Genomic DNA, 219680 nt, shown 5'->3' on the forward strand with positions numbered 1-219680 from the left:
CCGGGCGCGCGCTATCACGCGGTCGGCGAGGAAGGCGTCGAAGTGCGCGCGATCGCCGAGGCGCTTGGCCGGGGCCTCAACCTGCCGGTCGTCTCGATCGCGCCGGAACAGGCGGCGGAGCATTTCGGCTGGATGGCAATGTTCGCCCCCATGGACCTGCCTGCCTCCAGCGCGCTGACCCAGGCACGGCTCGGCTGGCACCCGACCGGCCCGACGCTGATCGCCGATCTGGATGCGATGCGGTACTGAGGGGCATAGCACCGTTCGAGGTTGGCGGAAGCCTCCCCGACTTCGTCATCCACGGGCGAAGCAGGAGCGAAGCTCCGTCGCGGAGACCCGAGGATCCATGCCGTGACGTTGAACGAATGTGCAGCGGAGCAGAATTCTGCACCGTGGTGACACGTTGGAGTCCCGGCATGGATCCTCGGGTCTGCGCCGCGTCGCTTCGCTCCTTGCTCCGCCCGTGGATGACGACACGATGGGGGTTGGACGGAAAACCGGTTCCACCTTTTCAGGATCAGCCGGGGCTGACGGCATAGCGCAGATGGATCACCCCATGCGCCAGCGTTTCGCAAGATGTCAGCGACAGCTGCATCTTGCCGGCGAGGCCGCTTTCGCCGAACTCGACAAAGCCCTGGTTTGCCGCCCGCGCATCGAGCGCGGGGGCGATGAGAAGGCTGAGCTCATCGACAAGCCCGGCCGCGAAGAAGGAGCCGTTGATGCCGGCGCCGCCTTCGAGCAGCAGCCGGCGGATGCCGAGTTCGCGCCCGAGCACATCGAGCATTGCGGCGAGATCGAGCTCGGCCGTTTCCGACACGATGTAGGACACGCCGTCGCCGGTAAGTTCCGCCAGATGGCTGTCGGAGACGCCGTGCCCGAGCAGCACCACGACATGGTCGCCGCCGACATCCGGCTCGGCGAAGTGCAGTTTGCCGGAGGCATCGAGTGCAACCGCATAGGGTCCCGCATTGCGTTGCGCGAAATGATGCGGCCGCTCGACCTTGCCGGCATGTGCCGGCGGGTGCGCGCCGGCCTTGCTCATCTCGGCCATGGTGACGCGGCCGACGATCCAGGCGTCGCCTTCGAGGTCGCCGTGGATCTGTTCATAGAGGCCTGACCACTCGGCCCGGGTCCCGTCCGGGCTGACGGTGTAGCGGCTGGGGTGAAGGCCGCCATCGAGCGAGGCGAGCATGTGGCAGATGATGTGCGGCTTCATGCGGGTTCTCCAACTGGTGTCCAAACAAAAAGCCCGCCACCTCCTGGGCAACGGGCTTCCCGCGAAGCGCGATAGTGTCTGGCTACCACCATCAATTGGTGCGGCGAGGCACCCTGTCAACCGGCCACGGGCCGTGTGACGGCGGCCAAAGGAATCGCAATCAATCGATCTGCGGCGGCGGTGAGAGTGGTATCGGCTCGGCGGCGAGCGCACCAAGTTTACCGCGCCTGACTATCCGCGGCGGCTCATAAGTCTTTTTCATGCTGGGAATCCCCGTTGGCCCTCAAACCGCGCTAAACTGCCGGGCCGATGGCGATTGTCAACCCGCCTGACAGAAGTTACCCGGTTGGTTAGCCTCTGTTGCCCAAACGCAATAGTGCGGTATCCCGGAGCACCGCCAGCCATGCATTGTCATGGCGGATTGCGCTCTGGCCGATGTGTTCCAGATGATGCAAGGTCGGCCCGCGCTTGCCCGCCGGGAATCCAAAAATCCGACAATTCCGATAATTCGTCGTCCGGCACTGTTATATCGATGTTGCACAAATGGTTGACCCTGGGTTAGCATCCCTTTGCTGATGCCGATGGGAGGCAGTTTTTTGCAACGGCGATCAGCTGGAGCGGCATGCGCCATCGGGCGCAAGGAGGATGCTCCAACACTTTGAACCGACGCATGATCCCTTCCTGAAACCGTCCCGGTTTCCGGGGCCGTGCGTTCTTGTGGAGGAGGATCAACCATGAACAGACGTGAATTCCTGATGACGTCCGTGGCCGCGGGCGCGATGGTGCTGGCCGCACGTTCGGCGTTCGCCGAGGACAAGCTCACCATACTGGGCTCGGTGCCCAATCTCGGCTTTCCGTTCTTCGTGCACATGTTGAACGAGATCAAGGCGGAAGCGCAGGCGCAGGGCGTCAACCTGACCGAGAGCGACGGCCAGAACTCGGCCACCAAGCAGACCGCCGACATCGAGGCGGCCCTGGTGCAGAAGGTCAACGCCATCGTGATTTCGCCGCTCGACGTCAACGCGCTGGCGCCGGCCATCGAGGAAGCGGTCAAGGCCGGCGTTCCCGTGGTGACGATCGACCGTCGCGTCGACGGTGTCCAGGGCATACTGGCCCATGTCGGCGCCGACAATGTGAAGGGCGGCGAGGCGGAAGCGCAGGCGGTCGTGGCTGCGTTCCCAAATGGCGCCAAGCTGTTCCACCTGCAGGGCCAGCCGGGTGCCGGTCCGGCCATCGACCGCAACAAGGGCGTCCACAATGTGCTCGATCCCCTGAAGGACAAGTACCAGATCATCTTCGAGCAGACCGCCAACTTCGCCCGCGCCGAGGCGCTGTCGGTGACGGAAGCCGGCCTTGCCGCCAACGGCAAGCCGGACGCCATCATTTGCGCCAATGACGACATGGCGCTCGGCGCGCTCGAGGCGTGCGCGGCGCGCAACTTCACCGACGTCAAGATCTACGGCTTCGACGCGCTGCCGGAAGCGCTGGTCGCGGTCCGCGACGGCAAGCTCGCCGGCACGGTCGAACAGTTCCCCGGCCAGCAGTCGCGCACCGCCGTGCAGATCGCGGTTGCCTACGCCAAGAACAAGACCGAGCCGAAGGAGAAGCTGGTGCTGCTGACGCCGATCGTCATCGGCAAGGACAATCTCGACAAGGCCGAGAGGCTGAACGAGACGAAGTAAGGCCGATTGGCAAGGTTGGCGGGACAGCGCCCCCCTCTGTCCTGCTGGACATCTCCCCCACTTGGGGGGAGATCGGCAACTTATTCGACCGCGCCTTTCTTGCGACGTTTGAGATTGGCGAAAGCCGGCGTGACATCCAATCTCCCCCCTCGTGGGGGAGATGTCCGGCAGGACAGAGGGGGGCGCTGTCCCGCTGCCTGCTGTAATCCGGGAGCAACCCTTGCCAGCTGATGCCGCACCTGTCCTGCTTGCCGTCGAAGCGGTCACCAAGCATTTCGCCGGTGTCACCGCGCTCAGCGACGTCTCCCTCGATGTTCGCCCCGGCGAAATCCTCGGCCTGCTCGGCGAAAACGGTGCCGGCAAATCGACGCTGCTGAAAATCCTGTCCGGCGTCATGCCGCCTTCCAGCGGCCGCATCACTTTCGATGGCGTCGACTACGCGCCATCCAGCCCGCAGGATGCCAAGCGGCTCGGCATCGTCACCATCTACCAGGAGCTCAGCCTGATCCCGACGCTGACGGTGGCGGAGAACATTTTCATCGGCCGTGCGCCGGTCGGGCCGTTCGGGCTGGTGAGCTGGCGCAAGATGGAGGATGACTCTCGCGCGATCATCGCCCGCGTCGGGCTCTCCATCGATCCGATGACGCCGGTCTCGGCGCTGTCGGTGGCCGAACAGCAGCTGGTCGAGATTGCCCGCGCGCTGTCGCTGAAAAGCCGGCTGATCATCATGGACGAGCCGACCTCGGCGCTGACCGAGACCGAGGTGCAGCGGCTTTTGTCGATCATGGACCGGCTGCGCCAGGACAAGGTCGCCATCATGTTCGTCACCCACCGGCTGGAGGAGGCGTCCGCCATCTGCGACCGCATGACGGTGCTGCGCGACGGCCGGCTGGCCGGGCATCTCGACCGCGACCAGGGGCGACCGATCCAGTTGCCGCGCATCATCGAGAAGATGGTCGGCCGCGCGGCTTCCGAACTTTACGCGCGACCCGCGCAGCGCGCGGTGGCCGGCGATGTCGTGTTGTCGGTGCGCGGCCTGCGCACCGTGCGCGACCCGGAGGCGCCGCATGCCATCGTGCTCGACGGCGTCGACATCGACCTCAAGGCGGGCGAGATCCTCGGCGTCGCCGGGCTTGTCGGTTCCGGCCGCACGGAGCTGGCGCGCGCCATCTTCGGGGCCGACCGCATCGCGGCGGGCACGATCACGCTTGAGGGCAAATCCATCGCACCGGCCTCGCCGGCCGACGCCATTGCGCTCGGCATCGGCCTGGTGCCGGAGGACCGCAAGCACCAGGCGATCTTTGCAGCCCTCGGCATTTTGCCGAATTTCTCCGTCGCTTCGCTTGGCACATTCAGCAACGGTTTCGGCTTCATGGCCGAGCGGCGCGAGCGCGATGCGCTTTCGGGTTTCAGGAAAATGCTGTCGATCCGCATGGCCTCCGCCGAGCAGGCGATCGAAGGCCTGTCGGGCGGCAACCAGCAGAAGGTGATCCTGGCGCGCTGGCTGGCACGCGATCCCAAAGTGCTGATCGTCGATGAGCCGACGCGCGGCGTCGATGTCGGCGCCAAGGCGGAGGTGCACCAGATCCTGGTGCAATTGGCGGCGCGCGGCATCGCGGTGATGATGATCTCGTCCGAACTGCCCGAGGTTCTGGCGGTGTCGGACCGCATCGTCACCATGCGGCGGGGGCGCATCACCGGCGAAATGCCTGGCGTCGAGGCAAACGAGGAAAAACTGATGGAACTGATGGCGCTCGACAGCCAAGATGCGCTGAGCCAGGACGCGCAGGAACAGCCAGCGGAGGGGCAGTCACGATGAGCATCGCCGAAGAGCAGAGCCAGCGCGGCGGCGCGACGATCGCGCGGCTGTTGATGAGTTTCGGGCCGCTGCTGTTCCTGGCGGCGCTGGTTATCGTGTTCACCGTGCTGAAGCCGAGCTTCATCGATCCGATCAATCTGTTCAACATCACGCGCCAGATCTCGATCACCGGGCTGATCGCGCTCGGCATGACCTTCGTCATCCTCACCGCCGGCATCGACCTGTCGGTCGGCTCGCTGCTGGCCTTTTGCGGCATGGTGGCCGCCGTCGTCGCCAAGGGCGGGGCGGCCAACACGCTGTCGCTGTCGACATCAGGCACGCAGGGCTATGGCTGGTTCGCCGCGCTGCTCGCCGCCGTCATCGTCGGTGCCGCCGCCGGCGGCGTGCAGGGGCTTGCCATCACCCGGCTGAAAGTACCGCCTTTCGTCGTCACGCTGGGCGGGCTGACGGTGTTTCGCGGGCTGACGCTGACCATCTCCAATGGCGGCCCGATCTCCGGCTTCGACGCCTCGATGCGCTGGTTCGGTACGGGCCTGATCGGGCCGGTGCCGGTGCCGGCGATCATCTTCGCCATCGCCGCCATCCTGTGCCACATCGTGCTGCGCTACACACGCTATGGCCGCGCCGTCTATGCCGTTGGCGGCAATGCGGAGGCGGCACGCCTGTCCGGCCTGCGCGTCGACCGCATCCTGGTCTCGGTCTATGTCATCGTCGGCTTCTTCGCCGGCCTTGCCGCCTTCGTGCTGTCGGCCAGGCTGAACTCTTCCGAAGCGGTGGCAGGCATCGGCTATGAGCTGACGGTCATCTCCGCCGTCGTCATCGGCGGCACCTCGCTGTTCGGCGGCATCGGCTCGGTGGGCGGCACAGTGGTGGGCGCGGCGTTGATCGGCGTGCTGCAGAACGGGCTGCAGTTCAATAACGTCTCGTCCTACACGCAAAGCATCGTGATCGGGCTCATCCTGATCCTGGCGGTGGCGTTCGACAGGTGGCTGAAATCGAGGGTGAGAAGGTAGGGGCGAGAGGTCAGCGCGAGGCGCCCCCCTCTGTCCTGCCGGACATCTCCCCCACAAGGGGGGAGATCGGATGCCATGACGGCCTTCGCCAATTTTCAGCGCTGAAGAAAAAGCGATGCCGACGAAACTGCCAATCTCCCCCCTTGTGGGGGAGATGTCCGGCAGGACAGAGGGGGGCGCCTCGCACCAGCCGAAATCCATTTCACCCCGGCAGCTTCTCCTCGATGATCCGCGCCGACCCCGGGACCAGCTGCCCGGCGTGATCAAAGCGCAACACCACCACCCAGTTGAAGACATCGCCGGGCCATTTGCCGTTCGGCAGCAGCGCCTTGGGGTCGGCGCCGAAGGCCTTGATGAGTTTTCCCAGCTCGCCGTGATGCCAGGCGATCAGGATCGACTTGCCGTGGGTTTCGGTGGCGAGCGCCGCGACGAGGGCTTTGACGTCCTTGTCGGCAAAGCGCTGGTCGATGGGCAGTTTCAAGGCTTCGGAGAGCGGCGTCAGCGTCAGCCGTTCGCGCGCACTGTTTTTGGAATCGGTACTGGCCACCAGCATATTGGGCCGGAACGGCGTGCCGTCGAGCATGAAGGGCTGGAAATAGGCGACATAGGCCTGCGCGCGGGCTTCGCCTTCGGGCGACAGGCCGGTGCCGCCGTCGGGCTTTTCGCCATGGCGCACGATCAGCACGGTGGCGTCGGCAAGCCCTGATGTGCTGTCGCCGCCGGCATGGGCGGATAGGGCAAGCGCCAGCATCCACAGGGCGGCGAGAACAGTGCGAGTCATGGCGGGTCCCTCGGGCGCATTTCGAGGCACCAATCAGCGCAGCAATCCGACGGAATCAGGGCCGGGGCGGTGCCAAGCCAGCCGGGTGGTCAAGACGCCTGGGCTCAAGCCGCTTCGAGCGCCCACAGGCGGTGGCCGTAGCGGCGGAAGAAGCGCGCCAGGAGGCGCTGCTGCCTGGCCCTGGCGAGGTCGGGCAGGCGCCGCTCCTGGCGCCAGCGCGGCATGGCGCGCCAGAAGGCGATGAAGCGGGTGGTGTCCTCGATGGCCTCGTCGGCCGACAGCGCCGGGCCGATCGCGGCCAGGAACAGCAGCTCGGACTGTTTCAGCGCGTCAATGAGGGCCTTGCGCCGAAAATGGTCCTGGCGAGCCTGCGCGATGCCGCTGCGGCGGATCGCCTCGAAGGCTTCGAGCAAAGCAGGGCTGTCGCCGGTGTAACCGCAGGCGCGGGCGAAATCGGCGGCATCCATCGTTGCTCCCGGGTCTGTGCGGCAGGCGACTCACATTTATCTGGATATATAAGCATAACTCAAAAAACTATAGAAGAGAAACTTTTGGCCAAGTGTGAAAACTGCGACTCGACTCCGGGCTCAAAAGGCAGGAATATACGAACAAATCAGGAACAAATGGGGTGGAGAGGCAATGGCATTGCCGGGCAGGAAACCAGTTATCGCGCATGTCGTCTCGATATCGGTCGAGTGCGCCGATTGCGGCCGCAACAGGTGGTGGAAACCCGATGAACTCCGGCGCTTCGGGGTGACGGGCAGCACGCCGCTGGCGGAGCTTTCGGGACGCATCGTCTGCTCGGCCTGCCGCGCCGACGGGCTGCCGGGCACGGCGGTGTCGATCCAGGCCGCGTTCATCGACGAGCGCCAGCGGGTGCGCAGCGAAGCGCAGATGCTGAGCGAGCGCGAGGTGCTGGTGGAGGCGAGGCGGGCTTGAGGGCGGGGCGCAGGCGCTGGTTCTTCCTTCTCCCGCAAGGGGAGAAGGAAAAACCGCCCAGCCCCTAATAGCCCAGCAATTCCTTCAGCGGGATAACCCGCCAGACATGCTTGATCGCGTAGCGGTTGAAGGTGATTGTCTTGGGCGGATTGTACTGCTCGACCACCAGCTCGCCCGCCGTGCGTTTGACCAGCTTCTTGATGAAGGCCTTGCCGTTGCGCTCGTTTTCTTCCGGAAACGTCTCGATCACCACATGGTCGCCGGGCACGGCGTCGCGGCCGCCGCAGTAGATGAGGTCGCCGGGCTCGTAGCGCGGCACCATGGAATCGGAGAGCACATGCAGCGCGAAGACCTTCGGCAGGTGGCGCACGCCCGGCGGGCGCTGCACGTAGCCGGCAGGCTCGCCGTTGAAGGTGAAGTCGCCGTCATCACCGCCAACAGCGGCGCCCAGCACCTCGATATCCATTGATCCGGCGGGCATCGGGCCGGCATCGGTGACGATCTCGGCGTCGGCCACCGGGCCGGCATCGTCGAGGAAGACGACATGCCCCTGGCCCAGCGCCACCGGGTCGACGCGGAGGAAAGCGGCGGTCTTCAACAGGTTCTCGGTCTTGGGCAGGTTGCGCCCGGTTTCCCAATTGCCGACGGCGGCGACATCGGTGTCGTTGTGCTCGGCTATGTGGCGCATGACCAGGCCGCGCTGCTTGCGTGCCTGGCGTATCGCCGCCCCGACCTTGATCGACAGTTCCGTTTTTGCCATGGCGCCCATGTGAGCGATGAAAGCGGCTCTCGTCTATGAAAGAATGACTTGCATCTATTTTTGAGTTATGCTTATATCTGGCCATGCAAAACCTGTCCAGCTTTCATGGCGCGGTAGCGCCGGCCTCCCGCGAGGCGCATCCGGCGACCGAAGTCGCCAGCCATTCCCTTCCGTCCCGGCCGTCCTCCTCCCCGGCCGGGGCGAAGCCCGAGCGCTTTGATGCCTCGGGTCCGGCCCGCCCGTCACCGGCGGCCGGAACGGCCGGAGCCGCCGCTCCCCTCGGCTCCGGCCCCCCATTCGACCGGCACGCCGCCGGTCCCTATGCGCGCTCCTGCATCCACACGCAGGACGGCACCGTCATCCTGTTCGAGCCGATGACGGGCAGGGCGGTTTCCGCCCCCGACAGAAAGACAGCGGAGGCGCGGCTGACGCGCCTGAGCGCCGGGCACTCGATCCGCTCCGGCTGATTGCGGCCCGCAGGCCGGCTTCCGAACCGAACACCCCTGACAGTGGCCCGAACCGGGCCTGAACCCTGACGCCTGGCCGACGGCGCACTCCCGAGTGCTGCCGAAGGCGGAGCCCTGGATGGAGCCTGGACATGGCAAGCTACCGCGACGCCGAATTGCAAGAGATCGCCCGCTGGCTGAAGGATGGGCTTTCGGCCTCGCGGATCGCGACGGCGTTCAGCGCGCTGCGCGGCAGTCCGGTCTCGCGCAACGCCATCATCGGCATCGTGCACCGCAACGCCATGCTGGGCGCGATCGGCTTTGCCAATGGCCGGTCGCCGGGTGCCGAACGGGCAATGCGCAAGCCGGTGATTGCAAAGCCGGCGAAGGGCAAGGCCGATGGCAAGGCGGCCGCCGGGGGAAGGGCGTACGCCGCCAAGGCCGCCGTCGCGCGCAAGAACAAGGTCCGGGCGAGGCACGAATCGTCGCCGGCCTGGCTGCCGCCGCGCTTGTTCGTGCGCGAGGTGGGCGTGCTGATCGCCGATGGCGAAGCTTACCGTTTCAAGGTGCCTGCGCCCCAGCGCGGACCCGTCGGCCGCCAGCCGCATGGGGTGGCGATGCGCTTCATCGACTGCCTGTTTTCCCGCTGCCGGGCGCCGCTCGACCTGACATTGGAGGAGGATCCGCAAAACGATGCGCCGGGCGGACGGCCGGGCGCCGAGATGCTGTGCTGCGGCATGCGCACGAAGGCATTGAAGAGCTATTGCAGCTACCACCAGGCCCGATTTCAGCGCCGGGTCTGCACGTGAGCCTATTTCGGCATCTGGCGCCCCTGTTTGGGCATGCGGCTCTGCACCGTGCGTGCCTCCAGCCTCATGGCCGGGCCGCTGTCGGCAACCAGAATGCCGGTGACGCGGGCGAAGCCGGTGAACACTTTTATCGCGTCGGATTCGGATATCTGCGCCGCGATCGCGGCGCTGCAGGCGTTGAGCGCGCTGCGGTAGACATGGCCGCGCCGCTCGATTGGCCAGCGCTGCAGGAAATCGGCGGCGTCGCTGACGCTGTCGATCTCCTCGACATGTCCGTCCATCGACACTTTAAGCGGCACTCCGGTTTTCATCGTACCCACGGCATTCACCTTCGCTCTGGGCGCGGCTTTCAAGCCTGCGCTTATAAACGCGCGAGACCGTCAGGCGGTTGCATCGCCTTCGTGCCTGCTTCAGGGGTTGGCGGCGGCGTCGAGCCAGTCATGCGCTCGGCTTCGCGGCTTGACCACCAATATGCCTTGTTGCCCGGCGGCGCCGGTGAAGGCTTCGAAGGCGGTGCGCGGGCAGCAATTGCCCTCGATCGCCTGCCTGACCAGCCGCGCGGCGTCGAGAAAGGCGGGTGCTGTCTTGTCTGGCCACTGGTGCTGCAACGCCGTTTCGGCTTCGGCCACCGACCCCACCAGCATGGTCTTGTTGTCGCAAAAGCGCAGCGTAACCGGTATGAAAGCTGTCATCGGCAAACCTCCCCTTGGCGTGGACGCGTCATAACGTGCGGGCCGGCGGCTGGTTCCATCAGCATGCGTGCAGATATGGGGCCGGCATGAGCGAGCGGCCCTTCATGCAGCTCTATGTCTCCGATTTCGTCGGCGACACGCTGCAGCTCTCCACCGAGCAGATCGGCGCCTACATGCTCATCCTGATGGCGATGTGGAACGCCGGCGGCCGGCTGCCCGACGACGACGCCAAGCTCGCGCGCGTGGCGCGCCTGTCGCTCAGGAGATGGCGTGCCATCAGCCTCGATCTGCTGACCTTCTTCGAGCGCGAGGCGGGCGAGATCGGCCACAAGAGGCTGACGAAGGAACTGCACAAGGCACTGGTGAAAAGCGAGGCGAGGGCCGCCGCCGGCGCACGCGGCGGGGCCGCTACCGCCTTGAAAACAAAGGCGCATGCGGGACCAAATGCCGGCGCGTTGCCGCGGCATTCTCCAGACTCCAGAAACCAGAATGAAAAAGCTTCCGCTTTTTCCCCTGAAAATGCGGAAGCTTTTTCGGCTCGTGGAGAACAGGACGCGGCGGTGTTCTCACGGGAGAAGGCGGAGCCTTTATCCCGCGCGGGCAAGACAGCTCCCGTTTTCCCGGGGAAGAAACCAGGCTGGCACCGACCGAAAACCCACACCGACGCCGCCAACGCCATCATCGAGGAGATCCGCAGCCATGACCGCAGCCGAACTGCAGCAGGCGACGAAGGCGCTGGCCGCGATGTTCTCATGCTTCCCGCAATCCGCCCTGACTGACGTCGAGATGCAGATGCGCGGCTATCTCGGCGCGGTGCGCGACGCCGAGCTTGCCGATCTGCAGGCCGCCATCCAGCGCTTCGTGCGCGGCGAGGTGAGGAGCGGCAACGCCCAGTTCTGCCCGTCGAGCGCCCAGCTCTGCATCGAAGTGCGGGAGCGGCGGGTGATGCGCGAGCTGATGGCGAGAAGGGGAGCGCAAGTGCCGGCGAAGCGGGTGACGGGATGATCAGCCAGGTTTGCGGGACAGCGCCCCCCTCTGCCCTGCCGGGCATCTCCCCCACTAGGGGGGAGATCGGCAGCGTCGCCCGCGGCGCTCTCCTTGCAACGCTGGCGATTGGCGAAGGCCGCGACACATCTGATCTCCCCCCTAGTGGGGGAGATGGCCGGCAGGCCAGAGGGGGGCGCTGTCCCGCCAACCTCTCCAACCAAAAACGCCACACCCCAACCCCAAGGAGCCACCCATGCCCAAAAAAGCCAAAGCCGCCAAACCGCAGGCCCCCAAACTGCCCAAGGGCGAGGCCGAGCAGGTGCGCATCCGCCGCGAGATCGGCCATGATTTCGCGCTGAGCGACGACGCCTTCGGCCGCAAGCGGCTCGCGGCCGGCACGGCTGAAGCACGGCGCGTCTACGAGGTGTCGAATGACGGTCACACCTCGACCGGCGGCATCGTGCGGGTCCGCACGGTCGATCCGCTCATCGGCATCACCTCGCTGTCGCGCCAGCAGCGCGAGGCCGGCCAGCGCTACCGCGAGGATTTCCAGTGCAGCCAGCAGGCCGGTGTGAAACCGATGCGCTGGAGCGAACGCGTCGACGGCGGCCGCAAGGGCGGCGGGATCGCCGACAGCGTGCTCGACGCCGGCCGTGCGCATGCCGCCGCCACCCGCGCGCTCGGCCACTGGGAGGTGGCCGTCGTGGTGCAAAAAGTCTGCTGCGCGGGGGAGTCGGTGAAAGGCGTGGCGGAGCAGACCGGCGAGGGCCGCGACGTGGTGACGAAGCTGCTGAAGGTCGGGCTCGACCTGCTGGCGGTGCATTACGGGATGATGATGGAGCGGCGCGCGGGCTGAGAGAGCCGCGCGACAATCCGGCCGGCGATGCCGGCCGGATCCGCTTCACCAGGATCAGGTCATCCGCAGACGCGGATTTCCTCGACTATCCGGTGGTGGTGGCGCCAATGGCTGACCAGTTCGAGGTGGCAGCGGTGGTGCCGGTGGAAATAACGCGGCCTGTACCTGTAGCCGTCGTCATAAGGGTCGTAGGGGCCATAGACATATCGGCCGCCATAGTCCCCATCGTAATAGTCATTGCCGTAATCGTTGCCGTAATAATTGTCGTAGCCGCCGATGCCGATAAAGACGTGGCTGCGGGCCTCGGCGGGGGCGATCATCGCCGCGGCCGACGCAATGGCGATAAGCGAGGCAAACAGGAGCTTCTTCATGGCTACCTCCTTTTCAAGGCTTATCTAATATAACCCGCCAGGCGCGACCTCGTTCCATGGGTTCGCAAGGCGACCCATGCGGGCGCCGGGGCGCGAGACGCCCGGCTTCACTTCACCGAGGCGGCCGCGTCCTCGATGACAGCGGTGACTTCCGACGGATGCGATATCGGGAGCAAGTGGCCGCCGTGGATCTCGACGACCTTGGCACCCGAGCGTTTGGACATCCGCCGCTGCAGCTCCGGCGCAATGGTGCGGTCTTCCGTGGCAATGGCTGCCCAGCTTGGCGTATTGTGCCATGCCGCTGCTTCGGCCTTGTAGCCGAAAATCGCCGTGTTCGCGGGCGTCTGGAACATGGCGGTATAGCGCGCCTCGGCCTCGGGCAGGCCGTTCGCCACATCGGCGATCCAGGCGTCGGGCTTGACAAGGTAGAAGCCGTCCTTGAACACGGTAAGCGCGTCCGCCGGCAGCTTGCCGGGGATGGAGGCGTTGAGGAAGCCCAGGCTTTCGCCGATCTCGGGCTGGAACGCAGCCACGTAGACGAGGGCACGCACCTGCGGCTCGGTGCCGGCCTGGCTGATCACCATGCCGCCATAGGAGTGACCGACCAGCACGACGGGACCATCCTGCGCGTCGACCGCGCGGCGGGTGGCGGCGATATCGTCCTGAATGGAGGTCATCGGCAGCTGCACCACGGTGACACGGTACTTGTCGGCTGTCAGGCGGTCGTAGACGCCGCGCCAGGCGCCGCCATCCATGTTCATTCCGTGCACGAGCACGATATTGCCGGCTTTCGCCGCGGCGGGCGCGGGCAGCGCCGCGGCGGCGGCGACAATCGTGAGCGAGGCGAGAAGGGTGCTGATCCTGTCCATTTTGGAGCTCCGGTTGGTTGGAGCCAGAGACCTAAGGCGAATTGCATTTCGCCATTAGAGTGATTTATATGAATGGGTCTATCACACTGGCTGATAAATGGATCGTCGCGATATTGCCGACCTGCTCGTGTTCCAGGCCATTGTGGAGGCGGGCAGCTTCACACGGGCCGCTTCCGTCATGGGGCGTGCGCAGTCCGGCCTGAGCCAGACCATCAGTGCATTGGAGGCGCGGCTCGGCGTGCCGCTGCTGGCGCGATCCACCCGCAGCGTGCGGCCAACCGAGGCGGGCCGCCGCCTGCTCGATCGGATCTCGCCTTCGCTGCGCCAGATCGAAAGCGGCCTGCTGGAGTTGCAGGACAGCCGCGACCAGCCGTCCGGCACGTTGCGGCTGACCGTGATGGAATATCCGGCGCGCGCCATTCTGGTGCCGGCGCTGAGTGAATTCCTGGCCAGCCATCCGGGGGTTCGGGTCGACATCCACGTCAGCGATCGGTTCGTCGATATCGTCCAGGGAGGGTTCGATGCCGGCATACGCTTCGGAGCGCATCTGGAGAAGGACATGGTGGCTGTTCCGGTGGGGCCGGATGTCAGCGCGGCCATTGTCGCGGCGCCGGCGTACTACCTCAGGAGAGGCCGGCCCGTCCGGCTCGAGGATCTTGCGGCGCATGACTGCATCAACTTTCGCACGGCAAGCCATGGCGACGTCTACCGCTGGATGTTCAGGGACGGCGCGCGCACGGTCGACGTGCCGGTCGAGGGCGCCGTCATCGTCAATGATGCGCCCGTGATGATCGAAGCCGCCTTGGCTGGCCTGGGGCTGGCCTACATCTTCGAGCCGCACGTTGCCGGGCATCTCGCCTCAGGACGTTTGGAAACGTGTCTGGAAACGTTCTGCCCCGTCTGGTCGGGCTACCATCTCTACTATCCGAGCAGGCACCAGAAATCGGCCGCGCTTGCGGCCCTCGTCGAGCATTTGCGCTACAGGCGGCATGCGTAGGGTGCGCCGAGACCGGTGACGTGGGGGCCGCGTTGCCAGGGCGCCAGCTTCAACCCGCAGCCCAATTCACTGGTCTATGCTGCCACCAACGCGGCGGTGGATTCGATCACGCCGGGACAAGGCGCTGGTGGCGGTCACCCCGCTCGGCCGCTTCGGCCAGCCGGAAGATATCGCCAAGGTGGCGGTGTTCCTGGCGTCCGACGAGGCGGCGTGGGTGAGCGGAGAGCGGATCACGGCGTCTGGCGGATGGTGGTAGAGGTGTGTCTCTCCTTTCTCCCACAGGTGAGAAAAGGAAGCTAAGCTCCCCTAAAACAGCGCCTTCTCCAGCGGTCCCTCCAGCGTCTCCGCAAACGCTGTCGCCAGATGGTGCCTGTCCCGAAACGCCAGTTTGCCGCCGATGAAGACGTGGCATTCGGTCGGGCCGCAGAAGCGGTCGGTAAGGTCGACATAGAGCGTGTCGGGCACGCTTTTCACCACGGCGCGCTCTTGCGCCGCGGTGCCGTCATTGGCGGCCTGCGCCCTCGGCGTGTCGCAGCGCGAGGGGGCCTCGCGCCACCACAGCGCGCGGGCCACGCAGGAATCGGCGAAGCTGTCGCCGATCGGCGTGTCGCGGATGACCGCGGTTTCGACGCCGGCCTGGCTGAAGGCCTGCAAGGTGGAGCGCAGGCCGGCCTGCCAGCGCGCGGTTTCTTGCTTGCGGCCGGCGGCGGTCATGTCGCGCGTCAGATTGCCGATCGAGAATTCCGAGATCACCACCAGGCGCGGCTTGCGGCGGATGATTTCCGCTATCGCCTGTTCGCGCCAGGCGTCGCATTCGGTGTAGTCGCGCTTCAGCACCGTGTTGAAGGTCGAGAGCCGCGAGGCGCGGCACGAGGATTTGAGATAGGTGACCACCTTGGTGTCGTTGCGGCTCGCCGCTTCGACCAGCGGCGTCGACCAGTGGTCGGCGTGCGAGTCGCCGAACAGCACGATGGTGTGGGCGGCGTCGGCCGGCCCGAACGTGCAGGGTTTGGGCTTCACCGTGTGGAAGTCCAGCAGGCAGTTCTTGTCGGCGGCGCGCGCGATGGAGGGCTGTTCGGCGGCCTCTTCGATGCCGCGCTGGGCCGGGTCGATGTTGCGCGTGGCCAGGTGCGCGTTGGCATAGGCGACGGCCACACCCACGCCGGTGAGCGCCAGGGCGGGGGCGAGCGCCCGAGCGCCGGCCATCAGCCCGCCACCAAGGCGCGCCGGGTTCTCGATCAGGTGGTAGGTCAGGAATGCCAGCACCAGCGCCAGCGCGGCGCAACCGAGGCGCTGGAAGACGGTGAGGTCCGGCACCAGCATGCCGGCATAGACGATGACAGGCCAATGCCAGAGATAGAGCGAATAGGAGAGGGTGCCGATCCATTGCAGGGGCGGCAGCGAAAGCATGGAAGCGGGCGCAAGAACCTGCCAGCCGGTCGGGCTGGCTGCCGCCGCCTCGCGTTCTTCGCCCGCGCCACTCAGCAGCACCAGCACCGTGCCTGCAACCGGGAGAACCGCGTACCAGCCGGGGAAGGGCAGGTCTTCGCTCAAGGTGAGATAGGCCGCCGCGATCAGCGCCAGGCCGATCCATCCCTGCGCCGCGCGCAGCCACGGCCGGCGCTGCCACAAGGCCGCCGGCGCCAGTGTCGCCAGGCCGCCGGCGGCGAACTCCCAGGCGCGCAGCGGCGAGAAGTAGAAGGCCCAGGCCGGCGAGAGGCTGGTGAGCCACAGGCAGGCGGCGAAGGAGGCGAGGCCGGCGACGCCGATCACCACCACCGCCATGCGCTTGCCCCGGTGCAGCCAGGCGGCGAAGAGCAGCAGCGCCGGCCAGACGAGATAGAACTGCTCCTCCACCGACAGCGACCAGAAATGGATGAAGGGATTGCCCAGGGCATCGGCGGCGAAATAGTCGAACGACCAGCGCAGCAGCCACAAATTGATGGTGTAGGCCGAGGCGTACATGGCGCCGTGCGAATAGAGCGCCTGCTCCTGCGGCGAGAGGATGAAATAGCCCGCGCCAAGCGTCGCCAGGATGACGAACAGGGCCGCCGGCAGAAGCCGCCGGGCGCGCCGGGCATAAAAGCGCCAGAGGTCGAGCCGGCCGGTCCTGGTGATCTCGCCCATCAGATGCGTGGTGATCAGCCAGCCGGAAATGACGAAGAAGATGTCGACGCCGGCAAAGCCGCCGGGCAGGCCAGAGAGGCCGAAATGATAGGCAACGACGCCGCCGACCGCCAGCGCGCGCAACCCCTGTATGTCCGACCGGAACGATGCCGCCACGAGGCCTCCTTCGTGCCCCCAAGCCCAACAACCCTGCCCAAGCCCAATGCTCGCCAATCGCGGCCGGACAGGCCGCTATCGCAATGCAGCAAGTTTTTCGCAGTGCAACATGGCCAGAACAAGGAGACGGGCGCAGAGACTCAAGGCGTGCGACGGCCGCACGGTCGGCGATCCCGGAACAGTGTCTGGCCATTGCTTGGGAAGGCAGGGTTTCCACAGCGACCTGCGCGAGGCGAAATCCCGGGCATTGGGGCATTCCATGAAGAAGACGTACGAACGACCGGTCCTCGTGAAACGCGAGAAGCTGGCCAGCATCGTTGCGATCGTGGGGTCGGGTCCGTTCTGAACGGGCGCGGCCGGGCATTCCAGCCGGTATGCATTCCAGATGCACCGTGGTGACAATGCAACAGGGCGGCGTTTCCGGTCGCGGCAGTCGGGCTGACATGCTGGTCGGTGCTTGACGCGATGCGGCGGCGATGCGATGTCGGCCCGTCACTTGGGCAAGGGGATATCATGAAGAAGACCTACGAAAAGCCGGTGCTCGTGAAGCGCGAGCAACTTTCCCGCGTCACCGCGATGGCCGTGCCATCGGGAAAGCCCGTCTAAGCCGGCTGGCCCTGCCGATCGCAGGCGGGCGGCGAGGCGGACCGTTGTCGGGCACCTCGACTATTCGGCATGCCGCCATCACAAAACAGCCCCGCGAACGGGGCTGTTTTTCTATGGAGGGCAGGCGCTATCAGCTGCCGCCGTTCAATTTCACGCTGCTGCAGAATTCCGGATGGGAATTGGCGGGAGTGGCGTTCTTGGCCTCGTCCGCACAAGCCGTCTTCATCGACGCCTGGTCGTCCGGCGTCAGCGCCTTCCAGGCTTTGACGAAATCGTCATTGCCGCGCAGCGTCTTCATGCTGGAATCCGTGTAGAAAGGCTGCATCTTCGCCGGGTCGTCGAGAGCTGACGTACCGCTGCCGCCGCCCGCGAGGGCAGAGCCGGCGGCCATTGAAAGCGCCATGGCGCCAAGACAGATCATCTTGATATTCATGATAGGATCCTTCCCTGTTGCTTTGTGACCGTCGAAGCAACGATCAAGGTCATAACGGAAGAATTCGGGTAAAAGTTCCGGTTTCCGACGTGAAACGCGCTTGATTTTCCAAAAATATATCCAAAAAATCTTGAAACTTTTCTGGTAATTCTGCCGTATGCCCGCGCAAAAACTCTCTTTTTTGCATGGCGACCGCGCGTTGATCCCGCTGCCGACGCGAAACGCGGACGGCGCTGGAGGACCGGACGCAGCATCCGGCCAATTTCAGAATTTCCCGGCCCCGTTATTGTTCCGTACCGGCCGAAAAAGGCCCCACCGGCAGGGCCGGCGGGGCATTGATCGGAGGTCTGCGATCGCCCGGGGAGGCGATCCCTGGAGCAACGAGAAACGGCTTGCGAAAAGTTTCACGATCTGGGCGTGGCTGTTGCCGCGGGTGGCCGGCATCAGCGGGCTCGCAACCCTCTCCTGAGGCCGGCCTGTCGCGCGGCGCCGCGCTGCGATATTCTTTGGCGATGAAACTCGGCCAGAGCATAGGGTTCTGCACCTCCGCCGACGGCACGCGCATCGCTGTCGCCTCATGCGGGAAGGGCGAGGTGATCGTGCGGGCGGCGCACTGGATGAGCCATGTCGACTATGATCTGGAAAGCCCCATCTGGCGGCCATGGCTGCAGGCGCTTTCAGCCCGCAACCGGTTCGTGCGCTACGATCCGCGCGGCTGCGGCCTGTCGGACCGCCATGTCGCTGATCTCTCGATCGAAGCCTGGCACGCCGACCTCGATGCGGTGACGGCTGCCATAGAGGAGCCGAAATTCGTCCTGCTCGGCCTGTCGCAGGGCGGCGCGCTCAGCATTGCCTATGCGCTGAGGCATCCCGAACGGGTGTCGCATCTTGTGCTTTTGAACGCCTACGGCCAGGGCGGGCGGGTCCGGGCGAAGACCGAGGCCGAACGGCTCGAAGCAGAAACGCTGGTCAATTTTGTCCGCATCGGCTGGGGACGCGAAAACCCGGCGTTCTGCCGCTTCTTCACCAATTTGTTCATCCCCGACGGGACGCCCGATCAGCATCGCTGGTGGGGCGACCTCGAACGTATGACGGCAACCGCCGACGTCGCCGCGCAATTGCTCTCGCACATGCAGGGGATCGACGTGCTGGACCTCGCGGCGCGGCTGCGCGTCCCGACGCTGATCGCGCATAGCCGGGGCGACATGCGGGTGCCGTTCGACGAAGGCTGCAAGCTTGCCGCTGTCATTCCCGGCGCGCGCTTCGTGCCGCTTGAAAGCAAGAATCACGTGCTGTTGCCGAACGAACCGGCCTGGACCGTGTTCCAGGACGAACTGGCCGCCTTCCTCGGGCGCGAGCGGCCCGCCCAGCCGCAAATCATCCGCGAGGCCGGCCTGACAGCCGCCGAGGCGGCACTGCTGGAACTGGTCGCGGAGGGGCTCGACAACCGTGCGATCGCCGGACGCCTCGGCAAGAGCGTCAAGACCGTACGCAACCAGTTGTCAGCGATCTTCAGCAAGCTTGGCGTGCACAGCCGCTCGCAGGCGATCGTCATGGCCCTGTCGGGCATGGGCCGGACGGGATAGGAGCCAATCGCCAGCGGTAGCGCGGCCTCCGTTTAGCGTCGCGGTGGAATGCCCGCGTCTCGGTCTACATCTTCCTCGGCGAGATCGTCGCGGTTCACGCCGTCACGGCCTTCTGGGCCGCCGCGAATACATCGCGTGCGGACGTCGTACCCGCTACGTGCTCCGTGCCCGCGACTCCGAGGTCCATCCATCCCGCGTTCACGGCCTCAGACATTTCTTCGGCAGGTCCGGTGCGGCCCTTCGGGATGCCGAATTGCTCGAACGCTTCCGCCCACCCTGCACGCGGGATTGCAAAGGCTTTCACGTCGAGATTCAGGACTTCACCCAATTGCTCCGCGACTTCATCCGCGGTGACCATCGAACCAATCTCGACGATGCGCTGCCCTGACCACGCTGGCCCGGTCAAAAGGGTTGCGACCTCCGCGCCGATGTCGTTCGTCGCCACCATGGTCGATTTCCGGTTGGTCGGACTGTTGTAGACCGGTAGCGTTCCGCCCTGCGCGACCTGCAGGCCGTAAAGGAAGTTTTCGAAGAATCCACCTGCGCGTACAAATGCGATTGGCGAATTCAGGTCTCGAAAAGCTTGCTCCAGAAGCCACAGGGCCGTGATCACCCCGTGCCCGCTGGCTCTGTTCGCACCCATCGACGAAAGCGCAACCACGCGCGGCGGCGCTGCCTTAGCGAGCGCCTCGACATAGTTCGCTATCACGCCCTTTGCTTCTTTGTAATCGGGCGACGGTGCCCAGACAGGGGGCAACATGACGAACGCGCCTTCGACGCCTTTGAGCGCTTGCTCGATGGTTGCTGAAACATTCCAGTCGCCATCCACCAGTTCCACGCCCTGGTTCGCCCAGCTAGCCGCCTTTTCGCGATTGCGGACGAGCGCGCGTACCTCCTTGCCGTGCGCCAACAGATGTTCTGCCGTTGCGCCGCCCACTTTTCCCGTGATTCCCGTTACTAAAAACATGCGTTTTCTCCTGATCTTGAGGGACAGAGCACCGCCCTGTTGGTTCAATGGATGACTGGCAGAAGGGCCCGGATACGGGGATCGCGCAGGTAGAGGCCGCCCCATGTCATCGCGCCCAGGAGCAATGAAAAGAGTTCCGGCGGCGACCCCAACTCACCGATGCGGACATGGGCGCAGATGGCGCCTCCCAGAAAGCCCGTCACAAGGATCGCGCCGAGGACGGCGGTGGCCGGGATGGCGTAAAGGATGACGCAGGCGAGGATGATCGGGCCCAAGACATGGGTCACATCCATCGCGAACCCGGTTTCCTGCAACATGCTCTCGATCCGTGCCGGCGCGAAAAGCTGAACAGCGCTGTCCGCCGCCAGGGCAATGACGACAAATGCGCTCATTATCCGGCCGGCCCATAGGCTGCGATGCAAGGTCATGGCTTCAGGCGCCTGATGTAGGTTCATGGTTTCGGGCACTTGTCGTTCTCCGATGGAGGCCTCTCGATGTTCAAAACTTATTGTGCCTGTTAGGCATGATAAACATCGACAAAACGAACGCGCTGTTCTCTATAAAGAGAACAATGCCGAGGCACGAAGATGCAGAATCTCGAACCGCTCCTCATATTCGTAACGATCGCGGACATGGGGAGCTTCACCCGCGCGGCCGATAGTCTTGGCATCCAAAAGGGACGGGCCTCAACGGCGGTCCGCAAGCTGGAAGACGATGTCGGCGTCAGGCTCCTGCACCGAACGACGCGCAGCGTGCAGTTGACGGAGGACGGGCGCGCATTTCATGCCCGGGCCCGCAATCTGCTTGCTGAAGTCGATGACCTGCAAGCGATGTTCGCAGGCGATCGCGTGGCGCTTCGCGGGCGTTTGCGCGTCGATCTTCCAACCGAGGTGGCGCGCATGACGATCGTGCCGGCCTTGCCGGATTTCATGACGGCTCACCCCGAGTTAGAGCTGGAGGTGTCGAGTACGGATCGGCAAGTCGATCTGGTTCAAGAGGGGTTCGACTGTGTGTTGCGGCTTGGACCCGTAAAGGACGAGACGCTGATTGCCCGCCCACTGGGCCTGCTGCGCATGGTCAATGTTGCCAGCCCCGCCTATCTGGCGCGCCATGGCGTCCCTCGATCGCTGGAAGATCTCCACCGTCAGGGACATCGGACAATTCATTTTTCGACGATGCTGGGCGCAAGGCCCCATGGATGGGAATATCCGGACGGCGCCAGCTACGCGACGCTTCAGTTGCCAGGTGCGCTCCATGTCAACAGCGCGCAGACCTACGAAGCCGCTGCGCTTGCTGGCCTTGGTCTGATTCAGGCGCCACTCCTGGGCGTCGGTCCATATCTGGAGAGCGGAACGCTTGTGGAGATCATGCCCGATTTTCGTCGCCGGGCGCTCCCTGTGTCCCTTGTCGTGGCACATCGGAGCAATCTGTCGCGCCGGGTCCGCGCGTTCATGAAATGGATCGAGGATGTGCTGACGCCGTATCTGGAATAACGCGGCGAACATCTTCGTCCGGCTCCTGGAATCAACCTTCTAGATCAATCGCCGCGCTCGCACCATTGGTGGATTTCAGCTCAGCCTGGAAGGCGGGACATCTGTCCCTCGATGGCCGCGATTTTCCCGGCCGCGCGGGACCGCCGCATCATGCCAAGGGCCATTTGCGGGGTCTATCCCCTCGATCGGCGGCGCGACAGAGCGCCGTTCGATAGGGGAAACCGACATGACGCAACTCGATGAAGCAACGCTCAATGAACTGGTTGGCCGCATCCTTGGCGACCTTGGCGGCGCGGTCAGCGTGCCGCTGGTGCGGATCGGCGACGCGCTCGGCCTGTACAAGACGCTGAAGGAGATCGGTCCGGCAAGTGCGGACCAACTCGCCGAGGCGGCGGGCTGCTCGCCCCGCTACGTCAGGGAATGGCTCTCGGCGCAGGCGGCGTCCAGCTACGTGCATTATGAGCAGGGGCGGTTCTCGCTGACGCCGGAGCAGTCCTTCGTGTTTGCCGAGCCCGACAGTCCGGTCAATCTGATCGGCGGGTTCGATACCGCGGCCGCGATGGTCGAGAACCAGCCCAAGGTGCAGGCGGCCTTCAAGACCGGGCGCGGCGTTGCCTGGGGCGATCAGGCAGGCTGCCTGTTCTGCGCGGTGGCACGGCTGTTCCGGCCGGGTTACGTCAATGCGCTCGTGCAGGATTGGCTGCCGGCGCTGGACGGGGTGGTCGACAGGCTGAAGGCGGGGGCTGTCGTGGCCGATGTCGGCTGCGGGCACGGGCTGTCGACCATCCTGATGGCGCAGGCGTTCCCGGCCTCCCGATTCATCGGTTATGACTTCCATCCGGCCTCGATTGCTGCGGCGACCGCGCATGCCCGTTCGCACGGGCTGGCCAACCTCACTTTCGAAGTCGGCCGGGCACAGGATTTCGGCGGCAGCGGCTTCGACCTCATCACCTGCTTCGACTGCCTGCACGACATGGGCGATCCGAAGGCCGCGTCTGCGCATATCCACCAGGCGCTGAAGCAAGGCGGCACCTGGATGGTGGTCGAGCCGATGGCCGGCAACACGCTGGAGGAAAACATCAATCCGGTCGGAAGGCTCTACTACGCGGCCTCGACGATGATCTGCGTGCCGACCTCGCTGGCACAGGAGACGGGGCTCGCGCTGGGCGCGCAGGCCGGGGAGACCCGCCTTGCGGAGGTCATCCGGTCGGGTGGCTTCTTGCGTGTCCGGCGGGCCGCCCAGACCCCGCTCAACATGGTGCTCGAAGCGACCTGACAGACCGAAATCCGCACCGCTTTCGCGGCTGGGGCAAAGGCCGGTTCGGGCTTCTGTTCGAGCCGGCCTGGTCGCGCTTCGTCTCGCACTTTTCCTGGGAATTGCCCCTAGCCGGTGTCGCTGCCCGCCGGCGCTGCCTCGATCTCCTGGAGATAGAACGTCTTGCTCGGCTGCAGATGGTCGACGCAGAGCTGCGCCAGCACCCAATTGTCCCTGCGCTTCAGCGCCTCGATCATCATCAAGTGGTGTTGCCGGGAGATATCGAGTTTTTCCCTGTCGGCCAGCGAATTGGCCCGTACCGGCAGGCTGAGGCGCATGTAATGTTCGATCGACGAGACGAGATAGGCATTGCCGCAGGCCGAGAACATTGTGAGGTGGAAGCGGTCATTGGCCTCGTGGATGCCCCTGAGGTAGCCTGCGTCGACATGGCCGCTGTAGATGCCGTGTATGTTGGTCAGTTCGGCAATCAGCGCGTCGCTGGCCGGCAGGGGGATCATCAGTGCCGCCTGGCGCTGCAGCATTTCGCGCACTTCATAGATCTGCCGCACCTCCTCGGGCGAGAGCCGGCGCACCATGGCGCCCTTGTTGCGCTCGCGTGTGACGATGCCCAGCCTCTCCAGCTGGTAGAGCGCCTGGCGGATCGAGTGGCGCGAGACAGGGAAGCGGGCCAAGAGCACATCCTCGACCAGGCGCGTGCCGGGCGCCAGCCGGCCGAAGATGATGTCCTCCTCCAGCGCGTGCACGGTGTCGGCTTCCTTGCCGCCATAGTCGAAACTGCTGAGCATCGCGAACCCTTGTTGCTCCCGGCCAATTCCATTGACCCGGGACAGCACTCTAGAGCATTTCACCGTTTCGCGGAAACGGCGAACCGCTCTAACTCTTTGTTTTGACGCAATTCCCAAGGGCAAGCGCTACGCGCTTGTCCCGGGAAAACCGCTGACACTTTTCCCGGGATTGCTCTATCCCTCGCGCACAAGGCTTGCCACAAGCTGGTCGAGGCGCGGGTCGTCGAGGCTGACGACGCCGGACATGCGCAGCGCCTGCCGCAGGCTGATCCTGCGGACCTCCTGGCGCATGATGACCTTTACACAGACCGGTCCAACCGCGGTCAGGATGAAGGCGTTGCCGACCAGAACCGGTTCAGAGTAAGGCGCCCACTGCACGGCCACGATCGATGGTTCGCCGGTCTGGCGGCGGTTGATGCCGGCGAAATAGATCCAGTTCAGCCGCGAGATCGCCACGCCATAGTGCCAGCCCGGCGCCCGCGCTCCGCCCTGGCGGTGGCCTTCGGCCCATCGGGTCACGCGCCTGAAAGTCACGCGCTCGGCCTCGCGCCGCACGAAGGTGACCGACCGCATCACAAGGTCGGGCCGGTCCGGAACCGCGAAGTAGGTGAAATAGATGCCGCCTGCGATGGCGGGGGACGGGCCGCGCACCATGTTCTCGTAAAGCGTCTGGTGGATCGGTGACAGGCCGGCGTCCGCGAGCGCGGGCGCGTCCGGCGCGCGATACAATTCATCCTCGTCGATCTGGAAATAGTCGCAGATCAGCTTGGCCGTGGCCCGGTTGGGCACGCTCTTGCCTTGCAGATAGCGCTCGAACTGCGTGCGGTTCATGTTCAGTCCGCGGCATACGGCGGCCACCGACGCATGGCTGCTCACCAGCCGTCGGAGATTCTCGGCAAGATTCCTGCGGATGGGCACGACACCGCCTCTCGACAGCCGTCCGGACCACTATTCAAGCAATTGCTTATACTTCGTCACTCTCTCACACCACCGCGCCGACGCGAATGGGACCTTTGGCCAATAGGCGGGTGCAGAGCCAGGTAATGTACGATTTCGTACATATTGCCTATCCGAGCCATGCGAATGGGCAAGATCCGCCAGACGGTCGCAGCAAGCGATTACGCCGGCACGTTGTTCGCCATCGATTGCCTGATTGGCGTGGCTGCCGAGCAGACAAGTGCAAACTCGCTGACCTGGAACAGGCCGGCATGCCGGTTGGCAGGGACCCGAATGTCGGCGCAAAGGGCACGGTTGCCCACTTCCAGGCAAGGCGGCTAGGCCGGGCGCGGGCAAGGCGGCGCGCGTGCGGCGCTTGCCTTGAGCGTTTTCGCCAAACTCGTGCAGGCAGGAGACAATCTTAGCCCAGGATAATCTCGCCGATCAGCCTGGCATGATCTCTCCGATCAGCCTGGCATATTCGGTCTCGGCTTGGCCGTAACCGCCATTGGCGAGTTCCAGTAGCCCGGCGCGGTCACGAATGACGATCTCGCCACGGCGCGAGCGGATCAGCGCGCGGCCTTCCAGCAGTTGCAGCGCGACTGTGACGCCCGGTCGCCGCACGCCAAGCATGATCGACAGGAATTCGTGGGTGATGGCCAGACGCTCGCCAGGCACCCGGTCATCGCACATCAGCAGCCAGCGCGCCAGCCGCTCCTCGAGTTTCAGCCTTGCGTTGACAAGCGCGGTACAGCCGGTTTGCGTGTGCAGGGCGTTGACGAAGCGCAGCAGGAACAAGCGCAAGGTCGGGCTCGCCGCAAGCGCTGCATTGAACGCGGCGGCATCGATGCGGACGGCTTCGCCTTCGAGTTGCACGAAGCAGGCATGCGCGGCACGGTCGTCGCCCATGACCAGGGCGGATCCGGTCATGCCTTCGACGCCGATGAAGCCCACCTCCGCCTCATGGCCGCTCGTCGTGCTGGCGACCACCGAACCAATGCCCTGCTCGATGAAGTAGACGGCCTCTATCGGCACATTGGGTGTCACCAGCATCATGCGCAAAGGCAATTCGCAGCGCTGCATATGCGGCGCCAGCAATGCGAGATCGCTCACATGCATGCGCCGCAGCAATTCGTTTCGGTATTGAGGACTTCTGTCTTGTGCGGGATCAGACATAACTCTGCCCAATACAGGGCAAGAGCCATCCGATCTCCCAGCCGTCCGCGCCCGTGACAACGTGCGAACGATAGCCTGTATATAGGGGCCTGGACCGAAAAGCCCTAAGAATACGGCACTGAATTCGATTCACGGCGCTCCCTCTCGCCGCTCGCATACGAAAAGATCGACCGCAAAGTTAGTGTCGGAAACGTACCAAACGCTTCTTGGTACGAAACCGACATATCTCCTGGAGGCGCTAGGGTCGGCGATCTGCCGCACATGGCGCCAGCCGACCGGGAGCGGTTCGGGTGAACTGGGCTGGCGCCGCGTGGCGCCTACTTCTTTGACGAGCTCGCCCGTTCAAGAACGGCAATCCGTCTGTCAGTCTCCACCAGTGCGACCTGCATAAGCGTGTCGATCTCGACCATCGCCTCGAGATGGCGCGCATCGATCACAGCCTTTCGCGCGAGACTCAGGAATCCCCTGACAATTCGCAGGGTTTCGACAACGCCGGGTTGGTCTGACAAGGGCGGCCCTCCTATGGGTACAACCCTGAAGCGGTGGCAACGTTCCACCCAAGAATTGACTCGCTATTTTTGTACGAAAGCGTACGCTTCTCAAGTCGTCCGCCTTCCACGGCACACGGACGCTTGGTAGCCAACTCAGGTGCTCCCGCCACGTTCGCGGAGACTGAAATGGCTGACGACCATTCAGGCAAAACGGTAACAGCGCTGGATTGCGAGATTCTTCGCGGCGCCTTCAGGAAATCAGTCGTCGAAAATCGTATCGCCGAAAGGGAATGGCGCATGCACGCGCGGGTGCTGGCGCGCGAATTGACCGAACTCGACGAGATCGATCCGGACATCCTGGACTGGATCGTGCGCAAGTAGATTTTTGCCGCTTTCGAGATGCCCGCGCGGCGTCAGTCGACGTCGATCGCCTTCGGTCGAGCTTTGCGTGGCGGGGGCATGTCCCTGGGGATGGGATGAAAACGAACTCATTGCCCGGAACCGGGGGTCGACGGGGAAGTTGTGGGAAAGCTCCCTCCAACCCTTTCGAAAGCCCCTGCATGGAAAAAACGTTCAACCGCATGGCTGGCGCGGTCGCCCGTGCCACCGGCAGACCTTGGGCCTTCGCCCTGTGCCTGGCGTCGGTTTTGGTTTGGGCGGCGACCGGTCCGGTCTTCCACTACTCCGAAACCTGGCAGCTCATCATCAACACCGGAACCACCATCATCACGTTCCTGATGGTCTTTCTCATTCAGAACACCCAGAACAGGGACGGCGCGGCGATCCAGGTCAAGCTGGATGAACTGATCCGGTCTGGCCTGGGCAAGAACGACTTCATCGGTATAGAGCACCTCACCGAGAGGGAGGTGGAGGAATTCCGCGCCATCTGCGAGAAGGCCAAGCAAGCCAAGGAAGTGGCGAAACCGAAGGCAGCGAAGAAGAGCTAGTGGATTGAGCCGGACGCCTGGATGGAGCGCCGGGTCGCCAGGGGCCGCCACTGGCCGAGCATCATGGAGAGCCAGATGTTTCCGGATGGTGCCGGGAGAACTCCCTCACCGACATCAAGACAGGCATCAGACCCCGACCGGAATTCGTCAGTCCGTACTCGACACGCGGCGGCTGCTCGTCGAAATCGTGCCTCGCGACAAGTCCATCATTCTCCAACTCCCTGAGATGCTGCGTCAGCATCTTTTGAGAGATGTCGGGTATATCTCGCATGAACTGTGAAGATCGCATCGAAGTTTCCGCGAACAATCGGAACAGGATCGGCAGCTTCCATCGTCCACTGATCATGCGGAGCACTCTGGTAACGTGCTCGACAGATCCATTCGGGCCGAGGCAAACATCTCTCTGCTCTCGTTTGACAGGCACTTTTAAGTGCGTAATTGCCTCGTTCATCGCAGTGTCCTCTTATGCATTCCCGATATCAACATGGGAATTGCACGATGGATTTGAAACTCGACGGCAAGGTGGCGCTGGTCACAGGCAGCAGCAAGGGCATCGGCGAAGGGGTGGCCAGAGGGCTTGCGCGGGAGGGGGCCATCGTCATCGTGCATGGTCGCAAAAAGACCAAGACCGAGGAAGTCGCTCACGACATCGTCGTTGAGGGCGGGCGGGCCTACGCCGTCATCGGCGACCTGACAAACGACGAACAGGTGCAACGCCTCGTCGAGGATGCGCAGGCTTTCGTCAAACCTGTCGAGATTTTGGTAAACAATGCAGGCGGCTCCGGCGAAACGGAAGACTGGTCCACGACACGACCCGAGACATGGGCTGCAAGCTACGACCGGAACGTCCTTGCGGCTGTGAGGGTCACCTCTCGCCTCCTGCCAGCCATGCGCAAGGCGAAATGGGGGAGGATCATCAACATCTCAAGCCTGGCAGCGTTGATGCCACCATCGAAAAGACCGGACTATGCGGCAGCCAAGGTGGCCATGATCGCGATGACTGCCTCGCTCGCAAAGGCAGTGGCGATCGATGGAATCACTGCAAATACCGTTTCACCTGGAACGATCCACAGCGTCAGCCTCGACGAGGCGTTCCGAAAGGTGGCTTCGAACGAAGGCATCGCGGCCGATGCCTCGTGGACCCAGATCGAGCAGAAAGTACTGCCAATGTTCGCTCATGTTCCCATCGGCCGGGTCGGAACAACCGAGGAGATCGCCGATGCCATCGCATTCCTTGTCAGTCCGCGCGCCAGCTACATAACAGGTGTGAACCTGAGACTTGACGGAGGGATGTGGTCGGGACTTTAGCCCTTTTGGGGATGTCCGGTCTGCGTATGGCCAGCACGATCCGGGCGTCCCAAACATGCTTCCGAAGCTTACGATCTGTTGGGCTCGGATGGACGACCACGCCACGTATGCATCAAGTATCAAGCAGACGAGGTACCAATCCGCGTCGTCTCGCGTGAGGGCGCGGCCGAGGCCCGGCTCTCTGTGTTTTTCAGCTCCGCATCGATGGCCGCGGGCGAAGCATGCTCAAGCCCCACCACCTCGTTGCGGGCGGCGTCCAGGGCGACGATTATCTCGTTGAGTTTCGCCTGTATGGCCGAGGTGTCGCGGTAGTTCTGGATCAGGACAACGCCTGTCAGGCACATCGCTGAAATGGAGATGATGTAGGTTCCGAGCGTCGCGCTGGTGAGCAGTGCGCAGACAAGGGCCGCGCCCAGCATCACATAGAAGCCCGGCGGCTTGGAGAAGAACTCGGCGAGGGCATAGAGAGGTCTGTCCACCCAAATCTCCGCCTGAGGATGCAAGCAGCCCGCCATCCCGATGAGGGCGGCGGGCTCCTTCCCGATCGGCAACCCGCCGATCGGACTGACTGATGTAATGTCCGAGAAAGAAGCCGGTTCCAGCGGATGGTCGCTAAAGATCGGCTTCAGCCCAGCTTCACCTTCGGTTCGCGCGCCCACAAGCGCAGGTCGCCGAGACTGGCGACGAAGCCGGCGACGTCCTTGGGCGATGCAAGCGGGATCACCGCCTCGTCCTCGGCCACGCCCGCCTTCGCCAGCAGTGGTGCCGCCGCTTCGACGAAACCGATGAACTTGCAGTGCGCGAAGGCGTCGGCGACAAAGTCTCGGGCGGTCGATTCCTTCAGCAGGTCGGCCATTGCGGGCTTTGCCGGCAGGAGCGCGATGGCGTCGTAGAGAACCGACGGTGCGCCTGCGATCATCTGCTGCGCGTCGATCCAGCTGCCGTCGCTCGCCTTGGCGCCGCCGACCTTCGGCGCGATGATCTCGAACTTGGCGCCGGCTTTGGTCAGCGCCTGCTTCAAGGCATTCAGCAAACCGGCATCCGTTCCGTCGGTCACCAGGATGCCGAGCTTGCGGCCTTCGAAGCGGCCGGGGCCGTTCTTGAGGATGCTGAGCGCATCCGAGGTGGGAAGATCCCTGCGCGTCGGCACCGCCGCATCGGCGGGCTTCGGCATGGCTTTCAGGCCGAGCGCATCCGCCACCTTGCCGGCCAGCCCGTCATCGATGTTGAGAAGGTGGGAAACGACGCGCTCGCGGATGACAGGCGTCTGCACCTTGCTCAGTTCGAAGGTCAGTGCGGCGGCGATATGGCCTTGCTCCACGGGGTCCTGGCTGATGTAGAACTGGCGCGCCTGGCTGTAATGGTCGGCGAAGGTTTCCGACCGCAGCCGTGCCTTCGGTCCGGCTTCGACCTCGGCAAAGGAACGGAAACCCTTTTGCGAGGATTCGCGCGGGCCTTCGTCCCATGAGTTGGGCTGGTAGTTGGCGCGCCCGACCGGGTTGCGCATCGCCATGTGGCCGTCCTGCTGGAAATTGTGGAAGGGGCATTTCGGCGCGTTGATCGGGATGTGGGTGAAGTTGGTGCTGCCCAGCCGTTTGATCTGCGTGTCGAGATAGGAGAAATTCCGGCCCTGCAGCAGGGGATCGTTGGAGAAGTCGACGCCGGGCGGCACGTTCTGCGTCATGAACGCGACCTGCTCGGTCTCGGCGAAGAAATTGTCGGGCATGCGATCGAGCACCAGGCGGCCGACCGCGATCGGCGGCAGCACCTCCTCGGGAATGAGTTTCGTCGGATCGAGGATGTCGAAGTCGAAACCGTCGGCGAAAGCCTGGTCGAAGAGCTGCAGCTGCAGCTCCCATTCCGGGAAATTGCCGGCATGGATGGCGTCCCACAGGTCGCGGCGATGGAAGTCGGGGTCGGCGCCGTTGATCTTGACCGCCTCGTTCCACGCGACCGACTGGAGGCCGAGCTTCGGCTTCCAGAGGAATTTCACGAAGGTCGATTCATCCTTGGCGTTGAGCAGCCGGAAGGTGTGGACGCCGAACCCTTCCATGAAGCGCAGCGAGCGCGGAATGGCGCGGTCGGACATCGCCCACATGATCATGTGCATGCTTTCGGGCGTGAGCGAGATGAAGTCCCAGAAATTGTCGTGCGCGGTCTGCGCCTGCGGGAAATCGCTGTTGGGCTCGGCCTTCGCGGCGTGGATCAGGTCGGGAAACTTGATCGCGTCCTGGATGAAGAACACCGGCATGTTGTTGCCGACAATGTCCCAGTTGCCTTCCCTGGTGTAGAGCTTGACGGCGAACCCGCGCACGTCGCGGGCAAGGTCGGCCGAACCCTTGTTGCCGGCGACCGTGGAGAAGCGCACGAAAGCCGGTGTCTTCTCGCCGGCGCGCTGGAAGATGTCGGCGCGGGTGTATTTGGCCAGTGATTCATAGGTTTCGAAATAACCGTGGGCGCCATAGCCGCGGGCATGGACGACGCGCTCGGGGATGCGTTCGTGATCGAAATGGAAGATCTTTTCGCGGAAATGGAAGTCTTCGAGCACTGTCGGGCCACGGGTGCCGATCTTGAGCGAGTTCTGGTCGTCCGAGACCGGCCCGCCTTGCGCGGTGGTCAGCACCGGCGTCGCGCCGGACGCGGTCTGGTGCAGTTCGCCGCCTTCGCCACGCTGCAGTTTCTGATCGTGAATGGTCGCCGCCGTTCCGGCCGGCTTGGATGCTTGCTTGGCCATGACTGAAATCCTCGAGGGGTCAATGCGCGGGCTGCGCTGGTCCCTCAATCTCTGGCAGGGCAATGCGTTCCCTGCCGGTTTCAAATCCGGACGTGAAGAAGGCCGCCGTTTGGCGCGGCGGCCTTCAAGGGCTTCAAGAGGGAAGAAGCCCTCAGAGGTTCTTGTTGATCGCGGCGGCGGTCTTGTTGGTCGCGTCCTTCACGGCGGACTTGGCGTCGCCGACAGCCTTCTGAACCTTGCCCTTGGCTTCCTGCGCCGCGCCTTCGGCGCGCAGGCGATCATTGCCCACGGCCTTGCCGACGCCTTCCTTGGCCTTGCCTACAGCCTGATTGGCGAGACCCGAGGCCTTGTCACTGGTGCTTCCCATGGAATGTTCCTTTTTTGCGAATTGTCTGCCTGACCGGCGAGGACCAACGTCGCTTTGTCGGGAAGGTTCCGCACGCCATGGAGAGCGCGGCAAACGAAAAGGCCCGCCACCGACGCGACTGGTGACAGGCCTTCTGGAGTAGACCGGGCGTCCCACCGCCCGGCCGGTTGCAAAACCTGTCAGCGGGGCGATCGTTCCATCACGACAAGAAGCCTGCGGTTCTTCCGGCCTCGCGGATCATTCCGGGTTTTCCGGCCGCGACGTCGCTGGACCTCGCCCATGTCTCCAGCTTCGGCGCTGCTACGAGCCTTCGATTCACGCAGATCGAGGTGCATGTGCCTGTTGTAACCGCCGAGAGTTTCTCACGCTTAAAGCGTCGGCTTGGCGTAGGTTTAGTCCACGCACTGTGAGACCGGACAAGCTTGAGCTGTGACTGAAGATAGCTTCTGGCGCTTCAGAAGCGTCGGCTTCACATAGTTCTTCTTCATTTTATTCCCCCTTGCCTCAACATTGACCAGCACAGGTGACGCGGGGGAAAGGTTGATGTCAAATTTTTCGGTCCCTGAAACCGCTGGCATCAGATGATTTGGGTCATGCTGATGCCAAAACCCCACAAAAGGCGCGAAATGCCGGGCACCAGAAGACGGGGGCCAATAGGGCCTCTTCGCTGCGAACGGCGCAAAAAAAGCCCCGCCGGCCGAAGCCTGGCGGGGTATTGATTGGAGGAGTGGATCGAATGGGAGACGATCCGTATCGGAAACGCCAAGGCCGCGAAAGGGTTCCACTCTTTCGGGAAAGGGATCACCCCAGTCCCTGGGCTGCGCGCAGGATGGTTGCGCGCGCCTCGCGGCCTTCCGGTGTCGGCAGCCCGGCATAGTTGTGGGGCTGGCCCTTCCGCAGGTGAAGCTCGACGGGCACGCCCGCCGCCCGCGCCTTCGCGGCGAGTTCGATGCTATCGGGGTAGAGCATGTCTCGAGTGCCGGAAAAGACGAGCATTGGCGCCAGGCCGTGGAAGTCGCCGTTCAATGGGCTGACATAGGGATGGGCGGGGTCGAGATCGCCGGCATAGAGACGGGCACCCTCGAGCGTTCCGGGAATATCCAGCAGGGGATCGACGGCGGCGATTGCCTCCCGCTCGGGACTATCCAGCAACGCATTGACGCCGGGCGAGATCAGCACCAGGCCGCTCGGTTGCGGGTATCCCTGATCGCGCAGCCATTGCGCGGCTGCCACCGCCAGCCCGGCCCCCGCCGAATTGCCGATCACCGTGACCTGTGCAAGCCCGGCCTGTTCCAGGACCTTGCGCAGCAGCGCGCCTGTCGCCGGCACGACGTCGCTCGCCGTGGCGCGTGGCGCCAGCGGATAGATCGGCACCACGCAGCGCACGCCGGCTTCGCGGGTCAGCATGCCAACGATGCGCCAATGGGCGCGGACGATCTCGTTGATATAGCCGCCGCCATGCAGGAAGACGACGATGTTGCCGGTGCTGAATCCAGTGGATGGCGCGGTGTAGTAGACCGGCCATCCCGCCACATGCGTCGATGTCACCGCGACGCCACGGCCGAGCCCTGTCGGTTCATGGGAAGCCGGCCGCAAGGCAAGCCTGCGCGCGTGCCGCCGCACCGAAGCGGCGGACGCCAGCCGCTTCTTGAAGGGCAGAAGTCCAAGCAGGGCGTTGATGCAGCGGCTCTGCCAACTCGGTCCGGCATCGTCCGGAGACGCCTGTGGCGGTCTTCCGTCCTCCTGGATGTCGTGCGCCAAAACTATCTTCGCGATGTTCATGTCCATGTCCTGTCCGAATTCGGTTGGTTGCCCTCCCGACGCTCCATGGCGTCTGGCCATTCGCCGGCGCCCGGAGCTATAATACGAGCGATTGCTCGCATTCTCCTACTCGCATTCGGACCGGAGGCCATGGCGCGAAAACCGCTCACCAAACCCAGGAAGACCGCCACTCAGGAGCGCGCGCGCGTGACGGTCGACGCGCTGGTCGAGGCGACCGCTCGCATTCTGGTCAAGGAGGGTTTCGACAAGGCCAGCACCAACCGGATCGCAGAGGAAGCGGGTGTCAGCGTCGGTTCGCTCTACCAATATTATCCGAGCAAGGAGGCGCTCGTGGCAGCCGTCATCGATCGCCACAATCGGGCGATCATGCGGGTCGTGACCGCCGCCTTCGCGGAGGTCGCTTCACAGCCGGTCGATAAAGCGGTGCGCCGGCTGGTCGCGGTGGCGATCGAGGCGCACCAGATCGACCCAAGACTGCACCGCGTGCTTGCCGAACAGATCCCGCGTACGGGACGCCTTGCGGATGTCGAAGCCTTCGGCCGCCAGACCTATGCCTTGTTCAGGGCCTATCTCGAAGCGCATGGCGATGAGCTGCGCACGACCGATCTCGACATGGCCGCCTTCGTGTCGGTGACATCGATCGAGGCACTGGCCCACACGGCGGTCCTGCATGGGCCGCAAAAGCTCAGCGGCGAAACAGTGCGGGCACTGGTCGACGAGGCCACGCGGCTGGTGGCGGGGTACTTACGCTAGAGCCGGCAAGACGCCGGAAATCGCGGGGCGTACAAACGCTCTCCGCTCTTCCGTCAGTTCCTGTCCACCGGCTTCGAGCGCATCCTCGATACTGTCTCGCGCTCCGCCCGCTTGGAGCGCAGCGGCGGCAGGCCGCGGTCGATCAGGTCCATGTCCTCCAGCACCATGTCGCCCATGCGCTTGAAGGCGATGTCGAGCGTGCCGGCGCGGTGGGCCGAGCGCAGGAAGCCGGGCAGGGTGCGCACGGGATGGTCCGGCGCCAGCGGTTCTTCCGGAAAGACATCGCTGGCGGCGACGATGTGGCCGCTTTTCACCGCCGCCATCAAAGCGGGGAAATCGACCACGCCGGCGCGGCTGAGCAGGATGAAGGCAGCGCCCTTGCGCATTTTCGCAAAGGCATCGGCACCGAGAAAGCCCTGGTTCTCGGAGGTCACCGAGGCGACGACGAAGACGAAGTCGCTGCGCGACAGCACCTCGTCGAGCGAGGCCGGCTCGACGCCATTGTCGATCAGTATCGATGGCGGCAGCCAGGGGTCGAAGACCCTTGTGTGGGTGCGGAAGCCCGACAGCAGGCGGTTCAGCGCGCGGCCGAGATCGCCGAAGCCGACGATGCCGACATCGGCGCCCGACAAAAGCCGTGCCGTCAAATTGCCGTCGCCACCCCACAACTCCTTGCCTTGCCGGAAGGCGAGGTCGGCATCGACGATGCCGCGGGCAAGGTTCAGCGCCATGGCAAGGCCAAGCTCGGCCACCGGCTCGGCGAAGACGAGGCCGGTGGTGACGACATGGATGCCGCGCGCGAACAGCGCCTCGTAAGGCATGTTGTTGAGGAGGTTGCTCTCGACGTTGAAGACGCAGCGCAGCGCCTGCATGGCGTCCAGTGTTTCGGGCGCGATCGGCGGCTGGCCGACGATGTAGCGGGCCTGCGCCAGCACATTGGCCGGCAGGCCGGCGACGCCATCGGCCGTGGTTTCGACGACGCGGTATTTCGCCTTGAAGCGCGCCAGCTGCGGCGGCGTGAAGATCAGCTCGAGCGTGCGTGGTTCCGGCGCGCTGATCACCAGCGGCAAATCCTTGTTCGACATGATGATTCCTCCCGGCGCGACCCGCGCTCTCGCGGCAATAATCACCTCGCGTGAACCGATTTACAACTCGGAAAAATCGATTATTCATGTCCCCGGCGGACAAGAAAATTGCCTCTGGCCGCGCCTCGGGAGGAGGAGCCATGGCACATAGGCAGGACCAGCCGCGGCGTCCGTCGATCCACGACGTGGCGAGCCGGGCCGGCGTATCCGCCGCCACCGTCTCCAAGGTCATGGCCGGTGTCACCACGGTGAAGCGCGAGAATGCGCAACGCGTCTTCGATGCCGTCGAGCAATTGGGCTACCGCGTGGATCCGCTGGCCTCCGACATGCGCCGGGCCAGGCGCCGCATCATCGGCGCCATCATGCCGGAATTCGAAAGCGAGTTCTTCGGCCAGATGCTCACCCAGCTCGAGAGCCTCGCCGAGCAGCGCGGCTACACGCTGGTGGCGGCGTCGAGCCGCGAATCCGAAGCGCGCGAAACGGAGATCCTGGCCCGCATGCATGACTGGCGCGTCGCCGGCGTGGTGCTGGCGCCGGTGCGCAACGAGCATGGCCCGGCGGCCGCATTCATGAAGGCCAACGGCATGACCGGCGTGCTGATCGACCGCGTGCTGTCGGACGATGCCTTCGACACGGTGTCTGCCGACAGTGCCTCGGCCAGCGCCGAAGTGGCGCGCGAGCTGCTCGGCAAGGGCCACCGCCACGTACTGGTGGTCGGCCTTGGCGAGCAGGCGGCGACGGTGCGCGCCCGCCTCGACGGGTTTCGCGCCGCCGCGCTGCGACTGGCGCCGGATGCGCGCATCGACGTCGTGCTTGCCGAAACCGATGTCGAGCCGCTCAGGGCACGGTTGCGCGACTATTTTGCAAAAGGCGAGCGGCCGACGGCGGTCTATTCGCTGTTCCTCAAGGGCACGCTGGTGGCGCTGTCGGAATTCCGCCGGCACGGCTGGCACTGCCCCGACGACATTTCGCTGGTCGGCTTCGACGACGCCGAATGGATGCAGGCGACATGGCCGGCCATCGCCGCCGTGGTGCAGCCGGTGCGCCAGATCGCCGGCCACGCCATGGACGTCCTGTTTGCCAGGATCGAAGGCAAGCAGGGGCCGCCGACGGCGCGGCTCGAGCCTTGCCGGGTCTTGATGCGGGAATCCGTTGGCTCGCCAGGCAGCGGCCCGCATTCCGGGGAAGGGGGCCGACAATAGTCCGCCATGCGTGGAAGCCGGCGAGCACGCTCGGGAGATGCAGCCGCACGGGATCGTTCAGGCAGGTTGTGAAAGCCTGGCACAATTGACACTGGGTGCCGAAGCGGTTCTTTATGGCGCGGTATCCAACGCGGAGGCCCTACCCGATGAAGAAATACGAGAAGCCAAGCTGGCAGAAGCGTGAGCGGCTTTCGGCCGTCACGGCCCAGGCGGCCCCATCATCAGGTTCGACGCCGCCGCCGCCGCCCTGAGCGGGCCGGAACGACGCTTTCGCCCGATGGGGCGAGGTGCAAGGCGCGGTCGCTCGATCGCGCCTTTTTGCTTTTGGCGGGAAAGTCCCTCACGCTATGCCGGGCGCCCGCCGCGGTCCCAGATGGCGCACCTTGCGGCTGATGATCATCAGCCGGCGCGCCGTGTTGTTGCGCAGGCGCCGCGCGCGCCATTCCAGCCCGGTTTCAGTGGTGATCCGCTTGGCATAGATGCTCGCACGCATGCCGCCCTCGTCGGACGCCACCTTGACCGGGTCGTCATAGAAAGTGCTGATCTTGTCGGCCGCCATGCCCGGTGTTTCCAGCCAGCGCGGAATGTGAACCGAATGAAGCTGGTCGACATCGATCATGACCCGCCCGATGCCGACGCCCGGCGTCGGGCATGTCGTCCAGAACGCGTCGCCAATGAAGACGACCCCGTCGCGGCGATGGCCCGCCGTGGTCGTCAGGTTGACCTGCCTGACCTCGACCGGGCTCGCCACTTCGAAGTTGCCGCACCGCGCTGAAATTTCGGGCATCAGCTCGCAAAGCATCTTCTGCGGATTGGCGCGAAAGTCCCTCGTCCATTGTTCGGCGACGGTGCGATAGACGAACATGTTCGCCCGCATCTTGTTGCCGATCGGAAAGATGGTGATGTAGGCGACACGGTCCTTGGCGCGCTTGCCGAAGCAGTTGATGGACTGATACGCGAATTCACGCGGCGAAATGGCGAGATCGAATCCCATCGAGAGCGAATGCGCCTTCGACAGCTCGATGCGCTCGACGCCGATGGCGCGCCGCACCGCCTCGCTGTAGCCGGTGGCCACCACCAGCAGGCGGGCATTGATGACGGAGCCGTCGGCCAGCACCAGCCGCTGCCGGTCCGGTCCGGTCGAGACCTCGGTTACCTTGCCGACCGTCAGCGGCACCTGCGGCGGCAAGGCGTCGCGCAGGCCATTGATCAGCGCACCGTAGGAAAATGCGTATTCCCACTTCTTTTCACATGCGAAGAATTGGCCGAGGCGGAACACGTGAATGTCGGTAAACGGGGTGACGAGAGGCATGAGCATCTTGTCGAGGCCGAGTTTCTTGAACAACTGCATCTGTTGCATGCCGATCTTCTCGGCCCGGAACTCGTCGTGATGAACGCGGTGCGGATCGATCAACGCCACCTTGCGGCCGGCATTTCCCAACAGTGTTGCCAGGGTGGTGCCGGCCATTCCGGCGCCAATGATCGCCACGTCGACTTCGGCCGGGGCAGCCTCGGCGGTGGTCATGTCGTTGCCCTTCTGCTGGTCATCTTCCGTGTCCGCAATCTGTGGTGGAAATATCTTCCGGGCCCATATCAACCTCAAGCAACCAGCGCGGGTGGCTGGTAGTACCCACTGTTCAGGTTAATGGTGGGCGCCTCTCCTGTTTCCAGCGCGGCGCGATCGCCGAGCCATCGATGAATTCCAGGCCGCCCGCCTCGTTGAGCGAGTGCAGCTTGCGCCCATTCCATAGCGCACCAGGGGTTAAAATGGTCTCGACAACCTGCTCCATGCCGTTCACATCAAGGTGAGCGACGCGTGCGATGCCAAGGGCCGCGCCGTAACTCCTGCGGCAATCCTGCACCGGGCGCAGCAGGTCGTTGCCGCGCCTGACCATGCGGCCGGCCGGCCGCGCCGAGGCGATGTCGACCAATACGGGATTCTTGGGGTGCGGCGTCCACGGCCCGCGAAAGTCCGGCGCCGACCACAGGTGCAGCGCATCGGAGAAAGCGCCGCCGCCGTCGCGGACGGTGGCGAACAGCCACCAGAGGCCGCCATGCTCGACCAGCGTGGCGTCGCTGGCGACGATATCGGACAAGAGCGTCGCTTCCTTGACCCAGCCACCGGGGAAAGCGGTGGCGCGGTAGAGGTCGACCGTGCGGTTGGCGCAGCTTTCCGGCACCATCCAGACCTCGCCGTCGCGCTCGAAGACGAAGGGGTAGGAGAGGTGGTAGGGCAGGTCGAGCACCGGCTCGGGGCGTCCGATCGGCCCCGATGGGCCAAACGGCACGGCGGAGATGATGGCCTTGCCGAGGCGGTGGATATAGTCCTCGACGAACAGGGTTACCTGTCCCTGATGGAGGATCGGAAACGGATCGGCGTAGAAGCGGCTGCCGTCGTCGGGCAGCACCTGCCAGCCTGTTGTCGGATGGGCGCGCAGGTCGAACAGGTCGCGGCCATTGGTCTGGCGCCAGCCGACCTTCCAGTGCGGGGCATTGTAGCAGAGGTGATAGATCTTCTGGACGACGCGCCGCGCCAGCGCCTTGCCCGCCCTGATGCCAAGCCTGGTGGTGGAGGGCATCTGCGGCGAGGCGCCGGCCTGCGCCGGTTCAGGCAGGACGGGCACGGTGCGCGCCGTGCCGGCCATGGCGGCGACGATCAGGCTTGCCGTGCGCGCCAGCATGTCCTGGAACGAGGCAAGCGCGATGCCGCCATATTCGGTGCCCAGGCGTCCTTCGGCAACAGTGGTGCCGTTCTCCTCGATGCGGGCGATCGGCGTGCGGCCGTCGAGGATCAGCGCCAGCAGGGCCGCTTCGCCGGCGGCGCCGTCATAGGTCACGCGCCAGACCCGCGTTCCTTCCAGCTGGACGTCGCCGCAGAGGTCGATCACCAGATCAGGGGAGGCGGGCTGCTGCGTCCGGTAGGGCGCCAAAGCCGAAAGCGGCAGGCGCTTGGCCAGCCCGTCCGCCGGCAGGCCATGGATGGCCGTCTCAAGCTGAAACAGCGCCGTGGCGCTGCCTGGAATGCCGCCCCCGGCCGGCCTGGCGTCGACGGAAACCTCGACAGGGGCCAGTTCGGCCAGACGCTGCAGGAGCAGCAGGTGAAAAGCACGGACGCGCTCGCTGTCCAGGCGCAGGCTCACCCGCATGTCGCACCCCTAGCATCCTGACGTTCGGCATCTGGCCGGTGTTCGAAAATTGGACACGCCAGAGGCCCGGACGGATGGGTCGAAGTGAAGTGTTGCCCCATTTCCGTCCGTCTCCTGCTCGCCCGCGCCCGCGTCACCACGATCGTGCCTTTATTAGGCAAACTCCGTGCCAAAAATCAGAAGAGCTCCCAACATAATTAACAGTGTTTTAACAGTTGGAGGAATAGCTAGGCTGAGGCCGCAATTAATCTTTTGGGGCATATGGAGTGTTGTCGGAGCGACCTTTGCAATCATCCCTGCTCTCGTTGCCGCAACAACACGCTCCAGAGGTGATCCAATACGCCCCGGAGCCAGCGCCGACGGCGTCCTATGCATCCTCTACCGTCGAGCTGGGTGACCTGAAGCGCATATTGGTGCGCCGCCGCTTTCTGATCTTGTTTACCGCCGCGCTGCTGACCCTTGGGGCTCTGCTCTATGGGCTGTTCACGCCGGCGCTCTACAGTTCGGTGGCCGAGATCATCATCGATCCGCAAGACCTGCAGGTGGTCACCAACGACGTCAATCCGAGCCGCGTTCCGCCCGATGGCGGCATCACCATGGTGGAAAGCCAGGTCAGCGTCGTCCAGTCGACGGGCGTTCTGCTCAGGGCCATCGAGGCAACCAACCTGACCGAGGATCCGGAATTCAACGGGCAGGGCGGGTTGGTGAGCCGTTTGCTCGGCGGCTTGCTGGGTTCGGGGTCGGCTGAAACCGACAGGACCGGAAAGACGCTCGATGCGCTGCGCCGGCGGCTGGCGGTGAAGCGGGCCGACAAGGTGCTGGTCCTCGACGTGATCGTCACCGCCAAGAGCCCCGACAAGGCGGCGAAGCTCGCCAATGCCATCGCGCAGGCCTACCTCGCCGACCAGGCGAGCGCGCGCGCGAAGATGGCCACCGACGCTTCCGATTCCATCACCGCGCGGCTGGACGAACAGCGCAAGCGCGTGCAGCAGGCCGAGAACGCGGTGGAGGCCTACAAGTCCGCCCACAACATGGTGATGGCGGCGGGCAATCTGGTCAGCGACCAGGAACTGACCGAGATCAACACGCAGCTTTCCGCCGCGCAGAGCCGCACCGCGACGCTGAAGGCGCAGGTCGACCAGCTGCGCCGGTCCGGCGGCGCGCCGGACGCGACCTCGGAAGCGATGCGCTCGTCGGTGATATCGAGCCTGCGGGCGCAGGAGGCGACGCTTGTCGACCAGGTCTCGCAGCTTGGCACCGAACTCGGGCCGCGCCACCCCTCGATGATCGCGGCGCAGCAGCAGCTGCGCGACACGCGCGCCCTCATCGCGCGCGAACTCGGCCGCATCGGCGCCGCCGCCGAGACCGACTACGAGCGGGCGCTGGCCAACCAGCAGGCGCTGGAGGCCAAGGTCGCCGGCATGAAGAGCAAGTCGCTCGACACCGACCAGGCTTCGGTCAAGCTGCGTGAATTGCAGCGCGACCTCGAGGCGGTGCGCTCGGTCTACGCCACCTATCTGCAGCGGGCGCAGGAAACGCGCGAGCAGATCAATGTCGACAGCACCAATGCGCGCATCATCTCGCAGGCCATGCCCGCCTTGAAGAAGAGCTGGCCGCCCCTGCCGCTGCTGCTTTTCGGCGCGCTCTTCGGCGGGCTGGGGCTGGGCACCGCGCTCGCGCTGATCGCGGAATATTCCTCGCCGACCGTGCTTTCCAGCGCGCAGATGCAATCGGCTATCGACGCGCCGGTGTTTGGCGTCCTGCCGGCGAAATCAGCGCGCCGCCGCTGGTGGCCTTTCGGCGGCGCGGCCGCCTCGGCCGGGCAGAAGACGGATGCGGTCGCGGGCCTGGCGCTGAGGCGCCTGTTCGCCTCCAGCCGGCGTCCGCCGAACTGGCCGCTGGTGCCGTCCATCCTGCTGACATCGCCGCCCGAGGACGCCGCGCAACGGGGCAGGGTGGCGCGCCTGCTCGCCAATGCGGCGGCCGCCAGGGGCAGCCGCGTCCTGTTCATCGACACCAACAATGCCGGCGGCGGCAAGAAGGAGCCGCAGCCCGGCCTCCTCGACGTGCTGCGCGGCGAATATGCCTTCGAGTCGCTGAGCCAGTACACGGCCGGCAGCAATGTCGCTGTTCTGGGCAGGGGCAGGCAAAAGGCCGTCTTTTCCGAGGCGCAGGGCGTCTACTTCACGCAGCACATGCTGGCGCAGGCGGGCCGCAATTTCGATCTCGTCGTCGTCGATGGCGGCGCGCTGGCCGACAATCTCAACGCCTCGCCGCTGGTCGCCATGGTCGACGAGATCGTGATGGTCGCGACACTGAACTCGACGCCGATGCGCGATGTCACGACGGCCTCGCAGGCCATCTCCGTCATGGGGCGGTTGCCGACCGGCGCCTTGCTGGTCGACGAGGCGGCCTGACATGGTTGCGATCCGGACCGCCAACCCGGCAGCCGGCTGGGCCGGTTCGGGTCAGGCCGGCGCCGGCAGCTCCGTCGATTGGCTGACGAGCTTCGGCCTGGTCACCGTCGTGGCGCTGCTGTTCGCCATCTCCGGCGGCATGCTGTGGCTGGTGGGCTATAATTACGACGGCCTGACGGGCAACCCCGCGACCAAGATCCATCCTTCGACCTATCTGCTGATAATCGTGTTTGCCTGGCGCGCCTGCACCTTCGGCAATCCGGTCGGCTACATGGTTGCCGTCGCCGACCGGCGGCCGGCCAGCACGCTGCTGGCGGTCATGTCGATCGTGCTCCTGGTCGTCGTCATCGCGCGCCAGCGCCCCGGCATGGCCGGCATGATCGACACGTTCGTGGCGCCGGCGCTGCTGGTGATGATGCTGGGCGAGCAGGACGAGAAGACCTTCGCCCGGATGCAGACCGTGGTTCACGCCATCATGACCGTGAACGCACTGCTGGCGCTGTTCGAGTTCGCCACCAAGACGCTGATCTTTCCCTATCGCCTCGACGGCGAAGCGTTCATGACCGACCTGCGCTCGACGGCGCTTCAGGGCCATCCGCTGTCCAACGCCACGGTCACCTCGATCTATGTGCTGGCGCTGCTCTCCGGCTCGAAATCGCTGTCCATGCCGCTGCGGCTCGGGATGATCGGCCTGCAATGCGCGGCGCTCGTCGCCTTCGGCGGCCGGTCGGCGATGGTGCTGACGATCGTGCTCGGCGGTTGCTACCTCCTCATCCTGGGCCTGCGCGGCTTGCGCACGGGGCGCGTCAACCTGCTTGGCGCGGCGCTGGGCCTCATCCTTGCCGCGCTGGTCCCGGTGGTCATCGCGGTGGCGGCGTCCTACGGCTTTTTCGACGCGCTGCTCGAGCGCTTCGTGTCCGACTCCGGCAGCGCCAATGCCCGCGTCGAGATGTTCGACCTGTTCAATCATCTGGAATTGCGCGACGTGATCGTGGGGCCGGATATCGACCTCATCGAGAGCCTGCGCCGCATCAGCGGCCTCGAGCAGGGCATCGAGAACCCGATCATCCGCATGGTCCTCTACCAGGGCGCCTTCTTCACCTTGCTGTTGTTCGTCGGCTTCGCGCTGTTCATGCACGAAGTGGCGCGCCGCTGCCATGCCGGCATCTGGCTGCTGATGCTGGGCTGGCTGATCCTGCTCAACACCTCCGAAAGCCTGGCATCGAAGACGACGCTCATGACCAAATTCGTGGTGATCGCGCTGGTGCTGTATCGGCCGGCAACGGGTGTGGTGGGAAGAAAAGCCCAGACGCAACCACGCTTTTCGTCATCCTAGGGTCTGCGCCGCGTCGCTTCGCTCCTTGCTCCGCCCTAGGATGACGAAGAGAGGGAGGCGTTCTGTCAATCGGGACGGTCGGCGCTTACCCCGGCATCATCAACCCAAGCGCCTCGACCATTGCCGGGTCCAGCGCGCGGGTTTTGTCGTCCATCATGCCCATGCCGTCGAAGAGGTCCCAGAAGGCCCAGGGGAAGCCGGCGGCCTCGGCGCTCTGCCGGACGTCGGCGATGTAGCGGGCGCGGTCGGGGTTGGGTGCTGCCACATAACGCGCGTCCGTGCGCAGCGCGCCGAATTCGCCCATGATGACGCGCGCCGGCGCGATGCCGTTTCTGTCGGCCCAGTCGCGCGCCTGGCTGAAATATTTGTCGATGAACCAGCGGTCGGGCCGGGCGTCGAAATAGACTTTCAGCACGCGCTCGGTTTCGGCATAAGCGGCCATCTTGTCCGCTTCGGAGGTCTCTTTATCCGCGGCCATGCGCGCCCTGACGGAGGCCAGCGTCTTTTCGAGCGAACCGGCGGAGGCCGGCCACGGCACGTTGTTCAGCGCGCGGTAGACGGGCTCGCGCATCCACGGCGCGCCCTGGTGGCTGAACAGATAGGGCTCGTAGAAGTGGAAGGTGAACAGGATCGGCTCGAAGGCCGCCAGCGGGGCCGGATCGAGCGCGGCCAGCCCGCTCACCATCGAGCCGCAGCCGCCGGTGACGACCAGCGGCAAGGCCCGGGATGACGCTCTCGCCGCCGTCAGCAGCGATGCCTGGACCTGCGACCAGACGTTTGAATCGCAGGATTGCGCCGGTTCGTTGACCGGCTCCAGCGCCACCATTCCGGGCGTGAACCGGTCCAGCCTGCCGGCAAGCTCGCCGACCAGCGCCCGATAGGCCGCGAATTCGGGTGCCGCGGTGCTGGAGACCATGCGGTCGGGGTTCCAGTAATGGGTGGCGCCGTTGGCCTGGACGTTGACGATGATGCCGAGACCGGCGTCGATCGTGGCGGCGACGGCCGCGTCCAGCATATCCAGCAACTTGCCGCGCGTGGTGGCGTCGGCGGCCAGGAACGGGCCGGGATCGACGGGCAAGCGGATGAAATCGAGCCCGGTGGCACGTAGCCGGCGGAGGTCGTCGGGGGTTGGCACCGGCCGCTGCGCCTGGAAGGGCGGCCAGTCATAGTCGGTGCGCGGGGCGGGAAATTCGCGTGTCAGCGCAAACCAGGGCCAGGCGTTGACGCCGCGGCGGAAACGCCATTCGCCGCTGGCGGCAAGCGCGGACGGTGCGGGAAGCTGCGCCAGCGCCGCGGGCACCAGCGCCGTCGACAGCGCGGTACACAGCAACCGCCGCCGCGACCAGCCCGTCATACGGCGCCGGGCGAGGGGCGGTCGATCGCGGCTGTCCGCTCCGATGTCACGCCGAGAAGCCGGTAGGCTTCATCCTCATAGGCAAGCAGCACATCCTCCCAGCGGAAGGCTTCGCGGGCGCGCGTCCTGGCGGCTTCACCGCAGGCCTTGACCAGCGCGTCATCCTCCATCGCCTGCCGCATCCGCTCGGCGCAACTCCGCGTATCGGTGAAGTGGACGGCGGCGGCCCCGGCGACCCATCTGTTGTAGGGATTGTCGTGCGCGATCACCATGTTGCCGGCGGCCAGCGCCTCGACCAGCGACGGGTTGGTGCCGCCGACGGTGTGGCCATGCATATAGGCGCGCGCGTGATACCTCAGCGCCTTGACCGCCGCCTGGTCGTAGATGGCGCCCGGCAGCACCACCGAGGCGTTCGCCGCCTTGCGGATGGCGACATGATAGGGATTCTGGTCGGAGAGCGTGCCCAGCACCACCAGCTTCATGTCGCGTTTCTGGCTGCAGAAGGCTTCGACGATCGGCAGGATGTTGTTGTCGGGCTCGATGCGCGCGATCGAGATCAGGTATTTTCCAGGTTCGAGCCCGAGCGCGCGTACGGGCGCCTCGGGTGCCGATGTCACCGGGTCGGCGCCATAGGTGATGGTGGCGATGGCGCTGCGCGGCCGCCGTGTCGCCAGGTGATCGGCGATGACAGGATGGTCGGCGACCAGACGGTGCGAAGCCCAGGCGCCGATCCATTCGTTGAGCCAGAACCAGGTGCGCGCCGCTGCTCCCCATTTCGGGCGGCGCCACTCGATACCGTCCATATTGGTGATGATCTTGCGCCGCATCAGCCTGAGCCAGGTCAGGAATACCGCGCCGTTATAGCCGAGCACCAGGCAGACGCCGGGCCGGCGCGCGGCATCGAGCACGCACTGCCAGTCGAATTCCAGCGTCGCGCGCGGGCCTTTCGAGGCGACCTGGATGTGGATCAGGTCGATGCCGCGCCAGCTGTCGAGGCGCACCCGCTGGTCGACCCGCTCGACCTCTTCCTGGCAGTAGACGCCGACCTTCCAGCCGCGTGCGACCAGGAAGAGGGCCAGCTTCTCGGCGAAGGTCTCGAAGCCGCCATGGGCCGCGGGAATGCCGCGCGTTCCCAGGATCAGGATGGAAGGCTGTTCCGATTTCATGGCTGCTGGTACTTTCAGGTCCGCTCGATCCGTGATGCGAGGCTGTGTCATCTCAGAACCGCAGCCTAGCGATATCCATGCCAGACTCAGTTCCGGCCATCATCGCACTGGGGTTGTAAAATATTTCTTCCAACCGCCGGAGTTGTTTCACTATCGGTCAACTTTCCGCACGTATGTGTATCGAAACGAGGCAATGCCGGGGCCAGTCGGCCCGCAGATGGGTATATTAGCCCGGTATGATCCTTGCTGATGGACTTCTGCGCGCCGGAATCGGCGGAGGGCGCGCAGCATTGGTGTGGTGATCCCCGTTCATGACCACACTCGCAACCAGTGAAGTCCAAAGGGGTGTTTCCGGTCGCCGGTACCGTCAGGCGGCGGGATCGTCACACCACCCCTGACAGAAAGATGCATGTGAAGATGCGGATTGCCTGCATCCACCAGGGCTACGAACTCTACGGCTCCGACCGCAGCTTCGCGGAGAGCGTGGCGGCGCTGCGCGCCGCGTTTCCGTCCGCCGACATCGAAGTGGTCCTGCCGCGCAGCGGGCCGATCCTTGAGATCCTGGAGCCTCATGCCAGCCGGATCGTCTTCGAACCGCTCTGGGTGCTGCGGCGTCAGGCGATGCTGAGGCTGGCGACCATCGAGATGGCGCGGCTGCCGGTCGCGCTGTGGCGGGCATGGCGGCGCCTGCGCGATTGCGATCTCGTCTACGTCAACACCTCGATCGTCGCCGACTATGCGCTGGCCTCGCGCCTGCTGCCGAAGAAGGCCCTGCTGCACATCCACGAGATTCCCGAAGGCGTGCTGCGCCGGATCCTGGTCGGGTTGATGCACTGGAGCCGTGCCGATCTCATCTTCAACTCGCGCGCCACGCGCGCCGCGTTCGGCGATCCCAGATCCGCGCGCTCATATGTCGTCTACAATGGCGTTGCCGGTCCGGCAGCGGCCGAACCGATGACCTATGACGGCAAGCGCCCGCTGCGGGTGTTGCTGCTTGGCCGCATCAACCGGATCAAGGGCCAGGAGGTGCTTCTGGAGGCAATCGCCTCGATGCCGGCGGAGCTGAAGTCGAGGATCGAGGTGCGGCTGGTCGGCGGCGCTTTCGAAAGCGTCGAGCGCGAGCGCGCCCTGGCCGAACTCGTCGGGACCATGGGGCTGGCCGATCAGGTCAGCACCTTGCCTTTCATCTCAGACCCTTCCGAGCATTATCGCTGGGCCGATATCGTCACGGTGCCATCGCGGCGCCCGGAATCGCTCGGCCGCGTCGCCATCGAGGCGATGGCCTATGGCCGGCCGCCGCTGGTGTCGGCGATCGGCGGACTGGTCGAGGTGGTCAGCGATGGCGAGACCGGCTGGCATGTTCCGCCTGACAATGCTGCCGCGCTTGCCGCGAAATTGCAGGAGATCGTGCTTGCCCCTGAAGCCTGGCGCGGGTTCGTCGCCGCCGGGCGCAAGCGCTACGAGACGATGTTCAGCGAGCCGGTCGCGGCCGCGGCGATCGCCGCGATCGCCGCCGACAAGCTGAAGGCGGCCATGGCAAGGCCAGGCAAGGCGGCGACCACCCGCCAGGCGGAGACACAGCCGTGAAGTTCCCCGTCCATCTGGTGCGACGCCTCGTGCTGATGATCGGCGGCGAGGCAATGCAGAGCGGCTTTCACTTCGCCCTCAACCTCGCGCTGCTGCACATGCTGTCGGCGCAAGGCTACGGCCTTTTCGCCCTCGCCATGGTGATGGGCGGCGTCGGCCTGTCCTACATCAGGTCGCTTACCGCCGTCCCCGCCTCGATCTGGATGAGCAAGAGCACGAACAGAGCCGGCGTCGATGCCCATGACGTGGCCTTCGGAACGGCGGCGCTGGTCGTGGCGCTGCTGATGGCCGCCGGCACGGCTATTCTGATGCATCTGCTGGGCGACCCAAGCGGCATTGCCGCCGGCTGCTTCGTCGGCGCCTGGTCGCTGCGCAGCCACATGCGCACGGCATTCTTCACGCGTCGCCAGCAGGTGGTCGTCTCCATCAGCGACGCCGCCTTCACGATCGCCGGCATCGTGCTCGCCGGGCTGGCGATCTGGTTCGCCAGGGACGTGCTGCAGACCGTGTTCTACGCCCTTGCGGCGGCAAATCTATTTGGCATCTTCGTCCTGGTCCGGCTGGCGGGCCGCAGGGTTCGCGTCAGTTTCCGCATGCCGACGCGCCGGCGCTACACCAAGCTCTGGCGCCAGCTGTGCTGGTCGGCCTTCAGCGCGACCACCACCAACATCCAGGGTCAATGCCTGGCGCTGCTGGTCGCGGGCATTGCCGGACCGGCCGCCTATGCGCCGCTGGCGGCGGTCCTCGTGCTGTTCGCTCCTCTGCGCATCATCAGCCTTGCCTTCGTCAACATGACGCAGCCGGAACTCGCGAAGCTGATGCAGGCCAACGAAACGCGCCGCGTCTGGGCGCAGGCGAAGATCTGGTCGCTCGTCATGGGGCTCGGCGGCCTGGCCTATGGATGCGCCATCATGTTCGTCCTGCCGATGATAAAATCCCAGGCTCTGCAGGATGCCTCGGTCGGGTTCATCGGGCTTTTCGTGATCGCGAATTTTGTGCCGATCATGCTCTACATCATGCCCCGCATCGTGCTCGAGATCTTCGGCGATTTCCGGATCGTCGCGTTCATCACGATGGGCGGCGCGATCGTCGGGCTGGCGCTGATCGCGATCCTGCTGGCCGTCGCGTCCCCGCCATGGGCGCTGCTGGGCTCGGCGGTCTCCGAGACCTTCGTGCTCGTGGCATCATGGTATTTCGCGCATCACCGCATGTGGAACATCGAGCATCCGGACCAGCAGCGGCACAGCCGCCTCGGCTCCTGGCGGCGGGCGGTCACGTTCGCCGCGGCAAAGCGATAGGAGAGGGATGTGGCAGAGCAGGCAGTACAGATTGCCGCGGTGACCGACTTGCCCGACGGGCAGGCCTCTCATTCCGCCATCGTCGCCGCGAACGACGCCTACACGGCGCGATTGCACACCAGCCTCGAAGCGGTCAAGCCGCTCTGGCTGCGCCTCCAGACGGATGGCGTCTGCACCGCCCACCAGCATTTCGCGTGGGTGGAGGGGATCGTGGCGCGGCTGATGCCGGCAGGCGCGGAGCCGCTCATCGTTGAAGTGAACAACGCGGTGACGGGCGCGCCTCTGATGCTGGTGCCGCTGATGCTGCGGCCGGCCTTCCACCATCGGGTGATCGAATGGCTGAGCTGTGGCGTCTGCGACTATTCGGCACCGCTGCTGGCCGATGCGAGCGCGTGGACGGCACAATCCGCGCAGGCCGCGTGGGCGGCGGTGCGCTCCGTGCTGCCGGCGGCGGACCGCGTCAACATCCTCGGAATTCCACGGCGCATCGACGGCGTCGCCAATCCGCTGGCGCTGCTTCCGGCGACGCGCGATTCCCTCCAGACCACCTTCGGCCTGGCCATCGACGGCGAGCCTGAAACCGTCCTCAAGCGCCTGTGCAGGCCATCCTTCGTCAAGGAATTCGGCAAGGACTGGCGCCGGCTTGAACGGCTCGGCGGCGTGGAGCTGGTCGAGGCCGGCACGCAGGCCGAGGTGGAGCAACTCTTCGGCGAACTGATCCGGATGCGGCTCAGCCGTTTTCGCGAGCTTGGCCGCTTCGACCTGCTGACGCAGGAGGCGGTTGTCGATTTCTACCGCAACGCCGCCCTGCAGGGTCTGCCGGACGGATCGGTGCGGCTCTTCGGGCTGCGCGTCGGCGATGCCCTGATCGCCGTCCAATATGCGGTGGTCCATCAAGGGACTGTTCATGCTCTGCTGATAGCTATGGACCAGAGCGTGGTGCCCAATGTCTCACCGGGCCTCTTGATCATGGGCCGGCTGATAGGCTGGGCGCGCGAGCGGCGGTTCGATTACTTCGACCTGTCGGTTGGCGACCAGAGCTACAAGGAACGTATGGGCGCCAAGGCTTCGGTGCTGGCCGAACTACGCCAGGGGTTGACGGTGCGGGGCCGTGTCGCGAGCACTGCCATCGAGCTCCGCAACCGGACCGAAGCCTTCGTGCGTTCCAACCCCCGGCTGCGCACCGCGGCCCAGGGGATGATGCGAGGTTTGCGGCGTCTTCGTGGGGGATGACGAGGGCGGGCCTGAACGACGGGAGAAGGACGTGGCAGGCCAGGCAATGCGAATAGAAGCGGTAGCGGATGCAGCGGGCCAGCTGGCCTCCCCCGATGTCGCCGGTCTGGGCGCCGTCGCGCACTATACGGCGCGGCTGCACACCAGCTTCGACAGCGTAAGGCCGCTGTGGCAGCGCCTTGAGGCGACCGGCCTATGCACCGGTCATCAGGGCCTTGCCTGGGTGGAAGGGATCGCCAAACGGCTGATGCCCGCAAGTGCCGAGCTGCTGGTCGTCGAGGTCAACGACGCCGTCACGGGCGCGCCGGTCATGCTGCTGCCGCTGATGCGGCGCCGGGCGCTTGGACACCATGTCATCGAATGGCTGAGCTGTGGCGTGTGCGATTATTCGGCGCCGCTGCTGGCCGATGCGAGACCCTGGACCAGGCAAGGTGCCGATGTCGCGTGGGCAGCGGTCCGCGCCGTGCTGCCGCCGGCGGACCGCATCCACATCGCGGGCATTCCGCAACAGATCCATGGCGTCGCCAATCCGCTGGCGCTGCTTTCGGCGACGCGCGATTCCATCCAGATCGCCTCGGGCCTGGCCATGCATGGCGAGCCGGCGACGCTGATCAAGCGCATCTGCAAATCGTCCTTCGCCAAGAACTTCCACAAGCACTGCCGCCGCTTCGAACAGATGGGCAAGCTCGACCTGGCCGAAGCCGAGACACCGGATATGGTGGAAAAGCAGTTCGCGACGCTGCTGGAACTCAGGCTCAATCGCTTTCGCGAGCTCGGGCGTTTCGACCTCCTGACGCAGGCACCGGTCGTCGAGTTCTATCGCAACGCCGCCCTGCAAGGCCTGTCCGACGGCTCGGTGCGGCTGTTCGGGCTGCGTGTCGGGCAAACCTATCTCGCCGTCATCTACGTGCTGATCATGAAGGGCACCTTGCACGCCCTTCTGCTCGGGATCGACCAGGACGCGGTGGCCAACGCCTCGCCGGGCCTGACGACAATCGGCAAGCTGATGATGTGGGGGGTGACGCAAGGGCTCGGCTATTTCGACCTGTCGGTCGGCAGCCAGGGCTACAAGCAGCATATCGGCGCTTCAAGCTCGGTGCTGGCGGAGCTGTGCGAGCCGATCACGCTGCGGGGCAGCGGGGCGACCGCCTATATCAAGCTGCGCGGCAGGATCGAGCTTTTCGTGCGCTCCAGGCCGGAACTGTACAAGACCGTGCAAGGTGTGATGCGCCGGTTGCGGCGATTGAAGAACTGAGGCTGCTCGTCAAGGCGACTTCGTTCTGGGAGGGACGGGTGGATTGACAAGCTCCCGCCAACGTCATCAGGCTCCCGAAAGAACAATGATTTCGGGAGGCAATGATGGCAAGCCTGGTGGTGATGTACGGCACGCCTGCGGATCCGGCGGCGTTCGATGCCTATTATCGCGAAAAGCACATTCCGCTGGCCAAGACCATCCCGGGATTGCGGCGCTATGAAATCAGCCGCGGCCCGGTGATGACGCCGGCCGGACCAGCGAAGGTCCACCTGCTCGCTACCTTGCGGTTTGACGATCTGGCCGCCATCCAGAATGCATTCGCCAGCGCCGAAGGGCAGGCTGCCGCAGCCGACCTCCAGGTCTTCGCGACCGGCGGCGCCGACATGCTGATCTTCGACGGTGAAGATGTGTGACGGCTCACAGCGGCTCGGTGTCGAAGAGCAGCATCGTCACCAGATCATCATCGCCGGCGAACTTTCGCCGGTCCTCCGCGCAGGCCCGGCCGATCTCGCTGGCAAAGGCCGTGCGAATGGCCTCCGGACTGTCGAAATAGAGGATGGCGACCCTGTAGGGCGTCTCGCCCGGCAGGACATTCATGATCGGCGACCGGCTGATCTCGTAGCGCCGCAGTCCGGGCAATTGCTTGGCCAGCGGCACGTGAATGTCGTGATAATGGCGCTCGAAGGCCGCGGGATCGGCGGGGGTTTTGTAGATGACGAGCATCTTGGCCATGGTGGTGCTCCCTGTTTGAGGTGATCGCGCCTCGTCGGCGCCGCACCAATGTCGTTCGCCGGGAGCGGATTTCGACAGGGATGCCGGATTTTCGCAGGACCGGCGGCATGGCCCGCAGGTAGTGTCTCAGCTTGAATTTGGTGGCGGACCCGCCCCGTCTCGACCGGAGGCCTCCAGCACATGACTGGCGCTCTTCCCCTGAGCTACGGGCCGCCAATTCGAATATATCAAGCTAACCGCTTTTTGTAAGGACCAACTGACGCACTACCGGCCCGCGCCCGAAATTGACAGGACTGCATGTCTCCGTCATCCTTGAGCGCAGTCGCCGATGTGTCAGGGCGACCGAGGGCAGCGTCATGTTCAGTCCCGTAACCAGCCAGAATGCCAAACGCGCCGCGGTGCGCAAGGCGCTCGACGCCCACAAGGTCTACATCACCGCGCAGAGCTTTTCGGACGGCGCCTACAGAGCGCGCGTGCTGGTCGACGGCGAGGCCTACTGGGTGGATGAGTTCCGGCTCGAGCAACTTCGGCAGGGGCTATCGCCGGCCGAACTCGAACTGACGCCGGCCGCCGACGATTGAGGCCAAGTGAACAATCGCAAGTGGTGCAAACGTAGCGCTCTACGGCGCCCCCCTCTGGCCTGCCGGCCATCTCCCCCACAAGGGGGGAGATGGGATGTCGCGACGGCCTTCGCCAATCTCCAAAGTTGTAAGGGGAGAGCCGGCGCCACGGCTGCCAATCTCCCCCCTCGTAGGGGAGATGTCCGGCAGGACAGAGGGGGGCGCGAAGGAACGCGGCAGGCTGCCGCGCGCTTCGGGCGATAAACCATGATCGCCCCTCCCAAACTCAAAACCTATCGCGCCAAGCGCGAATTCTCGAAAACCCCAGAGCCGGCGGGCGGGTTGATCAGCGGCGACGGCAACCGCTTTGTCGTTCACAAGCATCATGCCACGGCCGATCATTACGACCTGCGCCTGCAGGTCGGCGATGTGCTGAAGAGTTGGGCGGTGCCACGCGGGCCCTCGCTCAACCCGGCCGACAAGAGGCTGGCGGTCGAGACCGAGGACCATCCGCTCGAATATATCGACTTCGAGGGCGTCATCCCCGAGGGCGAGTATGGCGGCGGGCCGATGATCGTCTGGGACACCGGCACATGGGCGCCGATGGACGACGTGGAAAAGAGCCTGAGGACCGGGGCGTTCAAGTTCCGGCTTGCCGGCGACAAGCTCAATGGCGGCTGGATGCTGACGCGCCTGAAGCCCAAGCCCGGCGAGGACGCGGAAAAGAAAAACTGGCTGCTGTTCAAGGAGCGCGACCTTGCCGCCGACACGACGCTGAACATCCTCGAAGCACGGCCGGAAAGCGTGAAATCGGGATTGCGCATCGAGGAACTGGCGGCAGCGGCAAAGCCGGCCGCGAAGTCCGCGCCCAAGCCGGGTTCGCTGAAGCCAAGCACGCTGCCTGGCGCCGTCAAGGCGCCGGCGCTCAGCCGCATCGAGCCGCAGCTGGCGACGCAGGTGCCAAAGCCGCCGGGCGGCGAAGGCGTCGCCGAGAACACGAACGAGCTCTGGCTGCACGAGATCAAGTTCGACGGCTACCGCACCATGGCGCATGTTTCCGACGGGCAGGTGCGGCTGATCACCCGTGGCGGCATAGACTGGACAAGACGCTATGGCGACCTGCCGCACGCCTTTGCCAAATTGCCCTGCCGCGAGGCGATCGTCGACGGCGAGATCGTCGTGCTCGATGGCCGGGGGATCAGCCGCTTCGCGCTGCTGCAGGACGCGCTGGCCGAAGGCGCCGGCAGCAAGCTGCATTTCTATGCCTTCGATCTCCTGCATCTCGACGGCTGGGATTTGGCCAAAGCGCCGCTCATCCGGCGCAAGGCGCTGCTGGCGGAACTGCTCGCCGGCCTCGGCGCCAATTCCGCCATCCAGTTCTCCGACCATGTCGAAGGCTCGGGGCAGGGGCTCTACGACCAGGCGACGGAGCTCGGGCTGGAAGGCGTCGTGTCCAAACGCGCCAACGCCATCTACCAGAGCGGCCGCAGCAAGAGCTGGACCAAATGCAAGGCGCTTCAGAAGGACGATTTCGTCATCGCGGGCTACACGACCTCGCAAGCGGCGGAAGGGCTGGCCGCACTTGGCATGGCCGAGTGGGAGGACGGCGAACTGCATTATCGCGGCAAGGTCGGCACCGGCTTCGATGCCGAGACCGCTGCCGACCTGCTCACCCGGCTGGAGCCGCTGACATCAGGCGCGACGCCGCCCGAAGGCGTGCCGCGCGAGATCATGCGCGAGATGCACTGGGTGAAGCCGCTGTTTTCGGCGCGCATCCACTATGCCAACCGCACGGCGGACAATTCGTTGCGCCATGGCGTGTTTCGCGGTCTCAGGGATGTCGGCCTGTCGACACCGGTCTCGGCCAAGCGCAAACGCCTGATATCCGAGGCGGACCTTGCCACCATCTGGGTGACCAATCCGGAGCGGCGGCTGTTCGGCAAGACCGGGCCGACCAAGCTCGACATCGCCGTCTATTACGCGCTGGTCGGCGACTTCATGCTGCCGCACATTCTTGGCCGACCGGTGTCGCTGGTGCGCTGCCCGACCGGCCTGCCCAAGGATTGCTTCTTCCAGCGCCACGCCTTCACCGGCATGCCGCCCTCGGTGGTGACGTTCCAGGCGACCAATTCAGAAGGCGAGACAAAATCCTATCTCTCGGTCGAAGGCGCCAAGGGCTATCTGGCGCTGGCGCAGTTCGGCGTCGTCGAATTCCACACCTGGGGCACGCACCGCGCCAGTCTCGACAGACCCGACCAGATCGTCTTCGACCTCGACCCGGGCGAGGGGATTTCGTGGCGCGAGGTGGTGGAGGCGGCCGTTCACATCAAGGGCGAGCTGGAGGGGCTGGGCCTGGTGCCTTTCGCCAAGACGTCCGGCGGCAGCGGCATCCACATCACCGTGCCGGTTACATCAAGGCAGAACTGGAAGAAACTGCATCAGGCGACCAGCGCGATCGCCACGCATCTGACGGCAACCGCGCCCGACACCTTCACCACCACCATGGGCAAGGAAAACCGCAAGAAGCGCATCTTCATCGACTATCACCGCAACGCGCGCGGCCACACCTCCGCTGCCCCCTATTCGCTGCGCGCCCGCACCAATCTGCCGGCCTCGACGCCGGTGAGCTGGAGCGACCTGGAAGCGATCGATGCGCCGCAGGATCTGAACTATTCGTCGCTGCCTGGCTTGCTGGAGACGTCGGGCGATCCCTGGGCGGATATCGATGAGTTCGCGCGGGATTTGCCGGTGGTGTCGTTGACGGGGAGCTCCTCTGCTTCTTCATCCTAGCGCGAAGCAGGAGCGAAGCTCCGTCGCGAAGACCCTAGGATGACGAAGCTTCGAGGCATTCAGCCAATCACCAGCGCTTCGCCGAGCCACCTCTCCCCCGCCTCCGCGGGGAGCGAGGAACCCAAGTCCATCGACGCTTCATACAATTTGAATTATCCTCCGCCCGCGACCCCTCCGGCGCCCTAAACCATTTCGTCAGGGATTTGCCGGTATCATGCGGGGTCGGTGTAGGATTTCCATGGCGCCAATCGTCCTTCGGACGAAAGCGCTGCAGAGAGCATGATCCCAAAAAGCGGGAACCGGTTTTTGGACAAGACCATGCTCAGTCAAAATGTCAGTGCATGGCCGCGTAGGAGTATATCATGGCGCCCAGGGCAAGTTGGAAAGGTTACCTCAAGCTCAGCCTCGTCAGCTGTCCGGTGCGGCTATACCCCGCAACGACGACCAGCGAGCGCATCTCGTTCAACCAGCTGCACAAGAAGACCCACAACCGCATCAACATGAAGCCCGTCGATCCCGAACTCGGGCTGGTCGAGCGCTCGGACCTGGTCAAGGGTTACGAGTATGAGGACAAGCAGTACATCATCATCGACGATGCCGACCTCGACGCGGTGCGCATCGAATCCAACCACACGATGAACATCGAGGCCTTCGTCGACGAGGGCGAGGTCGATGTCATCTACCAGGATGCGCCCTATTACCTGGCGCCGGATGGGGCGATGGCGGAGGAGACGTTCGCCGTGCTGCGCGAGGCCATGCGCAAATCCGGCAAGCTGGCGATCGCGCGGCTGGTTCTGTCCAGCCGCGAGCGAGTGGTGACGATCGGCGCGCGCGAGAACGGCATGTTCGTGTGCACCTTGAGAAACCCGAACGAAGTGCGCGGCACGGCTGAATATTTCGGCAACATCCCGGCCGGCAAGCCCGACCAGGAAATGCTTGAACTCGCCGAAGCGCTGATCAAGCAGAAGGAAACTACCTTCGATCCGAAGAATTACGAGGACCGCTACGAGATCGCGCTGATGGCGATGATCCGCGAGAAGCTCAAGGGCCACAAGCCGATCATCGCTGCAGCGCCCGAGCGCGGCAATGTCATCAACCTGATGGATGCACTGAAGGCGAGCCTGTCGCAGTCGAAGCCGCCGGCCAAGTCGAAGAGCAAGGCCGACGAGGTCGCGGCAAAACCCGCCGCCAAGAAGGCGGCAGCGGGCGGGGCTGCTGAAAACCCGCTGAAGGCCAGTCTGCTCAAGGCGGTCGGCAAGAGCAAGAAATGACGGCATCGGCCGTCGCGGGCGCCGTCTTCGGCACGATCGGCGCGCTGGCGGCGTTTCCGCTCAGGCTCGCCGCCCGCGAGGTCGAGCGCCAGCATGGCCAGCTCAGGCGCGGCATCACCCGGCGCACCACGCATGTCGTGTTCGGCCGTACGCTTCTCGCCAAGGCTGGCCTGACCAAAAACGGCGATGCCGGGATCGAGCGCCGCGTCGCCGCCGAACGTGCGGCAGGGCGCATCCTGATCAGCGAGAACGGCTTTTTGCGCCTGCTCGGCTTGATGAAGGCGCCGGAGGCGTCCTCGCTATCGCGGCAGTCGCTGATCGACCAGTCTCGGCTGCCCGGCGCCGACCTCGATCTGCTGTCGCTCTTCGATGCGTTCGAACATGACGCGGAGCCCTATTCCTTCCGCGACCTGATCCTGGCGCGCAAATATGCGGGGCTGGTGGCGGGCGGCGCCAGTTGGGGCGCGATCGCGCGCTCCGTGCACCGCTCCGGCCCGGTGGCGTCACTCACCGCAAAATCGCTCGCTGTCGGCTCGCAGCATGGCCGCGCCGACGCGATCTATCTCGAAGGCGGCCAGAGCGAACTCGACGGGCAGTTGCTGTTTGACCTGGGCAGCGCCGCCCAGGGAGACGACACGCTGGAAGACCTGTTCGCCGAGGCCGAAGCGGCGGAGGAGGGCGGCGACCATGACGGTGCCGCCGCGCTCTACCAGCGCTGCCTCGCCATCGATCCGACCGACGCCATCGCCGCCTTCAACCGCGCCAACTGCCTGCGCGCCGCCGGCCACGCGGCTGAGGCCGCGCATGACTATGCCAGAGCGATAAAACTGGACCCCGCCTTCGTCGAAGCCTGGTTCAACCTTGCCGGCCTGATGAGCGAGCAAGGCCGCGACGCCTCGGCGCGAAAGCACCTGCAGAAGGCGATCGCGCTCGACAAGGCCTATGCAGACCCGGTGTTCAACCTGGCGCGGCTGGAATTCGACGCCGGCAATCTGCCCGAGGCACGGCGGCTGTGGGTGCGATATCTGGAACTCGACGCGGATAGCGAATGGGCCGGGGTGGCGGCCAAAGGGGTGCAGTTCGTGGATATGCAGCTGGCGCGGACGGCGGGGTGAGGGAAAGTCTTCTGTTCGGCGGCCTGTTCGACGTTACTGTTGACGGGCAGTCAAAGCTGGCCGCGGTGTCTTGAAATCGTCCCAATGCTCCAGATATGCTGCGCCCGGGTGGGTCGATAGCAGTTTGCGTGGGCAGCAATATGCGTTTGAGGGGTGTTCTGCTGGCGCCGTTTTTGGCGCTGTGCTGGGTGTGTGCGTCGCAGGCTCAAAGCGATGCGATCGAAGATTTTTCGACGCCCTCCGGTTCGGATGTTTTCTACAAGCGTTACCTGGAGGCACTGGATAAGCCGGCTTCCGCCGCCGACGCGATCACGTTCTTCGTGCGCGGTGAGGTCGCTGCCGGAAAATGGATGCCGCCGGACGAGGGCGCACAGCAGGAGCCGGGCGCCGCCAGCCCTGAAGACGTGGATGCGGAACTGGGCTCGGCAGGGCCTTTCGTCACCCATTCCTGGGAGCAGGTCAGCGTCGCCGACATCGCCACTCTCACCCGCGTTGCCACGCTGGCCGGGCGTTATGAGGCAGGGATGCAGGCGTTGCGGCCCGCCCCGCCGGCGTTGCAGGTCGCCGTGGCGGAACGCTTGCTCGAGGGGACGATCGATGGCCGCAACGCCGTCGCTGCCGCGCGCCTTTTCGAAATGGCGGCGGAGGCCGGCAGTCCCCTGGCGCAATCGCGCCTGGCCTTCCTGTATCTGGAGGGCCTCGGTGTCGAGAAGGACAAGGCGGCGGCCAGGCGGTGGGCGCAACGTGCCGCCGATGCCGGCGATGGTTTCGCCATCTACCAGCTGGCGCGCATGGCCGAGACGGACGAGACGCCCGCGGGCGCTTCCATGGCGCTCTCCCTCTATCAGCGGTTCCTGTCCGAGCCCGGGCGGTTTCGCGCCTCCGAAGGACCGACGGCGGCGGCGCTGCTTTTGGCCAACCGGATGATGTCGCCCGGTGCGGCGCTGTCATCGGAGGCGGCGGCCACCGCGATCATGAACGTGGCGGAGGTGGCGCCCGACTTCGCGCTCGCCCTGGCGCGGGTCAATCTGTGCACCGGATGCGGCGGCGTCATAGACGTCAACAAGGCCGCTGAATGGCTTCGCCTGGCGCATGATTTCGGCAATCAGGACGCCGGCTATGAGCTCTACCTCCTGTTGCGCGCCCGGCCCGATCTTGCGCAGCAGCCCAATGAAGGACTGGAGCGCCTGCGCGCGGGTGGAACGGAGCACATCGATTCCTTCGTCGCCGCGGCTCTCGAGGAGGCCCGCCAGAAGGACGGTGAAAAGGCGGTGCCGGTCGCGGCCGCGGCGTTGCTCAAGCGTGTCTGCAAGGACGACCAGTATGCCTGCGAAAGCTCCGCGCGGGCCATGGCTTCGGGCCGGCTCGACCTTGCAGCGGTCGCGCCGGGGCTCGCCAAGCTGACCGAGCTCGATTCGATCGAGCTGGTCGACATTCTGGCCGCGTATGGCGACTTCGACGGCGCGCTGGCGCGGGCCCGCCGGATCCAATCGACAAGCTTTGAAATGTCGCAGATCACCGGTCCCAGCGAGCAGCACGCCCGGACGCCCACCTTCCGACGCCTCGTCGCTTCCCGCGACGCCACCAACCTGAAGGCGCTGCCGGAAGGCTTCGTACCGCTTCTGACCTTTCTGGCGGACAATGGCGACGAAGAGGCGAGGGGCTTCCTCGAGACGCTGATGCAGCGCGGTTCGGCTGGCAAGCCCGAGCCGACGGCGCCTCCGCTTGACGATGCCCGCGCGGCTTTCGGCCATGTTGCCGCCAGGGGCGGCCTGTCGCGCGCCTTCGTCAATGCCGCACGCGATCTGTCGGGTGCACTCAAGCAGGCTGAGCAGCCGAAAGAGGCGCTGCGCATGGAACTGACGGCGCTTTCGGCCGAACTTCAGCTCAACGAGATCGCTGGGCTTTCCGAGGGAGCCCTGCAGCGCGACCTGACGCGCGTCTGCCTGCTCTCCAAGGCCAGTGAACGGACGCTGGCCCTGGGCTCGAATGACGTGGCGATGGTGCTGGCCAAGGACGCCGTCAACACGCTGCAGACGGTGCGCTCGGCGCTGTCGAGCCTGCCCGAACATCTGCAGACATGTTTCAGCGACCTGGTCGCGGACAATTATCGCTGGCTTGCCGACTTCTTCGTGCGTCAGAACCGTCTCGCCGAAGCCGAGTCCGTGCTTGCCATGTTGAAGGATTTCGAGGCCTTCCAGTTCGTCGACCGCGATGCCGATTTCCGGGGCCGTTCCTATGACACGCTGCCGCTGTCCGAGCCGGAGCGCGGGCTGAAGGCGGCGATCGATACGCTGCGTCCGCCGACGACGCAGGATGCAAGGCGCTCCGAGGAACTGATCGTCAAGCGCGGCCAGGGCGGCCTCGACGACGCGGAGACGAAAGAGCTCGACACGCTCCAGGCAAGGCTCGCCGAGGCGGACGCCGCCTATGACAAGGCGCTCGATGCCATCGTGGAAAAGGCCGAGGCGCTGGGACGCGGCGAGGAGGTCGCGCGGATCGACGCGCTCGGATCGCTGCAGGGTTATCTGAGGGATGAACCGGAGCAGCCGGCGGTGCTGCACTATCTCGTTCTTCCCGACAGGCTGAACATCATCCTGACGACCGCCTATGACCGCAAAAGCGTGACGATCGACCAATGGGACGGCCAGCCCTTCTCGGAGGCGCATCTCAATGAAGAAATCCAGAAGCTGCACCTCGTGATGACGTCACGGTCGCGCGACCCGAAGCCACAGGCGCGCAAGCTCTACGACTTGCTTATCGCCCCCTTCAGGGCCGATCTGGACGCGGTCCAGACCAAGCTTGTGCTGCTGTCGCCGGACCGCCGCCTGCGCTACATCCCCTTCGCCGCGCTCCATGACGGCACGGGCTATGCCGTGGAGCATTTCGAGTTCGCCATGCTGTCCGACGCCGGCTACGAAATCGCCGGCAGGAAGACGACCGGCATTCCGTTCGCCGCGCTTGGAATGACGCGCGCCGCCGACGGGTTCAAGGCGCTGCCGGGCGTCAAGGCCGAGATCGACGGCATCATCAAGGGCAAGGACGGATACGGCCTTTTCGAGGGCCGCGCCGTCTTCGATGCGGCGTTCAACAAGGACGCGCTGACCGATGCGCTGCGTATCGGCGCGCGCTCGCCGGCCGGCCTCGGCGTCGTGCATATCTCCTCGCATTTCAACCTGGCGGGAAGCGATGGGTCGTCTTTCCTGCTGCTCGGCACGGGCGAAAAACTGTCGCTGCGCGATATCAAGAAGGATCGGCGCGCCTTCGATTTCGGCCGCGTCGACCTTTTGACGCTGTCCGCCTGCGAGACCGGCTATGTCGATCCGGGTCTCGACGGGCGCGAGCTCGAAAGCCTTTCCATGCTAACCGGCAGCCGTGGCGCACGCGCCATCCTGGCCAGCCTGTGGCCGGTCGACGATGCCTCGACGGCACTCAGCATGCAGCGCTTCTACGAGATCCGCGAGCGGGGCAATATGTCGAAGGCCATGGCGCTGGCGCTGACGCAGCGCGAGTTCATCGCCGGCAAGATCGGGTCGACGGATATCGCGGCGGGGCCGAGCATCGTGACCGAGACCGCGGCGCGCGGCGCCATTTCGCTGGTGCCGCCGGATGCGCAGGGCGGGCTTTCGCACCCTTACTACTGGGCTCCCTTCCTGCTCACCGGCAATTGGCGTTGAGAGATGAGCATGACGCGTATCTTTTCCATGATGCTGGCGATGGTCCTTTTGGGATTGGGTCCGGAAATCGCGCGGGCGGCGGACAAGTTCGAGTCCGGGCAATGCATGACACTGCACAATGACCGCAAGGACGGGCCTGTGAAGGACATGGCCGTGCAGCTGCAAGACGACATCATCAGGATCTCGTTCACCGAGTGGGATGTGCCCAACACCGAGTTCGAGACCAGCGCCAAATGCTATCTCGTCAAGGGCAAGCTGGAATGCCAGATCGATTGCGACGGAGGCCACGTCACGGTTTCGTCGACGCCTGACGGAGCGTGGGACCTGGACAGCACGCTGCTCTATTCGATGACCGGTTCGGAAAGTCTTTTCACGGTGCAGCCAGGGCCCGACATCGCCTCGCTGGTGGGCAAATTCAGGGTCTCCAGGGATGAGGGAAACAAGCAGTGCAAGGTCTTGCCCGACCATGTGTTCGCGGCGCTCCAGCCCGGCGACATCTCGCCGCGTGTCAAGCGGGCCGAACGGCTGCTCAGCCGGCTGGGGCTGCTGCTCGAATTCCCCGACACCGTCTATGACGAGGCCACGGCCGAGGCCGTTCGCCGCTTCCAGCGGCAATATGGGCTGACGCAGACCGGGATCATCGACGAGCCGACATCGGCCGCGCTGGTTTCGGCGGGCTTCGTCGGCACGGGCTGCTGAAATTTTGCAAGGGGGAAGTACTTCATGAAACTGCCGCGACTATCCGTTCTGCTTGCCATGGTCATGGCGCCTGGTTTGGCCTGGGCCGATCCAATCGAAGGGGAGTGGGTAACGATGGATGGCATATCCATCGCCGCGATCCATGGCTGTAGCGACCGCTTCTGCATTGTCATGAAGAGCGGCGATTGGCCGGGCAAGGAAATCGGCCGGCTCAAGGCGTCGGGCAAGGGCATCTATTCCGGCACGGTTACCGATCCGCGCGACGAGAGGGAATATTCGGGCCGTGCGACGCTGAAGGGCAATTCCCTGAAACTCACAGGCTGCGCGCTCAAGATCTTCTGCCAGACGGAAATCTGGTCGCGGCGCTGAAGCGGGAAGGCGCGCGATGCCATCCACCGAGCCAGGGAGACGATTTTCGTCATCGCGGTGCAACCGCGGCGGGCAAAAGCGAGGCCATGTGATAGAAAGCCTGTCGAAGCGGATTGTCTCTTCTTTTCCGGGAGTTCGCGCCTGATGCCCACCAGCTTCCTCTTCGACGGCTTCGACACCGCCCCCGTCACCATCCTGCTCGCCCACGGCGCCGGCGCATCGATGGATTCGCCCTCGATGACCGCCACCGCCAAGGCGCTGGCCGCCGCCGGCTTCCAGGTCGCGCGGTTCGAATTCCACTATATGGCGGCCCGCCGCTACGGCCAGCGCAAGCCGCCGCCGCGTGCCGAGACGGTGAATCCGGAATATGTGAAGGCGATTGCCGATCTGCGTGCCAGGGGCGTCACCGGGAAGTTGATCATCGGCGGAAAGTCGATGGGCGGGCGCGTCGCTTCCATGGTCGCGGACGAGATGTTCGCCAAGGGTGAAATTGCCGGGTTGGTGTGTCTCGGCTATCCCTTCCATCCGCCCGGCAAACCTGACCAGTTGCGCACGAAGCATCTGATAGGGCTGAGGACGCCGACGCTGATTTTCCAAGGCACGCGCGACGAGTTCGGCACGCCCGACGAGGTCGAGGGTTATGGGCTGTCCGATGCGATCGAGGTGATCTGGCTCGAGGACGGCGACCATGATTTGAAGCCGCGCAAGAGCATTTCGGGATTTTCGGCGGCAGATCATTTGAAGACGCTGGCGGAGACGGTGCGAGGTTGGGCGGAGCGGATTTAAAGCGCGCGTTGGGTTTTCGCACTTTCTGAAACGTCTGCGCCGCCCCTCATTGTCCTGCCGGACATTTCTCCCCGCATAGTGGCGGGGAGAAAGACGCGGTCATCGCTGCTTTCGCCTATCGCTTATGTAACAGAAATGGCGGCGGCTTTGCCACCCGCTCCCTTCGCCCCGTTTACGGGGAGAAGGTGCCGGCAGGCGGATGAGGGGCAGCGCAGACATTAGCTGTTGCCTTGGCGCAGCGCGCCGCATCCTCTCTTGCTCCCCGCTTCGCCTTCCTGCTTTCATGCGCCCAATGAAAATCGCCACCTTCAACATCAACAACATCAACAGCCGGCTGGACAACCTTCTGGCCTGGCTGGCGGCGGCAAAGCCCGATGTCGTCTGCCTGCAGGAACTCAAGGCGCGCGATATGCAGTTTCCGCGCACCGCGCTGGCCGACGCCGGATACGGCGCGGTGTGGAAGGGCGAGCCGACCTGGAATGGTGTCGCCATCCTCGCGCGCGGCGCGGAACCGGTGCTGACCCGTGACGTGCTGCCCGGCGACGATGCCGACCGGCAGAGCCGCTATATCGAGGCGGCGGTCAACGGCATTATCATCGCTTGCCTCTATGCGCCGAACGGCAACCCGCAGCCGGGGCCGAAATTCCAGTACAAGCTCGCCTGGCATGCGCGGCTGGAAGCGCATGCCGCCGCGCTCCTCGATACCGGCCTGCCTGTCGTGCTGGCCGGCGACTACAACATCGTGCCCGAGCCGCGCGACATCTACGCCACGCGCTCGTATGACGACAACGCGCTGGTGCAGCCGGAAAGCCGCGCCGCCTTCGCTGCCCTTATCGAGCAGGGCTGGGTCGACGCGCTGCGAAAAGTCTATCCGAAGGAGACACTCTACACGTTCTGGGATTACCGCCGGAACCGTTGGCCGCGCGATGCGGGTTTGCGGCTCGACCACATATTGCTGTCGAAGACGCTCGCCCGCCGGCTGAAGGGGGCAGGCATCGACCGCGACGTGCGCGGGCAGGATGGCGCCAGCGACCATGCGCCGGTCTGGGCGGAGTTGAAGTAGGTCGCGCCTGGACGATTTCGAGCAAGCGGCGACGTCTGCTGGCGGTGTTCATCCAACCCTTGGCGGCGTCCCGGAGTATTCGCGCTTCAGCAGGCCCATGATGTGGGCATCAACAGCTTCGCCATCCCAGATCAAGGCCTCGCGCCGCGTGCCTTCGAGCCGGAAGCCGAGCTTTTCGTAGACCCGTCTGGCGCGCGGGTTGAACGCGTAAACCTCCAGTTCGATGCGGTTCAGCCCCAGCGCCTCGAAGCCGTGATGAAGGAGCAGCGCGGCGGCCTCGGTGCCGTAGCCTTTGTCGCGGCCGGTTGCCGCCCAGATGGCGATGCGAAACGATGCTGCCTTGTTTGGCCAATCGATGCCGTTCAGCACGGCTTCGCCGATCAAAGTGCCGCCGGCGATGATGCCATAGTCACAGCGGTCGCTTGCCGTTTCGGCCCTTGCGTAATGGGCCTCCACCTCTGCCAGTGTGTGCTTGGCGTGCGTGCCGGTCAGCCGCTTCGATTCCGGTTCTTCCAGCCCCGCGTGGATCGCCGGTGCGTCGAGCCGGGTCAGCGGCCTCAGCGTTACCCTGCTGCCGGCCAGCACGGGTTTGGTCGCCTGTGTCATGGATGCTCCCCTGATTGACCCGGCCTTCTTTCGCACGAGGCAAGGAATGTCCAGGCCGCGCGGTCCTTTTACGCAGGCGACATCTCGCGCTAGTCTGGCGATGATCAGCATCGGGGGGCGTTTGATGCATTGCATGCCTGACAGCCACGAGCGGCGGCAAACGAAGTTCGCCGACCATGCATGATTTCGGCCCCGTCGAAATCCTGCTCGCGGCCGCTGTCATCCTTGTCGTCGCGGCATGCGTCGTCTGGCTGTCGCGCAAGGCGCGCATCCGGCGCCGCGCCCGACGCCGGGCGGATCCGGCCAACGACTATGCCGTTCGTACCGACTGGGAGCACAGCACCGGCACCGTCAACTACTCGTCTTTCGTCTATCTGGATGTCGACCGCGACGGGACATATGGCGTCGGTGACCGGCCGATGGCCGGCATCATGGTGCGGCTGTTCGACGGACAGGGCGGCTTCGTCGCTTCAACCAGGACAAACAATGGCGGCTTTGCCAACTTCGCCATGTCGATGTCTTCGGCCAATGCCATGATCCGCTCGCCGGGCACCTACCGGTTCGCGGTTTCAGTGCCGCCGGGCTGGCGCTCGCCCAGCGCCAATGAGACGCAATCGCAGGATTTCCGCCTGGCCTCCGGCTCGCCGGCGGGGCTGGTGTCGCAGGACCTGCCGCAGCCGGTCGGCCTGGCGCCTGCGCGCAGCCTGGCCGGCCGGATGGCGGCGGATGGCACCGCGACACTGTCGGTGAAGGCAAATGGGCGGGTGCTGGAGAGCCGGGTGCTGGCGCTGGGTTCGCCCTTCCGGCTCGACCTCGCCGCCGAGGCCGACATGGTGGCGATCGCCGGCGGCGGACTTGACCGGCAGCTCGCGCTTTCGCCCTATCCAACCGATCTCGGGCTGCTATCGCAGCAGGCGCTGCCGAACGAGGCCTCGCTGCGGACGATCGGCTTCGACGACGTCACTGGGCGCGGCTTCCGCAAGATCCCATGCGGCCATGCCGGGCTGCAATGGCGCAACCTCAATGCCATGGCACAGGACCACACCAAGGGCAGCGAAGGCTATGTCAACGGCAATGTCTCGGGCGATCACGTCGCCTATACCAGCAGCGGCTACCCGGCCGAGTTCAGCCGCGAGACCCCGTTCGGGTTTCACTCGGTGCTGTTGAGCGCGGCGTGGCTGAAGTCTGAAGGGGAGATGGCACTGATCGAGTGCTGGCTGGGCGAGCAACTGGTCGCCAGCGACCAGTTGGCGCTATCGGCGCTGACGCCGCTGCACTACGCGCCGATGCTCAAGGCAATTACCCGTGTCCGTCTTTCGACGAAACACTCTTGGCAAATGGTGCTGGACGACCTGACGCTGACGGGCTGACCTATTGCGGTGTCGGACCCGAGGTCACGATCGGGCCGTTGGTCGCAGCCGTGATCAATTTCAGATTGCCCTTCTTGATCAGCGCGGGCCGCTCATAAATCTTCTTCATAATGCAAGCTCTCCACTATATCCCGTGAGGACAGTGACACAGTGCCGCCTGGTGTCAATATTTCGCTGGGGATATTCCAACGCGTATCAGTGATGACTGTGGTAAATTAACACCGGTTCTTCTTGCGGCGCCTGATCAAGCCGAAAACACATTTTTGCGCCGCGACGCAGGCGATCGCGATCAGCTTCGAACTGATTTCTTGATCGAGGTCATTAACCGATCTTCTTCGAGATTTGAGACGCATCCATCCATCGCGTGCAGGCACCGGATGCGTTTTGCGATAGACGGTTGACGCTGGTAGTCTGGCCCGAGAGCCCGGCGAGGGGGGAGCGCGATGAACAGATTGGCTGACAGGTTGGCTGCGCTTGTCCTTGCCGTGGTTGCGCTCGCCTGCCTGGCGCTGATCTTTCCGCTGATCAGCACTGTTGCCTTGCACGGCTTTTCCGGGCCGGGCGCTAATTTGCCCCGGCTGGCGGCTTTCTCCGTGGCGGCACTTGCCTGCCTGGTCGGCGCCTTGCTGTTCTGGGCCGGGCTGTTGCCGGGGCGGCCGGCGCATCTGGCTGGAGCACCACTGTTCGGCCGCGCGGCCGAGGTGCGGGAGACCGGCAGGCCCGGCCTGCGCAAGATCTTTTTCGCCTTGCCGTTGATCGTGCTGGCGGCGCTGGCCGCCGACCGGTTCGGCCCGTGGCATGATGGCGGCGGAGAGATTGCCAGCCAGCCGAGCGAACCCAAGCCCAGTGAACCCAAACCCGATCAACCCAAACTTGCCGAACCCAAACCCGGTGAACCAAAAGGCCAGGATGTCGCCAGCGCGCCACCGGCCCCCGAACCGGCACCCGCGCCAGCCCCGCAACCGGCTCCGCCACCTGTAGCCGCCAATCCGCCGCCGGCAGCGGTGCCGCCAGCGCCGCCCGTGGCCGAGCCGGCGCCCGCGCCCGTCGCGCCGGCGCCGCCGGAGGTCGCGGTCATTCCGCCACCCACCGTGGCGCCCTTGCCGCCACCGCCCCCGGCGGCCCCAACGCAGCCCGATGGCCATCGCGACGCGGTCGTGTGGCTTGCGGTGGCGCCCGACGGCCAATCGATCATGAGCGCCAGCACCGACCATGTGATCAAGCTGTGGGACATTGGCGGCAAGCACCTGATCCGCAACCTCGGCGTCCACAAGGACATGGCGCGCACCGCGCTCTACATGCCCGACGGCGTCAGCGCGCTGACGGGGGGCGACGACGGCGAGATCGTTCTGCGCAAGCTTGCCGATGGCGCCGTGCTGCATGTTTTCCAGGCCGGCCAGAATGGCGGCGTCAACAAGCTGGCGATCAGCCCGGACGGCAAGCGCGCCGTCAGCGGACACGATACCGGCAACGTCATCGTCTGGGATCTCGTCAGCAATTCGGTGCTGCATGTGCTGACCGGGCACGACTGGTCGATCAGCGCTGTTGCCGTCTCACCCGACGGCAAGCAGGCGCTGAGCGGCAGCATCGACGGCACGCTGAAGCTCTGGGACATCGAAAGCGGCAAGCAACTGCGCAGCTGGCACGGCCACGAGCAAGGCACCTATGGCGCCGTGTTCACCGCCGACGGGCACCATCTGATCACCGGCAGCGGCGACCTGACGATCAAGGTCTGGGATCTTGACAGCGGCCGCGAGGTGAAGCGCTTCGAGGGCCATGAGGGCACGGTCTACACGCTCGCGCTATCGGCCGACGGCAAGCGCCTGCTGTCGGGTTCGCTCGATGGCACGGCGCGGCTGTGGGACATGGAAACCGGCAACCAGATCGCGATGTTCGACAGCCAGACCGGCCCGATCTACGCGGTGGCCTTCGCCCCCGACGGCACGGTGCTGACCGGCGGCTACGACCGCACCATCAGGGATTGGCCGGCGGCTGGCGGCGACGGCGTGGTGCTGTTTGCCGGTGCGCCGCAGTGAGGTAGCCGCGGAGGTCTGCCGTGGCCGACGCGGGCGAGGGGGCGCATTGTTGGGGTGTGCTTGGGCGCCCGCGTCAACCAGGGCGGCTCGTACCGCCGCGACAGTATCATTGCATATCGCGGGGCCCGCCGAAACTTCCGCGAAAGCGGAATAGGCAGGAGCTGCGATGTGATTCCCGGTTCGCCGTGCGTGAAACAGTTTCTCGACTTTGCCGCATTGACCCGCGGCGGGCGGGCGGCGAGGACTGGCGCTTTCAACAGGAATGGCACCGGTGAGAGAACAGACAATTTTCCGCAACGCGAAACTGGCCGATGGGTCGCTGGCGGATCTCTCCGTCACCGACGGCCGCTTCAGCGTCATCGCGGCCGCCGGCAAGACGCCGCCGGCCGGCCCTGCCGCCACCGACCCCATCATGGTCGACCTTGGCGGCCAGCTTGTCGTGCCGGCCTTCGTCGAGGGACATATTCATCTCGACACGTCGTTCCATGGCGACGCCTGGCGGCCGCATATTCCTTGCACCAACGGTTTCGACGTGCGCGAGCGCGTTGCCTTCCAGGCGCAAAACCTTGCCGCCGCCGCTCCGATGGCCGAGCGCGCCAAGAACCAGCTCGAACTCTGTGTCGGCCATGGCAGCCTGGCCATGCGCAGCCATGTCATGGTCGATGCTTCGGTCGGGCTCAGCCATGTCGAGACCGTTCTCGCCGTGCGCGAGACGTATCGGGACCTCATCGACATCCAGCTCGTCGCCTTCCCGCAAAGCGGCATTCTGTCCTCGCCCGGCACGGCGGAGCTTCTGGACGAGGCGCTGAAGCTCGGCTGCGACCTGATCGGCGGGCTCGACCCCGCCAGTTTCGACCGCGATGTGAAGGGGCATCTCGATGTGCTGTTCGGGCTGGCGCAAAAGCATGGCGCCGGCGTCGATATCCATTTGCATGATGGCGGCACGCTCGGCCTGTTCCAGGTCGAGGAGATCGCCGCGCGGACCAAGGCGCTCGGCATGGCAGGCCATGTCGCGGTCAGCCACGCCTATGGTCTTGGCGATATTCCGGCCGACGCGCTGGCGAAGGCCGGCGAGATGCTGGCGGCGGCCGGCGTGGCGATCATGACCAATGCGCCCGGCAACCATGCCTTCCCGCCGGTGGCGGCTCTGCGGCAGGCGGGCGTCGCCGTGTTCAGCGGCTCCGACAACATCCGCGATTCCTGGTGGCCCTATGGCGATGGCGACATGCTTTCGCGCGCCAACATGATCGGCTACCGCTCCGGCTTCTATGAGGACCGCGAACTGGCCGACGCCTTCGATGTGGTGACCCATGCCGGCGCCAAGGCGCTCAGGTTGGCGGATTACGGCATCATGGTTGGCGCCAAGGCCGATTTTGTCGCCATGCGGGCGCTGCATGTGCCCGAGGCGGTGGTGGCCGTGCCGAAGGACCGCACGGTCTATCGCCGTGGCAAGGCGGTGGCCAGGGACGGGACGATACTGGCGCGCTGAGGCGGCGTCCTTGCCATAAGGCGATGGAATGCTCCGGAGCGCGGATCGATCAATTCGCCGCTCCGCGATCAGCTTGCTGGAACGACCGCGCCGGCACCGAATTCAGGGCATGTGAGTCCGAAGACGCCTCGCCGAAATAGAGCGCGCCGCCAAGGACGAGGAACACAATGCCCACCGCCACCAGCCCGACCATCAACACCGCGATCGCCGTGCCGGGGCCGTGGCCTGTCCTGGTGATGATGGACCGATGTGACATCGCTTTTCCTCCGAAATGATCCGGTCTGGGGACCTTGCGGCAAACGATGGCAGAGGCGGGATGTTCCCGATGAAGAACCTCATCGGCCCTTTGCGTTTCCTTGCAGGACCAAGGTCTTAGGTGGTTCTGGCAAAGGTCCGGGAGGCCCCGTTCGGTTCCGGCAATGTCCATTGGACGTTCCGATACATTAGCTAGAAGAGATGTATTCAGGCGGCCACCCGGGCGGTCATATTGCCGCCAGATATGCCCGCCTGAAGTGGCCGTTGCCTGGTGTCTCGACTGCCTGGAAGGCCTACCAGCCCATCCATTCGCGCGTGCGCCAGGCTAGGCCGGCAAAGGGCGCCATCAGCGCGATGACGACAAGCATCAGCGTGAAGGGATGCTTGGTCACGGGAGGGCGGGGAGCCATGGCGCGATATCCTTGCTGGGATTTCATCGAATGCGTGCACAACGTCGTCAGGGCGCCATGGTTGCATCGGGGCAGGGACATACGGCCGTGGTTGGAACCTGATGCCGGCGCTGGCGTTTCCCTGATGTGACCGGTGAGGCTGCCACCTCCGCCGGCATCGTCTAAGGCTCGTTCTGCTCCCGGCAGAGCGGGCCTTTTTCGTCGTACTGCGCAACGGCATCCGGAACGACATCGTGCGCTTTACGTTAGCTATCGCTAAGACAGTTGTCGGACATGTTTCCGGAAGAGGCACCCAGATGCGCCTTTCCGTGGCAGATTTATTTTATATTCTCTCAAAATTACAATATTGACAACGGATTTTTGAAGCACACCGCGAGTGTTATCGCCTGATTGCAAAAATGATAAAAATTGGCATTTGTTGGGCGCGCCGTATTTATTCCACAAAAGGCGATGGAACCTCATTGTGTCGACCGAGTTTTCCTCCCGGGCGGCAATCGGATACCTAAAATGGAGGTTACCATGAAACATTATCTTTCGAGTACAGCAGCCGCGATCGTCCTGATGGGCGGCATGGGTGTGGCCATGGCGGACACAATCGTCGTCCAGCCCGAGCAGGAGACGGTCGTTCGTGAATACGTCAAGAAGCAGCCGCTGGCGTCGGTGAATCTGCTCGGCCTCGAGCTCAAGCTCGGCTCTCCGGTGCCCGACAAGGTCGAATTGCGCGAGGTGCCGAACGTCAAGTACCGCGTCGCCGTGATCAACGACCAGACCGTCCTGGTCGATCCCGATACGCGTCAGATCGTCGAGGTGCTGCACTGATCCATGGCTCGGCCATGACAGTGGGTGCGATACCAGTCTAGCCTTGGGAAAAGCCCGCCACGGGTTCGTGGCGGGCTTTCTTGTTAAGTTCGCCCTTGCCGCTGTCTATTCGGCGGCCAGCTTGTCCTGCGTCTTGGTGTCGAAATCGCCGGCGTCGTGGCGCTCGTGCAGTTGCAGAGCCGGCTCGCCGAAGGCGCGGTTGACCATGCGCCCGCGCTTGACCGCCGGGCGGGCGTCGATCGCCTTCGCCCAGCGCTGTACGTGGCTGTAGTCCTGCACCGACAGGAACTCGCCGGAATCATTGTACATGCGGCCGAGCGCCAGCCCGCCATACCAGGGCCATACCGCCATGTCGGCGATCGAATAATCCTTGCCGCCGAGATATTCCGTTTCGGCGAGCCGGCGGTCGAGCACGTCCATCTGCCGCTTCACCTCCATCGAGAAACGGTCGATGGCATATTCGAATTTCTGCGGCGCATAGGCGTAGAAATGGCCAAAGCCGCCGCCCAGATACGGCGCCGAGCCCATCTGCCAGAACAGCCAGGACAGGACTTCGGCGCGCGCGGGCTGCTCGGTGGGCAGGAATTCGCCGAACTTTTCGGCGAGATAGACCAGGATCGAGCCGGATTCGAAGATGCGCACCGGCGTGGCGCCGCTGCGGTCCATCAGAGCCGGGATCTTGGAGTTGGGGTTGACGTCGACGAAGCCGCTGCCGAACTGGTCGCCATCGTTGATCCTGATGAGCCAGGCGTCATATTCGGCGCCCTTGTGGCCAAGCGCCAGCAACTCCTCCAGCATCACCGTCACCTTGACGCCGTTCGGCGTCGCCAGCGAGTACAGCTGCAACGGGTGCTTGCCGACCGGCAATTCCTTGTCATGCGTCGGCCCGGCGATCGGCCGGTTGATGCTGGCAAAGGCGCCGCCATTTGCCTTGTTCCAGGTCCATACTTTCGGCGGGGTGTACTCTGTCATGTCGGGCCTCGTGTCGTGGGGGCTTGGGGGAGGATGGGCGGTCGATCTACAACTAGGGCTGTGGAGGCGGAAGTTCAACTTGCATTGAACTATTGTCAATGTCGGCGCTGCGCGGCGATCCACCGCCCGGGGCGAGTCGCGGGCCTCGCCCGCCCTACGGGCCCCACAAGGGCAGAAGGAAGAACCGGCAATTCGCACCTTGCACCATCCCCTTCGAGGCATACCTATAGAAGAAGCCGCCAGGGCATTTGCATCGCAGGACAAAATCATGGCCATCAATCCCAATCCGCGTTCCGTCGTTGCCGTGCGGGCGACCGTTCCGGACGATGCCTTCACGGCCGGCGCGCTGGGCACGCTCAGGGAAGGCAGCGGCGTCGTCATCAGGGATGACGGGCTGGTGCTGACCATCGGCTATCTCATCACCGAGGCCGAAGAGGTCTGGCTGACCGCGCATGACGGCCGGGTCATCCCGGCGCACGCGCTGGCCTATGACCAGGAATCGGGCTTCGGCCTGGTCCAGGCGCTGGCGCCGACCGGCCTGCCGGCCGTGGCGCTTGGCGACGCCGGCAAGGCCAGGATCGGCGACGCGGTGGTGCTTGCCGACGGCATCGGCCGGGCGGTCGAGGCCAAGATCGTCACCAAGCAGGAATTCGCCGGCTATTGGGAGTATCTGCTCGACGAGGCGATCTTCATCGCGCCCGCGCACCCCTCCTGGGGCGGTGCGCCGCTGTTTAGCGCCGATGGCACGCTGCTCGGCATCGGCTCGCTTCGCCTGCAGATGAGCCGCGCAGGCGAGGTCGCGGATATCAACATGGTGGTGCCGATCGATCTGTTGCCGCCGATCCTCGACGATCTCCTGACGCGCGGCCAGGTGGCCAGGCCGCCGCGTCCATGGCTTGGCGCCCTGTCGGCCGAGAGCGACGGCAAGGTGGTTGTGATGAGCGTGACCGAAGGCGGCCCGGCGGCAAAAGCCGGCCTGCGTCAAGGCGACGTCATCTCCGAGGTCCGCGATGGCGCGGTCGACGGGCTCGCCGATTTCTATCGCAAGCTCTGGGACAGCGGCTCGGCCGGTGCCGAAATCCCGATGCGCGTGGTGCGCGACGGCCGCGAGACCTGGCTGCGCGTCAAGTCCGCCGACCGCGGCAGTTTTTTGAAGAAGCCGCAGCTGCAGTAGGCGCGCCGGCCGGGCGATGCATCCAAGACTGCTCAAGACCTTTCTCGCGGTGGCGCGCAGCCGCAACATCACGCGCGCGGCCGAGGCGGTCCACCTCGCGCAATCGAGTGTCAGCGACCAGATCCAGGCCCTCGAGGCCGAGCTTGGCGCTGCCTTGTTCACGCGCTCGAAGTCGGGCCTGGAGCTGACGCCGGCGGGACTGGCGCTGAAGCCGATGGCCGAGGAGCTGCTGCGGCTCGACGGCGAGGCGCGCGCGGCGGTGCTGCTGGCCGCCGGGCAGACAAGCGGGGCGCTGACCATCGGCGCGCTGGAAACAATCGCCTCGGCCCGGCTGGCGCCCTGGCTGCCGGGGTTCCAGGCCAGCCATCCCGACATCACCGTGCGCATGAAGGTGGCCGACAGCGGCACGCTGCGGCATCTGCTGGAGGATGGCGATATCGATGTCGCCTTCTGCTTCGAGCGGCGCGACGGCGTGGGGGGCGCCGCGGATGAACGCCTGGCCCGCCGCACCATAGGAGCCGAACCGCTGGTGCTGGTCGCGGCTCCCGGGCAGGGCACCGCGCCACGCGCGCTGGAAGACCTTGCCGCGCTGCGTTTCGTGGCGACGGAGCCTGGGTGCATCTACCGTCATATGGTCGACACTGCCTTTGCCGAGGCGGGCATGGCGGCACCGAGGCTTGCCGCCGAAGCCGGCAGCATCGGCGCCATTGTCCGGCTGGTGGCGGCGGGCGCCGGCCTGGGCCTTGTTCCACGCCTTGCCGCCAGCGACGCGCTTGCGCGTGGCGATCTTGTTGAGCTGCCATGGCCCGGCCTGATGCGGGCGGCGCTATTGGCGATGATCTGGCGGCGCCGGCGCGTCCAGCCGCCGGCGCTCAGGCAGTTACTCGCTGCCGCGCGAGACATGCTGGTGCCGGAACGCTCCGGAGATCGTTCAGGTCTTGAATCGGCCGATGGATCCAAGGTCTTGTTTCCAAACAACTCCGCGGGGATGAGCGTCACCAGCTAAACCAGCCGGTGCCCGCCTTCGACATGCAATGTCGTTCCGGTGGTAAAACCATTGCCGATCAGGAAGGCGATGGCGTCGGCGATATCCTCTGGTCGGCCGACCCTGCCGACGGGCAGCCGTTCGGCCATCGCGGCAAGCGTCTCTGCCTTGCGGTCGCCGGCGACCTGCGCCCAGATCTCGGTATCGACCCAGCCGGGCGAAACGGCGTTGACGCGGATCGGCGCGAGCTCGACGGCAAGCGCCCGCACCAGTCCTTCGAGCGCGGCATTGACCGCGGCGACGACCGAGCCGCGCGCCGCCGGCCGGTAAGCGGCGATGCCGGAAACGAAGCTCATCGAGCCGGCTCTGGCCAGCCGTGGCGCGCCGTGCTTGGCGAGCAGTAGCGGGCCATAGAGCTTGCTCTCGACCACGCGTTGCGCCGCCTTGAGGTCAAGTTCGGGCAGCAGCCTGTAGGCGCCCTCGATGTCGGCCGCCGTGCTGACGATGTGGTCGAGGCCGCCGATGCGCGCGAACAGGTCCGCGACTTGATCTTCCCGGGCGATGTCGACCACCGCCACCTCGAGGTTCGCTGGATTGCCTAGCGCCTCACGCGCCTGTTGCAGCCTCTGCTCACCACGTCCGGCGATGGTGACCGTCGCACCGACCTCGACGCAACGCCTGGCCAGCGCCAGCCCCATGCCGGAGCCGCCGCCGACGATCAGGATCTTCTGGTTCGAAATGCTCATTTCGCTCTGCCTTTGTCTGAATGGACACAGGCAAGGGATTGGCAGTTCGGCGCGGGCCACGGGAAACGGAAGAAACCGATGGCGCCATCGGAAATGCCGATGATGGTGTCCGCCCGGCGGGGCCGCCTCGTTCAACGCACCAGCGGGCTGTCCCAGACAGCGAACAGCAGCGCCTTCAACTGGGCGAAGCGCTCCGGCCCAAGCTCGGTGCGCCACTCCTCCTCGATGTCGCGCAATATGTCGACCATTTTCCAGAAAGCAGCGTGGCCGCGTTCGGTGGAGTGCACCACGCGCGTGCCGCCTTCGCCGTCGGAGCGGACGAGATAGCCATAGCCTTCGAGGCTGCTGAGCAGTTGGTTGATCGCCTGCTTGCTCATGCCGGCACGCTCGGCAATGGTGCCGGGGCGCGCGCCGTCCGGGCCGGGAAACTGCAGCACCGCCATATGCGGCAGGCGCAATTCGTCGAAACCGGCGGCGTTGAGCTCCTTGATCAGCCGGCGCTGGATGGCCTGCGCCGGAACGCGCAGCAGGGCGCCGATCAAAAGGTCCTCGGTCTTGGTCTGCAGAACTTCCGTGGAGGTGGCCATTGACGATCCGGTAAATTGAGTTTACTGATAGTCAGTAAATGTAATTTACCGGAGGGGTTTGCGCAATGTCAGCCATGAATCTTCAGGTCAACCCATCCAATGAGACCATCGGCACCAAGGGGCTGTCGGTCCGCTTCCTCGTATCGGGCGAAAATTCGAACGGCAGTGTCGCCGCTTTCGAGTTGACGGTGCTAGGCGCACAGCGTTTGCCCGCGCCGGCGCACAGCCACGATCACTACGAGGAGACGATCTACGGCATTGAAGGGGTTCTCACCTGGACGGTGAACGGCAAGCCGATCGAGGTTGGGCCGGGGGAGGCACTGTGCATTCCACGCGGCGCCGTCCACCGGTTCGACAACAATGGCACCCGAGATGCGAAAGCGCTGTGCGTCATCTCGCCGGCGGCGATCGGTCCGGACTATTTCCGCGAGGCGTTCGGCCTGCTCAACGCCGCCGCCGGCGGGCCGCCGGACAAGGCCGGGATGATGGAGATCATGCGCCGCCATGGGCTGACGCCGGCCGCCCCGCCACCGGGCTAGGCAGCCTTACTTTCCGTGCGGGCGAAATGGCGTCCCGCGCGCGCGGTTCGGCACTCCTACTCGCGTTCCGCGCTCGCGAACACCACCAGGTTCCCGTCGGGATCGCGCATGCGCATGATCCAGAAATGGTCGGCCTCCTCGATCGGGCCGGGTTGGAGGCCGGCCGCCACCAGCCGCTGCCGTTCAGGTGCCAAGGGTAGGACGCCGAGCGTCAGCGTCGAGGTGCCGGCTTTGTCCTTGTCCTCGAACAGCTGCAGCTCGGCGCTCTCGGTGAAGTGCCATTCGGCCAGCCCCGGCATCGGCCGGCGCAGCGGCGGCTTGCCGAAGAGCCTTTCGTACCAGCCGATGCTCGCTTCGAGATCGGAACAGCTGACATGGGCGAAAATGGTCTCAATCGCCATCGGGACCTCCATCGGGCGGTTGCACTGAAGCCGCAACGCGGCGATGGATGGGCCGTTCCGTTGCTTCGCGGCGGCATGCCCCACTGCTGCCTAAAACTGACAGTGGACTGTGCCATGATGCGGGCAATCGCACCATGACGGAGGCAAGATGAAAGCGACGCCAGCGACAATGATACCGAACCGGCGGGCTGGCTGATGGCGCCGGTCAAGGTCGATCCCGCCAAGGTCCGGGAATTTCCCGACGCGGCCAGTTTCCATACCTGGCTCGGCCAGCACCACGCCACCGAAACCGAGGTGTGGATCAAGGTGCACAAGGTCGGCTCGGGGCTGAAGTCGATCACGCCGAAAGAGGCCATCGACGTCGTGCTGTGCTTCGGCTGGATCGACGCCGTGCGCAAGGGGCTGGACGAGAACAGTTTCCTGCAGCGCTACACGCCGCGCGGCAGGAAGAGCATCTGGAGCAAGATCAACATCGACAATGTCGCGCGGCTGGTCGAGGAGGGCCGCATGACCGCGCATGGGCTGAGCCAGGTTGAGGCCGCCAAGGCCGACGGGCGCTGGGCGCGCGCCTATGGCAGCGGCAAGGACATGAAAATCCCCGATGATCTGCAGGCGGCGATCGATGCCGAGCCGGCGGCGAAGGCGATGCTGGACAAACTCAGCGCGCAGAACCGCTTCTCGCTCGCCTTCCGTACCCACAACATGAAGACCGAGGCCGGACGCAAGAAGAAGATCGAGACCTTCGTGGCGATGCTGAAGCGCGGCGAGACGATTTATCCGCAGGGCAAGAAGTAGGCTCAGGCGCCGGAATGCGGGTCGATGCTGTAGGGGTGGACGGGGTAGCCGGGACCGATGGCATCGCGCACGCAGTGGGTCCATGCCAGGAATGCCGGATGGTCCGCGAGGGTGAAGCCGCAATCCCCGGCGCGGTGGCTGTAGGCATAAACGGCGATGTCGGCGATGGTGAGGTCGTTTCCGGTCAGGAACGGCGTTCCGGCAAGGCTGCGGTTCAGGGCGGCGAGAGTGCGCGCGCCGGCCTCGCGCTTGCCGGCAACCATGGCCCGGTTGCGCTCGAGCCGCCCGGTCAAGGTCCAGAAACGCAGCGAGCCGATGACGGGCTCGACATTGTATTGCTCGAAGAACAGCCACTGCATGATCCTGGCGCGTTGATACCGATCCGCCGGAAGCAAGGGCGTGCCTTCGGCGAGGTAGGTGAGGATCGCGTTGGATTCGGCGATGGCGCTGCCGTCCTCGAGCTCGAGCACGGGAACCGCGCCGGCCGGGTTGAGCGCCAGGAAGGCGTCGGTGTGGCTTTCGCCCTCGAAAATCGAGACGATGCGCGTGTTGTGAGGGATCTTCAGCAGCCCGAGCAGAACCCTGATTTTCCAGCCATTTTGCGATGGCAGATAATCGTGAAGCGTGAGCATGGCCGATCCTCGTGACGGATCAACGATCGCATGGCGCGATGCCGGCCGACACCCGATTCCTGCGGACGGCGTGGCTCTTGCCGTGGCGCCGCTTGTGCCGCGCGGCTTGTTCGCGCCTTCAGCACCGTCATGTGGACGACGCTGCGATCGCAGGCGCATCGCGCCGGCAACAGGATCGGCATTCCGCTCGCCGGCGATGATGCCGGGCTGTTGCCATCGCGGCGCGGCTGGTGGGCGGTGCCAGCTTCGATCCGGTCGTGGCCGGACCGCTGTCGCAGGCCCGCCGCTTCGATCCCGGCACTGTCGTCATTGACAGCGGCATAAGCGGTCCGCAGGTTCGGGCCGCACTCGGCATTGCCGGATTGCGGTTCAATAGGTGAATCGCGAAATTGCGCTAACTGCCTGTTTTTGTTTGAATTGGCGCCGAGTTATCATGTCCCGCTTCCTGGCCGGCGCCAACATCGCGGGTGGACGAAGGGCGGCGTGACGGCTACCTTTTCGAACGCCGCGACGATCGCGCGGCGGAACTGGTTGCGGGAGTCCCTGCCGTTGAGAAGAGTTGCTTCGTGGGCAATGACGTTGTTCCTCGTCGCCGCCGTCGCGTGTGCCGCAACCGGCGCCACCGCGCAGACCGATCAGTCCTCGTCGCTGTCCGCCAAGGAGATAGCGGTCGGGATCAAGGCCGCGCCGCCCTTCGCCTTCAAGCTGCAGGACGGCACCTGGTCGGGGTTGAGCATCGATCTCTGGCAGAAAATAGCCGGGCGGCTCAACCTTCGCTTCCGCTATGTCGAAGTGCCAAGCGTGCAGGACCAGATCGATGGCGTCGTCAGCGGCAAGTTCGATGCGGCGATGGCCGCGATCACGGTCACCGCCGACCGCGAAAAGGTCGTCGACTTCACGCAGCCCTTTTTCTCGACCGGGCTCGGCATCGCCACGCCGCTCAACAGCCAGCCTTCCTGGCGGCCGGTGCTGCGTGCACTGACCTCGTTTGGATTCCTGCAGGCGGTGCTCGGGCTGATCGTCATATCGGTGGTGGTCGGCGTGCTGATCTGGATGTTCGAACGCCGCCACAATGATGATTTCGGCGGCGGTGTCGCCAAGGGCCTGTTTTCCAGCATGTGGTGGTCGACCATCGCCGCGACACAGGCAAGCACCGGCGATTTCGGGCCGCGGACCGTGCCCGGACGCGTGCTCGCCGCGATCTGGATGATGGGCTCGATCATCGCAATCGCGGTGTTCACCGCCGGCGTCACATCGGTGCTGACGGTGACGCAGATGGAAGGCATGGTGCAGGGCGAAAGCGATCTCGCCAAGGTCAGGGTCGGCGCCGTGCAGAATTCGTCGACCGCGTCCTATCTGGATTCGACCCATACCCGTCATCAGGACTTCGCCACGGTCGAGCAAGGCCTCGACACGCTGCGCGCCGGCAAGATCGACGCGCTGGTCCACGACAAGCCGCTGCTAGGCTGGCTGGTCGGGCAGAACTACGCGACCAGCCTGCAGGTTCTCGACGCGAGCTTCGACCAGCAGCAATACGCCATCGCGCTGCCGCTCGGCAGCCCGCTGCGCAAACCGCTCGATGTCGCCCTGCTGCAGGCGATGGAGAGCGACTGGTGGAAGCAGGCCGTTTTCCAATATCTCGGCGAGAAATAGCTCGGGCAAAGGGCAGGGTACGAACCCTGGCACAAGAAAAAGCCGCCCCCGCTTCATGCGAGTGGCGGCCTTTTCCCGGGAGGAAGTCAGAGGGAAGTCAGGGCAGCTCAAGCAGCCTTGGCGTGCTTGTGGCCATGCTTCTTGTGGGTACGGATGTGGTGGTGCTTCTTGGCGACGTGCCGGTGGCCGTGCTTCTTGCCCGCGTGCCGGTGAGCGTGCTTGCGCACATGCCTGTGGTGCTTCCTGTGGTGGCGGTGACGCTTGTGCGCGGCCGCCTTGACCGGCGTCTTCGCCGCGTCAGCCGCGGCAGGGGCCGCCGGAGCGGTCGCCGGGGCAGTCGTCGTTGCGGGGGCGGTGGTCGTTGCCGGAGCGGTCGTGGTGGTGGTCGTGTCCGCATTGGCGGTGCCGACGAGCGGCATTGCCAGACCGAGAGCGATGGCCAGGCTGAGCGCGGAGAGGATGGGCTTGTTCATGATAGGCTTTCCTTCACATGTTGTAGGTTGCTGTCACTGGTCGAGGTCGACCGGCGTCACGCCCAAGAGCTTCAAGGCGTTGGCGTAGGTGCGGATGCCTTGCGCCTGCTTGCGCTCGGCACAGAACCGGCTCGCCTTGTCCTGGAGGGCCGTTGCCTCTGCGATCTCGCTCGCACCGGCGCCGGGTTTGGCCTTGGTCTGGATGGCTCCGTCGAGTTGAAGACCGAGCCGGCTGCAGTATTCGCTCCGGGTAACCGCCGCTTCCGCGCCCGACGATGCGACCGCGAGCATGGCAAGCGAAATGCCGGCGAGGGCAGCCATCCATCGGGTCGAACGTCGTTGCATTGTCGGGACCATCCCTTTGCGTTGATGTGGCGGTCTCTGTTCGGCCGCCGCGAGGATGGTTATCGCAGACGATGTTTTCCTCAGTTTTTCCCGGATGTTGAATCTTGTTTCTGAAGTGTGTCTGGGGGGCCGATCGATGCCAATCGCAGCGGGGCGCCGGGCAGGGCCGGCGCCGCCTCGGACAATGCCGGGGCTGGGCAAAGCGGTAGAGCGAGCAGGATCTCAGGCGGCGGCACTCGGTCGTGCCGAGATGGCGCCATGCCACAGCCGCAAGGCGTCCAACCCCTCGGGGATCGGCGTCTTCATCGCGGCGGCGGCGAAATCGAGGGCGACCAGCGCGGTGATGTCGGCGGCCGAAAAATGATCGCCGGCAATGAAAGCCACGCGTTGCAGCCGCACGTCGAGGTCGGCATGGAAATGGGCGATGCGCGCCATGGCGCGGTCGACCAGCGCCGGGATCTGCTCATAGCCGTAGGGGCCGGACAGAGCCCGGCCTTTCAGCCCTTCGGCCTTGTTGCGAATGCCTTCCAGTGCCGGGGCAAGACCGTCCAGTTCGGCGCGCCGCTCCCACATGGCGACCAGGCCCTTGTCGATCGAGTTGGAGCCGAGCAGCGGCACGGCCGGGAATTCCTCTTCCAGGTAGCGAAAGATCGCGGGCACTTCGGCGATGGTGGTGTCGTCCGCGACAAGCGCCGGCACCTGCTGGCGCGGGTTGATGGCCGTGAACCAGTCCGAGAACTGCTCGCGCTTGCCGAGATCGACCGCCACCGACGGGATGGAAATGCCTTTCTCGGCGATGAAAATGCGTACCCTCCTGGCATTGGGCGAGCCGGTGGAATGATAGAGCTTGACGGCGTGCGACATGGTCCTTGCTTTCCGTGAACCGAGTTATGGGCGGGTCAGGCCGCGCCCTTGCCGCCGTCGACGCCGAGCACCTGGCCTGTGATGAAGGAGGCCTTGCCCGAGGCGAGAAAGAGGATGGCGTTGGCGATCTCCTCCGGCCTGCCGCCGCGCTTCATCGGCACGCCGGCAAGCAATCCTGCCTTGTTTTGCGCATTGCCGGTGAAACGGTTGAGCATCTCGGTCTCGATCGGACCGGGAGCGACGGCGTTGACGCGCACGCCGGCCGCGGCGGCTTCCAGCGCGGCCGATCTGGTCAGCCCTTCCACCGCGTGCTTGCTCGCCGCATAGATGGATGCGTTGGCGCCGCCGCGATGGCCATATGTCGACGAGATGTTGACGATGGCGCCGTGGCCCTGTGGGACCATCACGCGCAGTTCGTGCTTGAGGCCAAGCACCGTGCCCAGCACGTTGGTGTCGAAGGTGGCGGCAAGGCTTGCCGCCGTCTGCGAGGTCAGCGGGCCCGGCTGGCCCTCGGTGCCGGCATTGTTGACGGCGACGTCGAGGCGGCCGAAGCGAGCGACGGCCCGGTCGACGAGGGCCGCGACCTGATCGTCTTCGCGGACATCGGCCTTGATGAATTCGGCCTCGGCGCCAAGGCCGTGCAATTCCTCGACAAGGGCTGCACCGGCTTCCTCGCGGCGGCCGGAAACGACAAGCCGCGCACCGTCCCTGGCAAAGGCCAGCGCGGTGGCGCGGCCAATGCCGGTCAGCGCGCCAGTGATCAAGACAATCTTGGTATCCATTTTCGTTCTCCTTGAAAGGGCGTGCGACCTGCACCGCCAATGGATGCGAAGATGGGGGAGTGATGACTTGGCGACCAAGACTTTGTATGCTTCAGCCATACTTTCAAAGCATGGCTGAAGATCATGGAACTGCGCCATCTCCGCTACTTCATCGCCGTCGCGGAAGAGGGCAGCCTGACGCTCGCGGCCGAAAAGCGGCTGCACACCGCGCAGCCTTCACTGAGCCGGCAGATGCGCGACCTGGAGCTGGAGGTCGGCACCAGGCTTCTTGTGCGCGGCGCGCGCGGCATCGAACTGACGGCGGCTGGCCGGACATTCCTCGACCATGCCAGGCTGGCGCTGATGCAGGTGGAGGCGGCAGGCATTGCCGCACGCCGCGCCGCGCAGCCGGCCAAGGCCGCCTTCGCGCTGGGCTTCCTGACCGGACAGGAGGTGACGTGGCTGCCCCAGGCGTTGCGCATCCTGGGCAGCGAACTGCCCAATCTCGACGTGACCGTGTCCAGCCAGTCTTCTCCGGAACTGGCAGGCGGGCTGCTGCGCGGCGCGATCGACGTTGCCTTCCTTCGCCGCGAGGACTGGGTGTCGGGCCTGGCGTTCAAGCTTTTGGCGCGCGAGCCGCTGGTGGCGATCCTGCCGGCGGGCCATCCGCTGGCAACGTTCGATGCCGTGCGCATCGAGGATCTGGCCGCCGAAACCTTCATCATGCCGACAAGGGCAGCGCCGGCGCTGAAGATCGTCATCGACGATTATGCGCGGCGGGTCGGCGTCACGCTGCGGGCCGCCCATGAAGCCGAGAACCTGTCGATGGCGATCTCGCTGGTAAGTTCGACCGGTGGCGTCAGCCTGCTGCCGGTCTATGCCGAACATCTTTTGCCGCGCTCGGTGGTGAGCCGGCCGCTGGCCGGGCCGGTGCCGACCATCGACCTCGTGCTCGGCTATGCCAAGTCCAACACCTCGCCGCTGCTGAAGCTGTTCCTGGCGCGGCTGGACGGCCTGGCCGCCGGCACCGGCCTGACGTCCTGAGACGCCTGGCGCCGGACTCGGGACGGCCTTCGACGCGCCGGACAATTTGCGCGCTTCCACCGGAGCGGCCGATCGCGTAAAGGCCCGGGAAATTCCTTCAATTTCCAGGCGTCCCTCGGAACATCATGATCAGACTTGAAAGCATCAGCAAGCAGAACGGCCGTCAGCTTGTCTTCATCGAGGCATCCGCCGCCCTGCAGAAGGGCGAGAAGGTCGGCCTTGTCGGGCCGAACGGCGCCGGCAAGACGACCTTGTTTCGCATGATCACCGGCCAGGAGCAGCCCGACGAGGGGCAGGTGCAGGTCGATCGCGGCGTCACCATCGGCTATTTCAGCCAGGATGTCGGCGACATGTCGGGCCATAGCGCTGTCGCCGAAGTGATGAACGGCGCCGGGCCGGTGAGCGAGGTGGCGGCCGAGATGGCGGAACTCGAGGCCGCCATGGCCGATCCCGACCAGGCCGACCGCATGGACGAGATCATCGAGAAATATGGCGAGGCGCAGCATCGCTTCGAGGAACTCGACGGCTATGCGCTCGACGGCCGGGCGCGCGAGGTGCTCGATGGCCTGGGCTTTTCCCAGGAAATGATGGACGGCGACGTCGGCAAGCTCTCCGGCGGCTGGAAGATGCGCGTGGCGCTGGCGCGCATCCTGTTGATGCGGCCCGACGTCATGCTGCTCGACGAGCCGTCGAACCATCTGGACCTCGAAAGCCTGATCTGGCTGGAGCAGTTCCTGAAAGGTTATGACGGCGCGCTCTTGATGACCTCGCACGACCGCGAGTTCATGAACCGCATCGTCAACAAGATCGTCGAGATCGATGCCGGTTCGCTGACCGCCTATTCCGGCGATTACGAGTTCTACCAGCAGCAGCGGGCGATCGCCGACAAGCAGCAGCAGGCGCAGTTCGAGCGCCAGCAGGCGATGCTGGCCAAGGAGATTGCCTTCATCGAGCGCTTCAAGGCGCGCGCCTCGCATGCGGCGCAGGTGCAGAGCCGGGTGAAGAAGCTCGACAAGATCGACCGCGTCGAGCCGCCCAAGCGCCGCCAGGTGGTGAATTTCGAATTCCAGCCGGCGCCGCGCTGCGGCGAGGATGTCGTCACCTTGAAGAACGTGCACAAGGCCTATGGCAGCCGCACCATCTATGAGGGGCTCGACTTCCAGGTTCGTCGCCGCGAGCGCTGGTGCATCATGGGCGTCAACGGCGCCGGCAAGTCGACGCTGCTCAAGCTGGTGGCCGGCGCGTCCGACCCCGACACCGGGACGGTGGCGCGGGGACCAAGCGTGAAGATGGGCTATTTCGCCCAGCACGCCATGGAGCTGCTTGAGGGTGAGCGCACCGTGTTCCAGACGCTGGAAGACAATTTCCCGCAGGCCGGCCAGGCGCCGCTTCGCGCGCTTGCCGGCTGCTTCGGCTTTTCCGGCGACGAGATCGAGAAGAAATGCCGGGTGCTGTCAGGCGGCGAGAAGGCGCGGCTGGTGATGGCGCTGATGCTGTTCGACCCGCCCAACCTGCTGGTGCTGGACGAGCCGACCAACCACCTCGATATCACCACCAAGCAGATGCTGATCGAGGCGCTCTCGCAATATGAAGGCACCATGCTGTTCGTCTCGCACGACCGGCACTTTCTGGCCGCGCTCTCCAACCGCGTTCTGGAGCTGACGCCCGAAGGCATCCACACCTATGGTGGCGGCTATACGGAATATGTCGAGAGGACCGGGCAGGAAGCACCGGGCTTGCGGAGCTGACAATAAGGGCGGCTGTCGAGCCGACGCCGCCCTTGGAACCAGCTTGCGTGTGAAAGGGGCGGAACGACCGCCCTTACCGCAGCGAGATGGCCATGCCGCTGAGATCGGCGTTGACCTGCAGCCCGACCTGCTTGCCGGTGAGTTCGAGCTGGGCGCCCTTGTCATTGGTCATGACGATCACCTGGGCACCTTTGCCGAGCGTGCCGCCGCCACCCGCCGCGCCATAGACCCCCGTCACATCGCGCGCGCGCCTGATGTGGCGCACAGTGCCGTGGAAGTAGGTCTTGGAAACGCCGAAGGCGAGGCCGCCCGAGACGCCGCCGATCGAGATGGGATAGGTCTTGCCGTGGAAGGTGAACGTGCCTTCGCCGCCGGAGCCGCCGACGAAGAAGGCAGCCTTGTAGACGGCAAAGCGGATCGTGCCGCTGTCGGCATGCGCGGCGCTGGCGACGCTGACTGCCGCCGTGGCGATGGCTGCAACCGCGATAGACCGAAATCCGGACGAAATCTTCATGATGAAAGCTCCTTAAGATCGCCGCTTGCCCGACCGGCCGGGCGCGTCAGCGCTGTGTCAAAGTTACAACTGAACAGTCTCGCCGGTCATTTGGTTCCAGCCACTTGGCCCGAATCTGGCCGCGGGAAGATCGACATGAAGCGAGGCCTGTGGCAAGCGCTGGGGCGGGACATCGCGGATACGTGATGTCGCGGCCGGAATGTCCGCGGAAAGCGGAACGGCAAACAGCAGAGGCTTCGGGGATGAGACTTGCGATACGCATTGCAATGTCCGCATTGGCCGCGACGATGGCTGGATGCGCGACCTCTCCCGTAGACTATGGCGCGTCGCTTTCGCCGCAAGACCCGAAATGGGCGTCGCCGGGATGCCAGCAGGCCCGCACGGCGGCCGCCGACTATGCGGTTCGCGAGAAACAGCACCCGGGCTGGGAATTCGCGGCGCTTGGCCCGTACGGCCTGGGCATCATCGCGGCAACCAAGGAGGCCGAGCACAAGCAGCGAAAGCTGTTCGCCCGCAACGTGCACCTGCAATGCTCGAGCCTGCCCTTGCCGAAGGAACTGCAGGGCGATCTGAGCCCGGCGGCCGCACAGGCGAAATATCCGTAGCCATGTCCTGGCTGGGCAGGCCGGCGGCTGTTGCCAGCGTCGGGTCCACCCGTTGCGGACATCCGGTCAACCTGCCAGCATATCATCATGGAACAACTTGCCGCGCCCTGGCCTTTGCTGCAAATCGCGATCGAGGCGAAGTCGAGAGCCGATGAGGAGAAGCTGCGTATCGCCTTGTCGAGGCTGGCGGACGAGGATCCTTGGCTCCACATCAAGTGGGATGAGGAATCCGGTCAGACGATCATCGCCTTCATGGACGAGCCTGCACTCGACAGCATCATTGAGCGTCTGCGCCGCGAGTTCATGATCAACGTGAATGTCGGCGCTCCGCAGGTGGCCTATCGCGAGACGATCACCCGCGGTCATCAACAGGACTACACCCACAAGGAGCAGTTCGGCGGCACCGGCCAGTTCGCCCGGGTCGAGATTATGTTCGAGCCGAACGCGTACAATCCGGACTTCGTGTTTGCGTCCAGGATCGCTGGAAGCGCGGTCCCGGACGAATATGTGATGGGGGTCGAAAATGGGCTGCGCGGCGCCCTGTCGGCGGGGCCGTTCGCGGGCTTTCCGATGATCGGCGTCAAGGCGACGCTGGTGGACGGCGCCTTGCACGAGACCGACTCCTCAGCCCTGGCTTTCGAGGTTGCTGGCCGTGCCTGCTTTCGCGAAGCAGCGCCGCGCATTGGCGTGCAACTGCTCGAGCCGATCATGAAGGTCGAGGCGATAACGCCGGCGGACTATGTCGGCAGCATTGTCGGTGAGTTGAAGAGCCGCCGTGGCCGGATCGGGGACCAGGAAACCCGCGATGTCGCCGTCGTCATTCATGCCATGGTGCCGCTCGCAACCATGTTCAAACTGGAGGACACACTGAGGTCGCGTTCGAACGGGCAGGCGCGCTTGAGCGTCAGCTATGCCGGATACGAACCCGTGCCGACGCCTGACGACCGCGACCCGCCGCCCGCAGCGGCCGTGTTCGCCTGACCTCCGCTCGCCGCCGCTGTGGTCGCACCATAGCAAGCGAAATTGTGTCAGCTGGCTGATGGGGCGTTGATCGCAAATTGCGCGGCGAAGGCCCTGGCATAAGCAGGGCGAGCTTCGCCGCGAGCGACATAGGCGGCCAGGTTCTGATATTCGTCCAGAATGCCGGACATGCGCAGTCGCAGCAGCACCGATACCATCAACAGATCGCCGGCGCTGAACGCACCATCGAGCCAGTCGGCGGCGCCCAGATAGGCCGAGAGCCTGTCCAGCACTGCCCGAATCCGGTCTTTCACCAAAGGCAGGCGCTCTTCGGCCCAGGGCCTGTCGGCTTCGAAGATCCTTGCCGTCGTCAAGTCGAGGATGGGCGGCTCGACGGTGTTGAGCGCGGCAAACATCCAGGTGATGGCACGGGCGCGGGCATCGCGATCCCCGGGGAGCAGGCCGGCATGCTTCTCGGCAAGATGAAAGACGATCGAGCCGGTCTCGAAGAGGCACAGAGATCCTTCCTCATAGGTGGGGATCTGGCCGAAGGGATGGATGGCCAGATGGCCAGGCGCCTTCATCCCGGCGAAGGAGACGAGACGAACCTCATAGGGCTGCCCCACCTCCTCGAGCGCCCAGCGAACGCGCGTATCGCGCGCCAGTCCCTTGCCGCCATCGGGCGATCGTTCAAAGGCTGTGATGGTGGGGATCATTGGGAGGCTCCGGTGGTTGGTTCGGTGTCCGGTTCTTGGCGGCACCCAGAGGACGAACGGCCGACGTCATTGCCGACACGCCATCTCGTTTTTCGGCCATCGGATTTCGCGGCCCGAACCGGAGCAGTGCGTCCTCGCTCCTAGCGCAGCAGGCCTTCCGCCTCGAATGTGTCCCAGCCTTCCAGCCGTGGAGCATCATCCTTTCCCGAATTCCTGGCATTGCGTGCCTTGCGCTGCCGTTTTCCAGCTCGCGTCAGAGCGGCCTTGCCGGCGCCGCGCCGTCTGTTTTCGGACGCTTCCCGCGCGTCTTCTTCCCGCCAGGCGCTCGCCAGGTCACGATCGAGAATGTCCTCGATATGGCGTGGATCGAAAACATGGAAGGTCACCGCCTTGGATCGCCCGCGCATCTTGACGGTGCGGGTGCCGATGCTCTTCAGGCGACCGTCCTTCAGCCATTTATGGCGCTCGCGGGCGGAGATGGTGAGAATGTCCTCTGCCTCGCGCGGCAGCACGGCCAGCGTCTCGATGCCCTCCAGCGTCCTGGAGATGGTTTCAGAGGCGGCCTGGAACGCATCCGCGTCGGTTTTCAACATGCGCAATACGATGCGGCCGGTATCAGCCTTGGCGAACGTCCTCACTGCCCACGGCAGGCGGGCTCGAACTTCGCGTTCGATCCCCTTCAGGCGCAAGGAGGAGCCAAGCGTCGCCGATGGCGGCAGCGGCCATTCGGCGACCACTGACGCCTTGGCGGTGCTCGCGCCTTGCTCGGATGTGCGATCAGGCGCGGCGGTAATCGCCGCGACGATGCCGCTCAGGACCTTCCGCAGGGAGTCGCGCTTCTTGGCTGCCATGCTTCATGTTCGCTCATCAGGGGCCTTCGTGGAACGACAGTTTGCACAGCAGACAACCGAAACCATGCTCAAACGGTTCCTCTATCACATATGGGCGGCTAGTCGCCTTCGCCAAACCACCGCGACGCGGCCTGGGCAGCCTCCTCGAGGTCAGGCCCATCATCGGCAGCCCAGGCGACGAAGCCATCGGGGCGCAGGAGCAGGGCGCTCAGGCCCATCCGCTCCCTGGCATCCTCCGCGACATAGGTGATCCGCCCGTTCCAGCGGCTTGCAAGCGCTAGCAGGGCAGGGTGGGCATCGAAATCCAGCAGCAGGCCTTGCCCGCTTCTCAGGCGCTCGCCGAGCCTCGTCCCGTCGGCCAGTTCGAAGTCGGGCGCGCCGCGGCCCACCAGCCTGTGGCTGCCGCCGAGATCGTAGCGCAGGGAAACGCCCCAGACGCGCTCAGCGAAGTAGGTCGCGCCGTCGCGCGTGGCGATGAGATCGCGGATGATGGCTTCGAGCGCGCGCGAACTGCGGCTTGGCCGCATCAGCGCGACCTGGGCGCGCGACCAGTCGAGGATTTGCGCGCCGACCGGATGCCGCTCATCGAAATAGCTGTCGAGCAGGCCGGCCGGCGCGTCGCCGCGGATGGCGGCGGCGAGCTTCCAGCCGAGGTTCATCGCGTCGCCGAGCCCGAGATTGAGCCCCTGGCCGCCGAGCGGGGAATGGATGTGGGCGGCGTCGCCGGCAAGCAGCACCCGGCCATTGCGGTAGGTGCTCGCCTGGTAGGCGCGATCGGTCCAGGTCGTGGCGAGGTGCAGATCCGCGACCGTGACGTCCGTGCCGGACACGCGGCGCAATACCGCCTGCACATGCTCCAGCGTGATCGGCTCTGTCCGGTGGAAAGCGGCGCCGTCGAACTCGACCATCGCGATCGTGCCGGGCCGGGAGTAAGTGTACATGCCCGTCGGCGTGTAGTGGCGGCCGAGGCTCAGCGTGTCCGGATCGGCCATCTCGACTTCGACGGAATAGCCGGTGAACTCGGCATCGGTGCCGGTGAAGGCAAAGCCGCCAAGCTTGCGGACCGTGCTGCGGCCGCCATCGCAGCCGACGAGCCAGCGCGCGCGAAAGGTCTCGCCGCCGGCGCGGACGGTCACGTCCTCGTCCGACTGGCTGAAGCCGTCGACGCCAAGTCCGCGCCTGATCTCGACGCCCATGGCGGTCGCGCGCGCGGCAAGCGCGGTTTCGAGATGCTCCATCTCGACCGCCATGCTGGCGCCGGCCAGGCCGGGCAGGCGATAGGGCCATTGCGAGCTGTCGACGGCATCGAGGTAGAACTGGATGCCGGCGAAATGGCCGCCGGGGCGGCGCGGCTGCTGCATCCAATGCGCGGCGGCCGCGCTGCCGCCGGCGGGGCCATCCTTCGCGGGCGGCGCAACGTCGTCCAGCAGACCGCGCCGGTGGAAGGCCTCGATGGTGGGGGCCGAGAGGCCGCGCATGCCGAAGGGCAGCCGCTTCAACGGCGAGCGCGGATCTTCGGCCTTTTCCAGCACCAGCACGCAAAGGCCTGCCAGGCGCAGTTCGCAGGCGAGAAACAGGCCGACCGGGCCAGCGCCGGCAATGATGACATCATGGGGAATAGGGTTGTGCATGAAACTGCTCCTTGGTCGATGTGTTCGACCGGAGCGTTCCTCGCGTTAGAGAGCCACACGGACGAACGATTGGACGCTCAAACAGCGTCCGATGTTCGTCGTGGGGATCTCGTGCACGAAGCCAAAGACCAGAGCTCTCGTTACCGAGAGGAGTTGGGCTTACCAAACCAACCCTGCCTTTTCCGACAGCGGCTATATAAGGGTAGAGCGATTGATCCGCAACGGGGGTGACCGCCATGGTGTTCTGGATAGCGAGCGTGGCCGGACTGGCGATCGCCTATCTCTTCGGTTCGATCCCCACGGGCTATCTGGCGGGGAGACTGCTGGGCGGCATCGACATCCGGGAGCATGGCTCCAGATCCACCGGCGCCACCAACGTGTTGCGGACGCTGGGCAAAGGGCCTGCCTTGGCGGTGCTGCTGGTCGACGTGCTGAAGGGCGTGGCGGCGATCGTTTTTGCCCGCTGGTTTTATGCGCTGCCATTCCTTACGCACCCGACAGGGCTCGATGCGCAAAGTCTCGTGCCCTGGGCCGTCTGCCTCGCCGGACTTGCCGTGCTGCTTGGGCATGGCCGTTCGATCTGGCTGAATTTCACCGGCGGCAAATCCGCGGCGACGGGGCTCGGCGTGCTTCTGGCGCTGTCATGGCCGATCGGCATGGGTGCCGCGGCGGTTTTCTGTGTGGTGCTGGCTCTTTCCCGAATTGTCTCCCTGAGCTCGATGCTGGCGGCGTTGACCGCGATCGCTGTGGCCTGCGCCCTGGAGCAGCCCTTGCCCTACCGGCTGCTGGTGATTGCCGGCGGGCTCTACGTGATCGCGCGCCATCGCGCCAACATCCGGCGGCTCTTGGCCGGAACGGAGCCGCGCCTGGGGCAGAGCGGCCCGGAAGCGAAGGCGGAACCGCAGACCTAGATCGTTGACCTACACAAACACGATCGGGTTACGCTCCTGCCGTGCCGCGCCGATCAGTGTACGCAACGCGACGGCAAATCCCCCGACATATTCGTCGGAACTGGCTTCAAGGAGAGCCAGTTCCCCTTCAAGCTCACCGAAGCGCGCTTCCTCGATCACGTCTCCGGCATGGCTGCCGGAATAGAGAACAAGCCGCTTCAGGGCCGATGCCTTGCCGACATATCGAGCGATCCTTCCCCGAAGGGTACCGATATGGGAGACGTTCCCGAACCATTGCTCGCACACTTTGACGGCCTCCCAGGGGATGCGCGCGCCATCAGGGTAAACGACCTCGCATTCTCCGGATATCGGCTCGCGCTCGAAGCGATATCCGGGAAATTCCTGTTCCAGGGCCAGCATGCCTTTGAAAACGATTGCTTTGAGGCTCATCCCGATCCACCAGTGAACCCTAAGCGATCAAGGCCGTTCAGGCCGGCCCGCCCGCATCACGAAATGCGCTGACCGTCCTCGTCGAGCAGAACGCAGCCCTCGGGATCGAATCCGAGGTCGATCGTCTCGCCTTCGCGAAGGACCCGGCCACTGATCGTTGCGTTGGCCCGGACGCTGGTCTTGCCGCCGATGTCGATCTCGTAGATGGCGCTGCCGCCCAGATATGACGCCGAGACGACGCGGCCCGACAGATGGTTGGCGCCCGCCAGCGCGCCGACCGTCAGTTTCTGCGGCCGCACCACCACGGTGACCTTGCTGCCGTCGGCAAGCTGCCTTGGACAGGCCACGTTGACCGTCTGGCCGCTGGCAAGCACCACAGCCGTTGCCTTGCCGGATCCGCTCACCGTGCCGGGCAGCATGTTGGCCTTGCCGAGGAAGTCGGCGACGAAAGCGGTGGCGGGCCGCTCGTAGACTTCCTCGGGCGTGCCGATCTGCTCGGCCGATCCCGCGTTCATCACCACGATGCGGTCCGACATGGAGAGCGCTTCTTCCTGGTCGTGGGTGACGAAGATGGCGGTGATGCCGGTTTCCTTCTGGATCTTCTTGATCTCGACGCGCATCTCCTCGCGCATGTTGGCGTCCAAGGCCGATAGCGGCTCGTCGAGCAAAAGCACCTGCGGCTCGAAGACGATGGCGCGGGCAAGCGCGATGCGCTGCTGTTGGCCGCCCGACAATTGCGAGGGCAGTTTCTTCTCGCTGCCCGGCAGCCGCACCATCTCGAGCGCCTTGCCGACCCTGCGCACGATTTCGGGCTTCGGCACGTTGCGGTATTTCAGGCCGAAGGCGACGTTGTCGAACACGGTCTTGTGCGGGAACAGCGCGTAGCTCTGGAAGACAAGGCCGATATTGCGCTTGTAGATCGGCACGTCGTCGACCCGGCGCCCATCGATCATGATCTGGCCGCCCGAAATGTCGACCAGGCCGGCGATCGAGCGCAGGATAGTGGTCTTGCCGCAGCCCGAAGGTCCGAGCAGCGTGACGAAGGAGCCCTTGCGGATCGACAGCGAGAAATCGCGCACGGCGACGAACTTGCCATAGGCGATGTCGATGTTGCGGAACTCGACCGCCGGCTGGCTCGCCTCGGCGCTGTCCGACGCGGCCTTGCCCGCGCCGGACAGCGTCGCCCCGGCCGCTTCCGGCCGGGGCAATTCTGAAAGGTCGTTTCTGTCAGGCACCTTTCGAGATCCTGTTCCACTGCTTGGTCCAGGCGTCCTCATTGGTCGCCCAGTAGACCGGGTCGGCGAAGGTCAGCGACTTCATCGTGCCCGTCTTGTCGAAGGCCGGCAGCTTCTCGATCTTCTCGGTGAGCTTGACCTTGGTCGGGTCGAGCGATGGCGGATAGCTCTGGCCCTCGGCCACCGCGATGGAGGTCGCCGGGTCGAGCATGAAGTTGATCAGCTCCTCGCACTCGGCCATCGGCGAGCCCTTCAGGATCAGCATGTCCTCCATCCAGGCGTAGGAGCCGGCCGGATCGAGATAGCCGATCGGATGGCCCTGGTCCTGCAAGGCGGCGACGCGGCCCGACCAGGCGTCGGTCACCACGATCTCGCCCTTGGAAAGCAGGTCCATCAGCTCGGCGCCGGAGCTCCAGAACTTCTTGGCGAGGTCGCGCGTCTCGCGCACCTTGGCCCAGATCGTGTCCATGTCCTTGATGTTGTTGGGGTCCTGCCCGGTGGCGAGCGCGGCGTACCAGACGCGCGTGGTCATGTCGTCATAGCCGCCGACCTTGCCGGCATATTTCTTGTCGAGCAAAAGGGCGGCGCCCTTTTCCTTGGCTTCCTCGGGCGAGATCACCTTGGTGTTGTAGGCGATGCCTGTCGTGCCGTAATCGTAAGGCACGGCCGAGAGTTTCGGCGTCAGCTTGCGGAACGGGTCGATCATCGGCTGCAGCACATTCGCCATGTTGGGAATGTTGGCCTCGTTGATCTCCGAGGTCAGGCCGCCATTGACGTATTTGATGTAGTAGTTGACGCCGGAGGAATGGATGACCTGGTAGTCGCCGGGCTTCGAAGTCTTGATCTTGGTGATGATCTCGTCCTCGTCGCCGAACGTGCCCTGGACGACCTTGATCTTGGTCTTGGTCGTGTAGGGCTGGAAGGCGTATTTGTCGATCGCGTCCTGCACCGTGCCGCCCCAGCCGTCGAAGCGAACCTCCTGGACCGCGGCGAGCGCCTGCCGCATCCAGGGCATGTCGAGACCCGCCGCGGCAGCCGCGGCGGCTGTCAGCGTCAGGAAAGTGCGGCGGCTGAGATCACCGTTGCGATATCTATCATGCAGCCGTTCAAGCCGCTTGCCGTTGGACAGTTTCATCGTGCTTCCTCCTTTGGTTCGCCACGTCTTTTCAATCTGGTCAGGCTTTGCAGGATCAGGCCGCCGAGCAGCGGGATGCCTACGGTCACCAGGATCATCACGGTGCCGAGCGCGTTGATCTCGGGGCTGATCGAGATCTTGAGCATCGAAAGGATCTGGGTGGGCATGGTCTCGACGCCAGCCGGGCGCCAGAACAGGCTGGCCGACGTGTTGTCGAACGAGATGGTGAAGGCGAGCAGCGCGCCGCCGACGACGGCGGGGATGAGCAGCGGCAGCGTGATCTCGCGGAAGGACGAGAAGCGCGAGGCGCCCAGCGAGAGCGCCGCCTCCTCGTAGACGCGCCGGATGCCGACCATGCGCGCCTGCGCGATCAGCACCACATAGGGCACGGCGAGCAGGATATGGCCGAGCACCAGCAGCAGCATGGTCCTTGGCTGGTCGATCGCCTTGATCAGCACCAGAAGGCCGACGCCGAGGATGGTCTCCGGCACCAGCGCCGGCAGGATCACCAGCGTGCTCAGCGCCTGCTTGCCGGGGAATTCGAAGCGCACCAGCGCAAAGGCTGTCACCACGCCTATCGCCGTGGTGACAGCGGCGGTGACGAGCGCGATCCACAGCGAGGTGCGGAAGGCGGCCAGCACCTGCTCGTTGGTCATCAGCTTGGCGTACCATTGCAGGGAAAAGCCGGTCATCGGGAAGCCGCCGAACATCGAGGCGTTGAACGACAGGATGACGGTCGCCACGATCGGCGCGAACATGAAGATGTAGACGCAGAGCGTGACGAAGCCGGTCAGCCGCCAGGCCCATCTGCCTTCTTCCTTGCGCCGCGCCTTCATCCGCCCAATCCTTTGACGATCTGCGACATGCCCATGTAACGGGTGTAGATGGCGGCGAAGAAGCCGAGCACGAGGAACAGCACGATCGAAAGCGTGGCGCCCATCGGCCAGTTCAGCTCGCCCATGATGGTGTCGTAGATCAGATTGCCGAACAGCGCGTCGCGCCCCGAACCCAGAAGCTGCGGCGTCACATAGCTGCCGGCGGCCAGCACGAAGCAGAGCAGCAGGCCCGCCGCGAGGCCCGGCAGGGACAGCGGCAGCGTGACCTCGCGGAACGCCTGCGCGCTGGTGCAGCCCATGGAGCGGGCGGCCGAGATCAGCGTGCGGTCGATGCCCTCGAGGCTGACATAGACGTTGAGGATCATGTAGGGCAGCAGGAAGTGCAGGAGCCCCAGGATCACCGCGCCCTCATTGTAGAGCATCGGCAGTGGATCGCTGATGATCCCCATCCTCAGCAGCGCGACGTTGATGACGCCCTGTTCGCCCAGGATGTTGATCCAGGAGAAGGTGCGGATGGTGAAGGAGATCCAGAACGGCACGATGAGCAAAAGCAGGAGCAGCCATTTGTGCTTGAAGCTGGTGGCCCAGATGAAATAGGCCGGAAAATAGCCCAGCACGCCGCAGAGCAGCGCCGTCATCGCGCCGACGCGCAGCGTCTTCAGGAGAAAGCCGTGATAGTAGCTGTCGGTGAGGAATTCGTGCCAGTTGGCGGTCGTCAGCGCGCTCGTCTCCACACCGGCGGTGACGAAGGTGAAAAAGGTGTAGGCGCCCATCACGGCGATCGGCAGCACCAGGAAGAAGACCAGCAGCAAGAGCACCGGCGCGACCAACATCCAGGCCAGCCGCGGATCATACAATGTCCATCGTCGTTTCATGACCACCCGGTGCGCTTTCTTTGAAGCGCGTGTTTTGTTCCCGGTACCAAGATTGGGTGATTAAAGGCCCGATGTCTACAGTGGGCGATTGAGCCAGTGGCGCCGGCTACGATGGACACCGAAATTTTGTCGGCAATATATGACAAACAACGGATGAGCATAACGGTTCCAAGGAGTTGTCGCCATGTCCGTTCTGTCACGCCCTGCCTCCACTATGAAGCCTCCGCCTTTGAGCACGTCGAGGTATGCCGTGGCCGAAGCATCCGGTCTGCCCGCTCTTAGGGTTCGAAGAAGAACCCTCAGGGCGTAGAGCGCGATGGCCTCTATAAGTGCGGCGCTTGTGTGCGCGGTTTACCGTCCCTATGGGCACCATTTTCGAGGCAAGCCCATTTGCTGCTCCACAAGTGGTTGCAGGCTATCCACCTATTTGCTCGTCAAAGAAAGCTATCGGCGCCCATCAGATGCACCGCGTCTTTGAGTTCACCTACAATACTGTATGGTTTCTCTGCCATCGTATTTCGTGAGACCATGCGTTCGGATGACCTCACGCCGATGGCGGCGAAGGCAAGGCCGTCGAAGTTGATGAAACATACATTGGCGTCTAACGGGCACCGAAGTTAAGCGTGGCGGGGGCGCCCACAAGAACACCTTCTTTAAGGCGCGAAGCTTGATGTCTACCGGCAGCCGGTACAGTTGAGGCTCCCTCTCCGGAAAAGCGAAGCTGGCAATAAACGCTGAAAGTTTCGGTAAGGAAACGAGGGCGCGCTCATATATGCGTTTTTTTTGCCATGTCAAGCCTAATGGTCTTGAATTGGCCCAAGAACGCTATATCTTGAGTTGCGACCCCTGATTCAGCCGAAGCCCTTAGTTTTGCTAGGGGTACACACGTAGGAGGTCTCGGGGGTCAACTCCTAGGTTTCTTTCCTCTTGCGAGGTCGACGCGACTACCTTTAGGAACAAAGCACCAGTGGCGATATTGATGCCGCCACCTGTCTTCATCGCCACCTGCTTGACCGGTGCTCGTACCGATGTTGAACCCCGGGTACACTTCCCTGATCTTGGCGTTGATGTGCTTGTAGACCCGTTCCTTGGCCTTGGTTCGTTTGCCGCGTCTCTTTTTACCTTCTGGCTTATCCTTATGATGCTCGTTCAGGCGGAATTGCATAGAGCCTAGAATGACATCGACCATCTGTAGGATTATGTGGTCGAAAGAGTCGATGTCGGTGATGTCTTCTTTTCGGATTCGGACCTTTTCTTTTTTGAAAACTGGATAATCGGAAAGGCCGCTCATGTATTGTTTGAATGTATCAAAATCATCTAGTTTTTGCGGAACTTTATCCAAATATACGCTTGCATTTATAAAATGTGTTCGTTGCGGGTTGCAATAGCGCAAGCCAAAGGCGTGCTTGACGAATTGGTAATACAGCATAAAATATTCGTTCTCTACCTCGTAATTTACATGCGAGTTTTGATTTATGTTCTGCGTAAACATAATTCTTATTTTTAAAAGACCGTCACGAATTATGGAGAAAACCTCGTCGATGACCGCTGTATAGCAAGCTTCATTGTATTCCGAGATCTTCGTCCATTTGATCTCGCCTTGTAGTTTCGTGGCAGCTTTAGCGGTGCTTAAGCGGGCTTCAATAAGTTCGCGATCGTTGCCCCGTAGCAAGGCCCCGCCATAAAAGTTCGAATAGTATCGTCCCTTGTCGTTAGATTCGTCGCAATAGATGATGTAGTGCATGGCAGTACGGAGTTTATTAAATGCCGGACCTTAGCAACAAACCCGAGTCGCAAAAAGCGAAATTCGAGCCCGCAAGCTCGAAACCGACGAGTCACGGGAAGCCCTTGACCGCGTTCTGAAAAAGGCGGTGAAGGGGCCGGCGCCAAACTTACATAAGAGGGATTCCAGCTGTGGTTAGCCTAAACACTGCATTTGACGCAGCAATGTTCGATATCTACCGCAGAGCGAAGAGCGAAGCTGGATATACCGCCAATATCTTCCTGAAAATGCTGACTGATAACGGCGGGTTAGCCACGGCGAAAACCCTTATCAATGCTGCAAAACCATCTGATGGGTACACCGCGCTCTACGAACGAAAGCGCATTGATCTAACTGTCGAGGCCGTCGTTGTTGAAAGCCTTCGCTGGCGAGATCTCTTTACAGCATTAGAACTGGCCCGCGCCGATAGGCGACTTAGAGATTACGGGTACACGCCCCGCACCCCTACCTAAACTGATATTCCTCTGCTGGGCAGCACTGCGCGGCATCGACAAAGGCAAGTTGAACCGGATCGGTTGCGACTTCATGCCTTCGTTTCTCAAAGTGAATTCCAGCTGTAGTTAGAGCTTCCGTCGCGACCATCTCTTCGTCTGACGGGACAGCTAGCCATACACGCCATCGGATTCGATGCTACCTACGTACCGTGTCACGCGGAGGTTGCCTGCCTTGCCATGCCATGCCATGCAGGGACGGCACGGTCCACCTGATATCAGCCTCTTCGCGAGATCGTCGGTCTCATCTCCGACATCCGACGGCCGTTGCTGGGGATCGCGGGGCTTGACGCCTGTGCCAAACAATACGCATCGGTGGTAACAGGCTCCAGCACGGGCGAGGGGACGAGTTCCGGAAACACAATGGCAAGGCGGTTTGCGTTTCTCCTGGTTCGCGACTTCACGCTGTCGCCGCTGTCGCTGTTCATCGACACGCTGCGGCTGGCGGGCGACGAAGGCGACCGCAGCCGCAGGATCGAGTTCGACTGGGAGATCGTCGGCGAACGCGGCCTGCCGATCCGGGCGAGTTGCGGCGTGGAACTGCTGCCGACCAAGGGGATCGGCAATCCGGAGGATTTCGACAATGTCGTGGTGGTCGGCGGCCTGCTCGACACCAACCGCAGCCTCAGCTCGGACAAGGAAACGTTCCTGCTGCGCGCCGCCGAGAAGGGGGTGCCGCTGACGGCGCTCTGCACGGGAAGCTTCGTGCTGGCGCGCTACGGCCTGCTCGATGGCTACGCCGCGGCCGTCAGCTGGTTCCACATCAAGGACTTTCGCAGCCAATTCCCTGAAGTAAACGCCCATGCCGACAGCCTGTTTTCCGTCGACCGTGGGCGTTCGACATGCGCCGGCGGCACGGGCGCCGCCGACCTTGCCGGCCATTTCGTGTCCCAGTTCATCGGCCAGAAGGCGGCGGAGAAGGCCGCCAAGATCCTGGTGCTCGACCGGATTAGAAGCAGCCGGGACGTGCAGCCCGTTGGCGACCTGTTTCCAGCGGCATCGAGCCGCGCGGTGAAGCGCGCTCTCCTCCTGATGGAGAGCAACCTTCAGGAGACGCTCTCGGTGGCTGAGATCGCAAGCCGCCTGAACTGCTCGCGGCGCCAGCTCGAGCGGCTTTTCGGGACCGAGCTCGGTATTGGTCCGATGGCGGCCTACCTGGCGCTCAGGGTGCATCATGCCAAGTCGCTGCTCGAAGGCAGCGACCTGCAGATCGGCGACATCGCCTATCGCTGCGGCTTCACCAATGCCGGCCATTTCAGCCGGGTGTTCCGCCAGCAGACCGGCATCACGCCGACCCATCTCAGGCATCCCAACCGGATGCCCGCCATTGCCGCGGGGCAATGAGGCCCGGCGGCGAAGCGGCGCTGAGACTTTGTTTGGCGCAATTCCTGTAAGAAAAGCGCTGCGCGCTTTTCCCGGGGAAAACCGTTCACACTTTTCCTGGAATTGCTCAGGCCTTCGAGATGCCGCGCGCGATCAGCCTTGCGAGCCGTTCCGAGAACGCCCTGGCGTCGGCCGGCTTGTCGCCGTCGAGCACGCGCGCCTCGTCGTAGAGGAGGTGGGCGGCATCGTCCTTGAAGGCCTGCTCGTCCTCGCCGAGGCCGGCGAGCGCCAGCACGCGCTCATGCCTCGGGTTGATTTCGAGGATGGGCTTCGCCGCCTTGTCGAGGCGGCCGGCGGCGTTCATCAGCCGCTCGAACTGACGATCGGGGCCGTGTTCGGGGGCGACAAGGCAGACCGCGCTTTCGGTCAGGCGATCCGATGCCTTCACGTCCGAGACGGCATCGCCAAGGGCGGACTTGACGAAAGCCAGGAAGCCGTCGACCTCCGGCGTCGCCGCTGTCTCCGGCTTCTTGGCGTCGTCGAGCAGCGGGATGTCGGACAGCTCGGCCACGCCCTGCGTGACCGACTTGAACGGCTTGCCGTCGAATTCCGGCGCCATCGTCACCCAGAAACTGTCGACCGGATCGGTAAGCAGCAGCACCTCGATGCCGCGCGCCTTGAACCCTTCGAGCTGCGGCGAGGCTTCGAGCCGGGCGCGGTCGTCGCCGGCCATGAAGAAGATCGCCTTCTGGCCTTCCTTCATGGCGGCGACATAGTCGGCAAGGCCGCGCCAGCCGTCGCCAGAGGCGGTCGAGCGGAAGCGGGCGAGCTTCAGCAATTGCTCGCGCCGCTCATAGTCCTCGTAGAGCCCTTCCTTGAGGACGACGCCGAAATTGTCCCAGATCTTCGCATAGGCGTCGGCCTCGTTTTCGGCCAGCTTGGCGAGGTCGCCGAGCACGCGGTTGGTCAGGCCCTTGCGGATGGAGACGAGCAGCGGGCTTTCCTGGATCATCTCGCGCGAGACGTTGAGCGGCAGGTCGGCGGAATCGACCAGCCCGCGCACGAAGCGCAGGTAGCGCGGCAGAAGGTCGGCATCGTCGGTGATGAAGACGCGGCGCACATAGAGCTTCATGCGGCCCTTGCGATCCTGGTCGAACAGATCGAACGGACGTGATCCCGGCACGAAGGCGAGCACTGAATATTCCTGCCGGCCCTCGGCGCGGAAATGGATGGTGGCGGCCGGCTCGTCATACTGGCCGGCGACGCCGCGGTAGAAATCAGTGTATTCCTCCGGCGTGATCTCGCTCTTCGGCCTGACCCAGAGTGCCGTGCCGTCGGCGATGTCGCGCGCCTCGGCGCCGGGTTTTTCGATGAGCGTGATCGGCACCGGCACATGGCCCGACTGCGACTTGGCCAGCTGCTCGAGCTGGTAGGATCCGGTATAGGAGACGGCATCGTCCATCAGATGCAGCACGACGCGGGTGCCGCGCTTCGGCGCGGCTTCGAGCGGGGCGGGCGCGATCTCATAGGACCCCTTGCCGTCGGACGACCAGCGCCAGGCTTCCTCGCTTCCCGCCTGGCGGCTGATGACATCGACCCGGTCGGCCACCATGAAGGCGGAATAGAAGCCGACACCGAACTGGCCGATGAGTTGCGTGTCCTCGGTGCCGGAGCCGACGCGCTCGATGAAGGCGCGGGTGCCCGAGCGGGCGATCGTGCCCAGCGCCTCGGCCATGTCGTCGCGGCTCATGCCGATGCCGTTATCCTCGACGGTGATCTGCTTGTTGTCCGCGTCAGCCGAGATCGAGATGCGCGGCTTGGGATCGTCGGCCAGAAGTTCCGGGCGGCTGACGGCCTCGAAGCGCAGCTTCTCGCAGGCGTCAGCCGCGTTGGAAATCAGCTCGCGCAGGAAGACATCCTTATCGGAATAGACCGAATGCACCATCATGTGCAGCAGCCGCGAGACATCCGCCTCGAACGCCCTGGTTTCCGTCGCTTTCGTATCCGTCGTCATTCAGATTTTCCCACGCTGTTCATCCGCCCGCCGCGCCGGGGCGCGTTCAGGACTTCCTTTCAACCATTTTTTGCGGTGCTGGCAACTGCGTTCAGCAAGGCCAGCGCGCCGACGATATGGTGGTGAGGTGCCGGGGCAACAAGAGGGCGCCGGCGGCGACGCTGCCAATCTCCCCCCTCGTGGGGGAGATGCCCGGCAGGGCAGAGGGGGGCGCTGTCCCGCCGACCTCACCTATTCGCAGGGCTCAGCAGTGAGCGCTCCTTCCAAAGGCGAACGCAATCCAACGCTATCAGACGTCAGCGGGCCAGCGCCCCCCTCTGGCCTGCCGGCCATCTCCCCCACAGGTGGGGAGATTGGCAGTGTCAGCGTCGCGCCCTCTCTGCCGCCTCTACTTCCCCGCCATGTGATCGGCAAGCGCCTGCGCCTGGGCAAGCAGCGCGGGATAGGCCGGGGTGCCGGGCAGGTTCTTGCCCATGCAGGCGCGGAAGTCGTTGTCGCCTTTGGTCCAGGCGGCGTTGGCGGCGTCGGATGTGTTTTCGTCGCTGTCGTCGGTGGCCTGCTTGGCCAGTTTCTGGGCGGCGGCGTCGGCGGCGGTCCAGGCGGCGTCGCAGGCCGCGATCTTCGGGACCGGCGGTGTCGCGGGCGCTTCGGCGATCAGGACGCTGTTGCCCTTGACGACCGTGACGATGACCTCCTGGTCGTAGTTCGGCCCGATATCCTGTGCCCAGCCGCCGAGCCGCGCGATCGCCATGTCGGCGCCCTCAGGCGTCTTCAGCGCGAAGTCGAGCGTGCCGGTGAAGGCGGCGTCGCTGCCAATGGCCTGGGTGTAGAAGGCGTCGAGCTTCAGCGCCGCGTCGAAGCCGGTGGGCAGTTTGAGATCGGCGTCCGTCTCGGCGGCGCGCGACTTGAGCCAGCGCTCGACCAGCCCGCGTGTCGAGGCCACGATGCTGGGGCCGTCCTCGGTGCCATGGCGCAGCCCGTCGAGCATGCCGAAGCCGACATCGGAGGAAGAGAGGCTTTCGATATTGATGGTGCCGGCAGCCGGGAAATCCTTGACCGTGAAGGGGCCGAGCAGGGCGGTGAGACGCGTTTCGAGATCGGCGCGGGCCTTTTCATTGGCCGCGTCGAGCGTTTCCACGGCTGTGTTCGTGCTCTCCATCGCCGCGATCTCGGCAATCGCCTTGTCGCGCGCGGCGATATAATCGTCCTCGGGCGAGGCGGCGAAGGCAGCACTGCTGGCGAGTGCAAACATGACCGTCCAGACCAACCGCATGACAGAACCTTTCTTCGTGGCGATCAACAAGCCTGGCAGCCATCGGGCAGCTTTGCGGCTATTGCGCGGCAGGAAACGTCGAGGCGAAACATCCTGATCGGTGCGGGATGGCAAGCGCTGCCATTAACCATCGATTAACTATCCGGTCGCCTTTGATTCAAATCTGACGGATACTGTTTGCGGACCAGACGAGGCGGCTCGAGGGACCTGGAGAAGACAGCATTATCAGCCTGGCGCGCAGCCTTCGGTCGCGCGGCAGTCTGAAATCAAAAAGAAGCGACGGACCACCGTCGCCTTGCGGGGAGGCGTCAGCATCATTCTTGATGAGGAGCGCCAGAATGAAGATCGAAGACGCAGTGACCGCTGTAACAGCCGAGGCCAACGCGCTGCTGTCGTGCCTCGGGCAGCCCGTGGTCGCCTACCACGTGACGGCTATCATGCGAGAGGCCGACCTGGAGCACGCTAGGCGGATGCAACTCGCGCTGATGCGACGGAGCATCGAGGCGCTCGTCGATGACGGCCTGGAGGATGTGGCCGCGAAGCATTTTGCCTCGCAGTTCGATGGGCGCGTTGGCTCGACGTGGCGGCTGCTGCACGCTTCGGATGGCGTGGCGCACTGACCGCGGCCAGGCGGACCTCGATCGGACACCTGGCTGATCAGCGTCGTGAGGACGGCGCGCCTTGCCAAAGACCGAACAGGAAGCCTGCCAAAGTTCCATGGCGGGCGTATGAAATCCAAGGAGCAGAAAGGCGGAGAGGACGTCGTTGGCCAGGTCGGTCGCGGTTTTGACGGATCGGGCTGGGAACCGTCCCGATCTGATATCTTCTTTCAGCAACCCGTGGCGATCTGTCCATGCCATGAAATCGCCGGATCGCATTGCTCTCGGCCGCCTTTGAAACCCTGTCCGCGATATCGTCGGCGATTATAGGATCGTCGCAGAAATGATGTCTCGCGACACAAGACGCCAAAAATAGAGCACGGCCCGTGCGGTCTCCGGCCTTTGCGGGTTTCATTCCCATCTCTCGCGAAACGGTTTCTGTCGTTCGGATGGCTGCAATTTTCGATGGGCGGTCATGGTGTCGATCTCGACGATGACGCGAGCGCTGATCTTGACTGTTACCTTGCCCGCCTCGTCATCGACGCGCGTCACGTGGCCCGTTATCGCCACCTTGTCGCCGGGCTTCGCTTTCCGCGGCGGCTCAATGGCAAATGGGAGGCTGTGGCTTGGAATGCTCACGCACGCCCGGCCACTCCGACGCACCATCAAGATAGTCGCCGTCATCGCCACCTCATCGCCGATGTCTATGTTCCGTTCCATACTCAGATTCCGGCGCCGATGATGAGTTGATCAGTCACTGAACCCTGTTCCGCGTCAGGCGGGCGGGCGTCGAGAAGCGCCGAAGACCGGTACTACGATGGCAGGCGCTATATCCATCTGCTTATGTGAGTGCCCGCCTGCTGGAACTCATGAACGATCTTGCGCTCCACCGCGGCGGTCTTTCGCCCCTCCGGGTTCCTCATGTAGAGGGAATGGAACTCGACATACGTCGCGTGGAGATCACGATGGAGCCCCGAGCGGATTATATCGTCCAGGATCTCGTACTCTGCTCCCTCGACATCGAGTTTGAGAACAACCACTTCGTACAGGCCACGCCTGTCCCGGATCATCTGTGACAGCGAAAACGTTTCGACAAGCTCCGGCGCAAATCGCTGCGGCTGATACAAGCCTCCATTGTGGCCTGGGATTATGGAGCAACCTTCGTAGGTAGGGTCCGACCGCCCCGGGGGACCAAGCAATTCGGCATAGCCATCTTTCGCGCTCGCAGCCTTGGCCACGACCTCAATGGCTACGTTTTCCGAGCGCAAACCATGAAGGTGCTCCAAACAGTTCTTGTTGGGCTCTACAAGAACGTAGTCATAGTAATCGGGCGTGTAGTATCGGGAAAAGAACCTATACGCCTGGCCGACGTTTGATCCGCAATCGATAAACAATCCGCGAGGTCGCTTTGCCGCCTCGAGCCTGGACAATGCCCGTCGTGCATCGCTGGCGACGCGACGCCGGAGCCTTTGCGACCTGATTGGTTCGCTTAGCGATAGCGTCGACAACTGGAGGAACCGACCGAGCCCCTTGGTTCTTAGCACATGCGCTATCTGGTTGATCTTCCTGATCGCCTTATGGCCGTCGGGTGCTGTCCGCTCCGACGGCGGACGGGGCAGCCCAAGACGCTTGCGCTGGGTGTCCGCGAAGGCGATCGCATCGCGCTCACGCCTGAATTGATGGAAAATTTCCTGGTCGTTCTCGCATACGCGGACAAACCAACCACCAAAACCCTCCGACAGGTCCACGGAGGTTTTGGGGCAACCACTATCATACTGAGGGTGAACGGGCATGGCGCTTCCTGCATCGCAGCTGAAAACGACTTCCCGCCAAAAGTATCCGTCAACAATGAATGTGCTGTGACAGGGCAACGCTCGGACGGCAGAGAGCCATGAAGCGGGTGGCCACGCGAAGGGCCAAACGGGAGATCGTCACCCCTGGCGAGATTTCAACCTGAGCTGGCTTGTATGTGTCAAAAAGTTGCATGATTGTCGGTTGCTCGATGATGTGGGTATCCGATGAAGCGCAAGGACAAGGCACGGCCTTTCGTGCCAACTGAAATCCACGTCAGCACCGTCGAGGATGAAAGCGGTACGCTCGGTATCCTCTCGATCCAGACGACCGAGGGCATGGTTGAGATCGCGCTTGATCGCGAAGCCGCCGACGCGATCGTGAATGCCATCGGCGCAATCCGGACGAAGCTTGACCAGAGCTGAGAAGGCCATGCCCGCGTCAGGTCGGGGGGAAGAACATCGTGTCCTTGCTCCCTCATTGGAAATAGATGGGATGGTGTCCTTGGTCGGCGTCCGGGAAATGCTGGGACTAGCCGCCGCGAGGCGCTACCAGAGCGTTTCACTGAAACGGCGAAACGCTCTATCTCTTTGTTTTTGAAGCAATTCCCAAGGGAAAGCGCTACGCGCTTTTCCCGGGAAAACCGCTCAGGCTTTTCCCGGAATTGCTCTAGCGGTGATGGCTACGATCAGATCGGCAACCGCGTTCAAACGGCCCTGGATTTCGCATGCAAGTCGGCGAGGCGGCGTATTGCAAGTTCATATCCGAGCACCCCAAGACCTGCGATGACACCGTCGGCGCGGCGCGACACGTAGGAATGGTGACGAAACTCCTCACGCTTGTGGATGTTTGAAATGTGCACTTCGATGACCTTGCCGTCGAAAGTGTTCAGCGCGTCAAGGATGGCGATCGATGTGTGGGTGAACGCGCCGGGGTTGATCACGATGCCGAACGCCTGTTCCCTCGCTTCGTGGATCCAGTCGATGAGTTCGTACTCACGATTGCTCTGATGGAACCGCAGGTCGTGGCCCAGTTCCCCGCACAGTCTCCGGCATGATTTCTCGACGTCCTCCAGCGTTTCATGACCGTAGATTTCGGGCTGTCGTTTGCCCAAAAGGTTAAGATTGGGGCCGTTCAACAAGACGATCAAACTCATGGTTTCTTCTCCCTGGCGATAGAAGCCTGATGCCCGTCGTCATGGTCCAACGTGGGCTGTTTTCATCCGCGCGGAATTCCGATCGGCTGCAGACGCTTCCGCAGAGCTGCAATACGAAAAATTGCATTCGGAGCGCCATAGCCTTTATATCCGGCGCGTTGCACGATCTCGAAGAAGAAGCCTTCGGCGGAGGTCGGGCTGTATATCTGGAAATACTCTCCGCCGTCATCCCGATCGTAGAGTATATCGTTTGCTTTCAGCCGTTCCGTCAGGACTGGATCCAGGCCGAACCTGGCTTCCAGATCCTCATAGTAGTTCGGTGATATGGCCAGGAATGGGAAGCCATTCCGTGAGAGCTGTTCTGCCGTCGAGAATATGTCTTCGGTTTGAAGGGCGATATGTTGGATACCGGAGCCGAAGTTCTCGGCAACGAAGCGCCCTGCAAGGGTATTGTGGTTCTCGGCTCCGTTCATTGTTATGCGCAGAGAACCGTCGCTGTTTTCGACGACCTGACTGCGCACGATGCCCGAGGGATCGACAACGTCGACGACGGGAGATTTATGCGCCTCCAGGAGCGACATGTAGAAAAGCAGGCATGTCGGCAGATCCTCGTAGCGCATTGTCTGGGCAACATGGTCCACCTCCGTCAGCCCGGCCGAGACCGGGGTCGCCTGCTCGCCCACGCAGACAAATTCATCCGCCCAGGCGCGATCAAGTCCCGATTTCTTGTCCAGGAAATACAGAAGGCCGCCACCGGCGCCGTGAACGGCAGGTATGGTGGCCTCATGCGACCCCGCAGCTGGCGAAAACGGGTCGGCGCCGAGCGCCACCGCACGCTTCACGACCGCGGCCGCATCATCGACAAGCAGCCCCAGGGCGTAGGCGGAGGTGCCATGGACCGCATAGGAGGCGCCAGCGAAGCCCTCTCTGCCGGTATCGATCACGATGTTGATCAGGCCCTGCCGGAAAAGCGCGGCTGACCTGGTCTTGTGTTTTCCGACCTTGTCGAAGCCCAGGCTGGAGAGGAGTTCTTCCAGCCTGGAGCCGTTTGCCTCGTCGGCCGCGAACTCGATGAACGCCACGCCCTCGACAATGCCTCGCGCCGGCATTGGAGGCACGGACAAGACGGTTTTCGGCTCCTCGCGTTTGACCTGGTCACCGAGACAGATCAAGGATCTCCAGCCGTCCCTGGCGATCGTGACGGCGGAGCCGCCACGGAACTGATCGTTGAATATCTCCAGCGAGAAATAGCCGTCATAGCCGGTCGACACGACGGCCTGCATGAAATCGGGCACGGGCAGATCGCCTTCGCCCGGCATGTTGCGGAAATGGCGGCTCCAGTAGAGCGGATCCATGTCGAGCAATGGCGCATCGGCGAGTTGGACGATGAAGATCTTTTCCTTCGGGATGGAACGGATCGAGTTGATCTCGGTCTTTCGCGACAGCGTGTGAAAACTGTCGAGGATGAGACCGACACTCGGGTGATCGGCGCGGCGCACGATCTCCCATGCGTCGCGATGGTCGCTTATGTGACGGCCCCATGCCAAAGCCTCGTAGCCGACGCGAAGTCCGCGTCTTGCCGCCCTATCGCCGAGTTCGTGAAAGTCGGCAGCCGCTCGCTCCAGGCCGCCAAGTGCCGCCGGGGACACGTTGGAGCACACGAGGACAAGATCGGTGCCGATCTCCTGCATGAGATCGAATTTTCGTTCCGCGCGGTCGAACGTCCGGGACCGCAATATGTCGGGCATACCTTCGAAATCACGAAACGGCTGGAACAACGTGACCTCCAATCCAAGGTCGCGAGTCATCCTGCCCACCTGACGCGGGCTCTCATCCGAGGTCAGGAAGTCATTCTCGAATATCTCGACGCCATCGAAGCCGGCCTTGGCTATGACCTTGAGTTTCTCGCTCAGGTCACCGCTGATGGACACGGTCGCCATCGACGTTTTCATTCGGACCAACCCCTTCGCTTCGCAGTCCATGGAGTCGTTTTCGGGTATCCAGAGAGACTGTTCGGCGCGACTATGTCGCGAACTGCCTGGCTGTTCCCGCGAAGGCCTCGGCGCAGAGCGCCAGGGCGTGTTCGTCATGTCTGGCCGAGACATAGTGGCGGCCATAGAGGCTATGCATCGACATCACGCCGTTGCGCCTGAGTTCCACATGGAGCCGCGAGGTGAAGCCGGGATCCGAAATTGCGATGGCCTCTCGATAGTTTGTCGGCTCCTTGTTTCCGCGCCAGACGGTGAAGACCGTTCCGTAGCCGCTGGTGCAAATGGATATGCCCTCGCTGGCGAAGGCGCCTACGGCGCGCTCCCGCAATTGGTTGCCGGCTTGCAGAATGGCTGGATAGTCGACGGTGTCGACGACGCTCATAGCGGCTTTCACGGCGGCACAGGCCAGCGGATTGCCGTTATAGGTTCCGGCCCTGTTGACCCTGTTGTCGTCGAAAGCAGTGGCGAACTCGGGAGAGCAGAGCAGGGCCGCGACGGCAACCCCGTTTCCGATTGCCTTTCCGACGGTTGCCATGTCGGGTTCGACACCGAGCAGGTGGCTCGCCAGTCCAGCGTGGAGCCGAAACCCCATGAGGACCTCGTCCATGATGACCAGCGCCCCGTGCTTTCTGGCAAGCGAGGCCACGTACTGGAGGTAGCCTGCTTCGGCCAGGATACACCCCGCATTCGCCATCATGGGTTCGAGAATGATCGCGGCGATGTCGGTGCATTCGGCGAAGAGGAGATCGGCATCTTCCCTGTCGTTGAAGCGCAGAAGCAGCGTATCGTCCTTCGACGGCCTTTCGTTCGAAGACATGGCGGCCTCGTGTGATCCGGCATTGCCGAATGCCACGTCGTCGAACCAGCCGTCATAGCCGGCCGCCATCTTGACGATCTTGCGGCGCCCCGTAACCGCTCTCGCGGCACGGCATGCCAGGTGCACGGCCTCGCTGCCCGAGTTCAGAAACACCACCTTGGCGAGATTGCGGGTGTGGGATGCCAGACTGGCCGCCGCCTCCTCCTCGAGGGCGTGGGCGTAGGCCGGCATCGAGCCCTTGTCGATCGCCTGGTGGATCGCTTGCGCAACCTCCGGATCGGTATGCCCCAGGAACGTTGCGCCGAAGCCCAAGGCCGTATCGACATAGCGTCTGCCCTGGTCGTCCCAGACATAGGGACCCTGTGCCTTTGACACCAGGAAACGTCGCCCATTCAAATCGGGCACTGTTCGCCCGGCGCTCGAAATACCGCCAACCAGATGCTGCATGACCTAAACTCCAAACAGGCGGGGCAGCCACTCGGTCAGCGAAGGGAACGCGACCAACACGGCGACGCAGACAATGCTCGCGATCCAGTACGGCACCAGCCAGACCGAAACGGACCACATGTCGATCTTCGCCACCTTGCAGACAACGAAGATATTGGTTCCGATCGGCGGCGTGAACAGGCCGATGCCCAATGTCATGGTGAACACGATGCCCGTCTGGTAGGGCGTGAGCCCTGCTGCGAGGGCGATCGGCACAAGGATGGGCGCGAGGATGATGAGCGCGGGGCCGAGGTCCAGCCAGAAGCCCACGACCTTCAGCAAGGCCAGGACCAGGATGATGGTGATCAACGGCGAGGTGTGCAGTCCGGTAATCCACGCGGCTGCATTCGCCGGCACTTGCTCCACGGTCAAAATCCACCCGAATGGCGTGGCCAGAGCCATGATCATCATGATCACGCCCGTCGTTGCGACGGCCGCGGCCGCGGCCGAGTAGAGCGAACTGATCGGAAGTTCCCGGTAGACCAGGATGCCGACGAGGAATGAGTAGACGACCGCAAGGGCAGACGCTTCCGTTGCCGTGGCAATGCCGCCGATTATGGACCCCAGAACCAGCACCGGCATCAAAAGCGCCGGCAATGCGCCGATGGCGTCGCGGCCGATTTCTCCCCATGAGGAGGGCGTATCGTTGCGCGGGAAATTGTTGCGCCGCGCGACGATGTAGGAGGTCACCATGAAGGTCGCCGCGATAAAAGCGCCGGGAACCAGTGCGGCGACGAGCAGGCCGCCGATCGAAGTGCCTGTCAGAACGCCATACAGGATCAGGATGACGCTCTGCGGCCCGATGATGCCGAGCGTGCCGGATGCCGCGGTCACCGCCGCTGCGAACGCTTTGGGATAGCCACGTTCAGCCATTGCCGGGATCATGATCGCCCCGACCGCGCCCGTATCGGCGGTGGCCGACCCGCTTATCCCGCCATAGACCAGGGCGGTGGCGACGTTCACCAATCCCAGGCCACCCCTGATGCGCCCGAAAACATGTTCCGCCATCCGCATGATGCGCGCGGTCAATCCACCGCGGTTCATCAATTCGCCGGCAAACAGGAACAGCGGAATCGCCGCGAGCGTTATCGCATCCGCCCCCCGGATCGTTTGCTGGGCGAACCAGGCGAACGGCAGGCCAAGATTGCCGAAATAGATCGTCAGCAGGCTGGCTATGCCCATGCACCAAGCGATCGGGACACCGATAAGGAGCAGGAACGAGAAGCTTCCGATGAGGATCGCGATCGTCATTGCGCTTCGCCTTTTCCGGGTGCCGAAAACAGCGATCCAAGGTTCCGTCGAACACGCGAAGCGGCGATGCAAACCGCTGACACGCCCAGGATCAGCACGGTGGCGGTGATCACGCCGGTGGGCATCCGCAGCACCGAAGTCGGCACTGCCCAGGAGCGTTGCCAAACCGCCCAGCCACTGACCATGAAGGCAAGGCCGATTGCCAGCAGCGCGATCGTTGCGATGATGTCGAAGACCGCCCTCAGGCGGGCGGGAGCGGCGTGGTTCAGCGCCTCGAATGCGACGTTTTCGCCCCGCAGCTCGGCATTGATCACGCCGATGAAGGTGATCCAGATAAACGCAATGCCAGCGATCTCGAACGACCATTCGACACCGCCAAATTCGAAATAGCGCGCGATGACGCCGAGCAGCGTCGAGCCGAACATGACGACGAACGCGACCACGCCGACGAATTCGAATGCGAGCGCCAGCCACCCCCGCCCAGCCGGCGGGGGAGTCAAGGAATCGGACTCCATCAAGATCACCTCAGTTGGAGGTCGCGGCTTGCCTGACCGCCGAAACCAGATCGGCGCCCCATTCGCTGGAAAACTTGTCGTAAACCGGCTTGACGAGCGCCACGAACGGCGCCGTATCCACGGTGGTCACCGTGACGCCTTTTTCCTCAAGCTTCTTCTGGGTTTCGGCATATGTTGCCGTCAGTTCGCTGCGGTACCAGGCAACGGTGTCGGAAGCGGATTTTTTCAGCGCGGCCTGTTCGTCTGGCGTCAGGGTCTCGAACTTGTCCTTGTTCATGTACCACCAGTTGGCGGTCCAGATATAGTTCGAGATCGAAAGGTTCTTGACGACCTCATACCATTTGGAGTCGTAGTAATCGCGCATCTCGGGCTCGACGGCCGCCACGACGTGCGACTGCAGCGCGGTATAGACCTGACCGAAAGGGATGGATTCGGCGAGCGCGCCCAGTTCTTTCATCGTGGCCAGAATGACCGGGTTTGGCGGTGTCCTGATCTTGACACCAGCGAGGTCGGCCGGCGTCACGATCGCCTTGCTCGTGGCAAACTGGCGAAAGCCTGAATCCAGAACGCCGAGCATGAGGTAGCCGCGATCTTCGCCGAGGCGCTGCACCTTCTGTCCCTGGTCGCTGTCGAGGAATTTGTGGACGTTGTCGGCGTCGCGAAACAGGAACGGCAATGAAAGCACGTTCAAACGCGGGTCGATTGCATCGACCGCTCCGCCAAGGCCGATGTCGATGGAACCGGCGCCGACACCATCGGCGATCGGGCCTTCATCGCCCAGCTGCGCGTTTGGAAAGATCTGAATTTTCACCGATCCCTTCGTGGTATCGGCAACTTCGGCTGCAAACTTCTCGATCGCCTTGTTGATAAGGCTATCTGGAGACGAAGCATGAGCAAGCCGCAAGGTCGTTTCGGCGCTTGCTTCCGTCACCCACAGGCCTAAGCCGCAGATTACGCCGCCGACGAGCGAGGCGAGAATCTGGCGAGGTTTCGTGGTCCTGGTCATTGGTTCCCCTTTGCGATCTTGTTTGTTGCCGCAATTCTAAAATAGCCACACCAGCGGACCTGAAAACCGCAGATTTATTATTGCAGCATAAGCGCCGCTGATACCTGGCGTGCTGCTCATCGGAGTCCTGCAAGGCGCGCATTGCAGCGCGGTGCCAAAGGGCCGAAGTCAGATTTAGTGTGCCGCAAGCGTCATCATCTGACATAATCAATCCTCGAAACCTTGGATCCGGATGAATGCGCAATCTCGACAGCGATGCACTGGCAGCCTTTGTTGCGGTCGCGGAAACGGGCAGCTTCACCGCGGCCGCGGAGCGGCTCGGCCGAACCCAGGCCGCTGCCAGCATGGCAGTCGGCAGGTTGGAGGAGCGCCTCGACCTGCGGCTGTTCGACCGAGGTCACCGCCGCGTAACGCTAACGCCGGTTGGTGAGCGGCTCCTGGGCTACGCGCGCAGGATTCGCGCGATTGAAGACGAGGCGCTAGCGACGCTTCTCGAGGGCAGGAATGAAAGCCGGGTGCGGTTGGGCATGCCGGATGACTATCTGACTCTGTTCGGCACCGCTCTTATGCAACGGTTCGTTCCGCAGCACCCGACCGTCAGTCTCGATCTCCAGTACGATTTTTCGCACCGTCTTGAATACATGGTCGACAATCGTGAACTGGATCTGGCGATCATCACACAGAATGCAGGAGACCCAAAAGGCGAGGTCATTCGATTGGAAAAGCAGGTCTGGTGTTCCGCGCCCAACAGACGCCCCGAGGCCACAAGCTGTGTCCAACTGGCGCTTTTTCCGGATGGCTGCCGGGCTCGACCGCAAATTCTGTCCGCACTGGAACAGGCGGATCGACGCTGGCGCATTGTCTATTCGTCTTCCGATATCGCCGGCATTCAGCTGGCGGTTGCTTCCGGCGATCTCTTGACGGTCCTGCCGGAAGCCGCGGTGCCAGCGGAGTGGCGCAAGCTGGAGCCAGAAGATGGGATGCCGGACCTCCCGCTCTTGCGCCTGGCGATGGTTCTTCCACAACAACCGCGCTTGCCGGTCAGGCAACTCGCGAACTTCCTGAGAACAGAGTTTCAAAGCACGGTGCTCGCACCGTTTTCCGATCGGGTGTCGAAGCTCCAAAGCTTGCCCCACTAGGGCTCATGCTACTGCGGTCATCCGGCAGCTCTGCCCGAGCAGGCTGACGCTCGGACAGGACGGCGCCAAGTCGCTCGTTTCAACCAGGTGGTCCGGACAAAAGCTGGCTCACGCCTTCTGCCTCACCAGCCGCTCCAGCGCATCGACGATCAGGTCGCAGAATTTCGGGTGGTCGAGCTTCATCGCCACGGTGTGGCGGAAGTCGGTCTGCTCGCTCGCCGTGCCGCCGAAATGGTGCATGCCGCCCATCTTCTCGAAGTTGCAGACCGTCATGCCCTTGGTCCAGCGGCCGGCGGTTTCGACGCGGATGTCGGCCTTCTCGGTGGTGAAGACGCTTCCGTCGATGATCGCGGCCACGCAGCACGCGTCATGGATGGCGGGATACTCGATCTGCAGCAGGCCGCCATGCGTGGTCGCTATGAACTCCCAGATATCGAGGATGAACTTGGCCATCGGGCCGCCGACGGCGCGCACCCTGTCCTGCAGGTCCGGGGTGGCCAGCGCCTGGTGGGTGAGGTCGAGCCCCACCATGGTGACGTCCCAAGCGGCGCGGAAAACCACGTCGGCGGCCTCCGGGTCGCCATAGACGTTGAACTCCGCCGCGGGCGTGATGTTGCCGCGCGAAAAACTGCCGCCCATGGCGACGACCCGCTTCACCCGGCTGACGATGCGCGGGTCCTTGCGCACGGCAAGCGCGATGTTGGTGTAGGGGCCGACCGGCACCAGCGTGACCGTCTTCGGCTCATGCGCCATGACGGTGTCGATGATGAAGTCGACGGCATGCCGCTTGTCGAGTTCGAAAGAGGCGGGCGGCAGCACGGGGCCGTCGAGCCCGGTATCGCCGTGGATCTCGACGGCCAGCACCTGGTCGATGATCAGCGGACCGGGAGAGCCCTTCGCCACCGGCACCTTGATGCCATAGGCGGTGCATACGGAAAGCGCATTGCGCGTCGTGTTCTCGACATTGTGGTTGCCCGAAACCGTTGTGATGCCGAGGAGATCGATCTTCGGATTGCCGGCCGCCAGCAGGATGGCGATGGCGTCATCATGTCCGGGGTCGCAGTCCAGGATGATCTTTTCCATGGTGGGCACCTCCCTTGCCGTCCGCGTTGGGACAAGAGACTGCCGCGCCTGCGCAGTCAAGGCTCCGATGCTCGACCGATCTGGCCCGCGTAAGTCTGGTCGCGCACCGGTCGAGCATGCTCGGCATGGCTGATCCGAACAGAGCCGTCTCAGGGGAAAAGTCTCGTTCGTTCGAATGACAACAAGCAGGGAAATAGAAGATAGCGTCGAGGTGACACGGCATCCAGCGCCGTGGCTCGAAATAAGTGGAGAATACGATCGCGGTGAGGGTCGCGCCAGGTGAGGTCAAGTGATGAATCATTTGCAAGGTACCAGGTCCAAATATCCGCTCTTTGACTTCACCCTTATTAAGCGACGCGCTTTTGTTCTACTTCACAGGATACGTGGCAGCGGATCCGGCGCCATGCTGTCCTTTGTTTCGTCCATCCTCATCCTGCTGTCGGCGTCTGCGGCAAACAGTCAGCTGGCACCCGATGCGTCCGCGACGGCTGAGCTCAATGGCCGTTCGTCGGTCGCGGTTGCGGACCATACGGATATCGCGAAAGAACCGGACACCGTGCGATCCGGCGCGGCCGGAACCGATATATTCGATCCGGCGCCCGGCGAAGCGGAAGCTCTCGCACAAACGCCGCCCGGCGAGGAGGCCTTGCGCCGCGAATTGGCCGCTGCACGGGCTGAGCTGGCCAAGCAAGCGCAGGCCCTGAAGGAGCAGCAGCAAACGGACGAAGCGCTCACGGCCAATCTGGAGACCGCGCTGCGTGCCATCGAAGATTTCAGGACGGAAGCCAGTCTCTGGGACAGCAAGAAAGGCGCGATGCCTGAAACGCATCCCTCCACGGATGCTTCCCGGACCGCCGCGAACCAGGCGCTTGATGAGGAGCGCCATAAAGCCGAGGTCCTGGAACAGGAACTCGCCATGGCTCGTCAAACGATCGAAGCTCTCAAGACAGGCGCAAACCTGGCCGCGGCCGAGCAGGCCAAGGCCGCCGCGAAGGACCGGCAAGTGGCCGATGCCGCCGCGACGCAGGCGCTTGATGAGGAGCGCCACAAGGTCGAGCTTCTGGAACAGGAACTCGCCACGGCTCGTCAAACGATCGATGCTCTCAAGACGGGCGCAAATCTGGCCGCGGCGGAGCAGGCCAAGGCCGTGAAGGATCGGCAAGTGGCCGTTGCCGCCTCAAACCAGGCTGCAGAAGCGCTCGAACTGGAACGTCAGCGGGCAGATTCAGCCATGCGTGATCTCGACAGTGCCCGCAAGGAACGGGACGCCCTGAAGCAGAGCTCGATAGGCTTGAGTGCGGCGCTGGACCAGGAGCGTGAAAGGGCCAGCGGCTTGGCCCGCAGCCTCAGTGCCGCGCGGGCGGAAATCGACGCCATAAAGGACAAGCGTCGGACCGCGGCCGAGGTGCGCGCGCCCAAGGCAGGTACCTCCAAGAGCGCGCTCGCAGGTTCACCGTCGCGTTCGCTCGCAGCCCGTAAACCGGACCTGCCGAAAAAACGGAAAGTGAAGGGCCCAAAGTCGCCGCAACCTGTCCTGCTGGCAACCATCGCTCTTCCTCCCGCATTGCTCCCGGTGCGACCACCTGTGCAGTGAAGGACAGGTGAGCGAAATGCATGGCGCAGGGAGGATGACAATGAAGAAATACTTCACGGCCGCGTTGGCGATGGGTATCGCAATCGGGCCTGCCTCGGCTCTCGAAGCGGGTATAGGCGGCAAGGCCGGCGGGGTCGGCATCGGCGCCGGCGTGAGCGCCGGTTCGCAAGGCGGATCCGTGGGGGTGGGCGCGAGCGTCGGTGGCGTTGGCGGTGCAAACGTCGGAGCTTCGGTCGGCGCAGGCAGCGGGTCGGTCAGTGCCAGCGGCAATGTCGGCAATGCAGGCGTCAGTGCCAGCGGCAACGTTGGGACCTCAGGCGCAGGCGTGTCGACCAGCGTCGGCCTGGGCGCCGATTCGTCCGCCCAAAACGGATCGGCGGCCGCTCCCGGTGATCAGGCCGCCGCCACCACTGGCTCTGCCCCGACAGCCACGGCCACTGCCACAACAGCGACAACCTTTGCCAAGGCCGCCAGGCAATCGATCGCCCTGCCACCCGTCCTCAGGCCTTCCAAAGCCGGTCAGGGCGGCCTCACCGTGGGATATCCCTTCGGACCCCTGGAAGCCCTGACAGCGAAACCCGGCACGCCGGCCGCGGTCGTACAGTCCTGCCGCGCGGCGATCATGTCCGCTGCCAAGCCGCTTGGCGCTGTCCGTGTCCGTGCGGTCAGCGCGGGTGCCTTGCGTCAATTCGGGGGTGCACGCACGGCGCCGATCAAGGTGCGAATAGACTATGCCAGACGAGGCGGCATCGAAGTCCGGCAAGCGCAAGTCGGCTGTCGCCTCGACAAGGCAGGCAGGGTCCGTGCGGTAATCTAGAACCAACCTGCAAGAGGGGAGGCGGTGCTCCGCCGCCGTCGCTCGAGTTGGTCGAGGCGGCAATATTTTTCGGAGAACGGAGGTTCCAATCTCATGTGAGCTGCTTCAAGCTCGGTCCCGGATCGCGGCAGGGGGCGTGACATGGCGGATCATGATCGGATCGACGGACTGATCGCGGCGGTGCCCGCAGCCCTGGCGCTTCGCGCCGGGCTGGACCTTGGCATCTTCACCCGGCTCAGTGGCGATGTGGCGACCGCCGACAGCCTTGGTGCCGCGCTCAACGTCCCGCCCGATCGTCTGTCGCGGCTCCTCTATGCGCTCGCCAGCATAGGTCTCCTCGAAGTCAGGGATGGCCGCTTTCGCAACGGAGCCGAAGCGTCGGCCTTCCTCGACGCGTCCAAGCCGACCTATCGCGGCGGCGATCATGCGCTGCTGCGCGAGCTCTGGGGAGCCGACCTTTTGACCGCGGACTCGCTGCGGCAGAACCGGCCGGCCGCGCTGCACGACTTTTCCGAAGCGGACCCCGAAGCCGCGGCGGCCTTCAGCCGCATGCTCGCACCGGGCGGGGTGATTTTCGGCAGAAACCTGGCCCGTGAGTTGGACCTCTCGGCGATCCGTTCGGTGATCGATATCGGCGGCGGTGCCGGGACCATTCTGGTCGGGCTTCGCGAGCGGTGGCCACGGATCGCGGCGACGCTGATGGAACTCCCAACGGTCGCGGCGGTCGCGCCTTCTATCCTGTCCGAATACGGTGCCGACGACGTGACTGTCGAAGAAGGGGACATAACCGTCGCGCCATCGATCGGCCGGCACGATCTGGCGATCCTGAAGGCCGTCGTCCAGGTCCTTCCGCCGGACCAGGCGCGCAGTGCGATCCTGAACGCGGCGCGTTGCCTCACGCAAGGCGGCGAGATCGCAATCGCGGGCTGGGGTGTCGTCGATGACGACCGCCTCGGTCCGCCCGAGGGTGTCTTTCTCAATCTCACCTTCCTGAACCTCTATCGCCACGGCGAATCCTACACGGAAGGCCAGTACCGCGCGTGGATGACCGAGGCTGGATTGCGCGATATCTCCAGGTCGCGCCTGGCGGATGGCAGCACCTTGTTTCGTGCGCGCCTTGGCTGAAGATCGGATTGGCCATGGGGTTCGTGGCCTGATCGCGGATGTGCCCGCTTTATCCCTTTCGCCGAGAGCCGCTTGCGGACATGCTGCGCCAGTGGGTGCCGGTGCTGGCGCGCCAAAGACCGGGGGTGGAGATGAGCGGCTCGGCGATCAAATCGGAAGGCCGGTTTGTATTCTCGGTTCTGACATCGGCAAGCTACTTGCTTGCAGCGGCAAGTGCCTATGCGCAGATGATTTTTGTCGGTTTGGGTTGGGCCTATGTCGGGGACGTTTTCTACCCGAATGCCGGCGACATCATTGGCGTTGTGCCGAGCCTCGCAGTTACGATCATGGGACTTAACTCTGTCTCGCTGGCAAAGTCGGTGCTAGCCAAGGCAGGTATCACAGTCGTCGAAGACCAAAAGCGATGGGGCCGTTTTTCGGTCCCGCGGCTGACGGTCTATATAATCACGATGCTATGGGGGATGTGCGCGGCGATCTTCTGGGAGCAGGGGCCACCGCCTGCCATCTTGATAGTGTTCCTGTTTGCAGGGGTGGCCTATGTGAACGGCTACGCGCTGGCTCGGATTCCAAACTTCACAGTCGCCTATTTGACGGATGCGTCGGCCGAGCAGGAACGGCAGGCAGCCAACAGGCTCTACGGTCCAACTGTTGCAGTCGCGTTGCCCGCGATCGTGGTTGTCGCCTGTTTGTTGGCGACCGCGGGCTCAAGCGAGACCTACGTAGAGGGGTTTTTGAGCTGGGGAACGTTCTTGAGTGCGCTGATCCCTCTGCTTTATTTTCCCTATTTCGTGGCCGCGTCGTACAACCTGTTGGAGCTCACGAAGGCGAGTGCGGATACTGCCGAGTCTTGACGCCGCCCCACCTCAATGCTGCAAAGCTCTCCACGTCCGTAATGAGGTCGGTAGCGGAAGCCTTCTATCTTGCCCCTTGTCCCACAGGCTGACGGACCGCCCACAGCGGTCATTTCAAGGCCTGGGTAGTCAATTGCCGCAAGGCGAACTTTTACCATTTGTGACCCTCTCAGCCCTTCCGCTTCTCCACCTCCGCCTTCCGCAGCAGGAAGCGCTGGATCTTGCCGCTTGGCGTCTTCGGCAGTTCGGCGACGAAGTCGATCTCGCGCGGATAGGCGTGCGCGGAGAGGCGCTTGCGGACGTGCTGGGCGAGTTCCTCGGCCAGTTCCGGGCTGCCTTGATAGGCTGGCGCCAGGATGACGAAGGCCTTGACGATTTCGGTGCGCTGCGGGTCGGGCACGCCGACCACGGCCGCCTCGTTGACGGCGGGATGTTCGATGAGCGCGCTTTCGACATCGAAGGGGCCGATGCGGTAGCCCGACGAGGTGATGACATCGTCGGCGCGGCCGATGAAGGAGACCGAGCCGTCCGGTTCGTATTCCACCGTGTCGCCGGTGCGGTAATAGCCGCCCGCGACCGCCGGCGTCTCGGCCTGGTGATAGCCGTCGAACCAGCGCAGCGGCGAGTTGGCGATGTCGACGGCGAGAATGCCGGGCTGGTTGGGGCCAAGCTCGTTGCCGGCCTCGTCCAGCACCACCATGCGATAGCCCGGCATGGCGAAGCCGGCCGAGCCCGCGCGAACCGTATGCGCAAGGCCGTGGTGGTTGTTGACCATCATGCCGTTCTCGGTCTGGCCGTAATGGTCGTGGATGGGGGCGGCGAGGTGGGTGTCGAACCAGCGGATCACTTCCGGGTTGAGCGGCTCGCCGGCGCTGCTCACGACACGCAGGCGGCCCTTGATGCCGGCGGCCGCCTCCGGCCCTTCGGCCAGCAGCAGGCGGAAGGCGGTGGGCGAGCCGGCGAGGCTGGTCACGCCGAGCCGCTCGATGATTTCATAGGTACTCCTGGCGGTGAAGGCGCCCTCGTTGAAGGTGGTGGCGATGCCGAGCAGCAGCGGGCCTGTGATGGCGTAGTAGAGGCCGTAGGCCCAGCCCGGATCGGCGATGTTCCAGAAGACGTCGTCGGGGCGCAGCCCGATCGCGTCACGCATATAGGCGCCGAAGGCGAGCAGGGCGCTGAGCGGTACGGGCACGCCCTTGGGCAGGCCCGTCGTGCCTGATGTCGACATCATCATGAACAGGTCATCGCCCTTGCGCATGACGGGTTCGCAATCGGGGGAGGCGGCGGCAAGCGCGGCGCGGAAATCGATGTCGCCTTGGGGCAAGGCATCACCGGGGCCAAGAATGGTGGCGATCGGCGGGCGGTTCTCGATCTCGTCGAGCTTGCCGCGATTGGCCGGGTTGGTCACCACCAGCCTGGCGCCGCTGTAGCCCAGGCGGTGCTCGATCGCCTTCGGCCCGAAAGCGGTGAACAGCGGCTGGTAGACCGCGCCGATGCGCCATGTGCCGAGGATGAGCGCCACCAGTTCGGGAATGCGCGGCAGCATGCCGGCCACGACATCGCCCGGGCCGACGCCCTGTTCCTTGAGCAAATTGGCGACGCGGCCCGACATATCAGCGAGGTCATCGAAGCTGAACAGCCGGAGTTCGCCGGCGGCGGAGATCGCGCGCAGCGCCAGCCGGTTCCGCCCGGTATGGCGGCCGCAGCATTCGACATAGGCATTGATGCCGGTCGCCGGGTCGCCGTCGAGCCTGGCGATTTCGTCCTCGATGCGAAAGGCCGCAACGGCGTCCTCGTAGCGCGGCAAGCCGGTCTTGGTCATGTCAGTCCTCCCTGGCGGCGCCCCATCTCCCCATGGCGCGCTGTCGGGTCAACAATGCCATCGGATGCGGCCAAAGGGCAACGGCGGGGCCGCTGCTACAAGTTCGCCTCGGCGAAGATGCGCGCCGCCCAGTCGAGGAAGACGCGCAGGCGCGGCGAGAGCTGCCGGTTTTGCGGGTAGAGCGCGGAGAGCGGCGTCGGCGAGGGCGGGTAGTCGGCCAGCACCTCGACCAGCGTGCCGTCGGCAAGATCCTTCTCGAAGCGATAGCGCGGCGCCTGGATGAGGCCGAGGCCAAGCCGCGCCAGGTCGGCGGCGGTGTCGGAATTGTTGGCGGCGACGCGGCCCGGCAATCGGACCTCGCGCGTCCTGCCGCCGACGGTGAACTCGAAGGGCAGCACCTCGCCGGTGCGCGACGAGACGAAGCCGATTGCCTGATGGCCGTCAAGCGCATCGGGGGTAGCGGGTGTGCCGTGGCGAGAGAGATAGGCGGGGCTGGCGCAGGTCATCTCGCGGATCATCCCCAGCCGTCGCATGATCATGCCGCTGTCGGGCGGCTCGCCGACGCGGATGACGCAATCGACGCCCTCGCGCACGAGATCGACCAGCCGGTCGCTCTGGCCGATCTGCAGGTCGATCCTGACATAACGGGCGAGGAATTCGGGCAGGCGCGGCAACAGGAAGGTGCGGGTGAGCAGCGTGCTGGCGTCGATGCGCAGCAGGCCGAAGGGCTCGGCCTTGCGGAAGGCGGCCTCGGCATCCTCGATCTCGGCCAGGATCGACAGGCAACGTTGATAGTAGGCCTCGCCGTCCTGCGTGGCGTTCACTTGCCGTGTCGTCCGCTCCAGCAGGCGCGCGCCGAGATGTTCCTCGAGCCGCCGGATCGCTTCCGTCGCGGTTGACCTGGGAAGGCCGAGATCGGCGGCGGCAGCGGTGAAGCTGCGCCGCTCCAGCACGCGAACGAAGAGCCGCATCGTGTCTAGCCGATCCATCGCCTTTGTTCGCAGTTTCCGAATAGTGATGTCAAGTGTCGGCTGATTATCCGGAAGTTGGCCCGGTCTATATCCGTGTCACCAACAAACGGAGAGACTTCCATGACAAAACCAACCAGAACCGCGATCGTCACCGGCGCCTCCAAGGGTATTGGTGCGGCGATCGCGCAGCGGCTCGCCCGCGACGGCATCGCCGTCGTCGTCAACTACGCACGGGGCCGCGCCGAGGCCGAAGCGCTTGTCGGCGCGATCGAGGCCGCTGGCGGCAAGGCGATCGCCGTGCAGGCCGACATCGCCGACCCGGCTGGCATCGCAACACTTTTCGACACCGGCGAGAAGGCCTTCGGCGGCGTCGACATCCTCGTCAACAATGCCGGCATCATGAAGCTGTCCCCGATCGCCGCGACCGACGATGCTTCGTTCGACACGCAGGTCGCGATCAATCTCGGCGGCGTGTTCCGTGGCATGCGCGAAGGCGCAAAACGCCTGAGGGATGGCGGCCGCATCGTCAATTTTTCGAGCAGCGTCGTCGGCCTCTATCAGCCGGGCTACGGCGTCTACGCCGCCACCAAGGCGGCGGTCGAGGCGATGACGCACATCCTCGCCAAGGAGCTTGGCGCGCGCCGCGTCACCGTCAACGCGGTGGCACCCGGACCGGTCGAGACGGCGCTGTTCACGGACGGCAAGAGCGCGGCGCAGATCGAGGCCATTGGCAAGATGATCCCGCTCGGCCGGCTCGGCCAGCCCGACGACATTGCCGGCGTGGTCGCGTTCCTCGCCGGGCCGGACAGCGGCTGGGTCAACGGACAAATCATCCGCGCCAATGGCGGCGTGATCTGAGGAGGCAATGATGCAAAAGACAATCCTGATCACCGGCGCCTCCAGCGGCTTCGGGGCGATGACGGCGCGGGCGCTCGCAAAAGCCGGCCACACTGTCTATGCCTCGATGCGCGACCCCTCGGCGCGTGGAGCTGCGGTAGCCGAGATGGAAAAGTTCGCTCGTGACGAGGACGTGGCGCTGAAGACCATCGCGCTCGACGTCACCTCCGATACCTCGGCGCAAGCGGCGATCCGGCAGATCGTCGGTGAGGCCGGCCGGCTCGACGTGCTGATCCACAACGCCGGGCATATGGGGTTCGGGCCGGCCGAGGCTTTCTCGCCCGAACAGCTGGCGCAGCTCTATGACGTCAACGTCGTCGGCACGCAGCGGGTCAACCGCGCGGCCCTGCCGCATATGCGTTCTCTCGGCCGGGGCCAGCTGATCTGGGTCGGCTCGAGCAGCACGCGCGGCGGCACGCCGCCATTCCTGGCGCCCTATTTCGCGGCCAAGGCCGGCATGGACGCGCTGGCGCAGAGCTATGCGCTGGAGCTCGCCCGGTTCGGCATCGAAACGACGATCGTGGTGCCCGGCGCCTTTACCAAGGGCACGGAGCATTTCCACCATGCCGCGGCACCCGCCGACACCGAGCGCGCCGGCCTCTATTGGTCCGGTCCCTATGCCGATGTCGACCAGAAGGTGCTGAAGGGGCTGGCGGCACTGGAGCCGGCGGATGCCGACCCGGCCGAGGTCGCGACGGCAATCGTCGATCTCGTGGCGATGCCGCACGGCAGCCGCCCGCTGCGCGTGCATATCGACCCTTCCGATGATGGCGCGGCAATCGTCAACGGTGTTGCCGACCGCGTGCGCGCGCAACTCATGGAACGGATCGGCCTTGCCGACCTGCTCCATCCCAAAGCCTGAAACCCAACCTCAAGAAGCTAAGGAAACGATCATGCCATTCGCTAACATCAAGGTGCCGCAGGCCGCACTCTCCAGGGCGCAGAAGGAAGACCTCATCCACCGGACCACAGCCATGTTCGTCGACTTTTTCGGCGAGGTCGCCAGGCCGACCACGATGGTGCTGGTGGAAGAGGTCGCCGACGGCGGCTATGGCCGGGCCGACGAAGTGTTCGTCGTGCCGGAAGCCTATCGCGCCAAGGAGTAGCGGGAGCGGCCCTTGCCGCGCTCGACAGTCGTCATATGACGACTGGTCGCCGCGGACGCCAGCGTCCACTCTGTCGGCGGGGCCTGCATGTCGGTTCCCTGAAAACCGATGCCCCCTTTGGGGCGACATGCACCAGGCGGGGGCCAGGTGGACAGCCCCGAGCTGTCCACCTGTCTCGCTCGCTCTTGTTTCAGAGAAATCAGAACTCCCGCGGCCAAGTCGCGTTCAGGGTTACTCGGGCGCCTGGGAGTCGTTCGAATTGGTCGTCTGTGCCGTTACGGCCGAGAGTTTCTGATGCTTTGTCAGCTCTGGCTTGACGTAGGTTTTTTTCATCGAAGGTCCCCGCCTGAAATGCGGGGATATTGGCATGCGAATCCGCGCCGGAGTCAACAGCTTGGCTCAATTCGTGCCCGCGTTGTCCTGTGCTTCGTTTCGATCTTTCCCGGTCATCCCAACCCAGTCCGCCGCCACTTCGGCGAGCAGCCAGTCGCGGCCATGTCGCCCAGTCGATGCGAAAAGCGTAAGCAATCGCTGCGGCATTTGAGCAACACGTGCGGGCAAATGCCGCCGCGCCATGGCGCGGCAGGGCAAGGCTGCGCCGTCGCCCAAAAAGCGCTATCACCGTGAAAAACATGATTAAAATAGTCATCTATTTAGCCGTGGCCGTGTCCTGATTCGAAAAATCATTCTAACCTGTTGCCATTGCAGGAGAATTTCAGAAGCCGTAGGGATGGCGATCAACGGCTTGCTTGGGTGACAGGATGCGAGCCAACTCACAGTTGTTGTATTCGTCCAATGGCTACTGATCGTCATTTCCATAGCCGCTCGCGGCTCTCGTGCAGACGCAAGCGATCATTATCGACCGACGCGTTGGGGCCGCCTCGGTTCGCGGAGGCCGCGTGAGGTGGGATCTGCACGGGCTGTTCGTCAGGCATGCGCGCGAGATCGACCGGTTCCTGCGCCGTCGTGGCCATACGCCTGAGACCGCCGCCGACCTGACGCAGGACACGTTCGTGCGGGTGATGACGGCGACGCCGAACGGCGAGGGCGAAAACCCGCGCGCGTATCTGTGGCGCGTCGCCCGCAACCTTTCGATCGACCTCAAGCGGCGCGAACGCGTCGTCGAGCATGTGCATCTGGCCGATGACGACTTCCAGCGCATCGCCGACAGCGCGCCATCGGCCGAGACCGTCGTCTATGACCGGCAGCGGCTGGCGATCGTCGAGAAGGCGCTGCTGGAACTGCCGCAGCGCACGCGCATGGCCTTCGAGATGCACCGACTGGGCGAGAAGACGATGAGCGAAGTCGCCGTCGAGCTCGGGCTTTCGACGTCGCGGACCTGGACGCTGATCCGCCGCGCCTACCAGCATCTGCGCGCGCGCCTCAACGAGGATGTGCCGCGATGAATGCGAGTAGCATGTCGCGGCAGGAAATTGCCGCCGTTCATTCGTTTCAATGGCTGGAGGGTGGATTTGGCCTTCGGAAGCAGGGCGCCGGCGGGTTTGCAGAGGCATGATTGAGGACATCAGCGACGACGACAGGCTTTTCGAGGAGGCGGCCGACCTCGTCATCCGCCTGCAGAACGAGCCGGCCAATCCGGTCGCGCGCGAGCTGATCCAGAACTGGCGCGCCCGCGGCCCGGCGCATGAGGCGGCCTGGGCGGAGATTGCCGAAATCCACGGCATGGCCGGCAAGGTGTTCGAGGACCGCCGCAAGGCCGCGAGCACCGGGGAAGGCGTGTCGCGGCGTAAGGTCATCCTGACGGGTCTTGCCGGGCTGGCCGCGCTCGGCAGCGGCGCGCTCTTCGGGCCGGAGCTGTTGATCCGCCTCAAGGCCGACCAGATCACGTCGACGGCGGAGCTGCGCCGCGTCACCCTGTCCGACGGCAGCGTCGTCACGCTCGGCCCCGACAGCGCCATGCGCAGCGCCTTCACGCCCGATCTGAGGCGGGTCGAACTGCTGGCCGGCATGGCCTTCTTCGAGGTCGCGGCGGATGCCGCCAGGCCCTTCCAGGTGCAGGTGGAGACGCTGACGTCGACCGCGCTCGGCACCGCTTTCGATGTCAGCCGTGATGCCGGGCTGCTGACGGTGTCGGTGGCGCATGGGCTGGTCGAGGTGGCGATGCCCGCTTCGCCCCTGGCGCAGGCGCAAAGGCTTTCCGGCGGCGAATGGCTGGCGCTCGACGGCAGCACGCTCGCCGTCGAGCGTGGAACCCGTGACGCCGGCCAGATTGCGGCCTGGCGCGACGGACTGATCGTCGCCGAACGCGAGACGGTGGCTTCGGTCGTGGCCAGGATCGCACGCTGGCAGGCCGGCCGCGTGGTGATCGCCGATTCCGGGCTTGGCGCGGGGCGCATCAGCGGGGTGTTCGATCTCACAAATCCGCTCGCCGCGCTGGAAGCGGTCGTCCAGCCGCATAACGGCAAGGTACGGCGGATATCGCCGTGGCTGACCGTTATTTCATCGATCTGAAAAAATTCGAGCCGAGGGGAGAAAATCCGAAGCCCCCGTTCGTTTGATCTCACAGGGGTTGCCGTCAGCCGCTGCCAAACAGGCCTCCCTTCCACAAAAATGAAAATGGAGCGGCTGGGCCATGAGGCTGGGGCAGAAGACTGATGCGACAAGAGGATTTGGACGAAGGCTGCTGATCGCGGCGCTGCTGTCATCGACGGTGGGCGCGGCAATGGTTGCCGTGCAAGGGGAGGCGCATGGGCAATCCGCGCAGCAGGCGACCTTCAACATTCCGCCCGGCTCGCTTTCGGGCGCGCTGGCGGCGTTCGGCAGGCAGGCCAGGCTGCAGGTCACCTATCTGCCCGAGATCGCCGCGGGCAAGCGGTCGCCCGGCGTCTCCGGGGCGGCGGCACCCGGCGCGGCGCTGGCGCGGATCCTGCAGGGCACGGGCCTGACCCATGCCTTCACCGGCGCCAACACGGTGACGATCAGCGACAGGGTCGCCGCCGCGCACGCGCCGTCGGCGGGCGCGGCGGACGGTTTGACGCTCGACCCGATAACCGTCGTCGCCGGCGGCGGCAGTCCGGGCGAGGAGCCGTACAGAACAGCGGCTCCCACCGCCTACATTTCAGGCGAAACCATCGAACGGTTCCGCGGCTCGAGCCCGGCCGAAATTTTTCGCGGCACGCCGGGTGTTATGTCGGGCGAGGCGCGCAACGGCGCCGGTTCCATCGACGTCAACGTGCGCGGCATGCAAGGCATGGGCCGCGTCAACGTCACCGTTGACGGGGCGGAAAACTCGCTACAGGTCTATCAGGGCTACCAGGGCATCTCGAACCGCACCTTCGTCGATCCGGACCTTCTGGGCGGTGTCGACATCACCAAGGGCTCCGACGTCGCGTCCTACGGCATTGCCGGCACCGTCGCCATGAGGACGTTGAACCCGTCCGACATCGTCGAGGATGGCAAGACATTCGGGGTGCGGCTGAAGGGCGGCTTTGGCTCGAACACGAGCACGCCCCAGCCTGGCGACAAGGCCGGCTATCTCATCAGCAACCCCCTTGGCTCCACGAATGATCCGAATTCGGGTTATGGCGTAATCACACCTTCCGGAACCGGACTGGATCGGCCAGGCTTGCTGAAGCCCACGCAGGGCTCGGCCAGCATCGTCGCGGCGGTCAAGCAGGAAGACTTCGACTTTCTCGTCGGCTATGCCTATCGTGACCAGGGCAACTACCACGCCGGCAAGTACGGCCCACACGCCAATCCCGTCAGAACAGGTCCCCAGCCTTACTGCTATGCGAGCGGTGAATGCCCATCCTATCTCCTCTACAGGGACTATGTCGTAAACACCGGCATCGCCAATTATCGCCCCGGCGAGGAAGTGCTCAACACGCAGCTTCAATCCCAGTCCTGGATCACCAAGGGCACCTGGCGTTTCGGTGACGGACAGAGTCTGCAATTTGGCTATACCGGTTTCCGCAGCGACGCCGGCGACCGGCTGGCTTCAGCGCTCGGCAACGCTACCGGACAGGCGGTCCAGCAGGCCCAGACAACCGGCACCAAGGTCGACACCGGCACGCTGCGCTATCGCCTCAATCCGGAAGGCAACGACCTGCTCGATCTCACCGCCAATCTGTGGGTGACCAATCTCGAGCTGCGCAACCCGCCGCGCAACGCCTATGGCCAGCGGCCCCCTGGTGTGCCGGCGGACTACCGCACGGGCTCCGATACGGTCATGTGGGGCGGCGAGGTCTCCAACAAGTCCAAATTCGTCACCGACTATGGCGCGCTCGATTTCACCTACGGCCTGACCTACCGCAACGAGGACACCAAGCCGAGCGGATTGACCGACACGATCGAAGGCTGGCTCAACCTGCGCGACGCCGAGCGGCAGGAGGCGGCGGGCTATACCAAGCTGGCCTACAAGCCGGTGGACTGGCTGACGCTGAATGCCGGCCTGCGCTATTCGCAGTTCTGGTCGCATGACCGGCGCACGCAGGCCAACTCACCTGATCAGTTGAATGCCAAACCCGACCGCAGCGACGGCGGCTTCAGCCCGTCGGTCGGCGTGACGGTCGAGCCGTTCGACGGCACGCAGTTCTATGTCAACTATTCCAATGCCTTGCGCTTCCCCAGCCTGTTCGAGTCGGTCTCGGCCTTCACCATCATCCCCAATCCGAACCTCGGCCCGGAGCGCTCCAGCAATTGGGAGCTTGGCATGAATGTCCACAGGAATGGCCTGTTCAGCGATACCGATGCCGGCATGCTCAAGCTCGGCTACTTCAACTGGAACGTGAAGGATTATATCGCGCGCTCGTTCCGGTCTTTCCCGGGCGACGGCTACACCTGGTACGGCATGCAGGTCTACAACATCGACCGTGCCAGGTTCTCCGGCGTGGAATTGTCCGGCCGCTACGAGATCGGCGACTTCGCGGCGGATTTCGCGGCCAACTACTATCTCAATGTCGAGTTCTGTCAGCTGAACGGCGCCTGCGACACAAAGACGATGTATGGCGACTACGCCACCAACCAGGTGCCGCCAAAATATTCGCTCGACCTGACGCTGACGCAGAAATTCTTCGAGGACAGGCTGACGCTGGGCGGCAGGGCTTCCTATGTCGGGCCGCGCGCCATCGGCCACGGCCAGGTGACCAGCCAGGGGCTCAGCCAGTTCATTTCGCTGGTCAAATGGGATCCCTACACGCTGGTCGATGTCTTTGCCGAATACAAGCTGACGGAGAACCTGACGGCGACAGCGCGGATCGAGAACCTGTTCGACAGGTACTATATCGATCCGCTTGGGCTGGTGACCGAGCCGGGACCGGGGCGGACGTTTTATGGGTCGCTGACGGCGAAGTTCTGAGGGCATCGCACAAAGGTCGCGGAGTGGGGGCGGGCGTCGTTGGCTTCCGTGACGGTTGACCGCGCCGCCCATCCGGCCGATAGGTCCGCGCGAACAGCCGAGACCTGCAATGACCGACCTCAAAGATGCGACCCGCGAGCCGGACGCCGCCTGGCAGGACGATGTCCGCCAGGGTGTGCGCCATGTGCGCGACCTTGCCTCCCTGCCGCTTTCGTCCGCCGAGCGCCAAGCCGCGCAGGAGGCCGCCGGCCGGCACAAGGTGCGTGCGCCGAAAGCCTATCTCGACCTGATCGACTGGAACGACCCGGCCGACCCGATCCGCGCGCAGGTCATCCCGTCACCGGGCGAACTGGTGGAAACGGAGGGCGAGCTTGGCGATCCGATCGCCGACCATGATTTCAGCCCGGTGCCCCGGCTGACGCATCGCCATGCCGATCGGGTGCTGTTGTTCCCGACCTATCAGTGCGCCGTCTATTGCCGGTTCTGCTTCCGCAAGGAATCGCTGACCTCGATCGGGCGCGGCTATACGCGCGAGGCGCTGGAGCCGGCGCTGGCCTATATCGCCGAGCATCCCGAAATTCGCGAAGTGATCCTGACCGGCGGCGATCCGCTGTCGCTGCCCGACAAGGCGCTGGCCGAAATCCGCGCCCGCATCGAGGCCATTCCGCATGTGCGGCTGCTGCGCGTCCACACACGCGTGCCGGTGGCGCTGCCGGCGCGCATCACAGCGGGGCTGGTCGAGGCGCTGCAGGGCCGGCTGATGGTCACCGTCGTCACCCATTTCAACCATGCGCGCGAGATAACCGACGCCACCGAGGCGGCCTGCCGGACGATGCGGCAAGCCGGATTCGTGCTGCTCAACCAGAGTGTCCTGCTCAAAGGCGTCAATGACAGCGTCGAGGTGCTGGAAGAGCTTTGCCGCGAGTTGATGTACCGGCTCGGGGTAAAGCCCTATTACCTCCATCATGGCGATCTCGCGCGCGGCATGGCCCACCGCCGCACCACGATCGCGCAGGGCCAGGCGCTGGTGGAAGCGCTCAGGGCGCGCCTGTCGGGCATCTGCAATCCCGTCTATGTGCTCGACCTGCCGGAAGGCGGCGGCAAGGTGCCGCTCGGGCCGTGCCCTATCGAGGGGCGCGAGGTGGACACCTGGCGGATACGCGGGCTGGATGGGAAGGTGAGGGAGTATCGCGAGATCGTGGGCGAATAGGGCCGTTTGCTATTCCCTAACAAACGCCAACACGGCTACACGCGGGGCAACGCAATATGCGAGGCTGACCCCGCGGCCGGTCTTCGTCGTCGCGCGGCCGGCATCGAGGTTCACCGCGATGTCCTCGTAGCCCAGCACCTCGCGATCGAGCGGATATGCTGCCTTGTAGACCGCTTCCTTGGCGGCAAAGAGGATGCGGCCGGCAAGCCGCGGGTCGGCCGCGCCTGTCCGGTCCGCGGCGGTTACAACGATTCCGAAAATATCATCGGGCAGGGGCAGCGCGGGCTCGACGTCGATACCGAGCGAGAGGATCCGGCCGACCGTCGCGACCGCCGCCACGGCCATGTCGTCGTCATGGGCGAGCGAACCAATTATCCCGTCCGGCCAGACCGGAGCACCGGATGGCGCGCGCGGGAGGGTGACGTTCTTGATCCCGAGATCCGCCAGCAGCCTGTGCGCGATCCATCGCGCCGCGCCGCTGGCTCGCCGCATGGCCGGCTGGCGCGCCGGACTGGAGCGCGCCTCCTCGGGCAAAAGATGGGTCTCGTCGCCTTCGCGTATGAGCCGGCATCCAGTGCGGATCCCGTTCGAGGCGAGGGCGGCCAGCGCTTGCGCGAGCGCGCGTTCCTCGGGCAGATCTGGAGGCGAAGGATTTGCGGCTGGCATCATCGATCGCCCATCGATGCCGGCAAGGCGAGGTCGGCGATCATTTCGCCATCCTCGTCGAGCCCTTCTTCCACGAAACCGGCGGCGCGGTAGAGCTGGCGTGCCGCCTCATTCTCCGGCTCGTAGCAGATGGAAACGTGCCTGATGTGATCGAGCCCGCCGATTTCGCGCAGCACCTCGCGCAGCGCGGCCTTGCCGTAGCCTTTGCCCTGGCTGGCGCGGTCGATCATGAACCGGTAGATGCGCGCCTCGTCATCATCGCGCGGCGCCTCGTACATCAGGAACCCGACAACACGATCCCCGGCCATGATCGCGCGCGGCCGCGCGTCGTGATCGGACCTGGCTTCGCGCAGCGAGGCCGCGTTGCCCGCGACGAAATCCATCTGCTCCGGCGCCAGCCGCAGTGCTGTCACAAGCGCGCGATTGGCCGGGGTAACCGGCGCGATCCGGATGTCCGGCGTGCTTCCGGATCGCTCTGTCAAGTGACCTCCGATGCTATCGGGATCGAGCGTCAGGATGACGCCGTGGAGCCGTCATCCATGATCGGCTCGACGAAACGATGCAGCTTGGCCGGGTTGCCGCGCCAGATCGAGTTGGGCTCCAGCACTTCACCCTTCATCACGAAGGAGTCCGCATCGACCATCGATCCCTTGCCCATGACGACGCCGTAATGGACAAAGGCGGACGGTCCGAGCGTGCAACCGTCACCGATGCGGATGAAGTCCGACTTGAACGCACCTTCTTCCAGCGAATGGGCCTGGATGACGCAGCCCTCGTTGAGCGTGACGTCATCGCCGATCTCGACCAGCGAACGCTCGGTCAGGTTGCTGCCGCCGTCGTAGACCCGCTTGCCGACCTTGACGCCCAGCATGCGCAGGATGATCGGCCGGAACGGCGTGCCGCCGAACAGGCGCACGATCGGTGTATCGGCAAGCTTCCAATGGCGTTCGTGGCGCCAGAAGTCGACATCGTAGATCGTCGTCATCCGCGGCTTCAGCCGCCCAAAGCCAAGGCTTGCCCGCTCGACAAAAATGTAGAACGGAATGGTGATCGCCGATGTCAGGAGCACGGCGACGAAGAGGGCGACCTCGTTCCATTCGGTGTAGTAGTTCAGCGCGCGGTCCCAGATCGCCAGCGTGGCGAACAGCATGACCCATTGCGTTGCCATGAACAGAAGGATCGTCACCAGATTGTGGCGGTTCTTGAACGGGATGCGCTGGCGCCGGTCGGCTTCATCGACGCCGGCGATGAGTTCCTTGTCGCGGTTCACCATGCGCGGGATTTCAAAGGCAGGCGAACCAAGCAGGCCGACATTCTCGCGCACCGGGCCATCGATGGGGATCATCACCTTGGTGCCGAGCAGGACGTTGTCGCCCGTGCGTCCATCCGGCGGATAGTAGATGTTGTTGCCGAGATAGTTGCGCTCGCCAATGCGTGTCGGCTCGAGCCGGAAAGCCGAGGCGGATTTGTGCACATTGATCATGAACAGCCCGTCGGACACCATGGTCTCGGTGCCGATCTCGCATAGAAGCGGGTTTTCGTGCTGCTGGTTGGAGCCGAAATTGGAGCCGGTCTGTACCACCTTGTTGAGGTTCCAGCCGATGGCGCTCATATAGTGGACGATGGCCGAGCTGTCGCCGAACAGCAGGCCCAGCACGCGCGAGTTGCTCGAGAATTCGGAGACGGTCTGCAGCCAGTAGCGGAAGCCGTAGAGCGTGTAGGTGCGGCCCGGCTTCAGGATCAGGCTGAAAACGCGCGGCACCACCGTGGCGGCGAGAAAGGCCACGGCGATATAGCCGAACAGCGTGACCGTGGTGCCGATCGCGACAAGGCCGATCGTCTCCTGATAGTCGTCGCCGACATATTCCCAATAGCTGTGGAACAGGAGCGGCAGCGGGGTGATGACAGCGAACAGCAGCACCAGCTGAACGGCTTCATAGAGGAAACGCCGAACCTCGTAAGGGTTGGCATTGCGCACCTTGCAATAGTCGGCCGTGGTCGGCACGGCCGGCGATCCGTGCCAGTGCTCGCCGTCGGGAATGCTTTGCCCGCTCTGCAGCGAGGACGAATGGCCGAGCTGGCCGCCGTCGCCGATCGAGGTATCGATGTCGAGCGTGGAGCCGACGCCGACGAAGGCGTCGCGACCGATGGTCAGCGGACCGGTATGGATATAGCCGGACTGGGCGCGATAGCCGAGGATCATCGATTCCTTGCGCAGGATGGTGTTGGCGCCGATCGAAATGAGATCCGTGCAGACCGGCACGGATTTGGATTCGATGACGGCGTTGTGGCCGAGCTTGGTGCCAAGAAGCCTGAGATAGATGCTGTAGAGCGGGCTGCCGCGGAAGAGCACGACGGGCGCCGTGCGGATCAGCGTCTTGACGACCCAGAAGCGATAGTAGCGCAGGCCCCAGATGGGAAACGCTTCCGCCTTCCAGCGGCCGACGAGCAGCCATTTCGCGGCAACGGCAAAGCCGGACATGCCGAAGAACACGCCGGCCGACAGCGCGACGCACCTGATGTAAAGCTGCAGCGGCTCGTCGAGCGCGTCATAGACCCAGTCGAGGCCGTGGTCGAGAACCCACAGCGCGGCATAGCTGTAGACAAGGTAGAACATGAGCTGCGCCATTCCGCAGGTCCAATAGACAAGGTTTGATGCCTGGCGGGTGAGGACAGGCTCATTGGTGGCCGTTGTCATCTCTTCCGCTACGCTCAGATGCTTGGCCAGGCGCGCCACGGTCGGATAGAGATAGATGTCGCGCATGGACGTCGTCGCCCATTCCTTGCGGGTGCGAACACGCGCGCAGAAATGCGCCATCAGCAGCGAGTTGGCGCCGAGATCGTCGAAGAAATTGTCCTCGACCGAGACCGCGTCGAATTTCAGCACGGCGGCCAGCGCGTCGGCCAGGAAGCGCTCGTCGTCATTGCCGGGCGCGACCATCTCGCGGTCGGCGGAAAGCCGCACGCTGGTCGGCTTCGGCAACTGGCGAAGATCCACCTTGTTGGAGACGGTCATCGGGATCGCCGGCAGTTCCTCCAGATAGGAGGGCACCATGTAGTCCGGCAGGCGCCGCTTCATCGTGTGGGCGAGATCGGCGCGCGAGATCGCCGGCGCTCCGGCCTTGGGCGCGTAGTAGGCGACGAGCTCGACACGGCCGGGCTCGATCTCCCAGGTGGTGACGGCGGCCTGCGCGATGGCGGGCTGGTCCAGCAGCACCGCCTCGATCTCGCCGAGCTCGATGCGATAGCCGCGGATCTTCACCTGGGTGTCGATGCGCCCAGCATACTCGATCTCGCCATCGCCGTTGATCCGGCCAAGGTCGCCCGTGCGGTAGATGCGCTTCGACGGGTTGTTCGGCAGGCCGATGAAATCGGGGATGAATTTCTGTTCGGTGAGGTCTTGCCTGTTGAGGTAGCCGACCGCGAGCCCGATGCCGGCGATGCCGATCTCGCCCAGTTCACCAGGCTCGGCGAGTTCCGGCAGCGAAGGGTCGAGAATGACGATGGAGTAGGTGGGCAGCGGCGCGCCGATGGTGACGGGCTTGTCCGGCGTCAGCGCGCCCATGGTTGCCGTGACGGTCGCCTCTGTCGGGCCGTAGGTGTTGAGGATCTGCCGCCCGGGCTTGGACCAGCGCACCACCAGATTGTGCGGGCAGGCCTCGCCGCCGACCAGCAGCGTGCGCAGGCTGGGCACGTCGCTTGCCATGGACGACAGCAAGGTCGGGCTGCAGGCCATGCAGGTGATGTCGTGATGGCGCAGGAAATCGGCGAGTTCCTCGCCGACGAGCGGCATCTGGCCGGGCGCGGGCACCACGGTCGCACCGGCGACGAACGGCACCCAGATCTCCTCGGAGGAAAAGTCGAAGGCGATGGTCATGCCCTGGTAGACGCGGTCGCCCGGCCGGTAGCCATAGGATGCGGCGGCGACCCGGATGAAGTTGACGAAGCTCTGGTGCCGGACGGCCACGCCCTTCGGCCTGCCTGTCGTGCCCGAAGTGTAGAGGATGTAGCAGATGTCTTCGACCGCGACGGAGGCCGGCGCCTTGTGCAGCTTCAGCGGCGCGTCGGACTGTTTGGAGATCTCGGCGGCGGCGCTGTCGATCAGCACGTGGGGAACCGGCAACTGGTCGGCGCGCGACGCATAGGTGGCGATGGTGACGATCAGGCTGACGCTGGCGTCGTCGATGATCAGCGCCATGCGCTCTTGCGGGAACGCGGTGGCCAGCGGCACGAAGGCGGCCCCCGCCTTCACCACGGCGAGCACCGCGACGTAGGTCTCCGCCGACCGGTCGAGGATAAGCCCGACCCGGTCGCCCGGCCGCACGCCGCGCTTGACCAGCAGGCGGGCGAACTGGTTGGCGCGCTTGTCGAGGTCCTGATATGTCCAGACACGTCCCTCGGAGATCACCGCCGGCAGCGTGGCGAATGTCTCGGCGAGCTGCTCGAAAACCGCATCCAGCCGCTCATCGGGCCTGCCTGCCCGGGCGAAGTCCGCGCCGGTCAGAACCTGGCCGTGCGCGGCCGCGAACCGCTGGGCACCTCTTATGAGTGCATCGAAGCTTGCGACGCTGGTTTCGGGCTCTCCGTCCCGTCTTGCCGTGTCCCTGTCGAGTGCGGCGATATCGACACCGTGATCCATTTCCAAACTTTCTCGTCCTGGCCGCGCATTCGCCCGGCTGTTCATGCCGCTGTTCGAGCCGGCATTTTCGGCTGTGCCGCCGCTGCGATTTGACCCTTGTTGATGGCGGACCCGAAGCTTCCGAAAAGGAATCCCGGCAGTCCCCCGCGGGATGGTTATGGCATCCGATCTTTTCGCCAGTTTTTCTGAACTGTTGAAACTTGTTTCTGAATTGTGTCTGAGGCGGACATCAAACAGGGGAAGGGCCGGAGAAGCCGGCCTGCACTTGCCCTGCAATCCCGGTGTTGTCGCGGCCCGCCATCCATGCCTATGCTGGGTGGTTCGCGGCTTTCAGGATCGTGGCGGATGGCAGTGGGAGGCAACGGTCAGGACGTGGTGCCGGGAAGTGCCCCCGTGGGTCGCGGGGTGCCGCGTTCGGTGCTGGACACGGCCGGCCTGGCGCCCAGGGACGCGGTCGCGCTCTGGCAGGAGAACATGGGTTTCTTCTATGACGTTCGGCTGCGCAATGGCGGCGACGACCGGTTCCATGTCCGTGCCGAAGCGTTTCATTTCGGCGAGATCGCGCTCAGTTCGTACCGATGTGTCGCGCAGAATTTCGACCGCTCGCGCGCCCGCATCGGACGCGACGGTCTCGACCAGATCACTGTGCAGGTCTGCCTGCGGGGCAGCCACGGCCGCCGCGATGGCGGGCCGGATGAAAAAGCCTGCCCGGGCGACCTGATCGTCTCCGACCTGGCGCAGGTCCAGTCGACGGCGACGTCCGGCATCGACAGCCTCAACCTGACCATGCCGCGTCGCCTGCTGGCGCCGCTTCTGAAGGCGCCGGACGAGCACAATCTGCGCGTCATCCCGGGCAATGCCCCTTTGACGGCGCTGTTGCGCGGCCATCTCCTCGGCCTCTACGAGGCAGCACCCGCCATGAGCGGCCAGGACGCCGAAGCGGTGACCAGGCCGACGCTGGACCTCGCCGCCGCGGCTATCAATTCGGCAGTGACGGTGGCAAACGCCGCTTCGGTGCAATTGGCGCTGGCCGGCGAAATCCGCCGCCACATCGACAGGCATGTCGGCAGCCGGGATCTCGCTGCCGCAACGATAGCCGCGCTGTTCGGCATTTCGACACGCAAGCTCTATTACCTGTTTGAGCCGTATGGCGGCCTTTCCAGATATATCCAGGAGGAGAGGCTGCGCCGCTGCCGCGCCGAGCTCGTCGATCCCGCCCGCCGGCACGAAGCCATCGGCGAGATCGCCGACCGCTACGGCTTCGGCCACCGCAAGAGTTTTGTCCGTGCCTTCCGGCGTTGCTTCGACATGACGCCACGCGAGATGCGGGCGCTCGCCGCGCAGGGGCGCGGCCTGCCAGCCGGACATGGCCCGGACCGCACCCTGTGGCGCTGGATCCGCGACCTCCGCTAGGGCCATTCTTGAGGCCGCGCCAGTCAGCAATCCGATGCCGGTTTTTGCGCCCACGGCCACATTCCTTGCGCCTGCCGCCACATTTGCGCGGAGCGTTCACACAGGCCTTGAATTGCCGCCGCCGCCCGCACGAAAACCAATTGGAAGAACGGGGGGCGGACGCAGGTGGCCAGCCAGGACAATGTCATCGTCCTGTCCACGGACGAGATCGCGGACCGCGAGCGCGAAGCGGCCGTGCGCGAATTCTACGGCCGCATCTGCATGCGGCTGGACCTTGCTCCGCTCGATCGCGGCGCGCTGCATCTGAGCGCCTCCACCCTCCTATTGCCCGGCGTGAGCGTGGCCGAGCGCAAGGTCTCGCCGATGGCCTGGGAACGCACGGCGGCCTTGCGGCAGGACGCCAATGACGATCTCGTCGTGTCCTGGATCGCGGGCGGCTGGGGCTTCGACACGCCAGGCCAGGGAACCGTCGAGACGCCGGCCGGCGCGCCCTGCATCATGCCGATGGACGGACGCTGGCGCGCCAGGGCGCCAGGCGGGGACTGGACCATCTGCGCCCGCTTCGACAGGTCGACGCTCGAGCCGCTGGTGCGCCATGTGGGCGATCTCAGGCCCGACGCGATCAACCCCGGCACGCCGGAGGCGCGGCTTCTCCTGGCATATGTCACGGCGGTGGCGCGCGGCGGGATGAGCGCCGGGCTTGCGCCGCTGGCCGCCCAGCACATTGCCGATCTGTTCGCCGCGGCCGTCGGAACCAGCCGCGAGGTGGGCGAGATGATCGCCGGGCGCGGCGTCCGCGCCGCGCGCATCGAGGCGATCAAGCGCTACATCGAGGACAACTTGCACAGAGCGCGGCTGTCGGCGGAGATGGCGGGAAGGGGCCTCGGGCTCAGCCCACGCTACATCAGGCGTCTTTTCGCCGAGGAAGGGCAGGGCTTTTCCGACTATGTCATGCAAAGGCGGCTGGAGCGGATCCACCGGCAGCTCGCCAGCCCGCTTTTCGCCGCAAGGCCGATCGCCGATCTCGCCTTCGAGGCGGGGCTGGTCGAGCCGTCGACCTTCTACCGGCAGTTCCGGTCGCGTTATCGCATGACGCCTTCCGAGGTGCGCGCCGGCCTGGCGCAGTGAGAGGCGCCTGTTCCGTCAGTGCCATCCACCTGTGCCATCCCTGCGATACGCCCATGGCCTCACATCAGCATAGTCGCACCCGCGGACGCGGTGCCGGAGGCACGCGCGGGAACGGAGGCTGGGCGGCCGGGCCTCCGCGACATCAGGAAAACTGGCCACAGGAGGCAACAATGCGTGCGGCGAAAAGGTGGATTCTCGGTATCTCGGTTTTCTGCGCCCTTCTTCCAACCGAGGTCTTCGCGGCCTACAAATGCATGAACCCGGCGATCTGCAGGGCTGTCTGCGGCAGCGAGACATGCGGCAAGATCAGCGCCAGCAATCGCGACATGAAGGCGCTGGACCTCGGCGCGTCCGGACAACTCGCCGCCTCCAGCGGCGGTGCTTCATCGGGCACCAGTTCCAAGAAGACCTACACCTGCTCCAACGAGGCGATCTGCATCGCGGTCTGCGGCAAGAAGACCTGTCCGTAAGCGGCGCTGATCTGCGCATTATCGGAGGCGTCGGCGCGCTGCGCCGGCGCCTTTGTGCGTCCATGCGATGGTCCTGGTGGAAAGTGCCTAGCTTGGCCGCGTCCCCCTGAAATCATCTCTTTCAAAAAAATCTCACCGCCTCCGGGAATAAAGCGCCGCCCCGCCGGGTCTTCACTACAGCGGGGCCAATACGGCCCGCGACCCGAAGAAACGAAACAAGGATTTTTGGAAATGACCAAGCTCGCTCTCAGCGTGGCTGCGATGTTGCTTGCCTCGAGTGCTGCCTTTGCCGGCAGCGACCATTTCGAAGGTGGCAACCAGCCTTCCGTCGACACCACCGTCACGGCCTCGATCTCCTACACGGCACCCCAGAACGGCGCCGATGCACAGCTCAGGACCGGACAGGACCGGACCTCGGTTCAGGACATCGTCGCCCAGCATGATCGCGACAGCCTCTGGGGCCGATAGGCGCACTGCTGGCCTTCAACCCGTTCCTCAACAAACAGGTATCATCGACATGAAAAACCTCGCTCTTACCGCCACGGCCATTCTGTTGGCCACCACCAGCGCCTTTGCCGGCAGCGACCATTTCAACGCCGACACGGCGAACCAGCCGCTTGCCGCCGTCGACAGCAACGCCACCGCGTCAATCCCCTACAAGGCGCGCCAGAACAAGGTCGACACCAAGGTGACGACCGGTCCCAGCCAGACCGCTCCCCAGACTGATGCGGGCGAATTCGTCGGCCCGCCTGTGCCGGGCAACTGAGTTCGGAGGGCGGGACCCCTCCTCGAGGTCCCGACCCGGTCCGCACTCAGGACGGAGGGCCATGTGGCGTGGCCCTCCGTCACACCTTCCGCGATTTCTTGCCGCCACCGCAACCCACAGGAGACCACAATGTTCAGCATGACACGCCGCACAGTGCTTCAATCCGCCGCCGCCGCCGCCGCTTTCGGCCTTGCCGGCAAGCTCGAGTTCACGCGTCCCGCTTTCGCGGAGCTGCTGGTCGAGCCGACCATCGGCTTCTACAAATACACGGTCGGCGATATCGAGGTGACCGCCATCTATGACGGCATCTGGAAGAAGCCGCACGACCCGGCCTTCATCAAGGATGTCTCGGTCGACGAGACCAAGGCAGCGCTCGCCAAGGCGGGGCTGACAACCGACTTCATGCCCATTCCGCTCACCGTTGTCGTGCTCAAGATGGGCGGCAAGCTGATCATGATGGATGCCGGCTCGGGCGTCGGCCAGTGGCAGGCCAATGCAACGCATCTGCCGGCCAACATGGCCGCCGCCGGCATCGACTACAAGGCGATCGACACCATCATGATCTCGCATTTCCACCCCGACCATGTCTGGGGCCTGATGGAGAAGGGCACCAACACGCCGGTGTTCCCCAATGCCGAGCTGATCGTCAACGCCACCGAATACAATTGGTGGACCGATCCGAGCCGGCTGGCCAAGCTGCCCGAGGGCCGCAAGCCGGCGGGCAAGCGCATCGCCGAAAACTTCCCGAAATGGAAGAACTGGAAGCTGGTTCAGGACGGCGCGGAAGTGGCGCCCGGCATCCAGATCATCGCCGCACCCGGCCACACGCCAGGACATTCTGTCTACCTCGCCAATTCCGGCAAGGAGCAGCTGATGATCTCGGCCGACACCATGTATGTGCCGGCCCTTCTGGCGCCGCATCCGGAATGGCAGGGCAGCTACGACCAGGATGGGCCCACCGCCATCACCACGCGCCACAAGATCATCGACCGGGTGATCGCGGACAACATCCGCATTTCCGGTTCGCACTTCCCGTTCCCGGGCACCGGCGTCTTCGTGAAAGACGGCAATGCCTATGGCTTCACACCGGTTCAGATTTGAGCACGGCAACTCAAACCAAGCGAGAAAGACAATGAAACAATCCTACCTGGGCAAGCACGCCCTCTACGGCCTGCTCGGCGCCATTGCCGTGCTGACCGTGGTTCCCGTCGCGACGATCATGCCGGCCTATGCGGTGGACGATATCGAGGGCGCCGACGCGCCCGACCTCACCGCCGTCCAGGCCAAGATCGCCGCCAAGGACTACAAGGGCGCGCTGGCCGATCTGCGCGACCTCGCGCAGGACAACCAGCAGGCCGACGTCTACAACCTGCTCGGCTTTACGCTGCGCAAGACCGGCGACTTCACCACCGCGCTGACCTATTACAACAAGGCGCTGGAGCTGAAGCCCGACCACAAGGCCGCCCGCGAATATCTGGGCGAGCTCTATGTCGAGACCGGCGACATGGCCAAGGCCAAGGAGCAGCTGGCCTCGCTGCAGAAACTCTGCCCCGCCGGCTGCGACGAGCTTTCCGACCTGCAAAAGGCCATCGACACCAAGGTGACGCAGTAAAACCGCGACCCATTTCCTTTCCCTCCGCGGGGGCGGGGGAGAGGTGGCCGCGAAGCGGCCGGCGTGGGGGACTGGGACTGACCGCTCCAGTCCCCCACCACCAGTTCGGGCGCTCGTGGCTGGCGCCCATTGCCGGAGCCGGCGCCTCTCCCTCGAGCCGGCTCCGGCCTTTTCGAACATCACATCCGGCAGGCGCCGCTTTTCGCGCGTCCCACGGCGGGGCGGCGCCCGCCTGTTACCAAAATTGGCCCTTGCCCAAAAATTGGAGGCTGACCATGACACCCAATGACATCGCCGCGAAGCTCACCGGCCTCGCCACGAAATACCACATCAGGGACGTGACCCTGCTTGCCGGCCGCCTGCTCATGTCCTTCATCTTCCTGCATGAGGGCGTGACGCTGGCCACCCATTTCGACGGCGCCGCCAAGGCGATGGCCGCGCAAGGCGTCGGGCTGCCGCTGTTCGTCGCCACCATCGCGCTGCAACTGGGGGCAGGGCTCTCGGTGGCAACAGGCCTGCTGACGCGGCTGGGCGGTATCGGGCTCGGCCTGTTCTGCCTGTCCACGGCCTTGCTGTTCCACATCAACTTCGCCAACCAGAACGAGCTGCTGCATTTCGAAAAGGACCTGGCTATATCGGGCGGCATGTTCGTGCTGGCCGCCGTCGGCGCCGGCACGCTCTCGCTGGACTGGCTGCTGGCCCGCTATCTGCAAAAGCGCCGGCGCGACAAGGAAATGGTCAACGCATTGCTGGCCGTGGAGAACGAGTTCTCGTTGGAGGTGCGGCTGCCGGTTTGAGGCGTGCGGGGAGGATCGCGGCCCGGGCGCGCGGCGCTCGCGGCCGCATTCCACGCAAAATTCCACTCTGGCGGTGGGTTTTACCACGCCGCCTACCACGCCCGCACAAACACCAGGCCCTTATTGAAGCGGCCAACAGCGCAACAACGAACCGACACGGTCGTGCGCTGACAGCCGGACATCGCAAGGACCCATTGAGGGTCGCGGTTGGCCGGTTTCGCCTGAAGAGCAGCAAACACGGTCCCATGAAACGCGGGCGGGCGGCGCGTCGGGGCCAGATGTCAACTTCAAGAAGATGGAAAACTGAAATGAAGAAGATCGTATTGACCATTGCCTCACTGCTGTTTGCCTCCGGCATGGCCTTTGCCGGCAGCGACCACTTCGGCTCGGACTTCGTCCCCGCCGCCGGCGGCTATCCGGCCACCCATGCGATGATGTCCGGCGCCAAGGCGGTCGACCCGCGCGTCACCCACAGCATCACCGACAGCACGGCGGCGGGACAGTCGCACCTCGACATGCCGGCCGATTCCGGCCAGGGCATCTGGGGCCACTGACACCAAGGCCGTCCACAACGGCCGGCATCCAGGCGGCGGGCTTGCCCCGCCGCCTGGATCATTTTAGCGCCCGGCGCCTGGCTTCATCCCGGCCGTCCAGCAATTTCCACCCGGCCAGCGATCACGCAAAATTTTTGGATCATTCGTGCGGGCGCGGCGTTCATCCCGAACACCAAGGGAGAACGACGATGACCGACGACCGCAGCGACAAGATCCGAGACCGCGCCTACGCCATCTGGCAACGCGAAGGCAGCGCCCATGGCGACCATGAGCGGCACTGGCACCAGGCCGAAATGGAGATCGACAGGGAAGCAGCCCTGCCGCTGACAGCCGATGATGCCCTGCCGCAAACCCGCGAAATCGCCAGCACCGACGTGTTGGAGGTCGAGCAACTGGCCGTGCGCACCGGCATATCGGGCGACGAGGCGCAGGCCCTGATCGACCGCCTGGGCACCGACCGCGCCGCGATCGAGCAGGCAGCGCTCGGCATGAAGGCCAAAAGGAGATCCTGATCGATCCTAGCGAGGGAGAGCGAGATGATCCGCAAACTCAAGGACGGAAAATACCGGCTTTATTCCCGCAAGAAGGACGAGAAGACCGGGAAGAGGCGGAATCTGGGGACGTTCGAGACGCGGGAAGCGGCGGAGAAGCATGAGAAGGAGGTGCAGTATTTCAAGCGGCGGTGAGGGGGGGACCCTCGGCATTTCGACTTGCGATGGCCGATGGCATCTTCATTTCCGGCCAATCACAAACTACGGACGCTACACGCCAAGGGCATGTTTCGCGGCACCCATGTTTGGTGCGTACACGAGGTTGAGCTTGCTAAAATCAGCGGCAATCTCAGGTCTTAGTATGCCGCCCTCTGTCAAATATTCGCGGGTGTTTGATGAGAGGAATACAATTGGTGCCTTGACGCCGGCGTCCCGAAGGGAGCCAATCACTTCAAGGTAAGTTTCATAGATCAAGCAATCTTTGGACGATTCCTTACCGCGCTTAGCAGGCGCAAGCCCTGCGTTTACCCGCGCAAATGCTTTCCCAGGAGCCAACGGGCTCGCCACGACCCTTTGGAGTTGCGCCAACCAGCGCCCCACGATTTGACGAGCACGAGGTACATAATCTTTAAGATGAGCTAGATTCACTGCGCCTTGTACCCCATAGACGTCTGAAAGACTGTTCACCCGCTCAACCTGCTCAAGTAACTTTTTGAGATTGCGTTCGGCCTCATCCTGCACAGGCTGGTCGTGGTCGTCGAACTCGATTTCCACCTGCTCGGCCATTAGCAATACGAGGTTGCCAGCTTCCGCTGCGACCACCAGATCCACAGCTGCCTGCCGGTCATGAGGCTTAGCCGTTTCGCGCGTGGGATCACGCATGACGTCCAGAATAGAACACGTGTCGATGCACAGTATCGGGACTGCTGCCGATTCAATGGCATGTATGTCCATTCTCTGGCTCAATTCTCATCGTAGAATTCTAAAAGAGCTAGAGATCTTTCAAAGTCCCCTGCGAGTTTGTGAGCAGAATCTACGTCCCATCCATCCACTTCATAGAGCCAGCGAGCCAGCATGTCGGCGCCGAGCTTGTCTCTGGAACGGTGGATGGTAACAAGAAAGTCAAACCATCGCCGTTCATCTGATGGATGGCTCGCGCCCGTCGATTTGTTCGCTGCGGCCGAAAAACGGCGCAACTTCAGCGCGGTATTGGGTGACAACCAGTTATCGGGTGACTGGTAGGAGGCGGTTGTAGTGACTTTAAAGCCAAACTTGTCTGCGACCGGCGCGGCGACGCGCTCGATAAAGTCTTTAAGGATGGTGTTGTATTGGGTGAAGGTGAGGCTGCCCCTGTCTAAAGGGAAAATGTTTGGGACGTAGTAGCCTTCGCTGTTGCCCCACAGGGTTAGGGCAGCGGCTGGATAGTCTTGGCCTGCAGCACGGCGGAACAGAATTACGTCTTCTGATGTCATCGCGCTACGTGCAACCTCGGCCGATCTTTCGAGATCAACGCGCCATGGATCAACTGCGGCCTCGATAAGCGCAAGGCGCAACGCAGGCCGCGCCGCGATTGGGCCTGCCATGGACATGTCCTGAAAGACTTCGATTTGTTTCGCCATTTGCGCCTTCCAAACAGTCTCCGAGAGCATGTCCAATCCTAAATGGCAGGAACGATATCCTGAAAGCGGACCGTTGCGCTACGCGGCTGCAACTGCTCCGCAAGTGGGCGGATGGCTAGCTTTAGCGGCATCTGCCCCGCGACTCCGCTAAAAATGCACGTTCCTGTCGGCAACGTCGGAATTGATTCCTCGGTCAGTTTGTCGATGTAAGACACTGCGCTCGCGATGGATTGGAGATCTTTTTGGTTTATGAGCCGATGGATGAAATAGTTGTGGGCCTGCGACGTGATGGTAGGTGAAATGTCATTGGGCCTCTGGCTCGAAATGGTTACAAACACGCCGAATTTCCGACCCTCCTTGATGATCTCCTCGAAAGTTTCCAAGCGATAATCTTTCCAACTTTCGGACTCGCGGAAGGACTCCCGCGAGAGAATGTTGTGCGCTTCATCGATAATGATGGTCAGCGAGTGGCCAGGTCCAAGCTGTTTGTGGTCTTCGTAGATTTTTTTTGAAACTAGAAGCGGTATGGTCTTCTTCATCTCAAGATTGACGTCTCCAAGAGCTATCACAACCACATTGGACGCGAATAGCTCGGCAGCGGGATTTGGGTTGAACACTTTGCGAATGTCCGCCTGTTTGCTCCGTAGCTTATTTATGGCGGGAGCAATGTGCTCATTCTGCGCCCGATTAGAGAGCACGTCGTAGATGAGTTGCACGTAGGCAAACGTGATCAAATCGGAGATCGTGTCGTCGGCAAAATTGAAATTGTCGACGTGTCCGTAAACGATCGTATTTTGAATCTGAGCCGGGTTCGCTTTCAAGAAGATGCCCTGACGCCTGAACTCGCTACTTTGATTGTGCCATTCAAGGTCGGCCGCCAATTCGACGGGCTCATCTGCATCATCTGTTTCAGGCAGCACTTGCCGCAAATAGTCCATAAGCAGATCGACCCTGACCTTGTCCGACATTTGCAGAATCTGGGTGATCTGCTGGCGCAGGATGTTCCGGATATAGGCAGTCGGATTATCCCCACTGAGAATGCGGTGTTGCAGTGTAAGAACTCGTTTCAGGAACGGCTTCTGTGTCTTCTCTGTCGCATCGGCTAGGATGCTGATTATCTCGATGTCATTGAAGCCGCCTGCTCCGAGGGGAATCTTTCCCCCATTTTCATTCCTCGTGGACAGAGCGAGCACTGTCTTGTGCGCCGTCAGGCAGTTGTTGCCAACATACTCGTTGTTGAAGTCGAACAGCAGGATTCGACAGTTGTGCGCGAAGGCCACCGCATTGCGTTCGCGCATTCTCGCGATGAATTCCTGATAGATCATCGCGAGTGTGTTCGATTTACCGCTGCCGGTGTTGCCAAAAATCGCTATATGGCTGTTCATGAGGCCATCGACGGGCAAAGCAATATCGTAGCCCTCATATTCAGATTGGGCGACATCGAGCGCAACGCCATTCTGACTGATCAGATTGTGGACCTGATGAACCTTCTCCTTCGTTAGTAAGAACGCCTCGTTGCCCACCAGAGGTAGTTCCTTCGTACCGCCGAAAAAACGACCCTTGTGATCTAGAAATCCGACTAACGAAACGGTCAGTATGCGCTTCCCATTGAGATAGGCTAGCGCGCTCGGCTTGCGGTCTTCGGCTTGCGCGTTCTCGCCCTCAACCTTACCAATCAGGCTGAGGAAGCCCTTTCGAATATCGACATAGCTTCCCACGGCGATGTTGCGCAGCACGTCACCGTTGAAGAACAGTTCGGAGAGGTTCTTATCCCTGTCGACGGAGATAAACACCTTGCGACCGGTGACTGCTGAAACTTCCCCCACACGCAAGGCGGCCTCGGTGGCCAAGCGATCCGGTTCAATGGCCATCGGGTTGTCCTGGCAGGATAGAGACCAGCAGGTCGTTGAGGCGTTTGAAGTCTATCGTCGTGCCTGCTGCTGGGGCGAGCACGGCCACGTTCCGCTGCTTGGTAAATTTGGCCTGATAGGTCGTCGCCGACGCGGTATCATAGGACAGTATGACGAGTTGTGATGTCGGATTTCGGAGTGCGCGACGCGTAAGGTCGAGGATGTGCTCGTCGGCAAACGAGAACCCAAATGCAATGAGCACAGAGTTTTCGTAGTCCATTGCTTTTGAGAATAGTCGGAGCAAATCATAGTAAACTCGCTCCATTATGGTTGTATGGAACTTCCTCAAGTTCGGTAGAATGAGAAAGTGCTTTTCCAGATACGCGTTGACCTGGGTGATGTCAGCCCTCTGCTCGTCGTTGAGCTTTGGAATCGCCGCAGGGTCAAATACGACAGAATCCTTGCTGCGGCGCCATGACAGCGACCCATGCAGCTTAACCAAGTTTATCGTGGGTATCTCGATCTGGTGCCCATAGATAGGCCCCGATCTATATGTCCGGTCAAAAAAGCGCTCAGGGGTGAACATAAATTCAGGACTAAGACTCGATGATCGATCGAATCCATCATTCAAGACTACGGCTGGGACAAGGCTCGATGCATGCTCCAGAAACATGTCATAGTTAGTCGTAAAAACCGTCGCCTGACGGGGGAGAAGGATATTCTTCCGGGTAAATAATATACGGTCGATGATCGAGAGGAACAGTTTGTAGTTCTCAACAACGCCATGGATGGGATCGCCCGCTGTGGCGGTGGAAATCTGGCCATGAACGGTGTCGATCTGCTCGACGAATTCAAGGCACCTCCGGCTCGCCCCGGTCTCGTCACCGGCTACCAACAGGTCGTCGATTTCGGTTTCAATGTTGCCAGCGGTCGCGATGGCTGGAAACGAAGCACCAGATCCCATCAGGAAATTGAGGTTGCCTGATTGAATGTATGACTCGAAGATCTTCGAGGCTTTTTCATTGTCTGCCGCGATCTCAATGATGTCGGCCATTAAATTTCCTGCCTCTCCCGCTACCTTTGATCTGGCTGGCTCTAGTCAGGAACTGCGTCACTACATTGAACCGAAGCAATAGTCGCAAATAGAGCCACCCGTCGCAACTAGATCGCTGCTAAGTCTTCGGTGCCCCACACCGCCCCTTGAGCACCGCAATCTCGGCCTCATGATCACCGCCCGACATCGACGCCACCGGAACACCAATCAGGATCACCCCCAGCGCATCACCGGTCGCAGCCTTGTTCTGCTGGTTGGAAATGACGGCGAGGCGCTCCCTATCAGCCTGTGTGCAGGGACCGGAATTTGGAATTCCCGAAATCCTCTCCGGCGGTGTGGCGCAGCCTGCTAGGCCGGCCACCACCGATATTGTCAAAACAGCGCGTTTCACTAGTCCCCATTTTTCAATAAATCCACCCGCCGGTACCATTACGTGGTGCATGAATTTGCACAAGTATTGGGGAGCGCGTTACACACGACTATTTTTGACAACAGGCGCTGGCCATTCGTCGTACTTGCGGTTTTATGGCAGTGGCGTGGAGGTTGCCGAATGCGCAGCCGGCTCACTCTCTGCAAAGGTCGACAGGGCTCTGTCAGGAACCTTAATTCCGACACTCCTCCACACACCCCTCGTTAACCATTCGTTAACCATTATCTCGCTAGCGTTTACCTCTCAGTAAGGATTCGCCAGCCGTGACCTTTGCCGCTCCCCTCGAGGCCAAATCCATTCGCTTTCGTGCCCGTTCTTTCGTCGCTTTCACATTGACGCCCGAGGCGCCGCTTTCGGAATGGTTGCAGGGGCTGGATCACTGGATCGGCAACTCGCCGGGTTATTTTGCCGGGCGGCCGGTGCTGCTTGATCTGAACACGCTGAAGCCGCAGCCCAGCGAGATCGCGGCACTTGTGGCGGAGCTGGGGACGCGCGGTATCCGCATCTATGCCATCGAGCTTGAAGGGGCCTCGCTCGGGCCTGACCTGCCGCCTCTGCTGGTCGGCGCCAAGGAGGCGACGACGGATGGGCTGCTGCCTGGCCGCAAGGGCGCCGACAAAGCGAGGGCGGAGGTTTCCGACAAGGCCGAGCAGCCTGAAGGCAGCGCCGGCAAGGGCAGGGCGGAGAACGGCAAGGCCGACGGCGGCAGGATTGGCGAGGGCAAGGCTGGCGCAAGCAAGGCGGGCGAGAGCGAGCCGCAGGTTTCGCATTATGATTCGGGCACGCTGATGATCAAGGCGCCGATCCGGTCCGGCCAGGCGATCATGCATCCGCATGGCGATGTCATCGTGCTGGGCTCGGTCGCGTCCGGTTCGGAGATCGTCGCCGCCGGCTCGATCCATGTCTACGGCACGCTGCGCGGGCGCGCTTCGGCGGGTGCGCTGGGCAACACGAGCGCGCGCATCTTCTGCCGCCGCAACGAGGCCGAGCTTCTGTCCGTCGACGGCTGGTACATCACCGCCGAGGAGATGGAAGGGGTTTCGCGCGGCAAGCCGGTGCAGGCCTTCCTCGACGGCGACAAGCTGCGGGTCGAGACGCTGAGTTGAGAACGGCCGTCAGGGCGGTCGACTGAGAAAACAGGCCGGTACGGCCGACGACAGGCCGGCACGCCGGCCCGGAAATAAACGAATAACAACGGAGGCATTTTTCATGGGCAAGGTAGTGGTGGTCACTTCGGGCAAGGGGGGCGTCGGCAAGACCACCTCGACGGCGGCGCTCGGTGCCGCCGTGGCCAAGACCGGCAAGAAGGTGGCCCTGGTCGATTTCGACGTCGGCCTGCGCAATCTCGACCTGATCATGGGCGCCGAACGCCGCGTCGTGTTCGACCTCGTCAACGTCATCCAGGGCACGGCAAAGCTGTCGCAGGCGCTGATCCGCGACAAGCGGGTCGAGACGCTGTTCCTGCTGCCGGCCTCGCAGACGCGCGACAAGGACGCGCTGACGGAAGAGGGCGTCGGCGAGGTCATCGACAAGCTGCGCTCGGTGTTCGACTATGTGTTCTGCGACAGCCCGGCCGGCATCGAGCGCGGCGCGCAGCTCGCCATGCGCTTTGCCGACGAGGCGGTCATCGTCACCAATCCGGAAGTGTCGTCGGTGCGCGATTCCGACCGCATCATCGGCCTGCTCGACGCCCGCACCATGCGCGCCGAACAGGGCGAGCAGATCGCCAAGCACGTGCTGGTCACACGCTATGACGCGGCGCGGGCCGCGCGGGGTGAAATGCTCAGCATCGACGATGTGCTGGAAATCCTCTCGGTGCCGCTGCTCGGCATCATCCCCGAGAGCCAGGATGTGCTGCGCGCCTCCAACCTCGGCGCGCCGGTGACGCTGTCGGAGCCGCTCAACACCGCGGCCAAGGCTTATCTCGACGCCGCAAGGCGGCTGGAAGGCGAGGACCTGCCGGTCGTCGTTCCCTTCGAGCGCAAAGGCTTCCTCGACCGGCTGTTGGGAAGGAGGGCGGCATGAACGTGTTCGACCTTTTCCGTCGGCGCTCCAGCGCGCCGGTGGCGCGCGAGCGGCTGCAGGTGCTGCTCGCCTATGAGCGCCGCAACCGCAGCCAGCCCGACCTGGTCTCCATCCTGCGCGAGGAGATCATGGCCGTCATCGCCAAGCACGTGCAGATCGACCAGGATTACCTGCAGGTCTCGATGGATCGCGGCGAGACCATGTCGACGCTGGAGATCGATATCCAGATCCCCAACAAGAGCGCTGTGCCGATGGCGATCGCGGGATAAGAGGGAAAGGTCGCGATCCTTCGCGCCCCCCTCTGTCCTGCCGGACATCTCCCCCACGAGGGGGGAGATTGGCAGCTTTGACGCTCAGCTCTTCTTGCAACGTAGGCGATTGGCGAAGATCGCGATAACAGCCAATCTCCCCCCAAGTGGGGGAGATGTCCGGCAGGACAGAGGGGGGCGCTGTCCCGCCGACGTCGCCGGTTTGATCCCCCTCACACAGCCTTGAACACCACCGTCTGCGCCAGCCCGCCGCCTAGGCGGTTCTCCAGCGTCACCGTCCCGCCATAGCGTTCGATAATCTCCTTGGCGATGGCCAGGCCCAGGCCGGCGCCGGGAATGAATTGCTGGCGGCCGGGGTCGACGCGGAAGAAGGGCTCGAAGGCCTTGTTGATGAGGTCGGGCGGAATGCCCGGGCCGTTGTCGGAAATGGTCAGCACCGCGCGCCTGTCGGCGAGCGCGAGGTCGATGCCGCAGGCCTTGCCGTGCGTGGCGGCGTTGACGATCAGGTTGCGCAGCGCCCGGCGCAGGCCGAGCGCGCCGGCGCGCACCGAAACCTTGTCCAGATGCCCGATCGAGACGTGATGGCCGAGCGTGACCATTTCGGCCGATATGTCGCGCACCATCCTTTCCAGGTCGAGCGGCTCGACGGCGTCCTGGTTCACCTCCTCGCGCACCAGGCGGATGGCGCTGTCGGCGATGCGGTCGAGCTCGTCGAGGTCGTGAAGCCATTTGTCGCGTTCCTCGTCGAGAAATTCGGCGCGCAGCCGCATGCGCGTCATCGGCGTGCGCAGATCGTGGCCGGCGGCGGCGACGAGGCGCATGCGGCTTTCCATGGCCACTCTCAGCCGCGACGACAGCTGGTTCAGCGCATGGGCCGTCGCCTTGACCTCGGCCGAACCCACTTCCGGCACCGCTGCCAGCACACCGTCGCTGCCGATCTTGGAGACGGCGGCTTCCAGCATTTCCAGCGGCCGGATCAGCACCGAGGTGAAATAGACCGAGACGGCGGTGGCGCCGGCGACGATCAGCGAGATCCAGCCGGCGAGCACCAGCCATTCGCGCCCTGGCGGCTTGAGGTGCGGCACGTCCATGATCGCCCAGCGCCTGTCGGGCAGTTGCACCGAGGCGGTCTGGCCGGGTTCACCGGGCTTTTCGCTGATGATCGCCAGGAGGTCGAGGCCGCGGCGTTGCAGGATGTCGTTGAGCATCTCCGTTTCCGCGCGGGCGACCTTGCCGGCGGCCGGATGGTCTGAGAATTGCACCCGCAGCACATCCGGTATCGGCCCCGGCAGCAGCCGCGCCACGAGTTCCATCTGCTGGGCGATCCAGGGCACGGTCAGCTCCGGCGGCGGCCCGCCGCCGCGCACGCTGATGACGGCGGCGGTCGCCAGGCCGACGACGCCGACGATCGAAATGACCAAAAGCAGGATGAGGCGGCGGCGCAGCGAGTTCACGCCTGCGCCTCCACCGTCTCGACACGGGCGGTGAGCTGATAGCCGCCATTGCGCACGGTCTTGAACAGCGGCCCTTCGCCGGTGTCGGAGAATTTGCGGCGCAGCCGGCTCATCAGCACATCGACCGAGCGTTCGAGCGGGTCGCGCTCGCGGCCTTGCGTGAGATCAAGCAGCTGGTCGCGCGACAGCAGCCGGCCGGGGCGGTCGAGGAAGACCTGCAACAGGTCGAACTCGGCGCCGGTGAGATCGATGCTCGCGCCTTGCGTGTCCGTCACCTTGCGGGTGTCGGGTTCCAGCCGGTAGGTGGCGAAGCGGTAGACGCGGGCGCGGGGAGCGGGCGCTTCCTCCGGTGCGGCGCGCCGCAGCACGGCGCGGATGCGGGCGGTGAGCTCGCGCGGGTTGAAGGGCTTGCCGAGATAGTCGTCGGCGCCGAGTTCCAGCCCGATGATGCGATCGACATCCTCCTTCAGCGCCGTCAGCAGGATGACGGGGACGTGGGGCTTGCGGTCCCGCAAGCCCCGGCAGATGTCGAGGCCCGACCCGTCCGGCAGCATGACGTCGAGCACGACGAGGTCGAACTGGCCGGCCGCCAGCTTCTGCTCGCATTCGCGCCGGTCGGCCGCCACCGAGACGCGAAAGCCCTGGCCGTCGAGGTAGCGGCCGAGAAGCGTCCTGATCTCGCGGTCGTCGTCCACGACGAGGATATGGGGTTGTGACTGCATGATGCCTGCCCTTGCCCGTGATTATTGGGGGCTCGAGGCTGATTATAGGGAGCGCGCGCGCCGGCGGCATGGAAAATTGCAACGCAATGTTTCTGGCCGGGGGCGGGAAACATTGGGAAACAAATCGCCGCTTTGCGGAAACCTTCGGCAACATGCCGACGCGAAGCGGACAAACAGGCTTCCTATCCTCATGGCCGTCCGATGCATGAGAGAAAGGAACACAATCATGCGAAGCAGACTTCTTGCGCTCGGCCTGTTTTCCGTCGCCGCGATTCATCCCGCGCTGGCGGCGCAGCCCGATGCCGGCCCCGCTCCCGGCGAGCCGCCTCCCGCCATGGCCATGCAGGACGGCCCGATGCCCGGACCTCAGGGTTTTGGCCCGCATGGCCCGATGCGGCATGGTCCGCCAGGCTGGGGTCCGCAAGCTTGGGGCCCGCAGGGTTGGGGTCCGCATGGCCCTGAAGGCTTTGGTCCCCGCCGCAGGGGACCGCCGCCGGAATTCATGCTGGCCACCCGGCTGGCGGCGCTCGAGACGCGCGTCGGCATCCGCAGCGAGCAGCTCGACGCCTGGCGCGACTATACCAGTGCGCTGCAGGCGGTGCTTTCGCCGCCCCGGCCTGATCGCGGCCCCGACGGCACTGGCGGCCCCGGCGAAGCCGAGGCGAAGGGACCCGATGCGGCTCCCGGCGGCAAGCCCGATGCCTTCGCCTTCCAGGAAAGGCTGGCCGACGACATCACGGCGCGCGCGGCTTCGGCCGCCAAGCTCAAGGATGCGATCGCCGCGTTGCGCGCCAAGCTTACGCCCGAACAGCTCGAAATCCTCGCTTCGGCGGAACGCCCCCACGGACCACCCCCCGGCCCCTGGGGCGGCCCGCCGAATGATGCAGCCGCACCTGGAGGTCCGCCCGACCAGGGCGGGCAGCTTCCGCCACCCCAGCCCGGGAACGGCTGATCACTCCAGCCGGCTGCGCCGGCCGGCCCGGCGCCCAACCCGTTCTCGGGCCGGCCGGTCCCGTGGGATGGCTGACAGATCCAGCCATCCCACCCCTTCAAATCACGCACAACGGAAGCACGGCAATGTGGGAAGCCTTGATGATGCTGCGGCTGATTGCGTCGGTCAGGCCGATCGGCGCGCTCGGCCAGCGCGCCGGCCATGCCGTCACGCCGGAGATGCCGCCGGTCGACACGCCGCAGGGCGCGATCCGCTTGCACTTTGCCGCCTGGCGCCTGTCGCTGCCGGTTTCGCGGCAGCTCCACGATCATCATGACCGCAAGACCGCATAGGATGCAGGCAAGGCTTGGCATGCAACCGCCAATCGGCATAAATGAGCGCGATGGGCATCGCGGCCCGGAATCCGATCGTCGGGTTCGATCTGGCCGCGGAGAAGGAGCGCGACATGAGCCGCTTCGAGGCACTGCTCGACGCCGCCCTGGCATGGGCGCGGCCCATTTTCACGATATCGATCGCCGTCGAGCGTATTTCATCGATCCTGCCTGGCCCCGCTTCCGGTGCCAGGCCGCCGCAACTCCAGGGAAAGATCCAGGCCATGCCTTTCACGCCTAGCCAATCCGTCGTGTCGGCCCATCCACGCCGGCTCGCGCCCTGGGCGGCGATACTCGCCGCCACGGTACTTCTGGCGGCCTGTTCGCAGGAAGGGAGCAAAGCTCCCGCCGGCATGGCGGGTGCAAGCAAGCCGGAAGTCGGCGTCGTCACGCTGCATCCGCAGTCGGTGGCGATAACAGCTGAACTGCCGGGACGCACTTCAGCCTCGCTCACCGCCGATTTGCGCCCGCAGGTCAACGGCATCATCCAGGCGCGCCTGTTCAAGGAGGGCAGCGAGGTGGTGGTCGGGCAACCGCTCTACCTCATCGATCCGGCGAGCTACCAGGCCGCCTATGACAGCGCGCAGGCGGCCCAACAGAAGGCCGAGGCGGCGGTGCCGACGGCGCAGGCCAAGTTCGACCGTTATGCCGGCTTGCTGAAGCAGAACGTTGTTTCCAAACAGGATTATGACGATGCCGCCGCAACGCTGGCCCAGGCCAATGCGGATGTGGCGTCCGCCAAGGCCAGTGTCGAAACCGCGCGCATCAATCTCGACTACACCAAGATCACCGCGCCGATCGCCGGCCGCATCGACAAGTCGTCGCTGACGCCGGGCGCCCTGGTCACCGCCAATCAGGACACCTTGCTCACCACCATCCGCTCGCTCGATCCGATCAATGTCGACGTCACGCAGTCGAGCACCAATCTGCTCAACCTGCGCCAGGCCATCAATGAGGGCCGGCTGAAGTTCAGCGGCCCCAATGTCAGCGTCAAGCTGAAGCTCGAGAACGGCACCATCTACAACCAGACCGGCAAGCTGGAATTCGCCGGCGCCAATGTCGACCAGACCACTGGCACCTTTGCGCTGCGGGCCGAGTTCCCCAATCCCGACCGCCTGCTTCTGCCGGGCATGTATGTGCGCGCGCTGGTCGAAGAGGGCGTCGCCCAGAACAGTTTCCTGGTGCCGCAGCGCGGCGTCACCCGCAACACCAAGGGCGAGGCGACCGCCATGGTCATCAATGCGCAGGGCAAGGTCGAAACGCGCGTGCTCGCCGTGCGCAACAGCGTTGGCAACAACTGGCTGGTGGATTCGGGCGTCGGCGATGGCGACCGTGTCATCGTCGAGGGCCTGCAGCTGGTGCGCCCCGGCGGCGACGCGACGGGCGTCGAGGTGACGATCGACGAGACGACCGGCGAGGTGAAGGACCGGGCGCAGACCTCTTCGGCCGCACCTTCCACGTCCAAGATGGCCGATAGCAGCCAGTCGACCGGGAACTGAGGCGATGTCAGCATTCTTCATCAACCGGCCGATCTTCGCCTGGGTGATCGCCATCGTGATCATGCTGGGCGGCCTGCTCGCGCTCACCACGCTGCCGATCTCGCAATATCCGCAGATCGCGCCGACCACGGTCAACATCAGCGCCAACTATCCGGGCGCCGACGCGCAAACGGTCGAGAACTCGGTGACCAAGGTCATCGAGCAAGGCATGACCGGCATCGACAATCTCGACTACATGACGGCGACCTCGACCTCGACCGGCCAGGCCACGATAACGCTGACCTTCACCAGCGCGGCCGATCCCGACACCGCCCAGGTGCAGACGCAGAACAAGCTGCAGCTGGTGCAGTCGCAGCTGCCGCAGGTGGTGCAGAGCAACGGCATCACCGTCTCCAAATCCTCGACCGGCTTCCTGATGGTCATCGGCTTCGTCTCCAGCGACGGCAAGATGAACTCGACCGACCTTGCCGACTATGTCGACTCGACCATCAACGACACGCTGAAGCGCGTCGAAGGCGTCGGCTCGACGCAGCTGTTCGGCTCCAGCTATGCCATGCGCATCTGGCTCGATCCCGACAAGCTCGCCAAATACACGCTGATGCCGAGCGACGTGGCCGCGGCGATCCAGGCGCAGAACACGCAGGTCTCGGCCGGCCAGCTCGGCGGCATGCCGCAACGCAAGGGCCAGCAGCTCAACGCCACGGTGACGGCCAAGAGCCGGCTGCAGACCGCCGAACAGTTCCGCAACATCATCCTGAAGAGCCAGACCGACGGTTCGCTCGTTCGCCTCAACGATGTCGCCACGGTCGAGCTCGGCGCCGAGAGCTATACGACGCAAGCCAGATACAATGGCCAGCCGGCGGCCGGCGTCGCCGTCAACCTCGCAACCGGCGCCAACGCCATCAGCACGGCGGAAGCGGTGCGCACGACGATCAACCGGCTGAGCTCGACCTTCCCGCAAGGCGTCGAGGTCGTCTACCCCTACGACACCTCGCCCTTCGTGCGGCTGTCGATCGAGGAGGTGGTCAAGACGCTGGCCGAGGCGATCGTGCTGGTGTTCCTGGTGATGTTCATCTTCCTGCAGAATCTGCGGGCGACGATCATCCCGACCATCGCCGTGCCGGTGGTGCTGCTCGGCACGTTCGGCGTGCTGTCGCTGTTCGGCTATTCGGTCAACACGCTGACCATGTTCGCCATGGTGCTGGCCATCGGCCTGCTGGTCGACGACGCCATCGTCGTGGTCGAGAATGTCGAACGCGTCATGGCGGAGGAAGATCTGTCGCCGAAAGAGGCGACGCGAAAATCGATGAACGAGATCACCGGCGCGCTGGTCGGCATCGCCACCGTGCTGTCGGCGGTGTTCGTGCCGATGGCCTTCTTCGGTGGCTCGACCGGCATCATCTACCGGCAGTTCTCGGTCACCATCGTCTCGGCCATGGTGCTGTCGGTGCTGGTCGCGCTGGTGCTGACGCCGGCCCTTTGCGCCACGATCCTGAAGCGGCCCAAGGACCATGCGACGCAGACCGGCCCGTTCGGCTGGTTCAACCGCGTCTTCGATCGCGGCACGACAGCCTATCGCGACGGCTCGCACGGCATCATCAAGCGGTCCTGGCGCTTCCTGGCCGTGTTCCTCGCCATTGTCGTTGCCATGGGTTGGATGTTTGCCCGGCTGCCGAGCTCGTTCCTGCCGGAAGAGGACCAGGGCATCCTGATCACCAGCGTGTCGCTGCCGGTCGGTGCGACGCAGGACCGGACCGAGCGTGTCCTGGCTGAGGTGACCGACCACTATCTCAAGCAGGAAAAGGACGCCGTCCAGGGCGTCTTTACGGCCTCCGGCTTCGGCTTCGGCGGCGCCGGGCAGAATGTCGGCATCGCTTTCGTGCCGATGAAGGATTTCAGCCTGCGCAAATCGCCGGCCTTGTCGGCGCAAGCGGTTGCCGGGCGCGCCATGGGCGCTTTCTCGAAGATCAGGGATGCGCAGGTTTTCGCGCTTGCCCCGCCCGCCATCCAGGGTTTCGGCAACACCAACGGCTTCGATTTCTACCTGCAGGACGTTAACGGCGCCGGCCATGACGCGCTGATCCAGACGCGCAACCAGCTGCTGGGTCTTGCCGCGCAGAGCAAGCTGCTCGCCAACACGCGGCCCAATGGCCAGGAGGACCAGCCGCAATTCTCGATCGATATCGACCAGGAGAAGGCCAGCGCGCTCGGCGTCAGCCTCGCCGACATCAACAACACGCTGTCGAGCGCCTGGGGCAGCGACTACGTCAACGACTTCATCGACCGCGGGCGGGTGAAGCCGGTCTATATGCAGTCGGACGCGAACTTCCGCATGCAGCCGGAAGACCTGGACAAATGGCAGGTGCGCAATGCCAGCGGCGCCATGGTGCCGTTCTCGGCCTTCGCCTCCAGCCACTGGACATTCGGTTCGCCGCGGCTGGAACGCTACAATGGCTCGGCGGCGGTCGAGATCCAGGGCGCGGCGGCGGCCGGCGTGAGCTCCGGTGCGGCGATGGACGAGATCGACAGGCTGGTGGCGCAGCTGCCGCCCGGATATTCCCACGAATGGACCGGGCTGTCGCATCAGGAACGGCTTTCCGGCAACCAGGCGCTGTCGCTCTATGCGATTTCGGCACTGGTGGTGTTCCTGTGCCTGGCGGCGCTCTATGAGAGCTGGTCGATCCCGTTCGCGGTCATGCTGTCGGTGCCGATCGGCATCTTCGGCGCGCTCGCCGCGGCGACCCTCTTCGGCCAGACCAACGACGTCTATTTCAAGGTCGGCCTGCTGACCACGATCGGCCTGGCAGCCAAGAACGCCATCCTGATCGTCGAGTTCGCCATCGAGCGGCAGGCGGCCGGCATGGGGCTCGTCGAGGCGACGCTCGAGGCGGCGCGACAACGATTGCGGCCGATCCTGATGACGTCGCTGGCCTTCATCCTCGGCGTCATGCCGCTCGCGATCGCCAGCGGCGCCGGTTCCGGCGCACAGAACTCGGTCGGCATCGGCGTCATGGGCGGCATGATCGCGGCGACGGTGATCGGCGTGTTCCTGGTGCCGCTGCTGTTCGTCACGGTGCGGCGCATCTTCAAGGGCAGGGTGGCCAAACAGGATACCGGGCCGGATCTCGGGCAAGGCACGGACGAGAAGCCGGCGACGGCCGACCAGCAATAAGGAACTTCCCATGACAGGTTTGGAACGTGGCCCGGTGGCCGCGGGGCGGCTCATTGCGCCCATGATTACGGCTGTTTTGCTTGCCGGATGCGTCGTCGGCCCGGACTACCGGACGCCGATCCTGCCGATGCCGGCGAACTGGAGCAGTGAGAAGCCGACGAAATCCGCCCAGCCGGCGCAACTGTCGCAGTGGTGGCAGCGCTTGCGCGATCCGCAGCTCAACACGCTTGTCGCGGAAGCGGTCGCCGGCAATCTCGATGTCGCCACCGCCAAGGCCAAGATCCGCGAGGCGCGCGCCAGCTATCGCCAGAGCGCGGGCACGCTGCTGCCGTCCGTGGACGGCTCCGGCTCGGTCACCCGCAACAAGTCGGCCGCGACCACGGCGGGGACCAATTCGATCTACAGCGAATACCAGGCCGGTTTCGACGCCAGCTGGGAACTCGACCTGTTCGGCGCCAATCGCAGGGGCGTCGAGGCCGCGCGCTATGGCGTGGATGCGTCCGAGCAGGAGCTGCGCTCGACCCTTCTCACGCTGGTCGGCGATGTCGCGTCCTATTACACCCAGGCGCGCGGCTACCAGGCCCGCATCGCGCTCGCCCGGCGTTCGGCGGTGTCGCAGCGGCAGACCGCCGAACTCACCCGCACCATGGCTCTGGCGGGGTCGGCGACGGCCGCCGACGTCGCCAAGGCGATGGGGCAAGCGGCCAGCACGGAGGCCGAGGTGCCGACCCTGGAAGCAAGCTATGCCGAGGCGGTGCATCGTCTGTCCGTGCTCACCGGCCGGCCGCCGGCCGCACTCAGCGAGCGGCTGAAGCGCGGCAAGCCGATCCCGTCGCCGCGCCTGCCAATGCCGACCGGGATTCCCGCCGACATCCTTTTGTCGCGCCCCGATGTGCTCATGGCCGAGCGGCAGTACGCGCAATACACCGCCAAGGTCGGCCAGGCCGAGGCGGCGCGCTACCCCTCGGTCAGCCTGACGGGAGACATCAGCACGGCGGGCCTCAATCTCGGCGATCTCGGCAAGAATTCGTCGATCGGCTGGTCCTTCGGGCCGACGCTCAGCGTGCCGCTGTTCAATGCCGGCCAGTTGCAGGCCGCAGCCGACGTCGCCCGGGCGCAGCGCGACCAGTATTTCATCGCCTACCGCGCCTCGGTGCTGACCGCGCTCGAGGATGTCGAGAACGCGCTGGTGCTGATGGCGCAGGAGCGCGTCCGGATCAGCAAGCTTGCCTCGTCGGCGAAATCCTATGGCGAGGCGGCAAATCTCGAAGGCACGCTCTACAAGGCAGGAGAGACCAGCCTGCTCGATGTGCTCGACGCGCAGCGCTCGCTCTACACGGCCGAGGATTCACTGCTGCAAAGCCGCGTGCTGCTGGCAACCAACTACATCGCCCTCAACAAGGCGCTTGGCGGCGGATGGGACGGCGCGGTCGACAGCGCCAAGCCCGAGATCGTCGACGTCAAGGCCGGACCACGGCTGGCGGCGAAGGTGACGGCGCAGTGAACTAAATGTGTAAGCCGAAGCGCCGGATGTCCGCTTATAGTGTCGTCGAGGCAATGCGATGTCCCGTACCTATGATCTTGCATCCGGCGTCGTTCGGCGTGTCTATGAAAAGCGGATAGACGCGCCGGCGATCCTCGATACCGAGACCGAATTTCCCAACGCGGCGAAATTCATCGACGCCTGGCGTGAAATCCGCGACGAAGCGCTGGGCGTACGTCTGGGCAAGGTCCCGCGTTTTCACGACATCATGCCCGAGCAGGCCGAAATCTCGGCCAATGACGGCCTTGACTGGCGCATGTTCGTGCTCAAGGCCTATGACATGGCGGTTCCGGAGAACCTTGCGCGCATGCCGGTTCTCAGCCGCTTGCTTGCCGAATGTCCTGAGGTCAAATCGGCGGCTATCTCGTTCCTCGCACCGCGCAAGCACATTCCCAGCCATCGCGGACCCTTCCGCGGCATCATGCGGTTCCACCTCGGCCTGGTCATCCCGCGGCAAGTCGATGGCCGCCCGGCGACCGTCATGATGATCGACCATCAGGAGAAACGGATCACCGACGGCGAAGGCATGCTGTGGGACGATACCTATCCGCACGAGGTGATGAACAATGCCGATGAAGTCCGCATAGCCCTGCTGCTCGATGTCTGGCGTCCGGGCATGCCCTGGGACATGGAAGTCCTGTCCAGGCTGATCGTGCGCGGCGTGCAGGCGGGAATGCGTCGCAGGGGCGTGTCGTTCGGCGGCTAAACCGGCGGCGGCGACAGCGCGCCTGACGCGAACGGCATTGCCGATCACGTCAGCGGGGCGTTTCTCGCCAATAGGTCCGGGGCATTCTTACCCTTTAAAGGGGCACAAACGACCTCATCCGCATCGCGTTTCTCAAAATACATAGCGTCGCAGCACAGTGGCATTCTGTGTCCCGTGCCGGGGTAGCCTCCAACTTTACGATGCAGTTCGCCGGAATTGATTTCAACATGAGGTGCGCCATGCTTCTGAGCGCGCTTAATTTGGGCGCATAGCTCATCATGGAAATCGCGCGCAGTAGCGGCTAACGACTTCCTTGTCACCCATTGATCGGACAAATCTCGGTATTGAAGGCTCATGGCAACTCCCATGCTTTGCGCTAAGCATATGGGAGTTCGGCTCGGTTCGCGACAGGCGCGGCATCAGATTTCAAACTGAGACATTACCTCTGGGGGCGGTTGCTTGCGTTGACGAGTTGCATACGCCGCAGCTTCTCCAACGTCGTCATCCCCGGGCGAAGCAGGAGCGAAGCTCCGTCGCGGAGACCCTGGGATCCATTCCGTGACCTTAGACGTGTAGTGCAGCGGTGCAGAATTCTGGACCGTAGTGACGCTTTGGAGTCCCGGCATGGATCCTCGGGTCTGCGCCGCGTCGCTGCGCTCCTTGCTCCGCCCGTGGATGACGAAGTGATTGATCTCTCTGCCAAACGTCAACGCATTTGGCCCGTCAACGCGCGCGATCCGCCGACAAATCAATTTCTAAGCGCTTGCCCCATCAAGACGCCGCTGCTGCCTCACGACAAGCCCGCCGGGTTGGCCTATTTCCATGCCGCTAGGCGATTTGTGCCCCGGAAGGATGAAACCAAAGTGACATCGATGCCGGTTGCCAGTCGCGAAGCGGCGCCCTTGCCCGTCGCGGCGCTGATGGGCGCGATGGTGTCGATCCAGATCGGCGCCACTTTCGCAAAAACCCTGTTTCCGGTGATCGGCGCGCAAGGCACGACGACGCTGCGGCTGGTCGTCGGCGCGCTGATGCTGATCGCGGTGTTGCGTCCCTGGCAGATGCGGCCGACACGCGCCAACTTGCCCTGGCTCGTCGCCTATGGAGTGACGCTCTGCGCGCTCAACCTCCTGTTTTACGCGGCCCTTGCCAGGATCCCGCTCGGGGTCGCCGTGGCGCTCGAATTTTCCGGGCCGCTGCTGGTGGCGACGCTGACGTCGCGGCGCGCCAGCGACTTTGCCTGGATCGCGTTGGCGGTGGCAGGCATCATCCTTTTGTCGCCCTTCACCCGCTCCCAGCAGCCGCTTGACCCGACCGGGGTAATGCTGGCGCTGGCGGCCGGCGGCTTCTGGGCGCTCTATATCGTCCTCGCCCAGAAGACGGGCGCCGAGCTTGGCACCCGAACCACCGCCTATGGCATGGCGATCGCCGCCGTGCTGGTGCTGCCCTTCGGCATCGCCGAGGCCGGAACGGGGCTGCTGGCGCCGTCGATCCTGGTCAGTGCGTTGCTGGTCGGCCTGTTTTCCAGCGCGCTGCCGTTCTTCCTGGAGATGGTGGCGCTGACCCGGATGCCGGCCCGCATCTACGGCACGCTGACCTGCCTGGAGCCGGGGCTCGGCGCGCTCGCCGGCTTCCTGTTCCTGCACGAAAGCCTGAGCCTGCCGCAACTGGCCGGCGTCGCCGCCGTCATCGCGGCGGCCGCCGGCACGGCGCTGACCTCAAAGCCACCGGTGCCGTCGCCGGAGTAGGTGCCGCACCGCACCGTCCTCGCCGGTGCCTTCGGTGTCACAGCGGCCGCGTTCGCATCGATCGACTGCGGCTGAATGGTCACACCAATCGGGAAAGCGGCGTCCCGCTTTCCCGGACAATTCCGGTGCGACCCAGCCCAAGACGCAGCCGACGGACAATGCAACACCGGGGGCCTCGACCACAGCTGGATCGCCACGGAGTATTTTCGTGGCGAGGACCACAACATATTGGGGCGGCAGACAAACAATGAAAATCATTCTTCTCGCGACGGCCTTCACCCTGGCGCCTGTCGGCATGGCGTGCGCGGCCGACATCAATGAGGTCTCGCCCGTTGCCGGCTACGACTGGTCCGGCCTCTATGCCGGCGTCGACGCCGGCTACGCAGCCGGAAAATCCAATCTCTTCATCGCCGGCGGCGGCTTCGGCGGCGGATCCGACCTCAGCGTGCCGCTTGATCCGGACGGTTTTGTCGGCGGCATCCATATCGGCGCCAACTACCAGATGGCGAACAGCTTCGTGATCGGCGCCGAGGCCGACATCGCCTACAGCAATGCCGACGGACTGACACCTGTCGACACCGGCGGCGGTGGCGTCACCACATTGCTCAAGAGCGAACTCAAATGGCAGGGATCGGCGCGGCTGCGGGCGGGCTATGCGTTCGACCGGACCTTGCCCTACATCACCGCCGGCGTGGCCGCGGCCAAATATGAAGTGACCGCGGTCAGCGCCGGCCCCGGCGGTGAAATACCGTTCCACGACGAGAGCCATGTCGGCTGGACGGTTGGCGCCGGCATCGAGCATGCCTTCACCGACAGATGGATCGCGCGGGCCGAATACCGCTACTCCGATTTCGGCAACCAGGATCTGTCGATAGCAGCCGGCCTGCCTACCGAGACGAACGTCGACCTGCAGACGCACGATATCCGGGTCGGGCTCAGCTACAAGTTCTGATCCGCAGACCGAACAATATCCCGCGCCGACCTTTTCGGCGCGGGGACGCAATCCGTCGTCGCTTCGGCCTTCGCCGGTCGCCGGCTTCGGCTCCTCTTGGACTCACCAAAATACAACCCATATTGAGTCCATGGAGCTTTGAGCGTGACCTTCGCGCGGGTGGCCCTTCTTGCCGCGGCCTTCGTCGCCGTGGCTGTTTTTTCTCCCTTCTCTTCAGCCGGGAGCGAGAGGGTCGCGCTGAGCGTCGCCATCGACGGCGCCATCGGGCCGGCAAGCAGCAGGCAGCTCGAGGAAGCGCTCGATGCCGCCGCCAAGCGGGACGCCGCGGTCCTCATCCTTCAACTCGACACACCCGGCGGGCTGGTCACCTCGATGCGCGAGATGATCGCCGCTATCCTGGCCTCGCCGGTGCCCGTCATCGGCTATGTCGCGCCGGCCGGCGGCCATGCGGCGAGTGCCGGCACCTACATCCTCTACGCGACCCATGTCGCGGCGATGGCGCCGGGAACCAATCTCGGCGCCGCGACGCCGGTCGAGATCGGCGGGCTGCCGTCGCTTCCGGGCGGCGAGAAGGACGACCAGAAGGACAAGAGCGACCAGAAGAGCCAGGGCGGGCGGCCGGCAGGCGACGCGATGATGGCCAAGGTGACCAATGACGCGGTCGCCCTGATCCGGTCGCTTGCCGAATTGCGCGGGCGCAATGGCGACTGGGGCGAAAAGGCGGTGCGCGAGGCGGCGAGCCTGTCGGCCAATGCGGCGCTGCAGGAACATGTCATCGACTTCGTCGCCCGCGACACAACCGAGCTCCTGCAACTGGCCGACGGGCGCACCGTCGATGTCGCCGGCAAGAAGATGGTGCTGGCGACCAAGGGGCTGCCGGTCGAGACGCTGGAGCCCGGCTGGTTCATCAGGCTGCTCGGCGTCATCACCGATCCGAACGTCGCCGTGATACTAATGCTGGTCGGCGTCTATGGCATCGTCTTCGAGTTCACCAGTCCCGGAGCGGTCGCGCCCGGCGTCATCGGCACGCTCTGCCTCGTTCTCGGCCTCTATGCGCTCGACCTGCTGCCGATCAACTATACCGGCCTTGCCCTGATGCTGCTCGGCCTCGCCTTCCTCGTCATCGAGGCCTTCAATCCCACCGTCGTGCTCGGGCTCGGCGGCGTGGCCGCCTTTCTGTTCGGCGCCGCCATGCTGCTGCGGGTAGAGGGGCCGGGCTTTGCCATGTCGTGGGCCGTCATCGGTCCCGCCGCGGCGCTGACGCTCGGGCTGGCGCTGCTGACCGGCACCTATGTCTGGGCGGCGCGCAAGAACCCGCCGCGCGTCGGCGGCGAGGCCATGCGCGGCCTACCCGTCGAGATCCTCGACTGGCAGGGCGCAGAGGGCCATGTCCTGGCCCTCGGCGAGCGCTGGCGGGCGAAGGCCGACGAGCCGATCGCGGCCGGCGACAGTGTCGAGATCACCGATATCAGCGACCTCGTGCTGACGGTGCGGCGGCGCGACGCGGCAAGGAATGGAGCACCACAATGATGATTGGTTATATCGCCTATCTGGTCGTCGCACTGGTCGTGATCATGTTCCTGTCCTCGGCCATCCGCATCCTCAGGGAATATCAGCGCGGCGTGGTCTTCACGCTCGGCCGCTTCACCGGGGTCAAGGGGCCCGGCCTCATCATCCTCGTTCCCTTCGTGCAGCAGATGGTGAAGGTCGACCTGCGGGTGGTGGTGCAGGACGTGCCGCCGCAGGACGTGATTTCGCGCGACAATGTCTCGGTCAAGGTCAACGCGGTGCTCTATTTCCGCATCGTCGACGCCGAGCGGGCGGTCATCCAGGTCGAGGACTACATGGCCGCCACCAACCAGCTGGCGCAGACCACGCTACGCTCGGTGCTCGGCAAGCATGAGCTGGACGAGATGCTGGCCGAGCGCGACAAGCTCAACAGCGATATCCAGGAGATCCTCGACCAGCGCACCGATGCGTGGGGCATCAAGGTGTCCAATGTCGAGATCAAGCATGTCGACCTCAACGAGAACATGATCCGCGCCATCGCCAAGCAGGCCGAGGCCGAGCGGCTGCGGCGCGCCAAGGTGATCAACGCCGAGGGCGAGCAGCAGGCGGCGGCGAAACTGGTCGAGGCGGGCCGCATGCTGGCGGCCGAGCCGCAGGCCATGCAGCTGCGCTATTTCGAGGCTTTGCACGACATCGCCGGCGAGCGATCGTCCACGGTGGTGTTCCCGCTGCCGGTGGATCTGCTCAGCCAGTTCATGAAGGGGCAGGGGAAGTGAGGGATGTGCGCGTAATCTCCCCTCTAGGGGGAGATCAGCAACCTCACCGCCGCCAGGGCGGCTCCGGCGCGAAGCGCTTGCCGATCCAGTCGGCGAAGGCGCGGGTCTTGGCGGCTTGGCCCTTGGCCGAGGGCATGACAACATAGACCGCGCCTTCGTCGGCCAGCGTCCACTCCTCCAGCACAGGCACCAGCCGTCCGTCGGCGAGTTCGCGGCCGACCAGCCAGTCGGTGCTCATCATCAGGCCGACGCCTTGCACGGCGGCCTCGACCAGCACCTCGGCATCGTCGCTGACCAGCGGCCCGGAAACCTCGACGCGCGCGCGCCGGCCCTCGCGGTCGGTCATCTCCCAGGCCGGAAAGGTCTGGAAGCCGCTGAAGCCCAGGCAGGAATGTCCGAGCAGCGCCTGCGGTGTCTCCGGGTGGCCCTTTCGGGCGAGGTAGGAGGGGGCCGCGCAGAGCAGGCGTCGCCGCGTCGCCACCTTGCGCGCCACCAGGCGTGAATCCTCCAGCGCGCCAAGCCGCACGGCGACGTCGAAATTCTCGGCCACCAGATCGGCGAAGCGGTTGGAGAATTCGGCCTCGATGCGGACATCGGGAAATTCGGCAAGGAATTGCGGCAGCAGCGGCCCGATCCACATGCGTCCAAACGTGCCGGGCAGCGACAGCCTGAGCAGGCCGCGCGGACCGCCGCCGGCATGCGCCGACGCGGCGGCCTCGGCCTCGTCGACGGAAGCGAGGATGGCGCGCACGCGCACCAGGAATTCGGCGCCCGCCTCGGTCAGCGACACGCTGCGCGTCGTGCGGGCGAGCAACCTTACCCCCAGCCGCTCCTCCAGCGATTGCAGGCGCCGCGACAGGATGGTCGCGTCGCGCCCGACGCGCGCCGCCGCGCGGGTGAAGGAGCGCGCCTCGGCAATGGCCGCGAAGGCCGCCATTTCGGCAAGGGCCGCCGGTTCATGAAATTGCTGCATGATTTGCAATACTCAAATGTGGAAGATCAGGATTATCCAGAAATAACGCAGCAACTAGGTTCACTCAACCCATCAATCGTCCCACCGGAGTGAAACCATGAAAGCCATCGAACTCAGCCAACCCAGGCTGGACGCCTTCCGCGCCGCCACCGTTGCAACCCCTGAGCCGCAACGCGGCGAGGTGCTGATCCGCCAGCGCGCGGCGAGCCTCAATTTCGTCGATGTCGCGGTGGCGAGCGGCAATTATCCCGGACCGGTCTTTCCGCTGATCCCCATCGCCGATGGTGCCGGCGAGATCGTCGCCGTGGGTGAGGATGTCACGAGATTCGGCGTCGGCGATCGCGTCGTCGCCCATGCCAAGCCACGCTGGATCGGCGGCCCGCCGCGACCCTACGAGATGACGCAGATGCGCGGCGTCTCGCTGCCGGGATCGCTGGCCGAATATGCCGCGCTGCCGGCCAATTCGCTCGTGCCGGTCCCGGCGCATCTTTCCTTCGAGGCGGCGTCGACGCTGCCGATCGCCGGCACCACCGCCTGGAACGCCATCCGCGCCGCCAATGTCGGGCCGGGCTCGGTCGTGGTGCTGCTTGGCACCGGCGGCGTCTCGATCTTCACCCTGCAGCTTGCGAAGGCCGCCGGCGCCACCGTCATCATCACCTCGTCGTCGGACGAGAAGCTGGAGCGGGCGAAGGCACTCGGCGCCGATCATCTCATCAACTACCGCGCGACGCCTGACTGGGACGGCAAGGTGCTGGAGCTGACCGATGGCCTCGGCGCCGACCTCGTCGTCGAGACCGGCGGCACCGCCACCTTCGCCCGCGCCATCAACGCCACCGCGCCCGGCGGCACGCTGTTCACCATCGGCTTCGTCACCGGCGCCGAGGCCACGGTCAACCTGCTGCCGATCATCATCAAGGCGCTGAAGGTGATCGGCAACAACACCGGATCGGTATCGGATCTTCGCGACGCCGCCCGCGCCATCGGCGCGGCGGGGATCGAGCCGGTCGTCGACGAGGTGTTTTCACCTGGCGAAGCGGCCGAAGGCTACGCCCACATGGCCGCGGGCGGCCTGCATTTCGGCAAGCTGGTGTTCGGCCTGGAGTGGTGAGGAGCGTGATCTCCCCCTCAAGGGCAGGGCAATCGCATATGAAACTTCCCGAAGGTTTGCCCGGCACGTACCCCCACCCCTAACCCCTCCCCACAAGGGGGAGGGAGACTCGCGCCGGCGCTGAACTCGGCAAACTGTAGAAGTTTCGACGCCAAAGCGTAGCGCGCGGCAGCGTTCCCTCCCCCTTGTGGGGAGGGTTAGGGTGGGGGTCCTCTTCGTAAAAACTCATATGCGATTGCCCTGCCTCGAGGGGGGAGATTACGCGCTCAGATCAGCTTCTCCAGCGTGATCGGCAAATCCCGCACCCTCTTTCCGGTCGCATGGAACACCGCGTTGGCGATCGCCGGCGCGACGCCGACGATGGCTAGCTCTCCGACGCCCTTGCCGCCAAGCACCGAGGAATGCAGGTCGGGGATGCCGACCGAGATCACCTCGATGTCGGGGATGTCGGCATTGGTCGGCACCAGATAGTCGGCGAGGTTGTTGTTGACGATGCGGCCATGGCGGCGGTCGACGATGCCTTCCTCGAGCAGGGCCTGGCCGATGCCCATGATGATGCCGCCCTTCCACTGGCTCTCGGCGAGCTTCGGGTTGTAGAGCCGGCCGGAATCGAGCGCCGACACCACGCGTGACACACGCACCGTGCCGAAATCCTCGTCGACGCGCACCTCGACGAAATGCGCGCACCAGGAGTGGCGGGAATAGTCGCCCTCGGTGTGCGGCAGCGCCATGGCGATGGTGGTGTAGTTCTTGTAGCGGTCCTCGGCGGTCGAGTTGGCCGGCATGGTGTCGCCGGTCGCCTCGATGCGGTCGCGCCCCACGCTCTTGAGCAGGTCGGCGATCGAGACATCGGGGCCGTCGCCGCGCGGTGAAGCTATGCGGCCGTTGGCGACAACCAAAGTGTTCGCCTGCAGCGTGTGGAAGGGCGAGAGCGGATCGCTGATCGCCAGTCCCACCAACTGGTCGAGCGCCGAGGTGGCCGCCTTGTGGACGGCACCCGTCATCACCCCGGCAAGGCGCGAGCCGCCGGTGACGCCGGCGCGGGGAAAGCGGGAGTCGCCCAGCTTCACCACCACGTCGTCGGCGCTCACGCCGACCGTTTCGGCGGCGGTCTGCGCCAGGATGGTGTAGGTGCCCTGGCCCATGTCGATCGAGGAGCTTTCGACCTCGACCGAACCGTCGGCCAGGATGCGCACGACCGCCTCGCCATAGGCGCGTCGCACCGGATAGGTGCCGGCGGCGATGCCCCAGCCGATCAAATGGTTGCCGTCGCGCATCGAGCGCGGCGCCGGCGTGCGCCTGGCCCAGCCGAAGCGCTCGGCACCCGCTGCAAAAGCCTCGCGCAACTGCCTGGTCGACCAGGCTTTTCTGGCGTGCGGGTCCTGTTCGGCATAGTTGCGCAGCCGGATCTCCAGCGGATCGATGCCGACCTCGTAGGCGAGCTCGTCGATGGCGCTCTCGATGCCGAAGGCTGAGGGGTTTTCGCCCGGCGCGCGCATGGCGCCCGGCACCACGGAATTCACCCGCACGACATTCTGCTTCGAGGAGAAATTCGGCGTCGCGTACATGATCGAGGTGACCGATCCCAGCGGCTCGACCCACATGCCGTCGATGGATGTTTCATTGACGCCGCGATGCACGATCGACTGGATCACGCCGTCATGGTCGGCGCCGATGGTCACCGTCTGCCGGGTCGCGGCGCGGCCGCCATAGCCGGTGAAAGTCTGCGGCCGTGTCATCACCAGCTTCACCGGCCGGCCCAGCATCTTGGCGGCACTGGCGGCAATCGCGCCGTGGCTGAGCGCCAGCGCCTTGGAGCCGAAGCCGCCGCCGATATAGGGCGAGACCAGCCGCACATTCTCGAACGGCACTTCGAACCATTCGGCATAGGTGCGGGCCATGCCGTCCAGCCATTGGCTGGGCTCCCACACGGTCAGACGATGGCCTTCCCAGCGCGCGATCAGGCCATGCGGCTCCATCGGCGCCTGGTATTCGCGCGGCGTGTTGTAGGCGGCGCAGATCCGCACCGGCGCCGAGGCGAAGGCGGTGGCCGCATCACCCCATTCCTTGGTCATGGCGTCGATCGGGATGCCGTCGCCGGCCTTGCCGTCGCTGAGGTCGACGATGGAAGGCGTCTCGTCATAGCTGACCTTGACCAGCGCCGCCGCGGCGACCGCCTGCTCGAAGGTCTCCGCCACGACGGCGGCGACATGCTGGCCTGAAAAGGTGATGTCGCGCGCCAGCGGGCAATAGGGCTTGTCCGGCGGCGGCGTGCCGAACCAGTCCGACGCGGTTCTCAGGCTGATGATGGTGTCCGGCGTCAGCACCTTGAGCACGCCCGGTGCTGCCTCCGCCTGCGCGGTGTCGATCGCGCGCACCTTGCCGGAGGCAATCGTGCTTTCGACCAGCACGGCATGGGCGAGGCCTTCGAGGTGCTGCTCGACGGCATATTTGGCCGCACCGGTGATCTTGGCCGGGCCGTCGACGCGCGACAGCCGGCCGCCTACGGCTTCCGCCAGCGCGCCATCCGAGGCGTCGCCATGTCTTGTGTGAACAGTCATGCCGTCTCTCCCAATTTGAGGATGGCCCGCGCGACAACGCGCGGTGCGAGTTCGATCTTGTAGTGGTTGGCGCCATGGTCGACAGCGCCCTCGACGGCAAGCAGGCTGGCCGCGTGGACAGCGTCCGGTTCCAGCACCTTGCCTATCAAGGCGGCCTCCACGGCCCGCGCCCGCCACGGTTTCGTCGCGACGCCGCCGAGCGCCACGCGCAGGTCGCGGATGGTGCGCCCATCGGCTTCCAGCTCGAGCCCTACGGCAGCACTGGCCGCCGCGAATTCGTAGGATTGCCGGTCCCGGATCTTGAGGTAGGTCGAACGGCGGGCAGCAGCGGATGAGGGGATCTCGATGGCGGTGATCATCTCGCCCGGCTCGATCGCGTGTTCCTTCTCCGGCGTGGTGCCGGGCAGCAGGAAGAAGTCGTCGACCGCGATGCCGCGATCACCGAGATGGACTGTCGCGTCGAAGGCGACCAGTGCGGTGGCGAGGTCGCCGGGGTACATGGCGATACAGGCCTCGCTGGTGCCGAGCACGGCGTGGCCCCTGGTGACGCCGCCGATCGCCGAACAGCCGCTGCCTGGTTCGCGCTTGTTGCAGGCGGAAAAGTTCGAGGGATCGCGGAAATAGGGGCAGCGCGTGCGCTGCATCAGATTGCCGCCGATGGTCGCCATGTTGCGGATCTGCGCCGAGGCCGCCTGCCACAACGCTTCGGAGATGGCGGGGAAGCGGCTCTTGATGTCGGCATGGTCGGCGACATGGCCCATTCGGGCGAGCGCGCCGATGATGGCGCGGTGTTCGCCCACTTCGATCCGGTCGAGGCCCTTGAGGTGGGTGATGTCGACCAGCGTGTCGGGTTCGGCGACGCCGCATTTGGCGAGGTCGATCAGCGTCGTGCCGCCGGCAAGCAGCATGGCGCCGGGGAGCGCGGCGGCCTGTCGTGCGGCATCAACCGAAGTGGCGCGCAGATAGGAAAAATCCCTCATGATGCGACCTCCAAAGCTGCCTGGCGCACGGCGGCGACGATGTGCGGATAGGCGCCGCAACGGCAGAGATTGCCGGCCATGTATTCACGGATCTCCTCATCCGAGCCGGCATGGCCCTCGCGGATACAGGCGACCGCCGACATGATCTGGCCGGGCGTGCAATAGCCGCACTGGAAGGCGTCCTGCTCGAGGAAGGCAGCCTGCACGGGATGCAGTTCGCCCTCCCGTGCAACCCCCTCTATGGTGGTGATGGCGCGGCCCTCGGCCTGCGCCGCCAGCGTCAGACAAGCCAGCACGCGCTCGCCGTCGACATGCACGGTGCAGGCGCCGCACTGGCCGTGGTCGCAGCCCTTCTTGGTGCCGGTCAGGCCGAGCCGTTCGCGCAAGGCATCGAGCAGCGTCACGCGCGGCTCCAGCTGCAATTCGTGATGATGGCCGTTGATATCGAGATGGACGGGGATTTTCGTCATGGGCGTCGGGCTCCAGTTGCTTGACGCGAGGTCGGTTGATCATGTTGCGCGGGCGGGGCAGCCGGCGGGTCTAGCTCGAGCGGTCCGGCCCTTGGCTGTCGCTTCGAACGTTCGTTGTTCGGGAAGCCAGGCAATTGGCTTCCCGTCCATTCTGCGGACCACTCCTCACCCCAGCAGGTCCTCGATGCGGATCGGAAAGCGGCGAGGCCGCACGCCTGTTGCATGCCAGACCGCGTTGGCGACCGCGCCGGCGGTGCCGGTGATGCCGATTTCGCCGACGCCCTTGATGCCGAGCGCGTTGACGTGGGGGTCGTCCTCATGAACCAGGATCGCCTCGACCGAGGGCACGTCGGCATTCACCGGGACATGGTATTCGGCGAGGTTGGCGTTCTGGATCCGGCCCGAGCGCCTGTCGGTGCTGGCTTCTTCATGCAGCGCGAAGGAGACGCCCCAGATCATGCCGCCATAGTACTGGCTGCGCACCAGCCTGGGGTTGATGACCCGTCCGGCGGCGAAAGCGCCGACCAGCCTGGTGACGCGGATTTGCCCGAAATCCGGATCGACCTTGACCTCGGCGAACACGGCACCGTGGGCATGCTTGGCATAGGTCTCCTGGGACGCCGGGTCCGGGGCGGCCTTGCCACGGCCTTCGATCTCAGTGAGGCCCGCGCGCGTGAGGATCTCGGCATAGCTTTCACCGCGGCTTTCATCGTCGCGCCGGTACAGCCGGCCGCCGCGCGCCAGCACGCCTTCATTGCCGGCGCCGAACAATGGCGAGGCCTCGTTGCCGGTGGCGAGATCGGCGAGCCTGGCGATGACGGCGGCGCCGGCATTGTGGATCGCCATGCCGGCCGTCGCCGTGTGGCCGGAGCCGCCGGCAATGCCCGCATTGGGCAAGTCGGAGCTGCCGGCCCTGAAATCGACCTGGCCGATGTCGAGCCCGAGCCCGTCGGCGGCGATCTGGGCGAAGGCGGTCCAGGCGCCTTGCCCCATGTCCTGTGCGCCGGTCTCCATCAGGCCGCTGCCATCGGCCCTCAGCACCGCACGCGCCTCGGCCTGGAACATCAGGGCCGGGAACGTCGCCGTACCCATGCCCCAGCCGGTGAGGAAACCGTCGGCGTCGCGCATCTGCCGCGGCCGAAGCGGGCGGCTCGCCCAACCGAACGCCCCGGCCGCCTGCGCGTAGCATTCGCGCAGGGCCTTTGAAGAGAACGGCTTGCCGGTCATCGGCTCGACTTCGGCATAGTTCCGCAGCCGGAATTCCAGCGGGTCGATGCCGCAGGCATGAGCCGCCTCGTCGATGGCGCTCTCCAGGGCTATCGAGCCGGTGGCTTCACCGGGTGCGCGCATGAAAAGCGGCGTACCGGTGTCGAGCCGCACCGCCTCGTGCGAGGTGGCGATCGCCGGGCTGGCATAGAGTGTGTGCGAGGCATCCGCCGCCGGCTCGAAGAAATCGTCGAATGTGCTCGACGCGGTCTTGGCGTGGTGGTCGATCGCCGTCAGCCGGCCCTCGCCATCCATGCCCATGCGCAAGGTCTGGCGCGTCGGAGCACGGTGGCCGACCGGCCCGTACATCTGCTCGCGCCGCAGCACCAGCTTGACCGGACGGCCGACGAGACGCGCCGCCAGGATGCCCAGCACCTGCGGCCCCGAAATCATGCCTTTCGAACCGAAGCCGCCGCCGAGGAAGGGGCTGCGGATGTGGATGTCCTGCGGTGCGATGCCGAACAGGCCGGCGATACGGCCCTGCGCCATGGCAAGACCCTGGCTCGGCGTGTCGATCGACAGCCTGCCGCCATCCCAGGCGGCGACGATCGCATGCGGTTCCATGGCGTTGTGGTACTGGGCCGGCGTCTCGTAGGTGGCTTCGATCCGCGTCTTCGCCGATTCGAGGCCGGCCTCGACATCGCCCTTGTGCTGCACGGCCGGATTGCCGACGCCGACACCACGCGGCACGAAGCTTTCCGCGCTGTCGAGACCGACGCGCGCCGGCAGCGCCTCATAGCGCGGCGAGAGCAGCGCCGCCCCTTCGGTCGCCGCCTCCAGCGTTTCGGCGATCACCACGGCGATGGTCTGGTTCGGGTAGCGGACCTGATCGTTCTGCAACAGGTCGAGCCGGAACATGAAGGGATTGTCCTTGGCATCCGGATCGATGGCGAGCGCCGGCCGGTTGTCGGGCGTCATCACCTCGACCACGCCCTTGTGCGCCTTGGCCGCTTCGATATCCAGCGCGGCGACGCGACCGCGCGCGATGCTGGAGACGGCGAGCACGGCATAGAGCATGCCGGGCGGATGGTTATCGGCCGCGTAGCGCGCGGCTCCGGTGACTTTCAGAAAGCCGTCGCGGCGGGTCAGCGGCTGGCCGATGCTGGAGCCTTGCCGCGCATGGGCGGGTTGCTGGTTGAGGCTGAGTTCAAGCGTCATGGCGCACTCCGGGAATGGAGGAAAAGGGAGAAGCCGGAAGGGCCGGTATCCGCTCGGGCGTCCCCGCCATGGCCGATATCAGCGCCCTGACCACGATGCGGCGGGCAAGCTCGATCTTGAACGCATTGTCGCCGGAGGGGCTGGCATCGGCCAGGGCCGCGTCCGCCGCGCTGGCGAAGGTCGCCTCGTTGGCATCCGCGCCAAGCAGGATGGCTTCCGCCGAGCGCGCCCGCCACGGTTTGGCCGCGACGCCGCCCAGTGCCAGCCTCGCGGCGCGGATCTTGCCGCTGTCGACGACAAGTGCCGCGGCGGCCGAGACGACGGCGAAGGCGTAGGAGGTGCGTTCGCGCACTTTCAGGTAGCGGGCGTTGGCAGCGAAGGAGGCTGCCTCTGCCGGCAGGCGCACCGCCACGATCAGGTCGCCGGGCTCCAGCACATTCTCCCGCTGCGGCGTATCGCCGGGAAGCCGGTGGAATTCCTCCAGCGTCACGTGGCGCCGGCCCTGCTTGCCTTCGATCTCGACCACGGCGTCGAGCGCCACCAGCGGCACGCAGAAGTCCGACGGATGGGTGGCGATGCAGGCATCGCTCCAGCCGAGCACGGCGTGCAGGCGGTTCTCGCCTCCAATCGCGTCGCAGCCGGTGCCGGGCTCGCGCCTGTTGCAGGCGCTGGCGGTGTCGTAAAAATAGCTGCAGCGCGTGCGCTGCAGGAGATTGCCGCCGACGGTGGCGGCGTTGCGAAGCTGCGCGGAGGCGCCCGACAGCAGCGCCTCGGCCACCGCCGGATAGGCCTTGGCGAATGCCGTGTCGTGGGCGAGATCGGCGTTGCGGACCAGCGCGCCGATGCGCAGGCTGCCATCGTCCAGCCGTTCGATGCGGTTGAGCTCCGGGAGCCGCGAGATGTCAACGATGCGCTCGGGGCTGGTGATGCCGCCCTTCATCAGGTCGAGCAGATTGGTGCCGCCGGCGAGATAGGCCGAACCCGGCTGCGCGGCCGCCGCGATGGCGTCCGGGATCGTGGCGGGCCTGACGTAATAGAAGTCCCTCATGCCGCGGTCCTCCGGTCGGCTTTGGCAAGTTGCTCCTGAGCTTCCAGGACGGCTTCGACGATGCCGCCATAGGCAGCACAGCGGCATATGTTGCCGCTCAGCCCCTCGCGGATGCGTTCGGGGTCGTCGCCGGCCTGTCCTTCGGCGATCAGGCCGAGCGTGCTCATGATTTGGCCCGGTGTGCAGAAACCGCACTGGAAACCGTCATGGGCGATGAAGGCGGCCTGCACCGGATGCAGGTCCTCGCCACGGGCGACGCCCTCAATGGTCAAGACGTTGGCGCCGTCATGGCTGACCGCCAGCGCCAGGCAGGAGTTGATGCGATTGCCGTCGACCAGCACCGTGCAGGCGCCGCACTGGCCGCGATCGCAGCCCTTCTTGGTGCCGGTGAGGTCAAGCCGCTCGCGGAGGAGGTCGAGCAGGGTTACGCGCGGATCGACTTCCAGTTCGTGTCGGTGTCCGTTGATGGTAAGCGTGATGGGAAGACTGGTCATGGGCGTCTGGCTCCAGTTTGCTTGACGCGGATCGGGAGTGAACTGGTGCCTTGCCGGAGAAGGGCAAGGTAACCTTTTGGTCAGGTGTTGGCGGAAGTGACAGCGGATCTCCCGGAAGATGGGCGGGCAGGGGAGATGTCAGCTTGCAGGTTCGAAAGGCGTGACATAAGCGTTCCCCTTCTTATATGATGAAAGCACTCCACTAAAGCGGAGGCGCCTCCGTTTATTACGTGGGGGCTGGCCCGGCCGGGTTCAAGCCCCCATATTTCGACCGTGGAGAAAAAATTGGCCGTTGAGCCGTCCGTCATCGCCGAAACGAACACCGCCGCGGAAACCAAGCCGCTGCGCGCGGACGCGCAACGCAACCGCGACCGGCTGGTCGAGGTGGCCGCATCGGTCTTCGCCGAACGCGGCATCGATGCCTCGCTGGAAGACATTGCGCGCCGCGCCGGTGTCGGCATCGGCACGCTCTACCGGCATTTTCCGACCCGCGAGCATCTGGTCGAGGTGGTCTACCGCCGCGAGGTGGAGGCGCTGTGCGCGGCGGCCGGCGAGCTTGCGGCGAAGCATCCGTCCGATGTCGCGCTGGAAGAGTGGATGCGGCGCTTCGTCGACTACATCGCCACCAAGCGCGGCCTGGCAACCAGCCTGCGCATCCTGCTCACCACCAATTCGACGCTGTTTTCCGACACGTCGGGCAGGGTCTCCCAGGCCTTGCGGCAATTGGTCGAGGCAGCGGTGGCCGACGGCACGATCCGGGGCGATGTCGATGCCTCCGACGTGCTGCATGCACTGTCCGGCATCTACTCCGCACCCGATACGCCGGAGTGGCGCGACCGCTCGCGCCGGCTGGTCAAGCTGTTGATGGACGGCTTGCGGTTCGGGGCAAACAGCGCGCGTTGAGGGCCTGGATACCGGCCGCGTGACAACCATGCCTGTCCACGATCTTTGAGGGGGGATCCGATGTATGTAGGCCGTTCCTACAAGCTGATCGACTTCGCGCTCTGGTCGCGGCGCAGCGTCATCTACATGGTGGTGGTGAGCGGACTGGCGGTCGCGGCCTATCGTCTTCCGGGCCTTGCTGGGTTCTCGGTGCCGTGGTCGGTGGTGCTGGTGCTCGGCACCACCGTGTCGCTCGTTGCCGGCTTCAAGAATTCGCAGGTGTTCACCCGCAGCGGTGAGGCGCTGCAGGCGTTCACGCAAATCACCGCCAGCAGCCGGGTGTGGTCGAATTTCTGCCGGGACTTCCTCGATGCGCCGACGGCCAGGCAACTGATCTACCGCCATATCGCCTGGGTGACGGCACTGCGCTTTTCGCTGCGGCGGCCGATGCCCTGGGAATCCATGGGGAAGGCCGCCAATATCGAATACCGGCGGCGCTACCGCATCCAGGAGGATACCGGCTCGCTCGCCGGCGACTTGCAGCCGTTGCTGGCCGAACAGGCGGGCAAGGTGCTGGAATCGCCGCAGCCGGCGATCGCCCTGCTCGAAATGCAATCGGTCCAGGTCAATGCACTGCTCAAGGACGCCAAGATCCCCCCGCAGATCTATGGCGAACTGACGAAGCTGATCCGCGATTTCCACGATCAGCAGGCGCGCTGCGACCGCATCAAGAACAATCCCTATCCGCGCCAGTACGCCATCGTCAGTTCCATGTTCGTCATGATCTTCTGCACGCTGTTGCCGTTCGGCGTCGTTCCGGTCTTTGCCGACATGGGCAAACTTGGCGGCGTGCTCGGCACGATCGGCATCTGGCTGACGATCCCGTTCAGCACGCTGCTGGGCTGGGCCTACATGTCTCTCGACCAGGTCGGCGAGAGCAGCGCCAACCCGTTCGAGGGCAACGCCAACGACGTTCCGATCTCGCAGATATGCCGCGACATCGAGATCGAGTTGCGCGCCGGTCTCGGCGAGACTGACCTCCCCAAGCCCTTGCTGCCGGTCAACGATATAGCGACCTGAAGTGCCGGACCTGGCGCGGCTACGCTTTCGCTTCGACCAGGATCACCAGCGATTCCGGCACCACGCCATCGTGCACCATCGCGTCGGCGGCTTTCTGGCTCTTCATCATTTCCGCCAGCGCATCCATGTCAGGAACGTCCATCATCAAAGCCACCCGTTTCGGGTTCTGGGGATCGACGAAGGTGCGGATGTTGGTGATCCCCAGCGAGCCGAAAAGCTCCTTGCGCTTGGGTGAACTGAGCCAGTGCTTGCTGTCTTTCGTGATGTCGTGATGGCCGATTACGGTTGGCATGGCATCCTCCCCAGGGTGACGCCGGCGGTCGAAATCGCCCGCCTGATGCTGCGATCCACCTGTACAAGGCACTGAGCGCCGTTTCCTGCAGGCTGTCAATTAGCTGTTGCTGATGGAATGGCTCAAAGCTCCAGGCAAATCTTGCCGAAGTGCTTTCGCGCTCCATAATGCGTGAAGGCGGCGGCGATGTCGCGCAGCGGAAAGCGGCGGTCGATGACGGGCTTCAGCCTGTTGACCTCTATCGCGCGGATCATGTCCTCCTGGTCCGCCCGGCTGCCGATCGAAATGCCGCTGATGCGGATCTGGTTCGAAAACACGGCCGGGATCGAGACTTCAGCGGCAAAACCGGTCAGGACGCCGATCAGGGCGATGTGGCCGCCTGTCCGGCAAGCGACCAGGGATTGCGCCAGCGTGGCGGGGCCGCCGACCTCGATCACGTGATCGACCCCGCGCCCGTCGGTCAACTCCCGGGCCTTGCGGCCCCAATCCGGAACGGCCTTGTAGTTGATGGTGGCGTCGGCACGGAGGCTTGCGAGCCGCTCCAGCTTTTCCTCGTCTGACGAGGTAGCGATGACCCGGGCGCCGGCGGCCTTGGCGAATTGCAGCGCGAACAGCGACACACTGCCGGTGCCGAGCACCAGCACCGTGTCGCCGGGCTTCACCTTGCCGCACACCACCAGGCCTCGCCAGGCGGTGACGCCGGTGCAGGTGAGCGCCGCCGCCTCCAAATGGCTATGGCCCGCCGGAGCTTTCGTGAAGGCATGCGCCGGCATGCACACATATTCGCTGGCGAAGCCGTCGAAGCTTTCTCCCGGAATGTCGCGCCTGGTGGCGGGCGTCATGTCTCCGTCCAGCCACCAGGGATAGAAAACGCTGACCACGCTGTCGCCCGGCCGTAGCGCATCGACATCGCCGCCGACGGCGATCACTTCACCGGCGCCGTCGGACAGCGGTACGCGGCCGTCGGCGAGCGGTGTCTTGCCCTGCATCGCGAAATCGTCGCGCATGTTCAACGAGCAGGCGCGGATCCTGACCAGCACGTCACCCGGCCCCGGCCGCGGCGGATCTTCCTCGACCAGTTCGAGCCTGTCCAGGCCACCCGGCGCTCTCAGCCTGACCAGCTTCATTGTCTTCTCCGATGTGTGGATGTCTTGATATGGCGACAGCGAACCGGCGCTATCGGATCTGGCGGCCGGAAATCACCCGCAGCCAGGGTGCGAGGTGGAAGGCGCTCATCAGCAGGTACATGGCCGGCATCCCGGTTAAAGACGGGCCGGTCAGCGACGAGCCGCCCATGCACAGCATGGCCGCGTCGCCACCTTGAAGACACGAGAGCAGGGCCATCAGAGCGAAGGTCGGTGCCGCCGCGAGACACAGCCAGTCGGCGACGCCAAGGGGGGCGGTATTTTCGGGGGTCGCGCCGCCGGTGCCGGAATGGATGTCGGTCATGGTCCTTTTCCCTAATGATCACGCCAGTGACGAGGCCTGCGCCTGGGTTCCTCGCCCCCAAGGTGGGGCAGGAGGAACCCAAGCGGGATGGCGTCGATCCATCGTCCTATTGTTCGCCCTTGTCGCGGAAGGCGGCTTCGCCGGCGGCGGCCACTTCGGCCCACTTCTTGTCGGCACCGGCTTCGTAATTGTCGTGCCAGTTCCACCAGCTGTAGAGCGGGGTCTGGGGATAGCCTTCGGGCGAGTCCTCCCAGACCTCCTGGCGGCCGAGCGGGGTGGCGTCGAGATAGCTCCAGACCGTGCCCATCGCCTCGTCGCCGCGGCTGCTGATGAAATAGGTGCGGAAGACGCGGTCGCCGTCATGGATGAAGACGTTGTGGCCATGCCATTCGTCGACCCCGAAGTCTTTGTCGAAGCTGTCGGTGATGGTGTACCAGGGCATTTCCCAGCCCATCCGCGTCTTCAGCCGCGCAATGTCGGCCTGCGGGGCGCGCGAGGCGTAGGCGAGCGTGGTGTTGCGGGCGTTGAGATGGGCGAGGTGGCCGACCTGGTCGGCGCCGAGCGAGCAACCGCGGCAGGCGTGATCGGGCCAACCATAGACACCCGGCTCGAAGAAGGCGCGGTAGACGATCAGCTGGCGGCGGCCTTCGAACAGGTCGAGCAGGCTTGCCTTGCCGTTGGGGCCCTCGAACACGTAGGCCTTGTCCACTTCCAACCACGGCATGCGCCGGCGTTCGGCGGCGAGCGCGTCCTTGGCGCGCAGCGTCGCCTTCTCCTTCACCAGCATCTTTTCGTGCGCGGCGTCCCATTCCTGCCTCGAAACGATCGGCGGGGTCTTCATCGTCATGTGCTTGGTCATTGGTCTTCTCCTTTGCCAGTCATGGGGCCGTCGCGGCCTGTGGTCGCCCGGGGATCCTGAGCCAGGGTGGGGCGGTGAGGGACGGGTGTTGCATCGTCTGGTCCGGCGCAGCAGGGGTGACGCCGGGCAGGCCCGGTGGCGTCGTTCGATGCGTCGAGAGCAAGGTCGGTTGAGACAGTCATTGCGTTCTCCTTGGTGCGCCGCCCGTTGCCGATGCGGCTTGCTGCTTGGCTGCGGTGACTTAAGTTAGGGCGGTGCTTTTCGAGGTGGGAGTTACAAGTGTGACGGGATTTGAATGGACTCGCTGATCACGGCGGCCGCACTGGCGCTGGCGTCTGGCGATCCGCTCGGCGCGCTCGACCGCGTCGCGCTGCGTGAGGACGCACCGGCGCTGGCGCTGCGCGGCATTGCCATGGCGCAGCTCGGCGACTTCGACCGCGCCAAGCTGCTGTTGCGGCGCGCGGCCCGCGCGTTCAGCCCGAAAGAGGCCGTCGCGCGCGCCAGATGCGTCGTCGCCGAGGCCGAGATCGCGCTGGTCTCGCGCGATCTGGGCTGGCCGGCCAAGGCGCTCGACGCGGCGCGGACCGCGCTGGAAAAGCATGGCGACCGGCTGAACGCGGCGCATGCCGGCCAACTCAAGGTTCGGCGCCTGTTGCTGATCGGCCGCCTCGACGAGGCCGAACATGTGCTGGCGGAGCTCGACCCGACGCCGTTGCCGCCGGCCGCGAGGGCGGCGCACGAGCTCGCCGTCGCCGGCATCGCCATGCGGCGCCTCAGGATCCGTCCGGCGCGCGCGGCGCTGGAATGGGCAAGCAACGCCGCCCGCCAGGCCGGTATTCCGGGGCTCATGGCGGAGGTCGCCAGCGCATCGCTGGCGCTCGAAACACCGGCGGCGCGGCTGATCACGCAAGGTGCGGAGCGGCCGCTGCTGCTCGAAGAGGTCGAGGCGCTGCAGGCATCGCCGGCGCTGATCATCGACGCTATTCGCTATGTCGTGCGCGCCGGCGACAGCACCGTATCGCTGGCGAGCCGGCCGGTGCTGTTCGCGCTGGCGCGTACGCTTGGCCAGGCTTGGCCCGGGGATGTATCACGCGAGGATCTCGTGGCGCGGGCCTTCGGCGGCAAGCACGCCGATGAATCGCACCGCGCGCGCCTGCGCGTCGAGATCGGCCGGCTGCGCGCCGAGCTTGCCGCGCTGACGGATATCAGCGCCACAAAGCGCGGCTTCACGCTGGCGCCGCGCGAGGGGCGCGCGGTGATGGTGCTGGCGCGGCCGATCGAGGAACGGCACGCGGCGGTGCTGGCCTTGCTCGCCGACGGCGAAGCCTGGTCGAGCTCGGCCCTGGCGCTGGCGCTCGGCACTGGCCAGCGCAGCGTACAGCGGGCGCTCGAGCCGCTCGCCGAGGCCGGCAAGGTGCAGTCCTTCGGCCATGGCCGGGCGCGCCGCTGGATGACGCCGCCAGTGGCCGGATTCACGACCACCTTGTTACTCCCGGCGCCGCTGCCGAACGGCTAAGCTGTGTTGATATTCAGGTGAGGCCGGCCTGCAAATGGCGGCCTGCCCCGGATTTCGACACCTTGGATGACGACCATGAGGATCAAGACATGAAGCATTCAGCGGCCGAAATCCTGCGCGAATACGGACCCTTTCCGGGGGTGGAGCGTGTGCATGGGGTGAGTTTCGACGGCGAGAACGTCTGGTTCGCCTCGGGCGACAGGCTGAACGCCTTCGATCCGCAAAGCGGGCAGGCGCTGCGTTCGATCGATGTCGCCGCGCATGCCGGCACCGCCTATGACGGCCGGCATTTCTTCCAGCTCGCCAATGATCGCATCCAGAAGATCGATCCCGATACCGGCAAGGTGCTCGCCACGATCCCGGCGCCCGGCGGCGGCCGCGATTCCGGGCTGACCTGGGCCGAAGGCACGCTTTGGGTGGGGCAGTACCGGGAACGCAAGATCCACCAGATCGATCCCGAGACCGGACAGATCCTGCGCACGATCGAATCCAACCGCTTCGTCACCGGGGTGACCTGGGTGGACGGAGAGCTGTGGCACGCCACCTGGGAGGGCGACGAAAGCGACCTGCGCCGCGTCGACCCGCAAACGGGCAAGGTTCTGGAGAGGCTCGACATGCCTGACGGCATTGGCGTTTCGGGGCTGGAATCCGATGGCGGCGACCGCCTTTTCTGCGGCAGTACGTCCTCCGGGGTGGTGCGGGCGGTGCGCCGGCCGAAATGAGACGGTTCTCCTGGCAGGGACATCAGGGCTGCCAGGCCTGTGTTTGCGAATTTGTCCACCGGTGACTGGCCGTCGCCGCGGCGCGTGCCTAGATAGGCTGCGTTGGGCGACCGCCCGGACATCTCTTCGCAAAGGAACCGACCATGCCCGAACAGATCACGCTGAACGACGGCGCCACCATTCCCCAGCTTGGCCTTGGTGTCTGGCAGGTCGATCATGACATCACCGCGCGAGTGGTGGGCTGGGCGATCAAGGCCGGCTACCGGCTGATCGATACCGCCGAAGGCTACCAGAACGAGGAGGGCGTCGGCGAGGCGATCCGTGCCGCCGATGTGCCGAGAAGCGAGCTGTTCATCACCTCAAAACTGCGCAACGGCGCGCATCAGCGCGATGCGGCCCTGCGCGCTTTCGACGATACGATGAAGAAGCTCGGCATCGAGCAGCTCGACCTGTTCCTGATCCACTGGCCGGTACCCAGTCAGGACAAATATGTCGAGGCCTGGAAGGCCCTGATCGAGCTGAAGCAGGCCGGCCGCATCAAGTCGATCGGCGTCTCGAATTTCAACAGGGATCACCTGGAGCGCATCATCGGCGAGACCGGCGTGGTCCCGGTGGCCAACCAGATCGAACTGCATCCGCGCTTCCAGCAGCGTGCGCTCAGGGATTTCCATGCCCTGCATAACATCCATACCGAAAGCTGGAGCCCGCTCGGCAGCGGCCGGCTGCTCAGCGACCCGACAATAGCGGGCATTGCCGGGAAGCACGGCAAGTCCGCCGCGCAAACGATCATCCGCTGGCACCTCCAGCAAGGGCTGATCGTCATCCCGAAGTCGATCCACCAGGACCGCATCGCGGCCAATTTCGATGTCTTCGATTTCGAACTGGACGAGCAGGACCTGAAGACGATCGCGGGCATGGATTCGGCCGACGGCCGCGACGGGCCGAATCCGGCTACGGCGGCGTTTTTGTTCTGAAGAGCCTTCAGGGAAGCTGCCGATCTCCCCCCTCGTGGGGGAGATGCCCGGCAGGGCAGAGGGGGGCGCTGTCCCGCCGACCTCTCAGGGCGTGCCAGCTAGCCCCGCCACGATGACGATATGCTGGCAGACATTGTCGATGTCGCGGATGACATCATCATTCCAGAACCGCAGCACGGTCCAGCCATCCTGTTCGAGGCGCTTTGTCCTTGACGCGTCGGCGGCTGCAAGGCCTGCATCGGCATGCTGCGAGCCATCGAGCTCCACGATGAGCTTTTTCTGCGGACAGGCAAAATCGACGATATAGCCGGCTATCGGGAGTTGCCGGCGAAAACCCATGCCCATGAGCCTATGCGCGCGAAGCTCGTTCCAGAGCTTCAGTTCCGCGTCGGTCATGGCCTTGCGCATGGACCGTGCGTTTGCTCGGCTCTTAGGAGGCAATGGAGTATGAGGCATGGCTGCCTTTTAGATTGACGCTTGCGCTCTACGGCGCCCCCCTCTGTCCTGCCGGACATCTCCCCCACGAGGGGGGAGATCGGCGGCTTCACCGTCCGCGCTGGTCAAATCCCCGAGCCATCCAGCTGTTGCGCATCGTCGCCTTCCCAGGGAGCGGGCATCGAGCCGCCCCGACTGAGATTGGCCGAGGGCAGGGGCATCCAGCATTTCAGCTCCGGCTCGGCATATTCGACGACGCGGCCGGGCGAGGAGTCCGACGCCCGCCAGCCTTCCCCGGCGAACTGGTCGCCGCGCGACCAATAGGCGAGGTCGACTTCCGCCGGCCCCTGTTCGGAGGGGCGCACCGTGACCAGGATCCGGCTGCCGTCCATGGGCGCTGTCGACATGTGGCGCCACCGTTCGGGCTCGTCCATCGTATTTCCTCCTGCTTTTGGTGCGAGAGGAAGTGTCGCCTCGCCATCGGGGCCGGTCAACTCAAACTTTGTCGGATTGCACCGTCCACTTTCGTCCTTGGTCTGGCGATGTTGGCCAAGACAAGGAGAGGCATTCATGAGTGACAGGGTCGAGCCGGTGCAGGCAGCGGGCGAAATGAAACTGTATTTCAGCCGCAACCCCAATCCGCGCCTGGCGGTCGCGGTGGCGCGTTACCTCGAGGCGGGGGTGACCTTCGAATTCGCGTCGCCCTTCGCGCCGGGGCAAGCGCAACGATTTCGGCCGCTCAATCCCAACCTTTCCCTCCCCATACTGGCCTGGCCGGGCGGCAGCCTGTGGGAGACCGATGCCATAGCCTGCCGACTGTCGCGCGACATGCGCTCGGATTTCTGGCGCTCCGGCGATGACGAACCGGAGATGATCCGCTGGCTGAGCTGGGGCAAGGAGAATTTCGCCAGGGCCTGCGACATGGTGCATTTCGAGCGTGGCACCAAGCAGCGCTATCATCTGGGCCCGATCGATCATCAGCTGGTCGAGGAGGGGTTGGGTCTGTTCCACAAGATGGCGGCGATCCTTCAGGCCGCACTTGCGGGCCGGCAATGGCTGGTCGGGGATCGGGTCTCCTATGCCGACTTCCGCATGGCAACGTTCCTGCCTTTCAACGATGTCGGGGGGCTGCCGCTTGGTGATTATCCCGTGCTTGCCGAGTGGTATCGCCGGCTTGAAGGCATCGAGGCCTGGCGTGATCCGTTCAACGGGCTCGACGCGCCCGAACTGCCGCCGGTGCCGGGGCAAGGCGCGGAAGCGACAACGTAAAGGTGAAACCGACGGCCGGCGCATACAGAGAGGAACTTGAAGACGCCGGCCGCCATTTGGGGCGTTGGGTGCATCCCGTTGGGGCGCGATGCAGGGTCAGGCTAGGCGGATGGACGGCATCTTCAATAGGAACGCCTGCCCATGGTGAATGAGGGGTTACTATCCACAGGCCGGCCGGGCGATGACCACTCTTCGCCCGGCCTTCACCGTCTCTCGCAACTGTGTGCAACACCCGGCAGTCGGCCATCAGTGCTCGACGGGCAGCGCCTGGGTTGGTAAGCCCCATGCCGCGCAGGAGACCTTATTGAGTCGAGACATGACCGTTGCGATCGAGATGGGACACACCACGGCGGGCGCCCCAGCCAACCTCGATCTCGAGGAACTGCTGGCGACCCGCCTTCTGGTGCAGGGCAATTCCGGCTCCGGCAAGTCGCATCTCTTGCGCCGCCTCCTGGAACAGAGCGCGCCCTGGGTGCAGCAGACCATCATCGATCCCGAGGGCGACTTCGTCTCGCTCGGCGAGCGCTATGGCCATCTGGTGATCGATGCCGAGGAGCATACCGAGCGCGGCCTGCAGGCGGCCGGTGAGCGGGCACGCATCCACCGCGTCTCGACCGTGCTGAACCTCGAAGGGCTCGACGCGGAAAACCAGATGCGGCGCGCCGCCGCCTTTCTCGGCGGGTTGTTCGAGGTCGCTCGCGACCATTGGTACCCGATGCTGGTGGTGGTGGACGAGGCGCAGCTGTTCGCGCCGGCGGTGGCAGGCGAGGTTTCCGACGAGGCGCGCAAGCTTTCGCTTGGCGCCATGACCAATCTGATGTGCCGCGGCCGCAAGCGCGGGCTGGCCGGCATCATCGCCACGCAGCGTCTGGCCAAGCTCGCCAAGAACGTCGCGGCGGAAGCATCTAACTTCCTCATGGGCCGCACCTTCCTCGACATCGACATGGCGCGCGCCGCCGATCTGCTCGGCATGGAGCGGCGCCAGGCGGAAGCCTTTCGCGATCTGGAGCGCGGGCAGTTCATGGCGCTGGGGCCCGCGCTGTCGCGCCGGCCGCTCGGCCTGCGTATCGGGCCGACCGATACCAGCCCGCGCAACGGCACGCCGCGGCTGATGGCGATGCCGGAGGCGACCCTGGAGGATGCCCGCGCGATCATCCTGGCGGCACCGCCGCCCGAGGCGGTACGCGCCCCGCGCCGGGTGGCGTCGCCGGACCTGCTCGACCAACTGATGGCGGCGAAGTCGGCGGCGTTGGAAATCCGCCCCGAACCGGCCGAGCCGCAAATCAGCGCCGAGGACCTGGCCGATCGGCGCGAACGGGTCGACCGCGTGCTGAGCGCCATTCTTGCGCAACCCGACGCGGGTTTCCGCGTCATCGGCGTGCTCTACCAGGAATTCGTGGTGCGCTGCCGCATCGAGGGCCTCGCCTCGGTGGTGCCGGATCTGCCGGAGTTCCGCCGCATGCTGACGCGCGCGCGCGCCGGCCTCGGCTCCGAGACGACGCAGGATGACGCGTGGCGGGACGTTTCCGTCCGCGCCTCGCTGCTGCCCGACGACATGCAGGGCGTGTTCATGATGATCGCGCGTGCGGCGAAGGAGGGCTGGCCGTGCCCGAGCGACGCCGCGATCGCGCGCGCCTATGGCTCACACTCGCTGCGCCGCGCCCGGCGCCTCCTGACCTATATCGAGGAGCAGGGCCTCATCGTCTGCCAGCTCGACGGCACGGGAAAGCGCACCGTGACGCTGGTCGAACTCGCCTGGGCCACGGCGCCCGGCGATCCCAATGCCGAGGAGGCGGAGCAGGGGAGCCTGGCACTGTGAGACGGCCATGACGCTTTCAGCCCACGGTGGATCCCAGACGCAGCATGGCGGCAATGCCGCCCGGGTGCGCATCATGGGGACGCCGAGATCCGGCACGAATCTCGCCAAGCACCTTGTCGAAACCCATCTTGGCGTGCCCGTCGTCTTCGACCAGGGCTTTTGGAAGCATGGGATCTTTCCGGCGCTGATGAGCGGGCGCGACCTCGGATATGGCGGCTTGCCCATCATCGTGATGAGCAAGGACCCCATTACCCAGCTTCTGTCATGGTTCCGTTTCACCAGGAACCGCAGCATTTTCAGGCCGGCCAGACATCTCGGTCCGTTCCTGAACGGGCCTTTGGAAATCAGGCAGGATTTTACGCAACCGAGGCAGATGGAATACAGGTTCCGCACGCCTGCCGACTACTGGAACCAGTTCTATTTCGCCATGGAAGCCCTGCGCCGCACCGGCGCGCCGGTGCATTTCACATGTTATGAGCAGCTCGTTTCCACGCCGGCCCTTTGCCTGAGTTCGATGTCCCGTTTTCTCGATTTGGCCTCGCCTTTCGACGCCGGCGCCTCGGTGACGGTCCCCCGCTACGCGATGGGGGCAAGCAATGACATCGACCGGCCCGCCGATCCGGCCGCCAATCAGGGGCCGTTCGATCCCACGCGCGCGGATCTGGCATCGGCGCTTGCCAGGATCGGATGGCGCAATGCGCGCCGCATCCTGCGCGACATCGACGATGACGTGCTCGATGCGACGGGCCGGGCCGGATTTCGCAAAACCTGCCGGAAAGCGATTGGTCCCGCGGCGATACTGAGGTCGCTGGTGGGTTTCTGGTGAGAGGTGGCGGACGCCGGCAAGCTTGACGTCACCGGCCCGTCAACCCGTAAAGGGCGCCGCAATGCCGGCGTGATGGCTGCCCAATTGCCAGAAGGGCAGGGGGAAACGCCCGTGCTGCTGCTCGGTGAGGCTGAAGCCGGCGGCGCGGATCAGGCCGAGCGGATCGCGGTTGAGATGGCAGCCGCCGGCGAGGCGGCCCCATAGCCCGTTGAGGCGCTGTTGCCAGCGGCGGCACCACTTTCCCTCGGCCTGGCCGTGCTCGATGAAGATCAGCTGGCCCGTGGGCTTCAGGATGCGCCGGATTTCGCCGAGCGCCGCCTCCGGGTCCGGAATGGTGCAGAAGGCATAGGTGACGACGACCGTGTCGGCGAGGCCATCGGCCAATGGCAGGCTTTCGCCGCTCGCCCGCAGGCACTCGACCCGGAATGGCAAGGCACGGCTCCTGGGTCCGGCAAGGCCGAGCATCGTGCCGTCGGGATCGACGCCGATCAGCCACTCCACCTTGGCGGGGTCGTAATAGGGAAGGTTGAGACCGGACCCGAAGCCAACCTCGACGACAATTCCCTTTGCGCGCGGGATCACGCGCCCGCGCATCCGCGCGAAGGCGCCGGCCGAACAGCCGGCGTGGACGAGGTAGGGGGCAACGCAGCGCGCGTACCAAGAGAGACAGGTCTGGCACATGGCTCAGCCTCCGTGCCCGATGTTGGCAGGGGCGGCAGGGGCGGCGCCGCCGGCAAGCGGTTCCGACATGCGATGGCTTGATGTATTGACCGGGGACATTTCTCGCTCCAAGGGAGTCTCCTGATCGGGCCCCATTGGCCCGACGTCGCGGGGGATGGATAGATGGCCGGCGTCCCCTCAACGTCCTCTCTGCATCCTTGCGCGGCCGCGTGCGGATCGATGGAGCTGATACAACTCAGACTGCTGGGGTTTCCGGAGTTCCGGCTCGACGGCCGGCGGGTGGAGCTCGCCTTGCGCAAGGCGGCCGCGCTCGTCATCTTCCTCGCCGAGACCGGTGGGCCGGTGGCGCGCGACGTCGCCGCCACGCTGCTTTGGCCCGAGGCCGACGCGGAAGCCGCCCGCGCCCGCCTGCGACGCACGCTCTACAAGATCCGCGTCGCCTTCGGCGAGGAGGTCATCGTCGCCAACGCGGCATCGCTGAGCCTGCGCCCGGCGCTGTCGGTCGAGGCCGATTCCCGGGCCTTCGACCGTGCCTGCGATGCCGGACTGCTCGACACGGCCGCCGGCCTCTACACCAGCGACTACCTCGCCGGCTTCTCGCTGCCGGATTGCCCCGAATTCGAGGAATGGGTGTTCTTCAGGCGCGAGGCCTTGCGCAGCCGGCTGGTGCAGGCGCTGGAGCGGCTGGTGGAAGCCAAGATCGCCGGCGGCGATGCGCGCGGCGCTGTTCTGCACGCCACGCGGCTTGCCGCGCTCGACCCGCTGAGCGAAAGCGCGCACCGCCACCTCATCCGCGCCCATCTGGCGGCCGGCGACAGGGCGGCGGCCGAGCGCCAGGGCGAGACATGCACGCGGCTGCTGCGCGACGAACTCGGTGTGGCGCCGGACCCGGCCACGCTCGCCCTGCTGCGCGCGCCGACGCCCGACCCCGAACTGGAGATGCCCAGGACCCGCTATGTCGAGGTGGACGGCATCCATGTCGCCTACCAGACCATCGGCAACGGCCCGGCCGACATCGTGCTGGTGCCGGGCTTCATCTCGCATGTCGAGCGGATCTGGGAAGACAGGAGCTGCCGCGCCTGGCTCGGCGCGGTGTCGCGGCTCGGCCGCCTGATCCTGTTCGACCGGCGCGGCATGGGCCTGTCCGACCGCGTCGGCGCCCGCCCGACCGTCGAGGCGACCGCGCGCGACATTCTGGCGGTGATGAACGCGGCCGGCAGCCGCAAGGCGTTGCTGGTCGGCGCCTCGGAGGGCGGGCCGGGCTGCATCCGCTTCGCCGTCGACCACCCCGACCGGCTGACCGGCCTGGTTCTGTGGGGCTCGCTCGCCAAGGGCAGCCACGCGCCCGACTACCCCTTCGCGCTGACATCGGCGCAATACGATCTCTGGCAGCGGCGCCTGCTCGCCGGCTGGGGCGGCCCGGCGGAAATCGAGACCTTCGCGCCGAGTGTCGCCCAGGACCGCCAGGCACGCGCCTGGTGGGCCGGGCTGCTCAGGGCGGCCTCCAGCCCCGGCGCGGTGGCGGGCCTGCTGCAGGCGCTGCGCGATGCCGATGTGCGGCCGCTGCTGCCAAAAGTCTCGGCCAGGACGCTGGTCCTGCACCGCACCGGCGACCACGCCGTGCGCATCGAGGCCGGGCGATACCTGGCGGCGCGGATCGCGGGGGCCCGTTTTGTCGAGGTGGAAGGGGAGGATCACTGGTTCTGGGTGGGGGAGCAGCGGGCGCTGCTGGAGGCGATCGCGGCGATGGCGGGCGGACGGTGAGGGTAGGCCCGTTTCCGCGCGTGACGGCCATATCAGGCATTGGTCGGGGCCGAGCTTGCGAGGCCCGGCTGCCGCGACGTCAATTACACGTCGTCGCGGTCCTCAGTGCCTCCGCACGGGAAGGCTGGGGCAAGGCCGCGATGCGCCGAACGGAAGCATAGAACCTTGGATAGTCGCCGGAGCACAAATCATACAGGCGAAGGAACGCCGGGACCTGCTCGCCATAGACGGACGTCGCGGCGAGCTTTGCGTTGTTGATGGGGCTCTTGAACCAGGCATCGTATCCGCTGTATCCGGCCCAGCGCTTGTCGCGCATCTGCCGGTAGCGTACCCGCAGCCTGTCGATCGTGGCTGTCTTGGCGGCAGCCATCTGTTGCGGGGCGCGGGGACTTCCGTAGACCTGCCGCAACTCTTCACGCGTTTGCGCGATCAGTCCGAGAAAATCCGCGCTGCGCTTGCGGCCGGCTTCGTAGCGGCGCAACCCGGCGCGATCGCCGGTGATCCGGAGCCATTTCCTCACGCCGCTGGTTTCGACGGCGACCGCGAACGCCTCGTTGAACGCGGAGTCGTTGTTCACATAGATTTTCTGATGCGCCAGCTCATGGAAGATGAGGCCCGCAATATAGGCGTCGTCCTGACGCAGCATGGTGCTGAGCAGCGGGTCGCTGAACCAGCCCAGCGTGGAATAGACGGTGACGCCCGAGACGTAAACGTCCAGCCCCTTTCGCTGCAGGTCGCCAGCGCTTTCAGCCGCTGATTTCTGGGAAAAATAACCCCGGTACGGAACGCAGCCGAAGACCGGAAAGCACCATGTTATGGGTGTGAGCGAGAATTGCGGCGCGGCAAAAACGGCAAAGGTCACATTGTCCCGGCCGATGTCGACATAGCTTCGATAGCTGCTGTTGTCGGGCAGCGCCAGCTCATCCGTGGCAAAGCGACGTATGGCGCTCGCCGACGTCAACTTGGCGCGCAATGCCTCCGGCGTCGAGGGATCATGGATGAGCCTTCCGACATTCTTGCGCGCCGCCATGATCCGCACATGGCCCTCGAGCGACTGCGCATAATAGGAAACGCTGGTGCACCCGGCCACGCAGGACGCCATCACCACAGCGGCAAGCAATCGAAAAAAGCGCTTCACAGCTTGCCCTGCTCATCTCCCCATGGAGCGATTGCCCCATTTGCCCTAGTGTCTCAAACAGGCGCATCGATTTTCGTCAAGAGCTGGCTGGGCCGGCGGCCTTGGTTGCGCCAGGGAATGAACCGGACATAGGCGCCACCTATCCCTTGCTTCCGATCGGTCGCCTTGGCCATGCCGTGAAATAGCTGTACGCAGAAATCAGGAACGGAACAGACCATTCGGAAGCCGGGACGGACGCCAAATGGCGCGAATCAAGATTGTCCATACGACCGAGTACACCTACCGCAATCCGGTCGGTCTTCTGCGTCACCGGCTGATGGTGCGGCCCGACGACAGCCACGATTTGAGACTGCATCAAGCCGATGTCAAGATTGAGCCGGAGCCAGCCTGCATCCACTGGAAGCACGACACATTCGACAATTCCATCTGTTTCGTCGAATGGCCTGAAACGCTCAGGACCAAGCGCCTAAGCATCGTCTCGACGCTGGACTTGACGCATCATCCCGAAGGCCCGCCGCTCCCGCAATACAGCCTCGAGACCGCGGCCGAAAAATTCCCGCTCTCCTACGACCAGGGCGAAACCGCTGATCTGGGGCGTCTGGCCGAACTGCAAATGCCGGACACGGACCGCAAGGTCGAGGCCTGGGCGCGACGCGTGGTCGCCGAGGCCGGCAGCACGGACACGTTGAAAGTATTGGAGGCGATGACCCGCGCCATCCAGCAGCAATTCCGCTACGGCGCCCGCCATGAGGAAGGCACGCAGACAGCCGCCCAGACGATCGAGCTCGGCACCGGTACCTGCCGCGACTTCGCTGTCCTGATGATGGAGGCGCTGCGAAGCTTCGGCCTGGCCACCCGCTTCGTCACCGGGTACCTCTACGACGACACCTCCGGCACCACGCGCGGAGGCGGCAGTACGCACGCCTGGTGCGGTGTCTATCTTCCGGGCGCCGGCTGGGTCGAGTACGACCCGACCAACGGGCTGGTCGCGGGCGCCAACCTGATCCGCGTGGGGGTGACCCGCGAAGCCTCGCAGGCCCTTCCAATCTCGGGAGGCTTTGTCGGCAGCGCCGGAGATCCGACCGGCATGCATGTCGACGTATCGGTCTCCGCGGTTCCGATACGCTGAAGCATCTGCCGTCGAAGGCAGTCTTCCCCTGGTGTCGGTGCATAAGCCTTGCTGGCGGGAATCCCGACTCTCGGATAGCCTTCCACTTGAACGAACGCCTTCCATTCCGCCGCCGACCGCCAACGACGAGCCAAGATACCTTCAATCGAGGACATCGCCCGCGCGGGTTGGCTGCCATTGAACAGGGACGCAAGATGAATGCAGAACTCGGGCTTGTCCTTGCCCTGCTGGTCTCCGCGATTGTCATGTTCGCGGTCAACAAGCCAAGGTTGGACGCCGTCGCGCTTATCATGCTGGTGGCGCTGCCTTTTACCGGCGTGCTGTCGATGGGAGAGGCGCTGGCGGGCTTCAGCGATCCGAACATCGTCCTCATCGCGGCTCTTTTTGTCATCGGCGACGGATTGGTGCGCACGGGTGTCGCCCAGCAGCTCGGCGACTGGCTCATTGCAAGAGCGGGATCAAACGAGCTCCGGCTGACCGTGCTCCTCATGCTGGTCGTCTGCTCGCTGGGGGCGACGATGAGTTCGACGGCGGTAACCGCGATTTTCATCCCCGTCGTACTGCGTATTTCGCAAAGCACCGGCATAGGCCCGGGACGGCTGATGATGCCGCTCAGCTTCGCTGCCCTCATCAGCGGCATGATGACCCTGGTGGCCACCGCGCCCAACCTCGTCGTCAACAGCGAGCTCGAGCGGCACGGTGTGCCAGGCTTTGGCTTCTTCAGTTTCACGCCGTTCGGCCTTCCGGTTCTTGGTCTTGCGGTTCTGTACATGATCTTTGCCCGACGCTGGCTGCCTGGCGAAAACGAGCCGAAAGCATCCCAGCAGGCGACGTTCGGGGCGTGGGTGGAGGAATACAGGCTTGCTCACCGAGAGCGGCGGGTGAAGATTTCCGACCGGTCTCCCCTGGTCGGAAAGAACCTGGAGCAGTTGGACCTGCCAAGCACATCGGGCGCCAACATCCTGGCGATCGAGCGCAGCCACAAATTCCGCAAGGAAATTCTCAGGCCTACCGTCAACACGGAATTGCAGGCCGGCGACATTCTCCTGATCGACCTGACGGCTCCCGGCGGTCAATTCGACGAGCTCCAGGCGCGGATGGCCCTGGAAGACCTGCCATTGAGCGGCGGCTATTTCGCGGATCGATCACAAGAGATCGGCATGGCGGAGACCATCGTGCCGCCGACGTCGGAACTCGTCGGCAAGACTGTGGTGGAGGCCGATCTGCGGACGCGGTTCGGGTTGACGGCCGTCGGCCTGAACCGCGGCGACGGCCCGCACACGGACAATCTCCTGGCCGAGAGGCTTCAGACCGGCGATACGTTGCTGGTGATCGGATCCTGGAAGGAAATCGAGCGGTATCGGACCGATACGAAAGATCTTGTCGTCATCAAATTGCCCGTCGAGATCGAGGAACGGCTTCCAGTCCCCGGAAAGTCATTGCACGCGGTGATCTGCCTGCTTTTCGTCATCGGCCTGATGGTCAGCGGCATCGTGCCGAATGTGCAGGCGGCCCTCATCGGCTGCCTTCTCATGGGCGTGCTCGGCTGCGTCGACTTCGCGAGCGCCTATCGATCGATCGACTGGAAAACGATCATCCTGATCGTCGGCATGTTGCCGTTTTCCGTCGCCCTGGAGCGAACCGGCGGCGTCGACCTGGCGGCGGAAGGCCTGAAGACGCTCACCGCCGGGGCCGGAAACAGCATTGTCCTTGCCATGCTGTTCGCCATCACGGCCGCCCTGGGCATGTTCATCTCGAACACGGCGACCGCGGTGCTGATGGCTCCGGTCGCCCTTGCCGTGGCCCACGAACTGGGTGTGTCCCCCTATCCATTCGCCATGACCGTCGCGCTGGCGGCCTCGACAGCCTTCATGACGCCGGTTTCCTCGCCCGTGAACACGCTGGTGGTCGCGCCGGGACGCTACTCCTTCGGGGATTTCGTCCGCATTGGTGTTCCCTTCTCCTTCATCGTCCTGATCGTGAGCGTGATCCTGGTCCCGTTGCTGCTGCCTTTTTGAGGTGGAGCGGGTGGGATTTGGAAGCGGGTTCGTTCTGCGGGCCATTGCGGCCAGTCAACTCAGTCACGCCCTACCTTTCCTCCACGATCCGCAAATAGGCCGCCGTCACGAACAGCACGATCCGACCGAACAATATCCGCCGTGCCCCCTCCGGCATCTGCAAAATCGTCAGCAGCGTCGTCAGCAGGGTCAGGATGAACGCGCCGAGATGGTGCCGGTGTAGCCGCCGAAGATGGAGGTGCCGCCGAAGACGGCGGCGGCGACCGAGGGCAGTACCAGCGGCTCGGAGAGTGAGAGCTTTCTCACTGCACGATATTTTTCGCGGGCGGTTCAGCCACAAGCGGCATGCCAGTTCCACTGACGATGTAGCCCGGATCATCGGAGTACGAGAAGACTTTTGTAATGACACCTGATTTCAGTGCTTCAGCGCTTTGGACATTGTAGAGGCCGTAAGGGGTGGCCAGCCCCATCATAGCGAACACATCGTGGCTGCTGACGCCCATGTCTTCCAGGTAGGAGGAAAGCACCTGTTTCAACTCAGGATCGGATTGCGTCGAAATGGCATCGAGGTCTCTTCTCCCAGTCTGCTCGGATCCTCTGTAGCCATTGACCGTTATTTGGTGGAGGCCTATGCGGGCGTTGGCAGCTGCGGCGCGGACCTTGCCACCCATGAAGGCTAACGGGCAAGCCGAGAAGCAGTAGGCGCCTCCTGAATGGACTTCGCCTTGCGACCAACCGTTCTCGACGATTTGTTCTGGACAGCGCGGCACAAGCGTCGGGCAGCCGTTCAACTTCGTTCTTCCTACTGCGGTCTCCAGGCCGGCGGTCCGGATCATGCGTCCAACCGCAAGCGCGGCTCTCACATCCCCGCCTGGAGACTGAAACACTACAGGTAGTTTCTTGCCCTTAAGGCGTTTCAGAAACTTCTTGAACCGCCTGTCGGTGTCGCCTGTTATGGCGCCTTCGGCTGATATCCATTGGACGCAGGTTTGGGTGCAGTCGCCGTTGCGAACCAGAGTGAAATTCATCGGCCACTCGTCGGGCGATTGCTGTTTCTCGGCGGCCGACGCCATCGCAACCAAGGATATAAGAGATGCGGCAATGCTTACGCAAAAGGCCGACAGCAAGGCAATGCGAACCATGATGGCGGCTCAGTTGACCTTCATGGTCATGGTGACTGTGGACTGCCCGTGATTGACTTGGCTTTTGCCGTTGGCGACGAAAACAAAGGTGTCGGTGCCCTTGAAGCCGTTTTCTGCCTGATAGGCGATGGTCGAACGGTTGGGGAGGGTGACCACACCATGCTTAGGGCGGGAAACGATTTTAAGACTGAGGGTACCGCTGGCGTGCATCGGAAATACGCATTTTTGCCCGCCGTGGACCATGGCGCTGCCATTGGCGTCCACGCCGAGCCAGAAACGCAATTGCCATGGACATTCGAGCGCATGGGCGGGCGCTGCAAGGCCCAGGGCGAGAAGGCTCGCGAGGGCAAGGGCTGAAAGTCTGGTGGGAACCATGGAATGGCACTTTCTTGCTAAAGAAGGGCGGATGCAGCAGCTTTTCGAAATCGCCAGTCTAAATATGGTGGCAGCGTCCGACGAAACTCCTCGGGCTGCGGAATTGTCTTGGCCGTCAAAAAATAGCGCCGGCTTTTTCTCGGAGTTTTCGACATACTAATCAGCCCCCGCTTCTAAATGTGGATTTCTGCATATTGGCGCTATGTCGTGCAATAGATTTATTCAGTATTTGAAATTGGGGTCGTGAATTGGATGCGCTTGACGCTATCTTGTGGGCCTTGTTTGTTGTCTCCACACGCCGCCATCTTGACTCTTCTCGTATTACCGCTCCTCCACAATCCGCAAATAAACCGCCGTCACGAACAGCACGATCAGTCCGAACAAGATCCGCCGTGCCCCCTCCGGCATCTGCAGCGTCGTCAGCACGGTCAGGATCAGGGCGCCGATGAGGGTGCCGGTGTAGCCGCCGCGGCCGCCAAAGATGGAGGTGCCGCCGATGACGGCGGCGGCCACCGAGGGCAGCATCAGGAAGCAAGCCGCAGGGTGGGACCTGAATAAGTGTGTCGTAGGCCGAGGCGTTGCGCCCACGCCATTCAAGGTCCGCTTAGCGCCTCATTTAAATTGCTGGAGTCGGATTTTGGACGAAGATGATTGTCGCAGACAACCCGGATTTACCTATCCCGTCGCTTTTGGCGCGGCAAAATAAGCTACCACCAGCGTCAGTACGGTCAGAATCCCGGCAACGACGCTGGCCGCTGTAATGCCACCAGCGTAGAGGGCGGCTGTGCCTGCCCAGCCCACCGACGAAAACCCTTCGGCGAATGTAGCGATCCGCGAGGAGGTCTGGCGACGATGAAACTGGGCACGCCGCGCCTGCGCGCGGAACCAAAGCTGGATCATCGTCGCCGAGATCGCGGCCAGTGCCGAGCCGGCTGCCAGAACCAGCGCGTGTCGCGTCGAAACCAGTGCGAAAGCCAGGACGAATGGGGCGATGACGACTATGATTGCGCGCAAAACCGCCTCGACCTTTGCGCGTATGATGCTTGTCGCGGTCACCGGCGCGGTTGCCACCAGATCGGGTGCATCCTCACCGGAAATGGCAAGCCAGGCCAGGCCGCCGGCCAACTGCCCGGATGCCATCACCAGCACGGGGATGATCAGAACCAGAGCGTCCGTGCCGTGGCCATAACTCTTCCACAGCAATATAGCGGGTGGCAGCATATAAAGCAGCTGCATCAGGCTTTGCGATATGAGCCAAGGATCGCGAAGCAACAATGTCCATTCCTTTGAACGCAAGGCGTGTCCCGGCGACGTCAGACGAAACGACGCCGCCTTGCCTTGGCGGATCAAACCGCTTTCGCCAATGTTGGCGGTGAGCGCCGTGTAGCGCACGAAACGCCATGAGAAAACTGCAATGGCGGCGGCGGCCAAAGCCACCGCACAGCCAAGCACCCAGGCCAGCCTCACGCCGTCGCCAAGCGCGGCCCTCGCCGGCCACCACACCAGGCTGTCCTCGGGCGGCGAAAGCGCGATTACCCACTCGTCCCGCAAGACCGCCAGTTGCGAGAGCGTGTCGGTCGTGAAGATAGCGATGACCTGCAGAGATATGACGAACAGCGCGCCGACGATTGCGGCCACAAACTGGGCGGCAAATCGCGTGCGCCGTGGGCCGACGACGTTGAATAAAAACGCCGTCAGCGTGATGGCCAAAGTAGCTGCAACGCACCCCGTCGCGAACACCACGCCATAGGCGGCCAGCCATTGAGCCCCCAGGCGCCAAGCCAGCACGTTGATGAAAGGCGATGCGATCACCATCGCCATCGTGGCGATCGAAATCGCGATCATCGTCAGGCGCACGACAAAGACCCGCCGTAGCGCCACCGGGGATGAATGCAGCAATTCCAGATCGGCGCGGGCATACAGCACGCGGGTCGCCGCCTCCATCGCCTGCGAGGTCATCAGGAAGAAATAGAGCAGAACACCGCTGGTCAGGAGTAGATAGTTGGCGCGCGAAACGGGAAAATCGGCGGCGGTGAAACGTCCAACCACAAACAGCGCAAAGGCATGCGCGAGCAGCACGCCGACTATCAAGAGTATGCCTAACTTGCGCGAACGCCCCTTCTTGCCCGCAGTGAAGAGATAAAACCAGTCGCGCCACGAGAGGCGCAATTCATGTGCCGCCAGCCAACCGATCGTTGCGGGACCGGCGATCGTTGCGGGATGGGCGCTCATGCCGCTTCGGCCACCAGAGCCAGGAAGGTATCTTCCAGGGTTCCCACCCCATGGCCGACCTGCCGCCGCAGTTGCTCGAAAGTGCCCTCGGCGATCAGCCTACCCTTGGCAATGACTCCGATGCGCTCAGCCATGCGTTCGGCCACTTCCAGAATGTGCGTCGTCATTATGACCGTTGCGCCGGCATCGACGCGTTCGCGCAACACCCGCTTGACCTGACGCGCCGAGCCGGCATCAAGGCCGGTCAGCGGCTCGTCGAGGATGATGATTTCGGGGTCATGGACCAATGCTCCGGCCAACGCCACCTTCTGTCGCATGCCCTTCGAAAAGCCGCCGCAAAGCGTGTGTGCATACGGTGTCAGGTCCAGCAGATCGAACAGCTGCCTTGCCCGTTCCTGTGCCGTGCTTGCCTTGACGCTCCACAGACCGGCGACGAATTCGAGATATTCGAATGGCGTGAGCTTGTCGTAGATCATCGGTTCGTCCGATATCCAGGCAATAATGCGTTTGGCTTCGATGGGGCTTCGGAGCGCGTCGCGACCAGCAATGGTGATCGTTCCGGCATCCGGTTGCAGCAGCCCCGCTACCATGCGCAGCGTCGTTGTCTTTCCGGCGCCATTTGGGCCAAGAAGGCCGTAAAACTCGCCCGCCCTGACGGTCAGGTCGAGGCCAGCCACCGCAGGCTTGTCGAAGCTTTTGTAGAGCCCACGAATTTCGAGCGCGTTCGCAGTCGTCGTCTCAGCGGCCATGGCAATCTCCAATGGATGGAGTTGGTAGCCCGGCAACGGTTTCCCAGGGGTGAAGGCCGCACCTGCGCGTGAGCCACCGTGTCCCATTGGTTAACGAATGGTAATCGGACCCTGTGCACGCCAGGGGCGGTTACAGAGCCAGTGCCGCAGCGACCCGTTCCTGGAAATACTGCACTCCCCGCTCATGCCGCCCCGAAAGCGGGCCGGAGCTATAGGCCCCCGCGGCATAGTTGCGATGCGTATCGGCGCAGATGGTGTAGTCCTCGCGTACCACGGCCAGGGTGCCTTGCACGGATTTCGCCCTGCTCTCGGATGCTTCCGCAGAGGTGTCGGCAAAGAAGAAATGGTAGTGCTGGTCTGTGTGATGCGGTGAGGTCGGGTTGATCCGGCTAACGTTCATGCCGCCGTCGAAAAGCGACAGCGTCCAGTTCGGCCACATCCAAAGCCATTTGCCGCGATAGAACAGACCGTCTTTCGGCGGTGCGGTCATCCGGACATAACCGGGATGGGCGGTGGTCTGGAAAGCTTCGAAGTCGATGGCAGCGTAGAACGAGGGATGCGTGCCAGGGATGTGGTAGCCTTCGACGAAATTGTCGGTGTAGATCTTCCAGTTCGCCGCAAAGCTGACAGTGGCCTGATCGGTGGCGGCATAGGTCTCCAACGGCTCGTCCGCCAGTTCGGCGGGCAGAGAGCCAAGTTGATCCAGAAGACTTTCCTTCGGGTCCAGTGCCGCGAAGAGCAGCCCGCGCCATTCGGACAACTGCACCGTCTCCAGCGGCCAGTCTTCGGCGATGATCGCGGGATCCTTGCCATACCATGGGGCCTGCACCAGCCGTCCGGTGTCGGCAAAGGACCATTTGTGATAGGGACAAACGATCAGCCCACATTTGCCCGCGCCATCGGCCAGAAGTTTCGCCCCCCGGTGGCGGCAGACGTTCTTAAATCCGCGCAAGGTCCCGTCCCGGCCCCGGATGGCGAAGACCGGCGTGCCGGCGATGTCGATCGCAAGGTATTGACCTGATGTCGCGACCGAGGCGACAGGCCCCATGAACTGCCAGGTGCGCGCGAAGATGTCGCGCCGTTCCTGCTGCCAGATATCATCGCGGACATAAAGCGACGGGTCCAGGTTCAGGTATTGCACGGGCGGAGTGTCTGATGGCGTGTGGTCGAGTCGCAAGGTGTCTGGCGTCATAGGCTAACCTCCAGTTGCGGCAATCCTGTCGTAAGCGCGGTGACATCGCAAGGGACCTGGCTCTGCTGCGCACAGCCTGTAAGCCGGCGTGCAATTTTGCTTTGGCGCGGATTTGCTGGAGTTGCGGTTCATTTCCAATTCACCGACCTGGTTGTCGACCGCGATCATCAGGTCGGATGCCTTAACCGCGGCACAGGTTCCAGGCCGACTTCGAGCCCAGTTCGTTGTCCGCCTGATGAACGGCGGGTATCAGAATGGTGCGGTTCGCTCGCGAACGAAGGGATGGGGTCGGTTGCCGGATGGCAGCTATCCGCCGAGCGCGACCGAAACCCGAAAGTCAGCAGCCGGCCTCGCTGCGGCCATTAACTCATCCTCCCTACCGCTCCTCCACAATCCGCAGATACGCCGCCGTCACGAACAGCACGATCAGCCCGAATAATATCCGCCGTGCCCCCTCCGGCATCTGCAGAATCGTCAGCAGCGTCGTCAGCACGGTCAGGATCAGGGCGCCGATGATGGTGCCGGTGTAGCCGCCGCGGCCGCCAAAGATGGAGGTGCCGCCGATGACGGCGGCGGCGACCGAGGGCAGCACCAGGGGTTCGGCGAGCGAGAGCGATGGGGCCTTGATCAGGCCGATATAGAGCAGGCCGGTGATGCCGGCGAGCACGCTCGATGTGATGTAGAGCGCGGTGATGACCTGCCAGTATTGCACGCCCGACAGGCGGGTCGCGCGCTCATTGTCGCCGACGGCGTAGAGCAGGCGGCCGAAGCCGGTGCGGGCCAGCGTGAAGACGATCAGCGCCGCCAGCGGCACGTAGAGCAGCAGCGCGTTGGGGAAGCTGAAACCGATGCCTGCGTCGGTCAGCCACTGGCGCGCCGCCTCCGATGGCACCCATGCGTCCGGCAGGCGGGTGACGCCGGTGCCGAGCCAGGCCAGGAAGTCGGGGATCTTGGCGCCCGACGCGATCACCGTGCGCTGGTAGACCTGCAGGCAGCCGGTGCCGATCAGGCTGGTGCCCAGCGTCATGATCAGCGGGTGGACGCGGAAGACGCCGACGCCGATGCCGTTGACGAGGCCGATCAGCACCGCCGGCATCATCGCCAGCAGGAAGGCGATGGCCGGGTCCTGGTTGACGATTTGCGTCGCCATGATGAAGGCGCTCATCGTCGCCACCGTGCCGACCGACAGGTCGATGCCGCCGGTCAGCATGGTCATGGTCTGGCAGCCGGCCAGGATCGCCAGCGGAATGGCGAACTTGATGGTGTTGGCGATCCAGCGCTCGTTGACGATGCCGGGGCGCAGGATCTGCAGGATCACCACCAGGATAACGAGCAGGATGATCAGCGGCACCAGCGGCCGGTCGGCCATGAAGCGTTTTATCCGGCGGCCGAAGGGGACGGGGGTGATCGCGGTGGTGCTCATGGGGTTTGCCCGATGTTCTGGGAGGGTAGCGCTCTACGCTCTATATTTCTCTCTCCCATCATTGCCGCCCCCGCATGGTGATGAACGCTCCGAACATCACCACGGCGACCATGATCAGGCCCTCGATGATGGCGGTGACGTTGGGGTCGATGGCGAGCAGTGTGAGATCGGTGCGCACCAGGCGCAGCACGAAGACGGCGATGATCGGGCCGAGCAGGCCGCCCTTGCCGCCGCCGAGCGCCACGCCGCCCAGCACCACCGCGGCGACGCTGGCCAGGAGATAGGGGCCGGGGATGGGCGCGCCGATGCCGGTGCTCATGGTCAGCGCCAGCCCGCCGAAGGCGGCGAACAGGCCAGACAACGCATAGGCGATGATGCGGGTGCGCTTGACCGGCACGCCTGAGCGGAACGCGGCCAGCTCGCTGGAGCCGATGGCGTAGATGGAGAGGCCGAGGCGCGAGCGCCGCAGCGGTATCCAGATGATGGCGAGGCAGACGACGAGCACCAGCAGCGCCTTGGGCAGCCAGGCGTCGATGGCGTCGGGCAGGCCGGGGATCGGCACGGTGCCGGAGATCAGCGCCTTCAGCCATTCGGCCGCGGCACCGCCCGGCGCGTCGAGCACCAGAAGGGCCGCGCCCTGCAGCACGAACAGCATGGCGAGCGTCACGACGATGTCGGGCACGCGGGTGACGACGATCAGGAGGCCGTTGAGCGCGCCGAGCACGAAACCCATGGCGAGCACGAAGGGCACGACGAACAGCGCGTATTCTTCCGACGCGCCCGCCATCATCGAGGCGGCGGTGACGCTGGTCAGCGCCATCATGGCGGCGACCGACAGGTCGATGCCGCCGGCGATGACCACCACCGTCTGCGCGGCGACGGCGAAGGCGTAGGGCAGCACGGCCCGCGCCAGCGAGCCGAAATCGCCGCTGCCATAGCCGGGCTGGATAAGCTTGGTGGCGATGAACAGGACGACGAGGAGAGCGAACAGGCCGATGACCCAGCCCTGGCGGCGCAGGAAATGGTTCATGGCGCCGTCCCCGAAGACGGGGGATTCGAAAGCTCAGCGGAAGATTGGGGATCCGCCAGGATGCCGACATCGGCCTTGGCGCCGCGCGGCAGGCCATAGGCGGCGCGCATCAGCGCCGGCTCGTCGGCCTCCTCGACCGGGAAGATGTCGACCAGGCGGCCGCCGAAGATGACAATCACGCGGTCGCAGACGCGCTGCACCTCTTCGAGTTCCGAGGTGTAGAACAGCACCGACTTGCCGTGGCCGGCGAGTTCGCGCAGCAGCTTGTAGATCTCCTGCTTGGTGCCGACATCGATGCCCCGCGTCGGGTCGAAGCACAGGATGGTGCGGGCGTCCGCCGCGATCCAGCGGGCGATGGTCACCTTCTGCTGGTTGCCGCCCGACAGGCGCTGCACCTCGCCTTGCGCGCGGGTGTCGATCTGCAGCCGCTCGATGGCGCTGAGCACCTTCGCGCGCTCGCGGCGCATGGGAATTGGCCCCCAGTTGCGCAGCGCGGCGCTGAAGGGCAGGGCGATGTTTTCACGCACCGAGCGCTGCATGGCGAGCGCCTCGGACCGGTCGCCCGGCACATAGGCGATGCCCGACCGGATGGCGTCGATCGGATGGGAGAATTTCACCTGTTGGCCATCGACCTCGATCGTGCCGCCGGAGGGCCGGATCGAGCCGGCAAGGGCGGAAAACAGTTCGTCCTGGCCCTGGCCTTCCAGCGCCACCACGCCGGCGACCTCGCCGTCCCGGAGTTCGAAGGAGACGTCGTTGAGCTTGGTGCCGACGCGCAGGTTTTTCACGGCGATGCGCGGCCGGGCGGGGGCGGGCGCGGCCTTCTCGGCGGCACCGCGGGCGGCGACATGGGTCTTGACGATGCGGGTGCCGAGCATCAGCTCGACGATCTTTTCCTCGACGCCGGGCACGATGTCGACGACGCCGACGGTCTCGCCGTCGCGCAGCACCGTGGCGCGGTCGCAGAGCGCCGATATCTCGACGAAGCGGTGCGAGATGAAGATCACGGCGCGGCCGGCGTCGCCCTGGCGGCGCACCACTTCCAGCACCTTTTCGGCGAGGTTGGCCGGGAGTGCGGCCGTCATCTCGTCGAGCAGCAGCACATCGGGCTCGACGGCCAGCGCGCGGGCAAGGTCAAGCACGCGCAGCACGGCCAGCGGAATGTCGCGCGCAGTGTCGCGCAAATCGAGGTCGGCTATGCCGAGTTCGCGCACCCAGGCGCGGAACGGCTCGACCGGCGTGCCGGTGAGCCGCAGATTGGACAGAACGTCGAGATCGGGGATCAGCGACGGCTCCTGGTAGACCGGCAGCAGCCCGGCGCGGCGGGCGGCGGCGGGCGAGCGTATGTCGCGCGCCTCGCCCCGGATCAGGATGCGGCCGGCATTGGCCGATATGGCGCCGGTCAGGATCTTCACCAGCGTCGACTTGCCGGCGCCATTGGCGCCCATCAGCGCATGCACCTCGCCCGGCAGCACGGAGAGCGACGCGTTGCGCAGTGCCGCGACCGCGCCGTAATTCTTGGCGACGCCTGACGCGTCGAGGAGGGGGCTGGTGGTCAAATGGTTTGGGTCTCGATTTATGTGGTCTGTTCAATGCACCAGTACGCCAGGCTGTGCGCGGCGTACTGCTGAAAAGCTCCCCCTTCTCCCCTTGTGGGAGAAGGTGTCGCCGAAGGCGACGGATGAGGGGTGTTCCAGCGGAGTGAGGCGTCGGCGTTCCCTGGAACACCCCTCATCCGTCTCGGCGCTAGCGCGCCGATCCACCTTCTCCCACAAGGGGAGAAGGCAGAGGCGTAGCGCTTACTCTCCCGGGCCCTTGCAGGCCACGATCTGGTCCTTCGTATACGTCGTCCAGTCCGGGATCGAGATCGAGACCGGCCATTCGGGGCTGAGCGACGGGTCGGCGGCGGCCTTCAGCTTGGCCTTGCCTTCCTCGGTGGCGTTTTCCCACAGCTGCGGGTCGACCAGCACGGTCTGCTGTGCCGGCTTCTTGCCGTCGAGGATCTGCAGGGCCAGCGTCACGCCAGCGCCGCCGATCGAACCGGGGTTGGTGACGGCAGCACCGACCAGGCCCTTGACCGAGCTCAGCTGGCCGACGAAGCCGGCATTGTCGGCGCCGACCACCGGCACCAATGGCGCCTGCGATTCAACCAGCGCGTCGACGATGACGTTGTCGATGCCCGACGTCCAGACGCCGTTGAACGGCGTGCCGGTGGCGAGGAATGACAGCATCTGCTGCTTGGCCTGGTCCTGCTGCCAGCCGGTGAAGACTTCCTGGGCGACCTTCACGTCGGGGAATTCGGCCAGTGCCTTCTTGAAGCCTTTGTCACGATCGCTGTCGGCGGAAGCGCCGGCGGCGCCGCGCATGTAGAACACCTCGCCCTTGCCGCCCATCTGCTGGAACAGCCACTTGGCGCCGAGATAGGCATACTGCTCCTGGTTGTTGGAGATGATGTAGGCCGACGGTTCGGTGACCGCCTGGTCGACGGCGACGACGACGATGCCGGCCTTGGTGGCTTCTTCCAGGCCCGCCTTGATGCCGGCCGGATCGGCGGGGTTGACGACGATGGCGTCGACCTTGGCGCTGATCAGGTTGCGGATGTCTTCCAACTGGCCGGCGGCGTCGGTGTTGCGGTGGGCGATGTTGAGCTTGGTAACTTCGCCCGAAGCCAGCGCCTGCGCCTTCATGGCGCATACCATCTCCTCGCGCCAGCCATTGCCCTGCACGGTGTTGGAAATGCCGATCGTGTATTTGCCGGCGGCCGACGAGACGCCCACCGAGGCCAGCAAGGCCGCGCCCGCAAGGAGCGGGACCATGGTCAGGATTTTCTTCATTTCAGTACTCCTCCACATTGTTTTTCAGTTTCAGTTCAACCTGTTAAAACACGCCGCTGACAAAGGGAGTCATGCGGCGCGCGCTCATTCATTTGACGAAGGGACGCAGCACGTCGCGGGCGAGCAGGAAACCGCGCTTCACCTGGTCGTCGCTGCCTTCAAATCGCCTGTCCTCGTGTTCGATGATGACGGATCCATCATAACCGGCGCGGTAAAGGCCGGAGAAGAAGCCGCTCCAGTCGACATCGCCCAGCCCCGGCATGCGCGGCACCTGCCAGCCTATGCCAGCCGAAAGGATTCCGCGCTCGTACAAACCATCATGATCAATCATCAGGTCCTTGGCGTGGACATGCAGCATGTAGGGGCCGAACTCCCTGATGAAGCGGGCCTGGTCGATCATCTGCCAGACCAGGTGCGAGGGGTCGAAATTCATGCCGACATCGCCGCCCCAGGTCTCCAGGATGCGGCGCCAGACCTGCGGCGAATAGGCGATGTTGTGCCCGCCCGGCCACTCGTCATGGCTGAAGATCATCGGGCAGTTCTCGAAAGCAAGTTTCACCCCGTGGCCGCGCGCATAAGCGACGATCTCGGGCCAGATCTTCAGCGCGTCCTGCCAGTTGACGTCGACGGTCTTGGACGCATCGCCGCCGCAGAAGGTGTTGACGACCGGCACGCCCATATTGGCGGCCAGCACGATCACCTTCTTCAGATGGCCGATGACCGCCTCGCGGTGCGCGGCGTCCGGGTGCAGCGGGTTGGGATAGTAGCCGAGGCCTGAGACGGCGAGGTTCTTCTGCGCCAGCGAGGCAACGATTTCCTTGGCCTGCGCGGGGGAGGTGCCATCCGCATCGATGTGGCTGGTGCCGGCGTAGCGGCGGGTGGCGCCCGATGTTTTCGGCCAGCAGGCGATTTCCAGCGCCTCGAAGCCGACGGAACTCGCCCAGCCGGCAACCTCGCCAAGCGGCGTCTGCGCGAACGGTGCCGTAAGCACACCAAGTTTCATCATGCCTCCCTAAAGCCAGTGCCTATAATGCCGATTGTTTGGATCGCTTCAACCTCGCGACCTCATCTTGTTCAAGACCGTGCCTGACAGCCGCCATCGGGTCGTCCGAGAGCAGCTCGCCAAGCGCCGCGGTCACGGCCTCGCGGAACATGGCGTTCGCGGCGAGGCCAGGGTCGAAAATCGTGTCGATCGCGAGAATGGCGGAGGCCAGCGCCGGCGCATCGCGCCCGGTCATGTCCGCGATCTCGGCGACCTTGCCGGCATAGGGGTCCGACACCGGCCAGCGTTTGCCGAAGCGGGCCGAGGCCTGGATGAGGTAAGCCATCCAGCCGGCGACCGGCACCGACAGAAGGCCGATGCCCTGGCCCTGCCGCAAGCGGTCGCGGATCGGGTTGAGCAGGCGCTGCACGATCTTCTGCGAGCCGTCGGTGGCGATCTGGTGGTTGCGGTGGCGGATGGCCGTGTTCTTCAGCCGGCCAAGGCTCTGCTCGACGTAAGCCAGCGGCTCCATGCCGGGCACCGGCATCAGCGTCGGTAGCGTTTCCTCGACGAGCATGCGGTGCACGAAGACCGACAGCAGCGGGTCGGCGATGGCGTCGAATGTGTGTTCAAGTCCGGCCAGCACGCCGAGGGTCGCGAGCGTCGTCTGGGCGCCGTTCAACACCCGCATCTTGAGATGCTCGAACGGCGTCACGTCTTCGACGAAGGTCGCGCCGGCCAGATCCCAGCGCGGCATGCGGCCGGCGAATTTCTTCTCGATCACCCATTGCCGGAACGGTTCGCCGACGGCAACGGCGGCATCGCGGTAGCCGAACCATTGTTCGACGCTGTCGAGATCGTCCTGCGTCACCGCCGGTGCGATGCGGTCGACCATGGCCGAAGGGAAGGCGGCATTGGCCGCGATCCAGTCGGCCAGGCCATCGCCGCGCCGTTCGGCAAAAGTCCGCACGACATTTTCGAGGATGACGCCGTTGGTCGGGATGTTGTCGCAGGAGAGCAGCGTCAGCGCCCGGCCATGCGTGGCCCGGCGCAATTCCAGCGCTCGCGTCAATAGGCCGGGCACGCTGCGCGGTGCTTGCGGGTTGGCGAGGTCGTGGACGATGTCAGGGTGGGCGAGGTCGAGCGTGCCGCTGGACGGGATGTGGCAATAGCCTTTTTCCGTCACCGTCATCGTCACCAGTTCGATGTCGGGCGAGGCCAGCACGCCGAGCGCCGGCGCCGCACTTTCCTGGCTGTCGACCACTTCGACGATGCTGCTGATGACGCGTGCCTCGACATGGCTGTTCTCGCGGATCAGCCTCGTATAGAGCCCGCCCTGACGGCCGAGCGTGTCGGCAAGGCGAGGCGGGCGGATGTTGATGCCGACAATGCCCCAGCGGTCGAACTGGAGCGAGAGCAGATCATCCGTGTATTCGGCCTGGTGGCAACGGTGGAAGGCACCGACGCCGAGATGCGCCATGCCGGGAGCCAACGCCGCGCGGTCATAGGACGGTGTCTGGACCGCGGACGGAAGCCGGTCAAGCAAGGCCGGCCCGAGTGTTTCCGGCGATTTGGGAGCAGCATTCACCGGTTCGCCCCGATCACCGACTGCTCCTGATCGATGACGGCACCGGTCATCGGCCCGGCCGCGTCGGAAAGCAGGAAGACGGCAAGGCTGGCGATATCGCCTGGCTCGAGCAGCCTGCCGAAAGGCTGCGCGGCGTTGGCGGCGTCGAGCCAGCCGGGGCCATGGCCGAGCGTTTCGGACTGCATGGTGCGTTCGGCCGGTGTGTCGGTCCAGCCGACATTGATGCCGTTGACGCGGATGCGGTCGAAGCGGTGGGCGTTGGCGGCGTTCTTGGTCAGCGTCGCCAGAGCGCCCTTGGTGGCGGAATAGACGGCAAGCTCGGGCGAGCCGCAATGGGCGTTGATGGACAGGATGTTGACGATGGCGCCGCGCTCGCCGCGCTTCTTCATGTCGGCGATGGCCGCCTGCATCAGGAAGAAGGGCGCGCGCGCGTTGACGGCGAACAGCGAAGCCCAATCGTCGAGGCTGGCATCGAGGAAGGAGGCGCGGTCGGTCAGCCCCGCCGCGTTGACGAGACCGTCGATGCGGCCGAATCGCTCGATGCAGGCCTGCGCCAAAAGGGCAGGAGTTGCCGGGTCTCCGAGGTCGGCGGCGACGAAGATGGTCGGTGTACCGATGGCGGAAAGCTCCGCCGCCACCGCATCGCCACGCGTCTTCTCGCGGCCGGTGACCAGCAGCCCGGCCGCGCCGGAGCGCGCCAGCGTCTCGGCGATGGCGCGGCCGATGCCTTGCGTCGACCCGGTGACCAATATCACCTTGCCGTCGAGCCTGATCTCCATTCCTCCTCCCGGAACAAAGTTTCTATTTTTTAAAATATGGAACGATAATTCCCGATAGTCAATTGTGCCAGCACCACCTCATGTGCCGCGCTTTGCCGCGACGCCTTGGACCAGGGCCATGCCGACCGCCAGCGATGCCGCCAGCGAGCGGAAGCCGGCGAAGTCGGATTCCACCACCTCCAGCCAGCTGTCCGACAGCCGGATCAGCGGACTGAACGTGCTGTCGGTGATGGTGACGATGCGGGCCTTGCGCTCATGCGCCACCGCGACGAGGTCGGGCGTGATCGAATTGTAAGGGCTGAAGGACACCGCCAGCACGGCATCTCGGCCGCCGATGCAGCCGACCTGGTCGAGCGCGGTGGAGCCGACATTGTCGACCAGCACGTTGCGCACGCCCTGCTGGGAGAGCGTCAGCGACAGATAGGTGGTGACCGGGAAGGCGCGCTTGGAGCCGATGACATAGATCAGGTCGGCGGCCGCCAGCACCTCCACCATCTTCTCGAAACTCCCGACGTCGAAGCCCGCCTCGATGCGGCCGAGCGAGGCTTGCGAGGCGCCGACCATGCCATGCAGGAAATGCAGGAGAGCATTGGGTTCGGCCTCGGTCCGCTGCTCGCCGCGCCCGTCCGGCCACGACCCCTTGATGTGCTCCTTGAACAGGCCCTGGAAATCGGAAAAACCGGAATAGCCGAAGATCTGCGCGAAACGCACCAGGGTCGAGGGCTGCACGCCGGCCTGTGCCGCCACCTGGGCGATGGTGCCGAGCGCGACATCGCTCGGATGCTGCCACAGGAAGATCGCCACCTGGCGCAGGCGCTTGGGGAAATGCACCGTGCCGGACGACAGGACCGCGCGCAGTTCCTCATAGGTCTGCGGCTGGATATAGCCCAATGCCGCCAGCGAGCGCCCGCGCTTGCGTGTCGCCGCCTCGTCGCTGAGAGACCGTCCCGATGATTTGCCCGCCCCACTCATGATGGTCAGGCTAGCGCGGCACAATCGTATTACAATATGGAAATTGGAAATTATGTTCGAAAGTGGTAGGGGCTCACTGTCGTCATCCCAGGACGAAGCAGGAGCGAAACTCCGTCGCGGAGCCCCTCGGATCCATGCCATGACGGTTGTCGAAGAATGCGGCGGAAGGAAAAATCCTGCACCGTTGCAACGCTTTGAAGTCGCGGCATGGATCCTGGGGTCTGCGCCGCGTCGCTGCGCTCCTTGCTCCGCCCCAGGATGACAAAGTGATCGGTGGAGGAGGAGAAAACATGGTCTACGCAACATCGGATGGGTCGGCGGGCAAGCGCCTGAGGGTTGGCATGGTCGGCGGCGGCCGCAATGCCTTTATCGGCGCGGTGCACAGGTTGGCGATGCGCCTCGACGACCAGATCGCGCTGGTGGCCGGCGCGCTATCGTCCGACCCGGAGAACGCCGCCGCTTCGGCCGCCGAGATCGGCATCGCGCCGGAACGCAGCTATGCCGACTACCATGCCATGGCCAAGGCCGAAGCCGCGCGGCCTGATGGCATCGAGGCGGTGGTCATCGTCACGCCCAACCATCTGCACGCGCCGATCGCCACCGCCTTCCTCGAGGCCGGCATCGACGTCATCTGCGACAAGCCGCTGTCGACGACACTCGGTGATGCCGAAGCGCTGGTGGCGCTGGCACGAGCAAGAAAACGCCGCTTCGTCGTCACGCTCAACAACACAGGCTACGCCATGGTGCGCCAGGCGCGCGAAATGGTGATGGCGGGCGAGCTCGGCCGGATCGTGTCGGTCCATGGCGCCTATATCCAGGACTGGCTGACCAAGCCGATCGACGCCGAGGGCCAGAAGCAGGCGGAATGGCGCACCGATCCGGCAAGGGCAGGGCAGTCGGCCGTGCTGGCCGATATCGGCGTGCATGCCTTCAACCTGGCGAGCTTCATCTCCGGCCGCGAGGCCGAGGCGGTCTCGGCCGACCTGTTCACCGCCGTGCCCGGGCGCCGGCTCGACGACAACGCGCATGTGCTGGTGCGCTGGACGGAGGGCGCGCGCGGCACGATCCTGGCCAGCCAGACCTCGCCTGGCCACTACAATGATCTCTCCGTGCGCATCTATGGCGACAAAGCCGGGCTCGAATGGTCGGGTGGGCGGCCGGAGGAACTGCGCTTTTCGCCCTATGGCGAGGAAACCCGCACGCTGGTGCGCGGCGGCCACGGATCGACGGCGGAGGCGCGGCGCGTGTCGCGCATGCCGGCGGCGCACCCGGAAGGCTATATCGAGGCCTTCGCCAATTTCTATCGTGACGCCGCGGATATCATTCGGGCGCATCGGTCCGGCAGGGTGGTCGATCCGGCGCGCGCGGCGCAGGTGCCGGATGTGGTCGATGGCGCGAGGGGTGTGAAGTTTGTCGCGGCGGCGGTGGAGTCGAATGCGGCCGGCGGGGCTTGGACGGCGGCGCGGTTTGGGTGAGGCGGGACGGCGAACTGCCGTGGTTTAGCCGCAGAGGCAATTCGTCTACGGCGCTCCCCCCCTCCGTCTCGGCTTCGCCGAGCCACCTCTACCCCCACATGCGTTGGGGGAGAGGAAATGCTAAGCGCCGGTGTCGCGGCCTCGAAAAACTTGGGTTTCATCTCCCCTGGAAAGCTTGGGTTTCCTCTACCCCATGTACATGGGGGAGAGGTGGCTCGGCGAAGCCGAGACGGAGTGGGGGCTGGCGCTACCCTATCTGATTGCCCTGCCAGAGACGTTAAAGCAGCCGCAGCCGCTGGTCGATGAGCTGGAACAACCGCTCGTCATCGACTTCGGTGATGACATGCACCGGCCGGTCATTGCCGTTTTCGACCGCCCGCGTGCGGCCATAGGCGCCGGCCTGGTCGCATTCGACTTCGATCACCGCGTCGACGCCCCTGAACAGGGTCGGGTCGATCAGGAATGCCGTCACGCAGGGGTCGTGCAGGCTGGCGTCGCCGCTGCCATAGTGGCGCATCATGGCGATGGCGGTCTGCATGATCGGGCTGGCGTCGCGCTCGAGCTGGTCGAAGCGCGCCTTGGTCAGCGTCGCGTGGCGGGTCGCGTCGAGGCCGAACATGGTCATGGGAATGCCGGATGACAGCACGACCTGCGCGGCATGCGGGTCGATCCAGATGTTGAACTCGGCGTCGGTCGCGGTGTTGCCGGGGGTGAAGGCAGCGCCGCCCATGAAGACGATGGCCTTGATCTTCTCGGCGATGGACGGCTCCTTGATCAGCGCCAGCGCGATGTTGGTCATCGGGCCGATCGGGCAGAGCGTGATCTCACCCGGTTCGCGCAGGATGGCGTCGATGATGAAATCCACCGCATGCTGGCTCTCGGCCTCGTGCGTGGCGTCTGATACGCCGAGGTCGCCAAGGCCGTCGGTGCCGTGCACCGAGGCGCCGCGCTGCACGCGCGGCAGGATGATCGGCCTGCTGCAGCCGGCATGGACCGGAATGTCCTGGCGGCCGGCCATGGCAGTGATGCGCAGCGCGTTGCGGGTCGTCAGCGGCAGCGATACGTTGCCGATGACCGTCGTGATGCCGACGATCTCGATTTCGTCGGGCGAGGCAAACGCCAGAAGCAGCGCGATGGCGTCGTCGACGCCGGGGTCGCAATCGATGATGATCCTGCTCTTGGCCATGCGTGATAAGTCCATTCTCTTTGCACTGGAAAAAAGGGGCCACCCCGGCGGAGTGGCCCTTGTCTCGAGGGGGGCAGCCCGCCGCTACTTCAGCAGTTCGTTGGTGTAGTATTTCGAGGCTGGCAGGACTTCCGTGATCTGGTCGGTGTCCTTCAGCGCCTGGGCGATCGGCAGCCAGTTCTTGTCTTCCTGCATCATGTAGCCGTTTTCGCCCTTCATCAGGGCGGCGGTCAGCTTCCAGCCGGAGAGGTTGTAGGCGAGGCTGCCGCCCTCCGGATAAGCCTTGGTGAACATTTCAGCGGCCTCCTCGGGGTGCTCGGCGGCCCATTCGGTGGCCTTGATGGTGGCGCGCATCCATTTCTTTGCGATGTCGCCATGTTCGGCGAGATAGGCGGTCGACGCCGTGTAGGTCCAGACCGGCACGTCGGGCGCGCCGGCGGCCGTGCCGACGAGGCTGGTCGGGTCCTTCTTCAAGGTCTCCTGCACCTGCGGCACCAGATAGTTTTCGGTGTTGGTGGCGATGTCGATCTTGCCGGCGAGCAAGAGGTTGGTGTCGGAATCCTGCGCGATTATCAGCTTGACGTCATCCTCGGTCAGCTTGGCGGCCTTGAGCACGAAGGGCATCATCGCCTTGGTCCAGGAGTCGGTGTAGATGGCGATCGACTTGCCCTTCAGATTGTCGAGCGAGAGCGGCTCGCCGGGGCGGCCGAACAGGCCCCAATTGTTGCTCTTGGTGTAGAGGCCGATCGAGGTGATCGGGATGCCCTGGGCAGCGCCGAAGACGACGTCGGTGGTGGCCTCGAAGCCGATCTCGGCCTGGCCGACGGCAAGCAGCCGCGCGGTGGTCTGCGAGTCCGGCGGGAAGATCACATCGACCTTGATCCCCTCGGCTTCATAAAAGCCCTTCTGCTGGGCGACCAGCGTCGGGATCAGCTCGAAATCGGCGCTCGCCCAGTCATAGACGAAGCGGACGGTGGTGAGATCGGCGGCGCTGGTTGGAGCCGCGGCGAAGGCGGTTCCGAGGGCGATGAGGCCGACGGTTGCCGAGATCATCCTGGTGTAAGCACTGTGCATTGCATTCCCCTTTGGTTGTTGTCGACTGTTCAAAACTGATGGCAATTCACGCGGCGGTGCTGGCCCCCGCCGGCTTCCACTGCGCCCAGGCGGGTGCGGTGGAGCGCGAGCGCCAGGGCGTCATCAGCACTTCGAGCCCGAAGACGAGCAGGAACGAGCCGACACCGATGACGGTGAGAAGCAGCATGGCGGCGTAGACGCCGGCGGTGTTCATCTGCGCGTTGGCGGTGAGCAGATAGGTGCCGAGCCCTTGCTTGGACGACGCCGTCCATTCGCCGATCACCGCGCCGGTCACCGCATAAGTGGCGCCGATCTTGAGACCGGAAAACAGCGGGCCGATGCAGGCCGGCAGTTTGACGATGGCGAAGGTGCGCAAGGACCCGCCACCCATCAGGCGGGCGAGGTTGAGCATGTCGCGGTCGACCGAGGCGAGACCGTCAAGCACATTGACGACGACCGGGAAGAACACGATCCACGCGACGATGATCAGCTTGGGCATCAGGCCGAAGCCGAAGATGATGACCAGGGGGGCCGCGATGGCGACGATGGGCACCGCCTGCGAAATGATCAGGGCCGGCATGACCAGACGCTGCACGACACGGATCTGACCCATGGCGAGCGCAAGCACGAAGCCGATGGCGGCGCCGATGACGTAGCCGATGGCGGTTTCGTAGAGCGTCTGGCCGGTCAGCACCGACAGCCTCGGCCAGTTGTCGAAGAGGGTGGAGAAGGCGAGCGCCGGCGGCGGGATGACATAGGCGGGAAGCCCGGAGACCCAGACCAGCAACTGCCAGCCGACCAGGATCAACACCATGGCCACGACCCAGATCAAGAACGGTCCTGCCGCTGCGCCAAATCTTGTGTTCATTGGAGTACTCCGATCCCCTGAGGTCCGTGCGCGATCGGTCCATGCCCGATCGGTCAGTGCCCTGATGGTCAGTGGTAGAGGTGCTGCATGATCTGCCGCTTCAGGCCGACGAAAATGTCGGTCGTCAGCACTTCCAGCGGCCGGGGCCTCGGCAGGTCGACAGTGAGAATTTCGGCGATGCGGCCGGGGCGGGGCGTCATCACCACGATGCGGTCGGCGAGATAGATCGCCTCGTCGACATCATGGGTGACGAACAGGATGGTGCGCTTGAGGTCGCGCCAGAGCTGCAGCAGCCATTGCTGCATGCCGAGCCGCGTCTGCGCGTCGAGCGCACCGAAGGGCTCGTCGAGCAGCATCACCTGGCGGCCGGCGGCGATGGTGCGCATCATGGCGACGCGCTGGCGCATGCCGCCGGACAGTGCGTGCGGATAATGGTTGAGGAAATCGCCGAGACCGTAGCGGCGGGCGAGCTCGGCCGCCTCGGTCCGGTCCCGCGCGGTGGCGCCGCGCGTCAGCGACGCGGCCAGCGTGATGTTGCCCAGCACGGTGCGCCAGGGCAGCATCAGATCCTTCTGCAGCATGTAGCCGACCTGGCCCGGCCGGTTGGAGACATCGTGGCCGTCGAGCACGATCTTTCCCGACGTCGCCTTGAGCAGGCCCGAGACGACGTTGAACAGTGTGCTCTTGCCGCAGCCCGAGGCGCCGAGAATGCAGACGAATTCGCCGTCGGCGATATCGAGGCTGACATCGTTCAGCGCCACGACCGATCCGAAGCGGACGTTGAGGTTCTCGATCCTCAGCTTGGTCGGAACGGACTCTTGGGATCCGGCGGCGCTTTGTGCCTGTAGCGTCTCCGGCATTCAGCAATCCTCGCGAAGCAGGCTGGCTCGGAAACGCATGGATCCTCCCATCCGACGTCACGCAGGCCTGCACCGGGCAAGACGTGCTTATCGCCAGAAAACAACGTTGAACTAACGTAGGTAAACGTTTACCTAGATGGTTTCCGGCTTGTTGTCAAATCGACGACCGGCGCTGTGGATGACGCGACCTGTTTGTCGGGATCGCGATCCGTGCTAGGGCAATTCCGGGAAAAGTGCGCAGCGGTTTTCCGTTCGGAATTGCGTCAAAACAAAGAGATAGAGCGGTCGCCGAAAGGGCGAAACGCTCTAGTCGCGTGGCGATGGCGGCGAACGACAGGCCATTGTTCGCCGGGTTGCGAGGGAATGTGGCAACAACGATCAAGGATATCGCCCGGCTGGCAGGCGTGACGGCGGCAACGGTCTCAAAGGTTCTCAACCGGAAAGACCAGTCGATCGGGGAGCAGACCCGCGAAAAGATCTGGTCGCTGGTCAAGGAGCTCAACTACACGCCGAACTCGATTGCGCGCTCGCTGATCACCCGCAGTTCGCGCGTCATCGGCGTCATCGTGCCCGACATTCTCAACGCCTATTTCACCGAGTTGGTGCGGGCCTGCGACCAGGCCGCGCGTGGGCGCGGCTATTCGACGATCCTGTGCAATTCGGACTCCGATCCTGAAAAGGAAGCGGCGCATCTGACCTTCCTCGCCAGTCACGGCGTCGATGGCATCGTGCTGGCCGCCAGCGATCTCATTCCGGAGGCTGACCTTTTGGAGCGGCTCCGGATTCCGGTGGTTTCGATGGACCGGGAAATTCCGGATCTCGATTGCCTGGCCGCGCGCATCGATACGGATTACGAGCAGGGGGCCTTCCTGTCGGCGCGCCATCTGATCGAGACAGGACATACACGCATCGCCTTTGTCAGCGGCAATCCCTTGGCCTCGAACACCAAGATCAGGCGGGCGGGATTCGAGCGGGCGCATCGCGAGGCCGGGCTGCCGGTCGATCCCGACCTGATCGAATGCGGCGCGTTCAACCATAGGTTCGGACTGGTGGCCACCCGCACGCTGCTCGACCGCACCAGCTTCTCGGCCATGTGCTGCATGAGCGACATGCTGGCGATGGGCGCGACCGTGGCGCTGCGCGAACGGGGCCTCGCCGTTCCCGACGATTGCGCGGTGATGGGCTTCGACAACATCTACATCGCGCCGCTGCTGGTGCGGCCGCTGTCCACCGTCGAACGGCGCATTTCCGAGGCCGGCACCTTGGCGATCGGCGCGCTGCTCGATTTTCTCGACGACCCGACGAATCCGCGCCGGATGGTGCTGATGGAACCGACGGTGATTTTGCGCGAGACGACGTGACGGCACAGGGACAGGGTTGGCGGGCTATCCTGCCCCCAGTTGCTTCGTCAGATCAGCCAGCATCGGGCGCTGCCCGACAAGGATTTTCACCTCGGCCTCGGGCAGGCTGAACCAGCCGGCTCTGTCGACCTCGGGAAACTCCTTTATCGACCCGGATCGCGGCGGCCATTCCATGGTGAAGGTGTTGCTGCTGATCGCTGCGACATCGATCTCGGTTGTGGTCTCGACGGACCAGGCGATGACGATCTTGCCGCCCGGCTGCCTGTATTCGCCGAGGCGCGCGAAAGGGCCGCCGACCTTGATGCCGAGTTCTTCGGCGGTCTCGCGTTGCGCCGCCGCGAGTTCGTCCTCGTCCTCGCCGACGAGCCCCTTCGGGATCGACCAGGCGCCATCGTCCTTCTTCGCCCAGAACGGGCCGCCGGGATGAACCAGAAGCACCCTGACATCGCCACCGCTTCGGCGATAAATCAGCAGGCCTGCACTGCGTTTTGCCATTTTTGTATGTCCGTTTGCGGCGCCGGTTGCGAAGTCGGCGGTCACCTGATTGCGCGTGGATGATGGGCGCCGATCTTGCGCCGGGACATTGCGACGTTATGTCAGGTGCATCCGCATTGCACCCCATTGCGGGGGCCTGCAATCTGACAGCATCGTTTGGGTTGCGTCGAAGTCAGGTGGGACGTCCGAAATGCAACTGGGTCTGATCGGCTACTACAGCGATTTCGTGGTCTATCCGCTGGTGATCGCCGTACTGGGGATCGCCGGGCTGATCGAGGCAGGCGAAGAGAGCGCCCCGGACTGGATCGGCACAATGCTTGTCTGTCTGGGCCTGTGGACGCTGATCGAATACGTCCTGCACCGCTTCGTCCTTCATCACATTCCCTACATCAGGGATCTGCACGATCGTCATCATGTCGAGGAGCGCAGTTCGGTGGGCACGCCGACCTGGCTCAGTCTCGGCGTGCATGCGTTGATCGTACTGCCCGTTTGGATGCTCTCGGATTTCGCGACCGCCAGCGCGGTCGGTTGCGGGCTGATGCTGGGCTATCTCTGGTACATCAGCGTTCATCACATGATCCATCACTGGCATCCCTCTCATCCCAGCTACCTCTATACGCTCAAGCGCCGCCATGCTGTGCACCACCATGTCGACGACACCGCCAATTTCGGTGTGACGTCGATTTTCTGGGACAGGATTTTCGGCACGGCCCGGCTTTGAGACGAGCGGCGCCAAGCTCCTTGACAAGCCATGCTTGCCGGGTGTTGTTTTGCCGCCAACCTCTTGGACGTTGGGGATTGCCGTGAAGAAGACATATCAGAAGCCTGTGCTGGTGAAGCGCGAATTGCTGTCCGTCGTGACCGCGGCGCCTGTTACTTCCGGGCGTTGATCCGGAAGCCTGAGCGCGAGGGCTCTCGCGCTTACAGCTCCTTTTCCGCCAGCTCCCTGAATTCGTCGGGCACGGAGCGCGCCGCTTCGAGCGCTACCGTGCCGTAGCCTACGGCCTGTTTGCCGAAGCGTTCGCGGATCTTGTCGATGGCGCGGTCGGCGCCGAATCGGGCCAGGCCTTTTTGGCTGCCGGGGCGGCGCTTCTCGTCGGCGAGGCCAAGCGGCAGGTCGAGCTGCAGTTCGGCACTTTCCTCGAGATGCGAGACCGAAATCGCCAGCAGCGAGATCGTTTTCTCCTGGCGATGGTCGGCGAGCACGCCGCGCACCAGGTCGCCGGCGATCTCGGCCAGCATGGTGGTCGCGGAGATGGGCTGATCCAGCGTGATCGAGCGCGTGACGGCGCTGAGATCGGCAAAGCGCACGCGCACCGTCACCGTGCGGCCGGGCCGCGCCTTGGCGCGTAGGCGGCTGGCGACCCGGTCGGCCAGGTGCAGCAGCGTGGGCACGATCACCCGCGCCACGGCCGGCTTCAGGCCAAGCGCCGATTGCGCGCCTGCCGAGTGAGCCCGGCGCTTGGTTTCCAGTTTCCTCGGGTCGCGGTTCCACGACAGGGCGGCAAGCTTTTCGCCGGCGGCGGGGCCGAGCAGTCGCGTCAAGGCGCCGCTATGCGTCCTGGCCAACTGGCCGATGGTCTCGACGCCGATCTCGGCCAGCCGCGCCTTTGTCGCCGGGCCGACGCCCCACATCAGCGAGACCGGCAAATCGTGCAGGAAGGCGAGTTCGGTACCGGGATCGACCACCACCAGCCCGTCGGGCTTGGCGACCTGCGAGGCGATCTTGGCCAGATGCTTTGTGCGGGCCACGCCGATCGAGATCGGCAGGCCAAGTTCCGTGCGCACGCGGCGCCGGATCGCCGTGGCGATCTCCGCCGGTCGCCCGAACAGATGCGTGCAGCCGGCGACATCGGCGAAGGCCTCGTCGATGGAAATGCGCTCGACCACCGGCGTGAAATCGTCGAGGACCTTGATCGCCGCGTCGCCCAGCCGCTGGTAGTGGCTGAAATTGCCGCCGACGAAGATCAGCTGCGGGCAAAGCTCGCGCGCCTTGCGCCCCGGCATGCCGCCGCGCACGCCGAAGGCACGCGCTTCATAGGAGGCGGCGAGCACCACACCACCGCCCACCGCGATCGGCTTGCCGCGCAGCGACGGATCGAGCAACTGCTCGACCGAGGCGTAGAACGCGTCGAGATCGGCATGCAGGATGGTGGCTGTGGTTTCCATCCCGCTGCATATCCGAGGTTGCTGATAGACAGGAACAAATAGAGAACAAAAGGAGACAATTGTCAAGCGGAGATCAAGGAATGCATCCAGTGGACAATTGTTTTCGGTGATGCGCCTGCCCGTATCCTGTGACGATAGCGCTCCCCCTCATCTGGCTGCCGCCATCTTCTCCCCCGTAAACGGCATATGCGCTAACTTAGGGGTCTTGTTCCAAGGGCAGGTAGCTTGCCGAGGCCTTGCGGTTTCGTCATCCACGGGCGGAGCAAGGAGCGTAGCGGCTGCGCAGACCCGAGGATCCATGCCGTTACCTCTGCTGTAGAGTGCAGCGGTGCAGAATTCTGAACCCTTGCGGCGCATCGCCGGAACGGCATGGATCCTAGGGTCTGCGCAGCCGCTTCGCTCCTGCTTCGCCCTAGGATGACGAAGGTGAGAAGTCAGCTCCCAAAGGCAATGTCATTGCATCTCAACAACTAAGTTAGCGCATAAGGGGAGAAATGCCCGGCAGGGCAATGAGGGGGGCGCCAACGTTGCAGGAACAGGCGGTAGCGCATCGGCCGAACCTCAAAACCTACCCAATCTGCTCTGCCCGCAGTGTTGCCTTGATCCGTTCCAGCGCAGGCTCGCCGCCGGCCGCCAGTTCGTCGGCAATCCGGGCCAGGTGATCGTCG

At 64.6% G+C, this 219680-nt stretch carries 213 protein-coding genes and 4 pseudogenes (2 of these 217 only partly in view); 107 read left to right on the forward strand and 110 right to left on the reverse strand.

The genetic code is table 11. From position 1 onward, the window contains the following. On the forward strand, positions 1-249 hold the final stretch of the coding sequence (locus MesoLj_RS15810; RefSeq protein WP_202326627.1) for an SDR family oxidoreductase. It extends 636 nt beyond the left edge of the window; the window shows 249 of its 885 coding nt (coding positions 637-885); the start codon falls outside the window, past its left edge; the stop codon is at positions 247-249. 268 nt (positions 250-517) lie between these two features. On the opposite strand, the gene MesoLj_RS15815 is transcribed toward MesoLj_RS15810, so the two are convergent. Further along, entirely contained in the window at positions 518-1216 is a 699-nt protein-coding gene (locus MesoLj_RS15815) for a RibD family protein (RefSeq protein WP_202326628.1), read from the reverse strand. Between the two features lie 734 nt (positions 1217-1950). On the opposite strand from MesoLj_RS15815, the gene MesoLj_RS15820 reads away from it, so the two are divergent. The 3 genes from MesoLj_RS15820 (at position 1951) to MesoLj_RS15830 (ending at position 5730) form a co-directional block, all read left to right on the forward strand. Continuing rightward, positions 1951-2898, forward strand: a complete 948-nt coding sequence (locus MesoLj_RS15820; protein ID WP_140774100.1) for a substrate-binding domain-containing protein — start codon at positions 1951-1953, stop codon at positions 2896-2898. 220 nt (positions 2899-3118) lie between these two features. Continuing rightward, a complete protein-coding gene (locus MesoLj_RS15825) occupies positions 3119-4717 on the forward strand; it encodes a sugar ABC transporter ATP-binding protein (protein WP_202326629.1) in 1599 nt (532 codons plus the stop codon). After that, positions 4714-5730, forward strand: a complete 1017-nt coding sequence (locus tag MesoLj_RS15830) for an ABC transporter permease (RefSeq protein WP_056571062.1) — start codon at positions 4714-4716, stop codon at positions 5728-5730. Before MesoLj_RS15825 ends, MesoLj_RS15830 begins: the two co-directional genes overlap by 4 nt. Positions 5731-5932: 202 nt before the next feature. On the opposite strand, the gene MesoLj_RS15835 is transcribed toward MesoLj_RS15830, so the two are convergent. Then, a complete protein-coding gene (locus MesoLj_RS15835; protein WP_244735449.1) occupies positions 5933-6511 on the reverse strand; it encodes a flagellar basal body-associated protein FliL in 579 nt (192 codons plus the stop codon). 104 nt (positions 6512-6615) lie between these two features. Next, positions 6616-6978, reverse strand: coding sequence for a hypothetical protein (locus MesoLj_RS15840; RefSeq protein WP_202326630.1), 363 nt, complete (start codon positions 6976-6978; stop codon positions 6616-6618). A gap of 172 nt (positions 6979-7150) precedes the next feature. Here MesoLj_RS15840 and MesoLj_RS15845 point away from each other — a divergent pair, with 172 nt between their 5' ends. Then, complete coding sequence (locus tag MesoLj_RS15845; RefSeq protein WP_140774096.1) at positions 7151-7450, forward strand: hypothetical protein; 300 nt, start codon at positions 7151-7153, stop codon at positions 7448-7450. 64 nt (positions 7451-7514) lie between these two features. Here the strand turns inward: MesoLj_RS15845 and MesoLj_RS15850 are convergent, their stop codons facing one another. Next, a complete protein-coding gene (locus MesoLj_RS15850; RefSeq protein WP_202326631.1) occupies positions 7515-8219 on the reverse strand; it encodes an XRE family transcriptional regulator in 705 nt (234 codons plus the stop codon). A 74-nt stretch (positions 8220-8293) separates the two neighbouring features. Here MesoLj_RS15850 and MesoLj_RS15855 point away from each other — a divergent pair, with 74 nt between their 5' ends. Together MesoLj_RS15855 and MesoLj_RS15860 are read left to right on the forward strand one after the other, a co-directional pair. After that, positions 8294-8677: a hypothetical protein gene (locus tag MesoLj_RS15855; protein ID WP_202326632.1), complete on the forward strand. Its 384-nt coding sequence runs from the start codon at positions 8294-8296 to the stop codon at positions 8675-8677. 131 nt (positions 8678-8808) lie between these two features. Beyond that, the gene (locus MesoLj_RS15860) at positions 8809-9465 is read left to right on the forward strand and encodes a GcrA cell cycle regulator (RefSeq protein ID WP_202326633.1); all 657 of its coding nucleotides are present in this window, start codon (positions 8809-8811) and stop codon (positions 9463-9465) included. Positions 9466-9467: 2 nt separating this feature from the next. Here the strand turns inward: MesoLj_RS15860 and MesoLj_RS15865 are convergent, their stop codons facing one another. After that, entirely contained in the window at positions 9468-9776 is a 309-nt protein-coding gene (locus MesoLj_RS15865) for a DUF982 domain-containing protein (protein WP_056572073.1), read from the reverse strand. Between the two features lie 99 nt (positions 9777-9875). Beyond that, positions 9876-10157 (reverse strand): DUF982 domain-containing protein, encoded by a 282-nt coding sequence (locus MesoLj_RS15870; RefSeq protein ID WP_140774091.1) that lies wholly within the window; start codon positions 10155-10157, stop codon positions 9876-9878. A 104-nt stretch (positions 10158-10261) separates the two neighbouring features. On the opposite strand from MesoLj_RS15870, the gene MesoLj_RS15875 reads away from it, so the two are divergent. The 3 genes from MesoLj_RS15875 (at position 10262) to MesoLj_RS15885 (ending at position 12000) form a co-directional block, all read left to right on the forward strand. Then, positions 10262-10936 (forward strand): YdaU family protein, encoded by a 675-nt coding sequence (locus tag MesoLj_RS15875; protein ID WP_446720313.1) that lies wholly within the window; start codon positions 10262-10264, stop codon positions 10934-10936. Continuing rightward, complete coding sequence (locus MesoLj_RS15880; RefSeq protein WP_202326634.1) at positions 10857-11162, forward strand: hypothetical protein; 306 nt, start codon at positions 10857-10859, stop codon at positions 11160-11162. The genes MesoLj_RS15875 and MesoLj_RS15880 overlap by 80 nt, the downstream gene beginning before the upstream one ends. Positions 11163-11397: 235 nt before the next feature. Next, positions 11398-12000, forward strand: coding sequence for a DUF6456 domain-containing protein (locus tag MesoLj_RS15885; protein ID WP_202326635.1), 603 nt, complete (start codon positions 11398-11400; stop codon positions 11998-12000). 59 nt (positions 12001-12059) lie between these two features. Here the strand turns inward: MesoLj_RS15885 and MesoLj_RS15890 are convergent, their stop codons facing one another. Further along, on the reverse strand, positions 12060-12371 hold the full coding sequence (locus MesoLj_RS15890) for a hypothetical protein (RefSeq protein WP_140774087.1): 312 nt from the start codon (positions 12369-12371) through the stop codon (positions 12060-12062). A 107-nt stretch (positions 12372-12478) separates the two neighbouring features. Beyond that, the gene (locus tag MesoLj_RS15895) at positions 12479-13240 is read right to left on the reverse strand and encodes an alpha/beta fold hydrolase (protein WP_202326636.1); all 762 of its coding nucleotides are present in this window, start codon (positions 13238-13240) and stop codon (positions 12479-12481) included. Between the two features lie 97 nt (positions 13241-13337). Between MesoLj_RS15895 and MesoLj_RS15900 the strand changes: the two genes are divergently transcribed. Then, positions 13338-14237: a LysR family transcriptional regulator gene (locus MesoLj_RS15900; RefSeq protein WP_202326637.1), complete on the forward strand. Its 900-nt coding sequence runs from the start codon at positions 13338-13340 to the stop codon at positions 14235-14237. A 127-nt stretch (positions 14238-14364) separates the two neighbouring features. Next, positions 14365-14493, forward strand: a complete 129-nt coding sequence (locus MesoLj_RS15905; RefSeq protein ID WP_446720314.1) for an SDR family oxidoreductase — start codon at positions 14365-14367, stop codon at positions 14491-14493. A gap of 50 nt (positions 14494-14543) precedes the next feature. Here the strand turns inward: MesoLj_RS15905 and MesoLj_RS15910 are convergent, their stop codons facing one another. Continuing rightward, entirely contained in the window at positions 14544-16520 is a 1977-nt protein-coding gene (locus MesoLj_RS15910; RefSeq protein WP_202326639.1) for an acyltransferase family protein, read from the reverse strand. Between the two features lie 513 nt (positions 16521-17033). Between MesoLj_RS15910 and MesoLj_RS15915 the strand changes: the two genes are divergently transcribed. Then, a complete protein-coding gene (locus MesoLj_RS15915) occupies positions 17034-17126 on the forward strand; it encodes a putative RiPP precursor (protein ID WP_202326640.1) in 93 nt (30 codons plus the stop codon). Positions 17127-17256: 130 nt separating this feature from the next. Here MesoLj_RS15915 and MesoLj_RS15920 read toward each other — a convergent pair whose 3' ends face one another. Beyond that, positions 17257-17559 (reverse strand): hypothetical protein, encoded by a 303-nt coding sequence (locus MesoLj_RS15920; RefSeq protein WP_202326641.1) that lies wholly within the window; start codon positions 17557-17559, stop codon positions 17257-17259. Between the two features lie 512 nt (positions 17560-18071). Between MesoLj_RS15920 and MesoLj_RS15925 the strand changes: the two genes are divergently transcribed. Further along, positions 18072-19145, forward strand: a complete 1074-nt coding sequence (locus MesoLj_RS15925) for an alpha/beta fold hydrolase (protein ID WP_202326642.1) — start codon at positions 18072-18074, stop codon at positions 19143-19145. 94 nt (positions 19146-19239) lie between these two features. Here the strand turns inward: MesoLj_RS15925 and MesoLj_RS15930 are convergent, their stop codons facing one another. Further along, positions 19240-20112 (reverse strand): NmrA family NAD(P)-binding protein, encoded by an 873-nt coding sequence (locus MesoLj_RS15930; protein WP_202326643.1) that lies wholly within the window; start codon positions 20110-20112, stop codon positions 19240-19242. Between the two features lie 44 nt (positions 20113-20156). Then, positions 20157-20579: a DoxX family protein gene (locus tag MesoLj_RS15935; RefSeq protein ID WP_202326644.1), complete on the reverse strand. Its 423-nt coding sequence runs from the start codon at positions 20577-20579 to the stop codon at positions 20157-20159. A gap of 120 nt (positions 20580-20699) precedes the next feature. On the opposite strand from MesoLj_RS15935, the gene MesoLj_RS15940 reads away from it, so the two are divergent. Continuing rightward, positions 20700-21605 carry a LysR family transcriptional regulator gene (locus MesoLj_RS15940; RefSeq protein WP_202326645.1) on the forward strand — a complete coding sequence of 302 codons (906 nt, stop codon included), beginning with the start codon at positions 20700-20702 and terminating at the stop codon, positions 21603-21605. Positions 21606-21831: 226 nt separating this feature from the next. Next, a complete protein-coding gene (locus MesoLj_RS15945) occupies positions 21832-22881 on the forward strand; it encodes a class I SAM-dependent methyltransferase (protein ID WP_202326646.1) in 1050 nt (349 codons plus the stop codon). A gap of 107 nt (positions 22882-22988) precedes the next feature. On the opposite strand, the gene MesoLj_RS15950 is transcribed toward MesoLj_RS15945, so the two are convergent. From MesoLj_RS15950 to MesoLj_RS15965, 4 genes are all read right to left on the reverse strand, one after another. Then, complete coding sequence (locus MesoLj_RS15950; RefSeq protein ID WP_202326647.1) at positions 22989-23666, reverse strand: GntR family transcriptional regulator; 678 nt, start codon at positions 23664-23666, stop codon at positions 22989-22991. Positions 23667-23840: 174 nt separating this feature from the next. Then, positions 23841-24584, reverse strand: coding sequence for a helix-turn-helix domain-containing protein (locus tag MesoLj_RS15955; protein WP_202326648.1), 744 nt, complete (start codon positions 24582-24584; stop codon positions 23841-23843). 462 nt (positions 24585-25046) lie between these two features. Next, positions 25047-25778, reverse strand: coding sequence for a Crp/Fnr family transcriptional regulator (locus MesoLj_RS15960; protein ID WP_202326649.1), 732 nt, complete (start codon positions 25776-25778; stop codon positions 25047-25049). 317 nt (positions 25779-26095) lie between these two features. After that, positions 26096-26287 carry a hypothetical protein gene (locus MesoLj_RS15965; RefSeq protein WP_202326650.1) on the reverse strand — a complete coding sequence of 64 codons (192 nt, stop codon included), beginning with the start codon at positions 26285-26287 and terminating at the stop codon, positions 26096-26098. A 168-nt stretch (positions 26288-26455) separates the two neighbouring features. Here MesoLj_RS15965 and MesoLj_RS15970 point away from each other — a divergent pair, with 168 nt between their 5' ends. Next, positions 26456-26650, forward strand: a complete 195-nt coding sequence (locus MesoLj_RS15970) for a hypothetical protein (RefSeq protein ID WP_140774074.1) — start codon at positions 26456-26458, stop codon at positions 26648-26650. 200 nt (positions 26651-26850) lie between these two features. Beyond that, a complete protein-coding gene (locus MesoLj_RS15975) occupies positions 26851-27216 on the forward strand; it encodes a low affinity iron permease family protein (RefSeq protein WP_446720315.1) in 366 nt (121 codons plus the stop codon). A gap of 61 nt (positions 27217-27277) precedes the next feature. Here the strand turns inward: MesoLj_RS15975 and MesoLj_RS15980 are convergent, their stop codons facing one another. Then, the gene (locus MesoLj_RS15980) at positions 27278-27667 is read right to left on the reverse strand and encodes a winged helix-turn-helix transcriptional regulator (RefSeq protein WP_202326651.1); all 390 of its coding nucleotides are present in this window, start codon (positions 27665-27667) and stop codon (positions 27278-27280) included. Between the two features lie 47 nt (positions 27668-27714). Between MesoLj_RS15980 and MesoLj_RS15985 the strand changes: the two genes are divergently transcribed. After that, positions 27715-28524: an SDR family NAD(P)-dependent oxidoreductase gene (locus MesoLj_RS15985; RefSeq protein ID WP_202326652.1), complete on the forward strand. Its 810-nt coding sequence runs from the start codon at positions 27715-27717 to the stop codon at positions 28522-28524. A 119-nt stretch (positions 28525-28643) separates the two neighbouring features. On the opposite strand, the gene MesoLj_RS15990 is transcribed toward MesoLj_RS15985, so the two are convergent. The 4 genes from MesoLj_RS15990 to MesoLj_RS16005 all read right to left on the reverse strand — a co-directional run bounded on the left by MesoLj_RS15990 (position 28644) and on the right by MesoLj_RS16005 (position 33407). Further along, positions 28644-29003, reverse strand: coding sequence for a low affinity iron permease family protein (locus MesoLj_RS15990; protein WP_140774070.1), 360 nt, complete (start codon positions 29001-29003; stop codon positions 28644-28646). Positions 29004-29149: 146 nt separating this feature from the next. Further along, positions 29150-31258: a catalase gene (gene katE / locus MesoLj_RS15995; protein ID WP_202326653.1), complete on the reverse strand. Its 2109-nt coding sequence runs from the start codon at positions 31256-31258 to the stop codon at positions 29150-29152. A 151-nt stretch (positions 31259-31409) separates the two neighbouring features. Beyond that, entirely contained in the window at positions 31410-31625 is a 216-nt protein-coding gene (locus tag MesoLj_RS16000; RefSeq protein ID WP_019859538.1) for a CsbD family protein, read from the reverse strand. 801 nt (positions 31626-32426) lie between these two features. Continuing rightward, positions 32427-33407, reverse strand: a complete 981-nt coding sequence (locus tag MesoLj_RS16005; protein WP_202326654.1) for an alpha/beta fold hydrolase — start codon at positions 33405-33407, stop codon at positions 32427-32429. Positions 33408-33536: 129 nt separating this feature from the next. Between MesoLj_RS16005 and MesoLj_RS16010 the strand changes: the two genes are divergently transcribed. Continuing rightward, positions 33537-34160 (forward strand): TetR/AcrR family transcriptional regulator, encoded by a 624-nt coding sequence (locus MesoLj_RS16010; protein ID WP_202326655.1) that lies wholly within the window; start codon positions 33537-33539, stop codon positions 34158-34160. Positions 34161-34213: 53 nt separating this feature from the next. Here MesoLj_RS16010 and MesoLj_RS16015 read toward each other — a convergent pair whose 3' ends face one another. After that, the gene (locus MesoLj_RS16015; protein WP_202326656.1) at positions 34214-35245 is read right to left on the reverse strand and encodes a hydroxyacid dehydrogenase; all 1032 of its coding nucleotides are present in this window, start codon (positions 35243-35245) and stop codon (positions 34214-34216) included. A 140-nt stretch (positions 35246-35385) separates the two neighbouring features. Between MesoLj_RS16015 and MesoLj_RS16020 the strand changes: the two genes are divergently transcribed. Beyond that, entirely contained in the window at positions 35386-36447 is a 1062-nt protein-coding gene (locus MesoLj_RS16020) for a LacI family DNA-binding transcriptional regulator (protein WP_202326657.1), read from the forward strand. Positions 36448-36787: 340 nt separating this feature from the next. On the opposite strand, the gene MesoLj_RS16025 is transcribed toward MesoLj_RS16020, so the two are convergent. Together MesoLj_RS16025 and MesoLj_RS16030 are read right to left on the reverse strand one after the other, a co-directional pair. Continuing rightward, on the reverse strand, positions 36788-37972 hold the full coding sequence (locus MesoLj_RS16025) for an FAD-dependent oxidoreductase (RefSeq protein WP_202326658.1): 1185 nt from the start codon (positions 37970-37972) through the stop codon (positions 36788-36790). 112 nt (positions 37973-38084) lie between these two features. Continuing rightward, positions 38085-39593: a glucosamine inositolphosphorylceramide transferase family protein gene (locus MesoLj_RS16030; protein WP_202326659.1), complete on the reverse strand. Its 1509-nt coding sequence runs from the start codon at positions 39591-39593 to the stop codon at positions 38085-38087. 329 nt (positions 39594-39922) lie between these two features. On the opposite strand from MesoLj_RS16030, the gene MesoLj_RS16035 reads away from it, so the two are divergent. Continuing rightward, the gene (locus MesoLj_RS16035; protein WP_244735452.1) at positions 39923-42010 is read left to right on the forward strand and encodes a GumC family protein; all 2088 of its coding nucleotides are present in this window, start codon (positions 39923-39925) and stop codon (positions 42008-42010) included. A gap of 1 nt (position 42011) precedes the next feature. Next, on the forward strand, positions 42012-43346 hold the full coding sequence (locus MesoLj_RS16040; protein ID WP_202326661.1) for a VpsF family polysaccharide biosynthesis protein: 1335 nt from the start codon (positions 42012-42014) through the stop codon (positions 43344-43346). Positions 43347-43431: 85 nt separating this feature from the next. On the opposite strand, the gene MesoLj_RS16045 is transcribed toward MesoLj_RS16040, so the two are convergent. Continuing rightward, on the reverse strand, positions 43432-44700 hold the full coding sequence (locus MesoLj_RS16045; RefSeq protein WP_202326662.1) for a glycoside hydrolase family 5 protein: 1269 nt from the start codon (positions 44698-44700) through the stop codon (positions 43432-43434). Further along, entirely contained in the window at positions 44697-45866 is a 1170-nt protein-coding gene (locus tag MesoLj_RS16050) for a DUF1972 domain-containing protein (RefSeq protein WP_202326663.1), read from the reverse strand. The genes MesoLj_RS16045 and MesoLj_RS16050 overlap by 4 nt, the downstream gene beginning before the upstream one ends. Before the next feature lie 417 nt (positions 45867-46283). Between MesoLj_RS16050 and MesoLj_RS16055 the strand changes: the two genes are divergently transcribed. The 5 genes from MesoLj_RS16055 to MesoLj_RS16075 all read left to right on the forward strand — a co-directional run bounded on the left by MesoLj_RS16055 (position 46284) and on the right by MesoLj_RS16075 (position 51652). Beyond that, on the forward strand, positions 46284-47453 hold the full coding sequence (locus MesoLj_RS16055; protein ID WP_244735547.1) for a glycosyltransferase family 4 protein: 1170 nt from the start codon (positions 46284-46286) through the stop codon (positions 47451-47453). After that, positions 47450-48751 carry a hypothetical protein gene (locus MesoLj_RS16060; protein WP_181179991.1) on the forward strand — a complete coding sequence of 434 codons (1302 nt, stop codon included), beginning with the start codon at positions 47450-47452 and terminating at the stop codon, positions 48749-48751. Before MesoLj_RS16055 ends, MesoLj_RS16060 begins: the two co-directional genes overlap by 4 nt. A 9-nt stretch (positions 48752-48760) precedes the next feature. Beyond that, on the forward strand, positions 48761-49984 hold the full coding sequence (locus tag MesoLj_RS16065; RefSeq protein WP_202326665.1) for a GNAT family N-acetyltransferase: 1224 nt from the start codon (positions 48761-48763) through the stop codon (positions 49982-49984). A 31-nt stretch (positions 49985-50015) separates the two neighbouring features. Then, positions 50016-51239 carry a GNAT family N-acetyltransferase gene (locus MesoLj_RS16070; RefSeq protein ID WP_244735453.1) on the forward strand — a complete coding sequence of 408 codons (1224 nt, stop codon included), beginning with the start codon at positions 50016-50018 and terminating at the stop codon, positions 51237-51239. A gap of 104 nt (positions 51240-51343) precedes the next feature. Beyond that, on the forward strand, positions 51344-51652 hold the full coding sequence (locus tag MesoLj_RS16075; RefSeq protein WP_202326666.1) for an EthD family reductase: 309 nt from the start codon (positions 51344-51346) through the stop codon (positions 51650-51652). Between the two features lie 4 nt (positions 51653-51656). Here MesoLj_RS16075 and MesoLj_RS16080 read toward each other — a convergent pair whose 3' ends face one another. Continuing rightward, positions 51657-51971, reverse strand: a complete 315-nt coding sequence (locus MesoLj_RS16080; protein WP_202326667.1) for an EthD family reductase — start codon at positions 51969-51971, stop codon at positions 51657-51659. A gap of 356 nt (positions 51972-52327) precedes the next feature. On the opposite strand from MesoLj_RS16080, the gene MesoLj_RS16085 reads away from it, so the two are divergent. The 9 genes from MesoLj_RS16085 to MesoLj_RS16125 all read left to right on the forward strand — a co-directional run bounded on the left by MesoLj_RS16085 (position 52328) and on the right by MesoLj_RS16125 (position 64301). Further along, entirely contained in the window at positions 52328-52552 is a 225-nt protein-coding gene (locus MesoLj_RS16085; protein WP_172349435.1) for a hypothetical protein, read from the forward strand. Between the two features lie 246 nt (positions 52553-52798). Further along, positions 52799-55321, forward strand: a complete 2523-nt coding sequence (gene ligD, locus MesoLj_RS16090; protein WP_202326668.1) for a DNA ligase D — start codon at positions 52799-52801, stop codon at positions 55319-55321. A gap of 362 nt (positions 55322-55683) precedes the next feature. Then, positions 55684-56592, forward strand: coding sequence for a non-homologous end joining protein Ku (ku, locus tag MesoLj_RS16095; RefSeq protein ID WP_202326669.1), 909 nt, complete (start codon positions 55684-55686; stop codon positions 56590-56592). Further along, on the forward strand, positions 56589-57707 hold the full coding sequence (locus tag MesoLj_RS16100) for a tetratricopeptide repeat protein (RefSeq protein ID WP_202326670.1): 1119 nt from the start codon (positions 56589-56591) through the stop codon (positions 57705-57707). The genes ku and MesoLj_RS16100 overlap by 4 nt, the downstream gene beginning before the upstream one ends. Before the next feature lie 140 nt (positions 57708-57847). After that, on the forward strand, positions 57848-61384 hold the full coding sequence (locus tag MesoLj_RS16105) for a CHAT domain-containing protein (RefSeq protein ID WP_202326671.1): 3537 nt from the start codon (positions 57848-57850) through the stop codon (positions 61382-61384). A gap of 9 nt (positions 61385-61393) precedes the next feature. Next, positions 61394-62083 carry a peptidoglycan-binding domain-containing protein gene (locus tag MesoLj_RS16110; RefSeq protein ID WP_202326672.1) on the forward strand — a complete coding sequence of 230 codons (690 nt, stop codon included), beginning with the start codon at positions 61394-61396 and terminating at the stop codon, positions 62081-62083. Positions 62084-62107: 24 nt separating this feature from the next. Further along, positions 62108-62452 (forward strand): DUF2147 domain-containing protein, encoded by a 345-nt coding sequence (locus MesoLj_RS16115; protein WP_202326673.1) that lies wholly within the window; start codon positions 62108-62110, stop codon positions 62450-62452. Positions 62453-62596: 144 nt separating this feature from the next. Further along, complete coding sequence (locus MesoLj_RS16120; protein WP_202326674.1) at positions 62597-63238, forward strand: alpha/beta hydrolase family protein; 642 nt, start codon at positions 62597-62599, stop codon at positions 63236-63238. Positions 63239-63530: 292 nt separating this feature from the next. Beyond that, entirely contained in the window at positions 63531-64301 is a 771-nt protein-coding gene (locus MesoLj_RS16125) for an exodeoxyribonuclease III (protein ID WP_202326675.1), read from the forward strand. A 48-nt stretch (positions 64302-64349) separates the two neighbouring features. Here the strand turns inward: MesoLj_RS16125 and MesoLj_RS16130 are convergent, their stop codons facing one another. Next, positions 64350-64907, reverse strand: a complete 558-nt coding sequence (locus tag MesoLj_RS16130; protein WP_202326676.1) for a GNAT family N-acetyltransferase — start codon at positions 64905-64907, stop codon at positions 64350-64352. Between the two features lie 176 nt (positions 64908-65083). On the opposite strand from MesoLj_RS16130, the gene MesoLj_RS16135 reads away from it, so the two are divergent. Further along, a complete protein-coding gene (locus tag MesoLj_RS16135; protein WP_202326677.1) occupies positions 65084-66277 on the forward strand; it encodes a hypothetical protein in 1194 nt (397 codons plus the stop codon). A gap of 1 nt (position 66278) precedes the next feature. Here MesoLj_RS16135 and MesoLj_RS16140 read toward each other — a convergent pair whose 3' ends face one another. Further along, positions 66279-66386 (reverse strand): putative RiPP precursor, encoded by a 108-nt coding sequence (locus MesoLj_RS16140; RefSeq protein WP_202326678.1) that lies wholly within the window; start codon positions 66384-66386, stop codon positions 66279-66281. Positions 66387-66720: 334 nt separating this feature from the next. Between MesoLj_RS16140 and MesoLj_RS16145 the strand changes: the two genes are divergently transcribed. Further along, entirely contained in the window at positions 66721-68313 is a 1593-nt protein-coding gene (locus tag MesoLj_RS16145; RefSeq protein ID WP_202326679.1) for a WD40 repeat domain-containing protein, read from the forward strand. A 262-nt stretch (positions 68314-68575) separates the two neighbouring features. Further along, positions 68576-69802 (forward strand): amidohydrolase family protein, encoded by a 1227-nt coding sequence (locus MesoLj_RS16150; protein ID WP_202326680.1) that lies wholly within the window; start codon positions 68576-68578, stop codon positions 69800-69802. 49 nt (positions 69803-69851) lie between these two features. On the opposite strand, the gene MesoLj_RS16155 is transcribed toward MesoLj_RS16150, so the two are convergent. Beyond that, a complete protein-coding gene (locus tag MesoLj_RS16155; protein WP_202326681.1) occupies positions 69852-70058 on the reverse strand; it encodes a hypothetical protein in 207 nt (68 codons plus the stop codon). A gap of 928 nt (positions 70059-70986) precedes the next feature. Here MesoLj_RS16155 and MesoLj_RS16160 point away from each other — a divergent pair. Next, positions 70987-71286, forward strand: coding sequence for a DUF1236 domain-containing protein (locus tag MesoLj_RS16160; protein WP_202326682.1), 300 nt, complete (start codon positions 70987-70989; stop codon positions 71284-71286). A 105-nt stretch (positions 71287-71391) separates the two neighbouring features. Here the strand turns inward: MesoLj_RS16160 and yghU are convergent, their stop codons facing one another. Then, on the reverse strand, positions 71392-72258 hold the full coding sequence (yghU, locus tag MesoLj_RS16165; protein ID WP_202326683.1) for a glutathione-dependent disulfide-bond oxidoreductase: 867 nt from the start codon (positions 72256-72258) through the stop codon (positions 71392-71394). Between the two features lie 268 nt (positions 72259-72526). Between yghU and MesoLj_RS16170 the strand changes: the two genes are divergently transcribed. Beyond that, positions 72527-73432, forward strand: a complete 906-nt coding sequence (locus MesoLj_RS16170) for a S1C family serine protease (protein WP_140774041.1) — start codon at positions 72527-72529, stop codon at positions 73430-73432. Between the two features lie 16 nt (positions 73433-73448). Next, the gene (locus tag MesoLj_RS16175) at positions 73449-74438 is read left to right on the forward strand and encodes a LysR family transcriptional regulator (RefSeq protein WP_202326684.1); all 990 of its coding nucleotides are present in this window, start codon (positions 73449-73451) and stop codon (positions 74436-74438) included. On the opposite strand, the gene MesoLj_RS16180 is transcribed toward MesoLj_RS16175, so the two are convergent. Next, on the reverse strand, positions 74435-75163 hold the full coding sequence (locus MesoLj_RS16180; protein ID WP_202326685.1) for an SDR family oxidoreductase: 729 nt from the start codon (positions 75161-75163) through the stop codon (positions 74435-74437). The two genes, MesoLj_RS16175 and MesoLj_RS16180, sit on opposite strands and share 4 nt — an antisense overlap. 131 nt (positions 75164-75294) lie before the next feature. Beyond that, entirely contained in the window at positions 75295-75750 is a 456-nt protein-coding gene (locus tag MesoLj_RS16185; RefSeq protein ID WP_140774038.1) for a MarR family winged helix-turn-helix transcriptional regulator, read from the reverse strand. 65 nt (positions 75751-75815) lie between these two features. Between MesoLj_RS16185 and MesoLj_RS16190 the strand changes: the two genes are divergently transcribed. Further along, on the forward strand, positions 75816-76289 hold the full coding sequence (locus MesoLj_RS16190; protein ID WP_140774037.1) for a cupin domain-containing protein: 474 nt from the start codon (positions 75816-75818) through the stop codon (positions 76287-76289). Positions 76290-76345: 56 nt separating this feature from the next. Here the strand turns inward: MesoLj_RS16190 and MesoLj_RS16195 are convergent, their stop codons facing one another. Continuing rightward, positions 76346-76690 (reverse strand): VOC family protein, encoded by a 345-nt coding sequence (locus tag MesoLj_RS16195; protein ID WP_202326686.1) that lies wholly within the window; start codon positions 76688-76690, stop codon positions 76346-76348. 195 nt (positions 76691-76885) lie between these two features. On the opposite strand from MesoLj_RS16195, the gene MesoLj_RS16200 reads away from it, so the two are divergent. Then, positions 76886-77485 carry a YdeI/OmpD-associated family protein gene (locus MesoLj_RS16200; RefSeq protein ID WP_202326687.1) on the forward strand — a complete coding sequence of 200 codons (600 nt, stop codon included), beginning with the start codon at positions 76886-76888 and terminating at the stop codon, positions 77483-77485. A 2-nt stretch (positions 77486-77487) separates the two neighbouring features. Here MesoLj_RS16200 and MesoLj_RS16205 read toward each other — a convergent pair whose 3' ends face one another. Then, positions 77488-78117, reverse strand: a complete 630-nt coding sequence (locus tag MesoLj_RS16205) for a glutathione S-transferase family protein (RefSeq protein WP_202326688.1) — start codon at positions 78115-78117, stop codon at positions 77488-77490. Between the two features lie 573 nt (positions 78118-78690). Between MesoLj_RS16205 and MesoLj_RS16210 the strand changes: the two genes are divergently transcribed. Next, a complete protein-coding gene (locus tag MesoLj_RS16210; RefSeq protein WP_140774034.1) occupies positions 78691-79770 on the forward strand; it encodes a transporter substrate-binding domain-containing protein in 1080 nt (359 codons plus the stop codon). Positions 79771-79877: 107 nt separating this feature from the next. On the opposite strand, the gene MesoLj_RS16215 is transcribed toward MesoLj_RS16210, so the two are convergent. The 4 genes from MesoLj_RS16215 to MesoLj_RS16230 form a co-directional block, all read right to left on the reverse strand. Then, entirely contained in the window at positions 79878-80243 is a 366-nt protein-coding gene (locus MesoLj_RS16215; RefSeq protein WP_202326689.1) for a hypothetical protein, read from the reverse strand. 33 nt (positions 80244-80276) lie between these two features. Continuing rightward, complete coding sequence (locus tag MesoLj_RS16220) at positions 80277-80588, reverse strand: hypothetical protein (RefSeq protein WP_244735455.1); 312 nt, start codon at positions 80586-80588, stop codon at positions 80277-80279. Between the two features lie 222 nt (positions 80589-80810). Further along, on the reverse strand, positions 80811-81452 hold the full coding sequence (locus MesoLj_RS16225; RefSeq protein WP_202326690.1) for a glutathione S-transferase family protein: 642 nt from the start codon (positions 81450-81452) through the stop codon (positions 80811-80813). A 35-nt stretch (positions 81453-81487) separates the two neighbouring features. Further along, positions 81488-82234: an SDR family NAD(P)-dependent oxidoreductase gene (locus tag MesoLj_RS16230; RefSeq protein WP_202326691.1), complete on the reverse strand. Its 747-nt coding sequence runs from the start codon at positions 82232-82234 to the stop codon at positions 81488-81490. A gap of 123 nt (positions 82235-82357) precedes the next feature. Between MesoLj_RS16230 and MesoLj_RS16235 the strand changes: the two genes are divergently transcribed. Together MesoLj_RS16235 and MesoLj_RS16240 are read left to right on the forward strand one after the other, a co-directional pair. Then, a complete protein-coding gene (locus MesoLj_RS16235; protein ID WP_202326692.1) occupies positions 82358-83257 on the forward strand; it encodes a LysR family transcriptional regulator in 900 nt (299 codons plus the stop codon). 125 nt (positions 83258-83382) lie between these two features. Next, a complete protein-coding gene (locus MesoLj_RS16240; RefSeq protein WP_140774029.1) occupies positions 83383-85005 on the forward strand; it encodes an ABC-F family ATP-binding cassette domain-containing protein in 1623 nt (540 codons plus the stop codon). A gap of 73 nt (positions 85006-85078) precedes the next feature. On the opposite strand, the gene MesoLj_RS16245 is transcribed toward MesoLj_RS16240, so the two are convergent. Next, positions 85079-85519: a hypothetical protein gene (locus tag MesoLj_RS16245; RefSeq protein ID WP_140774028.1), complete on the reverse strand. Its 441-nt coding sequence runs from the start codon at positions 85517-85519 to the stop codon at positions 85079-85081. A gap of 242 nt (positions 85520-85761) precedes the next feature. On the opposite strand from MesoLj_RS16245, the gene MesoLj_RS16250 reads away from it, so the two are divergent. Both MesoLj_RS16250 and fusA read left to right on the forward strand, forming a co-directional pair. Beyond that, the gene (locus tag MesoLj_RS16250; protein WP_202326693.1) at positions 85762-86124 is read left to right on the forward strand and encodes a hypothetical protein; all 363 of its coding nucleotides are present in this window, start codon (positions 85762-85764) and stop codon (positions 86122-86124) included. 81 nt (positions 86125-86205) lie between these two features. After that, positions 86206-87105: pseudogene (gene fusA / locus MesoLj_RS16255) on the forward strand (elongation factor G); the annotation flags it as partial. Positions 87106-87152: 47 nt separating this feature from the next. Here the strand turns inward: fusA and MesoLj_RS16260 are convergent. From MesoLj_RS16260 to MesoLj_RS16270, 3 genes are all read right to left on the reverse strand, one after another. Beyond that, the gene (locus tag MesoLj_RS16260; RefSeq protein WP_202326695.1) at positions 87153-87800 is read right to left on the reverse strand and encodes a glutathione S-transferase family protein; all 648 of its coding nucleotides are present in this window, start codon (positions 87798-87800) and stop codon (positions 87153-87155) included. Between the two features lie 140 nt (positions 87801-87940). Further along, positions 87941-88651, reverse strand: coding sequence for a hypothetical protein (locus MesoLj_RS16265; protein ID WP_202326696.1), 711 nt, complete (start codon positions 88649-88651; stop codon positions 87941-87943). A 98-nt stretch (positions 88652-88749) separates the two neighbouring features. Beyond that, positions 88750-90282 carry an FAD-dependent monooxygenase gene (locus tag MesoLj_RS16270; protein WP_202326697.1) on the reverse strand — a complete coding sequence of 511 codons (1533 nt, stop codon included), beginning with the start codon at positions 90280-90282 and terminating at the stop codon, positions 88750-88752. Between the two features lie 236 nt (positions 90283-90518). Between MesoLj_RS16270 and plsY the strand changes: the two genes are divergently transcribed. Further along, positions 90519-91193 (forward strand): glycerol-3-phosphate 1-O-acyltransferase PlsY, encoded by a 675-nt coding sequence (plsY, locus tag MesoLj_RS16275; protein ID WP_202326698.1) that lies wholly within the window; start codon positions 90519-90521, stop codon positions 91191-91193. 9 nt (positions 91194-91202) lie between these two features. On the opposite strand, the gene MesoLj_RS16280 is transcribed toward plsY, so the two are convergent. The 5 genes from MesoLj_RS16280 to MesoLj_RS16300 are packed head-to-tail and all read right to left on the reverse strand — an operon-like array spanning position 91203 to position 95703. Further along, positions 91203-91622: a hypothetical protein gene (locus MesoLj_RS16280; RefSeq protein WP_140774022.1), complete on the reverse strand. Its 420-nt coding sequence runs from the start codon at positions 91620-91622 to the stop codon at positions 91203-91205. A gap of 56 nt (positions 91623-91678) precedes the next feature. After that, on the reverse strand, positions 91679-92857 hold the full coding sequence (locus MesoLj_RS16285; RefSeq protein ID WP_202326699.1) for an ABC transporter ATP-binding protein: 1179 nt from the start codon (positions 92855-92857) through the stop codon (positions 91679-91681). Further along, positions 92850-93992 (reverse strand): ABC transporter substrate-binding protein, encoded by a 1143-nt coding sequence (locus MesoLj_RS16290; RefSeq protein WP_140774020.1) that lies wholly within the window; start codon positions 93990-93992, stop codon positions 92850-92852. The genes MesoLj_RS16285 and MesoLj_RS16290 overlap by 8 nt, the downstream gene beginning before the upstream one ends. Then, positions 93989-94828 (reverse strand): ABC transporter permease, encoded by an 840-nt coding sequence (locus tag MesoLj_RS16295; RefSeq protein WP_140774019.1) that lies wholly within the window; start codon positions 94826-94828, stop codon positions 93989-93991. The genes MesoLj_RS16290 and MesoLj_RS16295 overlap by 4 nt, the downstream gene beginning before the upstream one ends. Beyond that, the gene (locus tag MesoLj_RS16300; RefSeq protein ID WP_140774018.1) at positions 94825-95703 is read right to left on the reverse strand and encodes an ABC transporter permease; all 879 of its coding nucleotides are present in this window, start codon (positions 95701-95703) and stop codon (positions 94825-94827) included. Before MesoLj_RS16300 ends, MesoLj_RS16295 begins: the two co-directional genes overlap by 4 nt. 184 nt (positions 95704-95887) lie before the next feature. Here MesoLj_RS16300 and MesoLj_RS36835 point away from each other — a divergent pair. Then, a pseudogene (locus MesoLj_RS36835) lies at positions 95888-96302 on the forward strand (IS1595 family transposase); the annotation flags it as partial. Between the two features lie 305 nt (positions 96303-96607). Here the strand turns inward: MesoLj_RS36835 and MesoLj_RS16305 are convergent. After that, positions 96608-97447, reverse strand: coding sequence for a DUF3800 domain-containing protein (locus MesoLj_RS16305; protein WP_202326700.1), 840 nt, complete (start codon positions 97445-97447; stop codon positions 96608-96610). A 203-nt stretch (positions 97448-97650) separates the two neighbouring features. Between MesoLj_RS16305 and MesoLj_RS16310 the strand changes: the two genes are divergently transcribed. Both MesoLj_RS16310 and MesoLj_RS16315 read left to right on the forward strand, forming a co-directional pair. Then, positions 97651-97938: a hypothetical protein gene (locus MesoLj_RS16310; RefSeq protein ID WP_202326701.1), complete on the forward strand. Its 288-nt coding sequence runs from the start codon at positions 97651-97653 to the stop codon at positions 97936-97938. Positions 97939-98340: 402 nt separating this feature from the next. Then, positions 98341-99321, forward strand: coding sequence for a GlxA family transcriptional regulator (locus MesoLj_RS16315; protein ID WP_202326702.1), 981 nt, complete (start codon positions 98341-98343; stop codon positions 99319-99321). A gap of 106 nt (positions 99322-99427) precedes the next feature. Here MesoLj_RS16315 and htpG read toward each other — a convergent pair whose 3' ends face one another. After that, entirely contained in the window at positions 99428-101314 is a 1887-nt protein-coding gene (gene htpG / locus MesoLj_RS16320) for a molecular chaperone HtpG (protein ID WP_202326703.1), read from the reverse strand. A 388-nt stretch (positions 101315-101702) separates the two neighbouring features. After that, positions 101703-102587: a hypothetical protein gene (locus MesoLj_RS16325; protein WP_140774015.1), complete on the reverse strand. Its 885-nt coding sequence runs from the start codon at positions 102585-102587 to the stop codon at positions 101703-101705. Between the two features lie 338 nt (positions 102588-102925). On the opposite strand from MesoLj_RS16325, the gene MesoLj_RS16330 reads away from it, so the two are divergent. Continuing rightward, entirely contained in the window at positions 102926-103207 is a 282-nt protein-coding gene (locus MesoLj_RS16330) for a hypothetical protein (protein WP_244735456.1), read from the forward strand. A gap of 390 nt (positions 103208-103597) precedes the next feature. Here MesoLj_RS16330 and MesoLj_RS16335 read toward each other — a convergent pair whose 3' ends face one another. Together MesoLj_RS16335 and MesoLj_RS16340 are read right to left on the reverse strand one after the other, a co-directional pair. Further along, the gene (locus tag MesoLj_RS16335; protein ID WP_202326704.1) at positions 103598-103906 is read right to left on the reverse strand and encodes a hypothetical protein; all 309 of its coding nucleotides are present in this window, start codon (positions 103904-103906) and stop codon (positions 103598-103600) included. A 107-nt stretch (positions 103907-104013) separates the two neighbouring features. Beyond that, complete coding sequence (locus tag MesoLj_RS16340) at positions 104014-104979, reverse strand: FkbM family methyltransferase (RefSeq protein ID WP_244735457.1); 966 nt, start codon at positions 104977-104979, stop codon at positions 104014-104016. 225 nt (positions 104980-105204) lie between these two features. Here MesoLj_RS16340 and MesoLj_RS16345 point away from each other — a divergent pair, with 225 nt between their 5' ends. Then, a complete protein-coding gene (locus MesoLj_RS16345) occupies positions 105205-105402 on the forward strand; it encodes a hypothetical protein (RefSeq protein ID WP_202326705.1) in 198 nt (65 codons plus the stop codon). Between the two features lie 281 nt (positions 105403-105683). Here MesoLj_RS16345 and aroQ read toward each other — a convergent pair whose 3' ends face one another. From aroQ to MesoLj_RS16375, 6 genes are all read right to left on the reverse strand, one after another. Beyond that, positions 105684-106133: a type II 3-dehydroquinate dehydratase gene (aroQ, locus tag MesoLj_RS16350; protein ID WP_202326706.1), complete on the reverse strand. Its 450-nt coding sequence runs from the start codon at positions 106131-106133 to the stop codon at positions 105684-105686. 62 nt (positions 106134-106195) lie between these two features. Next, positions 106196-108085, reverse strand: a complete 1890-nt coding sequence (locus MesoLj_RS16355; protein ID WP_202326707.1) for a bifunctional sugar phosphate isomerase/epimerase/4-hydroxyphenylpyruvate dioxygenase family protein — start codon at positions 108083-108085, stop codon at positions 106196-106198. Positions 108086-108155: 70 nt separating this feature from the next. Then, complete coding sequence (locus tag MesoLj_RS16360) at positions 108156-109388, reverse strand: aminotransferase class III-fold pyridoxal phosphate-dependent enzyme (protein WP_202326708.1); 1233 nt, start codon at positions 109386-109388, stop codon at positions 108156-108158. A 3-nt stretch (positions 109389-109391) separates the two neighbouring features. After that, complete coding sequence (locus MesoLj_RS16365; protein WP_202326709.1) at positions 109392-110678, reverse strand: TRAP transporter large permease; 1287 nt, start codon at positions 110676-110678, stop codon at positions 109392-109394. After that, complete coding sequence (locus tag MesoLj_RS16370; protein ID WP_202326710.1) at positions 110675-111193, reverse strand: TRAP transporter small permease; 519 nt, start codon at positions 111191-111193, stop codon at positions 110675-110677. Before MesoLj_RS16370 ends, MesoLj_RS16365 begins: the two co-directional genes overlap by 4 nt. 10 nt (positions 111194-111203) lie before the next feature. Continuing rightward, a complete protein-coding gene (locus MesoLj_RS16375) occupies positions 111204-112199 on the reverse strand; it encodes a TRAP transporter substrate-binding protein (protein ID WP_202326711.1) in 996 nt (331 codons plus the stop codon). A 236-nt stretch (positions 112200-112435) separates the two neighbouring features. On the opposite strand from MesoLj_RS16375, the gene MesoLj_RS16380 reads away from it, so the two are divergent. After that, positions 112436-113338, forward strand: a complete 903-nt coding sequence (locus tag MesoLj_RS16380) for a LysR family transcriptional regulator (protein WP_202326712.1) — start codon at positions 112436-112438, stop codon at positions 113336-113338. Between the two features lie 108 nt (positions 113339-113446). Here MesoLj_RS16380 and MesoLj_RS16385 read toward each other — a convergent pair whose 3' ends face one another. Next, positions 113447-114421 (reverse strand): nucleoside hydrolase, encoded by a 975-nt coding sequence (locus MesoLj_RS16385; RefSeq protein ID WP_202326713.1) that lies wholly within the window; start codon positions 114419-114421, stop codon positions 113447-113449. A 403-nt stretch (positions 114422-114824) separates the two neighbouring features. Between MesoLj_RS16385 and MesoLj_RS16390 the strand changes: the two genes are divergently transcribed. The 4 genes from MesoLj_RS16390 (at position 114825) to MesoLj_RS16405 (ending at position 118808) form a co-directional block, all read left to right on the forward strand. Next, entirely contained in the window at positions 114825-116015 is a 1191-nt protein-coding gene (locus MesoLj_RS16390; protein ID WP_202326714.1) for a hypothetical protein, read from the forward strand. A gap of 40 nt (positions 116016-116055) precedes the next feature. Next, positions 116056-116832 (forward strand): hypothetical protein, encoded by a 777-nt coding sequence (locus MesoLj_RS16395; RefSeq protein ID WP_202326715.1) that lies wholly within the window; start codon positions 116056-116058, stop codon positions 116830-116832. A 141-nt stretch (positions 116833-116973) separates the two neighbouring features. Further along, the gene (locus MesoLj_RS16400) at positions 116974-117957 is read left to right on the forward strand and encodes a methyltransferase (RefSeq protein WP_202326716.1); all 984 of its coding nucleotides are present in this window, start codon (positions 116974-116976) and stop codon (positions 117955-117957) included. An 80-nt stretch (positions 117958-118037) separates the two neighbouring features. After that, a complete protein-coding gene (locus MesoLj_RS16405; protein WP_202326717.1) occupies positions 118038-118808 on the forward strand; it encodes a hypothetical protein in 771 nt (256 codons plus the stop codon). Between the two features lie 169 nt (positions 118809-118977). Here the strand turns inward: MesoLj_RS16405 and MesoLj_RS16410 are convergent, their stop codons facing one another. Together MesoLj_RS16410 and MesoLj_RS16415 are read right to left on the reverse strand one after the other, a co-directional pair. Further along, positions 118978-120630: an acyl-CoA synthetase gene (locus tag MesoLj_RS16410; protein ID WP_202326718.1), complete on the reverse strand. Its 1653-nt coding sequence runs from the start codon at positions 120628-120630 to the stop codon at positions 118978-118980. Between the two features lie 95 nt (positions 120631-120725). Then, positions 120726-121619, reverse strand: coding sequence for a LysR family transcriptional regulator (locus MesoLj_RS16415; protein WP_202326719.1), 894 nt, complete (start codon positions 121617-121619; stop codon positions 120726-120728). Between the two features lie 102 nt (positions 121620-121721). Between MesoLj_RS16415 and MesoLj_RS16420 the strand changes: the two genes are divergently transcribed. The 7 genes from MesoLj_RS16420 (at position 121722) to MesoLj_RS16450 (ending at position 130131) form a co-directional block, all read left to right on the forward strand. Then, positions 121722-122459: an SDR family oxidoreductase gene (locus tag MesoLj_RS16420; RefSeq protein ID WP_202326720.1), complete on the forward strand. Its 738-nt coding sequence runs from the start codon at positions 121722-121724 to the stop codon at positions 122457-122459. A gap of 7 nt (positions 122460-122466) precedes the next feature. Next, positions 122467-123360, forward strand: a complete 894-nt coding sequence (locus tag MesoLj_RS16425; RefSeq protein ID WP_202326721.1) for an SDR family oxidoreductase — start codon at positions 122467-122469, stop codon at positions 123358-123360. 31 nt (positions 123361-123391) lie between these two features. Continuing rightward, the gene (locus MesoLj_RS16430; RefSeq protein ID WP_056571206.1) at positions 123392-123604 is read left to right on the forward strand and encodes a tautomerase family protein; all 213 of its coding nucleotides are present in this window, start codon (positions 123392-123394) and stop codon (positions 123602-123604) included. A gap of 899 nt (positions 123605-124503) precedes the next feature. Beyond that, positions 124504-125010, forward strand: a complete 507-nt coding sequence (locus tag MesoLj_RS16435; protein ID WP_202326722.1) for an RNA polymerase sigma factor — start codon at positions 124504-124506, stop codon at positions 125008-125010. 106 nt (positions 125011-125116) lie between these two features. Next, positions 125117-126076 (forward strand): FecR family protein, encoded by a 960-nt coding sequence (locus MesoLj_RS16440; RefSeq protein ID WP_202326723.1) that lies wholly within the window; start codon positions 125117-125119, stop codon positions 126074-126076. A gap of 121 nt (positions 126077-126197) precedes the next feature. Then, complete coding sequence (locus MesoLj_RS16445) at positions 126198-128921, forward strand: TonB-dependent receptor (protein WP_202326724.1); 2724 nt, start codon at positions 126198-126200, stop codon at positions 128919-128921. 109 nt (positions 128922-129030) lie between these two features. Next, positions 129031-130131 carry a KamA family radical SAM protein gene (locus MesoLj_RS16450; RefSeq protein ID WP_202326725.1) on the forward strand — a complete coding sequence of 367 codons (1101 nt, stop codon included), beginning with the start codon at positions 129031-129033 and terminating at the stop codon, positions 130129-130131. A 9-nt stretch (positions 130132-130140) separates the two neighbouring features. On the opposite strand, the gene MesoLj_RS16455 is transcribed toward MesoLj_RS16450, so the two are convergent. The 3 genes from MesoLj_RS16455 to MesoLj_RS16465 are packed head-to-tail and all read right to left on the reverse strand — an operon-like array spanning position 130141 to position 135436. Continuing rightward, positions 130141-130800 carry a 4'-phosphopantetheinyl transferase family protein gene (locus tag MesoLj_RS16455; RefSeq protein WP_202326726.1) on the reverse strand — a complete coding sequence of 220 codons (660 nt, stop codon included), beginning with the start codon at positions 130798-130800 and terminating at the stop codon, positions 130141-130143. After that, on the reverse strand, positions 130797-131279 hold the full coding sequence (locus MesoLj_RS16460) for a GNAT family N-acetyltransferase (protein WP_140773995.1): 483 nt from the start codon (positions 131277-131279) through the stop codon (positions 130797-130799). The genes MesoLj_RS16455 and MesoLj_RS16460 overlap by 4 nt, the downstream gene beginning before the upstream one ends. A 29-nt stretch (positions 131280-131308) precedes the next feature. After that, positions 131309-135436, reverse strand: coding sequence for a Pls/PosA family non-ribosomal peptide synthetase (locus tag MesoLj_RS16465; RefSeq protein ID WP_202326727.1), 4128 nt, complete (start codon positions 135434-135436; stop codon positions 131309-131311). 345 nt (positions 135437-135781) lie between these two features. Here MesoLj_RS16465 and MesoLj_RS16470 point away from each other — a divergent pair, with 345 nt between their 5' ends. From MesoLj_RS16470 to MesoLj_RS16520, 11 genes are all read left to right on the forward strand, one after another. Beyond that, a complete protein-coding gene (locus MesoLj_RS16470) occupies positions 135782-136849 on the forward strand; it encodes a helix-turn-helix domain-containing protein (protein ID WP_202326728.1) in 1068 nt (355 codons plus the stop codon). A 165-nt stretch (positions 136850-137014) separates the two neighbouring features. Next, on the forward strand, positions 137015-137977 hold the full coding sequence (locus tag MesoLj_RS16475) for an AraC family transcriptional regulator (RefSeq protein WP_202326729.1): 963 nt from the start codon (positions 137015-137017) through the stop codon (positions 137975-137977). A gap of 170 nt (positions 137978-138147) precedes the next feature. Next, the gene (locus tag MesoLj_RS16480; protein ID WP_140773991.1) at positions 138148-138447 is read left to right on the forward strand and encodes a hypothetical protein; all 300 of its coding nucleotides are present in this window, start codon (positions 138148-138150) and stop codon (positions 138445-138447) included. Positions 138448-138678: 231 nt separating this feature from the next. Then, entirely contained in the window at positions 138679-138915 is a 237-nt protein-coding gene (locus MesoLj_RS16485) for a DUF680 domain-containing protein (RefSeq protein ID WP_140773990.1), read from the forward strand. Positions 138916-138964: 49 nt separating this feature from the next. Further along, positions 138965-139213: a DUF680 domain-containing protein gene (locus MesoLj_RS16490; RefSeq protein ID WP_202326730.1), complete on the forward strand. Its 249-nt coding sequence runs from the start codon at positions 138965-138967 to the stop codon at positions 139211-139213. A gap of 129 nt (positions 139214-139342) precedes the next feature. Then, positions 139343-140314: an MBL fold metallo-hydrolase gene (locus MesoLj_RS16495; RefSeq protein ID WP_140773988.1), complete on the forward strand. Its 972-nt coding sequence runs from the start codon at positions 139343-139345 to the stop codon at positions 140312-140314. Positions 140315-140345: 31 nt separating this feature from the next. Next, positions 140346-140825: a tetratricopeptide repeat protein gene (locus tag MesoLj_RS16500; protein WP_140773987.1), complete on the forward strand. Its 480-nt coding sequence runs from the start codon at positions 140346-140348 to the stop codon at positions 140823-140825. 275 nt (positions 140826-141100) lie between these two features. Beyond that, entirely contained in the window at positions 141101-141622 is a 522-nt protein-coding gene (locus tag MesoLj_RS16505) for a DoxX family protein (protein ID WP_202326731.1), read from the forward strand. A 308-nt stretch (positions 141623-141930) separates the two neighbouring features. After that, on the forward strand, positions 141931-142176 hold the full coding sequence (locus MesoLj_RS16510; protein WP_202326732.1) for a DUF680 domain-containing protein: 246 nt from the start codon (positions 141931-141933) through the stop codon (positions 142174-142176). 188 nt (positions 142177-142364) lie between these two features. After that, on the forward strand, positions 142365-142688 hold the full coding sequence (locus MesoLj_RS16515) for a DUF2934 domain-containing protein (RefSeq protein ID WP_202326733.1): 324 nt from the start codon (positions 142365-142367) through the stop codon (positions 142686-142688). 24 nt (positions 142689-142712) lie between these two features. Next, a complete protein-coding gene (locus MesoLj_RS16520) occupies positions 142713-142862 on the forward strand; it encodes a hypothetical protein (RefSeq protein WP_172372932.1) in 150 nt (49 codons plus the stop codon). Between the two features lie 75 nt (positions 142863-142937). Here the strand turns inward: MesoLj_RS16520 and MesoLj_RS16525 are convergent, their stop codons facing one another. From MesoLj_RS16525 to MesoLj_RS16545, 5 genes are all read right to left on the reverse strand, one after another. Continuing rightward, positions 142938-143621 (reverse strand): PIN domain-containing protein, encoded by a 684-nt coding sequence (locus tag MesoLj_RS16525; protein WP_202326734.1) that lies wholly within the window; start codon positions 143619-143621, stop codon positions 142938-142940. An 8-nt stretch (positions 143622-143629) separates the two neighbouring features. Further along, positions 143630-144286: a hypothetical protein gene (locus MesoLj_RS16530; RefSeq protein WP_202326735.1), complete on the reverse strand. Its 657-nt coding sequence runs from the start codon at positions 144284-144286 to the stop codon at positions 143630-143632. A gap of 38 nt (positions 144287-144324) precedes the next feature. Then, positions 144325-146157 carry an ATP-binding protein gene (locus tag MesoLj_RS16535; RefSeq protein WP_202326736.1) on the reverse strand — a complete coding sequence of 611 codons (1833 nt, stop codon included), beginning with the start codon at positions 146155-146157 and terminating at the stop codon, positions 144325-144327. Then, entirely contained in the window at positions 146147-147190 is a 1044-nt protein-coding gene (locus MesoLj_RS16540) for an SIR2 family protein (RefSeq protein WP_202326737.1), read from the reverse strand. Before MesoLj_RS16540 ends, MesoLj_RS16535 begins: the two co-directional genes overlap by 11 nt. Before the next feature lie 118 nt (positions 147191-147308). After that, positions 147309-147632 carry a hypothetical protein gene (locus MesoLj_RS16545; protein ID WP_244735458.1) on the reverse strand — a complete coding sequence of 108 codons (324 nt, stop codon included), beginning with the start codon at positions 147630-147632 and terminating at the stop codon, positions 147309-147311. 251 nt (positions 147633-147883) lie between these two features. On the opposite strand from MesoLj_RS16545, the gene minC reads away from it, so the two are divergent. The 3 genes from minC (at position 147884) to minE (ending at position 149914) form a co-directional block, all read left to right on the forward strand. Further along, entirely contained in the window at positions 147884-148726 is an 843-nt protein-coding gene (minC, locus tag MesoLj_RS16550) for a septum site-determining protein MinC (protein ID WP_202326738.1), read from the forward strand. A 103-nt stretch (positions 148727-148829) separates the two neighbouring features. Continuing rightward, the gene (gene minD / locus MesoLj_RS16555; RefSeq protein WP_056571258.1) at positions 148830-149645 is read left to right on the forward strand and encodes a septum site-determining protein MinD; all 816 of its coding nucleotides are present in this window, start codon (positions 148830-148832) and stop codon (positions 149643-149645) included. Then, positions 149642-149914 carry a cell division topological specificity factor MinE gene (gene minE, locus MesoLj_RS16560; RefSeq protein ID WP_056571260.1) on the forward strand — a complete coding sequence of 91 codons (273 nt, stop codon included), beginning with the start codon at positions 149642-149644 and terminating at the stop codon, positions 149912-149914. The genes minD and minE overlap by 4 nt, the downstream gene beginning before the upstream one ends. Before the next feature lie 212 nt (positions 149915-150126). Here minE and MesoLj_RS16565 read toward each other — a convergent pair whose 3' ends face one another. Further along, positions 150127-151368, reverse strand: a complete 1242-nt coding sequence (locus MesoLj_RS16565; RefSeq protein WP_202326739.1) for an ATP-binding protein — start codon at positions 151366-151368, stop codon at positions 150127-150129. Then, entirely contained in the window at positions 151365-152090 is a 726-nt protein-coding gene (locus MesoLj_RS16570) for a response regulator (protein WP_202326740.1), read from the reverse strand. The genes MesoLj_RS16565 and MesoLj_RS16570 overlap by 4 nt, the downstream gene beginning before the upstream one ends. Before the next feature lie 226 nt (positions 152091-152316). Here MesoLj_RS16570 and MesoLj_RS16575 point away from each other — a divergent pair, with 226 nt between their 5' ends. The 6 genes from MesoLj_RS16575 (at position 152317) to MesoLj_RS16600 (ending at position 160333) form a co-directional block, all read left to right on the forward strand. Then, positions 152317-153042 carry a hypothetical protein gene (locus MesoLj_RS16575; protein WP_202326741.1) on the forward strand — a complete coding sequence of 242 codons (726 nt, stop codon included), beginning with the start codon at positions 152317-152319 and terminating at the stop codon, positions 153040-153042. Between the two features lie 125 nt (positions 153043-153167). Beyond that, positions 153168-153374 carry a hypothetical protein gene (locus tag MesoLj_RS16580; protein WP_140771106.1) on the forward strand — a complete coding sequence of 69 codons (207 nt, stop codon included), beginning with the start codon at positions 153168-153170 and terminating at the stop codon, positions 153372-153374. 263 nt (positions 153375-153637) lie between these two features. Continuing rightward, positions 153638-154912, forward strand: coding sequence for an efflux RND transporter periplasmic adaptor subunit (locus MesoLj_RS16585; protein WP_342215833.1), 1275 nt, complete (start codon positions 153638-153640; stop codon positions 154910-154912). 4 nt (positions 154913-154916) lie between these two features. Beyond that, positions 154917-158084: an efflux RND transporter permease subunit gene (locus MesoLj_RS16590; protein WP_202326742.1), complete on the forward strand. Its 3168-nt coding sequence runs from the start codon at positions 154917-154919 to the stop codon at positions 158082-158084. A 10-nt stretch (positions 158085-158094) separates the two neighbouring features. Beyond that, positions 158095-159588: an efflux transporter outer membrane subunit gene (locus MesoLj_RS16595; protein ID WP_202326743.1), complete on the forward strand. Its 1494-nt coding sequence runs from the start codon at positions 158095-158097 to the stop codon at positions 159586-159588. Between the two features lie 58 nt (positions 159589-159646). Further along, a complete protein-coding gene (locus MesoLj_RS16600; protein ID WP_202326744.1) occupies positions 159647-160333 on the forward strand; it encodes an aspartyl/asparaginyl beta-hydroxylase domain-containing protein in 687 nt (228 codons plus the stop codon). A 44-nt stretch (positions 160334-160377) separates the two neighbouring features. On the opposite strand, the gene MesoLj_RS16605 is transcribed toward MesoLj_RS16600, so the two are convergent. Beyond that, entirely contained in the window at positions 160378-160689 is a 312-nt protein-coding gene (locus MesoLj_RS16605; RefSeq protein ID WP_202326745.1) for a hypothetical protein, read from the reverse strand. Positions 160690-161196: 507 nt separating this feature from the next. Here MesoLj_RS16605 and MesoLj_RS16610 point away from each other — a divergent pair. From MesoLj_RS16610 to MesoLj_RS16625, 4 genes are all read left to right on the forward strand, one after another. Then, positions 161197-162078, forward strand: coding sequence for an EamA family transporter (locus MesoLj_RS16610; RefSeq protein ID WP_202326746.1), 882 nt, complete (start codon positions 161197-161199; stop codon positions 162076-162078). Between the two features lie 247 nt (positions 162079-162325). Next, positions 162326-163030 (forward strand): outer membrane protein, encoded by a 705-nt coding sequence (locus MesoLj_RS16615; protein WP_202326747.1) that lies wholly within the window; start codon positions 162326-162328, stop codon positions 163028-163030. Positions 163031-163174: 144 nt separating this feature from the next. Beyond that, the gene (locus MesoLj_RS16620) at positions 163175-164560 is read left to right on the forward strand and encodes an NfeD family protein (RefSeq protein ID WP_202326748.1); all 1386 of its coding nucleotides are present in this window, start codon (positions 163175-163177) and stop codon (positions 164558-164560) included. Then, positions 164557-165315 (forward strand): slipin family protein, encoded by a 759-nt coding sequence (locus MesoLj_RS16625; protein ID WP_202326749.1) that lies wholly within the window; start codon positions 164557-164559, stop codon positions 165313-165315. The genes MesoLj_RS16620 and MesoLj_RS16625 overlap by 4 nt, the downstream gene beginning before the upstream one ends. A 43-nt stretch (positions 165316-165358) precedes the next feature. Here MesoLj_RS16625 and MesoLj_RS16630 read toward each other — a convergent pair whose 3' ends face one another. After that, entirely contained in the window at positions 165359-166288 is a 930-nt protein-coding gene (locus MesoLj_RS16630; RefSeq protein WP_202326750.1) for a LysR family transcriptional regulator, read from the reverse strand. Positions 166289-166385: 97 nt separating this feature from the next. Here MesoLj_RS16630 and MesoLj_RS16635 point away from each other — a divergent pair, with 97 nt between their 5' ends. After that, positions 166386-167396 carry a zinc-dependent alcohol dehydrogenase family protein gene (locus tag MesoLj_RS16635; protein WP_202326751.1) on the forward strand — a complete coding sequence of 337 codons (1011 nt, stop codon included), beginning with the start codon at positions 166386-166388 and terminating at the stop codon, positions 167394-167396. A gap of 266 nt (positions 167397-167662) precedes the next feature. On the opposite strand, the gene MesoLj_RS16640 is transcribed toward MesoLj_RS16635, so the two are convergent. From MesoLj_RS16640 to MesoLj_RS16665, 6 genes are all read right to left on the reverse strand, one after another. Continuing rightward, positions 167663-169957, reverse strand: coding sequence for a xanthine dehydrogenase family protein molybdopterin-binding subunit (locus MesoLj_RS16640; protein ID WP_202326752.1), 2295 nt, complete (start codon positions 169955-169957; stop codon positions 167663-167665). Beyond that, positions 169954-170937, reverse strand: a complete 984-nt coding sequence (locus MesoLj_RS16645) for an FAD binding domain-containing protein (RefSeq protein ID WP_202326753.1) — start codon at positions 170935-170937, stop codon at positions 169954-169956. The genes MesoLj_RS16640 and MesoLj_RS16645 overlap by 4 nt, the downstream gene beginning before the upstream one ends. Continuing rightward, positions 170934-171407 carry a (2Fe-2S)-binding protein gene (locus MesoLj_RS16650; protein WP_202326754.1) on the reverse strand — a complete coding sequence of 158 codons (474 nt, stop codon included), beginning with the start codon at positions 171405-171407 and terminating at the stop codon, positions 170934-170936. The genes MesoLj_RS16645 and MesoLj_RS16650 overlap by 4 nt, the downstream gene beginning before the upstream one ends. Before the next feature lie 165 nt (positions 171408-171572). Next, positions 171573-173831, reverse strand: a complete 2259-nt coding sequence (locus MesoLj_RS16655) for a xanthine dehydrogenase family protein molybdopterin-binding subunit (protein WP_202326755.1) — start codon at positions 173829-173831, stop codon at positions 171573-171575. Further along, the gene (locus MesoLj_RS16660; RefSeq protein WP_202326756.1) at positions 173821-174879 is read right to left on the reverse strand and encodes an FAD binding domain-containing protein; all 1059 of its coding nucleotides are present in this window, start codon (positions 174877-174879) and stop codon (positions 173821-173823) included. The genes MesoLj_RS16655 and MesoLj_RS16660 overlap by 11 nt, the downstream gene beginning before the upstream one ends. Continuing rightward, the gene (locus tag MesoLj_RS16665) at positions 174876-175373 is read right to left on the reverse strand and encodes a (2Fe-2S)-binding protein (RefSeq protein WP_140771130.1); all 498 of its coding nucleotides are present in this window, start codon (positions 175371-175373) and stop codon (positions 174876-174878) included. Before MesoLj_RS16665 ends, MesoLj_RS16660 begins: the two co-directional genes overlap by 4 nt. Positions 175374-175658: 285 nt before the next feature. Here MesoLj_RS16665 and MesoLj_RS16670 point away from each other — a divergent pair, with 285 nt between their 5' ends. Then, complete coding sequence (locus MesoLj_RS16670; RefSeq protein WP_202326757.1) at positions 175659-176276, forward strand: TetR/AcrR family transcriptional regulator; 618 nt, start codon at positions 175659-175661, stop codon at positions 176274-176276. A gap of 60 nt (positions 176277-176336) precedes the next feature. Continuing rightward, positions 176337-177335, forward strand: a complete 999-nt coding sequence (locus MesoLj_RS16675; RefSeq protein ID WP_202326758.1) for a bestrophin family protein — start codon at positions 176337-176339, stop codon at positions 177333-177335. A 19-nt stretch (positions 177336-177354) separates the two neighbouring features. Here MesoLj_RS16675 and MesoLj_RS16680 read toward each other — a convergent pair whose 3' ends face one another. The 4 genes from MesoLj_RS16680 to MesoLj_RS16695 form a co-directional block, all read right to left on the reverse strand. Next, complete coding sequence (locus MesoLj_RS16680; protein ID WP_202326759.1) at positions 177355-177627, reverse strand: hypothetical protein; 273 nt, start codon at positions 177625-177627, stop codon at positions 177355-177357. A gap of 122 nt (positions 177628-177749) precedes the next feature. Beyond that, the gene (locus MesoLj_RS16685) at positions 177750-178754 is read right to left on the reverse strand and encodes a zinc-dependent alcohol dehydrogenase family protein (protein ID WP_202326760.1); all 1005 of its coding nucleotides are present in this window, start codon (positions 178752-178754) and stop codon (positions 177750-177752) included. A gap of 49 nt (positions 178755-178803) precedes the next feature. Next, positions 178804-179076 (reverse strand): hypothetical protein, encoded by a 273-nt coding sequence (locus MesoLj_RS16690; RefSeq protein WP_202326761.1) that lies wholly within the window; start codon positions 179074-179076, stop codon positions 178804-178806. A 106-nt stretch (positions 179077-179182) separates the two neighbouring features. Then, entirely contained in the window at positions 179183-179935 is a 753-nt protein-coding gene (locus MesoLj_RS16695) for a DUF899 domain-containing protein (RefSeq protein ID WP_202326762.1), read from the reverse strand. 295 nt (positions 179936-180230) lie between these two features. Here MesoLj_RS16695 and MesoLj_RS16700 point away from each other — a divergent pair, with 295 nt between their 5' ends. The 3 genes from MesoLj_RS16700 (at position 180231) to MesoLj_RS16710 (ending at position 183147) form a co-directional block, all read left to right on the forward strand. Beyond that, positions 180231-181451: a helix-turn-helix domain-containing protein gene (locus MesoLj_RS16700; protein ID WP_202326763.1), complete on the forward strand. Its 1221-nt coding sequence runs from the start codon at positions 180231-180233 to the stop codon at positions 181449-181451. Between the two features lie 89 nt (positions 181452-181540). After that, the gene (locus MesoLj_RS16705; RefSeq protein ID WP_202326764.1) at positions 181541-182173 is read left to right on the forward strand and encodes a Vgb family protein; all 633 of its coding nucleotides are present in this window, start codon (positions 181541-181543) and stop codon (positions 182171-182173) included. Positions 182174-182316: 143 nt separating this feature from the next. Further along, complete coding sequence (locus MesoLj_RS16710; protein ID WP_140771148.1) at positions 182317-183147, forward strand: aldo/keto reductase; 831 nt, start codon at positions 182317-182319, stop codon at positions 183145-183147. A gap of 84 nt (positions 183148-183231) precedes the next feature. Here MesoLj_RS16710 and MesoLj_RS16715 read toward each other — a convergent pair whose 3' ends face one another. Together MesoLj_RS16715 and MesoLj_RS16720 are read right to left on the reverse strand one after the other, a co-directional pair. Further along, positions 183232-183603 carry an endonuclease domain-containing protein gene (locus tag MesoLj_RS16715; protein ID WP_202326765.1) on the reverse strand — a complete coding sequence of 124 codons (372 nt, stop codon included), beginning with the start codon at positions 183601-183603 and terminating at the stop codon, positions 183232-183234. A 104-nt stretch (positions 183604-183707) separates the two neighbouring features. Then, positions 183708-184016, reverse strand: a complete 309-nt coding sequence (locus MesoLj_RS16720; RefSeq protein WP_140771158.1) for a hypothetical protein — start codon at positions 184014-184016, stop codon at positions 183708-183710. Between the two features lie 175 nt (positions 184017-184191). Between MesoLj_RS16720 and MesoLj_RS16725 the strand changes: the two genes are divergently transcribed. The 3 genes from MesoLj_RS16725 to MesoLj_RS16735 all read left to right on the forward strand — a co-directional run bounded on the left by MesoLj_RS16725 (position 184192) and on the right by MesoLj_RS16735 (position 187496). After that, positions 184192-184851, forward strand: coding sequence for a glutathione S-transferase family protein (locus MesoLj_RS16725; protein ID WP_202327320.1), 660 nt, complete (start codon positions 184192-184194; stop codon positions 184849-184851). Positions 184852-185167: 316 nt separating this feature from the next. After that, positions 185168-186670 (forward strand): ATP-binding protein, encoded by a 1503-nt coding sequence (locus MesoLj_RS16730; protein ID WP_202326766.1) that lies wholly within the window; start codon positions 185168-185170, stop codon positions 186668-186670. Positions 186671-186677: 7 nt separating this feature from the next. Beyond that, entirely contained in the window at positions 186678-187496 is an 819-nt protein-coding gene (locus MesoLj_RS16735; protein WP_202326767.1) for a hypothetical protein, read from the forward strand. 39 nt (positions 187497-187535) lie between these two features. On the opposite strand, the gene MesoLj_RS16740 is transcribed toward MesoLj_RS16735, so the two are convergent. Beyond that, positions 187536-188177 carry a class I SAM-dependent methyltransferase gene (locus MesoLj_RS16740; RefSeq protein ID WP_202326768.1) on the reverse strand — a complete coding sequence of 214 codons (642 nt, stop codon included), beginning with the start codon at positions 188175-188177 and terminating at the stop codon, positions 187536-187538. A gap of 219 nt (positions 188178-188396) precedes the next feature. On the opposite strand from MesoLj_RS16740, the gene MesoLj_RS16745 reads away from it, so the two are divergent. Continuing rightward, entirely contained in the window at positions 188397-189941 is a 1545-nt protein-coding gene (locus tag MesoLj_RS16745) for an alpha/beta hydrolase (RefSeq protein ID WP_202326769.1), read from the forward strand. 79 nt (positions 189942-190020) lie between these two features. On the opposite strand, the gene MesoLj_RS16750 is transcribed toward MesoLj_RS16745, so the two are convergent. Further along, on the reverse strand, positions 190021-191043 hold the full coding sequence (locus MesoLj_RS16750; RefSeq protein ID WP_202327321.1) for an aminopeptidase: 1023 nt from the start codon (positions 191041-191043) through the stop codon (positions 190021-190023). Between the two features lie 277 nt (positions 191044-191320). Here MesoLj_RS16750 and MesoLj_RS16755 point away from each other — a divergent pair, with 277 nt between their 5' ends. Then, positions 191321-192208, forward strand: coding sequence for a transglutaminase family protein (locus MesoLj_RS16755; RefSeq protein WP_202326770.1), 888 nt, complete (start codon positions 191321-191323; stop codon positions 192206-192208). 194 nt (positions 192209-192402) lie between these two features. Beyond that, positions 192403-194226: an SLC13 family permease gene (locus tag MesoLj_RS16760; protein ID WP_202326771.1), complete on the forward strand. Its 1824-nt coding sequence runs from the start codon at positions 192403-192405 to the stop codon at positions 194224-194226. 70 nt (positions 194227-194296) lie between these two features. Here the strand turns inward: MesoLj_RS16760 and MesoLj_RS16765 are convergent. The 15 genes and pseudogenes from MesoLj_RS16765 to MesoLj_RS16835 form a co-directional block, all read right to left on the reverse strand. After that, positions 194297-194523: pseudogene (locus MesoLj_RS16765) on the reverse strand (ABC transporter permease); the annotation flags it as partial. Between the two features lie 5 nt (positions 194524-194528). Then, complete coding sequence (locus tag MesoLj_RS16770; RefSeq protein WP_202326772.1) at positions 194529-195368, reverse strand: COG3904 family protein; 840 nt, start codon at positions 195366-195368, stop codon at positions 194529-194531. Positions 195369-195377: 9 nt separating this feature from the next. Continuing rightward, the gene (locus MesoLj_RS16775; RefSeq protein ID WP_202326773.1) at positions 195378-195743 is read right to left on the reverse strand and encodes an Ig-like domain-containing protein; all 366 of its coding nucleotides are present in this window, start codon (positions 195741-195743) and stop codon (positions 195378-195380) included. Positions 195744-196064: 321 nt separating this feature from the next. Continuing rightward, positions 196065-196271 (reverse strand): annotated as a pseudogene (locus tag MesoLj_RS16780) (ABC transporter permease); the annotation flags it as partial. Positions 196272-196418: 147 nt separating this feature from the next. Continuing rightward, on the reverse strand, positions 196419-197702 hold the full coding sequence (locus tag MesoLj_RS16785) for a permease (RefSeq protein ID WP_446720316.1): 1284 nt from the start codon (positions 197700-197702) through the stop codon (positions 196419-196421). A 269-nt stretch (positions 197703-197971) separates the two neighbouring features. Continuing rightward, positions 197972-198724, reverse strand: coding sequence for an ABC transporter ATP-binding protein (locus MesoLj_RS16790; protein ID WP_202326775.1), 753 nt, complete (start codon positions 198722-198724; stop codon positions 197972-197974). Between the two features lie 130 nt (positions 198725-198854). Next, entirely contained in the window at positions 198855-199916 is a 1062-nt protein-coding gene (locus tag MesoLj_RS16795) for an aromatic ring-hydroxylating oxygenase subunit alpha (protein ID WP_202326776.1), read from the reverse strand. A gap of 376 nt (positions 199917-200292) precedes the next feature. After that, positions 200293-201339, reverse strand: a complete 1047-nt coding sequence (locus MesoLj_RS16800) for an ABC transporter permease (protein ID WP_202326777.1) — start codon at positions 201337-201339, stop codon at positions 200293-200295. Positions 201340-201397: 58 nt separating this feature from the next. Then, positions 201398-202369, reverse strand: coding sequence for an ABC transporter permease (locus MesoLj_RS16805; protein ID WP_202326778.1), 972 nt, complete (start codon positions 202367-202369; stop codon positions 201398-201400). Further along, positions 202366-203928: a sugar ABC transporter ATP-binding protein gene (locus tag MesoLj_RS16810; protein WP_202326779.1), complete on the reverse strand. Its 1563-nt coding sequence runs from the start codon at positions 203926-203928 to the stop codon at positions 202366-202368. Before MesoLj_RS16810 ends, MesoLj_RS16805 begins: the two co-directional genes overlap by 4 nt. 240 nt (positions 203929-204168) lie before the next feature. Further along, positions 204169-205203 carry an ABC transporter substrate-binding protein gene (locus MesoLj_RS16815; protein WP_140771181.1) on the reverse strand — a complete coding sequence of 345 codons (1035 nt, stop codon included), beginning with the start codon at positions 205201-205203 and terminating at the stop codon, positions 204169-204171. Between the two features lie 88 nt (positions 205204-205291). Beyond that, positions 205292-206206 carry a sugar phosphate isomerase/epimerase family protein gene (locus MesoLj_RS16820; protein WP_202326780.1) on the reverse strand — a complete coding sequence of 305 codons (915 nt, stop codon included), beginning with the start codon at positions 206204-206206 and terminating at the stop codon, positions 205292-205294. Between the two features lie 22 nt (positions 206207-206228). Then, positions 206229-207773 carry a mannitol dehydrogenase family protein gene (locus tag MesoLj_RS16825; RefSeq protein WP_202326781.1) on the reverse strand — a complete coding sequence of 515 codons (1545 nt, stop codon included), beginning with the start codon at positions 207771-207773 and terminating at the stop codon, positions 206229-206231. Beyond that, positions 207770-208552, reverse strand: a complete 783-nt coding sequence (locus MesoLj_RS16830; RefSeq protein WP_202326782.1) for an SDR family oxidoreductase — start codon at positions 208550-208552, stop codon at positions 207770-207772. Before MesoLj_RS16830 ends, MesoLj_RS16825 begins: the two co-directional genes overlap by 4 nt. A 78-nt stretch (positions 208553-208630) precedes the next feature. Then, a complete protein-coding gene (locus MesoLj_RS16835; RefSeq protein WP_202326783.1) occupies positions 208631-209524 on the reverse strand; it encodes a MurR/RpiR family transcriptional regulator in 894 nt (297 codons plus the stop codon). Positions 209525-209814: 290 nt separating this feature from the next. On the opposite strand from MesoLj_RS16835, the gene MesoLj_RS16840 reads away from it, so the two are divergent. Next, entirely contained in the window at positions 209815-210999 is a 1185-nt protein-coding gene (locus tag MesoLj_RS16840) for a Gfo/Idh/MocA family protein (RefSeq protein WP_202326784.1), read from the forward strand. Positions 211000-211276: 277 nt separating this feature from the next. On the opposite strand, the gene MesoLj_RS16845 is transcribed toward MesoLj_RS16840, so the two are convergent. The 4 genes from MesoLj_RS16845 to MesoLj_RS16860 all read right to left on the reverse strand — a co-directional run bounded on the left by MesoLj_RS16845 (position 211277) and on the right by MesoLj_RS16860 (position 214987). Further along, positions 211277-212185, reverse strand: a complete 909-nt coding sequence (locus MesoLj_RS16845; RefSeq protein WP_202326785.1) for a nucleoside hydrolase — start codon at positions 212183-212185, stop codon at positions 211277-211279. Between the two features lie 84 nt (positions 212186-212269). Further along, positions 212270-213259, reverse strand: a complete 990-nt coding sequence (locus MesoLj_RS16850) for an ABC transporter substrate-binding protein (RefSeq protein WP_202326786.1) — start codon at positions 213257-213259, stop codon at positions 212270-212272. Positions 213260-213305: 46 nt separating this feature from the next. Continuing rightward, complete coding sequence (locus MesoLj_RS16855; RefSeq protein WP_202326787.1) at positions 213306-214127, reverse strand: ABC transporter permease; 822 nt, start codon at positions 214125-214127, stop codon at positions 213306-213308. Positions 214128-214195: 68 nt separating this feature from the next. After that, a complete protein-coding gene (locus tag MesoLj_RS16860; protein WP_202326788.1) occupies positions 214196-214987 on the reverse strand; it encodes an ABC transporter ATP-binding protein in 792 nt (263 codons plus the stop codon). Between the two features lie 365 nt (positions 214988-215352). Between MesoLj_RS16860 and MesoLj_RS16865 the strand changes: the two genes are divergently transcribed. Then, entirely contained in the window at positions 215353-216348 is a 996-nt protein-coding gene (locus tag MesoLj_RS16865; RefSeq protein ID WP_202326789.1) for a LacI family DNA-binding transcriptional regulator, read from the forward strand. 24 nt (positions 216349-216372) lie between these two features. Here the strand turns inward: MesoLj_RS16865 and MesoLj_RS16870 are convergent, their stop codons facing one another. Continuing rightward, a complete protein-coding gene (locus MesoLj_RS16870) occupies positions 216373-216843 on the reverse strand; it encodes an NUDIX domain-containing protein (RefSeq protein WP_202326790.1) in 471 nt (156 codons plus the stop codon). A 190-nt stretch (positions 216844-217033) separates the two neighbouring features. Here MesoLj_RS16870 and MesoLj_RS16875 point away from each other — a divergent pair, with 190 nt between their 5' ends. Continuing rightward, positions 217034-217564 carry a sterol desaturase family protein gene (locus MesoLj_RS16875; protein ID WP_202326791.1) on the forward strand — a complete coding sequence of 177 codons (531 nt, stop codon included), beginning with the start codon at positions 217034-217036 and terminating at the stop codon, positions 217562-217564. 200 nt (positions 217565-217764) lie between these two features. Here MesoLj_RS16875 and dinB read toward each other — a convergent pair whose 3' ends face one another. Beyond that, positions 217765-219012 carry a DNA polymerase IV gene (dinB, locus tag MesoLj_RS16880; protein ID WP_202326792.1) on the reverse strand — a complete coding sequence of 416 codons (1248 nt, stop codon included), beginning with the start codon at positions 219010-219012 and terminating at the stop codon, positions 217765-217767. Positions 219013-219580: 568 nt separating this feature from the next. Then, positions 219581-219680 carry the final stretch of a winged helix-turn-helix transcriptional regulator gene (locus tag MesoLj_RS16885; RefSeq protein ID WP_140771210.1) on the reverse strand. Its footprint extends 317 nt past the window's final position, so 100 of the gene's 417 nt are visible here — the last part of the coding sequence; its start codon lies beyond the right edge, outside the window; it ends in the stop codon at positions 219581-219583.

The organism is Mesorhizobium sp. 113-3-9, assembly GCF_016756515.1.
GTDB lineage: Bacteria > Pseudomonadota > Alphaproteobacteria > Rhizobiales > Rhizobiaceae > Mesorhizobium.

What these genes read in the sequence shown, in the direction of transcription:
- MesoLj_RS16530 (WP_202326735.1), bottom strand. Translation starts at nt 144,286, where the DNA reads ATGGCGAAACAAATCGAAGTCTTTCAGGACATGTCCATGGCAGGCCCA.
- aroQ (WP_202326706.1), bottom strand. Translation starts at nt 106,133, where the DNA reads ATGAGTTTGATCGTCTTGTTGAACGGCCCCAATCTTAACCTTTTGGGC.
- MesoLj_RS16375 (WP_202326711.1), bottom strand. Translation starts at nt 112,199, where the DNA reads ATGACCAGGACCACGAAACCTCGCCAGATTCTCGCCTCGCTCGTCGGC.
- MesoLj_RS16800 (WP_202326777.1), bottom strand. Translation starts at nt 201,339, where the DNA reads ATGAGCACCACCGCGATCACCCCCGTCCCCTTCGGCCGCCGGATAAAA.
- MesoLj_RS16310 (WP_202326701.1), top strand. Translation starts at nt 97,651, where the DNA reads ATGTTCGATATCTACCGCAGAGCGAAGAGCGAAGCTGGATATACCGCC.
- MesoLj_RS16230 (WP_202326691.1), bottom strand. Translation starts at nt 82,234, where the DNA reads ATGGATACCAAGATTGTCTTGATCACTGGCGCGCTGACCGGCATTGGC.
- MesoLj_RS16855 (WP_202326787.1), bottom strand. Translation starts at nt 214,127, where the DNA reads ATGAACACAAGATTTGGCGCAGCGGCAGGACCGTTCTTGATCTGGGTC.
- MesoLj_RS16340 (WP_244735457.1), bottom strand. Translation starts at nt 104,979, where the DNA reads ATGCCCGTTCACCCTCAGTATGATAGTGGTTGCCCCAAAACCTCCGTG.
- MesoLj_RS16040 (WP_202326661.1), top strand. Translation starts at nt 42,012, where the DNA reads ATGGTTGCGATCCGGACCGCCAACCCGGCAGCCGGCTGGGCCGGTTCG.
- MesoLj_RS16145 (WP_202326679.1), top strand. Translation starts at nt 66,721, where the DNA reads ATGAACAGATTGGCTGACAGGTTGGCTGCGCTTGTCCTTGCCGTGGTT.
- MesoLj_RS15985 (WP_202326652.1), top strand. Translation starts at nt 27,715, where the DNA reads ATGGATTTGAAACTCGACGGCAAGGTGGCGCTGGTCACAGGCAGCAGC.
- MesoLj_RS16215 (WP_202326689.1), bottom strand. Translation starts at nt 80,243, where the DNA reads ATGAACAAGCCCATCCTCTCCGCGCTCAGCCTGGCCATCGCTCTCGGT.
- MesoLj_RS16195 (WP_202326686.1), bottom strand. Translation starts at nt 76,690, where the DNA reads ATGGCGATTGAGACCATTTTCGCCCATGTCAGCTGTTCCGATCTCGAA.
- MesoLj_RS16510 (WP_202326732.1), top strand. Translation starts at nt 141,931, where the DNA reads ATGAAGAAGATCGTATTGACCATTGCCTCACTGCTGTTTGCCTCCGGC.
- MesoLj_RS16835 (WP_202326783.1), bottom strand. Translation starts at nt 209,524, where the DNA reads ATGAGTGGGGCGGGCAAATCATCGGGACGGTCTCTCAGCGACGAGGCG.
- MesoLj_RS16420 (WP_202326720.1), top strand. Translation starts at nt 121,722, where the DNA reads ATGACAAAACCAACCAGAACCGCGATCGTCACCGGCGCCTCCAAGGGT.
- MesoLj_RS16540 (WP_202326737.1), bottom strand. Translation starts at nt 147,190, where the DNA reads ATGGCCGACATCATTGAGATCGCGGCAGACAATGAAAAAGCCTCGAAG.
- MesoLj_RS16850 (WP_202326786.1), bottom strand. Translation starts at nt 213,259, where the DNA reads ATGCACAGTGCTTACACCAGGATGATCTCGGCAACCGTCGGCCTCATC.
- MesoLj_RS16100 (WP_202326670.1), top strand. Translation starts at nt 56,589, where the DNA reads ATGACGGCATCGGCCGTCGCGGGCGCCGTCTTCGGCACGATCGGCGCG.
- MesoLj_RS15930 (WP_202326643.1), bottom strand. Translation starts at nt 20,112, where the DNA reads ATGTTTTTAGTAACGGGAATCACGGGAAAAGTGGGCGGCGCAACGGCA.
- MesoLj_RS16025 (WP_202326658.1), bottom strand. Translation starts at nt 37,972, where the DNA reads ATGACCACCGCCGAGGCTGCCCCGGCCGAAGTCGACGTGGCGATCATT.
- dinB (WP_202326792.1), bottom strand. Translation starts at nt 219,012, where the DNA reads ATGGAAACCACAGCCACCATCCTGCATGCCGATCTCGACGCGTTCTAC.
- MesoLj_RS16675 (WP_202326758.1), top strand. Translation starts at nt 176,337, where the DNA reads ATGTATGTAGGCCGTTCCTACAAGCTGATCGACTTCGCGCTCTGGTCG.
- MesoLj_RS16645 (WP_202326753.1), bottom strand. Translation starts at nt 170,937, where the DNA reads ATGAGGGATTTTTCCTATCTGCGCGCCACTTCGGTTGATGCCGCACGA.
- MesoLj_RS15960 (WP_202326649.1), bottom strand. Translation starts at nt 25,778, where the DNA reads ATGTCTGATCCCGCACAAGACAGAAGTCCTCAATACCGAAACGAATTG.
- MesoLj_RS16415 (WP_202326719.1), bottom strand. Translation starts at nt 121,619, where the DNA reads ATGGATCGGCTAGACACGATGCGGCTCTTCGTTCGCGTGCTGGAGCGG.
- MesoLj_RS16590 (WP_202326742.1), top strand. Translation starts at nt 154,917, where the DNA reads ATGTCAGCATTCTTCATCAACCGGCCGATCTTCGCCTGGGTGATCGCC.
- MesoLj_RS16055 (WP_244735547.1), top strand. Translation starts at nt 46,284, where the DNA reads ATGCGGATTGCCTGCATCCACCAGGGCTACGAACTCTACGGCTCCGAC.
- MesoLj_RS16760 (WP_202326771.1), top strand. Translation starts at nt 192,403, where the DNA reads ATGAATGCAGAACTCGGGCTTGTCCTTGCCCTGCTGGTCTCCGCGATT.
- MesoLj_RS16710 (WP_140771148.1), top strand. Translation starts at nt 182,317, where the DNA reads ATGCCCGAACAGATCACGCTGAACGACGGCGCCACCATTCCCCAGCTT.
- MesoLj_RS16225 (WP_202326690.1), bottom strand. Translation starts at nt 81,452, where the DNA reads ATGTCGCACGCCGTCAAGCTCTATCATTCCACCGGCTCGCCCAATGCC.
- MesoLj_RS16425 (WP_202326721.1), top strand. Translation starts at nt 122,467, where the DNA reads ATGATGCAAAAGACAATCCTGATCACCGGCGCCTCCAGCGGCTTCGGG.
- MesoLj_RS16750 (WP_202327321.1), bottom strand. Translation starts at nt 191,043, where the DNA reads ATGGCGTCCTGCGTGGCCGGGTGCACCAGCGTTTCCTATTATGCGCAG.
- MesoLj_RS16245 (WP_140774028.1), bottom strand. Translation starts at nt 85,519, where the DNA reads ATGAAGATTTCGTCCGGATTTCGGTCTATCGCGGTTGCAGCCATCGCC.
- MesoLj_RS16725 (WP_202327320.1), top strand. Translation starts at nt 184,192, where the DNA reads ATGAAACTGTATTTCAGCCGCAACCCCAATCCGCGCCTGGCGGTCGCG.
- MesoLj_RS16140 (WP_202326678.1), bottom strand. Translation starts at nt 66,386, where the DNA reads ATGAAGAAGATTTATGAGCGGCCCGCGCTGATCAAGAAGGGCAATCTG.
- MesoLj_RS16295 (WP_140774019.1), bottom strand. Translation starts at nt 94,828, where the DNA reads ATGAAGGCGCGGCGCAAGGAAGAAGGCAGATGGGCCTGGCGGCTGACC.
- MesoLj_RS15875 (WP_446720313.1), top strand. Translation starts at nt 10,262, where the DNA reads ATGCAGCTCTATGTCTCCGATTTCGTCGGCGACACGCTGCAGCTCTCC.
- MesoLj_RS16600 (WP_202326744.1), top strand. Translation starts at nt 159,647, where the DNA reads ATGTCCCGTACCTATGATCTTGCATCCGGCGTCGTTCGGCGTGTCTAT.
- MesoLj_RS16370 (WP_202326710.1), bottom strand. Translation starts at nt 111,193, where the DNA reads ATGGAGTCCGATTCCTTGACTCCCCCGCCGGCTGGGCGGGGGTGGCTG.
- MesoLj_RS16520 (WP_172372932.1), top strand. Translation starts at nt 142,713, where the DNA reads ATGATCCGCAAACTCAAGGACGGAAAATACCGGCTTTATTCCCGCAAG.
- MesoLj_RS16130 (WP_202326676.1), bottom strand. Translation starts at nt 64,907, where the DNA reads ATGACACAGGCGACCAAACCCGTGCTGGCCGGCAGCAGGGTAACGCTG.
- MesoLj_RS16720 (WP_140771158.1), bottom strand. Translation starts at nt 184,016, where the DNA reads ATGGACGAGCCCGAACGGTGGCGCCACATGTCGACAGCGCCCATGGAC.
- MesoLj_RS16210 (WP_140774034.1), top strand. Translation starts at nt 78,691, where the DNA reads ATGACGTTGTTCCTCGTCGCCGCCGTCGCGTGTGCCGCAACCGGCGCC.
- MesoLj_RS16005 (WP_202326654.1), bottom strand. Translation starts at nt 33,407, where the DNA reads ATGAACATCGCGAAGATAGTTTTGGCGCACGACATCCAGGAGGACGGA.
- MesoLj_RS16680 (WP_202326759.1), bottom strand. Translation starts at nt 177,627, where the DNA reads ATGCCAACCGTAATCGGCCATCACGACATCACGAAAGACAGCAAGCAC.
- MesoLj_RS16365 (WP_202326709.1), bottom strand. Translation starts at nt 110,678, where the DNA reads ATGACGATCGCGATCCTCATCGGAAGCTTCTCGTTCCTGCTCCTTATC.
- MesoLj_RS16805 (WP_202326778.1), bottom strand. Translation starts at nt 202,369, where the DNA reads ATGAACCATTTCCTGCGCCGCCAGGGCTGGGTCATCGGCCTGTTCGCT.
- MesoLj_RS15815 (WP_202326628.1), bottom strand. Translation starts at nt 1,216, where the DNA reads ATGAAGCCGCACATCATCTGCCACATGCTCGCCTCGCTCGATGGCGGC.
- minE (WP_056571260.1), top strand. Translation starts at nt 149,642, where the DNA reads ATGAACGTGTTCGACCTTTTCCGTCGGCGCTCCAGCGCGCCGGTGGCG.
- MesoLj_RS16325 (WP_140774015.1), bottom strand. Translation starts at nt 102,587, where the DNA reads ATGCGGTTGGTCTGGACGGTCATGTTTGCACTCGCCAGCAGTGCTGCC.
- MesoLj_RS16445 (WP_202326724.1), top strand. Translation starts at nt 126,198, where the DNA reads ATGAGGCTGGGGCAGAAGACTGATGCGACAAGAGGATTTGGACGAAGG.
- MesoLj_RS16465 (WP_202326727.1), bottom strand. Translation starts at nt 135,436, where the DNA reads ATGGATCACGGTGTCGATATCGCCGCACTCGACAGGGACACGGCAAGA.
- MesoLj_RS16580 (WP_140771106.1), top strand. Translation starts at nt 153,168, where the DNA reads ATGTGGGAAGCCTTGATGATGCTGCGGCTGATTGCGTCGGTCAGGCCG.
- MesoLj_RS16175 (WP_202326684.1), top strand. Translation starts at nt 73,449, where the DNA reads ATGCATCCAAGACTGCTCAAGACCTTTCTCGCGGTGGCGCGCAGCCGC.
- MesoLj_RS16125 (WP_202326675.1), top strand. Translation starts at nt 63,531, where the DNA reads ATGAAAATCGCCACCTTCAACATCAACAACATCAACAGCCGGCTGGAC.
- MesoLj_RS16170 (WP_140774041.1), top strand. Translation starts at nt 72,527, where the DNA reads ATGGCCATCAATCCCAATCCGCGTTCCGTCGTTGCCGTGCGGGCGACC.
- MesoLj_RS16250 (WP_202326693.1), top strand. Translation starts at nt 85,762, where the DNA reads ATGAGACTTGCGATACGCATTGCAATGTCCGCATTGGCCGCGACGATG.
- MesoLj_RS16240 (WP_140774029.1), top strand. Translation starts at nt 83,383, where the DNA reads ATGATCAGACTTGAAAGCATCAGCAAGCAGAACGGCCGTCAGCTTGTC.
- ligD (WP_202326668.1), top strand. Translation starts at nt 52,799, where the DNA reads ATGATCGCCCCTCCCAAACTCAAAACCTATCGCGCCAAGCGCGAATTC.
- MesoLj_RS15835 (WP_244735449.1), bottom strand. Translation starts at nt 6,511, where the DNA reads ATGACTCGCACTGTTCTCGCCGCCCTGTGGATGCTGGCGCTTGCCCTA.
- MesoLj_RS16430 (WP_056571206.1), top strand. Translation starts at nt 123,392, where the DNA reads ATGCCATTCGCTAACATCAAGGTGCCGCAGGCCGCACTCTCCAGGGCG.
- MesoLj_RS15975 (WP_446720315.1), top strand. Translation starts at nt 26,851, where the DNA reads ATGGCTGGCGCGGTCGCCCGTGCCACCGGCAGACCTTGGGCCTTCGCC.
- MesoLj_RS16410 (WP_202326718.1), bottom strand. Translation starts at nt 120,630, where the DNA reads ATGACCAAGACCGGCTTGCCGCGCTACGAGGACGCCGTTGCGGCCTTT.
- MesoLj_RS16380 (WP_202326712.1), top strand. Translation starts at nt 112,436, where the DNA reads ATGCGCAATCTCGACAGCGATGCACTGGCAGCCTTTGTTGCGGTCGCG.
- MesoLj_RS16650 (WP_202326754.1), bottom strand. Translation starts at nt 171,407, where the DNA reads ATGACGAAAATCCCCGTCCATCTCGATATCAACGGCCATCATCACGAA.
- MesoLj_RS16080 (WP_202326667.1), bottom strand. Translation starts at nt 51,971, where the DNA reads ATGGCCAAGATGCTCGTCATCTACAAAACCCCCGCCGATCCCGCGGCC.
- MesoLj_RS16395 (WP_202326715.1), top strand. Translation starts at nt 116,056, where the DNA reads ATGAAGAAATACTTCACGGCCGCGTTGGCGATGGGTATCGCAATCGGG.
- MesoLj_RS16635 (WP_202326751.1), top strand. Translation starts at nt 166,386, where the DNA reads ATGAAAGCCATCGAACTCAGCCAACCCAGGCTGGACGCCTTCCGCGCC.
- MesoLj_RS15865 (WP_056572073.1), bottom strand. Translation starts at nt 9,776, where the DNA reads ATGAAAACCGGAGTGCCGCTTAAAGTGTCGATGGACGGACATGTCGAG.
- MesoLj_RS16820 (WP_202326780.1), bottom strand. Translation starts at nt 206,206, where the DNA reads ATGAAACTTGGTGTGCTTACGGCACCGTTCGCGCAGACGCCGCTTGGC.
- ku (WP_202326669.1), top strand. Translation starts at nt 55,684, where the DNA reads ATGGCGCCCAGGGCAAGTTGGAAAGGTTACCTCAAGCTCAGCCTCGTC.
- MesoLj_RS16385 (WP_202326713.1), bottom strand. Translation starts at nt 114,421, where the DNA reads ATGGAAAAGATCATCCTGGACTGCGACCCCGGACATGATGACGCCATC.
- MesoLj_RS16440 (WP_202326723.1), top strand. Translation starts at nt 125,117, where the DNA reads ATGATTGAGGACATCAGCGACGACGACAGGCTTTTCGAGGAGGCGGCC.
- MesoLj_RS16115 (WP_202326673.1), top strand. Translation starts at nt 62,108, where the DNA reads ATGAAACTGCCGCGACTATCCGTTCTGCTTGCCATGGTCATGGCGCCT.
- MesoLj_RS16085 (WP_172349435.1), top strand. Translation starts at nt 52,328, where the DNA reads ATGTTCAGTCCCGTAACCAGCCAGAATGCCAAACGCGCCGCGGTGCGC.
- MesoLj_RS16330 (WP_244735456.1), top strand. Translation starts at nt 102,926, where the DNA reads ATGAAGATCGAAGACGCAGTGACCGCTGTAACAGCCGAGGCCAACGCG.
- MesoLj_RS16020 (WP_202326657.1), top strand. Translation starts at nt 35,386, where the DNA reads ATGGCACATAGGCAGGACCAGCCGCGGCGTCCGTCGATCCACGACGTG.
- htpG (WP_202326703.1), bottom strand. Translation starts at nt 101,314, where the DNA reads ATGACGACGGATACGAAAGCGACGGAAACCAGGGCGTTCGAGGCGGAT.
- MesoLj_RS15980 (WP_202326651.1), bottom strand. Translation starts at nt 27,667, where the DNA reads ATGAACGAGGCAATTACGCACTTAAAAGTGCCTGTCAAACGAGAGCAG.
- MesoLj_RS16875 (WP_202326791.1), top strand. Translation starts at nt 217,034, where the DNA reads ATGCAACTGGGTCTGATCGGCTACTACAGCGATTTCGTGGTCTATCCG.
- MesoLj_RS16405 (WP_202326717.1), top strand. Translation starts at nt 118,038, where the DNA reads ATGCTGCGCCAGTGGGTGCCGGTGCTGGCGCGCCAAAGACCGGGGGTG.
- MesoLj_RS15895 (WP_202326636.1), bottom strand. Translation starts at nt 13,240, where the DNA reads ATGGACAGGATCAGCACCCTTCTCGCCTCGCTCACGATTGTCGCCGCC.
- MesoLj_RS16150 (WP_202326680.1), top strand. Translation starts at nt 68,576, where the DNA reads ATGGCACCGGTGAGAGAACAGACAATTTTCCGCAACGCGAAACTGGCC.
- MesoLj_RS15900 (WP_202326637.1), top strand. Translation starts at nt 13,338, where the DNA reads ATGGATCGTCGCGATATTGCCGACCTGCTCGTGTTCCAGGCCATTGTG.
- MesoLj_RS16300 (WP_140774018.1), bottom strand. Translation starts at nt 95,703, where the DNA reads ATGAAACGACGATGGACATTGTATGATCCGCGGCTGGCCTGGATGTTG.
- MesoLj_RS16575 (WP_202326741.1), top strand. Translation starts at nt 152,317, where the DNA reads ATGCGAAGCAGACTTCTTGCGCTCGGCCTGTTTTCCGTCGCCGCGATT.
- MesoLj_RS15880 (WP_202326634.1), top strand. Translation starts at nt 10,857, where the DNA reads ATGACCGCAGCCGAACTGCAGCAGGCGACGAAGGCGCTGGCCGCGATG.
- MesoLj_RS15820 (WP_140774100.1), top strand. Translation starts at nt 1,951, where the DNA reads ATGAACAGACGTGAATTCCTGATGACGTCCGTGGCCGCGGGCGCGATG.
- MesoLj_RS16860 (WP_202326788.1), bottom strand. Translation starts at nt 214,987, where the DNA reads ATGCCGGAGACGCTACAGGCACAAAGCGCCGCCGGATCCCAAGAGTCC.
- plsY (WP_202326698.1), top strand. Translation starts at nt 90,519, where the DNA reads ATGGTGTTCTGGATAGCGAGCGTGGCCGGACTGGCGATCGCCTATCTC.
- MesoLj_RS16500 (WP_140773987.1), top strand. Translation starts at nt 140,346, where the DNA reads ATGAAACAATCCTACCTGGGCAAGCACGCCCTCTACGGCCTGCTCGGC.
- MesoLj_RS15845 (WP_140774096.1), top strand. Translation starts at nt 7,151, where the DNA reads ATGGCATTGCCGGGCAGGAAACCAGTTATCGCGCATGTCGTCTCGATA.
- MesoLj_RS16400 (WP_202326716.1), top strand. Translation starts at nt 116,974, where the DNA reads ATGGCGGATCATGATCGGATCGACGGACTGATCGCGGCGGTGCCCGCA.
- MesoLj_RS16265 (WP_202326696.1), bottom strand. Translation starts at nt 88,651, where the DNA reads ATGGCAGCCAAGAAGCGCGACTCCCTGCGGAAGGTCCTGAGCGGCATC.
- MesoLj_RS16830 (WP_202326782.1), bottom strand. Translation starts at nt 208,552, where the DNA reads ATGGAGATCAGGCTCGACGGCAAGGTGATATTGGTCACCGGGTCGACG.
- MesoLj_RS16870 (WP_202326790.1), bottom strand. Translation starts at nt 216,843, where the DNA reads ATGGCAAAACGCAGTGCAGGCCTGCTGATTTATCGCCGAAGCGGTGGC.
- MesoLj_RS16630 (WP_202326750.1), bottom strand. Translation starts at nt 166,288, where the DNA reads ATGCAGCAATTTCATGAACCGGCGGCCCTTGCCGAAATGGCGGCCTTC.
- MesoLj_RS16715 (WP_202326765.1), bottom strand. Translation starts at nt 183,603, where the DNA reads ATGCCTCATACTCCATTGCCTCCTAAGAGCCGAGCAAACGCACGGTCC.
- MesoLj_RS16605 (WP_202326745.1), bottom strand. Translation starts at nt 160,689, where the DNA reads ATGAGCCTTCAATACCGAGATTTGTCCGATCAATGGGTGACAAGGAAG.
- MesoLj_RS16135 (WP_202326677.1), top strand. Translation starts at nt 65,084, where the DNA reads ATGCATGATTTCGGCCCCGTCGAAATCCTGCTCGCGGCCGCTGTCATC.
- MesoLj_RS16185 (WP_140774038.1), bottom strand. Translation starts at nt 75,750, where the DNA reads ATGGCCACCTCCACGGAAGTTCTGCAGACCAAGACCGAGGACCTTTTG.
- MesoLj_RS16770 (WP_202326772.1), bottom strand. Translation starts at nt 195,368, where the DNA reads ATGGTTCGCATTGCCTTGCTGTCGGCCTTTTGCGTAAGCATTGCCGCA.
- MesoLj_RS16190 (WP_140774037.1), top strand. Translation starts at nt 75,816, where the DNA reads ATGTCAGCCATGAATCTTCAGGTCAACCCATCCAATGAGACCATCGGC.
- MesoLj_RS16570 (WP_202326740.1), bottom strand. Translation starts at nt 152,090, where the DNA reads ATGCAGTCACAACCCCATATCCTCGTCGTGGACGACGACCGCGAGATC.
- MesoLj_RS16515 (WP_202326733.1), top strand. Translation starts at nt 142,365, where the DNA reads ATGACCGACGACCGCAGCGACAAGATCCGAGACCGCGCCTACGCCATC.
- MesoLj_RS16345 (WP_202326705.1), top strand. Translation starts at nt 105,205, where the DNA reads ATGAAGCGCAAGGACAAGGCACGGCCTTTCGTGCCAACTGAAATCCAC.
- MesoLj_RS16785 (WP_446720316.1), bottom strand. Translation starts at nt 197,702, where the DNA reads ATGACCTCGCAGGCGATGGAGGCGGCGACCCGCGTGCTGTATGCCCGC.
- MesoLj_RS16735 (WP_202326767.1), top strand. Translation starts at nt 186,678, where the DNA reads ATGACGCTTTCAGCCCACGGTGGATCCCAGACGCAGCATGGCGGCAAT.
- MesoLj_RS16455 (WP_202326726.1), bottom strand. Translation starts at nt 130,800, where the DNA reads ATGATGCCAGCCGCAAATCCTTCGCCTCCAGATCTGCCCGAGGAACGC.
- MesoLj_RS16335 (WP_202326704.1), bottom strand. Translation starts at nt 103,906, where the DNA reads ATGGAACGGAACATAGACATCGGCGATGAGGTGGCGATGACGGCGACT.
- MesoLj_RS16660 (WP_202326756.1), bottom strand. Translation starts at nt 174,879, where the DNA reads ATGAGGGACTTCTATTACGTCAGGCCCGCCACGATCCCGGACGCCATC.
- MesoLj_RS16030 (WP_202326659.1), bottom strand. Translation starts at nt 39,593, where the DNA reads ATGCGGGTGAGCCTGCGCCTGGACAGCGAGCGCGTCCGTGCTTTTCAC.
- MesoLj_RS16535 (WP_202326736.1), bottom strand. Translation starts at nt 146,157, where the DNA reads ATGGCCATTGAACCGGATCGCTTGGCCACCGAGGCCGCCTTGCGTGTG.
- MesoLj_RS16690 (WP_202326761.1), bottom strand. Translation starts at nt 179,076, where the DNA reads ATGACCGACATCCATTCCGGCACCGGCGGCGCGACCCCCGAAAATACC.
- MesoLj_RS16845 (WP_202326785.1), bottom strand. Translation starts at nt 212,185, where the DNA reads ATGGCCAAGAGCAGGATCATCATCGATTGCGACCCCGGCGTCGACGAC.
- MesoLj_RS16450 (WP_202326725.1), top strand. Translation starts at nt 129,031, where the DNA reads ATGACCGACCTCAAAGATGCGACCCGCGAGCCGGACGCCGCCTGGCAG.
- MesoLj_RS16355 (WP_202326707.1), bottom strand. Translation starts at nt 108,085, where the DNA reads ATGAAAACGTCGATGGCGACCGTGTCCATCAGCGGTGACCTGAGCGAG.
- MesoLj_RS16595 (WP_202326743.1), top strand. Translation starts at nt 158,095, where the DNA reads ATGACAGGTTTGGAACGTGGCCCGGTGGCCGCGGGGCGGCTCATTGCG.
- MesoLj_RS16755 (WP_202326770.1), top strand. Translation starts at nt 191,321, where the DNA reads ATGGCGCGAATCAAGATTGTCCATACGACCGAGTACACCTACCGCAAT.
- MesoLj_RS15915 (WP_202326640.1), top strand. Translation starts at nt 17,034, where the DNA reads ATGAAGAAGACCTACGAAAAGCCGGTGCTCGTGAAGCGCGAGCAACTT.
- MesoLj_RS16730 (WP_202326766.1), top strand. Translation starts at nt 185,168, where the DNA reads ATGACCGTTGCGATCGAGATGGGACACACCACGGCGGGCGCCCCAGCC.
- MesoLj_RS16585 (WP_342215833.1), top strand. Translation starts at nt 153,638, where the DNA reads ATGCCTTTCACGCCTAGCCAATCCGTCGTGTCGGCCCATCCACGCCGG.
- katE (WP_202326653.1), bottom strand. Translation starts at nt 31,258, where the DNA reads ATGGCCAAGCAAGCATCCAAGCCGGCCGGAACGGCGGCGACCATTCAC.
- MesoLj_RS16655 (WP_202326755.1), bottom strand. Translation starts at nt 173,831, where the DNA reads ATGACGCTTGAACTCAGCCTCAACCAGCAACCCGCCCATGCGCGGCAA.
- MesoLj_RS15920 (WP_202326641.1), bottom strand. Translation starts at nt 17,559, where the DNA reads ATGAATATCAAGATGATCTGTCTTGGCGCCATGGCGCTTTCAATGGCC.
- MesoLj_RS16260 (WP_202326695.1), bottom strand. Translation starts at nt 87,800, where the DNA reads ATGATCCCCACCATCACAGCCTTTGAACGATCGCCCGATGGCGGCAAG.
- yghU (WP_202326683.1), bottom strand. Translation starts at nt 72,258, where the DNA reads ATGACAGAGTACACCCCGCCGAAAGTATGGACCTGGAACAAGGCAAAT.
- MesoLj_RS16235 (WP_202326692.1), top strand. Translation starts at nt 82,358, where the DNA reads ATGGAACTGCGCCATCTCCGCTACTTCATCGCCGTCGCGGAAGAGGGC.
- MesoLj_RS16525 (WP_202326734.1), bottom strand. Translation starts at nt 143,621, where the DNA reads ATGGACATACATGCCATTGAATCGGCAGCAGTCCCGATACTGTGCATC.
- MesoLj_RS16200 (WP_202326687.1), top strand. Translation starts at nt 76,886, where the DNA reads ATGGCGCCGGTCAAGGTCGATCCCGCCAAGGTCCGGGAATTTCCCGAC.
- MesoLj_RS16010 (WP_202326655.1), top strand. Translation starts at nt 33,537, where the DNA reads ATGGCGCGAAAACCGCTCACCAAACCCAGGAAGACCGCCACTCAGGAG.
- MesoLj_RS16390 (WP_202326714.1), top strand. Translation starts at nt 114,825, where the DNA reads ATGCTGTCCTTTGTTTCGTCCATCCTCATCCTGCTGTCGGCGTCTGCG.
- MesoLj_RS16790 (WP_202326775.1), bottom strand. Translation starts at nt 198,724, where the DNA reads ATGGCCGCTGAGACGACGACTGCGAACGCGCTCGAAATTCGTGGGCTC.
- MesoLj_RS16470 (WP_202326728.1), top strand. Translation starts at nt 135,782, where the DNA reads ATGGCAGTGGGAGGCAACGGTCAGGACGTGGTGCCGGGAAGTGCCCCC.
- MesoLj_RS16745 (WP_202326769.1), top strand. Translation starts at nt 188,397, where the DNA reads ATGGAGCTGATACAACTCAGACTGCTGGGGTTTCCGGAGTTCCGGCTC.
- MesoLj_RS16775 (WP_202326773.1), bottom strand. Translation starts at nt 195,743, where the DNA reads ATGGTTCCCACCAGACTTTCAGCCCTTGCCCTCGCGAGCCTTCTCGCC.
- MesoLj_RS15840 (WP_202326630.1), bottom strand. Translation starts at nt 6,978, where the DNA reads ATGGATGCCGCCGATTTCGCCCGCGCCTGCGGTTACACCGGCGACAGC.
- MesoLj_RS15830 (WP_056571062.1), top strand. Translation starts at nt 4,714, where the DNA reads ATGAGCATCGCCGAAGAGCAGAGCCAGCGCGGCGGCGCGACGATCGCG.
- MesoLj_RS16685 (WP_202326760.1), bottom strand. Translation starts at nt 178,754, where the DNA reads ATGAAGCTGGTCAGGCTGAGAGCGCCGGGTGGCCTGGACAGGCTCGAA.
- MesoLj_RS15870 (WP_140774091.1), bottom strand. Translation starts at nt 10,157, where the DNA reads ATGACAGCTTTCATACCGGTTACGCTGCGCTTTTGCGACAACAAGACC.
- MesoLj_RS16815 (WP_140771181.1), bottom strand. Translation starts at nt 205,203, where the DNA reads ATGAAGAAAATCCTGACCATGGTCCCGCTCCTTGCGGGCGCGGCCTTG.
- MesoLj_RS16205 (WP_202326688.1), bottom strand. Translation starts at nt 78,117, where the DNA reads ATGCTCACGCTTCACGATTATCTGCCATCGCAAAATGGCTGGAAAATC.
- MesoLj_RS16180 (WP_202326685.1), bottom strand. Translation starts at nt 75,163, where the DNA reads ATGAGCATTTCGAACCAGAAGATCCTGATCGTCGGCGGCGGCTCCGGC.
- MesoLj_RS16840 (WP_202326784.1), top strand. Translation starts at nt 209,815, where the DNA reads ATGGTCTACGCAACATCGGATGGGTCGGCGGGCAAGCGCCTGAGGGTT.
- MesoLj_RS16505 (WP_202326731.1), top strand. Translation starts at nt 141,101, where the DNA reads ATGACACCCAATGACATCGCCGCGAAGCTCACCGGCCTCGCCACGAAA.
- MesoLj_RS16110 (WP_202326672.1), top strand. Translation starts at nt 61,394, where the DNA reads ATGACGCGTATCTTTTCCATGATGCTGGCGATGGTCCTTTTGGGATTG.
- MesoLj_RS16000 (WP_019859538.1), bottom strand. Translation starts at nt 31,625, where the DNA reads ATGGGAAGCACCAGTGACAAGGCCTCGGGTCTCGCCAATCAGGCTGTA.
- MesoLj_RS15945 (WP_202326646.1), top strand. Translation starts at nt 21,832, where the DNA reads ATGACGCAACTCGATGAAGCAACGCTCAATGAACTGGTTGGCCGCATC.
- MesoLj_RS15950 (WP_202326647.1), bottom strand. Translation starts at nt 23,666, where the DNA reads ATGCTCAGCAGTTTCGACTATGGCGGCAAGGAAGCCGACACCGTGCAC.
- MesoLj_RS16315 (WP_202326702.1), top strand. Translation starts at nt 98,341, where the DNA reads ATGGCAAGGCGGTTTGCGTTTCTCCTGGTTCGCGACTTCACGCTGTCG.
- MesoLj_RS15890 (WP_140774087.1), bottom strand. Translation starts at nt 12,371, where the DNA reads ATGAAGAAGCTCCTGTTTGCCTCGCTTATCGCCATTGCGTCGGCCGCG.
- MesoLj_RS16485 (WP_140773990.1), top strand. Translation starts at nt 138,679, where the DNA reads ATGACCAAGCTCGCTCTCAGCGTGGCTGCGATGTTGCTTGCCTCGAGT.
- MesoLj_RS16495 (WP_140773988.1), top strand. Translation starts at nt 139,343, where the DNA reads ATGTTCAGCATGACACGCCGCACAGTGCTTCAATCCGCCGCCGCCGCC.
- MesoLj_RS16795 (WP_202326776.1), bottom strand. Translation starts at nt 199,916, where the DNA reads ATGACGCCAGACACCTTGCGACTCGACCACACGCCATCAGACACTCCG.
- MesoLj_RS16640 (WP_202326752.1), bottom strand. Translation starts at nt 169,957, where the DNA reads ATGACTGTTCACACAAGACATGGCGACGCCTCGGATGGCGCGCTGGCG.
- MesoLj_RS16625 (WP_202326749.1), top strand. Translation starts at nt 164,557, where the DNA reads ATGATGATTGGTTATATCGCCTATCTGGTCGTCGCACTGGTCGTGATC.
- MesoLj_RS16160 (WP_202326682.1), top strand. Translation starts at nt 70,987, where the DNA reads ATGAAACATTATCTTTCGAGTACAGCAGCCGCGATCGTCCTGATGGGC.
- MesoLj_RS16615 (WP_202326747.1), top strand. Translation starts at nt 162,326, where the DNA reads ATGAAAATCATTCTTCTCGCGACGGCCTTCACCCTGGCGCCTGTCGGC.
- MesoLj_RS16360 (WP_202326708.1), bottom strand. Translation starts at nt 109,388, where the DNA reads ATGCAGCATCTGGTTGGCGGTATTTCGAGCGCCGGGCGAACAGTGCCC.
- MesoLj_RS16480 (WP_140773991.1), top strand. Translation starts at nt 138,148, where the DNA reads ATGCGTGCGGCGAAAAGGTGGATTCTCGGTATCTCGGTTTTCTGCGCC.
- MesoLj_RS16105 (WP_202326671.1), top strand. Translation starts at nt 57,848, where the DNA reads ATGCGTTTGAGGGGTGTTCTGCTGGCGCCGTTTTTGGCGCTGTGCTGG.
- MesoLj_RS15850 (WP_202326631.1), bottom strand. Translation starts at nt 8,219, where the DNA reads ATGGGCGCCATGGCAAAAACGGAACTGTCGATCAAGGTCGGGGCGGCG.
- MesoLj_RS16015 (WP_202326656.1), bottom strand. Translation starts at nt 35,245, where the DNA reads ATGTCGAACAAGGATTTGCCGCTGGTGATCAGCGCGCCGGAACCACGC.
- MesoLj_RS16545 (WP_244735458.1), bottom strand. Translation starts at nt 147,632, where the DNA reads ATGCACCACGTAATGGTACCGGCGGGTGGATTTATTGAAAAATGGGGA.
- MesoLj_RS16155 (WP_202326681.1), bottom strand. Translation starts at nt 70,058, where the DNA reads ATGTCACATCGGTCCATCATCACCAGGACAGGCCACGGCCCCGGCACG.
- MesoLj_RS16045 (WP_202326662.1), bottom strand. Translation starts at nt 44,700, where the DNA reads ATGACGGGCTGGTCGCGGCGGCGGTTGCTGTGTACCGCGCTGTCGACG.
- minD (WP_056571258.1), top strand. Translation starts at nt 148,830, where the DNA reads ATGGGCAAGGTAGTGGTGGTCACTTCGGGCAAGGGGGGCGTCGGCAAG.
- MesoLj_RS15940 (WP_202326645.1), top strand. Translation starts at nt 20,700, where the DNA reads ATGCAGAATCTCGAACCGCTCCTCATATTCGTAACGATCGCGGACATG.
- MesoLj_RS16665 (WP_140771130.1), bottom strand. Translation starts at nt 175,373, where the DNA reads ATGACCAGTCTTCCCATCACGCTTACCATCAACGGACACCGACACGAA.
- MesoLj_RS15885 (WP_202326635.1), top strand. Translation starts at nt 11,398, where the DNA reads ATGCCCAAAAAAGCCAAAGCCGCCAAACCGCAGGCCCCCAAACTGCCC.
- MesoLj_RS16220 (WP_244735455.1), bottom strand. Translation starts at nt 80,588, where the DNA reads ATGCAACGACGTTCGACCCGATGGATGGCTGCCCTCGCCGGCATTTCG.
- MesoLj_RS15970 (WP_140774074.1), top strand. Translation starts at nt 26,456, where the DNA reads ATGGCTGACGACCATTCAGGCAAAACGGTAACAGCGCTGGATTGCGAG.
- MesoLj_RS16290 (WP_140774020.1), bottom strand. Translation starts at nt 93,992, where the DNA reads ATGAAACTGTCCAACGGCAAGCGGCTTGAACGGCTGCATGATAGATAT.
- MesoLj_RS16280 (WP_140774022.1), bottom strand. Translation starts at nt 91,622, where the DNA reads ATGAGCCTCAAAGCAATCGTTTTCAAAGGCATGCTGGCCCTGGAACAG.
- MesoLj_RS16490 (WP_202326730.1), top strand. Translation starts at nt 138,965, where the DNA reads ATGAAAAACCTCGCTCTTACCGCCACGGCCATTCTGTTGGCCACCACC.
- MesoLj_RS15855 (WP_202326632.1), top strand. Translation starts at nt 8,294, where the DNA reads ATGCAAAACCTGTCCAGCTTTCATGGCGCGGTAGCGCCGGCCTCCCGC.
- MesoLj_RS16700 (WP_202326763.1), top strand. Translation starts at nt 180,231, where the DNA reads ATGGACTCGCTGATCACGGCGGCCGCACTGGCGCTGGCGTCTGGCGAT.
- MesoLj_RS16120 (WP_202326674.1), top strand. Translation starts at nt 62,597, where the DNA reads ATGCCCACCAGCTTCCTCTTCGACGGCTTCGACACCGCCCCCGTCACC.
- MesoLj_RS16305 (WP_202326700.1), bottom strand. Translation starts at nt 97,447, where the DNA reads ATGCACTACATCATCTATTGCGACGAATCTAACGACAAGGGACGATAC.
- MesoLj_RS15860 (WP_202326633.1), top strand. Translation starts at nt 8,809, where the DNA reads ATGGCAAGCTACCGCGACGCCGAATTGCAAGAGATCGCCCGCTGGCTG.
- MesoLj_RS16740 (WP_202326768.1), bottom strand. Translation starts at nt 188,177, where the DNA reads ATGTGCCAGACCTGTCTCTCTTGGTACGCGCGCTGCGTTGCCCCCTAC.
- MesoLj_RS16050 (WP_202326663.1), bottom strand. Translation starts at nt 45,866, where the DNA reads ATGAAATCGGAACAGCCTTCCATCCTGATCCTGGGAACGCGCGGCATT.
- MesoLj_RS16705 (WP_202326764.1), top strand. Translation starts at nt 181,541, where the DNA reads ATGAAGCATTCAGCGGCCGAAATCCTGCGCGAATACGGACCCTTTCCG.
- MesoLj_RS16075 (WP_202326666.1), top strand. Translation starts at nt 51,344, where the DNA reads ATGGCAAGCCTGGTGGTGATGTACGGCACGCCTGCGGATCCGGCGGCG.
- MesoLj_RS16695 (WP_202326762.1), bottom strand. Translation starts at nt 179,935, where the DNA reads ATGACCAAGCACATGACGATGAAGACCCCGCCGATCGTTTCGAGGCAG.
- MesoLj_RS16270 (WP_202326697.1), bottom strand. Translation starts at nt 90,282, where the DNA reads ATGCACAACCCTATTCCCCATGATGTCATCATTGCCGGCGCTGGCCCG.
- MesoLj_RS15925 (WP_202326642.1), top strand. Translation starts at nt 18,072, where the DNA reads ATGAAACTCGGCCAGAGCATAGGGTTCTGCACCTCCGCCGACGGCACG.